Annotated in this window: 203 protein-coding genes, 1 tRNA gene, 1 other RNA gene and 2 pseudogenes (2 of these 207 cut by a window edge); 78 read left to right on the forward strand and 129 right to left on the reverse strand. The window is 57.5% G+C overall.

The window, feature by feature from the left end; translation table 11 throughout:
* The 3 genes in view from era to FME97_RS01250 are tightly spaced (at most 33 nt apart) and all read left to right on the forward strand, a layout consistent with a single transcriptional unit that may run on beyond the window.
* Nucleotides 1–587, forward strand: the 3' portion of a protein-coding gene (era, locus tag FME97_RS01240) for a GTPase Era (protein WP_141427491.1). The gene continues 295 nt to the left of window position 1, outside the view; 587 of the gene's 882 nt are visible here — the last part of the coding sequence; its start codon lies off the left edge, out of view; the stop codon is at nucleotides 585–587.
* A gap of 33 nt (nucleotides 588–620) precedes the next feature.
* The gene (locus FME97_RS01245; protein WP_232522908.1) at nucleotides 621–2,621 is read left to right on the forward strand and encodes a tetratricopeptide repeat protein; all 2,001 of its coding nucleotides are present in this window, start codon (nucleotides 621–623) and stop codon (nucleotides 2,619–2,621) included.
* A gap of 18 nt (nucleotides 2,622–2,639) precedes the next feature.
* Nucleotides 2,640–4,040, forward strand: coding sequence for an MFS transporter (locus FME97_RS01250; RefSeq protein WP_179954819.1), 1,401 nt, complete (start codon nucleotides 2,640–2,642; stop codon nucleotides 4,038–4,040).
* Between the two features lie 92 nt (nucleotides 4,041–4,132).
* On the opposite strand, the gene FME97_RS01255 is transcribed toward FME97_RS01250, so the two are convergent.
* From FME97_RS01255 to FME97_RS01265, 3 genes are all read right to left on the reverse strand, one after another.
* Nucleotides 4,133–5,284: a glycosyltransferase gene (locus FME97_RS01255; RefSeq protein WP_141427493.1), complete on the reverse strand. Its 1,152-nt coding sequence runs from the start codon at nucleotides 5,282–5,284 to the stop codon at nucleotides 4,133–4,135.
* Between the two features lie 166 nt (nucleotides 5,285–5,450).
* Nucleotides 5,451–5,987, reverse strand: coding sequence for a ferritin-like domain-containing protein (locus FME97_RS01260; RefSeq protein ID WP_141427494.1), 537 nt, complete (start codon nucleotides 5,985–5,987; stop codon nucleotides 5,451–5,453).
* Nucleotides 5,988–6,121: 134 nt separating this feature from the next.
* Nucleotides 6,122–6,850 carry an acyl-[acyl-carrier-protein] thioesterase gene (locus FME97_RS01265; protein WP_141427496.1) on the reverse strand — a complete coding sequence of 243 codons (729 nt, stop codon included), beginning with the start codon at nucleotides 6,848–6,850 and terminating at the stop codon, nucleotides 6,122–6,124.
* 84 nt (nucleotides 6,851–6,934) lie between these two features.
* Between FME97_RS01265 and FME97_RS01270 the strand changes: the two genes are divergently transcribed.
* The 5 genes from FME97_RS01270 (at nucleotide 6,935) to FME97_RS01290 (ending at nucleotide 13,705) form a co-directional block, all read left to right on the forward strand.
* A complete protein-coding gene (locus FME97_RS01270) occupies nucleotides 6,935–7,546 on the forward strand; it encodes a hypothetical protein (RefSeq protein WP_141427498.1) in 612 nt (203 codons plus the stop codon).
* Nucleotides 7,547–7,695: 149 nt separating this feature from the next.
* Complete coding sequence (locus FME97_RS01275; protein ID WP_141427500.1) at nucleotides 7,696–8,412, forward strand: DUF2975 domain-containing protein; 717 nt, start codon at nucleotides 7,696–7,698, stop codon at nucleotides 8,410–8,412.
* Nucleotides 8,413–8,467: 55 nt separating this feature from the next.
* Nucleotides 8,468–8,689 carry a helix-turn-helix domain-containing protein gene (locus tag FME97_RS01280; RefSeq protein WP_141427502.1) on the forward strand — a complete coding sequence of 74 codons (222 nt, stop codon included), beginning with the start codon at nucleotides 8,468–8,470 and terminating at the stop codon, nucleotides 8,687–8,689.
* Nucleotides 8,690–8,729: 40 nt separating this feature from the next.
* Entirely contained in the window at nucleotides 8,730–11,546 is a 2,817-nt protein-coding gene (locus FME97_RS01285) for a M16 family metallopeptidase (RefSeq protein WP_141429910.1), read from the forward strand.
* 98 nt (nucleotides 11,547–11,644) lie between these two features.
* Nucleotides 11,645–13,705, forward strand: coding sequence for an LTA synthase family protein (locus tag FME97_RS01290; protein ID WP_141427504.1), 2,061 nt, complete (start codon nucleotides 11,645–11,647; stop codon nucleotides 13,703–13,705).
* 126 nt (nucleotides 13,706–13,831) lie between these two features.
* On the opposite strand, the gene FME97_RS01295 is transcribed toward FME97_RS01290, so the two are convergent.
* The 10 genes from FME97_RS01295 to mltG all read right to left on the reverse strand — a co-directional run bounded on the left by FME97_RS01295 (nucleotide 13,832) and on the right by mltG (nucleotide 27,016).
* A complete protein-coding gene (locus FME97_RS01295) occupies nucleotides 13,832–15,073 on the reverse strand; it encodes a DUF5689 domain-containing protein (RefSeq protein ID WP_141427506.1) in 1,242 nt (413 codons plus the stop codon).
* Nucleotides 15,074–15,092: 19 nt separating this feature from the next.
* Nucleotides 15,093–17,933 carry a carboxypeptidase-like regulatory domain-containing protein gene (locus FME97_RS01300; protein ID WP_179954820.1) on the reverse strand — a complete coding sequence of 947 codons (2,841 nt, stop codon included), beginning with the start codon at nucleotides 17,931–17,933 and terminating at the stop codon, nucleotides 15,093–15,095.
* A gap of 17 nt (nucleotides 17,934–17,950) precedes the next feature.
* On the reverse strand, nucleotides 17,951–18,982 hold the full coding sequence (locus FME97_RS01305; RefSeq protein ID WP_141427508.1) for an endonuclease/exonuclease/phosphatase family protein: 1,032 nt from the start codon (nucleotides 18,980–18,982) through the stop codon (nucleotides 17,951–17,953).
* A gap of 39 nt (nucleotides 18,983–19,021) precedes the next feature.
* Nucleotides 19,022–20,269, reverse strand: coding sequence for a DNA/RNA non-specific endonuclease (locus tag FME97_RS01310; protein WP_141427510.1), 1,248 nt, complete (start codon nucleotides 20,267–20,269; stop codon nucleotides 19,022–19,024).
* 99 nt (nucleotides 20,270–20,368) lie between these two features.
* Nucleotides 20,369–22,930, reverse strand: a complete 2,562-nt coding sequence (locus FME97_RS01315) for a DUF5689 domain-containing protein (protein ID WP_162502041.1) — start codon at nucleotides 22,928–22,930, stop codon at nucleotides 20,369–20,371.
* Between the two features lie 210 nt (nucleotides 22,931–23,140).
* Nucleotides 23,141–23,605 (reverse strand): DUF4293 domain-containing protein, encoded by a 465-nt coding sequence (locus tag FME97_RS01320; RefSeq protein ID WP_141427514.1) that lies wholly within the window; start codon nucleotides 23,603–23,605, stop codon nucleotides 23,141–23,143.
* A complete protein-coding gene (locus FME97_RS01325; protein WP_141427516.1) occupies nucleotides 23,606–24,565 on the reverse strand; it encodes a glycosyltransferase family 2 protein in 960 nt (319 codons plus the stop codon).
* Complete coding sequence (locus FME97_RS01330; RefSeq protein ID WP_141427518.1) at nucleotides 24,558–25,112, reverse strand: DUF4199 domain-containing protein; 555 nt, start codon at nucleotides 25,110–25,112, stop codon at nucleotides 24,558–24,560. Before FME97_RS01330 ends, FME97_RS01325 begins: the two co-directional genes overlap by 8 nt.
* Nucleotides 25,113–25,137: 25 nt before the next feature.
* Nucleotides 25,138–25,737, reverse strand: coding sequence for an L-threonylcarbamoyladenylate synthase (locus FME97_RS01335; protein WP_141427520.1), 600 nt, complete (start codon nucleotides 25,735–25,737; stop codon nucleotides 25,138–25,140).
* A gap of 265 nt (nucleotides 25,738–26,002) precedes the next feature.
* Complete coding sequence (mltG, locus tag FME97_RS01340; RefSeq protein WP_141427522.1) at nucleotides 26,003–27,016, reverse strand: endolytic transglycosylase MltG; 1,014 nt, start codon at nucleotides 27,014–27,016, stop codon at nucleotides 26,003–26,005.
* Between the two features lie 49 nt (nucleotides 27,017–27,065).
* Between mltG and ffs the strand changes: the two genes are divergently transcribed.
* Both ffs and FME97_RS01350 read left to right on the forward strand, forming a co-directional pair.
* Nucleotides 27,066–27,163, forward strand: an RNA gene (gene ffs, locus FME97_RS01345) — signal recognition particle sRNA small type.
* A 26-nt stretch (nucleotides 27,164–27,189) separates the two neighbouring features.
* Entirely contained in the window at nucleotides 27,190–27,465 is a 276-nt protein-coding gene (locus FME97_RS01350) for a putative quinol monooxygenase (RefSeq protein WP_141427524.1), read from the forward strand.
* Nucleotides 27,466–27,566: 101 nt separating this feature from the next.
* On the opposite strand, the gene FME97_RS01355 is transcribed toward FME97_RS01350, so the two are convergent.
* From FME97_RS01355 to sufB, 10 genes are all read right to left on the reverse strand, one after another.
* Nucleotides 27,567–28,304 carry a Fe-Mn family superoxide dismutase gene (locus tag FME97_RS01355; protein WP_141427526.1) on the reverse strand — a complete coding sequence of 246 codons (738 nt, stop codon included), beginning with the start codon at nucleotides 28,302–28,304 and terminating at the stop codon, nucleotides 27,567–27,569.
* Nucleotides 28,305–28,430: 126 nt separating this feature from the next.
* Nucleotides 28,431–30,182, reverse strand: coding sequence for a TonB-dependent receptor (locus FME97_RS01360; protein WP_141427528.1), 1,752 nt, complete (start codon nucleotides 30,180–30,182; stop codon nucleotides 28,431–28,433).
* Nucleotides 30,183–30,184: 2 nt separating this feature from the next.
* Nucleotides 30,185–33,163 carry a tetratricopeptide repeat protein gene (locus tag FME97_RS01365; RefSeq protein WP_141427530.1) on the reverse strand — a complete coding sequence of 993 codons (2,979 nt, stop codon included), beginning with the start codon at nucleotides 33,161–33,163 and terminating at the stop codon, nucleotides 30,185–30,187.
* A gap of 362 nt (nucleotides 33,164–33,525) precedes the next feature.
* On the reverse strand, nucleotides 33,526–34,632 hold the full coding sequence (locus tag FME97_RS01370) for a BT_3928 family protein (RefSeq protein ID WP_141427532.1): 1,107 nt from the start codon (nucleotides 34,630–34,632) through the stop codon (nucleotides 33,526–33,528).
* Nucleotides 34,629–35,315: a dTMP kinase gene (locus FME97_RS01375; protein ID WP_141427534.1), complete on the reverse strand. Its 687-nt coding sequence runs from the start codon at nucleotides 35,313–35,315 to the stop codon at nucleotides 34,629–34,631. The genes FME97_RS01370 and FME97_RS01375 overlap by 4 nt, the downstream gene beginning before the upstream one ends.
* Before the next feature lie 35 nt (nucleotides 35,316–35,350).
* On the reverse strand, nucleotides 35,351–36,568 hold the full coding sequence (locus FME97_RS01380; RefSeq protein ID WP_141427537.1) for a SufS family cysteine desulfurase: 1,218 nt from the start codon (nucleotides 36,566–36,568) through the stop codon (nucleotides 35,351–35,353).
* Nucleotides 36,569–36,570: 2 nt separating this feature from the next.
* Nucleotides 36,571–37,392, reverse strand: coding sequence for a SufD family Fe-S cluster assembly protein (locus FME97_RS01385; protein ID WP_141427539.1), 822 nt, complete (start codon nucleotides 37,390–37,392; stop codon nucleotides 36,571–36,573).
* Nucleotides 37,392–38,144, reverse strand: coding sequence for a Fe-S cluster assembly ATPase SufC (gene sufC, locus FME97_RS01390; protein ID WP_141427541.1), 753 nt, complete (start codon nucleotides 38,142–38,144; stop codon nucleotides 37,392–37,394). Before sufC ends, FME97_RS01385 begins: the two co-directional genes overlap by 1 nt.
* Nucleotides 38,138–38,710, reverse strand: a complete 573-nt coding sequence (locus FME97_RS01395; RefSeq protein ID WP_141427543.1) for a flavodoxin family protein — start codon at nucleotides 38,708–38,710, stop codon at nucleotides 38,138–38,140. The genes sufC and FME97_RS01395 overlap by 7 nt, the downstream gene beginning before the upstream one ends.
* A gap of 17 nt (nucleotides 38,711–38,727) precedes the next feature.
* Nucleotides 38,728–40,173 (reverse strand): Fe-S cluster assembly protein SufB, encoded by a 1,446-nt coding sequence (gene sufB / locus FME97_RS01400; protein WP_141427545.1) that lies wholly within the window; start codon nucleotides 40,171–40,173, stop codon nucleotides 38,728–38,730.
* Nucleotides 40,174–40,419: 246 nt separating this feature from the next.
* On the opposite strand from sufB, the gene FME97_RS01405 reads away from it, so the two are divergent.
* The 3 genes from FME97_RS01405 (at nucleotide 40,420) to FME97_RS01415 (ending at nucleotide 43,030) form a co-directional block, all read left to right on the forward strand.
* Nucleotides 40,420–40,511 (forward strand) — tRNA-Ser (locus FME97_RS01405).
* Nucleotides 40,512–40,988: 477 nt separating this feature from the next.
* On the forward strand, nucleotides 40,989–41,195 hold the full coding sequence (locus FME97_RS01410) for a hypothetical protein (RefSeq protein ID WP_141427547.1): 207 nt from the start codon (nucleotides 40,989–40,991) through the stop codon (nucleotides 41,193–41,195).
* 62 nt (nucleotides 41,196–41,257) lie between these two features.
* On the forward strand, nucleotides 41,258–43,030 hold the full coding sequence (locus FME97_RS01415; RefSeq protein WP_162502042.1) for an erythromycin esterase family protein: 1,773 nt from the start codon (nucleotides 41,258–41,260) through the stop codon (nucleotides 43,028–43,030).
* A gap of 1,706 nt (nucleotides 43,031–44,736) precedes the next feature.
* On the opposite strand, the gene FME97_RS01420 is transcribed toward FME97_RS01415, so the two are convergent.
* On the reverse strand, nucleotides 44,737–46,110 hold the full coding sequence (locus tag FME97_RS01420; protein ID WP_141427551.1) for a C1 family peptidase: 1,374 nt from the start codon (nucleotides 46,108–46,110) through the stop codon (nucleotides 44,737–44,739).
* A gap of 173 nt (nucleotides 46,111–46,283) precedes the next feature.
* Nucleotides 46,284–46,790: a thiol peroxidase gene (gene tpx, locus FME97_RS01425; RefSeq protein WP_141427553.1), complete on the reverse strand. Its 507-nt coding sequence runs from the start codon at nucleotides 46,788–46,790 to the stop codon at nucleotides 46,284–46,286.
* A 293-nt stretch (nucleotides 46,791–47,083) separates the two neighbouring features.
* Here tpx and FME97_RS01430 point away from each other — a divergent pair, with 293 nt between their 5' ends.
* Nucleotides 47,084–48,379 (forward strand): porin, encoded by a 1,296-nt coding sequence (locus FME97_RS01430; RefSeq protein ID WP_141427555.1) that lies wholly within the window; start codon nucleotides 47,084–47,086, stop codon nucleotides 48,377–48,379.
* A gap of 55 nt (nucleotides 48,380–48,434) precedes the next feature.
* Here FME97_RS01430 and FME97_RS01435 read toward each other — a convergent pair whose 3' ends face one another.
* The 3 genes from FME97_RS01435 to guaB form a co-directional block, all read right to left on the reverse strand.
* Nucleotides 48,435–48,929 carry an exonuclease domain-containing protein gene (locus FME97_RS01435; RefSeq protein ID WP_141427557.1) on the reverse strand — a complete coding sequence of 165 codons (495 nt, stop codon included), beginning with the start codon at nucleotides 48,927–48,929 and terminating at the stop codon, nucleotides 48,435–48,437.
* Between the two features lie 271 nt (nucleotides 48,930–49,200).
* The gene (gene guaA, locus FME97_RS01440) at nucleotides 49,201–50,730 is read right to left on the reverse strand and encodes a glutamine-hydrolyzing GMP synthase (RefSeq protein WP_141427559.1); all 1,530 of its coding nucleotides are present in this window, start codon (nucleotides 50,728–50,730) and stop codon (nucleotides 49,201–49,203) included.
* Nucleotides 50,731–50,944: 214 nt separating this feature from the next.
* The gene (gene guaB, locus FME97_RS01445; RefSeq protein ID WP_141427561.1) at nucleotides 50,945–52,423 is read right to left on the reverse strand and encodes an IMP dehydrogenase; all 1,479 of its coding nucleotides are present in this window, start codon (nucleotides 52,421–52,423) and stop codon (nucleotides 50,945–50,947) included.
* A gap of 164 nt (nucleotides 52,424–52,587) precedes the next feature.
* Between guaB and FME97_RS01450 the strand changes: the two genes are divergently transcribed.
* Entirely contained in the window at nucleotides 52,588–53,745 is a 1,158-nt protein-coding gene (locus FME97_RS01450; protein WP_141427563.1) for a TlpA disulfide reductase family protein, read from the forward strand.
* A gap of 114 nt (nucleotides 53,746–53,859) precedes the next feature.
* On the opposite strand, the gene panB is transcribed toward FME97_RS01450, so the two are convergent.
* Both panB and FME97_RS01460 read right to left on the reverse strand, forming a co-directional pair.
* Nucleotides 53,860–54,675: a 3-methyl-2-oxobutanoate hydroxymethyltransferase gene (panB, locus tag FME97_RS01455; protein ID WP_141427565.1), complete on the reverse strand. Its 816-nt coding sequence runs from the start codon at nucleotides 54,673–54,675 to the stop codon at nucleotides 53,860–53,862.
* 64 nt (nucleotides 54,676–54,739) lie between these two features.
* Entirely contained in the window at nucleotides 54,740–55,315 is a 576-nt protein-coding gene (locus FME97_RS01460; RefSeq protein ID WP_141427567.1) for an RNA methyltransferase, read from the reverse strand.
* 87 nt (nucleotides 55,316–55,402) lie between these two features.
* On the opposite strand from FME97_RS01460, the gene FME97_RS01465 reads away from it, so the two are divergent.
* Both FME97_RS01465 and FME97_RS01470 read left to right on the forward strand, forming a co-directional pair.
* On the forward strand, nucleotides 55,403–56,476 hold the full coding sequence (locus FME97_RS01465; RefSeq protein WP_141427569.1) for a hypothetical protein: 1,074 nt from the start codon (nucleotides 55,403–55,405) through the stop codon (nucleotides 56,474–56,476).
* Nucleotides 56,477–56,543: 67 nt separating this feature from the next.
* Nucleotides 56,544–58,220 (forward strand): glutamine--tRNA ligase/YqeY domain fusion protein, encoded by a 1,677-nt coding sequence (locus FME97_RS01470; RefSeq protein WP_141427571.1) that lies wholly within the window; start codon nucleotides 56,544–56,546, stop codon nucleotides 58,218–58,220.
* Between the two features lie 133 nt (nucleotides 58,221–58,353).
* Here FME97_RS01470 and FME97_RS01475 read toward each other — a convergent pair whose 3' ends face one another.
* The 4 genes from FME97_RS01475 to FME97_RS01490 are packed head-to-tail and all read right to left on the reverse strand — an operon-like array spanning nucleotide 58,354 to nucleotide 62,389.
* Nucleotides 58,354–59,367, reverse strand: a complete 1,014-nt coding sequence (locus FME97_RS01475; protein ID WP_141427573.1) for a glycosyltransferase family 2 protein — start codon at nucleotides 59,365–59,367, stop codon at nucleotides 58,354–58,356.
* Nucleotides 59,354–60,277, reverse strand: coding sequence for a lysophospholipid acyltransferase family protein (locus tag FME97_RS01480; protein ID WP_141427574.1), 924 nt, complete (start codon nucleotides 60,275–60,277; stop codon nucleotides 59,354–59,356). Before FME97_RS01480 ends, FME97_RS01475 begins: the two co-directional genes overlap by 14 nt.
* A complete protein-coding gene (rsmI, locus tag FME97_RS01485; RefSeq protein ID WP_141427576.1) occupies nucleotides 60,274–60,969 on the reverse strand; it encodes a 16S rRNA (cytidine(1402)-2'-O)-methyltransferase in 696 nt (231 codons plus the stop codon). Before rsmI ends, FME97_RS01480 begins: the two co-directional genes overlap by 4 nt.
* 4 nt (nucleotides 60,970–60,973) lie before the next feature.
* Nucleotides 60,974–62,389, reverse strand: coding sequence for a hypothetical protein (locus FME97_RS01490; protein WP_141427578.1), 1,416 nt, complete (start codon nucleotides 62,387–62,389; stop codon nucleotides 60,974–60,976).
* Nucleotides 62,390–62,735: 346 nt separating this feature from the next.
* Here FME97_RS01490 and FME97_RS01495 point away from each other — a divergent pair, with 346 nt between their 5' ends.
* The 5 genes from FME97_RS01495 (at nucleotide 62,736) to FME97_RS01515 (ending at nucleotide 69,396) form a co-directional block, all read left to right on the forward strand.
* Nucleotides 62,736–64,736 (forward strand): glycoside hydrolase family 97 protein, encoded by a 2,001-nt coding sequence (locus FME97_RS01495; RefSeq protein ID WP_141427580.1) that lies wholly within the window; start codon nucleotides 62,736–62,738, stop codon nucleotides 64,734–64,736.
* 147 nt (nucleotides 64,737–64,883) lie between these two features.
* A complete protein-coding gene (gene ychF / locus FME97_RS01500; protein ID WP_141427582.1) occupies nucleotides 64,884–65,984 on the forward strand; it encodes a redox-regulated ATPase YchF in 1,101 nt (366 codons plus the stop codon).
* Between the two features lie 80 nt (nucleotides 65,985–66,064).
* The gene (locus FME97_RS01505) at nucleotides 66,065–66,793 is read left to right on the forward strand and encodes an SIMPL domain-containing protein (RefSeq protein ID WP_141427584.1); all 729 of its coding nucleotides are present in this window, start codon (nucleotides 66,065–66,067) and stop codon (nucleotides 66,791–66,793) included.
* 9 nt (nucleotides 66,794–66,802) lie between these two features.
* Complete coding sequence (gene gltX / locus FME97_RS01510; protein WP_141427586.1) at nucleotides 66,803–68,338, forward strand: glutamate--tRNA ligase; 1,536 nt, start codon at nucleotides 66,803–66,805, stop codon at nucleotides 68,336–68,338.
* A gap of 2 nt (nucleotides 68,339–68,340) precedes the next feature.
* Complete coding sequence (locus FME97_RS01515; protein ID WP_141429912.1) at nucleotides 68,341–69,396, forward strand: aldose epimerase family protein; 1,056 nt, start codon at nucleotides 68,341–68,343, stop codon at nucleotides 69,394–69,396.
* 90 nt (nucleotides 69,397–69,486) lie between these two features.
* Here FME97_RS01515 and FME97_RS01520 read toward each other — a convergent pair whose 3' ends face one another.
* Both FME97_RS01520 and FME97_RS12640 read right to left on the reverse strand, forming a co-directional pair.
* Nucleotides 69,487–70,527: a TolB-like 6-bladed beta-propeller domain-containing protein gene (locus FME97_RS01520; protein ID WP_141427588.1), complete on the reverse strand. Its 1,041-nt coding sequence runs from the start codon at nucleotides 70,525–70,527 to the stop codon at nucleotides 69,487–69,489.
* 151 nt (nucleotides 70,528–70,678) lie between these two features.
* Nucleotides 70,679–70,801: a hypothetical protein gene (locus FME97_RS12640; RefSeq protein WP_262710143.1), complete on the reverse strand. Its 123-nt coding sequence runs from the start codon at nucleotides 70,799–70,801 to the stop codon at nucleotides 70,679–70,681.
* A gap of 343 nt (nucleotides 70,802–71,144) precedes the next feature.
* Here FME97_RS12640 and FME97_RS01525 point away from each other — a divergent pair, with 343 nt between their 5' ends.
* From FME97_RS01525 to FME97_RS01540, 4 genes are all read left to right on the forward strand, one after another.
* Nucleotides 71,145–73,454, forward strand: a complete 2,310-nt coding sequence (locus FME97_RS01525) for a TonB-dependent receptor (protein WP_141427590.1) — start codon at nucleotides 71,145–71,147, stop codon at nucleotides 73,452–73,454.
* A 40-nt stretch (nucleotides 73,455–73,494) separates the two neighbouring features.
* Nucleotides 73,495–74,094: a nicotinamide riboside transporter PnuC gene (gene pnuC / locus FME97_RS01530; protein ID WP_141427592.1), complete on the forward strand. Its 600-nt coding sequence runs from the start codon at nucleotides 73,495–73,497 to the stop codon at nucleotides 74,092–74,094.
* Between the two features lie 189 nt (nucleotides 74,095–74,283).
* Nucleotides 74,284–75,870, forward strand: coding sequence for a glycoside hydrolase family 31 protein (locus tag FME97_RS01535; protein WP_141427593.1), 1,587 nt, complete (start codon nucleotides 74,284–74,286; stop codon nucleotides 75,868–75,870).
* A gap of 12 nt (nucleotides 75,871–75,882) precedes the next feature.
* Nucleotides 75,883–77,220 carry a sulfatase family protein gene (locus FME97_RS01540; protein WP_141427595.1) on the forward strand — a complete coding sequence of 446 codons (1,338 nt, stop codon included), beginning with the start codon at nucleotides 75,883–75,885 and terminating at the stop codon, nucleotides 77,218–77,220.
* 104 nt (nucleotides 77,221–77,324) lie between these two features.
* On the opposite strand, the gene FME97_RS01545 is transcribed toward FME97_RS01540, so the two are convergent.
* Nucleotides 77,325–77,945, reverse strand: coding sequence for a 3-keto-disaccharide hydrolase (locus FME97_RS01545; RefSeq protein ID WP_232522909.1), 621 nt, complete (start codon nucleotides 77,943–77,945; stop codon nucleotides 77,325–77,327).
* A 41-nt stretch (nucleotides 77,946–77,986) separates the two neighbouring features.
* The gene (locus FME97_RS01550; protein ID WP_141427599.1) at nucleotides 77,987–78,373 is read right to left on the reverse strand and encodes an MmcQ/YjbR family DNA-binding protein; all 387 of its coding nucleotides are present in this window, start codon (nucleotides 78,371–78,373) and stop codon (nucleotides 77,987–77,989) included.
* A gap of 92 nt (nucleotides 78,374–78,465) precedes the next feature.
* Here FME97_RS01550 and FME97_RS01555 point away from each other — a divergent pair, with 92 nt between their 5' ends.
* A complete protein-coding gene (locus FME97_RS01555; RefSeq protein WP_141427601.1) occupies nucleotides 78,466–79,047 on the forward strand; it encodes a hypothetical protein in 582 nt (193 codons plus the stop codon).
* A gap of 100 nt (nucleotides 79,048–79,147) precedes the next feature.
* Here the strand turns inward: FME97_RS01555 and FME97_RS01560 are convergent, their stop codons facing one another.
* Genes FME97_RS01560 through FME97_RS01580 form a run of 5 tightly spaced genes read right to left on the reverse strand, consistent with a single transcriptional unit; the run spans nucleotide 79,148 to nucleotide 84,361 of the window.
* Nucleotides 79,148–80,155, reverse strand: coding sequence for a diacylglycerol/lipid kinase family protein (locus FME97_RS01560; protein ID WP_141427603.1), 1,008 nt, complete (start codon nucleotides 80,153–80,155; stop codon nucleotides 79,148–79,150).
* Nucleotides 80,139–81,596 carry an aminoacyl-histidine dipeptidase gene (locus tag FME97_RS01565; protein WP_141427605.1) on the reverse strand — a complete coding sequence of 486 codons (1,458 nt, stop codon included), beginning with the start codon at nucleotides 81,594–81,596 and terminating at the stop codon, nucleotides 80,139–80,141. Before FME97_RS01565 ends, FME97_RS01560 begins: the two co-directional genes overlap by 17 nt.
* 3 nt (nucleotides 81,597–81,599) lie before the next feature.
* Nucleotides 81,600–82,607: a PhoH family protein gene (locus FME97_RS01570; RefSeq protein ID WP_141427606.1), complete on the reverse strand. Its 1,008-nt coding sequence runs from the start codon at nucleotides 82,605–82,607 to the stop codon at nucleotides 81,600–81,602.
* 3 nt (nucleotides 82,608–82,610) lie between these two features.
* Entirely contained in the window at nucleotides 82,611–83,204 is a 594-nt protein-coding gene (locus FME97_RS01575; RefSeq protein WP_141427608.1) for a porin family protein, read from the reverse strand.
* The gene (locus FME97_RS01580; protein ID WP_141427610.1) at nucleotides 83,201–84,361 is read right to left on the reverse strand and encodes an MFS transporter; all 1,161 of its coding nucleotides are present in this window, start codon (nucleotides 84,359–84,361) and stop codon (nucleotides 83,201–83,203) included. Before FME97_RS01580 ends, FME97_RS01575 begins: the two co-directional genes overlap by 4 nt.
* A gap of 261 nt (nucleotides 84,362–84,622) precedes the next feature.
* Between FME97_RS01580 and FME97_RS01585 the strand changes: the two genes are divergently transcribed.
* From FME97_RS01585 to der, 3 genes are all read left to right on the forward strand, one after another.
* Nucleotides 84,623–86,155, forward strand: a complete 1,533-nt coding sequence (locus tag FME97_RS01585; protein ID WP_141427612.1) for an alpha-L-arabinofuranosidase C-terminal domain-containing protein — start codon at nucleotides 84,623–84,625, stop codon at nucleotides 86,153–86,155.
* 173 nt (nucleotides 86,156–86,328) lie between these two features.
* Nucleotides 86,329–88,437 carry a cation:proton antiporter gene (locus FME97_RS01590; protein ID WP_232522910.1) on the forward strand — a complete coding sequence of 703 codons (2,109 nt, stop codon included), beginning with the start codon at nucleotides 86,329–86,331 and terminating at the stop codon, nucleotides 88,435–88,437.
* 186 nt (nucleotides 88,438–88,623) lie between these two features.
* Complete coding sequence (gene der / locus FME97_RS01595; protein WP_141427614.1) at nucleotides 88,624–89,928, forward strand: ribosome biogenesis GTPase Der; 1,305 nt, start codon at nucleotides 88,624–88,626, stop codon at nucleotides 89,926–89,928.
* A gap of 148 nt (nucleotides 89,929–90,076) precedes the next feature.
* Here der and FME97_RS01600 read toward each other — a convergent pair whose 3' ends face one another.
* The gene (locus tag FME97_RS01600; protein ID WP_141427615.1) at nucleotides 90,077–92,617 is read right to left on the reverse strand and encodes a beta-N-acetylglucosaminidase domain-containing protein; all 2,541 of its coding nucleotides are present in this window, start codon (nucleotides 92,615–92,617) and stop codon (nucleotides 90,077–90,079) included.
* Between the two features lie 42 nt (nucleotides 92,618–92,659).
* Nucleotides 92,660–94,198: a family 43 glycosylhydrolase gene (locus FME97_RS01605; protein WP_141427617.1), complete on the reverse strand. Its 1,539-nt coding sequence runs from the start codon at nucleotides 94,196–94,198 to the stop codon at nucleotides 92,660–92,662.
* A gap of 421 nt (nucleotides 94,199–94,619) precedes the next feature.
* On the opposite strand from FME97_RS01605, the gene FME97_RS01610 reads away from it, so the two are divergent.
* Genes FME97_RS01610 through FME97_RS01620 form a run of 3 tightly spaced genes read left to right on the forward strand, consistent with a single transcriptional unit; the run spans nucleotide 94,620 to nucleotide 97,599 of the window.
* A complete protein-coding gene (locus tag FME97_RS01610) occupies nucleotides 94,620–95,843 on the forward strand; it encodes a site-specific integrase (RefSeq protein WP_032135209.1) in 1,224 nt (407 codons plus the stop codon).
* 25 nt (nucleotides 95,844–95,868) lie between these two features.
* Nucleotides 95,869–97,179, forward strand: coding sequence for a site-specific integrase (locus FME97_RS01615; protein ID WP_032135208.1), 1,311 nt, complete (start codon nucleotides 95,869–95,871; stop codon nucleotides 97,177–97,179).
* Nucleotides 97,180–97,230: 51 nt separating this feature from the next.
* On the forward strand, nucleotides 97,231–97,599 hold the full coding sequence (locus FME97_RS01620; protein WP_032135207.1) for a hypothetical protein: 369 nt from the start codon (nucleotides 97,231–97,233) through the stop codon (nucleotides 97,597–97,599).
* 127 nt (nucleotides 97,600–97,726) lie between these two features.
* Here FME97_RS01620 and FME97_RS01625 read toward each other — a convergent pair whose 3' ends face one another.
* A complete protein-coding gene (locus FME97_RS01625; RefSeq protein ID WP_032135206.1) occupies nucleotides 97,727–98,035 on the reverse strand; it encodes a helix-turn-helix domain-containing protein in 309 nt (102 codons plus the stop codon).
* Between the two features lie 15 nt (nucleotides 98,036–98,050).
* Complete coding sequence (locus FME97_RS01630; protein WP_032135252.1) at nucleotides 98,051–98,323, reverse strand: helix-turn-helix domain-containing protein; 273 nt, start codon at nucleotides 98,321–98,323, stop codon at nucleotides 98,051–98,053.
* 212 nt (nucleotides 98,324–98,535) lie between these two features.
* Here FME97_RS01630 and FME97_RS12450 point away from each other — a divergent pair, with 212 nt between their 5' ends.
* Nucleotides 98,536–99,276, forward strand: coding sequence for a hypothetical protein (locus FME97_RS12450; RefSeq protein ID WP_179954821.1), 741 nt, complete (start codon nucleotides 98,536–98,538; stop codon nucleotides 99,274–99,276).
* Between the two features lie 106 nt (nucleotides 99,277–99,382).
* Nucleotides 99,383–99,721: a hypothetical protein gene (locus tag FME97_RS01640; protein ID WP_032135205.1), complete on the forward strand. Its 339-nt coding sequence runs from the start codon at nucleotides 99,383–99,385 to the stop codon at nucleotides 99,719–99,721.
* Between the two features lie 21 nt (nucleotides 99,722–99,742).
* Here the strand turns inward: FME97_RS01640 and FME97_RS01645 are convergent, their stop codons facing one another.
* Nucleotides 99,743–100,030: a hypothetical protein gene (locus tag FME97_RS01645; RefSeq protein WP_032135204.1), complete on the reverse strand. Its 288-nt coding sequence runs from the start codon at nucleotides 100,028–100,030 to the stop codon at nucleotides 99,743–99,745.
* A 144-nt stretch (nucleotides 100,031–100,174) separates the two neighbouring features.
* Here FME97_RS01645 and FME97_RS01650 point away from each other — a divergent pair, with 144 nt between their 5' ends.
* Nucleotides 100,175–100,471 (forward strand): hypothetical protein, encoded by a 297-nt coding sequence (locus FME97_RS01650; RefSeq protein ID WP_081918694.1) that lies wholly within the window; start codon nucleotides 100,175–100,177, stop codon nucleotides 100,469–100,471.
* Between the two features lie 159 nt (nucleotides 100,472–100,630).
* Here the strand turns inward: FME97_RS01650 and FME97_RS01655 are convergent, their stop codons facing one another.
* From FME97_RS01655 to FME97_RS01665, 3 genes are read right to left on the reverse strand one after another with little or no spacing between them, the layout of a single operon-like run.
* On the reverse strand, nucleotides 100,631–102,142 hold the full coding sequence (locus FME97_RS01655) for an argonaute/piwi family protein (protein WP_032135203.1): 1,512 nt from the start codon (nucleotides 102,140–102,142) through the stop codon (nucleotides 100,631–100,633).
* Nucleotides 102,135–103,514 (reverse strand): toll/interleukin-1 receptor domain-containing protein, encoded by a 1,380-nt coding sequence (locus FME97_RS01660; protein ID WP_141427619.1) that lies wholly within the window; start codon nucleotides 103,512–103,514, stop codon nucleotides 102,135–102,137. The genes FME97_RS01655 and FME97_RS01660 overlap by 8 nt, the downstream gene beginning before the upstream one ends.
* A 46-nt stretch (nucleotides 103,515–103,560) precedes the next feature.
* Nucleotides 103,561–104,925, reverse strand: coding sequence for an ATP-binding protein (locus FME97_RS01665; RefSeq protein ID WP_032135202.1), 1,365 nt, complete (start codon nucleotides 104,923–104,925; stop codon nucleotides 103,561–103,563).
* A 163-nt stretch (nucleotides 104,926–105,088) separates the two neighbouring features.
* Between FME97_RS01665 and FME97_RS01670 the strand changes: the two genes are divergently transcribed.
* From FME97_RS01670 to FME97_RS01735, 14 genes are all read left to right on the forward strand, one after another.
* Nucleotides 105,089–105,280: a hypothetical protein gene (locus FME97_RS01670; protein ID WP_141427621.1), complete on the forward strand. Its 192-nt coding sequence runs from the start codon at nucleotides 105,089–105,091 to the stop codon at nucleotides 105,278–105,280.
* 404 nt (nucleotides 105,281–105,684) lie between these two features.
* On the forward strand, nucleotides 105,685–105,936 hold the full coding sequence (locus FME97_RS01675) for a hypothetical protein (RefSeq protein ID WP_032135201.1): 252 nt from the start codon (nucleotides 105,685–105,687) through the stop codon (nucleotides 105,934–105,936).
* A gap of 13 nt (nucleotides 105,937–105,949) precedes the next feature.
* Nucleotides 105,950–106,948: a hypothetical protein gene (locus FME97_RS01680; RefSeq protein WP_032135200.1), complete on the forward strand. Its 999-nt coding sequence runs from the start codon at nucleotides 105,950–105,952 to the stop codon at nucleotides 106,946–106,948.
* Nucleotides 106,949–107,018: 70 nt separating this feature from the next.
* On the forward strand, nucleotides 107,019–107,648 hold the full coding sequence (locus FME97_RS01685; RefSeq protein WP_032135199.1) for a hypothetical protein: 630 nt from the start codon (nucleotides 107,019–107,021) through the stop codon (nucleotides 107,646–107,648).
* Nucleotides 107,649–107,714: 66 nt separating this feature from the next.
* Nucleotides 107,715–108,179, forward strand: a complete 465-nt coding sequence (locus FME97_RS01690) for a hypothetical protein (RefSeq protein ID WP_032135198.1) — start codon at nucleotides 107,715–107,717, stop codon at nucleotides 108,177–108,179.
* Nucleotides 108,180–108,227: 48 nt separating this feature from the next.
* Nucleotides 108,228–108,647, forward strand: a complete 420-nt coding sequence (locus FME97_RS01695) for a PcfK-like family protein (RefSeq protein WP_032135197.1) — start codon at nucleotides 108,228–108,230, stop codon at nucleotides 108,645–108,647.
* A gap of 11 nt (nucleotides 108,648–108,658) precedes the next feature.
* A complete protein-coding gene (locus FME97_RS01700; RefSeq protein ID WP_032135196.1) occupies nucleotides 108,659–109,933 on the forward strand; it encodes a PcfJ domain-containing protein in 1,275 nt (424 codons plus the stop codon).
* Nucleotides 109,934–109,958: 25 nt separating this feature from the next.
* Nucleotides 109,959–111,227, forward strand: a complete 1,269-nt coding sequence (locus tag FME97_RS01705) for a PcfJ domain-containing protein (protein WP_032135195.1) — start codon at nucleotides 109,959–109,961, stop codon at nucleotides 111,225–111,227.
* Nucleotides 111,228–111,287: 60 nt separating this feature from the next.
* Nucleotides 111,288–111,542, forward strand: a complete 255-nt coding sequence (locus tag FME97_RS01710) for a DUF7688 family protein (protein WP_046518039.1) — start codon at nucleotides 111,288–111,290, stop codon at nucleotides 111,540–111,542.
* A 58-nt stretch (nucleotides 111,543–111,600) separates the two neighbouring features.
* Nucleotides 111,601–111,987 (forward strand): hypothetical protein, encoded by a 387-nt coding sequence (locus tag FME97_RS01715; protein ID WP_032135194.1) that lies wholly within the window; start codon nucleotides 111,601–111,603, stop codon nucleotides 111,985–111,987.
* A complete protein-coding gene (locus tag FME97_RS01720) occupies nucleotides 111,984–112,211 on the forward strand; it encodes a hypothetical protein (RefSeq protein ID WP_032135193.1) in 228 nt (75 codons plus the stop codon). The genes FME97_RS01715 and FME97_RS01720 overlap by 4 nt, the downstream gene beginning before the upstream one ends.
* 40 nt (nucleotides 112,212–112,251) lie before the next feature.
* Nucleotides 112,252–112,560 carry a hypothetical protein gene (locus FME97_RS01725; RefSeq protein ID WP_032135192.1) on the forward strand — a complete coding sequence of 103 codons (309 nt, stop codon included), beginning with the start codon at nucleotides 112,252–112,254 and terminating at the stop codon, nucleotides 112,558–112,560.
* Between the two features lie 12 nt (nucleotides 112,561–112,572).
* On the forward strand, nucleotides 112,573–113,061 hold the full coding sequence (locus FME97_RS01730) for a DUF7258 domain-containing protein (protein WP_032135191.1): 489 nt from the start codon (nucleotides 112,573–112,575) through the stop codon (nucleotides 113,059–113,061).
* 2 nt (nucleotides 113,062–113,063) lie between these two features.
* Nucleotides 113,064–113,744 (forward strand): hypothetical protein, encoded by a 681-nt coding sequence (locus FME97_RS01735; protein ID WP_141427623.1) that lies wholly within the window; start codon nucleotides 113,064–113,066, stop codon nucleotides 113,742–113,744.
* Between the two features lie 95 nt (nucleotides 113,745–113,839).
* Here FME97_RS01735 and FME97_RS01740 read toward each other — a convergent pair whose 3' ends face one another.
* From FME97_RS01740 to FME97_RS01875, 28 genes are all read right to left on the reverse strand, one after another.
* On the reverse strand, nucleotides 113,840–114,970 hold the full coding sequence (locus tag FME97_RS01740) for an AAA family ATPase (RefSeq protein WP_141427625.1): 1,131 nt from the start codon (nucleotides 114,968–114,970) through the stop codon (nucleotides 113,840–113,842).
* Nucleotides 114,971–115,069: 99 nt separating this feature from the next.
* Nucleotides 115,070–116,269 (reverse strand): DUF6047 family protein, encoded by a 1,200-nt coding sequence (locus FME97_RS01745; protein WP_141427627.1) that lies wholly within the window; start codon nucleotides 116,267–116,269, stop codon nucleotides 115,070–115,072.
* A 23-nt stretch (nucleotides 116,270–116,292) separates the two neighbouring features.
* Nucleotides 116,293–118,299 carry a DUF4116 domain-containing protein gene (locus tag FME97_RS01750; protein ID WP_141427629.1) on the reverse strand — a complete coding sequence of 669 codons (2,007 nt, stop codon included), beginning with the start codon at nucleotides 118,297–118,299 and terminating at the stop codon, nucleotides 116,293–116,295.
* A gap of 56 nt (nucleotides 118,300–118,355) precedes the next feature.
* A complete protein-coding gene (locus tag FME97_RS01755) occupies nucleotides 118,356–118,781 on the reverse strand; it encodes a DUF3872 domain-containing protein (RefSeq protein ID WP_081918693.1) in 426 nt (141 codons plus the stop codon).
* A gap of 11 nt (nucleotides 118,782–118,792) precedes the next feature.
* Nucleotides 118,793–119,677: a radical SAM protein gene (locus FME97_RS01760; RefSeq protein WP_032135185.1), complete on the reverse strand. Its 885-nt coding sequence runs from the start codon at nucleotides 119,675–119,677 to the stop codon at nucleotides 118,793–118,795.
* A gap of 7 nt (nucleotides 119,678–119,684) precedes the next feature.
* Nucleotides 119,685–120,659: a DNA-methyltransferase gene (locus FME97_RS01765; RefSeq protein ID WP_032135184.1), complete on the reverse strand. Its 975-nt coding sequence runs from the start codon at nucleotides 120,657–120,659 to the stop codon at nucleotides 119,685–119,687.
* Nucleotides 120,660–120,671: 12 nt separating this feature from the next.
* A complete protein-coding gene (locus FME97_RS01770; RefSeq protein ID WP_032135183.1) occupies nucleotides 120,672–120,854 on the reverse strand; it encodes a hypothetical protein in 183 nt (60 codons plus the stop codon).
* A 2-nt stretch (nucleotides 120,855–120,856) separates the two neighbouring features.
* Nucleotides 120,857–122,509: a tetratricopeptide repeat protein gene (locus FME97_RS01775; RefSeq protein WP_317129398.1), complete on the reverse strand. Its 1,653-nt coding sequence runs from the start codon at nucleotides 122,507–122,509 to the stop codon at nucleotides 120,857–120,859.
* Nucleotides 122,510–122,555: 46 nt separating this feature from the next.
* Nucleotides 122,556–124,391, reverse strand: coding sequence for a DUF4906 domain-containing protein (locus FME97_RS01780; protein ID WP_141427631.1), 1,836 nt, complete (start codon nucleotides 124,389–124,391; stop codon nucleotides 122,556–122,558).
* Nucleotides 124,392–124,402: 11 nt separating this feature from the next.
* A complete protein-coding gene (locus tag FME97_RS12375; RefSeq protein WP_032135181.1) occupies nucleotides 124,403–124,939 on the reverse strand; it encodes a DUF3575 domain-containing protein in 537 nt (178 codons plus the stop codon).
* Between the two features lie 71 nt (nucleotides 124,940–125,010).
* Nucleotides 125,011–126,777, reverse strand: a complete 1,767-nt coding sequence (locus FME97_RS01790; RefSeq protein ID WP_032135180.1) for a DUF4906 domain-containing protein — start codon at nucleotides 126,775–126,777, stop codon at nucleotides 125,011–125,013.
* An 86-nt stretch (nucleotides 126,778–126,863) separates the two neighbouring features.
* Nucleotides 126,864–127,931 carry a fimbrial protein gene (locus FME97_RS01795; protein WP_032135179.1) on the reverse strand — a complete coding sequence of 356 codons (1,068 nt, stop codon included), beginning with the start codon at nucleotides 127,929–127,931 and terminating at the stop codon, nucleotides 126,864–126,866.
* A 59-nt stretch (nucleotides 127,932–127,990) separates the two neighbouring features.
* Complete coding sequence (locus FME97_RS01800) at nucleotides 127,991–128,575, reverse strand: conjugal transfer protein TraO (protein ID WP_032135178.1); 585 nt, start codon at nucleotides 128,573–128,575, stop codon at nucleotides 127,991–127,993.
* Nucleotide 128,576: 1 nt separating this feature from the next.
* Nucleotides 128,577–129,617 carry a conjugative transposon protein TraN gene (gene traN, locus FME97_RS01805; protein WP_081918690.1) on the reverse strand — a complete coding sequence of 347 codons (1,041 nt, stop codon included), beginning with the start codon at nucleotides 129,615–129,617 and terminating at the stop codon, nucleotides 128,577–128,579.
* 52 nt (nucleotides 129,618–129,669) lie between these two features.
* On the reverse strand, nucleotides 129,670–131,025 hold the full coding sequence (traM, locus tag FME97_RS01810; protein ID WP_032135177.1) for a conjugative transposon protein TraM: 1,356 nt from the start codon (nucleotides 131,023–131,025) through the stop codon (nucleotides 129,670–129,672).
* On the reverse strand, nucleotides 130,997–131,380 hold the full coding sequence (locus tag FME97_RS01815; RefSeq protein ID WP_081918689.1) for a TraL conjugative transposon family protein: 384 nt from the start codon (nucleotides 131,378–131,380) through the stop codon (nucleotides 130,997–130,999). Before FME97_RS01815 ends, traM begins: the two co-directional genes overlap by 29 nt.
* A gap of 3 nt (nucleotides 131,381–131,383) precedes the next feature.
* Nucleotides 131,384–132,007 carry a conjugative transposon protein TraK gene (gene traK / locus FME97_RS01820; RefSeq protein ID WP_032135176.1) on the reverse strand — a complete coding sequence of 208 codons (624 nt, stop codon included), beginning with the start codon at nucleotides 132,005–132,007 and terminating at the stop codon, nucleotides 131,384–131,386.
* Between the two features lie 102 nt (nucleotides 132,008–132,109).
* Complete coding sequence (gene traJ, locus FME97_RS01825; protein ID WP_032135175.1) at nucleotides 132,110–133,189, reverse strand: conjugative transposon protein TraJ; 1,080 nt, start codon at nucleotides 133,187–133,189, stop codon at nucleotides 132,110–132,112.
* A gap of 2 nt (nucleotides 133,190–133,191) precedes the next feature.
* Entirely contained in the window at nucleotides 133,192–133,812 is a 621-nt protein-coding gene (locus tag FME97_RS01830) for a DUF4141 domain-containing protein (RefSeq protein WP_032135174.1), read from the reverse strand.
* A gap of 39 nt (nucleotides 133,813–133,851) precedes the next feature.
* Nucleotides 133,852–134,163, reverse strand: a complete 312-nt coding sequence (locus FME97_RS01835) for a DUF3876 domain-containing protein (RefSeq protein WP_032135173.1) — start codon at nucleotides 134,161–134,163, stop codon at nucleotides 133,852–133,854.
* A 10-nt stretch (nucleotides 134,164–134,173) separates the two neighbouring features.
* On the reverse strand, nucleotides 134,174–134,713 hold the full coding sequence (locus tag FME97_RS01840; RefSeq protein WP_032135172.1) for a DUF3876 domain-containing protein: 540 nt from the start codon (nucleotides 134,711–134,713) through the stop codon (nucleotides 134,174–134,176).
* A gap of 41 nt (nucleotides 134,714–134,754) precedes the next feature.
* Nucleotides 134,755–137,310: a TraG family conjugative transposon ATPase gene (locus FME97_RS01845; protein WP_032135171.1), complete on the reverse strand. Its 2,556-nt coding sequence runs from the start codon at nucleotides 137,308–137,310 to the stop codon at nucleotides 134,755–134,757.
* On the reverse strand, nucleotides 137,303–137,632 hold the full coding sequence (locus tag FME97_RS01850) for a DUF4133 domain-containing protein (protein WP_032135170.1): 330 nt from the start codon (nucleotides 137,630–137,632) through the stop codon (nucleotides 137,303–137,305). Before FME97_RS01850 ends, FME97_RS01845 begins: the two co-directional genes overlap by 8 nt.
* Nucleotides 137,633–137,643: 11 nt before the next feature.
* Entirely contained in the window at nucleotides 137,644–137,946 is a 303-nt protein-coding gene (locus FME97_RS01855; protein WP_032135169.1) for a DUF4134 domain-containing protein, read from the reverse strand.
* A gap of 142 nt (nucleotides 137,947–138,088) precedes the next feature.
* Nucleotides 138,089–138,847 carry a hypothetical protein gene (locus tag FME97_RS01860; RefSeq protein WP_032135168.1) on the reverse strand — a complete coding sequence of 253 codons (759 nt, stop codon included), beginning with the start codon at nucleotides 138,845–138,847 and terminating at the stop codon, nucleotides 138,089–138,091.
* Nucleotides 138,835–139,233 (reverse strand): DUF3408 domain-containing protein, encoded by a 399-nt coding sequence (locus FME97_RS01865; protein WP_032135167.1) that lies wholly within the window; start codon nucleotides 139,231–139,233, stop codon nucleotides 138,835–138,837. Before FME97_RS01865 ends, FME97_RS01860 begins: the two co-directional genes overlap by 13 nt.
* A 13-nt stretch (nucleotides 139,234–139,246) precedes the next feature.
* Nucleotides 139,247–139,762 carry a DUF3408 domain-containing protein gene (locus FME97_RS01870; RefSeq protein ID WP_032135166.1) on the reverse strand — a complete coding sequence of 172 codons (516 nt, stop codon included), beginning with the start codon at nucleotides 139,760–139,762 and terminating at the stop codon, nucleotides 139,247–139,249.
* Nucleotides 139,755–140,522 carry a ParA family protein gene (locus FME97_RS01875; RefSeq protein WP_032135165.1) on the reverse strand — a complete coding sequence of 256 codons (768 nt, stop codon included), beginning with the start codon at nucleotides 140,520–140,522 and terminating at the stop codon, nucleotides 139,755–139,757. The genes FME97_RS01870 and FME97_RS01875 overlap by 8 nt, the downstream gene beginning before the upstream one ends.
* Before the next feature lie 782 nt (nucleotides 140,523–141,304).
* Here FME97_RS01875 and mobA point away from each other — a divergent pair.
* Together mobA and mobB are read left to right on the forward strand one after the other, a co-directional pair.
* A complete protein-coding gene (gene mobA / locus FME97_RS01880; protein ID WP_032135164.1) occupies nucleotides 141,305–141,727 on the forward strand; it encodes a conjugal transfer protein MobA in 423 nt (140 codons plus the stop codon).
* Nucleotides 141,721–142,845 (forward strand): conjugal transfer protein MobB, encoded by a 1,125-nt coding sequence (gene mobB / locus FME97_RS01885; RefSeq protein ID WP_032135163.1) that lies wholly within the window; start codon nucleotides 141,721–141,723, stop codon nucleotides 142,843–142,845. Before mobA ends, mobB begins: the two co-directional genes overlap by 7 nt.
* Nucleotides 142,846–142,943: 98 nt before the next feature.
* On the opposite strand, the gene FME97_RS01890 is transcribed toward mobB, so the two are convergent.
* From FME97_RS01890 to mobC, 21 genes and pseudogenes are all read right to left on the reverse strand, one after another.
* On the reverse strand, nucleotides 142,944–143,261 hold the full coding sequence (locus tag FME97_RS01890) for a helix-turn-helix domain-containing protein (protein WP_032135162.1): 318 nt from the start codon (nucleotides 143,259–143,261) through the stop codon (nucleotides 142,944–142,946).
* A 742-nt stretch (nucleotides 143,262–144,003) separates the two neighbouring features.
* The gene (locus FME97_RS12505) at nucleotides 144,004–144,246 is read right to left on the reverse strand and encodes a hypothetical protein (RefSeq protein WP_193541173.1); all 243 of its coding nucleotides are present in this window, start codon (nucleotides 144,244–144,246) and stop codon (nucleotides 144,004–144,006) included.
* Nucleotides 144,246–144,437 carry a hypothetical protein gene (locus tag FME97_RS12510; RefSeq protein WP_232522911.1) on the reverse strand — a complete coding sequence of 64 codons (192 nt, stop codon included), beginning with the start codon at nucleotides 144,435–144,437 and terminating at the stop codon, nucleotides 144,246–144,248. Before FME97_RS12510 ends, FME97_RS12505 begins: the two co-directional genes overlap by 1 nt.
* A gap of 91 nt (nucleotides 144,438–144,528) precedes the next feature.
* On the reverse strand, nucleotides 144,529–144,660 hold the full coding sequence (locus FME97_RS12645; RefSeq protein ID WP_262480937.1) for a hypothetical protein: 132 nt from the start codon (nucleotides 144,658–144,660) through the stop codon (nucleotides 144,529–144,531).
* Between the two features lie 246 nt (nucleotides 144,661–144,906).
* Entirely contained in the window at nucleotides 144,907–146,079 is a 1,173-nt protein-coding gene (locus tag FME97_RS01900) for an ATP-binding protein (protein ID WP_032135154.1), read from the reverse strand.
* A gap of 411 nt (nucleotides 146,080–146,490) precedes the next feature.
* The gene (locus tag FME97_RS01905; RefSeq protein WP_141427633.1) at nucleotides 146,491–146,715 is read right to left on the reverse strand and encodes a hypothetical protein; all 225 of its coding nucleotides are present in this window, start codon (nucleotides 146,713–146,715) and stop codon (nucleotides 146,491–146,493) included.
* Between the two features lie 108 nt (nucleotides 146,716–146,823).
* Nucleotides 146,824–148,092: an aspartyl protease family protein gene (locus tag FME97_RS01910; RefSeq protein WP_032135153.1), complete on the reverse strand. Its 1,269-nt coding sequence runs from the start codon at nucleotides 148,090–148,092 to the stop codon at nucleotides 146,824–146,826.
* Nucleotides 148,093–148,099: 7 nt separating this feature from the next.
* Nucleotides 148,100–149,977, reverse strand: coding sequence for a B12-binding domain-containing radical SAM protein (locus FME97_RS01915; RefSeq protein WP_141427635.1), 1,878 nt, complete (start codon nucleotides 149,975–149,977; stop codon nucleotides 148,100–148,102).
* Complete coding sequence (locus tag FME97_RS01920; protein WP_032135151.1) at nucleotides 149,967–151,331, reverse strand: TolC family protein; 1,365 nt, start codon at nucleotides 151,329–151,331, stop codon at nucleotides 149,967–149,969. Before FME97_RS01920 ends, FME97_RS01915 begins: the two co-directional genes overlap by 11 nt.
* A 5-nt stretch (nucleotides 151,332–151,336) precedes the next feature.
* Entirely contained in the window at nucleotides 151,337–152,647 is a 1,311-nt protein-coding gene (locus tag FME97_RS01925; protein ID WP_032135150.1) for an HlyD family secretion protein, read from the reverse strand.
* A 35-nt stretch (nucleotides 152,648–152,682) separates the two neighbouring features.
* On the reverse strand, nucleotides 152,683–154,194 hold the full coding sequence (locus FME97_RS01930) for a radical SAM/SPASM domain-containing protein (RefSeq protein WP_032135149.1): 1,512 nt from the start codon (nucleotides 154,192–154,194) through the stop codon (nucleotides 152,683–152,685).
* A gap of 281 nt (nucleotides 154,195–154,475) precedes the next feature.
* Nucleotides 154,476–155,708, reverse strand: a complete 1,233-nt coding sequence (locus tag FME97_RS01935; RefSeq protein ID WP_046518038.1) for a hypothetical protein — start codon at nucleotides 155,706–155,708, stop codon at nucleotides 154,476–154,478.
* Between the two features lie 25 nt (nucleotides 155,709–155,733).
* On the reverse strand, nucleotides 155,734–157,974 hold the full coding sequence (locus tag FME97_RS01940; RefSeq protein WP_032135147.1) for a peptidase domain-containing ABC transporter: 2,241 nt from the start codon (nucleotides 157,972–157,974) through the stop codon (nucleotides 155,734–155,736).
* Nucleotides 157,975–157,980: 6 nt separating this feature from the next.
* A complete protein-coding gene (locus FME97_RS01945; RefSeq protein ID WP_032135146.1) occupies nucleotides 157,981–159,306 on the reverse strand; it encodes a radical SAM/SPASM domain-containing protein in 1,326 nt (441 codons plus the stop codon).
* Nucleotides 159,307–159,312: 6 nt separating this feature from the next.
* Nucleotides 159,313–160,737 (reverse strand): S41 family peptidase, encoded by a 1,425-nt coding sequence (locus FME97_RS01950; RefSeq protein WP_032135145.1) that lies wholly within the window; start codon nucleotides 160,735–160,737, stop codon nucleotides 159,313–159,315.
* A 59-nt stretch (nucleotides 160,738–160,796) separates the two neighbouring features.
* The gene (locus tag FME97_RS01955) at nucleotides 160,797–160,982 is read right to left on the reverse strand and encodes a hypothetical protein (protein ID WP_141411843.1); all 186 of its coding nucleotides are present in this window, start codon (nucleotides 160,980–160,982) and stop codon (nucleotides 160,797–160,799) included.
* Nucleotides 160,983–161,121: 139 nt separating this feature from the next.
* Nucleotides 161,122–161,496 carry a DUF3244 domain-containing protein gene (locus FME97_RS01960; RefSeq protein ID WP_141427637.1) on the reverse strand — a complete coding sequence of 125 codons (375 nt, stop codon included), beginning with the start codon at nucleotides 161,494–161,496 and terminating at the stop codon, nucleotides 161,122–161,124.
* 256 nt (nucleotides 161,497–161,752) lie between these two features.
* Nucleotides 161,753–163,498 (reverse strand): tetratricopeptide repeat protein, encoded by a 1,746-nt coding sequence (locus tag FME97_RS01965; RefSeq protein WP_141427638.1) that lies wholly within the window; start codon nucleotides 163,496–163,498, stop codon nucleotides 161,753–161,755.
* A gap of 222 nt (nucleotides 163,499–163,720) precedes the next feature.
* Nucleotides 163,721–163,915 carry a hypothetical protein gene (locus FME97_RS01970; RefSeq protein ID WP_141427639.1) on the reverse strand — a complete coding sequence of 65 codons (195 nt, stop codon included), beginning with the start codon at nucleotides 163,913–163,915 and terminating at the stop codon, nucleotides 163,721–163,723.
* A 62-nt stretch (nucleotides 163,916–163,977) separates the two neighbouring features.
* Nucleotides 163,978–164,650 (reverse strand): annotated as a pseudogene (locus tag FME97_RS01975) (phage integrase SAM-like domain-containing protein); the annotation flags it as partial.
* Nucleotides 164,651–164,961: 311 nt separating this feature from the next.
* On the reverse strand, nucleotides 164,962–166,977 hold the full coding sequence (gene mobC / locus FME97_RS01980) for a conjugal transfer protein MobC (protein ID WP_032135140.1): 2,016 nt from the start codon (nucleotides 166,975–166,977) through the stop codon (nucleotides 164,962–164,964).
* A gap of 122 nt (nucleotides 166,978–167,099) precedes the next feature.
* Here mobC and FME97_RS12515 point away from each other — a divergent pair, with 122 nt between their 5' ends.
* From FME97_RS12515 to FME97_RS01995, 3 genes are all read left to right on the forward strand, one after another.
* Nucleotides 167,100–167,381 carry a hypothetical protein gene (locus FME97_RS12515; protein WP_141427641.1) on the forward strand — a complete coding sequence of 94 codons (282 nt, stop codon included), beginning with the start codon at nucleotides 167,100–167,102 and terminating at the stop codon, nucleotides 167,379–167,381.
* A gap of 14 nt (nucleotides 167,382–167,395) precedes the next feature.
* A complete protein-coding gene (locus FME97_RS12520) occupies nucleotides 167,396–167,683 on the forward strand; it encodes an HU family DNA-binding protein (protein WP_262710147.1) in 288 nt (95 codons plus the stop codon).
* A gap of 66 nt (nucleotides 167,684–167,749) precedes the next feature.
* Nucleotides 167,750–168,616 carry a BRO-N domain-containing protein gene (locus FME97_RS01995; protein WP_032135137.1) on the forward strand — a complete coding sequence of 289 codons (867 nt, stop codon included), beginning with the start codon at nucleotides 167,750–167,752 and terminating at the stop codon, nucleotides 168,614–168,616.
* Nucleotides 168,617–168,689: 73 nt separating this feature from the next.
* Here FME97_RS01995 and FME97_RS12525 read toward each other — a convergent pair whose 3' ends face one another.
* The 16 genes from FME97_RS12525 to FME97_RS02075 all read right to left on the reverse strand — a co-directional run bounded on the left by FME97_RS12525 (nucleotide 168,690) and on the right by FME97_RS02075 (nucleotide 191,947).
* Nucleotides 168,690–176,186, reverse strand: coding sequence for an N-6 DNA methylase (locus FME97_RS12525; protein ID WP_231724819.1), 7,497 nt, complete (start codon nucleotides 176,184–176,186; stop codon nucleotides 168,690–168,692).
* On the reverse strand, nucleotides 176,173–176,622 hold the full coding sequence (locus tag FME97_RS02010; protein ID WP_032135136.1) for a DUF1896 family protein: 450 nt from the start codon (nucleotides 176,620–176,622) through the stop codon (nucleotides 176,173–176,175). Before FME97_RS02010 ends, FME97_RS12525 begins: the two co-directional genes overlap by 14 nt.
* Before the next feature lie 143 nt (nucleotides 176,623–176,765).
* The gene (locus FME97_RS02015; protein ID WP_032135135.1) at nucleotides 176,766–178,874 is read right to left on the reverse strand and encodes a type IA DNA topoisomerase; all 2,109 of its coding nucleotides are present in this window, start codon (nucleotides 178,872–178,874) and stop codon (nucleotides 176,766–176,768) included.
* A gap of 28 nt (nucleotides 178,875–178,902) precedes the next feature.
* Complete coding sequence (locus FME97_RS02020; RefSeq protein ID WP_032135134.1) at nucleotides 178,903–179,121, reverse strand: hypothetical protein; 219 nt, start codon at nucleotides 179,119–179,121, stop codon at nucleotides 178,903–178,905.
* Nucleotide 179,122: 1 nt separating this feature from the next.
* Entirely contained in the window at nucleotides 179,123–180,574 is a 1,452-nt protein-coding gene (locus FME97_RS02025) for a DUF4099 domain-containing protein (RefSeq protein ID WP_141427642.1), read from the reverse strand.
* Nucleotides 180,575–180,953: 379 nt separating this feature from the next.
* On the reverse strand, nucleotides 180,954–181,682 hold the full coding sequence (locus FME97_RS12470; RefSeq protein WP_198418189.1) for a transposase: 729 nt from the start codon (nucleotides 181,680–181,682) through the stop codon (nucleotides 180,954–180,956).
* A gap of 5 nt (nucleotides 181,683–181,687) precedes the next feature.
* Nucleotides 181,688–182,038: a hypothetical protein gene (locus tag FME97_RS12475; protein WP_197408228.1), complete on the reverse strand. Its 351-nt coding sequence runs from the start codon at nucleotides 182,036–182,038 to the stop codon at nucleotides 181,688–181,690.
* A gap of 1,204 nt (nucleotides 182,039–183,242) precedes the next feature.
* Complete coding sequence (locus FME97_RS02035) at nucleotides 183,243–183,497, reverse strand: hypothetical protein (RefSeq protein WP_141427643.1); 255 nt, start codon at nucleotides 183,495–183,497, stop codon at nucleotides 183,243–183,245.
* A complete protein-coding gene (locus FME97_RS02040; RefSeq protein ID WP_141427644.1) occupies nucleotides 183,490–183,945 on the reverse strand; it encodes a hypothetical protein in 456 nt (151 codons plus the stop codon). The genes FME97_RS02035 and FME97_RS02040 overlap by 8 nt, the downstream gene beginning before the upstream one ends.
* A gap of 6 nt (nucleotides 183,946–183,951) precedes the next feature.
* Entirely contained in the window at nucleotides 183,952–184,815 is an 864-nt protein-coding gene (locus FME97_RS02045) for an AbiJ-NTD4 domain-containing protein (protein ID WP_032135133.1), read from the reverse strand.
* A 7-nt stretch (nucleotides 184,816–184,822) separates the two neighbouring features.
* Nucleotides 184,823–187,936 (reverse strand): type I restriction endonuclease subunit R, encoded by a 3,114-nt coding sequence (locus FME97_RS02050; protein WP_032135132.1) that lies wholly within the window; start codon nucleotides 187,934–187,936, stop codon nucleotides 184,823–184,825.
* Nucleotides 187,911–188,576 (reverse strand): restriction endonuclease subunit S, encoded by a 666-nt coding sequence (locus FME97_RS02055; protein ID WP_032135131.1) that lies wholly within the window; start codon nucleotides 188,574–188,576, stop codon nucleotides 187,911–187,913. The genes FME97_RS02050 and FME97_RS02055 overlap by 26 nt, the downstream gene beginning before the upstream one ends.
* On the reverse strand, nucleotides 188,546–189,133 hold the full coding sequence (locus FME97_RS02060) for a restriction endonuclease subunit S (RefSeq protein WP_032135130.1): 588 nt from the start codon (nucleotides 189,131–189,133) through the stop codon (nucleotides 188,546–188,548). Before FME97_RS02060 ends, FME97_RS02055 begins: the two co-directional genes overlap by 31 nt.
* Entirely contained in the window at nucleotides 189,130–190,188 is a 1,059-nt protein-coding gene (locus tag FME97_RS02065; protein WP_046518036.1) for a virulence RhuM family protein, read from the reverse strand. The genes FME97_RS02060 and FME97_RS02065 overlap by 4 nt, the downstream gene beginning before the upstream one ends.
* A gap of 13 nt (nucleotides 190,189–190,201) precedes the next feature.
* Nucleotides 190,202–191,749, reverse strand: a complete 1,548-nt coding sequence (locus FME97_RS02070) for a type I restriction-modification system subunit M (protein ID WP_032135128.1) — start codon at nucleotides 191,747–191,749, stop codon at nucleotides 190,202–190,204.
* A gap of 3 nt (nucleotides 191,750–191,752) precedes the next feature.
* Entirely contained in the window at nucleotides 191,753–191,947 is a 195-nt protein-coding gene (locus FME97_RS02075; RefSeq protein ID WP_032135158.1) for a helix-turn-helix transcriptional regulator, read from the reverse strand.
* Between the two features lie 415 nt (nucleotides 191,948–192,362).
* Between FME97_RS02075 and FME97_RS02080 the strand changes: the two genes are divergently transcribed.
* From FME97_RS02080 to FME97_RS02155, 15 genes are all read left to right on the forward strand, one after another.
* A complete protein-coding gene (locus FME97_RS02080) occupies nucleotides 192,363–193,538 on the forward strand; it encodes a site-specific integrase (RefSeq protein WP_141427645.1) in 1,176 nt (391 codons plus the stop codon).
* Nucleotides 193,539–193,566: 28 nt separating this feature from the next.
* On the forward strand, nucleotides 193,567–194,724 hold the full coding sequence (locus FME97_RS02085) for a site-specific integrase (protein ID WP_162502043.1): 1,158 nt from the start codon (nucleotides 193,567–193,569) through the stop codon (nucleotides 194,722–194,724).
* 21 nt (nucleotides 194,725–194,745) lie between these two features.
* Nucleotides 194,746–195,414, forward strand: coding sequence for a hypothetical protein (locus FME97_RS02090; protein WP_141427647.1), 669 nt, complete (start codon nucleotides 194,746–194,748; stop codon nucleotides 195,412–195,414).
* 240 nt (nucleotides 195,415–195,654) lie between these two features.
* On the forward strand, nucleotides 195,655–195,894 hold the full coding sequence (locus FME97_RS02095; protein ID WP_008630059.1) for a helix-turn-helix transcriptional regulator: 240 nt from the start codon (nucleotides 195,655–195,657) through the stop codon (nucleotides 195,892–195,894).
* 3 nt (nucleotides 195,895–195,897) lie between these two features.
* Complete coding sequence (locus FME97_RS02100) at nucleotides 195,898–196,626, forward strand: hypothetical protein (RefSeq protein ID WP_141427648.1); 729 nt, start codon at nucleotides 195,898–195,900, stop codon at nucleotides 196,624–196,626.
* Entirely contained in the window at nucleotides 196,583–197,206 is a 624-nt protein-coding gene (locus tag FME97_RS02105) for a P-loop NTPase family protein (RefSeq protein ID WP_068855402.1), read from the forward strand. The genes FME97_RS02100 and FME97_RS02105 overlap by 44 nt, the downstream gene beginning before the upstream one ends.
* Nucleotides 197,207–197,493: 287 nt before the next feature.
* On the forward strand, nucleotides 197,494–197,943 hold the full coding sequence (locus FME97_RS02110; RefSeq protein ID WP_141427649.1) for a plasmid mobilization protein: 450 nt from the start codon (nucleotides 197,494–197,496) through the stop codon (nucleotides 197,941–197,943).
* Nucleotides 197,940–199,211, forward strand: coding sequence for a relaxase (locus tag FME97_RS02115; RefSeq protein WP_141427650.1), 1,272 nt, complete (start codon nucleotides 197,940–197,942; stop codon nucleotides 199,209–199,211). Before FME97_RS02110 ends, FME97_RS02115 begins: the two co-directional genes overlap by 4 nt.
* 24 nt (nucleotides 199,212–199,235) lie before the next feature.
* Entirely contained in the window at nucleotides 199,236–199,769 is a 534-nt protein-coding gene (locus FME97_RS02120; protein WP_119965927.1) for a hypothetical protein, read from the forward strand.
* 110 nt (nucleotides 199,770–199,879) lie between these two features.
* Complete coding sequence (locus FME97_RS02125) at nucleotides 199,880–200,491, forward strand: TetR/AcrR family transcriptional regulator (RefSeq protein WP_141427651.1); 612 nt, start codon at nucleotides 199,880–199,882, stop codon at nucleotides 200,489–200,491.
* Nucleotides 200,492–200,620: 129 nt separating this feature from the next.
* Nucleotides 200,621–201,442 carry a class I SAM-dependent methyltransferase gene (locus FME97_RS02130; RefSeq protein WP_141427652.1) on the forward strand — a complete coding sequence of 274 codons (822 nt, stop codon included), beginning with the start codon at nucleotides 200,621–200,623 and terminating at the stop codon, nucleotides 201,440–201,442.
* Nucleotides 201,443–201,452: 10 nt separating this feature from the next.
* Nucleotides 201,453–203,255, forward strand: a complete 1,803-nt coding sequence (locus FME97_RS02135; RefSeq protein WP_141427653.1) for an ABC transporter ATP-binding protein — start codon at nucleotides 201,453–201,455, stop codon at nucleotides 203,253–203,255.
* A 7-nt stretch (nucleotides 203,256–203,262) separates the two neighbouring features.
* A complete protein-coding gene (locus FME97_RS02140) occupies nucleotides 203,263–203,883 on the forward strand; it encodes a class I SAM-dependent methyltransferase (RefSeq protein ID WP_141427654.1) in 621 nt (206 codons plus the stop codon).
* An 8-nt stretch (nucleotides 203,884–203,891) separates the two neighbouring features.
* On the forward strand, nucleotides 203,892–205,622 hold the full coding sequence (locus FME97_RS02145) for an ABC transporter ATP-binding protein (protein ID WP_141427655.1): 1,731 nt from the start codon (nucleotides 203,892–203,894) through the stop codon (nucleotides 205,620–205,622).
* Between the two features lie 1,301 nt (nucleotides 205,623–206,923).
* Nucleotides 206,924–208,471, forward strand: a complete 1,548-nt coding sequence (locus tag FME97_RS02155; protein ID WP_232522913.1) for an acyloxyacyl hydrolase — start codon at nucleotides 206,924–206,926, stop codon at nucleotides 208,469–208,471.
* Between the two features lie 98 nt (nucleotides 208,472–208,569).
* Here FME97_RS02155 and FME97_RS02160 read toward each other — a convergent pair whose 3' ends face one another.
* The 6 genes and pseudogenes from FME97_RS02160 to FME97_RS02180 all read right to left on the reverse strand — a co-directional run bounded on the left by FME97_RS02160 (nucleotide 208,570) and on the right by FME97_RS02180 (nucleotide 213,227).
* The gene (locus FME97_RS02160) at nucleotides 208,570–209,556 is read right to left on the reverse strand and encodes a BF3164 family lipoprotein (protein WP_162502044.1); all 987 of its coding nucleotides are present in this window, start codon (nucleotides 209,554–209,556) and stop codon (nucleotides 208,570–208,572) included.
* A gap of 113 nt (nucleotides 209,557–209,669) precedes the next feature.
* Nucleotides 209,670–209,840 (reverse strand): annotated as a pseudogene (locus tag FME97_RS12690) (hypothetical protein); the annotation flags it as partial.
* A 164-nt stretch (nucleotides 209,841–210,004) separates the two neighbouring features.
* A complete protein-coding gene (locus FME97_RS02165) occupies nucleotides 210,005–211,099 on the reverse strand; it encodes a BF3164 family lipoprotein (RefSeq protein ID WP_141427657.1) in 1,095 nt (364 codons plus the stop codon).
* Nucleotides 211,100–211,212: 113 nt separating this feature from the next.
* Nucleotides 211,213–211,809, reverse strand: a complete 597-nt coding sequence (locus FME97_RS02170; protein ID WP_141427658.1) for a glycosyltransferase — start codon at nucleotides 211,807–211,809, stop codon at nucleotides 211,213–211,215.
* Nucleotides 211,725–212,090: a glycosyltransferase gene (locus FME97_RS12650; RefSeq protein WP_141427659.1), complete on the reverse strand. Its 366-nt coding sequence runs from the start codon at nucleotides 212,088–212,090 to the stop codon at nucleotides 211,725–211,727. The genes FME97_RS02170 and FME97_RS12650 overlap by 85 nt, the downstream gene beginning before the upstream one ends.
* A 90-nt stretch (nucleotides 212,091–212,180) precedes the next feature.
* A complete protein-coding gene (locus tag FME97_RS02180; protein ID WP_141427660.1) occupies nucleotides 212,181–213,227 on the reverse strand; it encodes a linear amide C-N hydrolase in 1,047 nt (348 codons plus the stop codon).
* Nucleotides 213,228–213,444: 217 nt separating this feature from the next.
* Between FME97_RS02180 and yihA the strand changes: the two genes are divergently transcribed.
* Together yihA and FME97_RS02190 are read left to right on the forward strand one after the other, a co-directional pair.
* Nucleotides 213,445–214,038: a ribosome biogenesis GTP-binding protein YihA/YsxC gene (gene yihA, locus FME97_RS02185; RefSeq protein ID WP_141427661.1), complete on the forward strand. Its 594-nt coding sequence runs from the start codon at nucleotides 213,445–213,447 to the stop codon at nucleotides 214,036–214,038.
* 86 nt (nucleotides 214,039–214,124) lie between these two features.
* Entirely contained in the window at nucleotides 214,125–215,066 is a 942-nt protein-coding gene (locus FME97_RS02190) for a ribose-phosphate diphosphokinase (protein ID WP_141427662.1), read from the forward strand.
* Nucleotides 215,067–215,170: 104 nt separating this feature from the next.
* On the opposite strand, the gene FME97_RS02195 is transcribed toward FME97_RS02190, so the two are convergent.
* The 4 genes from FME97_RS02195 to FME97_RS02210 all read right to left on the reverse strand — a co-directional run bounded on the left by FME97_RS02195 (nucleotide 215,171) and on the right by FME97_RS02210 (nucleotide 218,655).
* Nucleotides 215,171–215,986 carry an SDR family oxidoreductase gene (locus FME97_RS02195; protein ID WP_141427663.1) on the reverse strand — a complete coding sequence of 272 codons (816 nt, stop codon included), beginning with the start codon at nucleotides 215,984–215,986 and terminating at the stop codon, nucleotides 215,171–215,173.
* 34 nt (nucleotides 215,987–216,020) lie between these two features.
* Nucleotides 216,021–216,809, reverse strand: a complete 789-nt coding sequence (locus FME97_RS02200) for an MBL fold metallo-hydrolase (RefSeq protein ID WP_141427664.1) — start codon at nucleotides 216,807–216,809, stop codon at nucleotides 216,021–216,023.
* Between the two features lie 152 nt (nucleotides 216,810–216,961).
* Nucleotides 216,962–217,927 (reverse strand): tyrosine-type recombinase/integrase, encoded by a 966-nt coding sequence (locus FME97_RS02205; protein WP_232522914.1) that lies wholly within the window; start codon nucleotides 217,925–217,927, stop codon nucleotides 216,962–216,964.
* A 119-nt stretch (nucleotides 217,928–218,046) separates the two neighbouring features.
* A complete protein-coding gene (locus tag FME97_RS02210) occupies nucleotides 218,047–218,655 on the reverse strand; it encodes a TetR/AcrR family transcriptional regulator (RefSeq protein WP_141427666.1) in 609 nt (202 codons plus the stop codon).
* A gap of 41 nt (nucleotides 218,656–218,696) precedes the next feature.
* Between FME97_RS02210 and FME97_RS12530 the strand changes: the two genes are divergently transcribed.
* The 3 genes from FME97_RS12530 (at nucleotide 218,697) to FME97_RS02225 (ending at nucleotide 221,708) form a co-directional block, all read left to right on the forward strand.
* Nucleotides 218,697–218,879, forward strand: a complete 183-nt coding sequence (locus FME97_RS12530) for a hypothetical protein (RefSeq protein WP_141427667.1) — start codon at nucleotides 218,697–218,699, stop codon at nucleotides 218,877–218,879.
* A 59-nt stretch (nucleotides 218,880–218,938) separates the two neighbouring features.
* Nucleotides 218,939–219,307, forward strand: coding sequence for a hypothetical protein (locus FME97_RS02220; protein ID WP_232522915.1), 369 nt, complete (start codon nucleotides 218,939–218,941; stop codon nucleotides 219,305–219,307).
* A 127-nt stretch (nucleotides 219,308–219,434) separates the two neighbouring features.
* Nucleotides 219,435–221,708, forward strand: coding sequence for a TonB-dependent receptor (locus tag FME97_RS02225; RefSeq protein WP_141427668.1), 2,274 nt, complete (start codon nucleotides 219,435–219,437; stop codon nucleotides 221,706–221,708).
* Nucleotides 221,709–221,867: 159 nt separating this feature from the next.
* Here FME97_RS02225 and FME97_RS02230 read toward each other — a convergent pair whose 3' ends face one another.
* Nucleotides 221,868–223,547, reverse strand: a complete 1,680-nt coding sequence (locus tag FME97_RS02230) for a peptide MFS transporter (RefSeq protein WP_141427669.1) — start codon at nucleotides 223,545–223,547, stop codon at nucleotides 221,868–221,870.
* A gap of 79 nt (nucleotides 223,548–223,626) precedes the next feature.
* Here FME97_RS02230 and FME97_RS02235 point away from each other — a divergent pair, with 79 nt between their 5' ends.
* The 3 genes from FME97_RS02235 (at nucleotide 223,627) to dinB (ending at nucleotide 227,412) form a co-directional block, all read left to right on the forward strand.
* A complete protein-coding gene (locus FME97_RS02235; protein ID WP_141427670.1) occupies nucleotides 223,627–225,663 on the forward strand; it encodes an alpha-amylase family glycosyl hydrolase in 2,037 nt (678 codons plus the stop codon).
* A gap of 233 nt (nucleotides 225,664–225,896) precedes the next feature.
* On the forward strand, nucleotides 225,897–226,334 hold the full coding sequence (locus tag FME97_RS02240) for a DUF4186 domain-containing protein (protein ID WP_141427671.1): 438 nt from the start codon (nucleotides 225,897–225,899) through the stop codon (nucleotides 226,332–226,334).
* A 16-nt stretch (nucleotides 226,335–226,350) separates the two neighbouring features.
* Nucleotides 226,351–227,412: a DNA polymerase IV gene (dinB, locus tag FME97_RS02245; RefSeq protein WP_141427672.1), complete on the forward strand. Its 1,062-nt coding sequence runs from the start codon at nucleotides 226,351–226,353 to the stop codon at nucleotides 227,410–227,412.
* Between the two features lie 174 nt (nucleotides 227,413–227,586).
* Here dinB and FME97_RS02250 read toward each other — a convergent pair whose 3' ends face one another.
* Together FME97_RS02250 and FME97_RS02255 are read right to left on the reverse strand one after the other, a co-directional pair.
* Complete coding sequence (locus FME97_RS02250; protein ID WP_141427673.1) at nucleotides 227,587–229,596, reverse strand: YfbK domain-containing protein; 2,010 nt, start codon at nucleotides 229,594–229,596, stop codon at nucleotides 227,587–227,589.
* Nucleotides 229,597–229,667: 71 nt separating this feature from the next.
* Nucleotides 229,668–230,686 carry the 3' portion of an amidohydrolase gene (locus tag FME97_RS02255; protein ID WP_141427674.1) on the reverse strand. Its footprint extends 292 nt past the window's final position, so 1,019 of the gene's 1,311 nt are visible here — the last part of the coding sequence; the start codon falls outside the window, past its right edge; the stop codon is at nucleotides 229,668–229,670.

Raw genomic sequence — 230,686 nt, forward strand, 5'->3', positions numbered from 1 at the left:
GCGCGGCCGGGATCATCGACCGCATCAACCGCAGCGGCATCCCGACGATCGTGGTCATCAACAAGATCGACCTCTCGACGCCTGCGGCGCTCGACGCGCTGGTCGGGAAATGGCAGGCGGAAATTCCCGCGGCGCGGATCGTGCCGGTATCGGCCAGGGAGGGCTTCAACGTCGAGGGCGTGTTCCGGACGATTCTCGACCTGCTGCCCGAAGGCCCGGCCTTCTACCCCAAAGACACGCTCACGGACAAGACGCTGCGGTTCTTCGCCTCGGAAATCATCCGCGAAAAGATCCTGCGCTTCTACGACAAGGAGATACCCTACTGCTGCCAGATCGAAATCGAAAGCTACCGCGAGGAGCCGGCGATCGACCGCATCGCGGCGACGATCTACGTCTCGCGCGAGTCGCAAAAAGGCATCCTGATCGGCCACAAGGGCGAAAAGCTCAAGCGTGTCGGGCAGGCCGCGCGCGAGGACATGGAGCAGTTCCTCCAGAAGAAAGTGTTCCTGCAACTCTTCGTCAAGGTCAGCGAGGACTGGCGCAACGACGACCGCCAGCTGCGGCGCTTCGGTTACGAGCTGGAATAATAAACGAACAGAAAAGCACGTTTGGGAAGCAGCATGAGCGAAAAATTGCGGAAACTCGTCGTCGGAATCCTCCTTGCGTGGGCGCTGCTGTGCGGTGTCCGGGCGCAGGCACAGTACAACCGGGAGTATTTCTTCTGGGTCGGGCGGTCGTGCATGATGAACAACGACTACCAGGAGGCCATACGCACGCTCAACACGCTGCTGCGCTTCGACGAAAAGGCCTACGAAGGCTATTTCCTGCGCGGCATCGCCAAATACAACCTCGACGACCTGCTGGGCGCCGAGGCCGACTTCTCCACGGCGATCCGCCTCAACCCGGTCTATACGCAGGCCTACACCTACCGCGCCATCACGCGCTCGCGGCTGGGGAACTACGACGACGCCCTGCAGGATTTCCGCGAGGCGATCGAGCTGCGGCCCGACCTGCCGGGCCCCTACTACAGCCGCGGCGTCACGCGGCTGCTCAATCAGCAGTTCCGCGAGGCGATCGACGACTTCGACATGTTCATCCGGCAGGAGACCAAGGTGGCCGACGCCTACATCTGCCGGGGCCTGAGCTACCTCCACCTCAAAGACACCACGCGCGCCTACGACAACTTCAACCTGGCGATCCGCACCAACCGCGAAGACCCCAACGGCTACAACCGCCGGGGCGGGCTCCATCTGGAGCAGGAGCAGTACGAAGAGGCCGAGGCGGACTTCAACAAGGCCATCCGGTGCGATTCGAACTACCTGCTCTCCTACTTCAACCGCGCGCTGGTCTATAACGCGACCAACCGTCCGATGCAGGCCCTCGCCGACTTCGACAAGGTGATCCGGCTCGATTCGACCAACTCGCTGACCTACTTCAACCGCGCCATGCTGCGCACGCAGATCGGCGACTACAACCGCGCGCTGGAGGATTACGACCGCGTGGCGCTCTACTCGCCCAACAACGTGCTGGTTTACTACAACCGGGCGGGGGTTTACGCCCAACTGGGCGAGCTGGAGAAGGCCGTCGCGGACTACACCTCGGCCATCGACCTCTACCCCGACTTCGCCAACGCCTACATCTACCGCGGACGGCTGCGCGAGGTGCTGCGCGACCCGAAAGGGGCCAAGCGGGACCTGGAAACGGCGCAGCGCAAGATCGCCGAATACCGCTCGCGGCTGAGCGACAGCACCTACTCGATCTACGCCGACACGACGCAGCGCTTCGACCGCCTGCTGTCGTTCGACAGCAAGTTCGCGGGAGGCAGCTTCGACCGCATCACGGGCCACAACGGCGGACGCGAGGAGATGCGCCTGCTGCCGCTGTTCAAGTTCACGCTCATGCGGCCCGACACGGCGGCCGCGCCGAACCCCTACCGCTTGCAGCGCGTGGAGGATTTCCTCGCCCGCGTCGGCGACGACCTGCTCACGCTCTCGTGCCGCGAAAGCAACATCGCCCCCGACTCGCTGCTGGCCATCGACCGCCGGCGCGCCGAGGAGCTCAAAGCGGGCGACGCATCGTGGATCACCCAGTTCGAACGGGGCGTGTCGCAGGCGCTCATCAAGCAGTACACCAACTCGGTGAACACCTACACGGCGGCCATCGACCGCAACCCGTCGAATCCGTTCCTCTACTTCAACCGTTCGACCACGCGGGCCGAAATGATCGACTTCATCTCCTCGATCGACAACTCCTACCAGCGGATCACGATCGACTCCGACCCGGCGAACCGGCTCAACAACAACTCCAAACGCACGTACAGCTACGACGAGGCGGTGGCCGACCTGAACAAGGCGCTCAAGCTCTTCCCCGACTTCGCCCACGCCTACTACAACCGGGCCAATCTGCAAGCGCTCTCGGGACGGCTTCCCGAAGCGTTCGAGGACTACACGAAGGCCATCGGGCTGAACCCCTCGTTCGCCGAGGCATACTACAACCGCGGCATCGTCCAGATCTTCATGAAGGACACGCGCAAGGGCTGCCTCGACCTCTCGAAGGCCGGCGAGCTGGGCATCACGGAGGCCTACGAGGTGCTGAAACGCTATGCGCAAACCCAGGACTAATCCAACAACGATAACTTTATGACAGAAACGATCCAACGAAAAATCAACGACTCGGCATTCGCGCGGTGGACGGCGCTGGTGCTGATCGCCTCGACGATGTTCTTCGGATACATGTTCGTCGATGTGCTCTCTCCGCTGAAAAACCTGCTCGAAACCTCGCGGGGCTGGAATTCGACGGTATTCGGACTCTACGGAGGCTCGGAATTCATTCTCAACGTGTGCGGATTCCTCATCGTGGCGGGCATCATCCTCGACAAGATGGGCGTGCGCTTCACGGGGCTGCTCTCGGCCTCGCTGATGGTGGCCGGAGCCGCCGTCAAGACCTACGGCATCAGCGAATACTTCTGTCAGGGAGGATTCGGATTCGAGTTCTTCAGCTCGTTTCTCACGGACATTCCGGCCAGCGCGAAACTCGCCTGCCTGGGCTTCATGATCTTCGGCTGCGGAACCGAAATGGCGGGTATCACCGTCTCGAAGGCCATCGTCAAGTGGTTCACCGGAAAGGAGATGGCGCTGGCGATGGGTCTCGAAATGGCCATCGCCCGGCTGGGCGTCTTCGCCGTGTTCAGCCTCTCGCCGTGGGTGGCCGAGCTGGGGTCGCCGAGCGTCGTGCGCCCGGTGGCCGTGGTCGGCGTCCTGCTCTGCATCGGCCTCCTCACGTTCCTCGTCTTCACGGTCATGGACCGCAAGCTCGACCGGCAGACGGGTGCAGCGGCCGCAGCGGGCGAACCGGAGGAGCAGTTCAAGGTCAGCGATCTGCGCAGGCTCTTCACCAGCGGGACGTTCCTGACCGTGGCGGCGCTCTGCGTGCTCTACTACTCGGCGATCTTCCCCTTCCAGCGCTTCGCCACGGACATGCTCCAGAGCAACCTCGGCATCACGGCCAAGCAGGCCTCGGACATCTTCCGCTGGTTCCCGATCGGCGCCATGGTGCTCACGCCGCTGCTCGGCTCGTACCTCGACCACAGGGGAAAAGGCGCGACGATGCTCCTGCTCGGCGCGATCCTAATGACGGCCTGCCATCTGATCTTCGCGCTCGTGCCGCTGACCCCGCTGATCGCATACAGCGCGATCATCCTGCTGGGCATCTCCTTCTCGCTGGTTCCGGCGGCCCTCTGGCCCTCGGTTCCGAAGCTGATCGAGAACCGCCTGCTCGGTTCGGCCTACGCCGTGATCTTCTGGATTCAGAACATCGGCCTGATGGCCTTCCCCATCATCATCGGCTGGTCGCTCAACGTCTCGAACCCCGGCGTCGCGGAGCAGATCAAGGAGGGCGTCGAAGGCGCAGCCTACAACTACACCGTCCCGATGCTCATCTTCTCGTGTCTTGGAATCGCCGCCTTCCTGCTCGGCCTCTGGCTCAAGGCGCAGGATCGCAGCAAGGGATACGGGCTGGAACTGCCCAACATCAAGAAGTAGCCCGAGCTACCCCGAATAAATGAAGAAGAAGAAGGGCCCGGCGCATGTCGCATGCGCCGGGCCCGCTGTTTTCTCGACGGCAGGCGTCCCGCTCAGCGCTCCGGAGTGCCGGAAACCGACCCGTAAAGCTCCGTCACGCGGTCGCACATCCGCTCCCACGAGAAGCGGCGGCGCTCCCCGACGCAGTTGCGGCGGAAAAGCGCCAGCGTTCCGTCATCGGAAATCCGTTCGACGGCCGCGGCGATCGCCTCCGCGGTCGGGGCGCAGACATACCCCACCTTCCCGTCGGGCACGATCTCGGCCAGGCCTCCCACGTCCGTCACGACCATCGGCGTACAGAACTGGTAGGCGATCTGCGTCACGCCGCTCTGCGTGGCCGTCTTGTAGGGCTGCACGACGAAATCGGCCGCCGAGAAGTAGTCCTTCACGCCGGCGTCGGGAATGAAGCGGTCGTGCAGCAGCACCTCCTCTCGCAGGCCGCTCGCGGCGATCTGTTTCAGATAAGGCTCCTTCGCTGTATAGAACTCCCCCGCCACAATGAGCCGCCGCCCTTCGGTCCGCCCCCTGCGCTTCAGAAGCGCCCATGCTCCGAGCAGCAGGTCCAGTCCCTTGTAGTCGCGGACGAGACCGAAGAAAAGCACGTAGCGCAGCGCCGGGTCCAGCCCCAACCGTCCGCACGCCTCGGCACGGGGAACCCGTTCGCCGAAGTTCTCGAACAGCGGATGCGGCGAGAAGAGCGCCGGCGCGGCGGTATAGGCCCGCAATTCGCGGTGCACCTGTTCCGACATGTATATGAAACCGTCCACGGACGAAAGGAAATAGCGGTTGAACGGCCGGTCGGAAAGGTGGCGTTCGTGCGGTTCGACATTGTCGATCTGGCACAGCACTTTCGTATGTCCGTTGCCGCGTGCGAGGCGGGCGATCGTCCCGAAGCAGGGCGCCATGAAGGGCGTCCAGTATTTCAGCAACACGAAATCGGGCCGTTCGCGGCGGATCGTGCGCCCCACGGACAGCCAGTTCAGCGGATTCACCGTATTGACGCACCGCCGGATGCGCAGGTCGGCGGGCGGAGGCGTCGCCACGGTCTGGCTCTCGCCGGGAAACAGCAGCGAGGGATATTGCAGCGTGAAGGTCTTGATGTCCACGTCGTCGCCCCTCCGCAGGAAAGTGCGGGCCATGATCTCCAGAATCGAGGCCAGACCGCCCCGGTAGGGGTGTGCGGGACCCAGTACGGTAATTTTCATAGGCTCCGGATACGGCCGCGGCGGCGGTTCCCGTCCGGAACCCGAAACCCGCCGCAGACGGTTTTCCGTTCACAAATATAACCGAAAAAACGGAATCCGCCGCACGGGATTCCGTTTTTCGCTTCGCGCCCGGCCGGCCGGGCAGGTCCGTCCGGGACCCGGAAGGTCACTCCTCTCCGCCGCTGCGGCCGAAACTCCGGGAAGCCTGCTCGCTGCCCGCCGCGGATTGCAGCGCCAGATACTCCCCGCCGTAGTCGATCAGGTTCTGCAGCTCGGTGCGGAACGTGTCGAGGTGCCGCTCCTCCTCGGCGATGACGTCCTGAAACATCCTGTGCGTCACCGCATCCTTGCACTCGGAGGCGATGCGCGAAGCCTCGTTGTAGGAGTCGATCGTGCTCTGTTCGAGCTGCATGGCCAGGCGCAGCATCTCCTTCGGCTCGGTGATCCGACGGGTGCGGAACGAGGGATTCATGTCCACGTCGCCCTGCAAAAAAAGGATACGGTCCGAGAACTCCTCGATGTGCCGCATCTCGGCGATCGAAATCTCGCGCAGTATCCGCGAAAGATAGCGGTAGCGGTCGTCCTCGAAATGGGTGTGGAAATACATGTATTGCAGGGAGGTGGCGATCTCCTTGCCCACGGCATCGTTCAGCAGGTCGATGCTCACCCGGTACTTGTTCTCCGTCTTGACTTGAGTTTCCATAATAAAACAGGTTTTACGGCACGAGCTGCAAAACCCGTTCCACGCGACCTCCGCACGGGAACTGCCGCGCCCTGTCCGACGGGAAAGCGCGCATTTCGGCCGGAAAGGGCCATCCGCCGCACGGGTGCGGCCGGTTATTTCCACTCGACCGAGGCGCGTACGGCGGCCGGTCCGCCGTCGCCCGCGATCTCGAACAGCGCCGAACGTTCGCGCAGTTCGCAGCCGACGGCGAGCGTCTGACCGTAGCGGCACTCCTTCAGGAAATGGATGTCCAGCCGGACGGGATCGCCCGAGGTCAGCAGCTCGAGCGGCAGCATGTCGAGCATCATCTCGATATAGCGCATCGTATTGACATGGCGGTTGAAGTCGATGTCGCTGTAAACGACCCGGTGCTCGGACCGCTGCGTGGGGTTCACCTCGCGGATCTTGCGGGGGCGCTCCGTCGGCGAAGGGGCATCGACGATGGCGTCGGCATGGGCGTCGCCCACCCACGAAAGATCGACCGCCGAACGCGTCCGCAGGTCGATCATCGCCCATTGCGACACGGCGCGGCCGAACTCGCGGCCCGAGACGTCGGTAAGCGTGAAATTACGGGTCGAGAGCACCCGGCCGTAATCGCTGATCCACGTGGCGACGGTATAGTCGGTGTACTGCACGGGCTGGAAATCGAACTCGATCGCCATGCGCGAAAGCACCCACGAGTGGTTGTCGGCATTGAGCGCATCCACGCCGAATCCCTTGCCGTGGGCGTCGATGCCCGCCGTGTTGAGAATCGCCGCACCGAGCGACGGAATCGTCGCCCGCAGGGTGAAATCCACCTCCTGCGGCTCGACGCGATAATTATAGAGCGATTTTTCTGCCATCGGTCCCGTTTTTTCGTTTTCGACAGGAACAAAGATAGGAATTTTTCCTATATTTGTTTTCGCAACCCTTAAAAACGAACGACTATGGAAACGAAAACGCTCGACTTCTCCGAAACGCTGCGGGACTCGCTCTGCATCGGCATCAAGAACGCCCCCTCGATCATGGCGGCCGTCGTGCTGTACCTCGTAACGATCTGGATTCCCTATATCAACATCGGTACGACGATCGCCATCACGCTCCTGCCCACACAACTGGCCAAGGGCGAGGTGATAAACCCGGCGAGCATCTTCGACAGCAAGTACCGCCGCTACATGGGCGAATACCTCATCACGACGGGTCTGATGATCCTGCCGATCCTGATCGCCTTCGCATTCCTCTACATCCCGGGCATCGTGCTCTCGCTGGCCTGGTCGCTCTCCTACTACTTCCTCATCGAGAAGGGCAAGAACCCGATGGAGGCCATCAAGGCTTCGAACGACGCCACCTACGGCAGCAAATGGACCATGTTTTTCGTGATGCTGGTCTTCTGCATCGTATTCGGCGTCACCTTCGGCATCCTCGGCGCGGTATGCAGCCTGATCGACGTGGGGTTCATCACCTTCCTGGTCATGTTCGCGCTCGTCGTGCTGGCCATCTCCATCGACATGGCCATCGAAGCCTCGATCTGGAAACAGTTGAAGGACAACGTGGAGTAGAGATTCCCTCCCATGCAACCGCAAGACGGCCTTGAGGGTCGTCTTTTTTACTCCACGAAATAAAAAATTATCGAAAAACGATAAATATTATTTGTTTTTCGGAATCAAATAGCTATATTTGCCCAAGAAACAGACGAACAACACCGAACATGCAGAACAAAAAAACACTCCTGCAACGCCTGCTGGTCATCTACATCACGTTTTTCATCGTGCTGGTGGCGAGCATCGCGCACAGCGTCCTGACCGACTTCACGCGGGGAGCCGCCGAGGGGGTCGAACTCGGCGAGGACATCGCCGAGAAATGGAGCTCGGGGACGCCGCGCATGATCTACATGCTGGACAACATCCGGATCACGGAGACGCCCGACGACGCCATACGGATCGCTCCGGCGACACCCGGAGCGGAGGTCCGCGCCGAAGTCAAACGCCTCGGACTGGTCGTCGAGGAGCCCGCGCCCGGCGCATCGCCGCTCTCGCTGGCGTTCCGCTCGATCGGCGGCAGCGGATGGCTTTACGCGCTGGTGCTGCTCGGACCGCTCTTCTACGCCGTAATCATCGTGCTCATGTTCATGATAATCCATTCGCTGCGCCGCTCCATACGCGAAGAGCGCACGCTCGACAGGCGCAACGTCTGGTATCTGCGCTCGATCGGCCTGCTGACGATCGCCGCAGAGCTGATCGGCTCGGCCGTGGACTGGGTGATGAGCCGCCGCGCCGCGGAACTGCTCGCCGGAAACGGCTATGCCGTGGACACGGGATTCCACGTCTCCTACTCCATGGTCATCATGGGGATTCTGATTCTCTTCGCCGCCGAAGTCTTCGCCATAGGCCAGAACCTGAGCGAGGAACAGAAGCTCACGATCTAATACCGCAACGACTTATGCAATCCGTACGAACGACAAACGAAGGGGGGGGGAAGAGATGGCTATAATAATCAACATAGACGTAATGATGGCCAAACGCAAAATGTCGCTGGGCGAACTGGCCGAACGCGTGGACATCACACCCGCCAACCTCTCGATCCTCAAGAACGGAAAGGCCAAGGCCATCCGTTTCTCGACGCTCGAGGCGATCTGCCGCGAGCTGGACTGCCAGCCGGGGGACATCATCGAATACCGTCCCGAACCGGCCCCGGAAGAGTAAGAAACCCATTTTAATACCAATGCCTATGAAAAGATTACTGATGCTGGCCGCAGCGGTGTTCGCCGCAGGCAGCGCAATGGCACAATTCGATCCGATGCAGCCGATACCGGCGGACAAGGAGGTCCGCACGGGCAGGCTCGACAACGGATTGACCTACTACATCCGGCACAACGAAAAGCCCAAGGGGCAGGCCGACTTCTACATCCTGCACAACGTGGGCGCCATCCAGGAGGAGGACGACCAGCAGGGTCTGGCCCACTTCCTCGAACACATGGCCTTCAACGGCACGAAGAACCTCCCCGGAAAACAGCTCATCGAGTACCTGGAGACCGTCGGCGTGAAATTCGGCTACAACCTCAACGCCGGCACGAGCTGGGACCAGACGGTTTACAACATTTCGGACGTCCCGACCTCGCGTCAGGGAATCATCGACTCGGCCATGCTGATCCTGCACGACTGGTCGCACTTCATCGCGCTCCGGCCCGAGGAGATCGACTCCGAGCGCGGCGTCATCATGGAGGAGCTGCGCACGCGCGACGGCGCTTCGTGGCGTTCGACGATGAAGCTGCTGCAAGCTTTGGGCAAGGGCACGCGCTACGAGCACCGCAACCTGATCGGTTACCTCGACGGACTGAAGAGCTTCGAGCACGACGCGCTGGAGCGCTTCTACAAGAAATGGTACCGCCCCGACTACCAGGCGATCGTCATCGTCGGCGATCTGGACGCCGAGGCCACGGAAGCCAGGCTCAAGTCGCTGATGGCCGACATTCCCGCCCCGGCGGCCGACGCCGCCCAGAAGGAGGTGATCGTCGTGCCCGACAACGAGGAGCCGATCGTCAGCATCTACACCGACCCCGAAATGCAGGGTTCGCGCGTGCAGCTCTTCATCAAGCGCCCGGCCATGCCGACGCAGATGAACGACAAGGTGGCCTGGGAAGTGGTCAATGTGATCGAATCCTTCCTGACGACCATGGAGAACGCCCGCCTGCAGGAGATCGCCATGCAGCCCGACGCACCGTTCCTCGGCGCCGGCATGGGCTCGGGCGACGTCATCGGCATCATCCCGACGCTCAACGCCACGGCCTTCACCGCCATGACGCAGGACGGCAAGCTGGCCGAAGGCTTCGAGGCCCTCTATACCGAGATGGAGAAGATCCGCCGCCACGGATTCACGCAGAGCGAGTTCGAGCGGGCGCAGGAGAACCTGATGCGCCAGGTGGAACGCACCTACGCCAACCGCAACGACCGCACCAACGAGCAGTTCGTGAACATCTATCTGGAGAACTACCGCAAGAACGAACCGATGCCGGACGCCGAGACCGAATGGAAGCTCGACAGCATGCTCATCAAGATGCTGAACGTCGAGACGGTGAACGCCTTCGCCAAGGAGACCATACAGCCGACGAACCAGGTGATCGTCATCACGGCTCCCGAGAAGGAGGGCATCGCGAACCCGACCGAGGAGGAGATTCTCGCCATCCGCGAGAAGGTGACCGCCTCGGAAATCGAAGCCTACGAGGACGACGTGGTGAAGGAGCCGCTGATCCCCGAAGGGACCCAGCTGAAGGGTTCGCCCGTGAAGAAGACCGTGGAGAACAAGGAGTACGGCGCGACGGTGTGGACGCTCGCCAACGGCACGCAGATCGTCGTGAAGCCCACGAAGTTCAAGGCCGACGAGGTGCGCATGAACGCGCAGTCGAAAGGCGGTCTGTCGATCCTGCCGGACGCCGAGTACTACATGGGCGAGATGATGCCCGCCGTAAGTTCGATGTCGGGCGTGGGCAAGTTCTCCGCTACGGAACTCCGCAAGCAGCTCTCGGGCAAATCGGCCACCGTACAACCTTCGGTGGGCGAATACGCCAGCGCGGTGAACGCCTCGTGCTCGCCCAAGGACATCGAGACGATGCTCCAGTTGGTTTACCTGAACTTCACGCAGCCGCGCTTCGACCGCAACGACTACGACAACCTGATGAAGATGCTCCGCACGCAGCTCGAGAACGCGAAGTCGAACCCCGACTTCCAGATGCAGGAGAAGGTCATCGACGTCCTCTACGGCCATAACCCGCGCCGCCAGGTGATCTCGACCGAACTGCTCGACGAATTCAGCTTCGAGGCGCTGCCCGCGATCTACAAGAAGCTCTATCCCGACGGCAACAGCTTCCGCTTCACGTTCGTCGGCAATATCGACCCCGAGACGCTCAAGCCGCTCGTGGAGAAATACATCGGCTCGATCCCCGCCTCGAAGAAGCCCATGACGTTCGCGGACGACAAGGCCTATCCGGTGAAGGGCGAAGTGACCGAGGATTTCAGCACCCCGATGCAGCAGCCGAAGGTTTCGGTCAATTACACCTTCACGGGCGACATGGACTACTCGCTCGAAAACAAGGCGGCCCTCTCGTTCCTCACGCAGGCGCTCAACTCGCGTTACCTGGTTTCGATCCGCGAGGAGAAGGGCGGCACGTACGGCGTGCAGGTTTACGGATCGACGGATTGGATTCCGCGCGAGACCTACACCATGACGATCGCCTTCGACACCAACGCCGAAATGGCCGACGAGCTGTGCGAAATCATCCTCAAGGAGCTGCGCACGATCGCCGAGGAGGGTCCGCTGACCGAGGACATCGAGAAACACCGCGAGTTCATGCTCAAGAACTGGAAGAACAGCCTCGACGAGAACGGCCCGTGGATGCAGTACCTGCAGGCCAAATACGGCTCGGGACTCGACTACCTCGCCGGACAGGAGCAGGCGATCCGCTCGCTCACCAATGCCGACGTGCAGACGCTGGCCAAAAAGATCCTCGACGACGGCAACATGGTGAAAGTCGTCATGCGCCCGGAAGCGAACGAAGATAAATAGAACAATTTTCCGAACCGAACGAAGAAGGCGGCCTCTGGGGAGGCCGCCTTCTTTGCGCGATCATCGCTACCTTTGTACGGCCAACAATTCGATACGATATGCAAAAAAGCATCCGGCTGGTTACCGGCCTCTATCTCAAATTCGCCCTGCTGACCGTCGTCGTCGGGCTGCTCCTGCGCATCGTCCTGCCGTTCAACGCACAGACGACCGACACGGGATTCGCATTCGGCGAATGGTGCGAAATCTTCCTCCTGGGCGCCGTGAACGACCTCTGCGCCGCGACCGTGGGATTCGCCTTCCTGTGGCTCTTCACGATGAGCATCTCGCGGACGAAATACACCCGTCCGTGGGGATATATCACGCTGGGCGTACTCACCGCAGCATTCTGCTACGTGGCGTTCTTCAATACGATCTTCGACGAATACGGCAGCGTCGCGCCCCAGATCGCAATGGGCGTACTGGGCTATTGGGCCGCCTCGTTCGCCCTGCGGCTCTTCCTGCCCGGAATCCGGAGCCACTGGACAACGGTATGGTTCGCGCTGATCGTCGTCCTCTGCGTGGGACTCACGATATTCAACGGCGTGAGCGAGTACTTCTTCTGGAACGAGTTCGGCGTACGCTACAACTTCATCGCCGTGGATTACCTGGTCTATACGAACGAAGTGGTGGGCAACATCATGGAGTCCTACCCCATCGTGCCGATGGCGCTGGGAATCGTGCTCGTGACGCTCGTGGTCACGTGGTATCTCTTCCGGCGCGACATCGTGCGCGCCGACAGCCTCACGGGCTGGAAATGGAAGGCCGCGGCAGGTCCCGCCTACCTCGCCGCGCTGGCGGCCGCCGTCGGGCTGCTCCACTTCAACACCCGTTTCCAGGACAGCCCGAACGTTTACGTGAACGAACTGCAAGCGAACGGGCTTTACAAGTTCTACGACGCCTTCGTCAAGAACAGCCTCGACTACGAACGGTTCTACCTCACGCGCCCCGAAGCCGAGGCCGAACGCTTCGTGCACGAGGTGTACGGCAGTACGGGCGAGAACCTGCGCCCCGTACGGGCCGAACGGGGGGGGGAAATCCGGCGCAATATCGTGCTCATCACGATCGAGAGCATGAGCGCCGCGTACATGGAGCGTTTCGGCAACGAACAGGGGCTGACCCCGACGCTCGATTCGCTCTATCGCACGGGCCTCGCCTTCAACCGTGTCTATGCCACGGGCAACCGCACCGTTCGCGGGCTGGAGGCCGTCACCCTCTCGCTCCCGCCCTGCCCCGGGCAGAGCATCATCAAGCGGCCGAACAACGGCGGCATGTACTCCACGGGAGCCGTGCTGCGCGACAAGGGCTACACGGTGAAGTATTTCTACGGAGGCAACAGCTATTTCGACAACATGGAGACCTTCTTCTCGGGCAACGGCTACGAGATCGTGGACCAGAAGGACTATGCCCCCGAGGAGATCACCTTCGCCAACATCTGGGGCGTATGTGACGAGGATGCCTACCGGAAGGTCATCCGCACGCTCAACGAGGACGCCGCCTCCGGGAAACCCTTCTTCGCCCACGTCATGACCGTCAGCAACCACCGTCCCTTCACCTACCCGGCCGGAAAGATACGCATACCGCACGATGCCAAATCGCGCGCCGGAGGCGTCATGTACACCGACTATGCGCTGGGGCGGTTCTTCGCCGAGGCATCGAAGCAGCCGTGGTTCGGCAACACGATCTTCCTCATCACGGCCGACCACTGCGCGTCGAGCGCAGGCCGCACGGAGATTCCGCTGGAGAAATACCACATTCCGGCCGTGATCCTCGCCCCGGGGCTCGTAGAGCCGTGCGAAGTGGACGGAATCGTCTCGCAAATCGACCTCATGCCCACGCTGTTCTCGCTGCTCAACATGAGCTACGACTCCCGGTTCTACGGTCGCAGCGTCTTCGACCCCGACTACACGAACCGCGCCTTCATCGCCACCTATCAGGACCTCGGATACCTCGAAGGCGACACCTTCACGATCCTGTCGCCCGTGCGCCGCGTCGAGCAGTACCGCGTGGTTCCCACGGAAAAAAATCCGCACAACCTCGAACCGGCCGCAACGACCGACGAGGAGCAGGTGAACCGCGCCATCGCCTATTACCAGACCTCGTGCAAGTGGCACAAGCGGTAGAACGGGCGGCGGCGCATAAGCCGCGCAGGCCAAGACGGGAACCGCGCGGAACCCGCACACTCCAAACAAGAATCGCGGAGCCTTTCGAAGGCTCCGCGATTCTTGTTTGGGCCTGCGACCGGCCCGCTATTCGTTCTCGTAGTCGTCGCCGCCGACCTTCACGGGCGGCTTCAGCGATTCGGCCGGGGTATTGGCCTGGATCCACTCCTCGGTGAGCAGCGAACTCTCGGGAAAGTCGAGGTCTTCGAGGCGGCTGACCGAAATCTGGTACTGCGCATAGTCGTTGGCCCCGCCCGTAAAATTGCTCCGCTGCGAGTAGATGCCGTAGATGCCCAGCACCGTGCCCGTCGTACCGTCCTTCGGGATCGGCTTCATGGCGAACTGCGAATAACCGCTCGTGCGCACCGTATAGATACCCGGATCGGAGGTGTACTCGGCCTCGTCGTTGTAGGAGATCATCACCGAACCGTAGAGACGGACGTTGTTCCGGTTGTAGGCCCAATAGTACCACGTACCGAACTGCGCGTCGCCCCAGTCGGTCACGATCCAGCTCGGATAGGGATTCTCGTAGGAGCCGTTCTTGATCGCGGAGGGCGATTGCTCCACCCCGTTGTCGTCCTTATACGTAACACCGGCATAGCGGACCTTTACATCCTTGAAACGCACCAGACGGCCGAGGTCGTCCTTGCCCAACTGCGTGTAGGTTTCGGGAGTGACTTCGAGGATATCCGACTCCTCGAGGGTCGTCTTTTCGCCGGCGAAGACGTTGAGCGACGCCACCTTCGGGTCGTCGAGGTTCGAATTGGCGTAGAACTTGTGCCGGCCGGCCGTGTTGTAACCGTCCGACGGCGCGCCGCCGATCGAAAGCATCATGCGGTAGTTGCCCAGATAGAGCCCGTCGAGGCGCACGTACACCCACTGGCTGATCATGTCCTCCAGATCGAGGTAGAAATCCATGAACAGGCCGCTGTAAAGCTTCAGCTCGATGGCGGCCGTGCCGTCGTAGATGTGGAGCGACTTGTAGATATTGCCCTGCCGGTCGCTGCTGATCACCTTGCCCTTGATGTAGAAGTTCGAGGCTTCGGGCCATTCGTACAACCCCTCGAAGTCCTTCTCGTCGGTCGTCTTCGTGCCGAACTTCAGCGTCCGGGTCGATGCGAAGTCGCTGTTCGTACCCGTACCCGACAAGCCCCCGCACTTGGATTCGAACATCTCCTTGACCTCTTTGATCGTCACATGCTCCAGTCCCAGCACCGTCATATCCTCGTCGGTAAAGAGTTTCTTGGGAGCCGGAGTGTCGAAGTCGTTGTAGCACCCCGCGGCAAGCACGCCGACCGCAAGAGCCAATAATATACGCAATCTTTTCATAAATCGTGATCTTTCTCGGTTAGAATCGGAAATAGACATTCAGATAGTAGTTCGTACCCAGCATGTAGAAATACTTCGAATCGAAACGGCTGTAACGCGTCTCGCCGTTGCTGGCGCGCACGCGGTTCATACGCATCTGCTCGTAACCGCCGGTATGGATATCCTGGTTGTTGAGAATGTTCTTCACCTCGAGGCTGAAGCCCAGCATGTAGTCGCGGCGGATATACCAGTTCTTGCCCACGCTGGCGCTCAGCGTATAAACACCGTCGAAACGCTCCTGCGCACGGATCGTCTTGATCGACCGCAGGGCCGACACCTGCTGTTCGGTGGTGGAGGTCGAGCTGGAAAGGATGTTCGTGTAGTATTCGATGGCCTTGGCCGTGCGGTACATGGGGTTCATCGAGAGGTAAAGGTCATCGTAGTAGTTGAAGTTCACCGAGGCGAACCAGTTCTGCGGACCGCGGTAGTCCAGTCCGACGTTCAGCGCCAGTTGCGGGGTGCTCTCCACGTGGTAGCCGTCCCACGACACCTTGTCGCGCAGCACGATCTTGTCCACGTTGTCCACCGTCTGCACGAAGTCGGGATTCGACGTATAGGTGTAGTCGCCCCAGCTCAGGGCGCCGACCACCGAAAGGCCGTTCCAGACGGGAACCGAGAGTCCCAGCTCGAGACCGTAGTGGCGCTTGTCGATGCCGCTCATGGCGAAGTTGGTGAACGAGCTGCGCGTGTCGTCGTAGAAGGAGATGACCTTGGACTGGTCCTCGAAGGTCGTATAGTATCCCGAAACGCGAGCCTTGACATACGGCAGATTGAGGTTGTAGGTCAGATCGACGCCGAAAATCTTTTCGGCCTTCAGGCCCGGCGTGGTGGTGTTGCGCGTGCGGGGCGAAACGAACGCCGTGGCGAACTTGGGAGCCTGCTGCATGACGGCGACGTTGGCCTCGAGCGAGTGGGCGCGCGAGAACTTGTAGCCGAAGTTGCCCTTGGCCGTATAGGTCAGGTAGTCGAGCGTCTTCGAATCGCCCTTCGAGTTGTTCGGGAAGAGCCCCTTGCGCCAAAGACCCTCGCGATACATCGAAGAGTAGCCCAGCTCGCCGGCCACGCTCATCGAGAAGCCGCCGGTGCGCCACGAATAGAGCGCCCAGGCATTGCCCTCGAACAGGTGCGCACGGTAGTTGTAGCTGAACTTGTCGCCTTCGCGGGCGATGCGGGCGTGGCCCGTGGCCTCGTAGTAGTCCAGATCGTTCTGGGCCGCCAGGGTGCTCGACATGTCGCGCTCGGCGAATTTGTCGATGTCGTACCAATAGTCGCCGCCCATCAGGTCCTTGATCTCGTCGTAATACCACGTCCGGTTGGCGCGCAGGTTCACGCCGCCCAGAATCCGCATGTCGTTACGCATCTCGTGCTGCACGCTGGCGGCGAAATTGTAGTCGATCTGGTCGGTATGACGCTCCTCGAGGATGTAGTTCGAGCGGTACTGCTTGCCGGCCAGCTCCTCCAGCCCGGGGATGTTCTTCAGCTCGGTGTCGATGTACTTGTTCTTCGAATAGAAGTCGTCGAAGTCGAGCATACCCGTCCACGCCATCGCGCGCTCGAGCGCCTTCTGCGTATCGAAATAGATCGTCTGGTCCGACGTCTCGCCCGGAATGACCTGTCCGAAGGCGTACGACGGCAGGTAGCGGTAGTAGTCGCCGCGCGGGTCGGGTCCTCCGTTCCATGTCAGTGCCGAATAACCGTTCTTGCCGAAGCGGAGCGACGTGGCGGCGTTCAGCCGCGTGCGCTCGGACATGTCCCACGTATAGGTCAGCATCACGATCGGCTCGTGCATGTCGCGCACGCGCGAGTTGCGGAGCTTGCCCGCCTGATAACCCACGTTGGGATTGTAGTAGTTGTTGCCGAACAGGGCGTAAGCCTCGTCGGTCGAGGCCTGCTGCGCACCGCGCTCCGTGGGCGAAGCCATGATCGTAAGGCCCAGCCGGTGATTGTCGCCGAAGAGCTTCTCGGCCGACGCGAAATAGGAATAGGCGTTATAGTAGATTCCGTCCACATAGCCGTTGCCGCCCTGACGCGTTCCGAACGAGAAGGCGTACGACCAGCCGTTGTCGAGCTGTCCGGATGCATAGGAGACCATCGCCCGGAAGCGGTAGAGCTGGTTGGCGTTCGACACGCTCACGCGGAATCCCTTGCGCATCTGCGAAGCGCGGGCGTTGATGTTGGTCATGCCGCCGATGCCGCCGATGCCGTAATCCATCATCTCCAGCCCCGTGACATTCTCCTGGTTGCGCGTCGCGTCATTCAGGCCGCTCCACAACGACCAGGGGCCGTAACCCGTCATGGCGTCGTTGAAACGGATGCCGTTGAGCATGATGTCCGAATACTGCGCATCGAGACCGCGGACGTTGAAACGCATCTCGCTGAAACGGTACGAGGCGATATTGCTGAACAGGTCCTTCGACGAGGAGAGCTTTCCGGGCAGCGCCTGCATGTCGGACACGGCGTCATCGTCCGACTCGGCGAAGACCGCTCCGTCCACGGTGGAGAACATGCCCGTCGGCACGATCACCACCGACTTGAGGTCGCGGACGAACTCGTCGCTCACGCGGACCATCACTTCGAGGTCCTCGAACTCGGGCGTCGAGAACTGCACCGTATAGTCGCCGGCAGGCAGGTTCTCGAAGAGAAATTCACCATCCCGGTTCGTCCGGGCGGTGAGGCCCAGCGATTCGATGGTCACCTCCACGTCGCTCAGCGCCGCGCGTCCGTTGCGCGAAACCACCTTGCCGCGGATGCCTCCCTCCTGCGCATAGGAGGAGGCGGTCACGGCCGCGAGCATCAGAAAAAGGAAAACTTTCAGTTTCATACACATATTTTAGGGTGTTATTTTGCAATGTAGATATAGGCCGGAAGGTGGTCGCTGAAACCGCCCTGGAAATTGTTGCCCACGAACGTCCGGAGCGGATAGCCCTTGTACTGCCCCTCCTTCTGGATCATGTAGGGACGGCGGAAGATGCCTCCGTAGAACTTCGTATCGCCGACGGGCCGGATCTTCAGCTCGCCGGTCGAACCCGTGGCCAGGTTGTCCGAAACGATGATGTTGTCGAACAGGTTCCAGTCGTCGCGGTAGGCCAGCGAACCGTATCCCGCCTTGAGCAGCGCAATGAAGGGGTTGAACATGTCGCCCGGACCGACCTCGCCGATCCGGCCCTTGGCACGGAGTCCCTCGACGATGCTCCGATCGGTGGCATCGTCGTTCAGGTCGCCCATCACGACCACCTTCGTGGCGGGATCGGCACGCTGCACCGAATCGACGATCGCGCGAACCTGCTCGGCGGCGGCCATGCGCTTGGATGCCGAAGCGGCCTGGCCGCCCAGACGCGAGGGCCAGTGGCTCACGAGGAAGAAGAACGGCTCATCCTCGATCGTGCCCCACATCGTCACGAAATCGCGCGTACGGAAATCGGGCATGTCGGGCATCCGGAACGGAATGGCTGCGCTGCCTTCGAGTTTGAAGACGTCGGGACGGTAGTAGAAACCCACGTCGATACCGCGGAGATCGGGCGAATCGTAGTGCACGATCCGGTAGTTGCCCTTCGAAAGCTTCGGGGTGGCGATCACGTCCTCCATCACCGAGCGGTTCTCGACCTCCGAAACGCCGATCACGATCGGGAAATCTCCGTCCGCGGAGGCGATGTCGAACAGCACGCGCTCCAGGTTGCCGATCTTCTTCGCGTACTTGTACGCGTTCCACTTCTTCGGCCCCTCGGGCGTGAACTCCGTGTCGTTCACACCCGGATCGTCGATCGTGTCGAACAGGTTCTCGAAGTTGTAGAAGACCACTTTGTAGGGCTTCTGCGCAAAGCCTGCCGCGATGAGCACGGCAAACAGACCTGTCAAAAGGATTTTCTTCATAAAGCTTGTCATTAAGATTTGTCGGAATTATAATCAGATCTAAAGGCCGGGCCAGTCGCCGGGATCGTAGCTGCCTTTCACCTCCCGGGCCACGTCGGGGTCGAGGTTGCGGAAGAACGTGAATCCCGTCAGCTTCTCGATCTCTTCGACCGTGCAGGCCGCTTCGCGGAGCGAGGTGGCGGCGCCGTCGCTGTCGTTCGTGAAGAGGAATCCGACGGCCTTCAGCTCGTCGGCCGAGAAGTCCGAAATCGGCCGGTTCTCGTTGCCACGCTGGCGCAGCATCACCTTCCAGCAATGCGACGGCACGGCGATCGGGCCGTTCCGGTTGTCGATCGTCTTGTCCGTGAGGAACTCCGTACCCGTCACCACGTAGAGCGTATCGTAATTGAGGTATTTACCGCCGGTCTTCTCCCGTTCCGGCCCCCAGTCGCGCTCCTTGCCTTCGAGCGTCGCCCAGATACCCTGGTTGAAACGGCTGCTCTGCGGCATCATATTGGTCGCGTAGAAGGTCATCGCATTGGTCGCCCGCGTATTGTAGCGCGTCGCCGAGGCCAGCATGTGCCCCCGGTCGTACCCGTAGGAACCGTAGCCCTTGAGAATATACTGCTGATCCTCACGGGGAATCTCGGGTAACTGGTCGTTGGGGTCGAAAGCCCAGTCGTTCGTCCGTTCGAAGGAGGGCGTCGTGTAACAGTAATGCACCGGATAGGCGACCCAGCGCGACACGTGTTTCGCACGGTCGTAGCAGATCGAATAGTTGCGTCTGTACCCGCCCGTGGCGTATTCGGTCGTGGCAAGCGTCGTGTAATAGGTTTTGTAGATGAAATCGGCATCCTCCCGGAGAACGGGCTGTTCGGCCCAGGAGCGCTCGTAGTCGTAAACGATCGTCGAACCGGCCGACCGCTGGGTCATTTCGAGCCGGACGGCGTATCCGTCGGAGAAGGTCATGTCGATCCGGGCCGTACGGTCCTCGTCCGTCCCGTTTTTCTGCAAGTAGATGAAGACGGGAGATCCCGCCTCGCCGCCCGTTTCCGTCAGCGGCTCGGTCAAAGCGAACGAACACCAGGCGGCATCCTCCTCCGCGGAAATCACGGCACGGAAAGTCACCCCGCGGGCGCCTTCGGTCGTAATGCTGTTCGTCGTAGTCGAATAGTTCACGGTCTCTGCCACGAGCATCGCACGGGACTCCCTGTCGGTCCCTTCGTCCTTGCCGTCGCATCCCGCGAACAGGATAAGCATACAGGCGGCAAACAGCCACATGCCTATCATTTTAATATTCAATGTCATCCGGAAAATTTCGCTATTTCAGCCTTCGCATCCAAAGAAACCAAACTCTTGGCGGGACCCTGCCCGCCAAGAGTGGTTTTCAAAAGTCGGTCTATCGAATTACTTGTTCTTCTTGAAGAAGCATACGCCCCATTTCAAGGTCGATTCGCTCTTGTAGGAACGAAGCAGATCATACGTTGCTCCGGCAGTACCGAGGTACACACCGTTGTTGGAGATCTTGATACCTTTCTCACCGTTATCCTCGAACAGCCATTCCGCACCATCGGGAGTATCTACCAGACCCATGCTACGGTTGGTTGCCTCCTTGAGGTTCTTCAGATACTTGCCGCCGGACTTGATATAGTAGGTATTGGTCTTACCCGAAACGGCTTCCACGGTAATGAAAGCAGCCGTACCTTTCTCCTTATCGCGATCGCTGAGATTGGGATTCAGCGTCAGTTGATTCGATTCATACTGATAGTTAACCGTCTCCAGATCCTTATTGCTCGATATAGTGCCTACCCAAATGTGATACGAATAGGGGGCATAGGTAATGGTATTATTGTTATTCTTGTACGACTCGAGCATACCTGCCATAAGTAACTCACCGGCGGTCAGATCGGCCAGCGACGAGATGAGCGTATAGCCGTCACCCGATACGGGAGCAGCCTGCTTCAGATCCACCGAAGCCAGCGTCTCGCTACCGACCTTGGCAACGAGCGTTGCCGTGTAGGCGGCATCTGTTTCGTTATTTCCGGCTGCATTTACGACAACATCCTTATCGGTATGGCTTACGACCGTAAACTTGTCGGCATTCGTGCCCACAATCTCAAAGGTAACCTCCGAAGCTGCAACATTAGCCACAACATAGGGAAGCGTCTGCTGCTGCGGATCCGTTGCGGCAAAAGGTTCCGGCTCCTTCGTGAACGTCACGGCCGGAGTCGTCGTATTCGCATCAATCTTACGAAGCAGGATGTTCAGTTTGGAGTTCGAAGTATCGTAACCGAGAGCAAAACCGGTGGCATCCACCACATCCCCGCTCTCGAGTCCCTCGAAATAGGAATCCAGACCGTAAGCGAACGCCACGGTCTTCACCGTCGTCAGTCCCAGAATTTCCAGCGTATAGGTATTGTAAGAAGCACCCTTCTCGATACCGAGGATACCCGAAACCTTCACGTACTTGTAAGCGGCCTTCGATTCGTCGGCCTTGATCTCCGAAGCGTATTTCTCGATGGCCTCGGCATCGAACGTCTCGGGCTCGGGCAGAGCGAGCGAAGAATCGCCGCCCGTCGTCACCTCGAAATTCGAGAACTGGTAGAGACCGTAGCGCAGGGCGCTCTCACCCTTCACGGTAGCGGTCTTACCGACAGCGCCGATATAGGGATTGGCGGTCTGATCCTGCCAGTTGTTCTCGAAAGCGAGCACATAATTGACCGTCCCGGAGTTCTCCTGCGCGAACATGACGGCCTTCTGGTGAACACCGACGATGGTCGCATCTTCGATCTCGTAGTTGCCCTCTCCGAGCTGGTCGATCGTCGTCTTGGTATATTCCGTGGAGACGGTGAACAAGTCCTCGGTCATACCCTCCAAATCCGAAGCATTGCGGGGCGAAATATTGCCTGCCCCCTGATTGATCGACACACAGCCCTTGATGTAACCGGCCTTCGCGGGAATCTCGATGGAATTGGCCCACGATGAGGAATAACTGTTGAACGACAACTGGAAAGTCGAACCGTTCTTCGTCTCGAAGGTCTGGTTCGCATAACCCGACGATACGTTGTAATACATCTCGCCGCGGATCGACTCGATCGGCTGCGAATAGACCTTCACATACTGCGACTGGTAGTCGATCAGTTTCGCAGGATCGGAAACCTCGATCGCCTCGGGCGTATTGTCGGAAGCGTCGAGAATCTCGATATCAGGATCGGCTTCGAACTGCACCTGATAGGTGTCATAATATGACTTCGAGAAACCGCCCTTCAGATCGAACGAAACGATCGAACCGCGGGTCAGGTGATAGTCCGTATCCTTATCGCCCACATATCCCTTGAAACGAATCATCAGACCGGCCCCCGGCTCGGCGGTGTCGTCCGTCAGCATGATCTGGTGATTGTTGATATTGTTGCCCACATAATCGGATACGACAATACCGGTAATCACCATCGACTCGGTGATCTCCTTTGCATTGGCCGTTCCACTCGCGTTGTCCACCGGGAAATCCAGTCGATCGCGGATCTCCTTGACGTTGGTTTCAACCGTCGTCGTACCGCCCTCGTTCTGCTTGACGGTGATCGAAGCCTTCTTCGTTACGGGAATGCCCTCGACATAACCCGTGGCGGTCAGCGTGATCGAAGCCTGGCGCTCGGTCTCGGCCGCGGCGAGCGTGAACGAAAGCTGCGTCGTACCCGTCTTGCCCGACAAGGCGCTCGGCGTGCACCATGTCTGGTCGTCCGCCTTGTCGAAGGACAGGGTCCAGTCACCCTTCGAAACGACCTCGACGGACTGCTCGATCTTACCTCCGGCGAGCGACCCTGCAATAGTGGCCGACCCCCCCCCATCGACGGTGATCTCGGGAATACCCTCGTAACCGCCGTCATTCGTGTCGTCGTCCGAGCATGCGGAGAAGGCGGCAACCGCCATCGCCGAGCAGAACAACGTTTTCCAGAAACTCATCTTTCTCATAGGGCTTAAAATTAAGTTAAAAAAGCATGTCGTATTACGCATATAGCTATCAAATCGTTACATAACAGCGATATTCAGTCGTAAAGTTAAAGTTAATTTCCGAATCCGCAATATCCGTAACACAAAATTCACACCGAACCGGCAAAATAGCGGAGACAAAAGCCCGGAGCACGCCCCAAAGGCATGATCCGGGCTCGGAAACGGTGCGGGTCAGCGAATCCGGTCGGCGGAACGCACGAGCAGTTCGTCGTGGAAAATCGCACGTGCGGCCAGAAAGGCGAAGAGCAGAGCCACCAGCGGCAGGGCGATCGCGGGCTTGAAGCCCTGCGTGTGGAACGCCATGCCGGCGAAAAGACGGCCGCTCAGAAAATAATAGACGCCCTCCATCACGACCGCCCCCGCGAGCAGCACCATCTCCGCCACGCAGAGGCGGATTTGCAGCAGGCGGCGGCGGTAGAGAAAGATCGTCACGAGCGGCAGCGCGGCGGCGAGCGCCAGCAGGATGCCCAGATAGAGGGTCGGCTGCGCGAGCGTACCGTCGGCGCTCCGCAACGAAAAGGCGTACAGCCCGTATTCGCCGGCCTGGCCGGCGAACCACGCCAGCGGCGCGAAAAGCATGACGGCGACCAGGGCCGTCACGATCAGCAGATAGAGTGTTTGAATGCGTTGTATCATTTAATCCAGCGTTTTGTCGATCAGGTATTTGTTGCGGTCCGAAGAACCGCGGTTGATCAGCTCCCCGAGGAATCCGGCCAGGAAAAGCTGCACGCCGAGAATCACGGCGAGGATGGCCAGATAGAAGAGCGGCTGCTCGGTCACGGGGCGCAGCGGCAGCGCGTGGGCCTGCTTCCAGAGCTTCCCGACGATGATCCACACCGTCGTTCCCCCGCCCAGCAGGAACATCAGCGTCCCCAGCCCGCCGAAGAAATACATGGGCGAGCGGCCGAAATGGGACATGAAAAGGACCGTGATCAGGTCGAGGTAGCCCTTCACCATGCGCTCCATGCCGAATTTCGAACGGCCGTACTTGCGCGCATGGTGATCGACGACCTTCTCGCCGATATGCCGGAACCCCGCCTGCCGGGCGAGCACCGGAATGAAGCGGTGCATCTCGCCGTAAACCTCGATCGACTTGACGACCTTCGACCGGTAGGCCTTCAGGCCGCAGTTGAAGTCGTGGAGGCGGATACCCGTGGCGGCGCGGGCCGTCCAGTTGAAGAACTTGCTGGGCCATCGCTTGCCCACGGGGTCGTGGCGTTTCCTTTTCCAGCCCGACACCAGGTCGTAACCCTCCTCGAGGATCATGCGGCGCAGTTCGGGAATCTCGTCGGGCGAATCCTGGAGGTCGGCGTCCATCGTCACGACCACCTCCCCCGCCGCCGCCGCGAATCCGCAGTAGAGCGCCGCGGACTTGCCGTAGTTGCGGGCGAAGCGAATGCCCCGAAGCGCCGGATAGCGCGTCTTGAGCCGCTCGACCTCCTCCCACGAAGCGTCCGACGAACCGTCGTCCACGAGAATCGCCTCGTAGGACAGTCCGTGCCCTTCCGCCACGCGATCGATCCACGCGACCAGTTCGGGCAGCGACTCCGCCTCGTTGTAAAGCGGCACGACGACCGATATGTCGGGCCTACTCATCCGACGAATCCTTACGTTCCGCGGAATCCTCCGCATGCTTCACCCAGACGACGTCCCGCTTGGTGAAGGCCGAGACGAACAGTCCGAAGAAGCAGCCCTGCACGACGGCGCCCAGCACCGAGAGCACGACCACCCAGATCGGCGAGAAGAACATCGTCCGCGCCATCGAGACGGCCATTTCGAGCTGCGCCTCGCTGTAAAGCGACGCCATCGCCTTCAGACTCTCGCCGAGCAGCGTCTCGTAGCGCGATGCGAAAAGAACGTTGCGCGCGACGATCTCCCACGCGCCGATCAGCACGCCCGAGAAGCACATCATCCAGAAGATGTATTTCATGCACTGCCCGTAACCGTAACCGTTCTCCCCGCGGCCGTAGAGCAGCACGCGGCGTTTGGTGAAGAAAAAGAGCAGCACGACGAACACCGCCACCGACACGAGCGACAGCAGCGACGAACGCCAGAAAAGCCCCGCCGTCGTGAAGACGATCTGCACCAGCGCCATGACCGCGCCCCACTTGGCGGCATCGTTCCAGAAATTTGTCTTTTCCATGTTATACCGTTTGATTTCGATTGCCCTACCGTAATTCGCCCCGCCCCTCGCGCAGCACCTCGGGTTCCCCGCCCGTGAGGTCCACCACCGTCGTAGGCACGCAGTCGCCCGTCCCGCCGTCGATCACCAGCGACACCTCGCGGCCGTAACGCTCGTGGATGAGTTCGGGATCGGTCGTGTACTCCGCCTCGCCGTCCTCGCGGACCGAGGCGGTGACGAGCGGACAGCCCAGCGCCGAGACGACCGCCCGCGCCACGGCATTGGCCGGAATGCGGACGCCGATGGTCTGCCGCCGCTCGAGGGCCTTGTCCGGCACGCGCGACGAAGCCGCGAGGACGAAGGTGAAAGGGCCCGGCAGGTTGCGTTTGAGCGTGCGGAAGGCAGCGTTGTCCACGCGGCAGTACTCCGCGATCTGCGCGATGCTCCCGAAGACCACGGCCAGCTCGCCGCTGCTCTTTCCGCGGATGCGGCGCAGACGGTCGATGGCCCGGGGCGAACGGAGCGAACAGCCGAAGGCATAGACGCTGTCGGTGGGATAGATGACGATTCCGTCCCGCTCGAGCACGTCCACGACCCGCTGCAACTCCTTCTCCGAAGGGTTCCGTTCGTATATCTTCGTAAGCATAGGGGAACAAAGATAGGCAAAATATCGGAAATACGCACGATTCGGCGGCGTTTTCTCTCCGCAGTGCCGGCCCGGATGCGGGATTCAGGCCCGCTCCGGATGCGGAGGCCGGGTAACGGGAGGAACGGGCCGGGCCGCAGGACGGACGGAACAGAACGGCCCCCAACGATATGGGACGGGCCCCCGGGAGAGACGGCGAATGCCGCCGCGGCCGGAGGGAGCGCCGGGAAAAATCCGGCAAAGGACCGGAGGGGTTTCCGCGGAGCTACCGGATCTTCCGGCGGTTCAGCTCGGCGCTGTAGGCCCGGGCATTGGCATTGTGCTCGCGGAGCGTCCGGGCGAAGTTGTGGTAGCCGTCGAACGCGGGCCGTGCGCAGAAAAACAGGTAGTCGTGCTCCTCGAAATTCAGCACGGCGTCGATCGCGTTCTTGCCGGGCATGCAGATCGGGGAAGGCGGCAGCCCCTTATTGACATACGTATTGTAGGGCGACGGATACTTCAGATGGCGGTAGAGAATCCGGCGCAGGCCGAAATCCCGCATGGCATACTTCACCGTCGGGTCGGCCTGCAAGGGAATGCCCCGGCGCAGGCGGTTGATATAGACCCCGGCGATGCGGGGCATCTCGTCCGTCTTGCGCGTCTCCTCATAGACGATCGAGGCGAGGGTCATCACCTCGAGCCGCGACAGGCCGCTGCGCGCCCGCAGGGCATCGCGCTCCGGAGTCCAGAAACGGTCGTATTCGCGTTTCATGCGGCGCACGAACTCCTCGGGCGAGACGGTCCACCAGACCTCGTACGTGTCGGGAATGAACATGGAAAAGAGCGTCAGGGTGTCGAAGCCGACCTCGGCGGCCAGCTCCTTCGACGCGAGCGCCCGCATGATCGCCGCGGAATCGGCGTCGATCTGCCGCGCGAGTTTCCGGGCCAACTGTTCCGGAGTGCGCACGTTATTGACCGCGATGCGCACGGGCGTCTGCAACCCCAATTTGAGCATCCGCGCCACCTCGACGACACTCATGCCGGGACGCAGCACATAGTGCCCGGGACGGAAGGCATTCTCGAGATCGAGCCGCCGGGCGTAACGGCGGAAGGCCGCCCGGTGTCTGAGACGGGGCATCAGCGAATCGGTCAGCTCCCCGTACGTGGCGCACGACCCGACGAAGAGTTCGCACTCCTCCGTCACGGCATTGCCCCGGAACTGCGACCATCCCACGCCGAAGGCCGCCGCTCCCAGAACGAACAGCGCCGCAGCGAGCCAAAACAAAGTTTTTTTGCGCATCTCGGAAAAAATTTTTGCAAAGATACAAAAAATTCCTACTTTTGCAGCCGGGTGAGTCTTATACGACCAGCTCCTACAGAATCCCCCAGGCGAGGAATCGAGCAAGGGTATGTGGTCGTAGCGGTGCGATATAAGGAGCTCACCCTTTTTGTTTTACCAAAAATCGAAAAGCCATGATAAGACTGAACGTATTTATCCGCACGACGGACAGCAACCGCGAAGAGCTGATCTCGACGGTCAAGGAGCTCGCAGCCGCTTCGCTCAAGGACGAGGGCTGCGTGGCCTACGACCTGTTCGAAAGCGCGACGCGCCGCGACGTGCTGATGATCTGCGAGACGTGGAGCGACGCCAAGGCGCTCGCCGCCCACGAGCAGGCTTCGCACTTCACGACCCTCGTGCCGCGCATTCACCAGCTCGGCGAAATGAAGGCCGAGAAGTTCGTCTTCTGACGACGCCGGACGACGAACACGAACAGAAAATCCCCGATGCGCATTGCACCGGGGATTTTTCGTATCCGGAGTCCCGCCCAACCCGGCGTCCGGCGTCGGGATCACTCTTCGATCGCGCGGAAGGCATCCTTGTAGAGGCCGCACAGCGGGCAGGTCCAGTCAGCGGGAATCTCCTCGAAGGGCGTGCCCGGTGCGATGCCCGTTTCGGGATCGCCCTTTTCGGGATCATAGACATAGTCGCACGCCGTGCACTTGTAACGCTTCGGGATGCAGCGGTCGGCCACCTTGCGCCAGTCGATCAGCTCCCAGAAGGCCGCCACGAAGTCGGCGCGGCGGTTGCGGTAGTCGATATAGTAGGCATGTTCCCAGACGTCGATCGTCATGACGGGCCGCAGACCGTCCGTCAGCGGATTGCCCGCATTGGACTTGGGCACGATCGAGAGTTTGCCCGACTTGTCGGCCGCGAGCCATACCCATCCCGAACCGAAAAGTCCCACGGCGGCCTGGGTGAACTGTTTCTTGAACTCCTCGACCGATCCGAAATCCCGCGCGAGGCGCTCGGCGAGCTTCCCGGGCACGGGATGCCGGTCGGGCGTCAGCATCCGGAAAAAGAAGGTGTGGTTCCACGTCTGCGCGGCGTTGTTGAAGATGCCGCCGTCCGCCTTGCGGATGATCTCCTCGAGGGACATCTCCTCGTAGGGCGTGCCGGCGATCAGCCGGTTCAGGTTGTCCACGTATGTTTGCAGGTGTTTCCCGTAGTGGTATTCGAACGTCTCCGCGCTCATCTTCGGAGCAAGTGCTTCCAACGCATAGGGAAGCTCGGGCATTGCATGTTTCATAATATCTGTGTGTATAATGGTTTTCCGCAAGACAAGATAGCAAAAAATCCGGCTCGTTGTACCGACGAGCCGGAAATACCGATCTTTCGGACGTATCGGGCCATGCCGCGCGACGAAGCGGCGGCGTCAGAAATTGGCCTTCACGCCCACCGTGAAACGGGCCCCCAACTCAGGGAACCACGGATATTCGTAAAGTTCGCGGTCGAGCAGGTTCCGGCCCTCGGCGAAAATCGCCACGCGGCCCGACACCTTCCAGTCGAAATCCACGCGCAGATCGACCCCGAACGGCGCCTCGAACGAGGAGACGGAGACCGGACCCGCATCCGTTCCGGAGGCCGGACCCGAGGTCAGAAGCATCCATCTGCGTTCGCTCTGCATCCGGGCCTCGACGCCGAAGCCCACCTTGCGGCCCTCGTACCGCACGCCGACGTTCCCCGCGAAGGAGGGCGCGCCGTTATTCCAGTCCTCCTCGTCGTTGTAAAGATAGCCGTGCACGCCCAGATCGAACGTCAGCACGCTCAGCGGGCGGTATTCCACCTCGCCGTTGAACGAAGTGACGGTCTGACGGCCCGTGAGCGGCAAGAACACCGCCGGAAACGCCTCCCCCGTGCCGCCCGCGCCGTCGTCCGACAGCTCGCGGTATGCCGCCCAGTAGAGACGGTTGTCGTGGATCGTGACCCCGGCATAAAGCCGATACCCGAAGCGGTTGCGCCACAGGCTGCCCCCGAGGCCGAACCGGCCGCAATAGTCCACCGAACTCTTGTCGAGCCACTGCGGAGCGGCATACGGATTCTTCCGCATGAGCGACCGGAGGCTGTTGTCCGAAACCCCGCCGTCCACCTCGAGAAAGGGTTTCAGCCCCGGCGTACCGAGATTGAAATTGAAGTGCGCGAAGGGAATGAGGTAATTCCCCGTCGTGACGACCGGCTCGGGATCGGCCGCCTCCTCCATCCTGTCGCGGTAGAAGTCCGCCCCGACCTCCAGCCGCACGACGCCGCCCGCGAAACCGTAGCGCAGCGCGGCATGCAGCAATCCCTGGTCGTAACCGGAGGCGGAGCGCTGTCCCCGGAGGTATTCGTAGCCGAGAGTCGCCGAGAGGCTGCTCCGCCCGAATGCACGGGCGATGCGGCCGTGTCCCTCCAGCGTCAACTGCCGGGCATTCTCCCCGTACGCCTCGGGCCATTCGGAATGGTCGAAGAACATACCTCCGCGGAAGGCCACCTCGAAATTCGTGCGGCTCAGATCCTGAAAGTCGTCGCCGATGCGCAGGTCGAGGTTCGCGTCGCCGAAATCGACCGCCGCGCCGGGCACGAAGAGCGATTCGGCATCCGGCGAGACGAACGCCCCGTAGCGGTGGTACATGCGGTTGTCGTAGGAAAGCTCCCCTTCGATAACATGCCTGCCGAGGTATTTGCCCGCGGCGACACCGGCGCGGTTCGTCATGCGCACGGAGTTGTTTTCGACACCGAACACGTTGCGGATGTCGGCATAGCGCCCCTCGTGATTGACATACCCCATAAGATAGCCCGTCGAAGGGTTCTGCGTCGTGGCGTAGAAGTCCAGCACCGAGTTGAGCGGATAGCCCGCGCCGGCTTTCAGGTAGAACGGCAGCGGACGGTTGAACTCCCAGTAGGTCACCGTGGCGGGCCGGATCGGCCGCGTGGTGAGCGACGTGCGCAGCGACAGCGGGGTGATCGAGTAGTCGATCTCGGGACGCAGACGCGTCGTATCGGTCATGTCGGGTTCGACGGGCAGCTTCGACGCGCCCTCGACGCGCGGCACGTAGGCCTTGGTCACTTCGACCTGTTTCTCCACCTGAGCCGCGGCCAGACGCGGCAGCGCCGCCAGCACGAAGGCGGCAAATATCACTCTTTTCATCGTCAGTTCAGTTTTGCGATTCGCGCCTTCGCCTCGTCCACGATGCCGTCGTCCGCAGGCGTATAGCCGTCGGCGACACTCTGGTAGGTGGCACGCGCCTGGAAATTGTCTCCCTTGCGAACATAGACGTCGCCCAGCAGGATGAAGGCCTTAGCCAGCCAGTAGGAGTCCGGCTCCCGCTCGGAGAAGGCGAAGACGGCCTTTTCGGTCGCATCCAGATCGCCGCCCTCGAAGAGCGATTCGATGACATAATAGGCCGCTTCGGCCCCCTGCCGGGTCTTCACCTCGGAGGCGAGCTCCTTGTAGAGCTTCACGGCCTCCGCCTTGCGGCCCCCGGCCCGCAACTGCCCGGCCCAGGCGTATTTGGATTCGCGCAGCGCCGTGGCTCCCGCATCCGGATGCTCCGCCACGTCGGCCGCCATCGCGGCGATCCGCTCGCCGTCGCCCCCGGCCACCGTGGCGCGCACATACCCCGTCATGGCGGCCTCCCGGCCCGAACGGGTCGTCGCGGCGTCGTAGAGCCGGCGGTAGGCCGAAGCTGCCTCGTCGTAGCGTTTGTCGGCGAAGGTCAGCTCGGAGAGCTTTTCGAGCACCTGCTCCGTATAGCGGTTCTGCCCCCGGTCGGCGAGCGTCGTCAGCGTCCCGATGGCCTCGTCACGGGCTCCCGTGCGGAGGTAGCAGTCGCTCAGGTAGTAGAGCGCATCGGTCAGGTAGTATCCTTTCGGGTAGTTCTCGACATAATCGCGGAGCGACCGGGCCGCCGCCTCGGGCTTGTCGGCCAGATAGAGGTTCTGCGCCGCGACGAACGACAGCGAGTCGCGCGACTGCGCCGAAAGGTCGCTCTCCACGCCTGCCCGGGAGGCGTAGTCGAAGTAATCGTCCACACGCCCCTCGGAGACGTAGATCTCGCGGATGCCCTGCATCGCCTCCTTCGCTTCGGAGGATTGCGGCGAGGATCCGACGACCATGTCGTAATAGCGGAGCGACTTCTCGCGGTCGCCCAGATTGAGGTAGGCCAGCCCCAGATCGGACAATGCCTGCGCACGGCGGGGCGACGAGGGATAGTCGGCCACGAAGCGTTCGAGCTGCGCGGCGCCGTCGGCATAGCGTTCCTGCGCGATGAAGCTGCGCCCCAGTTCGTAGGAGGCTTCGCTCACGTAGTCGCCCTCGCCGTCGGCGATGATCTGCCGCAGGGCCTGCTGCTTCTCGGAGGCACGGCCCAGAATGCCGAGCGTGACGGCCCGTTTGTACCGGGCGTAGTGCATCTCGGGCGTGCCGAGCGCGATGGCCCGGTCGTACGACGCGACTGCCTCGTCGAACTTCCGCTCGGCATAGGCCGCATCGCCCACGCGGTTGAAGGCATCGGCCCGGTAACGGTCGCGCGGGGCGTAGGCGTCGAGGAAACGGCCGAACGCGCTCCGCGCCTGCGCCATGTCGTCGCGGTCGAAAGCGCAGTAGCCGAGATTGTACCACGCCAGGGCGTATTCACGCGCCGACCGCGGCGCCCGCCGCAGATAGGCGTTGTATTTGGCTGCGGCGACCGGATAATCCCCCTGCGCAAAGGCGATCTCGCCCTGCCAGAAATCGTTGAGCGCGGCGTATTTGGGACTGACGTTCGCCGCTGCGGACTCCGCCAGGTAGCGCTGTGCGGCCTGCAAGTCGCCTTCGCCGTAAGCCTCCAGCGCCCGGAAATAGGTGATCTTCTGCAACGCGGCACGAATGTCGGCGTCGGTCGAAGGCATCGACCGGATGGCTCGGTAGGCCGCATCGTAATCGCGCGAATTGTAATAGGCGGCGATGAGCAGCGTCCGGGCCTCCCCGGCGCGGGGCGACGAAGGATAGCGGTCGATGTAGCGTGTCAGCATATTGATCGCGCCGTTGAAAGCGCCGCCGCCCAGTTCGTACTGCAACTTGGCGTAGTTGAACAGGGCGTCTTCGGCGATCGCGGCGTCGAGCGCCTCGTCCGACGCCATCGCGAAGGCCTGCATAGCAGCCTCCTTGTCCCCGGCACGCAGGTAACAGTCGGCCAGGTGGTACGAAGCGTTCTGCGTCAGCGCGTCCTCCGCGCCGCAAGCCCGGCGGAGCCACTCGGCGGCCTCGTCGTAACGGGCCGTGCGGTAGAGCGCGAAACCGCGCAGGTAGCTGGCGTCGCGGTCCATCTCGCCGCCCGCCTCGGCATAGGCCTCGAGGTGTTCGAGGGTCTTGTTGTAGTCCTCCAGCCGGAACCACGATTCGGCCGTCACGCGCTCGAGTTCGGCGCGGCGCTCGGGAACGGCTTTCCGGGCCAGTTCCGGCCCCTGCTCCACGACATAGCGGTAGTTGCCCTCGCGGAATTCGATCTGCATCAGATAGAACGGAACGACGTCCCGGTAGGCGTCGCTGCGCGCGAGCTGCGTGAAGCCCTGCTTCGCCCGGCCGGACCGTCCTTCGGCATAGTCGATATAGGATTTGTAGTAGAGCGCGTGGTCGGCGTACTCGCTGCGGCTGCCGATCCGGTCGAAATGCCCGTAGGCCGCCTCGTAATCGCCGTCGGTGAACTCCACATACCCCATCCGGATGTCGTACTGTTCGCGGCGCGGCGCGCTCAGGGCCCTGTACTCGGTCCGTTCGAACGCCTCCCGGGCCTCGCGCATGTTACCCGCGGAGCAGTAGAACGACCCCAGCGCGAAACGCACGTCGTTGGCGTAAACGGAGCCGGGATAACGCTCCTCGAAGTCCCGGAGCGCCCCTTCGGCATCGGCGCTGCCCAGCTCCACGGCGCAGGCGGCCAGGTAGAAGTCGATCTCCTCGACCGTCGTGCGGTCCGCCGGGTCCGATGCCTCCCGGGCACGCAGGAATTCGTGCCGGGCATCGCTCCAGCGTCCGAAATCGAACAGGTCGCGGCCGCGTTCGAGGGCCGCCGCCGCATCCTCCTCCGCGGCCTGCGCCGTCAGCGCACACGCCGCGAAGAGCGGGAGCAGGATATTCCGAAATTTTCGCATACGTTCCATAATTAAAAGAGGGGACCGGAAACAGCGCGGCCGGCACACGTCCCATCGCAAGCGGCCGCACCGGATCCTCCCTCCGAACTTTGCAAAGATAATACATCCGGCGCGCAAAGCCAAATTTATCCGCATACTTCGCACCCTCCCCCGCACGGCCGCAGAAACGGCCGGCGAACGCTCCCGCGCATCATGCGGCGGCGTGATACGAACGGGCCGCCGTACCGTGCCCGCCATGCACGGAACCGCCGCGGCCGGCGTCGGACGGACGCAGGCAAATACCGAACCGGCAGGGACGCCGGGCGATCCGCCCCCGGCAGAGGTCCGGCCGGAGAGGCGTCACGGCGCCGGCGCCATGCGGACTACGGACGGATGTCGCGGCAGTTGCGTTTGTCGGAGATAGTGCCGTCGTCGAGCACGACCAGCCCGTTCCGGGCGCGGAGCATCGTCTTCATGGTCGAAGCGTCGATGTTGTAGCAGCGCACCCTGCCCGTGCCGAAGTCGTGCCACGGCTCGTCGTAGAGCGGCTGGGGCGTGAGGCAGACGACGTGCGCACCTTCGGCGGCAGCGCGCTCCACGAGCCGTGCCATGCGGCGTGCGCAACCGCGCGGCAACGCGTCGAACGACGTGACGCAGAGCATGTAGAGACGTCCCGGCGTGGACAGCACCTCCTCCGTGGCGTCGCCCCCGGCGTCGCGCAGGGCGAATTCGCCGATGAGCGGAGCGACCGCAGGAGCCTCGCCCGTCGTGCGGGTATCGACCCACTCCCATGTCTCGGCGTCCTGCCATTCGGTCTCGTCGAGCGAAAATTCGCGTTCCTCGCCCGTAAGGCGGTTCCGGTAAACGAGCACCGTTTCCGTCTCGCCCGCATCGGGCACGGGGGCGCGCATCGCCCCGGCGATGTTCACCCCCACCTTGTAGGGCAGGAAGTCGATCAGCGGCAGGTGGACATAGCAATAGTACCCCAGGTACATGGAGAGGCAGAAAAAGGTGCACGTGAGCACGATCTCCACCGGTTTGAAGGCGAATATCCGGTCGGGACGGTAACGCCACCACACCACGAAGGCCATCGGCAGCAACACGACGTTTTTCACGAAAGTCTCCCACGGCGAGAGTTTCAGCGCTTCGCCGAAACAGCCGCAGTCCTCGACGGGAATCACCGTGGCGCTCAGCAGCGTGAGAAGCGTGAAGAAGAGCATCGACGCCAAGGCGAAAATCGAAATCAGGCGGATGCGGACCTTGAAGAGCAGCATGCAGCCCATCATCAGCTCGGCGCCGCACAGCCAGATCGAAAAGGTCATCGAGGCCGGTTCGAGCGCCTCCATGCCGTAGATCGACAGGTACTCGTTCACCTTGAGCGCCGTGCCCCACGGGTCGATCACCTTCGTAAAACCCGAAAGGATGAACGTACAGGCCAGGATCAACCGGCAGACGTTGGCCAGCAGCTTGAATGTTCGGCTCGTTCTCATCGCGTCGTAAGAATCGGGGCGAGCGCGTCGCGGATTTTCGAAAAGATGCCTTCGGGAGTCTCCATGTCCCCTGCGGCGTCGCTGCAATCGACCACCCGCAGCCGCGGGTCGGACGCAGCGGCCTCGAGATAGACCTCGCGCACGCGCCGCTGGAGGTCGAGGGCGTCCTCGTGGATGTCGCGCCCGCCCTGCAGGTAGTCGCGGTCGTCGCCTTCGCGGATTCCGGAGAGCTTCCGCTCGGTGAACGAGAAGGGCACGTCGAGGAACAGCGACAGGTCGGGGCGCGGCAGGCCGTTATGGACGAACTCCAGGTCGAGAATCCAGCGCATCAGCCGGTCGCGCTCCTCTCCGGCAGGCAGTTTGGCGCACTGGAACCCCACGTTCGAATAGACGAAGCGGTCCAGCACGACGGCCTTGCCCGCGGCGATCCACCGCCGGATCTGCGGTCCGGCATCGGCCCGGTCGCCGGCGAAGAGCAGCGCCACCAGATAGGGATCGACCTCGTTCACGCCGCCGAACCCGCCGCGCAGGAAGCGGGCGATCAGCTCGCCGTAAACCGGAGCGTCGAAACGCGGAAAATGGATGTATTCGCTCTCCACGCCCCGCTCCGAGAGCAGCCGGCGCAGCAGGCGGATCTGGGTCGATTTACCCGCACCGTCCAGACCTTCGAGCACGATAAACATAACGTCACTTTATGTCGGTTTCAAACAATCGTTTCTCAGCGCAGCATACGCACGGCGCGCGCCACGCCGTCGGCGAGCGCATCGGCCTCGCCGAGCGTGTTGTAGAGGGCGAACGAAGCGCGGCACATGCCCGTCGTCGCGTAATGGTCCATCACCGGCTCGGCGCAGTGCTGCCCCGTGCGGACGGCGATCCCCAGCTTGTCGAGGATCATGCCCATATCGTAGGGATGCACCCCCTCGACGTTGAACGAGACGATCGCGCACTTGTCTTCCGTCGTCCCGTAAATCCGGAGCCCGTCGATGGCCGAGAGGCGTTCCGTGGCGCGGCGCAGCAGCGCCGTCTCGTGCGCCTCGATCTCCGCCGGATCGAATTCCTGCAGGAACTCCACGGCGCGCCCCAGCGCGATGGCCCCCACGAAGTTGGCCGTACCGGCCTCGAACTTGAGCGGCACGGGGGCGAAGGTCGTCCCCGCGAAGGTCACGCGATCGACCATGTCGCCGCCGCCCAGAAAGGGCGGCATCGCCTCGAGCAGCTCCCGGCGGCCGTACAGCACGCCGATTCCCGTCGGACCGTAAAGCTTGTGGCCCGAGAAGGCGTAGAAGTCGCACCCCATCTCCCGGACATTCGCCCCGCCGTGCACGATACCCTGACAGCCATCGACCGCGACCACCGCACCGACGGCGTGCGCCGCCTCGACCACGGGCCGCAGGTCGGGCCGCGTACCGAGCGTATTGGACGCCTGCGTGACGGCGACCGCCCGCGTGCGGGCGTCCACGAGCGACGGCAGACACTCCGTCCGCAGACGGCCGTCGTCGTCGAAGGGCAGCATGCGTATCTCGGCTCCCTTGCGCTGGGCCAGCAACTGCCACGGCACGATGTTCGAGTGGTGCTCCATCTCGCTGACCACGATGTTGTCGCCCGCCTGCACGAAGCGTTCGCCCCAGGCATAGGCGACCGTGTTGAGCGACGCCGTGGCCCCGGCCGTGAAGACGACCTCCTCGCGTTCGGCAGCACCGATGAAAGCGGCGATCCGGCTCCGGGCGGCCTCGTAGCGTTCGGTGGCCTCCTCCGAGAGAAGGTGCACGCCGCGATGGATATTGGCGTTCATACCCCGGTAGAGGGCATCGACCTGCTCGATCACGCAGCGGGGCTTCTGCGCCGTCGCCCCGCTGTCGAGGTAAACGAGCGGCTTTCCATAGACCCTGCGGGAGAGAATCGGAAACTCCCCGCGTATTTTTTCGACGTCGAACATATCTACAACCGTTCCATTTTGGCGGAAACCATCTCCATCACGGCCTCGCAGAGCGGCTCGACGCCGCACCGGCGCACGACGTCGCCCACGAAGCCCTCGATCTGCAACCGGCGGGCGTCCGCCTCGCTCAGCCCGCGCTGGCGCATGTAGAGAATCGCCTCGGCGTCCATCTGCCCCACCGTCGCGCCGTGCGAACACTTCACGTCGTCGGCATAGATCTCCAGCTGGGGCTGCGTCGTGATGCGGGCCTCGCGGCTCAGCAGAATGTTGCGGCTCTGCTGCCGCGCATCGGTGCGCTGGGCGCCGGGAGCCACATAGACCAGCCCGCGGAACTCGCCCACGGCCCGGCCGCCGGCGACGCCCTTCACCGCCGAATCGCTGCGGCAGTCGGAAACGTTGTGCGCCGTGTGCAGCGTCACGACGCAATGCTCCCCGTCCGCAGCCAGGAAGGCCCCGCCGAGCGAGTTTTCGGCCTCCGCACCGTCGAGGTCGATGCGGTAGGAGGCGTTGGCGCCGGTGAGCTGCACCGTCGTCACGCGGCAGCGGCTGCGCGCGGACTGTCTGACGGACACTTCGGCGAAAGCCTCGGCCGCGAAGAGGTGCGTCAGCTCCAACTGCGCCCCCTCGCCGAGTGCGACGGTCAGCGAGGCGGCGTCGGCCTTCGTATGAAGCACGACGAGGTGTGCCGACGAGCCGGCCTCCGCCTCGACGCGCAGCGCGCGGGGATCGACCGCCGCGAAAGGTTCCGCCCCGGTCCCGGCGACGCGGAGCGTTTCGCCGCCGACCGGACGGAACGTGCGGAGTATGTCGCGAAGAGCCTCCATCACCGGTCGTATTCGTTGATGAGCCAATCGTACCCCTCCTTTTCGAGCCGGAGCGCCAGCGACTTGTCGCCCGAATGGATGATGCGGCCCCGGTAGAGGACATGCACCACGTCGGGGACGATGTAATCGAGCAGCCGCTGGTAGTGCGTGATGACCACCGTGGCGTTCTCCGCCGTATGGAGTTTCGTGACGCCCGTGGCGACGATGCGCAGGGCGTCGATGTCGAGGCCCGAATCGGTTTCGTCCAGAATCGCCAGCTTCGGCGCGAGCATCGCCATCTGGAATATCTCGTTCTTCTTCTTCTCGCCGCCCGAGAAGCCCTCGTTCACGGCGCGCGACGTCAGTTTCGAGGGCAGCTCCACGACGGCGCTCTTCTCGCGCATCAGGCGCAGGAACTCGGCGGCCGAAAGCGGTTCCTCGCCGCGGAAACGGCGCTGCTCATTGACGGCCAGCTTCATGAAGCCGGCCATCGTGACGCCCGGAATCTCCACCGGATACTGGAAACCCAGGAAAAGCCCCAGACGCGCCCGGTCCTCTATGGACATATCCAGCAGGTCGCGCCCCATGAAGGTCGCCGAACCTTCGGTGACGGTGAACTTCTCGTTACCCGCGAGCACCGACGCGAGCGTCGATTTGCCCGAGCCGTTCGGCCCCATGATGGCGTGCACCTCGCCGGCCTTCACCTCCAGGTCGATGCCCCGGAGAATCTCCTTGCCATCGACCGAGGCGTGCAGATTTTTTACGCTTAACATATTCTCTTTGCCAGTTTTTCACATTTTCCAATCTCCCGGGGAGTCAGCTCCCCGTGTTTGCGGCATCCGCCCTTGCCGAAGGTCCCCACGACGCGGAACCCGCTCCAGCGCAGAATCTCGCGCAGCGAACGGAACACGCCGCCCGTCTGGCGGAACCAGACGCTGAACGGCCAGACCGTGTTGCACGCGGATACCAGCACGGCCCGCTTGCCCTTGTGCAGCGCTACCGGCAGACCGTTCTCCCGTTCGCCCATCAGCGCATAGACCATCCGGTCGAACAGCACCTTCAGCTCGCCGCTCATGTTGCCCCAATAGCAGGGCGAACCCACGACGAGCGCATCGCACGCGCGGATCATCCCGGCGACACGGTGGGCGTCGTCCTCCGGAAGCACGCAGCGGCCCAGCGACCGGCACCGCATGCAGCCCGTGCAGGGCCGGACCCGCAGATCGCAGACCGTCAGACTCTCGACCGTACAATCCTGCGGCAGAGCGGCGACCACATGGCCGAGCATCTGCGAAACCACTCCCCCGCGCCGGGGACTGCCGTTTATCACCACGACCTTCATACTCCGTTCCCCCGCCATTATCCGACCGACCCTTCGAGACTGATCGCCAGGAGCTTCTGCGCCTCCACGGCGAACTCCATAGGCAGTTTGGCCAGCACCTCGCGGGCGTAGCCGTTCACGATCAGTCCCACGGCATCTTCGGTCGAAATCCCCCGCTGCCGGCAGTAGAAGAGCTGGTCGTCGGAAATCTTCGAGGTCGTGGCCTCGTGCTCCACGACGGCCGACGCATTGCGGCTGTCGATCACGGGAAAGGTGTGCGCCCCGCAGCGGTCGCCGATCAGCAGCGAATCGCACTGCGAGTAGTTGCGGGCGTTCTCCGCGTCCTTGGCCATGCGGACCAGCCCCCGGTAGGAGTTTTCGCTGCGGCCCGCCGAGATGCCTTTCGAGACGATGCGGCTGCGCGTGTTGCGGCCGACGTGGATCATCTTCGTACCCGTGTCGGCCTGCTGGAAGTTATTGGTCATGGCGACCGAGTAGAACTCGCCCACGGAGTTGTCGCCCGCGAGGATGCAGCTCGGGTACTTCCACGTGATGGCCGAGCCGGTCTCGACCTGCGTCCACGACAGGCGCGCGTTCTCGCGGCAGATGCCGCGCTTGGTGACGAAGTTGTAGATGCCGCCGCGCCCCTCGCGGTCGCCCGGATACCAGTTCTGCACGGTCGAATACTTCACCTCGGCGTCGCGTTCGACGACGATCTCGACCACGGCCGCGTGCAACTGGTTCTCGTCGCGCTGCGGCGCGGTGCATCCCTCCAGATAGCTTACGTAGGAACCTTCGTCGGCCACGATGAGCGTCCGCTCGAACTGTCCCGTACCGGCGGCGTTGATGCGGAAATAGGTCGAAAGCTCCATCGGGCAGCGCACGCCCTTCGGGATGTAGCAGAACGACCCGTCGGAGAAGACCGCCGCATTGAGCGCCGCATAGAAATTGTCGGTCGCGGGAACCACGCTCCCCAGGTACTTCCGCACCAGCTCGGGGCAGTCGCGCAGCGCCTCGGAAATCGAGCAGAAGACGATGCCCTTCTCGGCCAATGTCTCCTTGAAGGTGGTCTTCACCGAAACGGAGTCCATCACGGCATCGACCGCCACGCCCGAAAGGGCCATCTGCTCCTCGAGCGGAATGCCCAGCTTGTCGAACGTGCGCCGCAGTTCGGGATCGACCTCGTCCATCGACCCGAGCTTCTTCCGGGGCTTGGGGGCCGCATAATAGATGATGTCCTGGAAGTCGATCTCCGGAATCGTCAGGTGCGCCCACGTCGGAGGCTCCAGCGTCAGCCAGTGGCGGTAGGCCGCCACACGGCGCTCGGTCATCCACTCCGGTTCGCCCTTCTTGGCCGAAATCAGGCGCACGACCTCTTCGGACAATCCCTTGCCGATGGTCTCGGTCTCGATGTCCGACGTAAATCCGTATTTATATTCCTGCTCCCGAATGCCTTCGAGAAGCTCCTTTTCGTTCGTTGCCATTACATGCCAAATATCGGACAAAGGTACGAAATCAAATTGCAAAATCATAATGCCGCGAAGCAAATCTGCGGCCGGAGCCCCTATTCCGCCGGAAAAAATCCGGGTCCGGCCGGCTCGTTCCACCCCTTCCGGAGCCGGAGAAAGTCGGGAAACCGGAAATTTTGTCCGCAATTCTTTGTAGTTCCCCAAAAAGATTCTATATTTGCACACCCTTTCGGGAGAAACCCTCTTCCCGGAAGCGTGCCCGGAGAGATGGGTGAGTGGCTGAAACCACCGGTTTGCTAAACCGACGTACGGGGCAACCCGTACCACGAGTTCGAATCTCGTTCTCTCCGCCAAGTCACACCGAATAACAATGTAAAACCCTGCAAATATACAATTTGCAGGGTTTTATACATAAGAGCCACGAGCATAAATTCGAACCTCTATCCCGATGCCATTTCTGCCAACGTCTTACGGATTCGGCGCGATAGGGAATCGGACGGAATGGAGAGAAACGCAAGGCCTCATCCGGAGCAAATTCCGCTCCCGGAACCGTCGTCCGTTACGAGACCTGTCTGCGACCGTCCAGAGAATTCATGCGGAATACCTATAATAGATATCCGCTCAATCCATAGCAGTCCATATAAGGCATATTTCGCGAAGAAACAATCAGTACATCCTGTTTTTATTTCATATATTTACAAATAATTTCAAACGACCCGTCACACAGGCATTACCCCGAAATACGATTTATAATTAACACGATTATTCCATATAACATTTCTCTATTTTGAAATCGGATTATCGTCTATGGAATGAAAACTGCCAATCCTATGAAAAAACTTCAGGTAAAAAAAGAGAGCATTCTCAATCTCAGGAATGACGCATCTGCTATGGTTAAAGGTGGAAAAGGCGGAAAAGTCGAGGAAAGTACGGATACTCTGAATCCCATTTCCGGCCGGGGATCATGCGAAGCAGCCTGTCAAACCACCGCACAGCAACCCGAACCGTCCGATCTCGTTCCCCAAGAGTCGTATTGAGGAACATAATTAGAGCCGAAAAGGCTTGTTATAATTTCAAGTATAAAGTACATTTTCTTGTCATGAACAAATCATATTTGAAGATAAGTTTCGTGTCGGTATTGCTTTTCTGTGCCGGTTGCACCCGGCCGCCGATTTATTCGACGGAGTACAACCTCGATTTCGAGTATGCCAAGAACGACTCCGTGCCGATGCAGTGGATATTCCAAAATTCTTCGGCTACAGGGTACGTTCTCTCGCTTGACAAGCAAGTGAAACAGCATGGAGAGGCAAGCCTCCGAGCCCGATGGCAAGAAGGGCCGACCATGACCGTCTGGGGCGGGTTCCAGAATATTCTGCCGGGCGAATTAATCGCCGGGAAAGAACTCGAAATCAGCGGATGGGTCAAGACGAGGGACAGCGTGAACGTGTGTGCCGGATATGGCATATTCCCCTATAATCCCGAGAAGTACGACCCCGATCTTTTCGGACGGATAGATACGGTCGGAGGGGTTCGCGGCATGTCCGAGTGGACACGCCATACCGTTCGGCAGACGATCGACAAGGATGTCCCTTATGTCCTGATTGCCGGCTTCGTTACCGGCAAGGGTACTGCGTGGTTCGACAATATCGAACTCAGAATCGACGGCGTAAGATACGAAGACAAAGCGATTCCGGCACCGAAAACGGAATTGTCCGACAGGGAGAAAAAAGAGCTGCGCCGATACGTCTATCCGCTGCGAACCTGCGAGTCGGACGGCGGGGACACGCAAGACCTCGACATTCTCCGGCAGTTGGTCGGAGACTGCAAAGTGGTCGGGCTCGGAGAGAATACGCACGGAACGAGCGAAGTGTTCAAAATGAAGGACCGGATCATCCGCTATCTGGCAGAAAACTGCGGATTCGATATTTTCGCGCTGGAAGCCAACATGCCCGAATGCTATCAGTTGAACAACTATACCGTCGGAGGTATTGACAACCCGATACGATTGTTAATCGGAATATACATGTGGCCGTGGAGAACCCATGAAATGCTGAACATGATCGAATGGATGAAAGCATTCAATGCATCCGAGCCCCGAATTACGTTTACGGGAGTGGACATGCAAAACTACAATGGCCCGATACTCCAGTTGCAGACCATTCTCGAGAAAAATCCGTCCGATAAAAACCTTGTGGAAAAAATCAAGGATAAGCTGCATCGCATTTATCCCCGTCCGTTCCAGATCGATGGAGAACTGGCTGAAGACATAGACTCCGACCTCGAAGAACTGAAGACACGGATAGAGGCGAAAAACCGGCCACCGATGCAGAGAGCCTGGGCCTTACAGAATATCGAGTTATTGCATCAGTTCCTGAGCCAGAAGAAAGATCCCGACTGGCGTGACCGCGGCATGGCCGACAACCTGTTGTGGATATTGCGGAACAATCCGGGGTCCAAAGCCGTAGTCTGGGCGCACAATGCGCATATCAATTGTTTGAAGCAAGTAGATATATTGCATCGTTCGATGGGGGGCTTTCTCAAAAAAAGTATCAGCGACGATTACCGAACCTTCGGATTCGTCGGATACGAAGGTTCGTACACGGCCTGGAAAAACGGACTGCAATCCTTTGAACTTCCCAAAGCGCATCCCGGCACACTCGAATACGTGCTCGGACAACTGGACGAACCGCTGTTTATTCTGGACTTGAAAAAAATGCGCGAAGAGGACTCCTCCTGCCTGCAATGGCTCGGCAATCTGGAATTCAGAGAAGTCGGAGCAACTCCTGAGATATTCTATAATACGCAGATTTCCGACATGTTCGATTATCTGATTTTCATCCGCAATACCTCGGCATCGCACATGATACAATAATTCAAAAAGAGAAACCCGAAAATCTTCAAAAGAGTAGGGATAACGCTAACTCAAAAACAACCGCCATGAAAAAACTTCAGTTGAAAAAGAAGCGATCGCCCATCTTGCCAATCAAACGTCAAAGATGGTGAAGGGTGATACGGATTTTACCACGATAACGCACATGACGACCGTCGGTTCTCGTTATCGCAATACGCCCCCGGCCTAAATTGTGCAGGTTGCGCGCCGATACAATCGGTTCGGTTTGTCACGGTCCGTCCCCGACCACATTTGAAGCAGGTTGTCCGGCCGAAGCCCGTGCCGGAGAAGCATGTCAAGCGACGGGCAAGGAGCGTGCGGAAACAGACAAGCGTGCAAATACACGAAGATCGCTTTACGTAATGTGCAGTCGGGTATCCGCGACGCGGCCGAAAGCATCGGACTGCGGACGGCCTCTGCGAAGCTCGCGAGGCTGCGACTGCGCAAGGTCGTGCCGCTGCCGCGCATCGCGCATTGGTACCAGCGGCATTTCATCGTCCGTATGGCGGGTCCATGTTTCCGGCCCGGCACAGGACCTGCTGAAACACTCCGAACGGGACTTCCTGAAAGGCCGGCTCTCCGTCATGGGAGCATCGACCAGACCAAAAATGTCGCCGTCTTGAAAAGCTCTTTCGAAATTTTCTCCTACCCGAAAAGGATCTCCCCCGGACAAACGGCGGTGTACACATCATGAGGCGTATCACCATCAGCGGAAATTCCGTTCGGGTCCCAGTCAGCATGGTCGGATTCCCTCCGCAGTCGTGGGACCAACGAACCCAACGCCTTATCGGACAAAGGGCAATCCGACCTTATTTCAGACAGTCACTCTTCATATAAATATTTTCTTGCAAATTATTTGTACCGATGCCTAAAAATTTCTATTTTTGAGAGACGAAAGATACGCAGTCCAAGCTGTTTATCTTAGCAGAGACCGCTGAATATCGTAATAGCCATTGATAAACAGTCGAGGTGCGTGCACATAGTGCGCGGCCCTTGACCAAAGTGGTTATTGCATTTAGTTGATCGGTCTCTGCTAATTGTGAAAGTGCCGCGCACCTATTTTGAAAACGTACGACTCAAAATAAATGCCGGAGTTATGAATAGATATCGGATTTCTCTCTCTACGCACGCCGTCGGCTGCGGTAGTGTTTCTCTGCGATCATTTCTCTTTTCCGACGTACCTGCGGTCCCGAAATATTCATACCTGCCGTGTACCGTCGGACTCGACGCTTTTCCGCGAATTGAATTTCCCGTGCTTTCCGCCGGATGCAGACGTTTTCCGTCCGACAGCTCTCCGCACCCTGCAAACGATAAAGAGCCCTCCTTGACAAAGGAGGGGCAGTGACGCGACTCATTGCAGGAGGAAGGGACCGAAAACGGTCCCTTCCGTTTTGAGAATGAATCTCGAATATCCGGACAATCCGCCGCCACGGTCAGACCGAGCGTTTTCGCCTCGTTTCCGGTCGCTCCGGTTCGTAACGGCGGAGCGGCGACGCACGCGGCATCCTCCCCGCGAAGCGTTCCCGGACCGGCCGTCGCGTCCGAGAAGCGCAGGGGCCGGAACGCTCCGGGGAGCCGGAACGCTCCGGGGGGCCGGAACGCTCCGGGGGGCCGGAACGCTCCGGGAACGGAGGACCCGCCTTCCGGAATACGGGAAGGCGGGTCCGTAACGGCTCTCCGGCCGCGGATCAGAACATATAGTCCCACGCGGGAAGCTGCTCAGGCTTCGTACCGGCCGCTTCGAGCGATTTCGCATCGAGGTATTTCCGGTTGATGACGATGCGGAACATGTATTCGTCGAACCACTCGTCCGTGAAGGTCATATACCCTTCGTGCCCGGCCGAGGGGCCCCAACTGTTCTCGAACTGCCACTTCAGGGGCACGTCGTTGTCGTCGGTATCCACGGCGATCAGCGCCATGGCGTGCGCCGAACCGCTCTGCCGCGTGAGGATGCGCGCCTTCTTGTCCATCGCAAGGTCGATGCCGAACATCGACTCGTAGTCGTACATCGCGGGATCGCAGACGCCCGAAACCGGATCGTAGTCCGCCACGTCGCAGGAGGCGTACATCGCCTCGCCGGCCTTGATCGAGGCGATCGCGGCACGCTTGATCGCCTCGTTGGGCAGGTTCAGATAGACCCAGTTCACGCCTTCGTAGGTGTTGCGGTAGTTCCGGATCTCGTACACCTTGTAATATTCGCGCGTCGGGTCGTTCATAATCATAATGTAGGAATCGGGGGCATAGTCCGCGGGGACGATGCTGCGGTAGAACTCCAGCGGCGTGGTGCGCAGCGTCTTCACTTCACCGTCACGCGTCTCGTAACGCCATTCGAACCCGGCGGGCGGCTCGCCCAGGCAGAGCGCCAGCACACGGTAAACCTCTTTCAGCACGGCGATCTTCGCCGCGGCGATCTTCGCCCGGTCCGCTCCGGAGGCTGCCAGACCGCGCAGTTCGTACCCGCCGGCCCGCAGCCGCTCGTTGAGCACCGACCTTAGGTAGGCCGTATTGTTCGAATGGGCCGTTTCGGGCATCACCTCGCGCGGCACGACGCCGTACTTTTCGGCCACGTTGTAGAAGAGGTTCCACACGCCGCCGTCGCCCACCGGCGTCTTGAAGAAAAACTCCACGTCGCGGTCGGTCATCGGCCGGTCGGCCGTCGCAACGGCGTTCTCGAGGAAGAGATTGCTCTTCTCGAACATGTCCCAGAAGTAGTTGTAGTTGTGCGAGAAATCGAACTCCGAAAGGCCGAACCGCTCCATGACCGACGGACGCAGCACGTTCATCGAGGTGAACATCCAGCACCGCCCGGACTGTTTCTGGTCGGTGATGCCCTTCACCTCGACCCGGTATTTGAAATAATGGTCGATCTTCCCCTGCAGGTCGCGGTTCAGGGCCAGCTTCCGCAGGTTCGCCTCCGCCGTCAGCGCATTCTGCAACGCCGTGGTGGAGCCGTCCTTCACGAAGGAGGAGGCGATCTCTTTCAGGTCCGCTCCGGTCAGTTCCTGGGCCGAAGCGTCGAGGAACAACGTTCCCAATGCCAACGCAAGTAAGGTCTTCTTCATAGTAGGTTCGATAATGAGAATCCAAAGATACGAATTTGCCGCCGTTTCCAAAAATATTTCCCGTTTTCGGCGCCGAAGACCGCCGGACACAAAATAGGAGAAGCGACGGTTCGGACCGTCGCTTCTCCTCGCGGAACATCCGCAGTCCCGGAGACCTCGGCTCCGACCGCGAATCAGTGCGTCCGGACGGCCTCCGCCGCTCCGTCGTAGTCGGGCTCCTCGGTAATCTCCGGAACCAGTTGCGCATAGACCACCTTTCCCTCGCGGTCGATCACCACCACGGCGCGCGCCAGCAGCCCCTTCAGCGGACCGTCGGCCATCGCGACACCGTAGGCCGCGTCGAATCCCGAGGCGCGGAAGTCCGACGCCGGAACGACGTTCTCGATTCCCTCGGTCGTGCAGAAACGGGCATGGGCGAACGGCAGGTCCTTCGACACGGCCACGACGACCGTATCGGGCAGCGAGGCGGCCAGTTTGTTGAACCGCCGCACCGAAGCGGCGCAGACGCCCGTATCGAGGCTCGGGAAAATATTGAGCACCACGCGGCGTCCCTTCAGATCGGAGAAGCGGAGCGGTGTGAGGTCGGTCTTGACCAGTTCGAAATCGGGGGCGGCGACACCCTCGCGGATGAATTCGCCGGCAAGGTTCACCGGCGAACCCTTGAATTTTACTGTACTCATAACGATATGTGTTTTATTCGGCCTATCCGGTTCCACACCGCCGCGGAACACGTCCGACTGCCGGCGCAAACCGTATAAACTGTCTTTATTATAATAGAACGGTCCGAAACGGAATTTATTGCCCGGACCAGCCCGCGCAAAGCGCGCGAATCCGATGCCCGGAAGGCACATTTCAGAATCCTTTCAGATTCGGTTCGGAACTTGCGGCGCCGATCCGGGCTTTTTCGTATCTTTGTTCCCGGCCCGGATCCGGACACGGCCCGAACGACACACGAACCGACAGACAGAACAAGATGAAAAGACTCGCCACGCTCCTTCTCCTCGCGGCCTCCCCATTCGCCGCGGCGCAGGAAAACACCCTGCCGAAAAGCCCGGCTCAGGAAGCCTCCCTGCTGCGGCGTACCGCATTCGGCACGGCCGATTCGCTCCGCACGGACGCCGCGACGGACGCCGGGCTGCTCGAACGGCTCCGCAACATGCCCAACCTCGAGGTGGGCAGGGGCATCACGTTCCGGCCGAAAAACGACTGGTTCGAGCTGACGATGCGTTTCAGAATGCAGAATCTTCTGGCGCTCTCGTTCGACGAAGACTTCACGCTGACGAAAACCGACGCCCGCGTCAAGCGGCTGCGCCTGCGGTTCGACGGCTACATCTACTCCCCGAAACTGGTTTACTCCGTGCAGTTGGGATTCACCGGCTACGACGCCGAGACGCTCCCGAACGGTTCGACGAACATCGTGCGCGACGCCATCGTCTACTACGTGCCCAACGCCGCATGGAACATCGGATTCGGACAGACGAAGATCAAGGCCAACCGCGCGCGCATCAATTCGTCGAGCGCCCTTCAGTTCGTCGATCGCAGCATCGTGAACAGCGAATTCAACCTCGACCGCGACTTCGGTCTCTTCGGCGAATACAACCCGCTCCGGGGCGAAGGATTCAACCTCTCGGCCAAAGCCTCCGTCACGCTGGGCGAAGGACGCAACTGGGGTTCCTCGTCGGGCGGCGGCCTGGCCTACACGGGGCGCGTGGAGCTGTACCCGCTGGGACGCTTCGGAGCGAAGGGCGACCTGCTGGAGGGCGATTTCGACCACGAGGAGCGGGTGCGCATCCTGCTGGCCGGAGCCTACTCCTACAACCACAAGGCCGCACGCCTCTCTGGCCAGCGCGGCGCCCTGATGCCCGACGGCGCCACACGGAACATCGGCTCCTACTTCGTGGATTTCATCCTCAAATACCGCGGATTCGCCTTCTACACCGATTTCATGGGCCGCACGAGCGGCGACCCGCTCTTCGATACGGACCGCAACGCCTTCATCTACGACGGCTGCGGCCTCAACGTGCAAACCAGCTACCTGTTCGGCAGCAAATGGGAGGTCGCGCTGCGCAACTCGACGCTCTTTCCCGACGCGGAGGTCCGCCCCTACGCCGGATACGAACGCTGGAACCAGACCTCGGTGGCCGTGACCCGCTATATCATCGGACACAGTCTCAAGGTGCAGGCAGACGCCTCCTACAACCACCGCAGCCGTTCCGCAGCGGACTACAACCGCTGGGAAATCCGCTTCCAGCTCGAACTCGGGCTGTAACGCAGGACAAGTCCGGCGGGGCCGTTTTCCCGTCGTTCCGCAATGATCGCTCCGGTCAGAGGATCTTCAGCGCGATCCGGGCGCAGGCCTCGGCGTCGGCCAGCGCGTGATGATGGTGCGCAAGGTCGAAGCCGCAGGCGGCCGAGACGGTGTGCAACCGGTGGTCGGGCAGGCTGCGGCCGAAGACGCGGCGCGCCGCCCGGCACGTGCAGACGAAACGGTAACCGGGATAGGGCATGCCGTACAGCTCGAAGACGGCGCGCAGACAGCCCTCGTCGAAAGGCGAGTTGTGCGCCACGAGCGGAAGCCCCTCGATGCGGGGCGCGACCTGCCGCCACACCTCCGCGAAATCGGGCGCATCGGCCGTATCCTCGTACCTCAGGCCGTGGATGGCCGTCGTGAAACGGCTGTAAAAATTGGGCCGCGGACGAATCAGGCTGTAAAACGTATCCACGACCTCGCCGCCCCGCACGACCACCACGCCCACCGAGCAGACGCTCGTGCGGCGGCCGTTGGCCGTCTCGAAATCTATGGCTGCGAAATCGGTCATTTTCTGAAAAAACTCTTTGCGCGGCAAAGATAACGCCCTCCAGGCAGAAAAGCAAATCGGCCGCGGCCGCGGAAATCCGCCGAAACCTCGGAGAGCGAAGGACATATCGCCGAGGAAAGGAGACGCCGGAAGACGAACGCACCGGGAGACGGAGCCAACGAGGAACGAGTACGGCAAGGGCCGGATGCCGGACGGAAACCGCCCCAGCCGCAGAATGTTGCGGCTGGGGCGGCCGGACTCGGGGAAACTCCCCGGCATGAGGGAAAATCCGCTACTCCCACTCGATCGTGGCGGGCGGCTTGGAGGAGATGTCGTAAACCACGCGGTTCACGCCGCGGACCTTGTTGATGATTTCGTTCGACACGTCGGCGAGGAATTCGTAGGGCAGATGCACCCAGTCGGCCGTCATGCCGTCCGTGGAGGTCACGGCCCGCAGGGCGACGCAGCTCTCGTAGGTCCGCTCGTCGCCCATCACGCCGACGCTCTTGACCGGCAGGAGGATGGCTCCCGCCTGCCACACCTTGTCGTAAAGTCCGGCGGCACGCAGGGCGTCGATATAGATTCGGTCCACGTTCTGCAGAATCTCGACCTTCCCGGCCGTGACGTCGCCCAGAATGCGGATCGCCAGTCCCGGTCCGGGGAAGGGATGCCGCCCGATGAGCCGCTCGGAAATGCCGAGCGAACGCCCCACGCGGCGCACTTCGTCCTTGAAGAGCAATCGCAGCGGCTCGACGATCTTCAGATTCATCTTTTCCGGAAGACCGCCCACGTTGTGATGCGACTTGATCGTGGCCGAAGGACCGTTCACCGAACACGACTCGATCACGTCGGGATAGATCGTCCCCTGCGCCAGCCACCGCACGTCCTCGATCCGCTGCGCCTCCTCGTTGAACACCTCCACGAAGTCGCGGCCGATGATCTTGCGCTTCCGCTCGGGCTCCGAAACGCCCGCCAGATCGGCGAGGAACTTCTCCCCGGCCTTCACGCCCTTGACGTTCAGGCCCATGTCCCTGTAGGATTCGAGCACCTCGTCGAACTCGTTCTTGCGCAGCAGGCCCGAATCGACGAAGATGCAGTAGAGGTTGCGGCCGATGGCCCGGTGCAGCAGCACGGCGGCCACCGTCGAATCGACGCCGCCCGAAAGGCCCAGCACCACGCGGTCGTCGCCCAGTTTCTCGCGCAGCTCGCGTACGGTGGACTCCACGAAGCTCTCCGAAGTCCACGACTGCGCGCATCCGCAGATGCCGACGACGAAATTCTTCAGCAACTGTTTGCCGTCGGTCGAGTGATAGACCTCGGGGTGGAACTGAATGCCCCATGTCCGCTCGCCGCCGATCCGGTAGGCCGCCACGCGGACGTCCTCCGTCGAAGCGACGATCCCGTACCCTTCGGGAACGCGCGTGATCGTGTCGCCGTGCGACATCCACACCTGCGTCGTCGCCGGAAGATCGCGCATCAGCGGGTCCTGCGCGTCGCCCACGGTGAGCATCGCACGGCCGTACTCGCGGCTGGGAGCGGGCTGCACCTCGCCGCCGAAGGCGTGCGCAAGGTACTGCGCGCCGTAGCAGACGCCCAGCAGCGGCAGCCTGCCCCTGATCGCCGAAAGATCGGGCGTCGGGGCCTGGGCATCGCGCACCGAGAAGGGGCTGCCCGAGAGAATCACGCCCCGCACCGACGAGTCGATCGCCGGAATCCGGTTGAAGGGGTGGATCTCGCAATAGACGTTCAGCTCGCGCACACGCCGCGCGATGAGCTGCGTGTACTGCGACCCGAAGTCGAGAATGATGATTTTTTCCTGCATTCTATGTTCGAAGTTTATCGTTTGCGTTTCGTTGCTCTTCCGCGCCGGAGGCCGGAAAGCGGAACTCCGCCGCAGCGGCGGCTCCCGTTCCCCGGGCGACGATTCCCGCCCTGCGGACGTCGGTCACGCACCATACGGCCGGCGACGCCGCGGGACTGCAAGGGCCGCGTCCCATCCCCACCCGGGAAATACCGGTCTGCGGCCCGCCACGCCCCTACCGCTCGCTCGAATAGTTCGGGGCCTCGCTCGTGATCGTCACGTCGTGCGGGTGGTTCTCGACGACGCCGTTCGACGTGATGCGGATGAATTTCGCGGTTTGCAGCGCCGCGATGGTCGGCGAGCCGCAGTATCCCATGCCCGAACGGATGCCGCCGATGAGCTGGAAGACCGTCTCGCTCAGCGTACCCTTGAACGGCACGCGCGCCACGATACCCTCCGGCACGAGCTTGTTGATGTTGCCCTCGCACCCTTTCTGGAAATAGCGGTCGGCCGAACCGGCCTTCATGGCGTCGATCGACCCCATGCCGCGGTAGGTCTTGAACTTGCGGCCGTTATAGATGATCGTCTCGCCCGGAGCCTCCTCCGTGCCGGCGAACATGGAACCGATCATCACGCAGTCGCCGCCCGCGGCCAGCGCCTTGACGATGTCGCCCGAATAGCGCAGACCGCCGTCGGCGATCACCGGGACGCCCGAGCCCTTCGCCTCGGAGGCCGCGGCGTAGATGGCCGACAGTTGCGGAACGCCCACGCCGGCGATGATGCGCGTCGTGCAGATCGACCCCGGCCCGATGCCGACCTTGATGCCGTCGGCGCCGTTGTCGATCAGGAACCGCGCCGCCTCGGCCGTGGCGATGTTGCCCACCACGACGTCGAGCGACGGATAGGCGGCCTTGATCTCCTGGAGCTTCCGCACGATATTGAACGAGTGGCCGTGCGCCGAGTCGAGCACCACGGCGTCCACGTCCTCGGCCACGAGCGCCGCGACGCGTTCCATCGCATCGGGCGTGATGCCGACGCCTGCGGCCACGCGCAGACGGCCCTTCGCATCCTTGCAGGCGTTGGGATGATCCTGTACCTTGGTGATGTCCTTATAGGTGATGAGCCCCACCAGACGGCCTTCGTCGTCCACGACGGGGAGTTTTTCGATCTTGTTGTTCAGCAGCACCTCCGAAGCATGCTCCAGCGCGGAGTTGTGCGTGGTGATAAGGCGGTCGCCGGGGGTCATCACCTCGGCGATCTTGCGCGACATGTCGCGCTGGAAACGCAGGTCGCGGTTGGTGACGATGCCGATCAGCTTCCGCGCGCCGTCCACGACGGGAATGCCGCCGATGCGGTTCTCCTTCATCAGATTCAGGGCGTCGCCCACGGTGTTCTCCTTCGAGATGGTCACCGGGTCGTAGATCATGCCGTTCTCGGCGCGTTTCACGCGGCGGACCTGCGCGGCCTGCTCGGCGATGGACATGTTCTTGTGGATCACTCCGATACCGCCTTCGCGAGCCAATGCGATGGCCAGCGGTGCTTCGGTCACGGTATCCATCGCGGCAGACACGATGGGAATGTTGAGCCTGATATTTCGCGAGAAACGGGTGCGGATATCGACCTCTCGCGGCAACACTTCCGAATAGGCGGGTACGAGCAGCACATCGTCGAACGTAAGTCCTTCGGGCTGAACCCTTTCATTGATAAAAGACATAATGAACGTGGATTTTTGTTGCTCGCAAAATTAAGCATTTTTTTCGAAACGGCCCAAAAACCCGCCGCCGATCGCCGTTTTTTTATCAACAATTTATCAATACGGAAACGGCGAACCGGACTTTTTTCACTATCTTTACGATCGACGAAAACACCCGCCGCACGATGAAAAAACTGCTGCCCCTGCTCCTCCTCGCCGCCGCAACGGCCTCCTGCACCCGCCGCCCCGTCATATCGGGCCGAATCGAAGGGCTGACGAACGACACGCTGATCGTACAATGGGGAGCGATCGAAGCGATTCCGGCAAAGGAACTGCACCGGGACACGGTCGTCGTCCGAAAAGGGAGGTTCACGTTCGATGCGCAGATCAAAAAGCCGTGTTTCTTTTCGATACGGCCCCTGCAGGCAGTCATTCCGATCCGGGGAGGGTACAAATGGTACAGTTCCGTGTCGGACATTCATTTCACGCTCGACCGTGGAGAGCGCGTCGCGATCCGTGCGAAGGTCGATTCGATCTACACGGATTACACGCTCTCGGGCGAAAGCCCGAATACGGAGTGGAGCCGGTTCCGCGCGGAGCAGTTGCCGCTCCATATCGCCTACACCCGCCTCTCCCTGCGGGCCGACACGGTCCTGTCGGCAGAAGAGACAAACGCACTCTCGGAACGGCTCCGCGCGCTCTCCGGAAAAATTATCGGTGCCGTCACGGAGTATATCCGGGAAAATCCCTGCGAAACGCTCTCGGGCTATCTTCTCGCAGACATCCCGACCGACAGCGTGCTAAGCTGCTTCACCTTATTGGACGAACGGGTTCGCACGTCCCGGTTCGCTCCGCTCATCGCACATGCGGTCGGGAAGGCCGAGGCACGGCAACGGTCTCTCGAAGCCCGGAAGAAAACCGCCCCCGGCATGCCGGCCCCGGAATTCGTGCTCCGGGATGCCGACGGAAAGGAGTTCGCCCTCTCGTCGCTGCGCGGACGATACGTCGTGCTCGACTTCTGGGGAAGCTGGTGCGGATGGTGCATCAAGGGATTCCCCCGGATGAAGGCGTGCTACGAACGCTACAAGGACAAACTGGAGATCGTGGGCATCGCCTGCAACGACACCCCGGAGAAGTGGCGCGAGGCGATCGGACGGCACGGACTGCCGTGGGTACACGTCATAAACCCGCGGAACGCTGCCCCCGGGGACGACGTGACGGTCCGGTATGCCGTCGAGGGCTACCCCACCAAAATCGTCATCGACCCCGAAGGGCGCATCGCCGCCCGGTTCGTCGGCGAGAGCGAGGAGTTCTACGACAAGCTGGCGGAGATGCTGGAATAACGCCTCCGCAGCCCCCCTCTTCACGGACCGCCCCGGCTGCAACGGATTGCAGCCGGGGCGGTCCGTATTGCGGAACACGGCGGACGGCAGTCCCCGGACACGGAGAAGCCGGTGCTAATACTGCTCCTTCTCGTTGGGAAAGTCCCCCGACTTCACGTCGCCGACATACTGCGACACGGCATCGGTCATCACCGTATGCAGGTCGGCGTAACGGCGCAGGAACCGCGGCGAGAAGCCCTTGTTGATTCCCAGCATGTCGTGAATCACCAGCACCTGCCCGTCGCACGCGCCGCCGGCCCCGATGCCGATCGTCGGCGCGGAAATTTCGCGCGTGACACGCCCGGCCAGCGCCGCGGGAATCTTCTCGAGCACGACGGCGAAACACCCCGCGTCGCTCAGCAGATGCGCGTCGCGCACGAGTTTCGCGGCCTCGGCCTCCTCCTTCGCGCGGACCGTATAGGTTCCGAACTTGTGGATCGACTGCGGCGTGAGCCCGAGATGCCCCATGACGGGAATGCCGGCCGAGAGGATGCGCTGCACCGATTCGAGAATCTCCTCGCCGCCCTCCATCTTCACGGCGTCGGCCTCGGTCTCCTTCATGATGCGCACGGCCGAGTCGAGCGCCACTTTCGAATTGCCCTGATAGGCGCCGAAGGGAAGATCGACCACCACCAGCGCGCGGCTGACGGCCCGCACCACCGAACGGGCATGGTAGATCATCATGTCGAGCGTGATGGGAAGCGTCGTCTCGTAACCGGCCATGACATTGGCCGCCGAATCGCCCACGAGGATCACGTCCACGCCGGCGGCATCGACGATCCGGGCCATCGAATAATCGTACGAGGTGAGCATGGCGATCTTCTCGCCGCGCTGTTTCATCTCCGTCAGACGGTAGGTCGTCACCGCCCGGAGGCTGCTTTCTACGGACATTTCTTCTTCAGAATTTAAATTTCAGGTGCGGCAAAGATAACGCAAGGCGGGCACAACGCAAAATTTATTTCGCCCCGCCCGGGATGCGCTCCGCCCGATGCCCTCCTCTCCGCGGGCCGATCCGGCGGAAAAAACTCCACAGCACGACTCCGCCCGACACCGAGACGTTGAGCGAATGCTTCGTGCCGGCCTGCGGAATCTCGATGGCCCCGTCGCAGCGATCGACCGCCTCCTGCCCCACGCCCTCGACCTCGTTGCCGAAGACGAGCGCATACCGCACGCCCGGCTCGGGACGGAAGTCGTCGAGCATCGCGGCCCCCTCGACCTGCTCGACGGCAAGGATCGTGCAGCCCGCGGCCCGCAGACGGTCGAGACACTCCGCCGTGGAGGGGTGATAGCTCCACGCGACGGTCAGTTCGGCGCCCAGCGCCGTCTTGTGGATATCGCGGTTGGGCGGCGTGGCCGTGATGCCGCACAGGCAGATGCGCTCCGCGGCGAAAGCGTCGCACGTGCGGAAAAAGGCCCCCACGTTTTGCAGCGAACGGACGTTGTCGAGCACCACCGCGACGGGCATCTTCTCCATCGCGGCGAATTCGGCGGCCGACGGGCGGCCCAGCTCCTCGTTGGTTATTTTACGCATTCCCGGTTTTCATGAATGATTTCGGGGTCAAAAGTAGTCAAATAAAAAATATTTTGTCTAATTTTGGGGCCTCAACGCAAAGAAATTATGCACATCCGAAAACTCTTGCCGCTCGTCGTGGCCCTGTGCCTTTCCGGGGGGGGGCTCCGCGCGCAGAAAATCCTCGTCGGCGCCGACTTCGCCACGCGCTTCGACAACCGCGAATACGCCAACAACGACTTCAACCAGTCGCAGACGCTCTTCAGCGCCCGCCTCACGCCCCGTGTGGGCGTCGAATGGCAGGAGAAGAACCGCCTCGTATTCGGCGTGGACATGCTACAGAACTTCGGCCAGCACAACGGCGCGCGCGAACCGTTTCTGAGCGACGTCAAACCGCTGATGTATTACCGCTTCTCGACCGAGAACGTGCGGGCCGCGGCGGGTATCTTCGACCGCAAGGAGCTGATGGGCGACTACTCCCCTGCCCTCGTCAGCGACTCGGTGGCGTTCTACCACAACCGCCTGTCGGGCTTTCTGGGCCGCTACGTCTCGACGCAGCGCGAAAAGACCTACGTGGAGATGGCTATCGACTGGGAGGGCATGTACTCCGAGGAGTCGCGCGAAATGTTCCGCATCCTCTCGGCCGGACGCTACACGCTCGACGGCGGATTCTATTTCGGATACGCCTTCTCGATGTTCCATTTCGCCGGCTCGAAACTCGACGAGAACGTGACGGACAACCTGATCGTGAATCCCTATGCCGGCTGGGAGTTCGACGCCTTCTTCGACTTCGACGTCCGGGCCGGACTGCTCTTCGCCCCGCAGCGCGCCCGCAGCGTGGACCACGACTGGAAAAAACCGTGCGGCGGACAGATCGACCTGCGGATCACCCGCTGGGGCGTGAAGATCGAGAACAACCTCTATCTGGGCGAAAACCTGCAGCCCCTGTGGCAGTATTACGGCCCCGAAGGGCTGTACGCCGGGGAGCGGTTCTATTCCACGACCGAACATATCTACAACCGCACGTGGATCGGCTACGACCGCAAGTTCTTCGACGACACGATGCATGTCGAAGCGGGCATGGTCTTCCACTACGACGGCACGGGCACGGGCACGCAGCAGATGGTCAAGCTCTCGGTGGACATCCAAAAGCTGTTCGACATCGGCAGAAAGAGAAACTGACCCGCACGCCGGACCGGCCGAGGGACCCGGGTCCCGGAACGACAACACAAAACCGCAATATCGATATATGGCAAGCGAAACCAACGAAACCCGCGAGAAGTCGCTGAACTTCCTCGAAGAGATCATCGAAGAGTCGATCGCCCGGGGCGAGAAACGCGTACAGACCCGTTTCCCGCCCGAGCCGAACGGCTACCTGCATATCGGGCACGCCAAGAGCATCTGCATCAACTTCGGCCTGGCGAAGAAATACGGCGGCCGATGCAACCTGCGCTTCGACGACACGAACCCCGTCAAGGAGGACGTGGAGTACGTCGATTCGATCAAGCGCGACATCCAGTGGCTCGGATTCCAGTGGGCCGAGGAGCACTACGCCTCGGATTACTTCGACCAGCTCTACGCATGGGCCGTCGAACTGATCCGCAAGGGACTGGCCTACGTGGACGACCAGACGCAGGAGGAGATCCGCGAAAACCGCGGCACGGTCTCCGTGCCGGGTACGCCCTCGCCGTGGCGCGACCGGTCGGTCGAGGAGAACCTCAACCTGTTCGAGCGTATGAAGAACGGCGAATTCCCCGACGGCGCGAAGGTGCTGCGCGCGAAGATCGACATGGCCCATCCGAACATGCTCTTCCGCGACCCGATCATGTACCGCATCATCCACGCCGAACACCACCGCACGGGCGACAAGTGGTGCATCTACCCGATGTATGACTACGCCCACGGACAGAGCGACTCGATCGAGCGGATCACCCACTCGATCTGCACGCTCGAATTCGACGTCCACCGCCCGCTCTACGACTGGTTCATCCGGGCGCTGGACATCTACCCGTCGCACCAGTACGAATTCGCGCGGCTGAACCTCACCTATACGATGATGTCGAAGCGCAAACTGCTCAAACTGGTGCAGGAAGGCGCCGTGATGGGCTGGGACGACCCCCGCATGCCGACGATCTGCGCCCTGCGCCGCAAGGGCTACACGCCGGCCTCGGTGCGCAACTTCGCCGAAATGGTGGGCGTGGCCAAGCGCGACAACGTGATCGACCTGGGAAAACTGGAGTACTGCGTGCGCGAGGACCTCAACAAGGTCGCACAGCGCCGCATGGCCGTGCTCAATCCGCTGAAGGTGACGATCACCAACTACCCCGACGGCCAGACCGAACTGTTCACCGCCGTAAACAACCCCGAGGACGAGACGGCCGGCACGCGGCAGGTCCCCTTCTCGAAGGTGATCTGGATCGAACGCGACGACTTCATGGAGAATCCGCCCAAGAAGTTCTTCCGCCTCTCGCCGGGCGGCGAGGTGCGCCTGCGCTATTCGTACCTCATCAAGTGCGAGGAGGTCGTCAAGGACGACGCGGGCAACATCACCGAACTGCGCTGCACCTACGACCCGATGTCGGGCGGAGGTTCGTCGAGCGACGGCCGCCGCGTGAAAGGCGTCATCCACTGGGTGTCGGCCAAAGATGCCGTGGAGGCCGAAATCCGGCTCTTCAATCCGCTCTTCACGAAGGAGAACCCCGACGACGTGGACGAAGGGCAGACCTGGGAGGACAACCTCAACCCCGAGTCGATGGTCCGGATCACGGGCTATCTGGAACCTTCGCTGCGCGAGGTTCCCGTGGGAGAGGCCGTGCAGTTCGAACGCGTGGGCTACTTCTGCCCCGACACCGATTCGACGCCCGAGCATCTCGTCTTCAACCGCACGGTGACGCTCAAGGATTCGTGGGCCAAGATCAACAGGTAGCCCCACCGCGACCCGAAAAACCGGAATGGCGGCGACCCGAAAGGATCGCCGCCATTCCGTATTCCTTGTGCAGGCCCGTCTCCGGAAACGATCCCGGTCCGCCGCAGGGCGGCAGCATCCCGCACCCGGGCAATCACATCAGCCGGCCGAAGGTCCGGCGTCCCAGCAGATAGCGCAGAAGAACCGACCCGCGGTAGATATTCGCGGCGGCCGATCCCCTGCGGGACGCCCGGATCGCGCGCCGCTTGCGGGTCAGCTCCCCGTGCCAGCCGAGGAAGTCGCGCCAGGCGCGGAACACCGCCCGGAAACTGTCCGCACGCCCCTGCACCAGATACGACAGGGCCGCCAGCAGATCGAGCCCCGGGCGCACGACGGCCACGACGGCGCGCTGCCACGGCGAGGCGCACTTGTAGAGCATCGCCAGGTCATTGCGGTGGTTGTAGAAGACCTTGGCCGGAGAGTCGGTAGCGAGCGTGCCGCCGCCGAGGTGATAGACCCGGCTCTCCGGAACCACCCGCACGCGCCAGCCCGCCAGCTGCATCCGCCAGCAAAGGTCGATCTCCTCCATGTGGGCGAAGAAGTCGGCATCGAAGCCGCCCAGCGCGCGGAACACGTCGGCACGGCAGCAGAAAGCCGCCCCGCTCACCCAGAAGACGTCGCGCGCATCGTCGTACTGCCCCGCGTCGCACTCCACGCTCCGCAGGATGCGCCCCCGGCAGAAAGGATACCCCAGAAAGTCGATGAACCCGCCCGAAGCGCCCGCATACTCGAAGCGGCCGCGGTCGCGGAACGAGAGCAGCTTGGGCGACACGACCGCCACGTCGGGATGACGGCGCAGGCAGTCGAGCAGCGGCTCCAGCCACCCCGGAGGCGTCTCGACGTCGGAGTTGAGCAGCACGAAATATTCCGCTTCGATCCGCTCCAGCGCCCGGTTGTACCCGCCGGCAAAGCCGTAGTTCCGCTCCAGGCGCACCACCCCGACCGACGGGAATTCCCGCTCGAGCAGGGCGACGGAACCGTCCGTCGAACCGTTGTCGGCGACCACGACGCCCACCCCTTCGGGCGCCGCGGCCACGACGCTCGGCAGGAAGCGGCGCAGGTGCTCCTCCCCGTTCCAGTTCAGAATGACGATCTCAACGTTCGGCATCCGGCATGCGTTTGTGTTTCCAGCGGCGGTGCGACCACATCCAAAGTTCGGGCCGTTCGCGGATCACCCGCTCCAGCTCGCGGACATAGCGTTCGGTGATCTCGTTGGGCGCGACCTGCTCCTCGCCGTCGTAAAGCGGCACGAACGACATGCGGTAACGTCCCCGCTGCAAGCGGTCCATCCGCACGAAATAGACGGGCAGGCGGCAGCGCAGCGCGAGCTTCTCGCCGCCGTCGAAAAAGATCGTATCCTGATTGAGAAAGCGGAACCAATGGCTGTCGGGACGGCGCGGAGGATTTTGGTCGGCGATAAGCCCCATCACGAGGTTCTTGCCGCGGAACCCCTTGTCGCGGTGGCGCAGATAGAAACGCAGACTCTCCTTCATCGAGACGGTCGTGGCGTAGTCGCCGTTGCGCAGGCGCTGGTACAACGCCTCGGCGACCTTGCTCCGCAGCGGATGATAGACGGCCACGACGATCTGCGTCGGGGCGTAGAAGCCCCAGAACGAGCAGTATTCCCAACAGCCGAAATGGGCCGTCATGGCGATCCAGTCGCGGCCCCCGACCTTCCGCAGGTGCTCCTCCAGTCCCTCGACCTGCAGGATGGAGCGCCCCTTGTCCGGAGTCAGACGGGCCAGGTCGATCGTATCGACGATCAGTTCGGCCAGCGTGCGGTAGAACCGGCGACGGATCGCCGCCAGCTCCTCGTCGCTCTTCTCGGGGAAGGAGTTGCGCAGGTTCCGCCGCACCACCTGCATCCGGTAGCGCAGGCAGTAGCAGAGCACGAAGAAGAGCAGGTTTTCGACGACATGGAATTTGAACCAGTAGGGCATCGCGGCGAACAGGCGCGCCATCCGCCAGAGTATCTCCAGCCAGATCCGCTGAGCGATGTTCAGGTCCGTCCGCTTCATAACTTATCGGTATTGCGGGATTTGGGTTTGCCGGCCACGACGATGACGAACTCGCCCCGCGGCTCCGTCGCGCGGAAATGGCCGAGCACCTCGGCCACCGACCCGCGCACGGTCTGTTCGAATTTCTTGGTCAGCTCGCGCGACACGGAAACGGCGCGGTCGGGGCCGAACACCTCGGCGAACTGCTCGAGACACCGCACCACGCGGTAGGGCGACTCGTAGAAGACCATCGTCCGCTCCTCCTCCGCCAGTGCGAGCAGGTGTTTCGTCCGCCCCTTCTTCTGGGGCAGGAACCCCTCGAAGCAGAACCGGTCGCACGGAAATCCGCTCTGCACCAGCGCCGGAACGAAGGCCGTGGCGCCGGGCAGCGTCTCCACCTCGATCCCCGCCCCGACACAGGTGCGCACCAGAAGGAACCCCGGGTCGGAGATGCCCGGCGTCCCGGCGTCCGACACGAGCGCCGCATCGCGCCCCGCGGCGATCTCCCCGGCGACCAACTCGACCGTGGCGTGTTCGTTGAACTTGTGGTGCGACCGGAGCTTCTTCTCGATGCCGAGGTGTTTGAGGAGAAACGACGTCGTGCGCGTATCTTCGGCCAGAATGAAATCGACCGTGCGCAGCACGTTCACCGCGCGCAGCGTGATGTCGTCCAGATTGCCGATCGGCGTCGGCACGATATAGAGTTTTGCCATGCCGTCAAGCGAATTTGCGTTCCAGCAGCTCCATCAGCAGTTTCGCACCGTCGGAATTGGCGTTCCAGGCGTAGTTCTCGGCAATGTAGATCATGCAGTCGTCCAGATCGCCGAAGCCGTTGAGCGCATCGAGCGCCGCATCGAACGCCTCTCCGTCGCCGCCGAACAGATCGCGGATCATGAGGAACTTGTCGTTGATTCCGATGGCGCGGTGCAGGTCGGTGACCGGCTCGCTGCGCCGCAGCTCCGAGGCGATGTCGCGGGGCGGGGCGATGGTGTCGGCCAGCGTCTGCACGTCGTGGTTTATCACGTCGCCCAGCACCGCTCCGGGAGCCGCCGACGCAAAATCCGCGACGGACTCCCCGCCGGACGGACCGGCCGGCTCTTCTACCACCGGATGCTCCGCAGCCTCTCTCGCGGCCTCCGACGCGGAGACACGTGCGAAAAACGCCGCACCCGCCGAGTTCTCCCGTACCGAATCCGGACGGGGAGCCGCTGCGGCCGCAGACCCTGCGACGGAATGCGGGGCGGGTTTCGGCGCAGGCTCCGCCGTATCGTAGAGCGACATGATGACACGCTGCTTATGCCGGTGACGCAGGGTGGCCTCCTCCAATCCGAACAGCGTCGGGGCCACGGGATGCGACGTGCCTTCCGCGGCATCCCCCGAGGCGTCCGCCTCCCCGGAATCCGCCGGAACACGAACGGCCGCCGGGGCATCGCCGGAACTCGCCGGCACGGGGTCCGCGGAAACGGGACCTTCGGAAACGGAATCGGCGGACGGCTGCGCGATCTCGGGTTCCGCCACCGGATCCGGAACAGCCTGCGGCTCCGGCACGACAACCGCCTTCGGCGCAGCTTCCGGCTCCGCAGAAACGGCGGGGGCCGAATCGCCGTCCGGATCAAGCGCTGCGACGGATTCCGGAACGGAAACGAACGCCGCATCCGGAACGATTCCGGGTGCAAACGGTGCAGACTGCGCCGTCTCCGGCACAAAGTCGGACGCGAACGGTTCGGATTCCGGAGCGGGAGCGGCGGCTCCCGGGACTAATACGGCGGATTCCGGAACGGGAGCGACAGGCTCCGGTGCGGATTCCGGCCGAATCTCCGGAAGCCCGGCAACGGAAGTCTCTTCCGCCGCCACGCCGCCGAAGTCAGGTCCGTCGTCCGGCACGGCGGCCGCACCGGCAGCCGGGTCGAGCGAGAGCACCTCGCCCAGGTCGATGGGAAAGGCGGCTTCCGGCGCCGGCTCCTCCGCAAGCTGCGCATCCGCAACCCCGCCGAAACGCACCGCGTCGTACAGGCCGCGCAATTTTTCGAGCACCAGATCGCGCTCCAGCGCGCTTATCTCTTCCGGAGCGTTCCAGCCGCCGACGATCTCCGAAAGGCGCTGCAACTCGCTCCGCAAACGAATCAAATCCATAATATACGGGTAATTTGCCTTCAAAGATAGGAAAAAATTACGAACGCACCGCTTTCCGGCCCGGATGAATTTGCCGGCAACGGTTCGGAACGCCCCTTTTCCCGGCCGTAAAGGACCGCCGTCCGCCGGGGGCCGGTCCCGCCGATCCGCTATGACGCCCCCGCCGCCCGGCTTCCCCATACGAAAAATTTTCAGACAAAACGCCGTACAATCCCCGAAATAAAACATTTTTCGACTACCTTTGTAAAGTTACATACACAAAACCCATATCAAAAGCGAACAATTCCGACAAAACCCCGAACAAACAAAAATCATTTCACACAACCTTCAATCCACCCGCACACCTATGACTTTCAAACCGCTGCTCCTTCTGCTCGGTCTCGCGTGCGCCCCGGCGGCGTCCGCGGCCCCGAAAAGCTACACGCTCTCCTCGCCCGACGGCGAACTGCAAGGCTCCGTCACGGTCGGATCCGACCTCCGCATCTCGCTGGAGGCCGACGGACGAACCGTGCTAGCCCCGTCGCCCGTGTCCATGACGCTTGCCGGAGGCGAAACGCTGGGACACGATCCCCGGGTCGTCCGCATCCGGAAGCACTCGGCGGACGAGACGATCGAATCCCCGTTCTACACCAAGGCGCGCGTCAGTGACCGCTACAACGAACTGACGATCTCGTTCCGCAGCGATTACAGCCTCGTGCTCCGCCTCTACGACGACGGCATGGCCTACCGGTTCGTCACCCAAAAGAAGGGAACGATCGTCGTCGAACGCGAGCAGGCGGACTTCACCTTCCCCGAAGATTACACGACCCGCGCACCCTACGTCCACCGCCTCGAGCTCAAGGATTTCGAATGGCAGTTCTCCAACTCGTTCGAGAACACCTACGTCCGGGAGCCGATGACGCGGCTCGATCCGCGGCGGCTGATGTTCCTGCCCGTGCTGGTCGAGCTGCCCGAAGGGCGCCGAATGCTCCTCACGGAATCCGACCTCGACGACTACCCCGGCCTCTTCCTGAACGCCTCGCCCCGCGAGCCGCAACTGCGGAGCGTGCTGGCGACCTATCCCAGGACGGTCGAGAATCCGAGCGGCTACAACAACCAGCAGCAAATCGTCATCGACCGCGAGAAGTTCATCGCCCGGACCGACGGCACGCGCTCCTTCCCGTGGCGCATAGCCATCGTCACGAAGGACGACGCCGGACTGCTCCTCAGCGACATGGTCTACCGCCTGGGGGCCCCGTCGAAGATCGCCGACACGTCGTGGATCCGTCCGGGGCAGGTGGCCTGGGACTGGTGGCACGCGCTGAACCTCTACGGCGTGGACTTCGAGGCGGGCATCAACACCCGCACCTACAAATACTATATCGACTTCGCCGCCCGCAGCGGACTGGAGTACATCCTCATCGACGACGGCTGGTCGGTGAACGGCCCGGCCGACCTGATGCAGGTCGTGCCCGAGCTCGACCTCGAGGAGCTGGTGGCCTACGGACGCGAACGCAACGTGGGCATCCTCCTCTGGGCCGGACACGCACCTTTCGAGAACGACATGGAGCGCGTCGTGCGCCACTATGCCGAGATGGGCATCAAAGGCTTCAAGGTGGACTACATGAACCGCGACGACCAGCAGGTGGTCCGCTTCCTGCACCGCGCCGCCGAGGTCTGCGCCCGCCACCGCATGGTGCTCGACTTCCACGGGGTGTTCAAACCCGCGGGGCTGAACCGCACGTGGCCCAACGTGCTGAATTTCGAGGGCGTCTTCGGTCTCGAGAACCTGAAATGGTCGCCCGCGACCACTGACATGGTGACCTACGACGTCACGATGCCCTTCATCCGCATGGCGGCCGGACCGGTGGACTACACGCAGGGGGCCATGCGCAACGCCTCGAAGAAGAACTACCGCCCGGTGCACGGCGAACCGATGAGCCAGGGCACGCGCTGCCGCCAGTTGGCCGAATACGTCGTCTTCTTCTCGCCGCTCAACATGCTGAGCGACTCGCCCTCGAACTACCTGCGCGAACGGGAGTCGCTGGAGTTCATCGCCGGCGTGCCGACCGTCTGGGACGAAACCGTGCCGCTGGCCGGCGCCGTCGGCGAGCAGGTCGCCGTGGCGCGGCGCGCGGGCGACGTGTGGTATGTGGGCGCCCTGACGAACTGGGAGAGCCGCGACATGGAACTCGACCTCTCGTTCCTCGGAGAGGGCCCGTGGACGGTCGAGAGTTTCAGCGACGGTCCGAACGCAGCCCGCGCAGCCCGCGACTACCGCCGCGAAAAGGCGGCGCTCGACCCGTCGGGCCGGCTGAAGGTGCACCTGGCTCCCGGCGGCGGATTCGCCGCACGCATCTCCCGGTGACGGCGCGGCGATGCCCGCCCGCGGAAAGGCAGCGGCTTCGGCCGCTGCTTTTTTATGCGCAAATTGAAAAGAAATTCCTATCTTTGCGGAACTGCCCGGCCCCGCGCGCCGGGCGCGGTTCCGAAACGAATACAACAAGAGAGATACATGGCTTTACAATGCGGCATCGTGGGTCTTCCGAACGTCGGAAAATCGACCCTTTTCAACTGCCTGTCGAACGCGAAGGCGCAGGCGGCGAACTTTCCCTTCTGCACGATAGAACCCAACGTGGGGGTAATCACCGTCCCCGACGAACGGCTGGTCCGGCTGGCCGAAATCGACAACCCCAAACGCGTAGTGCCCACGACCATCGAAATCGTGGACATCGCCGGACTGGTCAAGGGCGCCTCGAAGGGCGAGGGACTGGGCAACAAATTCCTCGGCAACATCCGGAACACGAACGCCATCATCCACGTCCTGCGCTGCTTCGACAACGGCAACATCACCCACGTGGACGGGTCGATCGACCCCGTGCGCGACAAGGGGATCATCGACACCGAACTGCAACTCAAGGACCTCGAGACCGTCGAGAACCGGCTCGCCAAGACGCAGAAGGCCGCCACGTCGGGCGGCGACAAGCAGGCCAAGCGGGCCGTGGAGCTGCTCCTGCAATACAAGGCCGCCCTCGAACAGGGCCGGAGCGCCCGCACGGTCGAACTGGACAGGGAGGACCGCCGCCTGGTGGCCGACCTGAACCTGCTGACCGACAAACCGGTGCTCTACGTCTGCAACGTGGACGAGAAGAGCGCCGTGACGGGCAACGCCCACACCGAGGCCGTGCGCGCCGCCATCGCCGACGAAAAGGCCGAAATGCTCGTGATCGCAGCGGCGACCGAGGCCGACATCGCCGAACTGGAAAGCTACGAGGAGCGGCAAATGTTTCTCGAAGACATGGGCCTCGGGGAGTCGGGCGTGGTGCGGCTCATCAAAGCGGCCTACAAATTGCTCAATCTCGAAACGTTCTTCACCACCGGAGCAGACGAGACCCGTGCCTGGACCTATTCGCGCGGCATGAAGGCCCCGCAGACGGCCGGCATCATCCACACCGACTTCGAGCGGGGATTCATCCGCGCCGAAGTCATCAAGTACGACGACTACGTGGCGCTCGGATCGGAGAAGGCGTGCCGCGACGCGGGCAAGATCGGCATCGAAGGCAAGGAATACGTCGTGCAGGACGGCGACATCATGCACTTCCTGTTCAACGTCTGACCCGCCCCGCCGGACCCGCTCCGGAAGGACGCGGACCGGAGCGGCCGACACGTTATGTTCAACCTCAAAACGACAGAGCCATGAAAAACACGAAGTATTTGCTGCTCGGCATCGCAGCCGTCGTATGCGCCGCCATCGTGGGCCGCGCCTACACCTATAAATACCGCGCGCAGGACACGATCCTCGTGACCGGACTGGGCGAGGCGGAATTCACCTCGGACCTGATCGTCTGGTCGGGCGAGGTGACGGCCGAGGCGCAGCAGGTCGCCGCGGGATACGCCCAGATAGAAAAGAGCAAGCAGAAGGTGCAGGAGTACCTCGCCGCGAAGGGCGTCTCCGCCGGGGAGACGGTCTTCGCCTTCGTGAACGTCGAGAAGCAGTACGACCCGATCTACAACGCCAACGGCAACTGGGCCGGGCAACGCTTCGCGGGCTACCGCCTGCGGCAGCGCTTCACGGTGGAGTCGGCCGACGTGGAGAAGGTCGAGACCGTCTCGCGCGAAATCTCGTCGCTCATCGCCCAGGGCGTCTCGATCGAGGCCTACGCCCCGGACTATTACTACACGAAACTCGACGACGTGAAGATGGGCCTGATCGAGAAGGCCTCGGCCGACGCGCGGACGCGGGCCGAGAAGATCGCCCTGAACGCCGGCACGAAGATCGGCCGTGTGGCTTCGGCACGCATGGGCGTCTTCCAGATCACCGGAGCCAACACCAACGAGGAGTTTTCGGCCGGCGGGTCGTTCAACACCTCCTCGCGCCAGAAGAAGGCGCGCATCACCATGCGAATCGAATACAGAATAAAATAACGAGACAAGATGGAAAGACCCGTTCGGGTGCGTTTCGCACCCAGCCCCACCGGACCGCTGCACATCGGCGGCGTCCGCACGGCATTGTATAACTACCTGTTCGCACGGCGGCACGGCGGCACGATGATCCTGCGCATCGAGGACACCGACTCGCAGCGCTTCGTGCCCGGCGCCGAGGAGTACATCCTCGAATCGCTCCGCTGGTGCGGCATCGGGATCGACGAAGGCGTCGGCGTCGGAGGCCCCCACGCCCCCTATCGCCAGAGCGAACGGCGCGAGATCTACCTCAGATACGCCCTGCAACTCGTCGAGGCCGGATGGGCCTACTATGCCTTCGACACGGCCGAAGAGCTGGACGCCCTGCGCCGCGAGGCCGAGGCGCGCGGCGAAGCGTTCGCCTACAACCACGCCGTGCGCGGGCGGCTCGCCACTTCACTGGCCCTTCCGGCCGAAGAGGTGAAGGCGCGCATCGACCGCGGCGACCAGTGGGTGATCCGGTTCAAAATGCCGGTGGACGAGGTGGTGAAGATGGACGACCTGATCCGCGGCCACGTCGAGGTGAACACTTCGACGCTGGACGACAAGGTACTCTACAAGTCGGCCGACGCGCTGCCCACCTACCACCTCGCCAACATCGTGGACGATCACCTGATGGAGATATCGCACGTCATCCGCGGCGAAGAGTGGCTGCCCTCGCTGCCGCTGCACTACCTGCTTTACAGGGCTTTCGGCTGGGAATCCTCGCAGCCGGCTTTCGCCCACCTGCCGCTGCTGCTCAAACCCACGGGCGGCGGCAAGCTCTCGAAACGCGACGGCGACAAGATGGGCTTCCCCGTATTCCCGCTCTTCTGGACATCCCCCGCGACGGGCGAGACCGCCCGCGGCTACCGCGAGGACGGCTACTTCCCCGAAGCGTTCATCAACATGCTGGCGCTGCTGGGCTGGAACCCCGGCACGGAACAGGAGCTGTTCTCGATGCAGGAGCTGATCGACAACTTCTCGCTGGAGCGCGTCTCGAAATCGGGCGCCCGGTTCCAGCCCGACAAGGCCAAGTGGTTCAACGCCCAATACATGCACCGCAAGACGGATGCCGAACTGGCAGCCGTCTGCCAGCCGATCCTGCGCGAGCACGGCATCGAAGTCCCGGACGAAGCGGCGGGCCGCGCCGCAGGCATCATGAAGGAGCGCGCGCAGCTCATCACCGACCTGTGGGACCTCATCTCCTACTTTTTCGTGGCTCCCGCCGAGTACGAGGAGAAGCAGACGCGCAAATACTGGAAGGGACAGAACCCGGCGATCCTCGCCGAACTGCGCGGCGTGCTGGCGGGCATCGACGACTTCTCGAAGGAGAACACCGAGCGGATCGTCCACGGCTGGATCGACGAGAAGGGATACGGCATGGGGCAGGTGATGAACACGCTGCGGCTGGCGCTCGTCGGCGCCGGCAAAGGCCCCGGCATGTACGACGTCACGGAATTCATCGGCCGGGAGGAGTGCCTGCGCCGCATCGACCGCCTGCTGAAAAACCTCAAACCCGCCGAATGACCATGGTACGGATCGAACAACACGTATGGGGCATGACTCCCGAGGGCGAAGCGATCATCCTCTACACGCTCCGCAACGACCGCGGCGCCGAAGTGCGCCTGTCGAACTACGGCGCGGCGATCGTAGCCGCCGTCATGCCCGACCGCGAAGGCCGCATGGCCGACGTGGTGCTGGGCTACAAACACCCCGAAGGATACTTCCACGACGGCGCGGCCGCCGGCAAGAGCGTGGGCCGCTGCGCCAACCGCATCGCCTTCGGGCGGATGACGGTCGAGGGCGAGGAGTATGCGCTGGAGGTGAACAACGGACAGAACCACCTGCACGGCGGCACGAACAACTTCGCCAACCGCGTCTGGGAGAGCCGCGTGGAGACCAACCGCGTGGTCATGTCGCTCCTCTCCGAGGACGGCGACCAGGGGTATCCGGGCGAGCTGTGCGTCGAGGCCGTTTTCGATTTCGACGACGACTGCTCGCTGGAGATCACCTACCGGGCCCGGACCGACCGGACGACGGTCGTGAATCTCACGAACCACGTCTATTTCAACCTCGCGGGCGACGGCTCGGGATCGGTGCTCGACCATGAACTGCGGCTCAACGCCTCGCAGGCGCTCGAAATGAACGAACGGCAGATTCCGACGGGCCGGCTGCTCGACGTGGCCGGCACGCCGCAGGACTTCCGCGACTACCGGCCGTTCCGGCCCGGCATAGACGCGGAGTTCAACCACATCCGCGACTTCAAGGGATACGACCACCCGTTCGTGATCGACGGCTGGAGGCCCAATATCCTGGGCGAGGTGGGCTGCCTGCGCGACCCGCGGTCGGGCCGCTGCGTCGAGGTGCTCTCCTCGCAGCCCAGCGTGATGATCTACACGGGCAACTGGCTCGCGGGCGGCTGCCCCGAGACCAAGACCGGCGGCCGCTATGCGGACTACGACGGCGTAGCCGTCGAGTGCCAGAACTATCCCGACGCGGTGAACCATCCCGAATTCCCCTCGCCGCTGCTCCGGCCCGGCGAAACCTACTGCCAGAAGATCGTCTTCCGGTTCGGGAACTGCTGATTCACGGAAGCACGATATGTTCCGCCCCTGCCGCAATTTTTTGCAGGGGCGGAATCGTTATCGGTCCCCTTGCCGAAAGGAATCGGACTGTCATCTGTAAAGCGCTTCCGGCAAATCAAGTCTGCAACATCGGATTTCCCCGTCCTCGGAAAAAAGGCCAATGATATAACGATCGTCGGAACTGACACAAAGATTCAAAAGCGGAATATCGGCCAGCAGATCGCACCGATGAACTCCATTCCAGTCATAAACCCGGATCAACCGGGTCTCCCGGGCCCGGCGGTCTGGATCCACCGTTCCCATATCCAGTTTCCGTCCGGAGTACAGCGCATAAATACGACGATCCGATGAAGCGGCATCTGCATAGTGAATCGCCGGATCCCGGAAACGCACACCCGCCGCAACATGCGGCTGCGGTTCGTAAACGGGTAACTCCTTGCGAATCGAAGCGATACGGACCGGACACCTATTCGCCCCAATTCCGTATATATCAAAGACATTACCCATACTCGAAAAAAAAGCGAACCTGGAACAGGTACGGTTCGCAAGCAATTTTCCCTGATAGGCCATCACTTTATCCCGGAACGCATCCGACATGCCGTCATCGGGGAATTTTCCGAAACGACCAACGGCCTGTCCGAGCGTATCGAAAAGAGAAAACATGTGATTGTCGGTCGCCGCATAATCGCCGTACGACACGAAGAAATCACCCGCCCTCACGGCATCAAACAAAGCCGTTCCGAATGTTACGGTATCCAACGGGACCATTTCACGCGAAAAGGAGACGACGCTTCTACCGACAGAAGAGACGGCTTGAAAATCACCGGTCACAGGATTCACTCCGACCACACGCAAATCAAGGTATTCACCCGGTCCCCGCCCCCTGCGAATCCGATTTTTCAAAACGCCTTTACGACAATCGAACCGAACGACGACATTTTCACCCTGTCCTTCCGATTTGACGAGACAACTGTCAGCCTCGTCGAAGAAAAAAGGTCCGTAAAAATCAAAGATGTCGTCCAACCCCTCCATTTTCCGGGCGGAAACCTCATAGACAACTGCATCCGAAGCCTCCCGACCGCAGGAACAACATCCAATCAGCAACGCGAAAAATACCGATAATCTGCTCATAAATCATAAAAAATCTCCGAAAACATTCCGGAGATTATAGTATTAATACAAACAGCCCTTAACCTCCGTATATCCCAAATCATCGTCCAATATATAAATATATGAGACGGATAATAAACGCAAGGCCGCTGTATGATAACCTCGTCGCTTGTTAGAGCTTCACCATTCGCATCGAATAAATCCGGTACGTTTTTCTCGTTCTCATAACCGTAATAACAACTGAAGCCACAGCAGCAATCAATGCCGCGCCTCCTAAAAATAAATCTTTTCTCATAACCGTTCGATTTAAAAACAAATCAAACGAAATTTCTTGATTTTACCAACATTTCAAATGTAACCAATAAGAAGCAATAGCACAAACAAAACCGTCATAAAAAATAGCAAACAAAATTTTTTCACACAATAATCAGATCATCTTTTTAAACACTTAAATAAAAGACAAAAATTCATTTTTCTCACGTTTTTTTCATACCTTTGCCGCCGATATTTCGAAGGGGTGCCTTACTTTCAGGCTGAGATTATACCCATTGTACCGGATACGGGTAATGCCGAGACCGGGAGACGCATAATCGACACAACATACCCCTTTTCAGTGTATTAACTTAAAAAATTTGACGATGAAAAGGATTATTCTTCCGATGCTCGCGGCCGCCGCGCTCTGCCCGGCCGCGCAACTCCGGGCCGCGGAAACGGCCGACGGACGCACGGCGCATGCCGCAGCCGCCGCGGCGGAGAGACCGGACGACGACTCGCTGCGGATCTACCGGATGCAGGAGATCGAGGTGACGGCCACGCGCGCCACCGAGAAGACCCCCGTGGCCTTCTCGAACCTCTCGCACGACGAAATCGCCCGTAACAGCTACGGATTCGACATTCCGTCGCTGCTGGCGCTCACACCCTCGATGATCGCCACGAACGAGACGGGCATCGGAATCGGAGGCACTTCGATCCGCCTCCGCGGCACGGACGCCACGCGCCTGAACGTCACGGTGAACGGCGTTTCGATGAACAACCCCGACTCGCATTCGGTCTATTGGTACGACACGCCCGACCTGATCTCCTCGGTGGGAAGCGTCCAGGTGCAGCGCGGCGCGGGCATCTCGACCAACGGCACGGGCGCTTTCGGCGGTGCGGTGAACATGACCACGGCGCCCATCGGGACCGACTTCAGCGGCGAAGCCTCGCTCTCCTACGGTTCGTACAACACCAACAAGCAGGCCGTGCGCATCTCCTCGGGACTGCTGGGCGATCATTGGGTGGTGGACGCCCGCCTGACGCACATCGGATCGGACGGCTACATCGACCGCGGCGCGACGGACCTCAAGTCCTATATGTTCCAGACCGGATACTACAACGGACGGACGATCGTCAAACTGCTCTCGTTCGGCGGCAAGGCCAAAACCTACCTCACCTACAACGGCGTGACGAAAGACGAAATGAAATACAACGGCCGCCGTTACAACTCGGGCGGCATGTACCGCACCGAGGACGGACGCTACCACACGATCTACAACAGCAACGACGGATACCCCGAATGGCAGAAGGTCGATTACTACGACGACGAGACGGACAACTACCTGCAAATCAACAACCAGATCGTCGTGAGCCACCGGTTCAACGACCGCTGGGCGCTCAACGCCACGGGATTCTACACCTACGGCTACGGCTTCTACAAACAGTACAAGGACGACGCCGACCTCTGCGAATACCTCAACCTTCCCGCCGGGCCGACGGCCGACGTCAGCGCCGACCTGATCCGCGAGAAGATCATGCGCAACCACCTCGGAGGCGTGAACGCCGCGGCCAGCTACACAACGCGGAAGCTCGACCTCGCCTTCGGCGGTTCGTGGAGCTACTACACCTGCCCCCATTGGGGTACGCTGGACTGGGTGAGCGGCATGGAGAAGGAGCAGATCGGAGGCCGCTGGTACGACAACGACGTGAGGAAGCAGGATGCCAACCTCTTCGCCCGGGCGTCGTGGCTGGCGGCCGAGGGGCTGCGGCTCTTCGCCGACCTGCAATACCGCTACGTCAGCTACGAGGCGTGGGGCGTGAACGACAACTACATCTCCGCGGAGGACGGCATGCAGCCCATCGACGTGGACAAGCAGTACCACTTCTTCAATCCCCGTGCGGGCCTGAGCTACACGCTCGCCGACCGCAACGAGTTCTATTTCTCGTTCGCCGTGGCGCAGAAGGAGCCCACGCGCAGCGACTTCACGGACCGCCACATGTTCGCCGAGGACGACAGCTACCCCTCTTCCGAGAAGCTCTGCGACTACGAGCTGGGCTACACCTACACGGCTCCGCGGCTCCGGCTGGGCGTGAACCTCTACTACATGAAATACAAGGACCAGCTCGTACCGACGGGCATGGTGAACGACGGCTACGACGCCCTGAACGTCAATGTGCCCGACAGCTACCGCCGCGGCGTGGAGCTGACGGCCTCGTGGCGGACGACCCGCTGGTTCACGCTGGGCGCGAACGCCACCTTCTCGCAGAACCGCATCGAGAACTACATCGACGCCCTGTCGGGAAGCCCCACCTACGGCGAGAATCTGGGCGACAGGACCATCGCCTACTCGCCCTCGGCCATGGGGGCGCTCTTCCTCGATTTCCACCACAAGGGTTTCCAGGCCCTCTTCCACACGCAATGCGTCGGCAAACAATACTTCACCAACAACGAGGTCGAGGCCCTCTCGCTCGACGCCTACTGCGTGACGAACCTCAACCTGAACTACACGTTCCGCACGCGCGCGGCGCGCAGCGTCTCGCTGGGCCTCCAGATCAACAACCTCTTCAATTCGGAATACGAAAGCAACGGATACGGATACTCCTCGATCTGGGAAGGACAGCGGACGGACATGGCCTTCTATTTCCCGCAGGCTCCGCTCAACGTGCTGGGTAACGTGACCGTACGCTTCTGACCGCTCACAGCGGCCCCGGGCCGCACAAGACACGAAAACGATGGACTGGAAACTCGCCCTGCAACTCACGGGGGTCGCGCTCGGCCTCCTCTACCTCTGGCTCGAATACCGCGCCGACATCCGGCTGTGGATCGTGGGTCTCGTCATGCCCGTCGTGCACGGAGCGCTCTACTACAAGGCGGGGCTTTACGCCGACTGCTCGATGCAGGTCTATTACGTGCTCGCAGGACTCTACGGATGGATCGTATGGCACAACGCCCGGCAGCGGAACGCGCAGACCGCCGGCACGCCGGAGAAGGCCGCGGCGATCGGCCACACGCCGCTGCGGAGGATTCCGGCGCTCGCCGGGGTGTTCCTCGCCGCGCACGGGGCGCTCTACCTGCTGCTCGCGCGCTTCACGGACAGCACCGTGCCCTTCTGGGACAGCCTCACCACGGCGCTCTCGATCGTGGCGATGTGGATGCTCTCGCGCAAATACGTCGAGCAGTGGCTCGTGTGGCTGGCCGCGGACCTGGTGACCGTCGGACTGTACCTCTACAAGGAGATTCCGTGGACGGCGGCCCTGTACGCCCTCTATTCGGCCCTGGCCGTGGCGGGCTACCTCCGCTGGCGGCGGCAGGCGGCCGGGACGCGGCCGTAACACGACGGGAATGCGGCCGACACGACCGATGCGGCCAGCGGTGCGCCCGGAATGAGGCCGCAGCGGCCGCCTCCGAAACGGTGCGAAACGAAAAATGCGGTCGCAATGCGAAACAGGCGATGCCGACAGCTGGCATCGCTTGTTTCATCTGCGGACTTTTCGTACTTTTGATTCCAAATCACGACCCGAATGAAAAAACGCCTGCTTTCTTTCCTCCTGCTCGCCGCCTGCCTGTCGCCGGCCGCAGCGCAACCCCCGTTCGAAAAGACCGTAGAGCCGCTTCCCGGCGAGCGGTGGTGGGGCGGCTTCGTCGCCCTGGGAAACCGGATGCCCTATCCGGCGGAGCTCGCCGAACAGGATCTCGCGCGAATCAACTACAACAACCAGTCCGTGCCGCTGCTGCTCTCGTCCGAAGGCCGCTACGTCTGGTCCGAACACCCCTTCCGGTTCCGGATCGAGCAGGGACGGCTCCACCTCTCCTCCGACCACGAGGCACTCGAGGCCGTGCACGCCGGAAAGAGTCTCCGCGACGCCTATGCGGCCGCCTCGGCGGCCCACTTCCCTCCCTCGGGAACGATTCCCGCCGAGCTGTTCTTCTCCATGCCGCAATACAACACCTGGATCGAGCTCATGTACGACCAGAACCAGCGCGACATCATGCGCTATGCCCGCAAGGCTGTCGAAAACGGCTTCCCGCAGGGAATCTTCATGATCGACGACAACTGGCAGAACGACTACGGGAACTTCGACTTCAAGGCCTCGCGCTTCCCCGATCCGCGGGGCATGATCGACTCGCTGCACGCCATGGGATTCCGCGTGATGCTCTGGATCTCCCCCTACGTCTCGCCCGACTCGCCCGAATTCCGCGAACTGGAGCGGAAGGGCTACCTGCTCAAAACCCGCCGGGGCGACCCGGCGATCGTCCGATGGTGGAACGGATACAGCGCCTGCTACGACCTGACGAACCCCGAAGCGGTGGCGTACCTGCGCGGGAAACTCGAGGAGAACCGGAGCAAATACGGAACCGACGGTTTCAAGTTCGACGGCGGGGACGTGGCCTACATGCAGGCCGAACCGTATCTCTACCACGACCCCGAAGGCGACCCGAACCGCTACATGCAGCGGTGGGCCGAACTGGGCGGCACGTTCGCCTGCAACGAGCTGCGTGCCTGCTGGAAACTGGGCGGACAGCCCGTCGTGCAGCGTCTGGGCGACAAGGACTACTCGTGGCGGGCCCTGCAACTGCTCATCCCCGACATGACGGCCGCAGGACTGCTGGGACACCCCTACACGTGCCCCGACATGATCGGCGGCGGACAGTTCACCTCGTTTCTCGGGGTCGAACGGTTCGACGAGGAGCTGATCGTCCGCTCGGCGCAGGTGCACGCGCTGATGCCGATGATGCAGTTCTCCGTAGCGCCGTGGCGCATCCTCTCGCCCGAGAATGCGGCCGTCTGCGCCCGCTATGCGCAGTTGCACCGCCAATTCGGGCCCTACATCCTCTCGCTGGCGCGTCACGCGTCGAAGACGGGCGAGCCGATCGTCCGGGCGATGGAGTACGCCTTCCCGCACGAAGGGTTCCTCGAATGCCGCGACCAGTTCATGCTGGGCGACCGCTACCTCGTGGCCCCGATGGTCACGCCGGGGACGCAGCGCGAAGTGCGGCTGCCGCGGGGCGTCTGGCGCGACGACCGGGGCGAGACATTCCGGGGACCGAAACGCATCGAAACCGACGTGCCGCTCGACCGCCTGCCCTACTACGAACGGATCCGATAAACGACTGCATACATGGACAACAGACACCTCTTCCTGAGCGCCGGCGGCCTGCTGCTGGCAGGCACGGCCCCGGCGGCCCGCCCCGCGAAACCCAACGTCATCATCATCTACACGGACGACCACGGCACGCTGGACATGGGCTGCTTCGGCGCGGCGGACCTCCGCACGCCCCACATGGACTCGCTGGCGGCCAGCGGCGTGCGGTTCACCCAGTTCTACGCCGCACCCGTCAGCTCGGCCTCCCGCGCGAGTCTGCTGACCGGGCAGTTCACCCGACGCGCCGGACTTACGGGCAACGCCGGCTACACGGGGCTGCCGCTCGGCAAGGAGACGCTCGCCGAGCGGATGCGCGACAACGGCTACCGCACGGCCTGCATTGGCAAATGGCATCTGGGATCGTGGAAGGAGTACGCCCCCAACAGCCGGGGATTCGACTATTTCTGGGGCTTCCTGGGAGGCTGCATCGACAGCTACTCGCACTTCTATTACTGGGGCGGCCCGAACCGGCACGACCTCTGGCGCAACGGAGAGGAGATTCACGAAGAAGGGAAGTTCTTCGCCGCCGAGACGCTGCGCGAAGCCGAAGAGTTCATCCTGCGGGACGGAGACGACCGGCCCTTCTTCCTCTACTGGGCCGTCAATATACCCCACTATCCGTTGCAGCCGGCGAAGAAATGGCTGGACCACTACGCCGACCTGCCCGCCCCGCGGCGCATGTACGCGGCCTTCGTCTCCACGTTCGACGACTACCTGGGCCGGCTGCGCGCATTCCTGCGCGAACGGGGACTGGAAGAGAACACCCTCGTCATCCTCCAGTCGGACAACGGCCACAGCACCGAAGTCCGCACCTTCGGCGGAGGCGGTTACTGCGGCGACTACCGGGGCGGCAAGTTCTCGCTCTTCGAGGGCGGCATCCGCGTACCGGCCATCGTCTCCTGGCCCGGACATCTGCCGCAAGGCGAGACGCGCGACCAGACGGCCATGAACATCGACTGGTTCCCGACGATTCTGGAGCTGTGCGGGCTGGATGCCTCGGGAATCGACGTGGACGGCCGGAGCCTCGTACCGCTGCTTCGGGACGCCTCGGAAAAGTCTCCGCACGACGTGCTGCACTTCGATTTCGAACGGCAGTGGGCCGTGCGGCAGGGCGACTGGAAACTGCTCTGCAATGCGATCGACGTACGGCCGGACGACCGGAACGAAACGCTCGAAGGGCTGTATCTCACCAACCTCGGAATCGACCCCACGGAGTCGGAGAACCTGCTCGGCGAATACCCCGAAAAGGCGCAGGAGCTGCTGAAGCTCCGCGAAGCCTACGTCGCCTCGCTGGAGGAAAACGACCGGCGGTAGCAGGCCGTTCCGGCTGAAAAGCATCGCCCCTGCCGCGTTGCGGCAGGGGCGATGACATAAGGAAAAGGACGGAACGGCCTCCCCGCAGGAGCGCCGCCCCGGAATCACTCGACCTCCGTCAGATAGATGTTGCGGAACTCCAGCGGACCGCCCTCGCTTTGCAGGGCGATGTAGCCCCGGGTGTTCACCCCGCTGCACTCGTTCTGCAACACGCCGTTGACATAGACCGTGATGCGGTCGCCCTTGCAGATCACTTCGGCCTCGTTCCATTCGCCGGCGGGTTTCTCCGAAGCGCCGCCCACGCGTTTTTTGACCGGAACGCCGCCCTCCGGCGATTCGACCCCGGCCATCGTGGCGCCGCCCAATCCCAGCAGATCTCCGGCATTCCCGGACTCCAGCTGGCACTCGATCAGCGAAGGCCAAAGTTCGTCGCCCTCCTGGATGCGCTGGAACAGCCCGCTGTTCGAGGGCTTCCCGATCCAGCGCCACTCGGCGTGCAGGCGGTAGTCGCCGTACTGCTCGGCCGTGCGCAGGAACCCGAAAGGCTGTCCCGCCACGCGGATGCAGCCGTCCTGCACGGTGAAGACCTCCGCCGCAGCGGGGCCGCCGGCCGTGACGCAGACCCATCCCGTGAGGTCGCGGCCGTTGAAAAGTTCGGTTTTCGCGTCTCCGCCGCAGGACACCGCCCCGACGGCCAACGCCAGCAAAAGGATTTTGCACTTCATACGCATCTGTTATTTTTTGGTTCGGAAAACAATCGCGGGAATCATTCGGGCAGTCCGAGCTCGCCGATACGGGCGAGAATCTCCTCGCGGCGGGCCCGCGGCGTCACATTCCGCCGCACGACCAGCAGGTAGGAGTTGCGTATCTGCGCGCGGATGAAGGCATCGGGCAGGTCGCCCGTCGTGCGCACGTCGTTCCACAGACGCTTGTTCGTATGCCAGGCGGGCGTCACCTCGTCCGGATAGCGCTCGCGCAGCAGCAGCGCCTCTTCGGGATCGCACTTGAGGGCGATCCGCTCGAATCCGACCATGTCGGCGAAGGCGTACATCCGGCCGCCGACCTTATAGACGAGCGTCGTCTCGTCGAAGGGCGTGCACTCCTCGGTGAAGGGCAGCGAAAGACAGTAGTCGCGAAAAGCCAGAACATCCATAACCGGTCGTGTTGTGCGGTAACAAATATACGCAATATTTTTGGCACACGGATTGCGATCCGGGGAATAATGAACCAACATCAATTCGGAATATGAAAAAGATTCTCCTTTGTGTATCCCTGCTGGCGGTATTCGCCGCAGGTTTCGCCGGCTGCTCGCAGCGCCGGGAATGGAACCGCGAAGAGCGCAAGGCCATGCGCGACGCCCTGCGCAGCTACCGGCAGATGATCTACCTCGACGACCTGACCGATTCGGAGTTCGTCCTCTTCTCGGACGGGGTGGTCGGAGAGCTGGAAAACGCCTATCCGGTGTACACCACCTTCATCCAGATGCCGGGCGTGAACGACACCGTGGACATGTTCGTCGTCACGACGATCGTCGAAGAGCTCGATGCCGACGCGCACAACATGCGCCATATTTTCCCCTACGACTACCTCGTGGGGCAGGGCGTGCTCCCGGCCGGACTGGACCGCAGCCAGCAGAAAGCCTTCTACACCTGCCTGGCAGGCAAGGTGAACGCGACCTACTCCACGATGGAGCAGTTCTTCAACGCCGTGCTGGCCGACACGACCGACCTTTCGCAACTGCGCCGGCTGGAGGGACAGTGCGCCGACGAGCTGTTCGACTGGACGGTGACGGAGATCGACGTCATCGAAAGCGTCCCGGCCCGATAGCCGCCGGAAGGAATACGGAAAACCGGGGCGTGCCGAACATTCGGCGCGCCCCGGTCGTTCGCGGTCTCTCCCCGCGCATCGTCCCGGAATGCCCGGACCCTCACCCGGCCTTGCGGGCGGAGTCCTCCGCCGGGACGTGCTGTTCGTAGAACTCCTTCGCCACGACGATCCGGATCGCCTTGTGGAGAATCGAAAATTCGAGCGGCGTATGGCCCAGCGGCTCGCCGTCCACCTCGACGCCCACTTCGGGCGACGACTCGATGCGGATGCGGCTGCCGCGCTCCTGCAAGATATGCCGGATGCGGTAGATGCCGCCGTTGAACAGGTAGTGGAACCGGAAAAGCAGATGCCAGAAATGCACGGGGCGGATCAGCGACAGGTCGAGCATCCCGTCGTCGGCCACCGCCTCGGGAAGCTGCTGCAGGCCGCCGCCGTTGAACTTGCAGATGCCGACGGCCGCCGAAAGCAGCAGGTTGTTGTAAACCAGCCGCCCGTCCACCCACACCTTGACGCCCGTGGACTTGTAGCGGAAGAAGTTGCGCACCAGACACCACGTATAGCGCCAGCGGCTCTTGCGGCCCTTCTTCTTCAGGTGCGAGAGCTTCCGCACCACATGGGCGTCGAAGCCCGCGCCGGCCACGTTGGCCATGTAGCGGTTCTGCCGGTAGTGCGCCTCCTCGTAGGAGACCACCCCGACATCCTGCAGGAAGGAGCAGCCTTCGCTGATGGCCTGCACGGCGTGCCGGTAGCGGTTCGAAATGCCGAACGTGCGTACCCAGTCGTTGCCCGTGCCCACGGCCACCACGGCCAGCAGCACCTCGTCGGGACGCACCTCCTGCTGGATGAACAGCCCGTTCACCACCTCGTGCAGCGTGCCGTCGCCTCCGACGACGATGATGTGGCGGTATCCCTCGCGGACGGCCGTCACGGTCAGCTCCGTGGCGTGGAACTTGTGCTCCGTGAAGACCGGTTCGCAACGGATGTGCGCATCGCGCAGGTGCTTCGAAATCTGCGGAAAGTGGTCCAGCCCGCGGCCGCCTCCGGCCACGGGATTGACGATGACGAACCACTTGGCGCCGGAGTGCGGCCCGCTACTTTTCGGGAACATTGCGCAGCGTGTGAACCAGGAAGTCGTAGAATTTCCCGACCGAGGCGATCTCCACCTTCTCGTCGGGCGAGTGGGGATAGCGGATCGTCGGGCCGAACGAAATCATGTCCAGACCGGGGTACTTGCCGCCGATGATGCCGCATTCGAGTCCGGCGTGGATCGCCGTCACGGCGGGCTTGCGGCCGTAGAGCGCCTCGTAGGAGGCGGTCATGGCCTTCAGGATCGGCGATTTCATGTCGGGATTCCAGCCGTCGTAGGCCCCCGTCAGCTCCGTCTCGCCTCCGGCCAGCGCGAAGACCGCGGCGATGGCCTCGCCCAGCGCCTCCTTCTCCGAACGCACCGAACTGCGCAGCAGGCACTGCATCTTCACCGTCGAGCCGTCCGAGACCACGCGCGCCAGGTTGCCCGACGTCTGCACCAGCCCGGGCATCGAGAGCGACATGCGCTGCACGCCGTCGGGACACCCCGCGACCGCGCGGATCACCTTCACGGCCACGTCGCGCGGCAGCATTCCGGCGGGCCTGGCACACTTCCCGACCGTGACCGAAATGTTCTCCTCGATCCCTTCGAACTCCTCCCGCACGGTCTTTTCGTACGCGGCGACCGCCCCGGCGAAAGCGTCGTAATCCGCCTCGGGGAGCAGCACAACGGCTTCGGCCTCGCGCGGAATGGCGTTGCGCAGTCCGCCGCCGTCCACCGAGCAGAGCAGCAGGGGGCAGGGCGCGGCATTGAGCAGCCGGAACAGCAGTTTGTTGGCATTGGCGCGCTGGCAGACGATCTGAATGCCCGAATGGCCGCCCTTGAGGCCCCTGACGGAGATCTTCGCGGCGACGTAGCCCGCGGCGGGCGTCGGCTCCTCCGCATAGCGGAACGTCGTGTTCGCGTCGAGCCCGCCGGCACAGCCCACGTACAGCTCGCCCTCCTCCTCGGAATCGAGGTTGAGCAGGATTTCGCCCTGCAACACCCCGGGCCGCAGCCCGAAGGCGCCGTCCATGCCGGTCTCCTCGGTGGCCGTGAAGAGCGCCTCCAACGGCCCGTGCGCGAGCGTGTCGTCCTCCAGCACGGCCAGGATCGAAGCCACGCCGATGCCGTTGTCGGCCCCGAGCGTCGTGCCGTCGGCCGTGACCCATCCGCCGTCCGCATAGGCGTCGATCGGGTCTTTCTCGAAATCGAACGTCTTGTCGTTGTTTTTCTGCGGAACCATGTCGAGGTGCGCCTGCAGGATGACGCCCTTGCGGTTCTCCATTCCCTTCGAGGCGGGTTTGCGGACATAGACGTTGTGCGCCTCGTCCTCACGGGCCTCGAGGCCGAGCCCCCGGGCGAACTCCAGCACGTAGCGGCGGATGGCCTCCTCGTGATGCGACGGGCGCGGGATGCGGACGATCTCCGCGAAATGTTTCCAGACGAGCGCCGGTTCGAGCGCTGCAAGATTTCTGTCCATGACTTATTCGTTTTTGGTTTCCGTATTTTCCGTATCCGATTCTCCGGATTCCGCCGGCCCCGCGCCGGCGTGCCGGTCGAAGGCTTCGACGATGTGCTTGACGAGCGGATGGCGCACGATGTCGCGCTTGTCGAACTCGACGATGCCGATGCCCTCCACGCGGCGCAGGATCTCCATCGCGCGCACCAGTCCGCTGTCGCTCCTGCGCGGCAGGTCAATCTGCGTCACGTCGCCCGTGACGATGAAACGCGCGTTGCGCCCCATGCGCGTCAGGAACATCTTGATCTGCGCGAGCGTGGTGTTCTGCGCCTCGTCCAGAATGACGAAGGCGTTGTCGAGCGTCCGCCCGCGCATGTAGGCCAGCGGTGCGATCTGCACGGTTCCCTCTTCGAGGAACTTCTGGAGCTTCGCGGGCGGGATCATGTCGTTGAGCGCGTCGTAGAGCGGCTGCAGGTAGGGGTCCAGCTTCTCCTTCATGTCGCCGGGCAGGAAGCCCAGCTTCTCGCCCGCCTCGACGGCCGGGCGCGTCAGGATGATGCGCCGCACCTGTTTCTCCTTCAGGGCCCGGACGGCCAGCGCGATGGCCGTATAGGTCTTGCCCGACCCGGCCGGGCCGACGGCGAAGAGCAGGTCGCACTTGTCGTAGAGCCCCACCAGCCACTGCTGGTTCACCGTGCGGGCGCGGACGATATTGCCGTTGTTGCCGTACACGATCACGTCCTTGTCCGCGGGGGCGTCCGCCGCCCCGAAGCCCCCCGCGAAACACTGGTCGATGACCTGCGGGGAGATGTGCCCGTACTTGAGGTAATAGGCCGCCAGCCCCTCCATGCGGGCGGCGAACCGGCGCGTCTCCGCCTCGGGGCCGAGCACCTTGAGCGACTGTCCGCGCGCCACGATCTTCAATGCGGGGTGCAGCGCCTTGATCTGTTCCAGATAGACGTTCTGCGCCCCGTACAGTTCGCGGGGATCGACCCCTTCGACGGCGATTTCCCGTCCGAGCGTCTCCGTCATAGGCTAAAACAGATAACCGAAACTCAGTGCGACGTTGTACGAGCGGAGCTTGTCGAGCTGCTGGCCGTCGGGCAGCACGACGTCGTGCTTGGCCCGGAACTGGCCGTTGTAGCGCAGATCGACGAGCAGGTGGCGCATCAGCACCACGCCGGCCCCGACCGTGAACGAGACCGTGGGACGCACACGCCCGAAATCGAGCAGGTCGCGCCCCGACTTCTGCTTGCTGTCGTTCATCACCGTAAAGACCGGTCCGGTGTAGATGCGCACGGGATGGAGCAGCCGCAGCGACAGCAGCACCGGCACGTCGATCGAATTGGACTTGAGGTTCACCTCCTCGCCCCCCTCGGGCCGGATGCGCATGCCCTGGCGGACATAGAGAATCTGCGGCTCGACGGCGAAGGCGCCCAGATTCACGGCCGTCACGATGCCGGCCTGCCAGCCGCATTTGTTCCTGATGTCCGTCCGGTCCATGTCGGTCGTATAATCGGGAATGCTGATGCCTCCGATCACGCCCCATTCCACCCGCGTGCGGGGCCGCTGCGCCGCCGCGCTCCATGCGGCGGCTGCAAGCAGCAGGGTCAGTACGATTTTTTTCATATCCGTTGTTCGTTGTTTGTCAGTTTCACGCTCGCCCAGAGCATGTAGCACACCAGCACGGCGACGAAGAGCATCCCCCAATGCGGACTGCCCGCCGCACGCGCGACGGCGCCGCACGCCGGACCCGACACGGCTCCCGCCGAAATGGCCAGAATCATCAGCCCGGCCACCTCGTTGGCCCGCTCCGGCACGGCACGGGTCGCCACGGAGTAGAAGGTGGCGAAGACGCACGCCATGCCGAAGCCCATGAGGCCCACGGCGGCATAGATCACCGCCCCGTTGTCCGTGAAGAGCAGCACGAGGCAGAGCGCCAGCACCCCGGCCATGTTCCAGCCCAGATACTTCGTGTCCCGGACCCGCACGAGGGCCCACGCCCCGACGATCGTCCCGACGATGCGGCAGGCGTAGAAACCCGTGGTCGTGAGGATCGACGAGGGGTTGTCGATCAGCCGCACCGAGAGGTAGCCGATCCCCACGTCGGCGGCGATGAAGCATGCCACGCCCAGCGCCGAGAGCAGCACCGCACGGTTCTTCAGCAGACCGAAGCAGGCTGCCAGTCCGACGGAGGTTCCGCTGCGCGGCGGCTCGGGCACGGAGGTCAGTTGCAGCCACACCCCGCCCGCGACCGTGAGGGCCGCGTAGATCGGCAGCAGCAGGCGCCACGACCCGGTCGCGGCGACCAGTCCCGTCACGATCGGCGCCAGCAGGAGCAGCGACGTGTTGCGGAAAATCTGCCCCACGGTCAGGTAGCTCGTCATGCGCTCCGCGGGAACGATGGTGGCCAGCAGCGGATTGACGGCCACCTGGATCGCCGTGTTGCCTATACCCAGCAGACCGAACCCGGCGAAGTACCACCCCAGCGCGCATCCCTCGCCGGCGGCATAGGGCACGAGCAGGCCGACGACCGTGAGGAGATAGCCCGCGAGCGCCGTCGTCTTGCGGCCCCGGCGGTTCATCCATGCGGCAAACGGCGCCGAAAGCACCAGAAACCAGAGGAACACCATCGTCGGAAGGAAGCTCACGGCCGCCTGCCGCTCCGCGGGGAACTCCGCGGCGATACGCCCCGTGATCGGAGCCACCATGTCGCAGAAACCCATGATGAAAAATCCCGCGAGCACGGGACCGAGCAACCGTCTGTCCACTCTCTCGACACCCATAACCAAAGCCGTTCCGGTTTTCAATGATTTTTCAAAGTTACGCTTTTTTGCCGAAAAGCGAAGCATCCGCCCCCGTTTTTTTGCGCCGCGCCGCCATGCGAGTGTCCGAACCGGACACCCCTTCCGCCTCTGCATCACGGACATGCCGGCCGGATTCCCCGGCGATGCGGACAGCTTCCGGGAGTTGCATGCCTCGCATCTTTTGCCTATCTTTGTCCGACGGCCGGAGGTCCGCCCGTCACCCGAAAACACCTGCCACACATGAAAAAACTGCTTCTGCCGCCCGTTTTCGCACTGCTCTGCCTGTCATCGCACGCCCAGGAAAACAGAATAACGATCGACGCAGGCGCCAGCCTCGGCGAGATCTCCCCGTACGTGTACGGACAATTCGTGGAATACATGGGACGCTGCATCGACGGAGGCATTTTCGACGAGGACTCGCCGCTGTCCGACAGCCGGGGATTCCGCCGCGACGTGCTGGAAAAGGTGAAGGAGCTCTCCCCGACGATGCTGCGGTTCCCGGGCGGAACGGCGGTCAAGACCTTCCACTGGGAAGACGGGGTGGGTCCCAAAGAAGAGCGCAAGGCGAGGAAGAACCTGATCTGGGGCGGCATCAACGATTTTCATTTCGGCACGTGCGAGTTCATCGAGTATTGCAGGGAAATAGGCGCAGAGCCCTGCCTCGTGGTGAACCTCTCCACCGGATCGCCCGACGAGGCGGCCAACTGGGTCGAATACTGCAACGGAACGGAAAACACATACTATGCCAACCTCAGGCGTTCGCACGGATACCCGGAGCCTTTCGGCGTGAAGTACTGGGCGCTGGGGAACGAGGAGGGGGCCGAACCCGACGCGGGACGCCATCAGGACCCCCGGAAATACGTGGAGGACGTGTGGCATTTCATCAAACTGATGAAACTGACGGACCCGTCCATCAAACTCATCGCCAACGGCGAAGGGGGCGACATGCGCTGGAACGAAACGGTTCTGGACGGCCTGGGCGGAGCCGTGGACTACATCTCCTACCACAACTACGTGAACACGGAGGAGGGAAAGCCCTACTCCCTGTTCCGGAAGATCAAGGCGGCGGACAGGGGGCTCGCCGCCCTGGGCGCCTTCATCCGGGAGAACTGCCCGGACTCCGTTGACAACTGGCAGGTATGGTACCGCTTTCCCCCTCGCCAGGACCGTATCAGAATCGCTTTCGACGAATGGGGAATCTGGGAGGCCGGAGGACCTCCCTACGGGACGACCAACACCTACGAATGGCGTCACGGGCTGGCGACGGCGTATTTTCTCAACGCCATCCACCGCAACGCCCGCCACGTAGGAATAGCCAACTGGGCGCAGATGGTGAACATCCTCGCCCCGATCATGACCGACGAAACCGCCTCGGTAAGGCAGACGACGTTCTTCCCGCTCCGGGAATACCGCGCGAAAGGACTGAAAGAGAGCGTAAAGGCCGAGGCCGTATCCCCCGCAATGGACACGGACGTCGGTTCGCTGGACGTCTCCGCGACCATCGACCGGGAGCGCGGAAGGCTCAACCTGTTCGTCGTCAATCTCAACCCGAAGGCCCTGAAGACGCGCATCGTCTTCGAAAACTGCAAGGCGGACAAGCTCATACGGACCACCGTGCTGTCGGCCGCATCGCTCGATGCCAGGAACACGCTGGACGACCCAGCCGGGAACGTCGTCGCAACGGCCACGGACACCGATCCGGGAAAGGCGGACGAAATCACGTTCAAGGGGGAATCCGTCACGATTTGCGAGTTCGCGCTCTCCTGCCGATGACCTACGGGATTCGCGACGCAGGCCCGGCATATTTCCGCATGCCGGGCTTCTTTCGCATGCCGGGCTTTTTCCGGATGCGGGACGCGGACGCCCCGGCCGGATTTTTTATCGCCGGGAGCTTGCGCATAACCCGATTTTTCCTATCTTTGTGGAAAGACTAAACACCGCACCGGATGATCCCGTTACTCGCACATATAGACCTGACGCTGCCGCTCGAAGACCCGATCCTGAAATTCCTGCTCATTCTGGTCATCATCCTCGCAGCGCCGCTGATTCTGAACAAGCTCAAAATCCCCTACCTGCTGGGGCTCATCATCGCCGGAGCGGTGATCGGCCCCCACGGACTGAACCTCGTGCTGCGCGACAGCAGCATCATCCTCTCGGGCACGGCCGGACTGCTCTACATCATGTTCCTCTCGGGACTCGACATGGACATGTCCGACTTCCGGCGCAACAGTTGGCGCAGCCTCGTGTTCGGCCTCTACACCTTCTGCGTCCCGCTCGGGCTGGGCATCCTGGCCGGGTACTACGTGATGGGGTTCCCGCTCTACTCCTCGATCCTGCTGGCCGGGCTGTTCGCCTCGCAGACGCTCGTGGCCTACCCCATCGTCAGCAAGCTCGGCATCGCCCGCGACAAGGCGGTGACGATCGCCGTGGGGGGCACGGTCATCACCGACACGCTGGCCCTGCTGCTGCTCACCGTGATCGTCGGCATGGCCACGGGCAACGTGGACGACATGTTCTGGTGGCGGCTCGGCGCCTCGGTGCTCCTCTGCATCGTCATCATCGTCTTCCTCTTCCCGCTGCTGGCCCACTGGTTCTTCAAGCAGGTCAGCGACAGCGTCTCGCAGTACATCTTCGTTCTGGCGATGGTCTTCCTCGGGGCCTTCTTCGCCCAGTTGGCCGGTCTCGAACCGATCATCGGCGCGTTCCTCTCGGGCATGGCCCTCAACCGGCTCATCCCGCGCACGTCGCCGCTGATGAACCGCGTGGAGTTCGTCGGCAACGCCATCTTCATCCCCTTCTTCCTGATCGGCGTGGGGATGCTCATCGACTACCGGGCCTTCTTCCGCGACTGGGAGAGCATCGAGGTGGCGGCGATCATGATCGCGCTCATCACGGCGGCGAAATTCATCGCCGCATGGCTCACGCAGAAGAGCTTCCGCCTCTCGAAAGACCAGCGGACCGTCATCTTCGGACTGAGCAGCGCCCACGTGGCGGCCACGCTCGCCGCCGTCATGGTGGGCTACAACGTCATCCTGGGCCACACGCCCGACGGGGAGCCGATCCGGCTGCTGAGCGAAAGCGTGCTCAACGGCACGATCCTCATGATTCTGGCCACGTGCATCGTCTCGACCTTCGCCACGCAGCGGGGCGCCCACAACATCGCCATGAACCATGCGCAGGACGATGCGGAGAAAGCGCCGCGCCGCGAGGACCACATCCTGATTCCGGTGGCCAACGAACGGTCGGTGGACGAGCTGGTGGGGCTGAGCGCCATGCTCAAACGCCCCAAGGAGCCCAACGGCCTCTACGCCCTGCACGCCATCGACAACAAGGCCGAGGACCCCAACATCGAGAAACAGGCCCGGAAGGTGCTCGACATCGCGGCGACGACCGCCGCCGCGGGCGACCTCTACCTCCAACAACTGCTGCGTTACGACGTGAACATCTCGAACGCCATCGTGAGCGTCGTCCGCGAGCGCAACATCACCGACATCGTGCTGGGCATGCACCAGCGCACGCCCGGCATGCCGGCCATTCCGGCGATCCCGGGCATCCCGGGGGCTTCGGGTCCGGGCATCGGCCGCATGGTGACCGACGTACTGATGCAGAGCAACGTCACCACCTTCATCTACAGCCCCGCGCAGCCGCTGGCCACCGTCAAGCGCCACCTGATCGTCGTGCCCGAAAAGGCCGAAAAGGAGGCCGGATTCCAGGCCTGGGTGCACCGCATCCGGCAGTTGGCCGAGAACTCCGGCGCGAAGATCGTCTTCTTCGCCTCGGAAGGCACGCTCGAACACCTCCGCCCCCGCCGGGGCCGCAAACTCCCGGCCAACATCGGGTTCGTCGCGTTCGACCGCTGGGACGACCTCCCCTCGCTCGAACACGACCTGCGGAACGACGACTGCCTCTGGTTCGTGATGAGCCGCCGCGAGCGGGTCTCCTACCACCCCGCAATGAACCGCATCCCGGGCTATCTCGAACAGTACTTCGCGGGATACAGCTACGTGCTGCTCTACCCCGTGCAGGCGGGCGCCACGGAGAGCCGCTATCTGTAGGGAAGCATCGGACGCTGCCGCCGGGACCACGGTCCGGGGACGGCCGCGGGCGGCGCCTTTCATAATTCGCCCGATTGTTGTATCTTTGCACGCACAAACTCCGGTCCGGACGGCCGGCGGCCCGCAGGGCAGACGAAGCCTGCGGTCCGGCAGGAGAGGTCCGGTCCCGCAAAACGCAGAAAGAACATGAGCCTCGTAGCAATCGTCGGACGGCCCAACGTCGGCAAATCGACCCTCTTCAACCGCCTCGTCGGCGAACGCAAAGCGATCGTCGATGCGACGGCCGGAACCACGCGCGACCGCCACTACGGCAAAACGGACTGGAACGGCCGCGAATTCTCCGTGATCGACACGGGCGGCTACACCGTCAATTCCGACGACATCTTCGAAGACGAAATCCGCCGTCAGGTGATGCTGGCCATCGACGAAGCGGACGTCATACTCCTCCTGGTGGAGGTCTCCACCGGAATCACGGACCTCGACGAGCTGATGGCCGACATCCTGCGCCGCTCGCCGAAAAAGGTGATCCTCGTCTGCAACAAGGTTGACAACAACGACCAGATCTACTCCTCGCACGAATTTTACGCCCTCGGTCTGGGCGACCCCTACTGCATCTCGTCCATGTCGGGAAGCGGCACGGGCGACCTGATGGACGCCATCCTCGCGGCGCTTCCCGCCGACGACGCGGACGAAGCGGAGGACGACCTGCCGCGCATCACGATCGTCGGACGGCCCAACGTCGGCAAATCGTCGCTCACGAACGCCTTGCTGGGCACCGAGCGCAACATCGTCACGTCGATCGCCGGAACCACGCGCGACTCGATCCACACGCGCTACAACAAGTTCGGCATGGACTTCTACCTCGTCGATACGGCCGGCATGCGCAAGAAGGGCAAGACGATGGAGGACCTCGAATTCTACTCGGTGATGCGGTCGATCCGGGCCATCGAGCAGTCCGACGTCTGCGTCCTGATGCTCGACGCGCAGCAGGGACTCGAATCGCAGGACCTGAACATCCACAACCTCATCGTCCGCAACCGCAAGGGGTGCGTGATCGTGGTGAACAAGTGGGACCTCGTGGAGAAGGACAGCAACACGATGAAGGAGTGGACCGAGTTCCTGAAAAAACGGCTCGCCCCGTTCAACGACATTCCGATCGTCTTCACCTCGGTGCTGAACAGACAGCGCATCCTCGACGTGCTCCAGACCGCGATCCGGGTGCACCAGTCGCGCAAACGCCGCATCTCCACGTCGGAGCTGAACGAGGAGCTGCTGCCGCTGATCGAGAACTACCCTCCCCCTGCAACCAAGGGCAAGTACATCAAGATCAAGTACGTCACGCAGTTGCCGACGCCGACGCCGCAGTTCGCCTTTTTCGTGAACCTGCCGCAGTACATCAAGGAGCCCTACCGCCGCTTCCTGGAAAACAACATCCGCGAACGGTGGGATTTCGCCGGAGTGCCCATCCAGATCTATTTCCGGCAGAAATAGGCCACGGAACCATCGCCCGAGGCGGCGCATTCCGGCAGTCGGGCTCCGACGCAAGCGAAGTCCCGGCGCCCCGCAGGCCCCGGCGCGAAAAAGACCCGCCCCGAAGCGACGACGCTTCGGGGCGGTTTCCGTTCCGGGAGGCAGAGGCTCACCGGGCGATGATCTCGAAAACCTCGGCCGGACCTTCGAGGGCCACCGAGGCCGCACCGTCCGCCAGGGCGAGGCGGAAGAAGGGTTCGCCGACCGCCATCTCGGAGAGCACGCTGCCGTCGGCGGCAAACTGCCGCACGCGGAGTCCGCCCTCTCCGGGCAGGTCCAGCAACAGCACATACTCCCGCACGCCGTCGGGAACCTCGAACGCAAGGCGTCCGTCGCTGCGGAACGACGTGCCGGGATCGCGGTCGAAGGCATAGAGCGCCCGCTCCGCATCCGCGGCCTCGACACGGAACCCGAGCCGTTCGGCGCGCACGGGATTGACCTCGAACGAGCGCACGGCCGCCCAGTTGGTCCTGGGCGAGTCGAGGCGCAGCAGCCGCACGTAGCGCGCTCCGACGGGTTCGCCGCACCATTCGATGACGTACTGCCGCCGCAGGTCGTCGAGCAGCGGATGCCACGTCCGTCCGTCGGCCGAGTATTCGAGCCGCGCATGGTCGAAGTAATCCACGTCGTCGGTCGAGTTCCGGCCCTGAAGGATCGTCACCTCGGAAACCTCGCGCAGGGTTCCCAGATCGACGCCGATCCAGTCGCCGGCCTGCTGCGCACGGCCCGAAGTGTAGAAAGTCCCGGGGTCGTGGTCGAGCATCAGGCGGCTCTGCGTCGTGGCGAGGGTCGGGAAGGACCCGATGCCGCGGGCCGAAGCGGGCCGGTCGCCCGTCAGGCGCGTGAAGAAGCCCGCGGCCATGTCGTCCATCGCCTGCTCGTAGAAGGGCTGGAGCTTCATCGTGCCGGACTTGTGGGCCTCGTAGGCACTGCGGTCGGCGGCGCTCATCCGGTTGCGGACGTAGCCGCACCAGAACGCCGCGTCGTCGCCCGTCTCGTAACATGCGATGAGATCGAGCGTCCGGAGCCCCCGTTCGCCCAGCTTGCGGAACTCCGCGAGCCACGGCCGCAGCTCGGCCAGCAGCTCCCGGTTGGCGCAGCGCTCCTCCAGCACGCCGGGCGCCGCAACCACCCGCTCGAACTCCTCCCGCAGGGCCGCGGCCTGCCCGGGGGTGTAGTCGGCGATGCGGAACGTCTCGGTCTCCCACGACTCGTCGCGGCGGTAGCCCGTCTCCGTGTCGCACGAATGGATGGCGAAGGTGCGGTACGCCTCGCGCGCCTCGGGAACCAGCTCCGCGAGCCCCCGCTCCCAGTTGTCGATCGGATTGTAGGCCGCCGTGTTCCACGTGTAGTCGGCCACGCCGTAGAGCGCCAGCTTCGACGCCTCGCCGTGTTCCATCGGGTTGCTGACGAAGCCGCACAGGTCGTCGGTCGTAAGCGTCGTGTCCAACCCATAGACCGGACCCTGCATCAGGATATGGCGCGCATAGTCCGTCACCGGATAGTTCCACCAGTAGAATGCCGGACGGCCGATACGCGAATCGACCCACGCGAGCGTCTCGGGCGTGAGGTCGCTGCACACGACGTCGCCCGTCCAGAAGACCCGCACCGAGGGGTCGAGCGTCCGCCCGTAGATGGCCAGACTGCCCTGCGGCGTGGGATTCGCCCAAAGCCGCGAATAGTCCGTCGGGCAGACCACGAGCGGTGCGACATCGCCCTTGGCGCGGACGAAATCGGCATCGAGGCGGTTCAGCAGCTCGGTCTGCCGCCCGGGGTCCGTGCCGTCGCCCGAAATGTCGTCGAAGAAGATGGCGAAGGCGCGCACGCCGAGGTCGTACATCCATTCGAACTTCCGCACCAGGTTGCGGTAGTCCTCCTCGTTCCAGCGAATGTCCTGCCCGGGGTGGATCGCCCAGACGAAATCGACGTAGTTGCGCCGGCACGCCTCGACCAGCTCGCGGATCTGCCGCGCCTCCGATTCGGGATACGGCAACCGCCAGTCGGGACTGCTATGGTAGGGGTCGTCTTTCGGGCCGTAGAGGTAGCTGTTCATCTTGAAACGTCCGTAGAAGTCGATGAGCGACAGCCGCACGGCATGCGGCCACGGCGTGCCGTAGAAGCCCTCGACGACACCCCGCGTGGGCAGGTCGGGATAGTCCGCGATCTCCACGAAGGGCAGCCCGCCGGCCGCGGCCGGACTTTCGGCGATCTGCCGGAGGGTCTGTACGGCATAGAAGGCGCCCCGCTCGTCGTAGCCCGTCAGGGCGATGCCCGAGCCGTCGATCCGGAGCGCATAGGCTCCCGACAGGGGTTTCACGCCGCACCGGGCAGCCGCTTTCGCACCGAACTCGACGGAAAGCGCCACCCCTTTCCGCGCGAGGGGCAGGAAGCCCAGGTCGGCGGCGAAACGCGTCCCCTCGCCCCGCAGGCGGACGCCGCCCGACACGTCGAGACGCCCCTCGCCGCGGACGAGGCTATGGGGCACAGGATTGAGGGGCAGGCCGCCGTGATCGACGGCGTGTCCCGGCACGGGTCGCACGTCCTGCGACTCGGAACGCTGCGCGGCGAGGTCGAAATCGGTCTCCTGCCCCGACAGCGGGCCGCAGAGGAGCAACCCGGCGGCCAACAAAGCAAATCTGGTTCTGGTCATCGTTGAAAAGTAATTTGAGTTCTCGTCTCGTTACCCGGTCGTTTACCGGACCCGGTTCATCCGGACGTATTCGAATTCGGCGAACGACGTCTCGGGACCTTCGTAATAAAGCCCCGGACGGGCGACGCGGTCCCATTGCAGCAGTTCGCCCGGCTCCACGGGCCGCGTTCCGGCCTGCTGCCACGAGTTGCCGTCGAGGCTGTACGCGAAGGCCGCGGGGCCGCCGCCCCGCACCTCCATACGCAGGTAGACGGGGGCATCGTCCGGAACGGCGAGAGGCCCGCCGAGCAGTTCCTCCCGTCCGTCGCGGACGAGGCGTACGGCCAGCCGTCCGTCTTGCAGTCCCCAGACCAGCAGGTTCCTGTCGTCGCCATAGAGCGTCAGGCCGCTCCATCCCGCAGGACGCGCGAGGCACGCCGTCTCCAGCGTGTAGTCCGTCGTCAGGGCGCGCAGGCAGAAGGCCACGCCCGTATGCACGCCCTCCTTCGCACGGCCGCTCAGGCAGAGCCGCCCGTCGGCCTGCTCGACGTCCGGCACGGCATAGGGATAGTTCCACGACCACTCGGGACGGATGCACGGCGAGGAGAAGTCGTCCGCGAAGTCCTTCACCGGCTCCTGTGCCGTGCCGGGCAGCGGCAGCGGACGCCACAGGAGGGCCGTTTCGCCGCCCTCGAAATGCAACCATCCGTCCTCGCCCAGCTCGATGCGGGAGAGGATCGGCTGACGCCCGAGGAAGAAGTTCTCGCCCGAAAGATAGGCATGGCAGAGGAAGAACATGCGGCCGTCGGGCGTGGTGACCACCGTGCCGTGGCCACAGGACTGCACCCCTTCGCCGCCGTGCAGGACCGGATTCCCGGCGTATTTCTCGTACGGTCCGCGGAGGTTTTTCGACCGCGCCACCGAAACGGCATAGTCGCTTCCGGGGCCGCAGCAGCCGTTCACGGCATAGATCAGGTAGTAGTAATCGCCGAGTTTCATCCAGTGCTGGCCCTCCAGCCCCCGCCGCGCATCGTCGCGCAGCAGGCTGAACGGCTCGCCCTCGAGCCGCAGGCCGTCGTCCGAAAGGCGGCAGGCCAGCAGTTCGATCGGCCTCCGGTCGAGGCCGTAGGCCTTCCACGAGATGTAGAGTTTCCCTTCGTCCTCCAGCACGAAGGCGTCGATGGCCTCGGTGCCCAGCGCGACGACCGGACCGTGGTCCGTGTAGGGGCCTTCGGGACGGTCGGCCGTGGCCACGCCGATATACGACGTGCCGTCGCTCTTGCGGCGGGCCGTATAATAGGCGTAGGTCCGCCCGTCGCGGTGGAACAGCTCCGGGGCCCAGAACGACGAGCGGGTCCACTCGGGCTGCTCTTCGAACAGGTGGCCCGCCTGCGTCCAGTTCACCAGGTCGCGCGAAGTGAAGAGCGGATAGAAAGGCGCCCACTCCGAAGAGGTTCCGCAGGCATAGTAGGTCTCGCCGACGCGGATGACGCTGGGATCGGGCAGGTCGCCCGGAATCACCGGATTGGAAAAGGTTCCCGGCTGGGCGGCGGCGCTCAGACAGCCGCACGCGGCAGCGAATGCGAACAGTAGTTTTTGCATAAAAGTCGGTCTTAGCGTTTTTTCTCCGGACAAATATACGAAGAACTCGCGTAAAAACGAAAGAATCGGATAGATTAAGATAAGTGACTGACACTAAAGAAAGTCAAGCGGTCTATCTCTCTGTCTGTCCGACTCATCAAAAAGTAGGATTGTGAGAGGTTAAGAAGGGCGATTGCTACTTATCCGTTGCCTTTTTCGGCCCGGAAAAATTCGCTGAAAAACACCCTGTCGAACCGTTTGCTACCGCAAAAAACGCTTGTATCTTCGGTATTCGCACTGTAAAGATAACCGTTTTTTTCGATTATCGGGAAAATACAGCCGCGTTTATTCGATCCGGGGTTCTGTTTCGCTGTTCTGCTATATTTTTCATAGCTTCAAATAGCTCTATATCAACTAATTTTGCAATTAGATAGATAGAGTTATGGAACAAATGGATGTAAGGGTCGCGTTCTACCTTAAAAAGAGCGAAACGAATGCCGATGGTTGTTGTCCTGTCATGGCACGGTTGACCGTCGGCAACCATTCCGAGGCGGCTTTCAGTGCCAAGATGTCGGTTCCCGTATCGTCGTGGGAATCGGGCCGCGCCACGGGAAAGAGCGCTGCTACGCGGGAGATCAACCGGAAGTTGGACGAACTGCGTGCCTCGGCACTGGCCATCTACAAGGAACAGTCTGCGATACGGGAGGTCGTGACCGCCGAAGAGGTACGGGATCTGTTGCTGGGCAAGGCTTCCGGACAAACAACCCTGCTTGGTTATTTTCAAACGTTTATCGAACATTTCGAGAAGCGCGTGGGTGTAAACCGCGAGAAAGACACGCTCAGATCCTATCGCTATGCCCGTAATTGCGTCTCCGCTTTCCTGCAAACACAGTATAAACTCTCGGATATTCCCTTTGCTGCCCTCGACCGGTCGTTCATCGACAGGTACGACCTCTACCTTCGGACGGAACGCCGCATCGCGCCGGGAACTATCGTCCTGCTGACCACAAAGCTGAACACGATCGTCGGCGAGGCGGTGGCGGAGGGTATCATCACGGCCGACCCGTTCGCCGGGTACGAACCGAAGCGCCCCGAAAGGGTGCAGAAATACCTCACTGCCGACGAATTGCACCGGCTGATGACCACGCCGCTCCATCACCCGACGCTCTACCAAACCCGCGACCTGTTCCTATTCTCGTGTTATACGGGCATTCCTTACGGGGATATGTGCCGCCTGAGCGAAGACGATCTGGAAATTGCCGAGGACGGCGAGGTGTGGATCAAAACCACGCGCAAGAAGACGAAGATCGACTACGAACTGCCGCTGCTCGATATTCCCCTCCGTATTCTCGACAAATACAGGGGTATCGCGCCGGAAGGGAAATTACTTCCTATGTACGGCAACACTACACTCAACCGGGCTCTGAAACGTATCGCCTCGATCTGCGGTATCGAAAAGCGGCTCGTTTTCCACTGCGGACGGCATACCTACGCCACCGAAATCACGCTTTCGCAGGGCGTTCCGCTGGAAACGGTCAGTAAGATGCTGGGCCACACACGTATCGACACGACACAGATTTATGCCAAAGTAACCGATGACAAAATCGGCGCGGATACGCAAAACCTCGACAAGAAGCTCGCCGAGCGGTTTTCGATAGCTCTGTAATCACCTTTTTCAAATCCGAATCATCATGGAAACGAACAATAAGGAGATAAAACGCCGCAGTACGTTTGCCGTACTGTTCTATATCAATCGAACTAAAGTCCGCAAGGACGGCACCTGCCAGCTCTTGTGCAAAGTCAGCATCGACGCCGAATCGGCTCATATAGGTATCAAAACCGCCATCGAACCGTCGCTGTGGAATCCGGAAACAGGACGCGCGGACGGCCGGAGTGCCAATGCCCGCAAGGTAAACCGGGCCATCGACCTGCTGACCGAACAGATCGGGGCCCACTATCGGAGGATTCGCAACGACCTCGGCTTCGTCACGGCGGAACTGGTGAAGAACGCCGTAAAAGGCGTCGGACAGAAGCCGCTCACGCTGCTGGCCCTGTTCCGGGAACACAATGCAGAGTTTTACAAACGGGTCGGCGTAGATCGGACGAAAGAGACCTATGCCAGCTACGAAAACTCCTACAACCACTTGGCTGCGTTCGTACAACAGAAATGCGGGCAGGAAGACGTCACGCTCCGAAGTCTCGACAAAACGTTCTACGACGACTTCGACCTCTTTCTGCGAACGGAGTGCGATATGATGCAAAAGACGGTGCACGAACACCTGTACCGCCTGAAGAAAATGACCAAACGGGCTGTCAGCCAAGGTACGCTCCGCCGCGACCCTTACGGCAGGCTGCACCCGGAGCTGCCCGAACGCAAGAGCCGCCACCTCAAACTCGAAGACCTCAAAAAGCTGATGGAAACGCCCATCGACAAACCCAATCTTCAGCGGGTGCGGGACTGGTTCCTCTTCTCCACCTTCACGGGCTTGTCCTACTCCGACCTGAACCGGCTCTCGGATAAGGACATCACGCAGGCCGCTGACGGAACGTGGTGGCTTCATATACGGCGCAAAAAAACAGATACGCCCTCGGCAGTCCGGTTGCTGGAGGTTCCGTTGCGGATCATCGAGAAATACCGGTCTGAACGTCGAAGCGACAAGATTTTCAACCTTTACAGCCGGAAGCATCTTATCATACTTACGCGAAAACTGGGACAAGCATATGGTTTCGATATGACCTTCCATAAGGCCCGGCATAATTTCGGGACACATATTACCCTCTCGATGGGCGTGCCTATCGAAACCGTGAGCCGTATGATGGGACACAAGAGCATCACCACGACTCAGATTTACGCCAAAGTGACCGACAAAAAGGTGGGTGAAGATATGAAAGGGCTTAAAATGAGGACGAAAGACCGGAAAATAGTCTTATGCGAAGAGGATGTGAGCGTTATGAAAAAGAAACGGGCCCGGTCCGACAGAGAAAAAGCGGCGTTCGCTTGACGGAAAAGAAAAATATTCGTATAATTATCCAACTAATAATATCCAAACAATATGGCAACGACAGGAGAAAAAGCGACAGGAACGATAACGATCGAGTACAATACCGTAACCGTAACCCCCGGTGCCGACGGCGATGTGTGGCTGACCCCATCCGAGATTGCCCGTATGTTCGAGGTGTTCGTCCCGGCGATTACGAGCAATATACGGGCGATCTACAAGCACGGCGCACTGCGTATGTCGGAAACCTCGAATCTTCCGACGGCACATGCAGAACTGTATAATCTGGAAATGATCTCGGCGTTGGCCTTTCGGGTGGACACGCCCCAGAGCGCGGCGTTCCGGCGGTGGCTGATCCGCCGCCCCCATTCCCGGATGGTCGTGCTGAAGGTCTCGCAGGAGGAACGGACGGTAGTGAACTGACCTCGGAAAGAAAAAATCTGTCTAACCACCTTGATTCTAACGTTTTCGCCCCTGTCGGAATTCATCCTGACAGGGGCGATCTTCAATCTCGGGAATTTGTCAGACAGCCCTTCTTCTCGTTCCGGTGTTACAGCAACGCCTTATCATCCGTTCCGTTATACGAATCCCGGAGTAACTTTTCGATCTCCGACTCCCGGTACAGCACTTTCCCGCATATCATGTAATAAGGGAGTTTCCCCGAGCTGCGGTATTCCTGCAACGTCCGGCGGTGGACTTTCAGCCGCTCCGAAATTTCCTTGTCCGTCAGATACGACTCGCCGCCCAGAATCAGGCGATGGTTCGTACCGAATTTTTCCAGCCCCTTTTCGATACGCTTTATCAGGTCGAACACTTCGGTCTCGCTACTGTCCGAGCCCTGCACAATATTATTTCTCATAGTTTATTTCTTCGTTTACTTTTTCGATTGTTTCAACAATGCCTCTACGTCTTGCGGCTTATAGTAGATTTTATGTCCGACTTGCGTGTAGGGAATGAGCCGTTTTTCACGATATGCCTGAAGCGTCCTTTTGGCGATGCACAGCATCTCGCAGACCTCCTCATTGTCGAGCCAACGTCCTAAGCGTTTTTGCTGTTTTGCATTCAGAGCCTCGATCCTTCCGGCCAGCGTTTCGAGTTTGGCCACCATAGAGTCATAGACCCGTTTTTCGATCATTATCATCTCCATAATTACAATGTTTAGCTTTCCCGGAACCCAAAAATACTTTATGGAATACACGTCCGAGCCTTTTGCCGACGCAGATGTAAGGGTTGACGTCGCTATATGCCACGGTTGGCGTCGCCGCTTTGAATTTGTAAAAGCGAGGAAAATATGCGAAATTTGAGTGGCTGAAACAGTTATATTTGATTATGCTTCTGACTTCGATGACATATAGGGAGATGTACGACCATCTCGCCGCTGACAAATACAAAGTAGACATCAAGCAAGAATACCTACGGCCCAAAGCGATTAAAGCATTTCGTAAAACAAGCCGTTTTCCTGCGTGGGAACTTTATGAATATAAGATTCCGGCAACCAACAATCAGTATATCATTTATTTTTATGCAGAAACCAGGACCCGTGCAGAATATCCCGAAGTCGGCTCTTTCTGTATTGTTTATGCAGACAAACATCGGTTTGTCGTTCAATGGGGTGCAAGCGGGTATAAGCACACCCCGGATAGCAAAATGGTAGGCGTCAGGCAAATCAGTGCCTATACATCCCATTTTTTTCAACGATACAGGGAGCGTTTCTTAAAAGACGAATCGCTGAGTGCTAATGAAGTAGCTGTAAGATATTTTTCCCGGAATACTACCGTCATGCCCCTCCAGCAAAATGAGGGCATCAACCGCAACCATGAAAAATACGGAGAATATGGAAAGTATGCCTTTCGTATCAGGGACGGGATCTGTTTTACCTACATGAAAGCAGAGGGTATGATAAGTGAGGACGGTGACAGGCATAAGGATAAAGTAGATACCGTATATGTGTGCTACACTACGTTTATGAACGAATCCGGTATGACTGAAAGCCAGCGTAATGCTATCTTTCAAGAACATTGTATGCAATGGCGGCAATTATACGATACATTCCTGAGTGAAGCTAAAAACGGGACTATCACCCTGCGAATTGAACCTTAACTGCTTTTATTTAGGAATACTAACAATTCAGTGCCAAATCTTAGCTTGTTAATTTGATGATGCAAACCGTTGAAAACTTTAACAATGACAACATAAACATCGCTCTATGATTACCAATTTCAGCTTCGGAGTACCCGGCGAGATAGCAGATGCCGATTACCCGATGCCGCTCGGGAACTATTTCGACATCGAAAAGGATATGATGCAGGTCGGCGGCGAGTTCCTTTTAGTCCGGGACGAGGAGAGTAACTTTTACTTTCTCTGCACCGACGACTGCGACATCGAACTATTATGCCGTGCTTATGATTGGTATATCGTATCGTCCGGCCGTTTCAACGACCGTTTGCGGATCGGCATGGGGCTGGCCGGAGAGGATGCTTACGGCAGCGAGATGTTCCGGATCGAGCTATTTCTATTAGCCTATTTTCTGCAATTTCAAGTGTAAGTTTTTTGTTTCCATAACGTCTTATTTATCAATTATTCTATAATCGGGATTGACTTTCATTTTACTCCGTATCGTTATATCATTGAAAAGTTTACGGATACAAAGAATGCCTAAGCTATCACCTAATTGAGGAAACTTGCGATGAAACCTTTTTGAAAGTAAGTGTAAGCGCAAAGAATGCTTTTCTTCGTCCTTATACTCGAATTGCTCTTCAAACATAATCTGATTGTTCCGTTCTCCTCTGACAATGATAGTGGCTTCTTTACTACCGTGATCTTGTACTTCAATTGAAATAATTGTCTTGTTCATATTTACAAATTTTCCTTATTTTATATCTGAAAACTTTGGGCTTATAACTAAATGATTTATAGTAGCATTATTAAAGCATTTATTCTATTGCTCAGATGAAAAACTTATTCTAATTTTGCGGTATAACACTAAATAATCAGAATTATGGATAGCATACGTTTTAATGAAGAAGATTTTAACGGGTACTTAGAACAACTCATTGAATCAGGCAGATTGGATTTAATGCAATCAGGCATTACAAAATTAGTGATAGACAAAGGATATGATGCTCTGTCTCCTAAACAAAGAAAAGTATTTGACTATATGATAGACACAAATACCGTTGAGAGTTGTGAACGTTGTGCATGTGATATTCCTTGGTGCGAAATGCTTGAAGCTCTTGATAATGGTGGCTATTGTAATTACTGCCAACATATGATGGAGAAGTTGGAAGATGAGTAAGAAATAACGGGAATAGCTATCAAGGTTATTCCCGTTACTGTTTAATCAGTTATAATAAATCAGACAAGCTCATTTAGGGTATTGTCGTAAATACTCACTTCAGATAAATATTGTGCATTTTTTGTTGTTCTTCATCCGGTTCGCGCAAAAAAGCTAATACTAAATATAATGTTTGAACGGCAATACTCCTGTTTTGATATCTTTTCCAGCGGTGAGGATTTCGCCGATAGAATCAGCGAACTTCAATGTGACAGGAACGCCATCCCCATATATACAAGCATTATAGTTTAGTTTTGTCAAACTTAATATGTCTTTACAAACGACTTCAATATCAGCTTCTCCTCTGGTTACGGCTACATCAATGGGATTAGGGATTTCCAATCCAATTTGAGTTTTGAATCGGGGAATAAACCCCTTTGTCCAAAGGAAGGCTTTTCGATCATCGTATTGCAACATCATTCCTCGGGGAACGCAATACGAATATTGCCGATATAGCTTAAAAGCACTATTCTCCCGTATTCTCACTCCGATGATTCTGGATTTTCCCTCGACAGCTTCTTCAAACCCAGCCCATTCAGGATCATCAAAAAATGTTTTTGCATGAATGAAAATTTCATTGGGATAACATGCAAAGCGACTATAGTATGCTTCTAAAGATTGAGAGACTACCTCAAAAGCATCTTGCTGTGAAAGATGAAATTCTCCGGTAGTAGGATTCCACCATGGCCCCACATTCCCTCTAAAAACCATTCCATCGCCTGAATCAAGAAACATCTGAGCTGCACAACAAGCATTTTTGTTCTTTGTATCGCTTTCTGTTTTCTTATATACTAATCCCAAATAACAAACTCCATCTCTAATCTCTCCAAGTTTCCACGGAAGACCTCCTAATTTATAATAGAGGGTATTAGATATGTTCCATGCTTTAGCTGTATCAAATTTTTTTTCTTCCTCAATTTGCTTATCGGTTAACAGATTCTCATAGGCTATTTTACTTTCCCGAATTATCTGAGTGACGATTTTTGCAGATAATATTTTGGCTTTTAGCTGATTGTGAAAATTGACTTCAAACTCATACGCTTCTCGAAGGGTATCTTTTTCCTCTTGGAAAAACATATCCAATTGGGTCGAATTCCGTTCATTTTTCTTAAGCCCAATGTTAATATTATCTTCCGATTTCGGAATTTTCGAATTTGGTCTGCCGAATTTATAAATATCCTCTGGTATTACGACAAACCAAACATCCACAGGCATCTCTTCATGCTCGGTATACCGTATTAACGGCTGGACATATAGATTCACTAAATTATGAACTCGTTGATGAGAATCCGTGTATTTTAGGTATTCATCAATATCCTTTTGCTTAATATCAAGTTGAATAATGTTATCAAAATTGATCGATATGCCGAAGGTAGATTCTAATCCCGGGAAATTTGGTCGGGCAATGGATAAATCCCCATTAACAATAGGACCATGTATCCTTTTCAGATAATCAATCATTTTTCTCCTTAAGTTAGCCGAACCGATGATACCGATATTTCTAACACCTTTAATCCTTTTATGATCAAAGGGACCAAAAAGCATTAAACCATCCCGGGGGTCAATTGCTGTTTGGCCACTACCGAATGTCAATGATGGCTCACTGATGTATTTGAGAGTAGGTTCAATCATTTGTTTCCTCTGCCGTTAAATCTTCGTAATAATCTTCTATTTTATCAATGCTCATTTCGGTGTCTGGATCTATGTATCCTATTTCACTTATAAGCATTTCCGGCCATTCTTTCAGCTTGACTTGCTTTCCCGGCGTCGTTACCTGAATGCTTATTTCTCCCTCTTTATTTTTTAGACGCTGAATAAATGCGAGCAATAAATCTCTCCATTCTTTATTAAAAAGGTACTTTCCTTTTTTCCTTCTGAAAGAGTGCTGCTTTTTTTCATCATCTATCAATTGAGCGCCGTCCGATGTAAACAGAATATGTGATTTAAGAGAAAACCCAATAAACGGGCATAGTGTCGGTTGAATAGAGACTCCATAATGCCAAAATCCCACTCCTCGCATTTCTCCTAATAGAGCTTTTGCCTTTTTCCTTGTACTTTCAGGATAGATAAATTTTACTTTCGTAATTTTATCATATTTCGGGAGAAAATAAGCAAATCTCTTATTCGACATTTCATGCTTCCATAAGCCAGCACGTCTGAATAGATTGGCAATTACACAATACATCAGCCTCTTGAAATGATTCTCGACATCTCTATGTTGAGGAAACTTCTCAGACATGAACCCATCTAAAATATCTGTTAGAGAAAATGCAAACGTGTGTTCTGGCCTAACTTCAATCATTTCATTATCTCTTTGAACGGAAAAATTCAAATTTCCATCAAACGAAGAAATACAATTGGATAATAAACTAATCGGAATTTCTTTATTCAGGTCTCTGATGGCTTTAGCTTGAGCGGTATTGGCAAATTGATACATATAGAACCTATTCGGCATTTCAGCTATCGACCACCATGAAGTATAATATCGCTCTTCGTGGGGTATAATTGAGCAGTTAGAAATATACTCATTTTCATACCATTCTGAAAATGAAGACTTCTGATTGCCGAAATTAGAAGGAACATTGTCTTTCTCCAGTTTTTTTAGCAGTTGCTTTAATCCATCAGCCCAATTATTATTAAATGGAATATGGTTAATATTAGGTTGTCCTATTACTAAATGATAGCTGGAATTGTCGATATGTAATGGTATGATAAAATCCTGCAATCCATCTTGTGCAGCAATACTCTTTGCGTATTCCAACTCATTTTCAATTCCTTGCCGAAGTATACCTTCTGTCGTTACAATATTTTTTGAATAAACGAACAAAACTTTTATCGAACGATCCAGGGCTTTTTGAATGGTTGCCCAAAAACGCTCTCCACCCAGTAACCCTTCTTTATCTATCCAAACCTTATATCCTAACATCTCCAATCGGGAAGCAATCCAGATGGAAAAATCGTTATCTGCCGGGGTTGCATGACTTATAAATATCGTATCTCTCATAACCTATCTTTCTCCTGTTTCTTTACTGCCTTGCTTTGATAATTCTTTATAATAATTCCGTCATATATACGGGCAAGCAAAAAATATCCTTGTCTTTCTTTAGATCTTTGGTATAGAGAAGATACCTGTGAAGGATTCTCGCCGAAAACTTTTGCTGGAATTTATCGAGGGATTTGTGTGAGTTATATCCGGAAGATTTAACTTCGATAGGGCATATCTTGTCTTTACGCGAAAGCAGGAAATCTATTTCATAACTGCGGACAGTTTTATTCTCTTCTTCGTCTTTCACTGTCTCCTCCTTAAATGTATAGTAGAAAAGTTCATTGCCTGCACTCTTCAACATTTGGGCGATTGCATTCTCGTATACATACCCCAAATCTGTACTGAGTTTATCGGAAAGGAGCTTCCGGTATATCACATTTTCCGTATAGTCGCGATCCATAAAAGCGAGCGTAACGAACAATCCCGTATCAGCAAGAAACATCTTGAAATAGTCGTAATCAGCATGAAGAGAGAATCCTACACTGGGATCATTCGCATGATAGGCAAAGTTTACCGTCATGGAATCTGCCATATCCATCAACAACTCACTGAGCCGGGCGGCTGTCGCATTCTCAATCACGCTTCCTACCTTATAACGTGTCGTATTGCGGGAGAGTTCTGCCGGAATTGAGGTAAACAAACGCGAAGCACGTCCTGTCGGATCGATTTTACGGAAATCATCGATATACAGTTCGAGGATATTTCGTTTTACCGCATCTATGGCTGAAAAATCATTCGATTCAAGATATGCATTTACAGCCTGCGGCATACCGCCGATGAGCATGTACAGACGGAAATTGCGCATAAGATCACGATTGACGGCATCACCCAAAGACTTAAAATTTTGATACGAGTATCTGAGCAACTCATAAGTCTGGAGTTTATCGATAGCCCATAGGAACTCTTCGTAGTCCAGCGGATACATTGCGATACGTGTTTCTTCGCTCGGTATCACGATTCCTTTCACATTTTTTTTGATGGAAAGGAGTGACCCCGTTTCAATATAGTCATATCGGTGATCCTTTACAAGATGCTTGATTGCCTGTCGTGCAGGAGAGAATAATTGTACTTCATCGAAGATGACGACCGATTTTCGTTCACGCAACGATACATTGAATAGGGACTGAAGCCGCAGAAAGAAATAGTTTAAGTCCGAGATATGGGTAAAAAGTTCTTTTACAGCCTCGTCGGCTATCGAAAAATCGATGATGATGTAGGTTTCATACTCTTTGCGGGCAAATTCTTCGGCAATGGTTGATTTGCCGATTCGACGTGCTCCTTTTATCAGAAGTGCTGTTCGACCATCACTTTCCTTTTTCCACCGGAGCATTTGCTCATAGATTTTGCGTTTGAATATTTTCTCAGACATAATTGAAGCCTTTTATTTTCCACAAAGATACGTATTTTGTCGAAAATGAAAAAATGTTTTTAGCTCTTTCTGTTGGAAAATGGAAAATGTTTTTGTGCTGATTTGCCGAAAATAGGAAAATATTAAGAAATTCATTTTGCGTTTGAGATTATAAAAACGAAAAATGAAACATATTGTTGCCAACCGATTTCTTTTCTCTGCGGCTATTTTTTTAATGTATATCTCGATACAGAAATACGAATTGCTGGGTTCCGAGCAGCGGACGGAACTCGGAGTCCGGACAGACGGCGACGGGCAAAACCTCATTGCGCGGTGTTCGTTCTGCGGCAAAGAGGAGAAATTCGGCGTCTACTAATCACCTTGAGTTTATATGTATCACCATATTTAAGGTTAAAACTCAATATCTTTTTTCAAATCGAGGCTTTTTGTGCTCGATGTGCGGGCAAAGGGCTGATCCGTTACGCCCTTCGCCACAGTTATTTTCCGCACTTTTCATAACCTTTCTCCTCATTTATAAGCCGCCTTCACGAACCCGGTGCGGATGGTATCCGGTTTCAGAAGCGAAGGTATTTACGGGCTGCACGCCCCTGCAAGATCAAGCCGCGGGGCGGTTTTGCGAAAAATCTTCCTCTTTCCCTTCGGGCGAGCGTATTTCCCGCAAAAATCTTGACATGGGCTAAGCCCTTCTTTTTCATGCTCCTGAAACCAGATACCATCCACACCGGCTCCGCTACGGCATAAAAAAAAAGTCGAAAGGTTATGAAAAGCACAGAAAATAAGAACAGGAAACCGAAAACCTCCAACCTTCCACTCAGCATGGGTGCGGGTTTGCGGGCAGGGCTGAAAATCGGGGCTGTCGCGCTGGGTTTTTATCTCTTCGGGAGCGGCTTTGTTTGGGTCGTTTTGGCCTTTCTGTTCTGCTATGACCTCCTGCGGGGCATCCTTTCCTGTCTTTTATCTCTCGTCGTTCTGATCGGCTTTTTCTCCTTTCTCTTTTCCCAAATCTTCTAAAACCTTGAAAATCATGGCAAAGTATTATTCCCTACTCGGCGGTACGACCACCGACACCGAAATCCAAGTCGCAAAGGAAAACCAAATCGTCATTTCTGAAGGCCCCGGCGCAATGCGCGACCGACTTGTAATTTACAAGGTCGAACACGGTGCAAACGGATATATATACCATTTGATAAACCTCGAAACGAAGGCGATCCGGTGCACCGACATCCTCCGGCCATACTCGCAGAAATTCGGTATCGGCATGTACTACACCGACGCGCCCGCGGAATTTATGGACGCTTTCGAGGTTGCCGCCCTTGTTGCCGAAGCCGAGCAGAAAGCAAAGGACGAAGCCGACGCGAAAGCCCGTGCAAAGGCCGAACACGACCGGATCGCGGCAATCGGTGCGGAACGACTGCGCCGGATTATGCCCGATAACGTGCAGGGGGTCATCGTGGCCGAACTCAACGAAACGGAATACACAGACCCCTCCTACGAGTGCCGGGAAACCCGGAGCGTCCGCACCGTAATACTCGGCTTCTCGACCACCTCCCGCAACGGCTTCGGGGAACTACGGAAAGCCGCCGCCAACCTGCCCGAAACGGCGTATTTGGCCGAATATAACAAAGATTATGAACTCCGTTACCCCGGTTTCACACTCGGCAAGAGCCCCTCTTATGGTTGGAGCATCCACAAAATGACCCACTACACCCGCGAGGGATTTATCGACGCTCTGGCCTATATCGCCGGAGATGAGAATAATATCCGGCTCAGTAGCCCCAAGCCGGAGCGCACACCGGAACAAGAACAAGGGCAAACCTCTGTTCAAGGTGATTTTATCCTCGTGAACTACTCCGAGAAAGCGATAGCCCTATTCGGAGATACGAAGCCCATAAAGGACGCATTATCCGACCTCGGCGGACGGTTCAACGGGCGACTGACCTACCGCGGAGAGAAATGCGCCGGGTGGATCTTTCCCAAAGCGAAAGAAATGCAGGTGCGCGAGTTAATCGGCATGGCCGAATAATCCCGAAGTCCAATCCGGGGGCGGTAGCCCCGTCCCCACATAAACCAACGAATCATAAAAATCCGAAAATATGAAAACCATTTATCTGCAAAGACAAGGCTCGACCGACACGTTTAACACCCTCAATGCAATCAACACGGATTTAGGGTATTACATCGAGGTCAAAGCGTGGAGCGACAACCGCTACAACATTATCATCGTATCGACCCGTAAGCAGGACGACGATACCAAAAACAAACGGATAGAAATAACCGCCGTTTATCTCTCATTGTCCGACGCCTTCAGACGGGTGGAAAAAGAACTGCGGGAGGAACTCTCCGAGGATGCGACCATTTCCGACACGATAGAAAAATACTGCCATAACAGCCCCTCCTACAAAGGATTGGCAGACAAATATTTGGCGGTTTGTTTCTATGAAAAAGCCACTGAAACGATACGCCTGTACCCCGAAAATTACTGCCTCGTCTCTTTCCGGCACAAGGGGACGAAAGACTACCTCCGAATGGACGGCGCAACGGCGGAATATCTGCCCATATTGGAAGAACAGGCCAAGCAATACGAAAAGGAGCAGAGTTGGACGTGCCACAAGGATAAATCCGAGGAGTTCAGACGCGAACGGTTCGCGTGGCTCATCGGGGAAGCACTCAAGAAAAAGGATTGCCACCGTAAATTCTATCTAACCGACACGCTTATCAAGTAATCCGCAAAGACAGTAATCCAATCCGGGGGGGGCGGTGGCCCCGATCCCCTGCAAAAAACAACAGATATGACACTCAACGAATATATCACCCAAAGCGAACCGCAGGCTAATGTAAAAGTCATACTCCAAGAGGGCGAATATATCCAGCGTGATGCAATCAAAGTAGCCCCCTTTTCGGTTCATACGGCCGTCGATATTCCGGCTATTGCCGAGCACTACGGCATTAAAGACAATTATATCCGAATCGGAACCGCCCGGCAGTTGTTTACACGACATCCCCAAACAGGAGAACTGCGCGGAAGCATGTTTTTCCTGCCCGACGATGCCCCGGAGCCGCCCGAACTCACCCGATTTCTCCGGTTCTTAAAGGCAAACGAAGTTTTTCTCAAACAATGGTGCGAAGCGCATCCCGTCCGGGGCGATTTACAGGAATGTAATGCCCGGTTTAGAACAGCATACGCCGAATATCTCAACAGCATAAGGAACACTTATGCCCTCACGGACGAAGACATTGATTTTTGGCTCTTTTGAACATTCATCCGGGGACGGTAACCCCGTCCCCCATAAAAACAAACCATCATGGCACAAGAGAATAAAGCGACCGATTATTTCAAACAGACGATCCAAAGCTATTTACAGCGCCGGGCGCAGGAGGACGAATTGTTCGCCCCCCGGTACGCCAATCCCAAGAAGAACATCGACGACTGCATCACGTTCATCCTCAATTATGTGAAGCAAAGCGGGTGCAACGGCTTCGCGGACGATGAAATCTACTCGCTCGCCATGCACTACTACGACGAGGACGACATCGACATCGGCAAGCCCCTTACCAACTGCAAAGTTGTGGTAAATCATACGATTGTACTGACCGAGGAAGAAAAAGCCGAAGCACGACGCCAAGCCATGCAAAAGGCAACGGACGAAGCCTACCGGAAAATTACGCAGGGTAAGAACAAGACCAAGAAAGCTGAAACGGCCACCCAATCATCACTATTTTAATTCGATACACCATGAAACCGAGAAATAAATTCCAACAGAAAGCAGTCGAAGCAAGCAAGAAACTGCCACCGCTGACCCCGGCACAGGAACGCTGGGCCTATACCAAAGTTATCGAATCGGTAGGTCGGCGCACGAAAAAAGGTGTCGTTACCTGCCTCGACTGCGGTGAGGTATTCCATAATGACACCGAATGGAAACATTGCACCTGCCCCGCCTGCCGCACACGACTGCGGATAGAGGACACCCGCAAACAGAAATTCCAGCAAAGGGAATACGCCACCTATATAACCGCCTGCGACGGGATGCAGGTCGTGCGGGTGTTTATGGTGAATTATTATACCAAAGTCGGACGACCGCTGAACCGCTTTTGCCACGAAGTCATGCAACGGTGGATAGCCCCCGACGGCAAATACTGCACCTTCGCCCGGAGCCGGGTATGGGGAACGATGTATTACGACCAATGGATTTATTCGTCCGACTTGGAACTGCACGGCGAATCGTGGGTATATGACAATATTTACACGGACGATATATACCCCCGTATGAAACTTATCCCCGAACTGAAACGAACGGGATATAAGGGCGGATTGTACGGTCAGAACCCGACGACCTTACTTTGTGTCCTGCTCTCCGATAACCGGGCGGAATCCCTGCTCAAAATGGGACAGGACAGCCTATTACAACTGTATTTGGATGATAGCGGTCGCAGATTCGACAAGTATTGGCCGAGTATCCGTATCGCCGTCCGCAACGGCTATAAAATCACGGATGCAACGACATGGTGCGACTATATAGACGCTTTGCGAACATTGGGCAAAGACCTGCACAGCCCCAAATACGTATGTCCCGCCGACCTTAAACGGGAACACGACCGCTGTATAGCCAAAATCGCCCGCAGGGAAGCCGAACGGGAAATAGCCGAGAACCTCTCCGCATATCTTCAGAAAGAGTGCGCCTACCATAAAGCCAAATCCAAATTCTTCGGCCTTATGTTCACTGACGGGCAAATCGCTGTCCGGGTGTTGGAGAGTGTGAAAGAAATCATCATGGAGGGTAAGGCCATGCACCATTGCGTCGGCACGAACGGATACTATAAAAAAGCCGATTCGCTCATCCTTTCGGCCACCATAGACGGCAAACGCATCGAAACCGTAGAGGTGTCCCTCTCCCAACTCAAAGTTATTCAAAGCCGGGGCGTATGTAACAAACAAACGGAGTACCACGACAAAATCGTGCGGCTCGTAAACGACAATATGCCCCTTATCCAAAAGCGCATTGCCGCCTAATTCATCCACCCGAACTATCAAGATTATGCAACCGAGAAATAGTTTTGAACAGCAAATAGAAGAGGCAGGGCGCACACTCCGTCCCATCTCCGCCCGGCAGATACGGTGGGCGTTCGACCGATGCTTCGTCCGCTACGGACGCAGGACGACAAAAGGCGTGATAACTTGCACCGAGTGCGGACACGCATGGACGGACAAGGCGGCGCGGACGCATTGTATCTGCCCCGCGTGCCATACCCGGCTGACCATAGACGACAACCACCTGCGCCGGATTTACGACACGGCGGACTACGCCCTGTTTATGACCGTCCGGGGCGGGATGCAGGTATTACGCTTCGTACATCTGACCTACTATGTCCGTATCGGAGAAAGGGCGAAATACGTTCATTCCGAAGTCGTGCAGCGGTGGATCGCCCCGGACGGGCGATGCGCCACCCGTGCAAGACTCATAACGAACCGGCCTTTCTACAAAACGTGGAATTATACCACCTCGTTGGAACTGCGTCCCCATAAGCCGCTGTATAATATCCATCCCCGTTGTGTCCATCCCCGGCCGCAACTCCTGCCCGAACTGCGAAGAAGCGGTTACAACGGACAGTTTTACCACATATCCCCGCCGGAAATGTTCTGCGCCCTGCTGCGCGACAGCCGTGCCGAAACCCTGCTTAAAACCGGACAGGTTACGCTCTTGAAACACTTTGCCGAAAATCCCCGCACATTGGACGACTACTGGCCGAGTATCCGTATCGTTACCCGCAGCGGGTACGCAATTACCGATGCGGGAATGTGGTGCGACTATATAGACCTGTTGCGCTTTTTCAATAAGGATTTACGCAATGCCAAATATGTGTGCCCCGCCGACCTCGAAGCGGAACACGACCGCTATGTGGAACTGAAACGGAAGTATTACCGCAAGCAGAGAGAGCAGGAACGCATACGGGAAGCGATGCGCCATGAACAGCAATACCGGGATGCCAAAGGGCGCTTTTTCGGTATCGACCTTACGGACGGCAAAATCCATGTCCGGGTCTTGGAGAGCATCGAGCAGTTCCGGCAGGAGGGCGAAGCCATGCACCATTGCGTCTTTACCAACGAATATTACCGCCGGGACGATTCGCTGATCCTCTCGGCCTCGATAGACGGCCAACGGCTCGAAACGGTCGAGGTTTCGCTATCCCGATTGGAGGTGGCGCAAAGCCGGGGCGTATGCAACAAGGACAGTCCGTACCACAAGCAGATTATAAAACTCGTTCAGCACAATATGCACCTTATAGAAAATCGACTGACAGCGTAATCCTAAATCTATCAAATAATTAGAATCGGGGCGGCGAAAGCCGCCCATAACACCGAAACCATGAAAACAGACACGAATAAACTGAACCCGACCTACGAAATCCGGCAGAACGGAAAAACCGTACTCCGGTCGGATTGCGAGTTTTCGCTTCCGATGATTTTCAACAACCTCACGGGGCGAAATTTTGCAAAGAAATCGGAATATCACGATTATATCCGATTTATCGCTATCAAAGAAATGGGCTTTACCTACGGGGAAATAGAACTGGTCAAAAACGGAGAGGTCGTAGCCAAAGGACATATCACGAAGAAATAAAATCGGGGCGGCAACAGCCGCCGTTCAAACCTTTTATCAACCAAAAACAGACAAAACTATGGGAACATGGGGAGCAGGAATCTACGAAAACGATTCTACGCGGGATTATATAGACGGGATCATCGACAACATATCGAACGCCGTCCGGGACATTGTAAAGCGGGATTATACGCTGTTGCACGCAGGGATGCCCCAAAGCGACCTGTTCATGTGCTACATCGACCTGTTGAACGCCATTTGCAGCCGACACGACCTGCACACATCATTACCGGATGCAGAGGTGGTTCGGAAATGGAAAGCCAAATACATGGAGGTTTGGGAGTTTACCGTCGGCGAGTGCGATCCGGCAGAGGATTACCGGAGAGAAAGGGCTGTCGTATTGAACGAGAGTTTCGATAACCTGATCGCCCTTGCAAGTAAGAAAAATAAATCGACAAAACTATGAAAAATCAAAAACACGACGACAAAACGACAAGGGCGTATGCCGTCCTTGCCCAACTCGAAACCCGATACCGGGTAAGAATCTGCGAGCACGACCGCACGGCGATAGTCGTATCGGGCATTACCGAAAAACAACTCTCCGCCCTATGCCGGAGGTTGCATTGCTCCGGTATGTATAACGACACGGGACGGTTCGGGATCATCACCAATTTCGGAGAATATAAGTAACAATCGGGGCGGCGGCTGCCGCCCCATAACACCGACCGCTATGAAAATCATCTACAAAGAGGGAACCCGCAAGACCCTCGCAGAATCGACCGGAGAAGTCCGTAGCGCAGTCGCCACAGCATTGGAACTCGTCGAGGGCAAGCACGGATTCAGAACGCCTTTCGAGATATGGCGCAACTGTGAATTAGTCATAACCATCGGATATAATATCTACACAACATCCGTCGAGATACGTCCCCCGGCTATGGCTTATATCAAACGCCGGAGTAATTGGCACAACCGATACGCTTACTATGCGGCCGGAGCATTTCGGGGAAATAACGACAACGCGGAAGTAGAACTTATTTAATGGAGAACAACAATGAAAACGACAGAGGTAAACAAGGAATTGATAGGCAGAAGGTGCGAGTGCATCAGCTTCGGCACAATGGTTACGGGAGTAATCGAGGACATAACCGTTACGAAATATACGGCGGAGGTAAAAGTGCGTTACGACGAGCCCCAGCGCTGGGGTAACGAAATTTTGCACAGCGGTTGGGCGCATGGGGACAAGGACGACGAATCCGGCTCTTTGAAGTACCTGCGCCTGCTCCCCGAATCTGTCCGACCGGACTATGAAACACTTGTCGTAACTTTTGGCGAGCCTATCCGCACGCTGGAGCGCCGTATCTTCGACGATCCGCAGGCGTGGGGCGTATCGACCCTGAAGGAGTGGATCGACGGCTACGAAAGCACCCGCTTTACGCAAATCGGCGACCGCACGGCGGTCGTAACCTTCGAATACAACATGGCGAGCGTGCGTGAATGGCTCGCCCGGCATACCGAAATCGAAACCTGCAAAACGGCGTAACGATGGCACGGGAGAGAATCGACGACTGGATGCAGATGGCCAAAGACCTCGCCCGTGCCGAACGGGAACTGCAAATAGAACATTGGGTATATATCACGTTCGAGTACCGCGAGGACGACCGTTCGCGGGTCGTCCTGCATAAAATAGACATGCCCCGCAGGATGCTCGACCGCTGGCGGTGGCTCGTCGAGTGGCGTAGGGCCAAATACGTCTGCCAATACCCCCGTAAGGGCGTGCAGGTCTATCATTGTTACTACGACAAGCGGACGGGACTGCAAACCGGATTCGGCTCCCTGCTCTCGTGCGTGGCAGCGGCTAAAGCGCAGATTACGAAAGTCGAGCGTAAAATAGAGGAATACGTTAGTTACATGAGCGGTAACGATCTGTTTTTCGACCCGACGACAGACGAAAAATTGCGCTGCGCCAAAAAGAAATTGGCGCAGAAAAGGGCCAAGTTTGCCGAACTGTGCGCCCTGCTCCAAAGCGAGGTCGCCAAACACCGGGCCAATCCCGGTATCTACAAACTGTTCATCGGTTTTCGCAAGCTGGGTGAATTTACGGACATCCCGCAAGCCCGTAAATTCGCCGAAGAAAGCGGCGAAACAGGGACTTTCAACCTTATCGGCGACCGTTTTCGGGATAGTTGGTACCAATCGAAACGTATCGGAGAAGCCGGAAATTAAATCTTGAAATTCGGCGCAAACGAAAAATCGACGGTTTCAAACCGTCGATTTTTCGTTTGCGGAACGCCGCCCCGGAAGGAGTATCGGCATATCAGTCAGTAATTCTTATTGAGCCATATCCCGAAAAACTTGTCGTAAATGCGGTAAACGCCCTGCTCGTGCGTAACGAAATCCTTTTCGAGCAATCCTTTGAGCGCCGCCTGCACCGAACTCGGAGAAGGCAGACTGTATTTCTGAACGAACTCCCCGGAGGTAACGGCACGGGCAGCGCCTTCCTTGCTGATGGCGATAAGCAGCTCTTTCTGTCTTTCGGGCAGGCGGAACAATATCTCCTGATAGGTGTATTTGTAAGAGTCGAGAATATTGCCCAACGCTTCGGGGATCATCTCTGCCCTACATTCTCCCCTTTCCGGAGTGATGCCGTACAGCATGTTGAGCATCTTCTGCACATACCATGTCACCCCGTCGAAACGGTCGTAAATGTCGGCGACGACACCTTGCTCGATTTTTCGGCCGCTATTTTCAAAATGCCTGCGGGCGAAGTTTTCGTATTCCGACAACCCGATACACTCCAGATACATCATCGACACGCTTTGATAAAAGGGGCGCGAGGCGTTGGCGAACATATTGCCCATGACGTGCCGCTGGCTGCCTGCGAAGATAAAACGGGCGTTGCGACAATGTTGTATGTGGGTGCGCAGCAACGCTTCCACATTCTTTTCCGTGTAATAGGCCACCTGCTGAAATTCGTCGATGGCGACGATTACCGGACGGGAGGCTTTCTCCAGATAGCGGAATATCTCGTCGAGCGTCGCTTCCGTCGAGCGGATGTCGCCCAGTTGCAGGTTGAAGCTGGGATTACCCGCCGGGTCGAACGTAATGCCGCCTTGCAGGGATTTGACGCTGTTCCAGAAACTTTCGATGGCTTTTTTGCCGAAAGGCTTCAGACCATCGACAATGACCCGGCTCAAGGAAAATACAAGGTCGCGCAACGATTTGGTCGCATAAATATCGACGAAAAACGTATAATAGTTACCTTTGATCTCCGGATTGTTGAAACAGTGCTGTATAAGTCCTGTCTTCCCCATACGGCGCGTGGAGATCAGCGCCAAATTATTGCCGTTGGTAACTTCCCGAATAAGATTCTCGCTCTCTTGTTCGCGGTCGCAGAAATACTCGGCGGATTCGTAGCCGCTGGTTATAAAGGGATTTCTCAGTGGTTTCATAGAGTTGCATATTATTACGCAAAGATAATTATTATTAAATAATAATCAAATCTAAATCTACCTTCACCATGTTGCATATCTGCCGAACCGCATGATAATCTACGGTTTCAGCCCGGTTTTCTTTTTAGAATGTGCGGCCAGCTTTTTCGCCACGTCGGGCAGCTGCCTTGCCGGTTTTCCAACGGATGTTACGGCGGTTTCGGTCTGTTCTTTCGGGGCCGGAACCGGCGGTCGGCGAAGGTTGGGATAGTCATGCCGCAGAATATGGTCGGCCCGTTGCCGGATCAGAGCCATAGCCTGTTGTTTTTCCGTCTCTGTCGTGGCTTTGGTAAAGCGTTCGGCCAAGTTGTCGAACCAGTCCCGATAGGAGAAGAAATTGGGGAACTTATCCCGTATCATAGGGTCTGTGCACTCTGGCGAAGCAAGGTGCAACAGGCAGGCAATGTTATAGGTATGTTCGGACAAAAAAATATCCGATCCTTTATCCATCCTGGCGAAGCGAACGAAATTTTCTCTTGTCGCCGACATATCGTAACGTTCGCGTTCGGTATGGATACCGATTTCCGTCATATCCGTATAACAGTCGGCCGAAAGCACTCCGAACGGCTCCGGCTCGCTGCTGTATAGCCTGTCGAGATCAATAACGGGGTTGATCCTTGCCCGTTGCACTTCATCGGGTATTACGTCTATCGTTCTGAAAAACGTGATGTCAAGCCGGGGATCGAAAAATTTGTCTGCAAGGAAATCCTTATACCTCTTTTGCAATTTCCGTCCTTCCGGCGTATTATCGAACAGCAGTACGCCCCGGTCGGTCTCGATGCCCGTATAGGTATTGATTCCGAGAAGCTGCTCTCGATCGGAATACCGGGATACGGCCCGCCGATAGTTCGAATTTTTTTTCAATTCCTGCTCGGAATTTTCCGGCAACAACGGATCGAGGCCGTTCTGATAGCAGTATATGGCCGGATAGAGCCGGCAGGTGTCCAGCGGTTTCAAGCCCTGCTCCTTGATGGCATCCGACAGTTTGCGCGGAAACATCGGGATATTCTCGTAAGGTTTCCATACCCGGTCGGGGTCGGCAAAGCGGTAATGTACGAAAAAACTGTTCGGGTAAGGCGTCAGCCAATCTTTGAGTATTATTTCCGTGCAATGATTGATAAAATGACCGAAGTTTTTATAATATCTCCCGTTTGCCGATACAGCCTGTGTTTTTCCCTCCGGTGAAAGCATCATATAAACGTCTCCCGGCTCCCGACGGTCGCCGGAGTTCATCGTTCTGTTTTCTTCTGTCGTTTTCATCGCTATTGGTTTCAATCGTAGTTTTAGAATTTCGGTTTCATGGAGGATTTGCGCTGCGGTTTTATGGGCTGCACCCGCTCCTGTTGGGGCGTAACGTTCCGCAGGGTCAGCGATTCTTTCTTACGGTCGTAGCGAACTTCGCAGTTCTCGAAGATTTTGGTATCCGTTTCCACGTTCCGCAAGCGGATCGTTTCGCCCCCGTAGAGCCGTTTGCTGTCGTCATAGGTGATCGGTTGGCGGAGTAGCTCGTCCATCTTTCGGGCGAATATATAAACATTGTCTTCGCACCTGATCCGCCCCGGAGTGTAAATATCCAGTTCGGAATCGCTCTTAAAGGCATACAGGCACATATCCGCCGTGCGTATGTCGTGGGGAACCCATTGAATCGCCTGCGGATGATTTTTGACGGCGGCTTCGCCAACCTGCTGCGTGATGATCTCTTTCGGTACGAAGCGCAAGATATGCCCGTTTTTACGTGCGGCTTCCAACGCTACTTCTTCCGAAATGGCTTTGGGACGCATTACGGTCATCAAAAAGTCGATTGTTTTAGGATTATCCTGCTCCCGAACCATTTGCAGAGCTATCGACGGTTCTGTCAACGCACCGGCGATGCTGTAATCGGTCTTATCCTTTCCGTAAGTATTGTCGAAAGCCTCTTTGCACATCTCGTAAGTCCGGTCGTCTTCGGGTATTCCCCGCAGGTTCAACGGATTCTTCCTGACCAAATCCGTATAGAACTCCGGGCTTTTCATCGTTTCCGGGATAAACTCTATGGCATACGGACTGCGACGTATGGCTTCCATGCACAACTCCGGTGTTTTAAGGGCTTCCGGAACCATTTTGAGATAGCTTCCGTCGTACCGTACCGCCGTTTCGCACAGCTCCTTATCCTTGAATTTTTCGGGAATATTGTAGAACAGTTCGGGTTCTTTGGTGAAAATCATCTCCGCCAGCTTCGGGGTCATATAGTCCGGATTCATACTGTCCAGAAAATATTTGGTTCGAGAGTATCCCTCGCAACGCTCCAACAACTGCTCGTGGATCTCTTTGTAGGGAATGTACCGAAGTACCCGCAGGTCATAGCTCGAATACAATGCCTCATGGCACATCTCCCGCGTCAGCAGTTCCGGCTTGAAATACTGAATGGCGGCAGGGTCGTTCACCATCGCTTTCCGGTACAGGTCGGGGGTATGCAATGCCTCCGGCACATAAGGAAGTGCATGGATGCTGGACGATACGGCCGCCTCGCACATACGCTTCGTGCGCAAATGTTCCGGTACGTCGTGCAGCATGATCCCGTCGCTCTGTACCGCCGCCGTGCATACCGTCCTTGTTTTCCACCTCCCCGGCAGGGCCGTCAGACACGACGGGTCGGTACGAACCCCGTACAGGGCAATGTGTTCATCCATCACCTCCGGTTCGATGTCTGCCAGCAAACCTACCATATCGGCGCCTTCCTGCCGGTATTTTTTTATGCCTTCCAAACACACGTCGGCATAGGGAATGAATTGAAGGACGCTCCGGTTTTCGCGGAGTTTGGCCAGCGGGGCGTTAAGGGCCAGCCGGCACATCTGCGGGGTTTTTATCGCTTGGGGCACGAACTCCAACACCCAACCATCTTTCGCTACTGCATCCATGCACATCTTCCGGGTCTTGATCCGGTCGGGCACATAAGGCAGGGCCCATACATTGTTTTGCACCGCCGCTTCGCACAGGGCCTCTGTTCGGCGCTCCTGCGGCACGAACAGCAGCGCCGGCCCGTAACGTTCTACGGCGGCCTTGCACATCGAGGGCGTTTTCAGTTCCTCCGGCACATAGTCGAGCGCAAAATCCCAGCTTTGCACGGCCGTATAACACAGCTTTTCGGTGCGCATATCGCGGGGAACGTATCGGATATTTTCTCCGTCGATCTCGACGGCGCGGCGGCATACCGCCTCGGTACGCCGCTCCAAAGGAAGGGTCATCAACATATTATGCTTTCTGCCGCCCCGTTCGAGCAAGGCTATATCCCGTTTTTCCTGTTCTGTCATAAGGTTTTCAAATTAAAAATGCCCGACTTTGGCCGGGCAATGATGTTCGTTTGAGACTATTGCTCTTCGCCGCCCGTATCGCTGTCGTTCTGGAACGTGAAGCTCTTTTGCACCACCTGTCCCATATTGTCCTCGATATAGACGTCGATGGTCTGCTGGTCGTCGCTGCGGGAGGTGTAATAAAGGCGGAACGAGAAGCGTTCCAGCGGATAGCGGTCGTTGGGCAGGAACACCGTCCCGTCGTCCATCCGCAGTTCTCCCTTGCCGTCGGGTTGGAAATAGCGGATCGTGTAGCGGGCGTCGGCATACTCCCCCTCACGAACCAGCGTACAGCGTATCTCGGCGGTTTCGCCTACGCCGATACGCTTGGGTACGGGCATCGTTTCCAACGAGAAACTGTACGCCTGCTGAATGTCCAGATCTTTGTCGCAGGATGCGAGCAGTCCGAGTGCGGCCATCGCCGCAAAAAATAACTTTTTCATCACTTTTCGGTTTATTTGCATTTGTAATCCGCGAAGTCCATCGCGTTGAACAATCGTTTGTTGTTGCACCAGTAGGCCAGCCGCCACGCCTCCCGCGAGGGTTTGGCGTCGCCCGAAAAATCCCGGTACGGCTGTGCGAAGGGCACGCAGCCCAACGCCTTCAGCTCCCGAATACGTTCCAGCGCATCGCCGATGTCGTCGCGCACCAGCACGTAGAAGAACAGTTTGCGGGGCGACAAGCCACATTTGACGAGCAGTTCTACGGCGTTATGTACATCCTCCTGCACGGCACAGCTGTCGTAGGCCATCCGCAGGAAGCGCAGCCACCTGACCCGTGCGAGCAGCTCTGCGAGTTCCGGGTTGCGGGCGATACGCCGCACGTCAAGCCCCTGATTGAAGTCCACCCGCACGCCCAAGCGGACGATCTTTTCGATCTGCGCGAGGCCCCATGCGGAGGCCAGCACGTTGTTGTCGAGCAGCACGGCCCGTTTGCGTCCTGCAAGGAACTCTTCGATGTCGGCATGGGGCCGGATAGCGCCCTCTTTGCGCGGCACCACGCACCACGAACATCGGTTCGGGCATCCGCGCGTGAGAAAGCCGTAGGCTTCGCCCACGCCGTAGAGCGAGTAATCCGGACATGTATGTTCGACCGCCTCCGGCAGCGTCGTCGTATAATCGCGGTAGCCCGTTCCGCCGCGTATCACCTCGCAGCGGTATTCATCCCGGCAGTCGGGCGTATGGGTAAAGACCTTCGACAGATACACTTTGTCGTAACGCCCCGCCACGGGATCGGCAAATTCCACCGTATCGCCCCGGAACTTATGCCACGCCGAAAGTTTCATCAGCACGAGGTTCGGGAAGTTGCGCCCGTCCACATCCACCAATCCGATTCGCATGGCCTCCTCACTGTTTTGAGGTTTCGGGTCCCCGTTCCAGCCGAGAACGGGCTATGGCGACGTATTCCGGATTCGGCTCGATGCCGATGTAGTGGCGTCCCAGCCTGCGGGCGACGAGGGCCGTCGTTCCGCTTCCCAGAAACGGATCGAGGACTACGCCGCCCGGCGGACACCCCGCCTCGATAGGCGTTTCGATCAACTTCTGCGGATAGGGGGCGTAGTGCTTCTCGTGGCTGATTTCGGTCGTAATCCGCCAGACCGCCCGTTTGTTCCTGCCTTGAAGGTCATTTCTGGATTTCGAACCTGTCGGATGTTCCGGCTGTCTGGATATTCTGTTCGTCTCATTCCCGGCATAAGGTTCGAACTGTTGCCGGAAGTCGTATTTCGGGGATTTGGCGAAGAAAAACACCTTCTCGAAATCCACCGTAAAACGGTCTTTGACAGGGGTAGGCACAGCCGAGGGCTTGTGCCATATAATCTCGTTGCGCAGTATCCACCCCCGCAGGATCATCATCTCGGCGAACAGCCCCGGGATATTGCACAGCGATTTGTGCGGAACTCGGTGTATCGACAGATCGACGCGCAGTGTTTTCAGACAATGGGCGTTTTTACCCGGCGGCCAATCGTCTGTGCGGTTGTATTTATTGAGTTTGCTGTACGAATCGCCGAGGTTCACCCATAGCGTCCCCGTACTTTTCAATACGCGGCAACACTCGTCGAAGATGCCCACGAGATGCTCCAAGAACATCTCGCGGGAGGGTTCCTGTCCCAACTGCCCCAGCCATCCGCCGCAACTGCGGCAGATGGCGTAATCGTCGAAATCGTGTTCACACTCCTGCCGCCCGCCGAACAGTATCGGAGAGAGTCCGTAATCTCTGAGCTGCCAGTACGGGGGCGAGGTTACGATACAGTCGATGGAGTTGTCGGGCAGCCGGCCGAGGCCGGAGGCCGCATCCGTATTAAAAATTACATCCGTTCGCATTGCATTCGCTCTTTAATGTCCAGTCCCCGTATCGCTGTCCGGCACTTCGTCCCAAGGGTTGTCCTCCGGAATCTCGATGTCCGTCTGTGGGCGTTTCAGGGTTTCCGTTGTTTCTTCCTCATACAGTTTGGCGCACGAGGTAAAGGCCATAGCCGCTGTCAGCAGCATCGTGGCCGCGATCGCTCTTTTTCTCATCGTCAGTCATCGGTTAAAAGGTTGGATATTTCCGGGTCGAGCCTGCCCCGGTATTCGAATGTCTCTTTCAGCTCGCACGCCCGCTCGAACCATTTGCGCCCTTCCTCCCTGTGACCCAGCCGCGAGCAGGCGATGGCTTTCAGGTAGCACGCCTCGGCCGATTCGGGCAGCGCGGAGAGCACTTCGTAAGCGCGGTCGTCATGGCCGAGCGAGAGCAGTGCGATAGCCGTATTTCGGTCATGGTAAGGAGCCAATATCGTGAGGGCTTCGCCGTAGCGCCTTTCGTCGAGCAGCTTCACGCCCCGCGCGTAGAGCGTATCGGGTACGGTCGTATGGATCGTATCCTTCACCATGCCCACGCGCCGCAGGTCGTATTTGAAATCGACCGAGCGCAGCAGCGGATAGAGCCGCTCCCGGATATGTTTATACTCCTGCGGATACCTGCCGCGCAGGGCCGCTTCGCGCCGGTCGGGATTCTTCTCCGCACCGAGCAGCGCAAGGATCGCCTCGCGGTGCGGCAGACTGTCCGAGGCGGCGATCAAGCGCCCCAGCTCCGTCCAGTTCTCGCCTGCGGAGCGCACGGCGATCAGCGTATCGACCTGCCGCCCGAAACGCTCGCCCAGACGCCGTTTGAGCGACAGGGCACGCTCGCGGGCCAGACGCTCGTTGAGCGCGAGCGCTCCTTCCGGTGATGCCGAAGCGGTCAGCACGATACTGTCCACATAAAACTCCCGCTGGTTTATCAGTCCGTCCATCAGGGATTCGATACGGGCGAGCTGAACGGCGTTGGTTTCCAGCGTGTCGATAATGTCCGATTTGCCGACTTCGAAGGCAAGGTAGTTGCGGTCTTTGACCACGGCATACTTCTCGATCACTTTGATCAGGTAGCGCCTCGTGGTGTCTGTAAAGGTCAGCATCGAGGATATATTGTATTCCAGCGTATCGAGCGGCGGCATATCGTAACGGCTGCCGTCCAGCCCTACGACCGCTCCCGCAAGTGTGACGTGCATCGTCTTGCCTTCGCCTTTGGTCGGTACTTCCTGCGTGTAGTAATAGCTGATCTTCTCACGGCCTTCGACGATGGAATCCAGCCGCACGCCCTCCGGATAGGGGTGCTTGACGAAACGCTCGAAAGCCCGCTGCTCGGCAGCCGCATCGGGCTTGAAGACCCGCACGTATTGGTCGAACTGCCAATAGTTGCGATCCTGCACGCGGCAGAACAGCCCGCCCCGGATACTGATCTGCTGAAGCGGCACGAGGCTGTCCGTCTTGTGGAGCATGGGTGTTACGGCCACGCTCCGGCAGTTGCCCTGCAACTGGCGCGGCAGCTCGATCACGAAGTCGATGCAGACCTTGCCCATACGCTCGGCGACGGTGCGCGATTTGGCCACCACGACCACCTCGTCGAGTTCGAACGACATGACGCGCTCGCCGTTTTCGAGCGTAGTCGTAGGCAGGAAATAGATGGGTTTCAGGCTGTCGCGGTGCTTGTATTCGACATATTGCGGTGCGGACTCCTTTTTCGGCTCCTGCTTTTGTTCTTTGGGCGCATAGTTCGCCCGTGCGCCCAAGCCCCGGCGCTGAAGCCTGCCCGTAACGGTACAACCGCCCAGCAGCAGGCACACGACGAGGCTGTGCAATAACATCTTCTTCATTGTTTTATAACTTTTTTCTTATCATAAGCCGAGAAGACGGGCCCGACTACCTCCATGTAATCGACGCTTGTGCTTGTTGACTTTGCCCGTAGATGTCCGTAATCGTAAAGACGAATTCCGTTCGCTCGGCATAGGAAGAGTTGGCGGTAAAAATATGTTGTCCGGCTTCGAGGGTTACAGGGCTGTCGGGGCGTAACATGGAACCGCCATACGAAACCCTGCAATTCGTCGAGGTCGTCGTATAACTTACGGTATAGTCGCCCGCGTATTCGGTCGAACGGATGATCAGCGTCATCGGACTGTCCGAATAGAGAGCCGCCGAGGACATGGTTCGTATCATTGCGGAGAATTTCGGATAACGGGACGTTACCGTGCATTGCCGCTGTACGCTATGGCCGCTGCCGTCGCTTACCCGCACCGTAACCGTCAGGTCGCCGGTGACACGGGTGTCGAGCAAGAAACCGTGGGTTCCATTGCCTAACATGACTTCGTTGCCGCCGAGCCCTGTCCCTGCGGGAAATACGAAAACGGCCTGCGGATCGGAACAAGTGAAGGTAGAGATTGCGGCGTCATCGCTTCCACTGATTTCCAACGTAAAAGTGGCGGGATTGCCGACGACGATTGCCGAAGGCGGTGTCAGCGTAACATCGAGAGAGGGTTTTTCGACCGCCTCGGTCGTCAGCGTACGGCGAATTTCATAGTCATAGGCATCCCGCAGGACGAATGTCAGCACGGCTTCGCCTGCAACTGTCGGGCAGTATCCGATCCGTGCTGTTTTAATTCCGGCTCCGCCGGGTAATGCGACGGGAATTCCGGTCGTCATGGCTGCACCGTCGAATGTTATCGTACCTTCGCCCTTCTCCTGTTCGACGGTCAGCGTGTAGCGACCGTCGGGATCGGTGCTCTCGACCCTCATCTCGGTAAAAATATCGTCGCCCACGCAGCACGTCCGAGGTAGTTCCGTGAAGGTCGCTCCGAGCGTCGAAAGACGCATATCCGTCGCATTGGCCCCCGAAATCATCACATCGAGGTTATAATGACAGTTACGCAGGATGTCGAAAGAGGTCGTGACGTTGCTGCCGGGATAGATGTAATAATCGACCTTACGGCCTGATGCCTCGCCTTCAAGATGGATACAGGTGGCGTATTGCGGGGCATTTTCGCGGCTGCGCTGCCGCGGGTCGGTGATGCCCGGCACTTCGCCCTGAGCGTTTTCGGGAAGGTAAAGAACAACGGAGTAGCTGCGTCCGGAAAGGGCGCTCTTCGGAAAGGATGTCACTTCGCTGTCCGTTGTGGGTTTGCTTCCAGCGAAGAACGGCACGCAGGACGGTACGCCCGTTACCTGACAGGATCGGAGTTCGAAATCCGTAAAGGCGCCGGCCGTCGTGACGTTCAGAGTCAGTTTTGCCACACACCGCCGCAGGAGTATCGCGACATCGGTAGCCCCCGATACAGTGAAAGACTGCCGGCCGCTCATCGCAAACCTCTCATCGGTATCTCCCGATACATCGAGAACGTACATCGCTTCCTGCAATCGCAGGAGTGTCATCGGCCCCATATCTTCCCTCGTATTGGCGATGGCATACGCTTCGTAACGGCCGTGAGCTATCGTCATCGTCCGCGAAGCGTTCCCTGCGGTCAGATAGTGATGTTCCAGCGAACCCGTCTGCACGTTATGCAGGTAAAGGTTCACGTCTGCAATGGTATTTTCATCCTCCGAATTTCGTGTCGGAAATCCGTTGTCCGCAGCCGTAAAAGATATTTCCACCTGCGAAGCGACAGCTTCGGGGGACTGCGGTCCATCGGGCGGGTAGCTGCCGCTATCCTTCGTGCAGGATGCGGACAGAAGCGGCAATAATCCTAAAAACAAGAGCTTTTTCATATCTCGGGATTCTAAAACATATAAGAGAAAGAGGCTTCCAGCTTCGCCGGAGCCAGTGCGATACGGCGGTAATGCCGCAGAAAGACATCTTCGCCGGGCGGCGGCGCGGGGTTCCAGCGCGTATCGTTCATGTAATACAGGCCGATGCCGCCTTCGAGCGAGAAATTCCACCGCCTATGCAGCATCCACGAGTAGCCCGCGCTGGCACCTACGCCGACAGCCCAGCCGTTGTAGCGTTTGTTCCGGTTCCCGACGCGATACTGTGCGAGGGCGGAGTGCACGCCCCAAAAGAAGCCGACGTGCGGCTCGAAGCGCCAGCGGCGCACACCCACGACGGCTCCCAGCACTTTGGTTCGCAGACTTTCGGTCGAGATCGGGTTCCAGTATGCCGACGCTTCGACAGACCATTTTTCCGATACGGCCACATCCACACCGGCATTGACGGTTCCCGTTGCCAGTCCCAGCGCATTGACGCGCACGGCCGTATATTGAGCCGAAGCTGCGTTCGCCGCGAGGACGAACAGCAGCAGTACAAATAATCTTTTCATCGTGTTTCTATTTTGTTGGAATGAGTAGCCGCCGCATCCGGCAAAAGGTATCGGCGGAGCGTTGAGAGAGGTTAATCGGTCTGAAATTCGGGAACGACATTGCGGTTTTCCCATGCGGTAAAGGAATACTCCGGCTTCCGCGACAGCTCCTTGCGGGGATAGTGGCCGATGAAGTTGCTCCACCAGACGGCGACCGTTTTCCCTCCGATCCCCTTGAACGTGCAACGGCTTCCTATCGGAACAACGAACGCCTGTTTTTCCTGATCGATCCGGTACGCGCCGTCGCAACTTATCTCGACCAGATCGACATGGGTATAGATATAGACGGCTTCCTGCACGAAGTCCACGTAGAGCGTATCCCGAAACCTTTTCATGGGATGGCGGTACGGGTTTTCCGCTGAGACGAACTGCGTGAGGCCGCGATCCGCATACCAACCTCCGACTTTCGATCCGTCCACCGGTTTGAGAGGCACGAGCGGCCCGTCGTCCAACGACAATATCATCATGCGATTGTCTTCGGACGTATAGGAGGAACTCCATTTTACGACCGTCATATTCTCTTTGTCGACGCTTCCCCGACCGCGGTGGGTAGTCCCACGCTTCCAGTAGGTATATATCGTCAGGAGATTATAAAAGTCGTGCGTAAACGTTTTCGTATAGCTGTACCCGTCCGTGTTGCTTACAGCCACCTCATAGACGAGGCAATGATTGTCGGCGGTATAGCAATCGCCGGGGAAGTAGTCCACGGGGAGAGTGTAAACGCCCGAAGGGGCGTCGAGCGGGAAGGTGACGGACGAGGTGAGCGGCTGCCCGTTGAAGAAGAAGGCCCCGTTCTTTCCTGCGACGAAGCGAACCGTCGCCGAAAGGTCGCCGGCCTTTTGCGGATCGTCCACGGTGATCGTAAGCTGCCGGCCGGGGTCGTACAGGCAATATCCCTCGAACCGATAGCCCTCGTAAGGGAAGTTGTCCGAAATCTCGACTTCGAACGCATCTACACGGGTATCGACCGCGTTTTCGCCCTTGATGACGATATTGAGCGTATATACCGTATTGCGGCGCACGTCGAAGTTGGTCGTATTGTTCTCTCCCAGATATACGTCGTACGTCAGCAGTTTGCCTTCACGCTGCGCTTTGATCCGCAGGAAAGTCGCTCCTTCGGGTGCGTTGCCGGCACATTTCTGCTCCTGAGAGGTTATTCCCGGCACTTCGCCCCGACAGTTCTCCGCCAAGAAGAACGTGCGCGATGCCTTGCGGTTCTCATACGATGCGATCGCCGAAAGCTCGGAAGAGGTGAGCTCACGGGCCTGCTGATCCTCCGCAAACAGCGTGGTGACACTTGCCATATCCACCACCTGCACGGATTGGAGCTTCAGGTCGTAGTCCACCCCGTAGAAGGAGATGTTGCAGACGATTTTGGCCACGTTGCGCCGGACGGTGACCGTAGCCTCCGGCGTCCCTTTCCCGACCGTACATTCCGCATATCCGGACATGGGCAGCGACGTGTAACTTCGGGGTACGCGGAACTCATAGTCCGACAACGCCTCCCGGCTCATCGGGCCCATGTCTTCGTGCAGATTGGCTACGGCATACACATCGTACCGGCCGGCGGGAATGGAACGCTCCAATACGCCGCCCTGCACGTAAAAGTGCTGCGACGGGCGTATGCCCTGCGGATCGAAGAGGAAAACGTTCATGTCCTTGACGGCCCGTTCGTCCGCGGCCCGGGTAACCGCCTGCGTTTCTTCCGGACACACCCGCAGCGTAAAGCGGGTCGCAGACTCCGCAGCCGGAACAATGTCTTCTTTGGAACAACCGATCGCCAAAGCGAGCAGCGGCATAATTAAAATCAGTAGGTTTCTCATAATGAAAAATGGAAAAAGGGGAAAGACAGGGACGATTGCACCCTGTCCCTTCCCTTCTGATGCTACATACCGATATTAACATCCTGATTGAACGGCCCTTCCCAGTCTGCGGGGGTGATCGTCACGGCCACGTCGGCACCCGTCAGGCCGCTGATGTTCACCGTTACGCGGCGGTAGGTATTGCGGTTGATAGCCTTACCCGAATCCCCGGCAAGTTCGCTCTCGTAACTTACGGGCATCTGGTCGTCCGTCGTTCCGAAATCCCCGTCATGATCGTAAATGCCTTCGAGGGTCAGCAGTACGCTCTCGGCAGCCATGTTGTCCTCATTGCCGTAGATATAGAACAAATTGGCATATTTCCCGCTCTGCTCTTTCGCTGCCTGCGTATGGCTGAAAGTCTGTGCTGCGAACAGAGGCATGGTTCCCCCGGAATGTTCGCGGTTCTGGGTTCCTCCGGAATGCGACGTGCCGACGTCGAAATAGGAGACCGAGGATGCCGCACGGGAAACGGTCGCCGAAGCGATCCGCACGCGACCCGGATAAGTCGCGGCGAACTTGCTGTCGGTCGTGGCCTGTACGGCTACTTTCGACACGAGCCTTTCGAGCGCGATCTGCACGGTGGTCGTCTGCCCGGCCGCAGCGATGGCCTGCGTCGCCGAACCGGTCATAGTGAACCCTGCGGAGCGTTTGGCCTTCGTCGTCACCTCGTCGAACGTACCGTTATAGTCCGCGATCTCGCTCTCGGCCTGGCTTCGCAGGTCGTCCAGTGTGCCGATCCCGGAAAGGGCACTGCCGTTGGCGATGGCATAGAAACGGTACGTTTGCCCCGGTGCGGCGTCCGGTACGGGAATGGTCGCCGTCTGTCCCGAAATCTCCGCAGCGGTGAACTTGCGTTGCAGTACGGCGTCCCCGTTGCCGTCGAATACGAACAGCGTGAGCGTGCCTATCTTCTTCTCCCAGCTCTCGGCCGCGGCCGTCTGGTCGAAGAAGGCGCGGGTTTCGGGCGTCTTGTCCGTCAGGGTGATTTTCACTACGCTGCCCGTCGCCGAGTCTGCGATCTCGTCGGTGTGCTTGTTGCAGGAGGCCAGCATGGCCAGGGCAGCCGTGGCTGCCAAAATCATCTTTTTCATAGATTTAATTGATTTTATGCCGTTTCGTGCGGCGGTTAATAAAAAGTGGTGGATGAATGTCAGTCGATGATGAATTTCAGTCCTATTCCGAACTGCGTGTGGAAATGCCCTGTCGTCGTGCCCCAAAGCACACGCTCGCGGCCCGATATGCAGAGCACGATGCGGTCGGTGATATAGGCTTCGGCCTCCAGCGTCACCGCGCCTCCGTAGAGGAATCCCTCGCGGCTTCGGATCGTGGAGCCGTCGTACAGCATTTTATCTCCCCAGTTCACCGTCTCGTACCCCAACAGGGCCGAGCCGCCGATGTAGAGGAAGAAGGTCTTGGAGCCGTCCGCGAGAAACTTATAGTAGTAGCCCCCTTCGCCCGTGAACTGCGCCACGGGGATACTCCCTGCTTTGTAGGGGTAATTGCGGCAGAGGTACTCCGCCCCGAAGACCCACTTGTTCGCACGGCCCGCATAACGGTTCATGGCCGCTCCGAAGTAGTACCCCGTGGTGCTGCGCCCGGAGGCGGAGTACCAGCCGTCCGCCATGCCCGCGCGTACCTCCAGCCCCCGCATTCCGGGCAGGGTACGCTGGGCATGGGCCTCCGGAGCCAAAGCCAGACCGAGGGCCAGCGATAGCAGCAATGCCAACCGTTTCATGCTATTTGACCTTTAATTCGTTGATGACCTCGGCACGCACCAGATCGGCGTTTTCGACCGTAAAGGTCTGGTGGCGTCCGCCTTCTTTCTCGTAGAGTTCCACCACGAGGTGCTTGTCGTCGGGAATGGTGAACTTCGGAAGCGTGAAGACCATGCGCTCGCTGCTCTTGCCCCGAATCACCTGCACGTTGTTGTGGGCACGCAGGGGCCGGATGACCTGCTCCTGAATGGCCGTGCGCTTGGCGACCTTCTTATCCGCGATCTTGAAGGTGAGGTGATCGACCTCGAAAGGCACGTTCGAGGAGTTCTTCAGTTGCAGGTGGAAATAGAGCAGCCCGTTGTGCGAATAGATGCCTTTGAGTAGATACTGGATGCCGAAACGCTTGCAGCCGATATGCTTTACCTCGCGGCGGTCGTTCTTGTAGATCGACTTCATAATGAGCTTCACCAGCAGCGGCGATTCGCTCCCCAGCTCCTCCATGTAGATCTCCAGCGCGTTGTTGGGGCGATTCACCGCCTCGCCGTCGTGCAGGAAGTCGGTCATCTCGACCGACAGTTTCACAGGCTCGTCGGCATACTTGACATTGAAGGTGTAATAGGCGCCGTCTTCCGTTATCACCGAGAGGTTGCTCTCGCGCGAGAAGTCGCGCAGGGCTGCCTTGACGCGCAAAACATTCTCCGTGCCGTCGGCTTTGGCGGCCAAAAGGTCTGCCGAGCCCAGATCGACGTAGCGGATGGCCGAGGGGAAAATAACGTGCGTGGTCTTGTTGAAGGTCACCTCCAGCGCGTAAGGCGGGATCATGCGGTCGAAGGTCAGCGGACGGGTCAGCCCGCCGAAGTAGTCGCCCGTCGAAGGTGTCGCGGCAGCCGGTATGTCCGGCGCTGCGGTTTCGGCTATCTCCTGCGCCGAAGCGCCCGTTACGCATCCTAAAAGTGCGAACGATAAAAGGATTTTTTTAACTGCGCCCGGCTTGTTTTCTTTCGCTGCCGGCGAGCAAAGGTTTTGCGAGCGGACTGTGCTCTCGATTTTCTTTCGGTTCATAACTCGTCTTTCTTTAATGTGTTCGGTTTATGGATATTCAGTGGCTTGCGTGTTATTCCAGCGGGGGCAGCAGCAGGACACGGTACCCTGCTTTGAGCGTCACCTTGACCTGCCGCATCTTCTGCCCGACGTACTGCGCCGTGCCTTGTATGACGCTGCGCCCCAGATCGGAGAGCAGTTGCGTCCCCGCATCGTCCGTAATGGTGATACTGCTTCCCAATCCTGAACCCGCATTGGCGGCGATCTCCTTCACGGCGCTGATCTCGTCGGATGCGGGGACGCTGATGCCCTCGCCTCCGTCCATGTCATAAACCAGCAACTCGACCGGTATCACGCTGCCCCGATATTGCACGGCGCTGACCGTGATCATCATGCGCTCTCCGTCGATGCGGGCCGTGCCCGTAAGTACGGTGTTCGCGGGGATCAGCACGCCGCCGGCCCTCATCGACTCAGTAAGGCGCAGGGGTACCTCCTTGCCGTCCGTCACGGTCGTCGTGCGATAAATACAGGCTCCGATGCTGTTTTTCTGTACGGGGTTCTCGTTACCCGCCGCAGTATTGAATCCCCAGTTGCGAGGCTTCGTGAACTCCGCGACGAATACCGAATCGGGCATCGGGGCCGCGAGGCGCGATACGACCTCTCGGCGCACTTGGGCGACGGGTTGCACGGTGCTCCTGCCGCTGCGGGATGCACCGCCCGTCGGGGTGGTCTGGACGGCTTCCGCCGCACCGCCCGCATTTTGCCCTCCGTTCATGTATTTCGAGGCCAGTTGGTAGGATTTCTCGATCAGTGCCAGTTGTTGCTCCTCGGCGCTCTGCCGGGCCTGTTCGTCCTCCAACTGCGCTTCGAGCCGGTCGATGCGTTCCTGCAACTCCTTCTCTCTGTCGCTTTCGGCCTCGTTCTGCGTCTCTTCATAGAAGCTGCCTATCTGACGGTTCAGGTCGTGGTACGCACCCACCGATGAGTGCAGGGTTCCGCTCTCGAAGCGCGAGGGGTTCTCGTAGTATTCTACGGGTTTGGGGGCCATGCGCATCTCCCTTTCCTCGCGTGCGGTCCGTTCCTCCTCGCTCTCGGGTTCCTCGCCCAGCGAGAAGGCGAAATCTTCCAGCGAGCGCATCTTGGCCTCCTGTTTGGCCTTCATCTCCTGCTGCACATAGGCGTCGCGTTTGTCGGCGACAATGCCGCTCTGCTCCGGCGTGGGCAGGCTGGTATTGAGCCCCGCCTGTTCGGTGGCCTCCTCACCGCCCGAAGGGGCGAAAATGAGCCACATGATCGCGGCGAAGACCAGCAGCATCAGCGGGAAGACGATCATCTTGCGCCGCTGCTGTATTTGCTGCTCGGTAAGCTCCTTCGCGGGCTTCTCCGGCGCAGGCTGTTCGTTACTGCCGTGTTTCTCGTTCTCTTTCATAATCGGTCGTGTTTAATCGTTCGGAGCTGTCCGCCCCGGACTGTGTTCGTTCTGTTTCAGCGGGAAAGGCTGCTTCCTGCTGCGGCTTTGGATCTGAATTTCCGAAGGATTCCGGCTTGAGCCTCTGCTCCGGCTGCGGTGCAAGCCGTCGCAGGTGTTCGATCCGTATCCGCTCCCCGTCGTTGCGCCCCAGAGAGTATATCGCCGAAACGGTGCTATACAGCGACAGTGCGGCGAAGAGCACGAAGAGCGTAATGATCGCAATAACCCTCTTGTCGGGACTGATCGCCCCGCACACGCGCCGCAGCCGATCCTCGATCCGCTCTCCGGCGCGTTTTATCCATTTCCGTATCATAATTTATCGTGCTATGACCCGCAGATCGCGGTTTTCGACAATCTCGAAGCGCTCCATTGTAAAACCCTGCGGGTTGTTGTCCGAGCGCACCGAGTTGATGAGGTTGCAGCGCGTGATGAGCGAGCGTTCGGTAACGTTGCTCTCGCGTATAATCATCTGCCGTGCATAGGTCGTTACGCGGTACGGATAGGTATTGAAGTCGCAGACCACCGAATCGACCTGCACCTGCTGATTGATGTTGCCCGCCACCACGCGGTTGTAGTAGCCCTTCTCCTGAAGATCCTGCGAGTAGTGGTAGGCGCTCTTGTCGCATAGGAACAGGGCGCGGTTGATGTTGCTCTCGATGGCCGCCCGGTCGGGCGCCAGCGTGAAGAAGAGCTCGTGGAAGCGGCGGACGTGCTCCCGCGCCTCGACGGGCCGGTTCTGGCTGAGGTCTTGCGAGAGGGCCAGCATCAGCGACTTGCCCTGATCGAGCACATAGATCTTCTCGCGCTGGCGCTGGGCGAACTGGTAGCTCTTCACGACGCTGAACACGGCCACCACGGCGCACAGTCCGAGGAAGACGAGCGTGAAGAGCCGTATCTGCCGGAAGCTCGTTTCGATGTTTTTCAACGATTTGAATTCCATTTTTTGTCGTTTTATCGGGTTTATCTCTTCTATTGAGCCGCACAGAAAAAGGTGCGGCTGACATGCGGTTCAATCGCTACAAAAGCGATCGGCTGCATTCCATCAATGGCCGCCGGACGACCCTCCGCCATCCTTCGTGGCGAGGTTATCGCCTTGGGGGCCGCTGTCGTCGCTCTCGCCGTATTTCGATTTGCCGCCGCGCCCAAAGGCTTTGCCGATCAAAGCTCCGGTCACGCCGCCCGCGACACCGGCAGCGAACGACGAAGCGCGGTTGACGCCGCCCAGTCCCGAACCGCCGCCCGCCTGCACGATCCACTCGGCTACGGTCGGCACGGTGAAATAGCCGATGATCCCGATAATCAGGAAGATGATATAGACGCCGTTCGAGCCGTCCGGGATGTAGCTGGGGTCTTGCAGCGCCGCAATGTCGGCCTGAAGCATCAACACCTGTATCTTGGCCAGCACGGCCGAGAAGAGGTCGGCTACGGGCAGCCACAGATAGACGCAGATGTATTTTGAGAGCCAGTGCGTGAGCGTTCCCTGAAAACCGTCGTAAACGGAGAGCGCGAACGACAGCGGGCCGAGAATGGAGAGCACGACCAGAAAGAACGTCCGCAGCGTGTCCACCGTGAGTCCTGCGGCGTTGAACAGCAGCTCGAAGAAGTCGCGCACCAGCTCTCGGAACCACATCTTGATTCCGTGCCACGTCCGCTCCCACCACATACTGATTATTTCGCCCAGATCCGTAATGCCCAGTTCGGCGAGCTGTTGGTCGTACACCTCGTCGTCCACCAGCCACGCCTTGCCTTCGCGCACGCGGGCCTCGTATTCGAGATCGTCCCGCTGCTTCTGGTAGGCGGCGATGTCCGTCGTCTGCCCTTCGAGGATGGCGTGCGTGCCCTGCACCACGGGCGAAAGCACGGCGTTCACCGTCCCCAGCACGACGGTCGGAAACATAATGATACACAGCCCGATGGCGAAGGGGCGCAGCAGCGGGAACACGTCGATAGGCTCGGCCGAGGCCAGCGCCTTCCATACCCGATAGGCCACGTAAAAAAGCGCTCCCAGACCGGCCACGCCTTTGGCGATGCCGACCATATCCCCGCACAGGGGCAGCATCTCCTGATAGAGATTGCGCAGCACTTGGTGCAGGTTGTCGAAATTTGTTGCGAGCGGTGTCATGGCTACCAATATCTTTCGGAGGGTTTGCCGTAGAGCGCCTGCACGCGGGCGGCATCGCCTTTGGACTGGCTGCGCAGGAACGAAACGGAGATCGCCTTGTCGGTATAATAGCGCGTGAGGTTACGGTAGCGCAGCATCCGGGTATAGATCTGATCCACTACGTCCATGCGCTCCTTGTCCGAGAGCGAGAGGCCATTGCCGGAGGTCACGATGTTCTTCAGCTCCGTGACCAGCGCCCCGCCTTCCTCCAGCAGCCGGGCGTAACCGGCCGAGATGGCCGCCAGCTCGCCGGGGGTGAAGTTGCGGTCTGTGACCATACGGTTGAATCCCGACATGTAAATATCCGTGATCTCGCTGACCATCTCGATCGTGAGCTTCACCTTGCGGGCGTCCTTGATGATGTTGTGCACCGATTTCAGGGCGTCGTAATACGCCTTGCTTTGGTTATAAATCTTTACGCTCTCTTGCAGGGACTTAATCATGTTGGATGCCGTCGTGGAACTCTGCACGGCACTCTTGATGTTCTGTACGAGGTTGGACGGGTCGATGACCGTCCACTGCGCCGCGGCCCGCTGGGTGAAGCAGGCCGGAACGAGGCACATGAGCCATATCCATCGTTTCATTTTCTTTCGTTGTTTTATGGGTTTTACATTCGCGGGATTTTATTCCTCCGCGCGGTAGTAGTCGCCGTATCCCGCGAGGGTCAGTACGTCGCGTTCGTGGTCGTAGGAAAGACCGATGCGGCCCCACAGGTCGAAGTAACAGAGGCCCCACATCTGCCGCAGCGGACGCCGCAGCACGGTCTTCGCATCGTAGGCGAAGGCCACGTGGTAGCCGCCGGCCCGGCGTGCTTCGTTGTGGTATATCCGTACCTCCGGCGACCCTTCGCGGCTGCACCAGCGGCCCGCGATCTCCGACATCCTGAAGTAGAGGTGCGAGGCCGGTATGGGGTATTCGTTATTTCTCCTGCACATGGCCGCCTCCCTATCTTTCGTTTTCCCGCTGGCGGGTGTAATCCTCTCCCGGCGATACCATCAGCGTATCGGTCTGCGTGTCGAGCGCCAGAATCGTAATCCGGTCGCCGGAGCCGTAATAGAGAATATCCCCGTCGAGCCAGACCAGCACATAACGCTCGCCGGTCGGACGGCCGTTGCGTTTAAGGTATCTGAGGACGAAGTGCTCCCCCGCGCGGACGATCTCGATGTCGCAGCGGTTCGGCGCGGACATCCACCTGCCGCACAGGCGGCCCATCTCCCGCTCCCTGCGTCGGAGTTCCTCTTCGCGCCAGCCGGACGTTACGGCGGGTTCCTCGAAAGGAGCCGGTGCGGGGTCGGATGCCTCGTGTCCGCAGGCGGAAAGTCCGCAGGCCGGAGGGTCGCAGAGTTCGCGTATCTCGCCGAAGATCGTCTCTGGCATCGGTTCCCGATGATCGGGGGACAGGAGCGTTTCGGTCAGTATCTCGCCGATACCCGCGTGGTGACGGGCCAGACGGCGGAGTTGTTCGCAACTTATGATTTTCGACATGATGTTTTCGGTGTTTGCGGGGCGTCGGCCCCGGTTGATGACTATTTTTCGGCGAGCTGTTTGATCGCCAGCTCTATGTCGCCGCCCAGAGATTCGGCCCGGCGCTGCACCTCGATCTTCTCGCTCTCCTCGGTCGTGTAGGCGAGGTACTCCTGTTTACTGACCTCGGTGGCATAGACGGCGCTCTGCACGCCGCCCAGCCCGATCCAGACCTCCTTGTACTTGCGGCCCGGATGATTCGACATATTGATCGAAAGTATCTGCGCCTTCTCCTTGTCCGTAAGACCCAACAGGGTTTGGATGGCGTCGAAGCGGTTCATGAATTTGCGCTGATCCAATAAAATCTTGCAATCGCTGTTGTTGATGATCGCCTCCTTCACGATGGGCGACGAGATGATGTCCTGCACCTCCTGCGTGACCGTCACCACCTCGCCGAAGTGCTTGCGGACGGTCTTGTACAAATATTGGACGTATGAAGCCATATTGTTGGATGCCAGCGCCTTCCATGCCTCCTCGATAATCAGCATCTTGCGGATGCCTTTGAGTCGCCGCATCTTGTTGATGAAGACCTCCATCAGCACGATCGTCACGATCGGGAACAGCTCCTTGTTGTCCTTGATGGCGTCGATCTCGAAGACGATGAAACGTTTGGAGAGCAGGTCGATCTCGCTGGGCGAGTTCAGCAGGAAGTCGTAGCGCCCGCCCCGGTAGTAGGGCCGCAGCGTGGTCAGCAGGTTGCGGATGTCGAACTCCTCGCGCCGCACCTCGATCTCGCGGCTTTCGAGCTCTTCGCGGAACTCCCCCTTGAGGTACTGGTAGAAGGTGTCGAACGAGGGGCGTATCGAACGGTCGGCCCTGATGCGGCCGATGTAGCCTGATACGGCGTTGCCGATCTCCGTCAGCTCGGTTTTCGACACTTTCTCGTCGGCGCTCTTCCACAGGGTCAAAAGCAGCGTGGCTATGCTGTCCAGCTTTTCCGTCTCGAACACGTAGTCGTCCGTGTAGAAAGGGTTGAAGCTGATCGGATGCTCTTCGGTGTAGGTGAAGTAAATCCCGTCGCCGCCCTTGGTCTTGTTGTGTATCAGCTCGCACAAACCTTGATACGAATTGCCCGTATCCACGAGTACGATATGCGTTCCCTGTTCGTAGTATTGGCGCACGAGGTGGTTCATAAAGAACGATTTGCCCGACCCCGAAGGCCCCAGTACGAATTTGTTGCGGTTGGTGATCCAGCCCCGGCGCATCGGCTCGTCCGAGATGTCCAGATGCAGCGGCTTGCCGCTTATGCGGTCGCACATCTTGATCCCGAAGGGGCTGCTCGACGAGCGGTAGTTCGTCTCGCCCGTAAAGAAGCACAGGGCCGGCTCGATAAAGGTGTAGAACGACTCCTCGGCGGGGAAATCCCCTGCGTTGCCCGGCATGGCCGCCCAGTAGAGCGTCGCGGCGTCCACGGTGTTGTGGCGGGGGCGGCACTCCATCTTGGCGAGCTGGCTGCCCGCGTCGTTGCGGATGCGGCGCAGCTCCTCCGCGTCGTCGCTCCACGCCATGACGTCGAAGTGCGCCCGGATCGAGGTCAGCCCGAACGAGTGCGCCTCGTTCAGATATCGGTCGATCCACTCCTTGTTGATCTGGTTCGAGCGCGAGTAGCGTGCGAGCGAGTGCATGTTGCGGGCGCTCTTCTCGAAGCGGCGCAGGTTCTCGGCGCTGTCGTCCAGAAAGAGCCACTGGTTGTAGATATGGTCGCACGCGAGCAGCAGGCCCACCGGTGCCGCGAACGAGAGCAGGCAGTCCGAACGGTCTGTCGAGAGACGTTCGTAGCGGCTCTCCGTACTCACGCGCCCCGGCAGGTCGTCCGTGTCGGAGAGCGTGTGCAGGCAGACGTGCTTGTTGCCCACGCGGAACCCTTCGGCTTTCAGTTCCATATCCTGCAACACGGTCGTATCGTCGAGCGAGAGGGAGAAGTATTTCTCGATCAGCCCCGGACTGTCGGGTGTGCCGGTGATCTCCTCGTCCGTCAGGCGTGTGAGGGTCACCAGTCCCGAATCGTTGATAATGCGCTCGAACTGATCCACCGATTCGAGGAACGCGCGGGCCGTGTCCGGATTTACCTCTTTGGGAATGATGTTGCCCCGGCAGAGGGTCGAGAAGTCGGACTGCATGCGGGCCCGCTCCTTGGTCGTCTTGGTCAGGTAGAGGAAACATGCGTGGTTCAGAAAAGGGCGCTCGTTGAAGTGGCGCTCGTAGCTGCGCGAAAGGAAGCTCGCCTGCTCGCCGCCGATTTGGCTGCTCCTTCTTCCTTCTTGCCGGACGGAGCCGGATGCGCCTGCTTCTGCTTCGTTCGTCACCTCCGGACGGTATCGCTCGCGGATGAACCAATCCTGCTTCAGCACAACGCTGTACTCGGGCAGCACCTTCACGGCCTTGCACCAGGCCGCGTGCATCGCCTCGTACTCGGCACCCGTCACGGTGAAGAGTTCGGGCAGCTCGACGCGGAAGGCAGCCGTGATGTCGGCGTCCTTGCTGATAATACAGCCGCCCTCGACCGCCAGCAGCGGGAACTTACTCTCTATGGTGGAGGCTTTCATCACGTTACGCATGACGCACCTCCTTCCTGCGGTTTAGGAAGCGGCATGCGCCTTTGCGGTTTATCAGGTAGCGGGGACGGCGGCGTGCGGCGGCGAGTTTCATCAGTCCGTGCTCGCCGTACTTGGCGTTCATACGGAAGGTGTAGAACACCAGCGCCGAGGCGGCCCCTGCGCCGAAGCCGATGCACGCCCACTGATCGACGCCTGCCGTGTAGAAGATGACCAGCAGCACGAATACGGCGAGCAGTCCTCCTGCGAAGAGGAAGAGGTACTGCGCCTTGAGCCCTTTGAACTCCACGCTGCGCCCGATGCCCTTATTGATCGTGTACTTCATGGCGGACACGCTTACAGGAAGAATGAACGCAGCACCGTGGCGCTTACGATCAGGAAGATGCACGCCCCGAACCAGCTCGCGGCGGTCTTGCTGGTGTCCGGGTCGCCCGACGAAAATTTGTTATAGACCTTGATTCCGCCGATCAGCCCGACCACGGCTCCGATGGCGTAGATGAGCTTCGTGCCCGGATCGAAATAGGAGGTGACCATGTTGGTCGCGTCGTTGATGCCGGCAAGGCCGTTGCCTTGGGCCAGAGCCGAGGAAACGGCAGACACGACGAGGGCTGCCGACAGCAGAACTTTCTTGTTTCTCATAGACTTCGGATAGCTTTTTTGTTTTGTGGCGCAGGGGGCGGATAAGCCCCTGCGCCGGGGTTCGACATGGATGTTTCAGTGGCTCGGAGGACAGGGCGTACCTATCCGTAATCTCTCTCTTTCATATTGTCTTGGTGTCGGTTCATGCGAAATCGCGGACATCGAACCCTTCGGGAACCGGCGCCTGCGGGGATGGGCCTCCCGCATCCTCCGTGGCGATCCTCCGTTGGAATGCCGTGAGGTAGGCGTCGATCAGACGACTCACTTTGTCGTTCCCGTCGGGAGCGGCCGAAACGATGGCCTCGAACATATCGGTCTGTTTCAGCCCCAGCAGGGTGCGTCCTGTCTCCTGCTGCTGCTCGTCTGTAAGGGGATTGTCGTGTGCTACGGTGCGGTAGGCTTCGCTGATCTGCTCGAAACGTACACCCTTGGCTAACGAACGGCCCGCAGGGGGCTGCGTATCGTCGTGTTCCTCCTCGTCCATCTCCCTCTCTATCTCCGCTTCGAAGTCCGGGAAAGGTTCTTCTTCGTAGAGCGGGGCCTCGTAGGGTTCCGGATCGTTGTTCTCGCCTGCGGGCGGGACGCCGAACACTTCGTCCAATTTCTCCGGCGGAATCTGCCGGGGGTGTTCATGCACACTTGCTCCGGCAAATATACCGGCTTTTTCGGCCTCTTTTACGTTTTCCGAACCTGTGGCAGCGGTTGGCGTCGCTTGGCTTCGATGTGGCATCGTAAAGCGGCTTTTGCCGATGATCGCGGGCCGCGCCTCCGCTTTCGAGGGCGACGCCTGCTTCGTGCCCGCTGTCCGCTGCCCGCGCAGGAACCAGCGGGCGACCCATAGCGCGTAGCCTGCGGCGAAGAGCGCGAGGGCGACCGGTACGGCGGTTCTCAGCGCGTCCATTGCTTTCGGCCTCGTGAGGGTTTGCGACTGCGGCAGTAGCGGTCGATGCTCTCTGTGTAGTCTTCGAAGTGGGCATGCAGCACGTTGTCCACATAGGCTATCATCGACACCGCTCCGCTCCGGGCCGTGATCTGCCGCAGTCGTTCGTAATGCTCCGGACGGATGCGTACCGTCTTGCCGGAACGGAAAGCGCCGTCCCGCCGGTTCAGGACATAACGTCTCCGGTAGCCGTCGTCCTGCGCCGTATCGGGGCGGGGCTGCGGCTGCGGAGCGGTTCCCGCCCGGTGCGAACGCCGGCGGTGAATCGCCGCACGGCGGATAAAGAGGGCCGCGGCTGCGGCCGCTGCGGCCAGCAGGATGCAGGCCGTCGTCGTGTAGTGTGTCATAACTGAAAAGGTTTTAATGATCGGTTTGCAGTATATCGTCTATTCCGCTGCGGTACAGCTCGGCGATCTCGTCCTTGTGCTGGCGCAGATGCTCGGCCAGTACGTTGTCGATATATCCCCCTACGCTGATCTCCTTGCCCGCGAGCGCCAGCAGGTGTACCAGCTTGATGACGGAGCGGTGTATCTCCTGACTGATGTAAACGGGCTGCCGCGTCTTGAGTTCCCGGCGTTTGAGATATACCTCGTCGTAGCTTCCCTTGCGGCGGCGGGACTTGCCCTTCGCGGTGCCGTCGGCCGGTACGGCGGCCTCGTCCGCCACAGGCTCCTCTCCGTCCCTGCGGAATGCCGCCGGTTCTGCTCTGTCCTTGCGCGATGCCGTCTGCTCCTCTCCGTCCCTGCGGGATGCCGCCGGACGCTCTCCGGCCTCCTGCAACACGGCATTTGCGGGATCGGCCAGCAGGTCGGCATCCTTGAAGGACTGGATGATGAGCGATTCGTCCAGCGGCCCGGCTTTCATGCGCTTAGCCATTGTCGCGGAGGTTGAGCAGGGTCAGTACCTCGTCCGTCAGCGCCTCGATGTTGCTTCCTCTGAGCAGCGAACGGTCGGCCGGGAACAGCGTCGAGCGGAACAGCGGGCGGTGGCCTGCGGACAACTCGCGCCGGAAACGCTTGCTGTCGGGAATGAAGGTCTTCAGCACATGCAGGCCCAGCTCGGCGATCACCTGCTCGTACACTTCGTACAGCTCCGACTTCTCGCGCCCGTCCACCATGTTCCACACCAGATAGGTTCCCTTGATGTTCGAAACCCCCGTTTTGCGGATCACGTCGTTCACGACCGTCATGTAGCGCAGCGTGCTCTCCAGCACCACGCGGTCGGCACTGATCGGGGCGATGATGTAATCCATGTTGGAGAGGGCGCGGATCACCGACGGATTGTTGACCGTGCCGGGCAGGTCGAAGAATACGAGGTCGAACGCGGCCTGCCCCGTGATGCGCTCGGCATCGTCTATGGCCCGTTCCGTGCTGCTCTCCACGACCGGATAGGCTTTCTTGCCGAGGCGCGTGAACTGTTCGTAGGCCAGCGCCTTGTAATGGTTGTCTTCCATGGCCAGCTTCAGGTCGCGCTGCCGCATCCCTGCGATGGAGTGCTGCGGGTAGTCGCAGTCCACGACCGCCACGTCGTAGCCCTTCACGTAGTGCAGGTACGAGGCGACCAGCACCGTGAGCGTGGTTTTGCCCGCTCCGCCCTTCTGGGTGGAAAAGGCCAGATAAACAGGTTCTTTTTCCATAAGCATTGAAATATTAAAGTGTTTGACCGTGTATGTAAACCCTTGCGGGTTCGTTCCTTTATGGCTGCGACGCCCCGTTTCTGTACGGGAACGGCGCTTTGCGGAAATGCGGCCGTATGCCTCCATGTCTTCATACCTGCATACCTCCATGTCTGTATTCCTGCATGTCCGTACGGCAATGCCTGCATCGGTATCGTCCGTCCATACGTCCGTGCATGAACCGCTATGGATTGTCCGTATATCTTTCGATATGGATATATGGATCGGCTATAGGTGTCGTGTGTCTGCACATACGCGCCGATACGCTTTCCGTACGTCGGTAATGAATCGTCGCAGCGTATCATTGCCGATTGTCCGCAACGGCAAAGAAACACCCTCCGGCACCCGGAGCGTGCGGCCGCGAACATTCGTGGCACCGTTTGGCGCAGGTTTGGCATAGGTCTGCGCTGCCTGCTGGCATACAACGGATTGCATAGGCCGGTATCTTTGTCCCGTGAACCGATTCCGGTCTTTACGGTTACGCCTCTTCGTGCTGGCCGGCGACCGTGGCGGGACTGCCTCCGCAAAGGGCAGTCCCTTGTGTCCGGAGAACATTTCATGTTCGGGACACAGCAAGCTGTGTTTTCCGTTACCCGAAACGATTTCGGTAACGGAAAACAGCTTGCCCGCAAGGGGGAGAAAGCTCCTCCGAAGTCGTCGCTTTTTACGGGGCGCCGCCGTGCGCCGGAACGGAATTTTTACCGCACCGGGGGCCTTGCGGCCTTCGGTAAAAATCGAAAGGCATGGAAAAAACCGAAGCCCCCGTCCGGGGCAGGGGCGGCAGGCCGCCCAAAACGGACACGGCGAAAAATTGCGTGATGGTGCGCTTCACGGACGGGGAATATGCCCGGTTCCTCGCGTTGTTCGAGCAGTCGGGCACGCTCTCGAAGGCCGCTTTCGTCAAAGCACGGGTCTTCGGCGACGAGTTTCGGGTCATACGATCCGACCGGGGGACGATGGAATTCGCCGCGCGGCTGACCGCTTTCAACGCCCAATTCAGAAAAATAGGCGTGAATTACAACCAGATCGTAAAGGAATTGCACGCGCATTTTTCGCCCAAAAAGGCGCTCGCTCTGCTCTATAAATTGGAGAGCGAAACGCGCGAGCTGGTCGCTGTGGGAGCGAAAATAGCGGCTCTGGCCGACGAATTTCGACAGCGATGGTAGCCAATATCACCACCGGAAAGGACATCTACGGCGCGCTCGCCTACAATCAGCATAAGGTCGATCGGGGCAAAGGGGCGGTGCTTGCGACGAGTAATATCCGTGAGCCGGACGACGGACGCTTCGGCGTCGCGGCCCTCGCCGACGAGCTGCTCCGCTGGATGCCCTCGCACGTTCGCACCGAGAAACCGGTCGTCCATATCTCGCTCAACCCCGACCCCGAAGACCGGCTTTCGGACGATGAACTGACCGACATCGCCGCCGAATATATGGAGGGTATGGGCTGGGGCTGCCAGCCCTACGTCGTCTATAAACATACCGACATCGACCGCCCACACATCCATATCGTCACGGTGCAGGTGGATAGTTCCGGACGCAAGATCGGCGACAACCGGCGCAACGAGCGGAGTGTGGCCGAAACGGAGAGGATCGAACGTAAATACGGCCTGCACCGCGCCAAAGGGCGGAAGCGGGGCGAACTGTGGCGGCTCGCGCCCGTGGAACCTGAAAAAGGCGACCTGAAGCGGCAGATCGCCTCGGTGGTGAAGCCCGCCCTCTCGATGTACCGCTTTCAGACCCTCGGCGAACTGCGGGCTCTGCTCGCGCTGTATCGTATCGGCGTGGAGGAGGTCGGGGGTACGCGGGGCGGACGGTCGTACCGGGGAGTGCTCTATACGGTGCTGGACGAGAATGGTGAGAGGACGCAGGCTGCGCCGCTGAAAGCCTCCCGACTGGGTGACGACGCCTCGCTGGCGAAGATCGAACGTGTCATGGCCTCTTCCGGGGAACAGATCGCAGGAAAGGAACTGCTCGCTCTGACACGGCACCGCGTCGGGGAAGCCCTGCTGGATGCGACGGACGAAACGGAGCTGCGCGAACGGCTTCGGGAGCGGCATATCGACCTCTACCTGCGGCGCAACGACACGGGACGGATCACGGGCGTCACCTTCATCGACCACGAAACCCGCTGCGTACTCAACGGCTCGCGGCTGGGCAAGGAGTTCTCGGCCAATGCGCTGCATGAACGGTTCGCCGCCGGCCGGAACGCGGAACCCGAACGGCTGCGGCAGTCGCGGCGCAGACCGCAAATTCGGAAGACACATCCCTCGCGCCGGAAATAGCCTCGCATCGAAAAGGGGCCGCCGGAAGTCCGGCGACCCCTCAGGGGGTTTTTGTTTCCGGATGAGCACAGCTCATCCGGCGTGGGGGTTTTCAGTCGCTACGGACGCTGGTCTTCACGGCGCCGGGCGAACATAGCGAAATTGTCGCGGATGAACTCCTGCACGTCCGATTCCTTGTAGAAAGCCTTCTGGTTCAGCATCCGGTACTTTAGGCCGCACTTCGAGCGGTAGCGTTGCAGCGTGCGCTTGCTTACGTGCAACATCCGGCACAGGTCGTAGTTGTCGAAGAGTTTCTCGCCGTTCTCCAGCGTCGGATACTCCTGCGCTTTGGGCGGCTTCTGGCGTTGTTCTATTGCTTCGAGCCGCTCCATGATGCGGCGCATCCATATATCGAAATATTCTTTTTCCAGTAACATGATCTCTGATTTTTTGATTCGTAATGATTCGTAGTGCTTCCGTTACTGGTGCATGGCACAGATCGCCGCGCGGCAGGTATCGCGGGTGTTCTTCGTTCCGGCGGGTAAAAACGCAGGAGGGCTTCGATGCGTAAACGCATCGAAGCCCTCCTGCTGGGGAAATTGAAGCATGCCACTCCCGGCCTGCCGTGTGGCGGTGGCATATCAACGGCCTCGCCCGCATATCCGCCCGCCTCGTCGGACGAACGGAGGTCGCATGCGGCGATGAATTGCAACGGCAATTATTCGGACGGCCGGTACGGAAAACTCCGCAATGGCTGTCCGCACTCCGAAATCCGCTCCTTCCGGCAACCCTCCGCGCTCCGGAAGCGCCGCCACCCTGCGAACCGAAAAAGCCTCCGGAACATACGCTCGAAGGCTTTCTATGGTATGGACATACAGGAACGATCCCCGCTGCCATTGGCTGCGGAGCCGTCGTCCGCAAGGGATCGGTACGGAATCTGTGTACGCTGCCTGCCTTTTATATCTGTTTTTGGCAACTATATCCCGCCTTACACCGCCGTACCTCCGAAACCCGACTGCCGAAGCGGGTCTTGTCCGAAGCCTCCGTCAAGGCGGTTTTTTTTGGGGGGGGCTCCGATCTGTAAACGCGGCTCTGCCGCGAACGCTCCGGCAGCCGGTCGTGTGCAGCGACTCGGAAAACCGACGGAGTGTAAAGCAAGGTATGGCTGCCTTGTTTTTCTCAGGCCCGAAAGCCGGCTTCAGATTCGTACCCGCCTGCGCCGCTTCTGTGCTTCCTCGTGCCGTCCAGCCCAAAGCGGCGGGCGATCTGCGAGACGTTGTATTCGATGTAATCCATGCTGCTGCACGCCTCGACCGCCTCCTTGTATTCGGCACGGGTGGCAGGCTGCTGCCCTCGAAGCTGGCCGAGCCGGATAGTTCCGGCCTCCTCCTTGTCGCATGAAATATCGTATCGTGCCAGCATCAGGTGCGGTGGTATTTGCAGATATGTCCCTTCAGCCCGGAAAGACTCACGCTGCACGTCCGGCTGATTTCACAGCAGGAGAGGCGGGTCGAGCGATAGAGTTCGACGACCTCGCGGTATCGCTCCGTCGTCTTCGGTTGGGGATTCGGGATGCTGGAGCCTCCGGTTGATATGATCGGTTCATTTTTCATCCTGTAAATAGTCTGGAGTTCTTGGGTAGAGCCGCGTATTATCCTCGTTGTTTCCATCGGATAAGTACTTTTTCTGCAGCGATTTTCAGAACTACTTGATCGGTAGCCTGTATGCCTTGAAATAGTTCAGATGTTCGTAGTAGGAGACGATTGCGGGGAGCATCTTCGTCTGCCGCCGGGCAGGGGTGCGGCCTGCTCTGTCGGCAGCATCTCCGGTAAGCATACCCGCACGTCGGATGCCCGTTCCGGAACGGCACGAGTGCGGAATCGGCCGCTATCGCATTGCGGCAGGGCAGACCGTTTCTGTCGATACAGCGGTAGGGGACGCTGGCATCGAAACCCGCATCCGTGCATATATCTCTCGCGCTGCGCTTCGTCGTATAGTATATGCCGACCCGACTTCGTCCCGGAAAATTTTGCCCTGACTGTTATCCGGATCGGTCGTAACCGCAATTCCCTGCGTATAGGGTCAGTAGGTCAGTCCGAATGCCCAGAGGGGTATCGTGTTGCGGTGCCCGTACTCGATGTCATCCTTCACGAGGTAGGCGTTCCCGATGTCGCGGATCTGCTTCTGCGTCTTGTTGCGGCCGCCCACCTCGAACGTGAGCCCGCCGATCCGGAAGTCGGCCACCGAAGAAGAAGTTATGGTCTGCGCCGGAGCCAACAACGAAAGGAATACCGTTTCGCGGACGTTGCCCACGTCGGGCGTCGTGTCCGAGAGGGCGTAGGCGAGGTTGGTGTTGTTCAGGTATATCTTGTCCACCTTGCCCAGCGCGCTGATCCCATGCGTGTCGTCGCGCAAAATATTGATAAGTTGCGCCTTTTCCAGATAAACCATCAGATCGGCCACCATGTTGCGGTTGATGTTCAGGTCGCGGGCCAGCTTCGAGTAATTGGGCTTGAAAGGAACGCTCTGCGCGACGATATAAAGCAGCTTTTTGAGCTTCTGAGCCGTGGAGGTCGTCATCTCGGCAAACGCGGGAATGTCGTTATCTACTACCTGATTGATGACGCTTAGCAACCGGAGGTAGTAACCGCTCTCCTGAAAATAGGGATAGTAGCCCTCCTTCAGGTACTCCTTGAACAGCGCCACGGGACGGTGTTCCGCATAGGGGAAGTCGATCTTGTTCTGTACGACCTGTTCGAGCGTATGGGCGGGAATACGGATGCCCTTGCCGATAGCCAGGTATTCCCGGAACGAGAGCCCCGGCAGGCGGTATTCCAGCTTGCGGCGGCTCAGGTCGGCCCCGCCCTTCTCCAGATCGAGGATGGACGAACCCGTATAGCCCACGCGCAGCGTCGCATAGGTGTCGTAGATGTTCTTGATCTCGGTGGACCAGTTCTTATATTTGTGTATCTCGTCGATATAGAGCGCCTTGCCACCCTCCCGATAGAACTGTCCGGCCAGCTCCACGAGCGTATGCGTCGAGAAATAGAGGTCGTCGGCCGACACGTAAAGCGTGGCCGCCGCATCTTCGTGCAGCTTGATGTGCTGCAATACGAGGGTCGATTTGCCGACGCCCCGCGCTCCGAGGATAGCCACAAGGCGGCTCTCCCACAAAATCTTGTCGTGAATGTCGCGCACATATTCGGTCGGCGTGTTCTGAAGCCGCGTCCGGAAGGTTCTTATCAAAGTATCCATACTTACTTGCTTTGTCCGTTTTGCACAAAGATAACAAAATTGCACGATGTATAATGCAATTCCTATGCAAAAAAGATGGGTTTATACGGCAGCCTCGCTTCCGCATCCGACGGGACTGACTTTCCATGAAAAAGGGTTGCACTTTCGGAGCGATTCCAGTGGCAGCAGCTTGCACGGCACGGGGCGTCGCGCAGACGTCGGAGTTCCTTCGCTGCGATCTTCACGGCTTCGGCCTTGATACGGTCGTAGTTCACCCTGAACGTATTCTCCATGCGGACAAGACATTGCGGGACGCTACCTGATACGACCCGTCTTCATCTGCTGAGACAGCCCATGTTTCGAACCCGATTGTTTTATGAAATCATCCCCGTCAAAAGTATTTTTGGCGGGGATGAATTGCATTTTGGGAAATTAGAATCTGTGAGTATGACCCACCGTCCCCGGGCTTATCCTATTATTAAAATTGTTGGGAGGAGGATCATAATTGAATGAATAATTTCCTTCCGGCGGTTTGTTGACGATGGTGCTTTGCTGTTGATCGATATTACCGCCTGAAATCTCCCCGCTTTCCCTTCTTGAAATTCGATCAAAAAGGTTCTGCTGATCTTGTAGCGATAAATTGAATTTCTTTTTCATAGCAGTTTAAGTTTTAGTTTATTTGAATACTGTCTGAACTATTAAGGCTCCTTAAATTTTTAGTTATAAAAAATTATAGCTTTAATATACGGGAGCCCACCCCGTATATCAATTTACGACAAAATACATTTCCTGAAAGTTGATCGTCAATTGTTTGAATTCAGCGGGAGGCAGTACACCCAATGTTCCGTCGAAGGGTATTCCCATCAACTGGGAATGGGGCATATCTTCGATCACATACAGGTTAGTCATCACACCCGTTTTATCCCCGATTGTCAGTTCCATTTGCGGCAGTATGGCGTATTCGAGTACCGGGCTGTATCCGGTCGCGGTTTTCCCGCGTTTGCGTCCGTGTGCCTGCAACGGCGGAAGCCGGTCGCGATGCGCCTCATGGAATTCCGGTTCGACGGACGATTTCGAGGCTCCCGTATCCCAAACCATCGTTGCGGGGATTCCGTCCAGTTCGACCCGAATGTAAGGCACTTTGTTGAGCATCAGGTTCCGGGGAGCATCGGGCGAAGAGACTGTCCGGGATCTCAAATGCAATTTCCGAAGTTCGTAGTCCAGTTCGATTTCGGGGAAGAGTTGCAATATGTCGTTTCCGAGAATAAGACCGCAATCCGTAACGCCCGTATCTCCGAGCGGCAGAACCACGCACGGAACATGGACGAACACGGCTGTTCCCAATCGCAGAGTGTCGAGCAATGCGAGAGGACACCGCGTTTCGTTGAATCGGATCGAATCCGCCGACATGGGCAATTCCAACTGAGATGCCAACTGTTTATCGATGATCGTCATCTGACCTCCGGAGTCGAGCATCGCTCCGATTCGTTGCATGCCGCGGACGGCCGTGAATTTGATTTGTTCGTCTTCGACGCCGAACGGTATGTCGTAATTCGCGTCGGCATCCGATATACCCATACGGGGCCACTGGGATTTCAGCCCGAAAAGGACGGCATTGGTCTCGAAAGCAGTCCGCGTCCCCTCGTCCATATAGTCCCGGCCTTGCGCAAGCAAGCTCGTACAAATATCGTGGGCAGCTTTGAAGTGTCCGAGTTTCGCCAGATTGTCGGACATCATCCAGAACAATGAGAAAAAGTTGCCGCCCATTTGGGCGTTGTACTCATCGTACATGTGCTGGATTTTCTCGACGGCGCCCGCCGGATTGTTGAAATTATGGTCGAGCAGCGCCCCCGAGAACAGCCGCATGTAATCGCTCAGGCTGTCGGCACTCTGTTCATAACGGGCTCTCGTTTCGAACCAGTCGCTTCGGGAGATAGCCTCTCCGATTGCATTGTCATACGGGTTTTCTTGGGCGGCCCCGATTTGCACCGGAAGGACTGCGAACAGCAGACCGATGATTTTACGAATAACCATGGCTTTATCATTTTGAAGTGGATATATCGACGACAGAAACAATTTCCGAATAATCGCTGCTATGGAAAATCAGCCTTTCCGCAAACAACCCATCTATAATGGGAATGAGACTCTTTTCCTCGATATGGCATTCTTTGGCCAATTCAGCGAGTGAAATGACTTCCTCATTGGCTTTTTGCAATACGTTCCACTCCGTCGAATGCGTATCGAATTCCAACTCATTTATCAGTGTTCCATTGCAGTATTCTTTATATATAGCCTTATCATCGTAGGAAACGAAAAGATAGGAATAATGCTGGCTTTTATAATAATGTTCGATTTCTATAAATTTATCCCACAATAAATTCTGAGATAATTTCAGATGTTCAAGAAGGATGATCTTGGTCTCGGCCTGCAAGTAATTTCGTGGCAGAAGCATAGACATCGGATTTTCAGCCCATCGGTATGGCAATTCGTCCTTTATCTTGTTATAATATGGACTGGACTTGATTACAGCTAATTGAGATATGTTATGCTTGAAAAAGTTTTCGGCATAAAAGAACCTTAAAAAATGCAGATTGTCAATGCTCTCGATTATATCGTCTTCCGTTTCTTCTATCAAGCCCCGTAAAACGTTCGCTCCGTTTACATGAATTCTGTACTTATAAGCGAACTTGATGAATAAGAGATTACTGGAAAATGTATTTTTCTTGTCGATCTTTCGTAAAAGATTGTCTGAAGGAGATTCATATCCGATTTGCACATGATTGAATCCAGCCAAAGCCATCTTCTTTACAATCCGTGCATTGACTCCGTGCGATATGATTTCACCTAAATCGATGGATAATCGAGGATACTGCTCTCTGATTTCCATCAGTCCGTCAAGGAAAGCGTCGAAGCGAGCAAAGTCATTGTCGATAAGATCATTATCCAAAAACTGAATTCTGTAGATTCCGTACTTCTTAACCGAATCGGCGATTTCATCCAATGTGACGGCTATATCTTTTTTCCGGAATTTATAACCCATGTTTAAGTAGCAGAAATGACATTTCTTCCAATGGCAGCTTCTACTGTTTTCAAAAGATAACAATGCATATTGCTTGGGAACACCATAGCAGTCCATCTTATCGAAAAAATCGGAATAATCCGGCCGGAGGGCTTTAGACGATAAATCGGCGAACTCCATATTAGGTATTCGGGATGTCAGAATTTCGCCGTTTACCCTGTACGCTATGTTGCCTATCGAGGATAATTCATCCGTTTTATCCTCGGAAATTTTCTCAGTCAAATGAAGCAGCGGAATCTCGCCTTCGCCCCACATAGCGATATCGAATTGTGCGAAATTTTGCAAATAGGCAATCGCCGCTTCTTTGGTGCCGATGCCTCCGACAACGATTACTGCAGATGGATTTTTCTCTTTGATTTTTTCTGCGATAATACTCGAACAAACCCATTGATACAAATTTACCTCCAGCCCGAAATACAGAATTTTGTCGAAATCGTATTTATCTATGATTTCATTCAACAGATCTTCGAACTTTTGAGCATATTGATGCATATGTTCATCCCAAAAATTAGGAGACATATTGATATACTGAGGTTTGATAGCCTTCAGCAAAACTTTCAGTCGATTATATGCACAAGTGTCTTTATGTTTGATCGCCAAATAATTGTAGTACAGCAACAGATGTTCGGCTCCTTCATCTGCCAAAGTACCGTCACTCCACATAAATTCGTTCTGGAGCTTCCGCAAATAAAGGTTCCAATATTCGATGCGGACATTGTATCCGAAATTTTGGAGATAGGCTTTTAACACCGACATAGCCGGCGAAGGCATATAAACATTTGCGGGTGGCGCCCATCCTAAAATGACTTGCTTTTTAGTTTTCTGTCCTTCATTCCCCATAGTCGTAGTTCGTATAATAGGTTAAAGTCTTTATCTTGAACAGGTATTCGTACTTTGCCTGCAGGCGCTGCGATCGAGCTTTGACGGCGGCGCTTACGGCGGCGTTGTAGTCCGTTACCGTGGCGGCGCCGAGGTCGTACTTGCGTTCGATCTGCCGGGCGGCCTCCTCGGCCGAGGCGACGTACCGCTGCGCTCCGCGGTATCGCTCCCACGCCGTTCGGGCGTCGATGAGCGCCTGCGCAACCTCCTTCTCCACCTGTTTCTCGGCCGTTCGCAGGGCGTATTCGGCCTGCCGTATGGCGAGCTTCTGCCGCTGCACGTTCTTGCGGACCGTGAACTTCCCGAAAATCGGGATGTTGAGCGACAGCGACACATAGCTGCTCGCATTGTCCTTGTACTGCTCGAAAAACGGATAGGCCTCATACCGATAGGTGCCGTCGGTATTCCGGAACATCTTCTGCCGCACGTCGGAATAGCTCGACCCGTACCCGACCGAGAGCGAGAGCGTCGGCCAGTAGGCCGTGCGTGCGATCTGCAGGTCGCGGCGGGCCATGTCTATGCCCACGCGTGCCGCCTCCAGTTCGGGCAATTCCCGCGCGGCGTCGAACACTTCCGCCGGACTGTCCGCGATGCCGGAACGAGCCGGCACCCCGACATCGGGCGCAACGGTTCGGAAGGTCGTATAGTCGTCGATTTCGAGCAGTTGGCAGAGGTTCAGCCGTGCGATGTCGTAGGTGTTTCGCGCGGTCAGCACGTCGTTCTCCGCATCGGCTAATTGCGATCGGATCTGCAGCAGGTCGGCCGTCGTAACCTTGCGGGCCTCGACCTTCTTCGCCGTCTTCTCTTCCTGCATCCTCAGTTCCGCCACGACCTGTTCGGCGTCGCGGATCGTCTCCTCGGCACACAGGACCTCCAGATAATAGGCCGTAACGTTCATCCTCACGTCGTTGCGCATCTTCTCCACGGCGAGCAGCGACGACCGCAGATCGAGCTGCGCGCGTTTGAGGTTGTAGTAGTTCTTCAGCCCTCCGAAGAGCAGGATATTCGCCCCGAGCGAAGAGCTGTTGCCCGCCACGGTCTCGTTCTCCACGAATTCGTAGGTCGTCTCATCGAGCACGCGCCCCGTCGCGAGGGATGAACTGTTCGATACGGAGAGGTCGGGGGCATAGCTCCACTTCGATTCGGCGAGGGCGATGCGTTTCTCCGCGGCCGTGAGCTCCCGTGCTTTGATTTCGATATTGTGCTCGTAGGCATGCGCGATGCACTCTTCCAGCGTCCAGCGCCGCTCCTGTGCAAAGCCGGGCATGCAGGAGAGCAGCAGCAGGCCGAGCGGTACGATGTACGTTCGTCTCATACGGCTTATCGGTTTTTGAAAAGCGAGACGACGGGCTGGATGAAGCGTTCGATCAACCGCATGTCTTCGGTTACGATCTCCGCCGTGCCGTCCATCCGCTGAATCATCGGCAGCTCGCGCCGGTACGACGTGGTCATGCCGTCGGGGAAGACGACCTCGGCGGTATAGGCGATGGCCGTGCCGCTCTGGGTCTGTATCTGTTCCGGTACGGCCGACAGCGAACGTATCCGCCCCCGCAGCACGCCGAACTCCATGTAGGGATAGCCGTTGAGCTTCACGTTCACCCCTTGGCCGACCTTTACTTTGCCGAAACCCGCCGAGGGAACCTGCAGGCGGCCGATAACTTCCGTCGCACCGTCCGGAACGATGCTCGCCAGTTTGTCGCCGACGGCGACGTGCTGGTTCTCGCTCCAATAGTTCACGAGCGTTACGCGTCCGGTGACCGGGGCCTCCAGCACATACTGCTGCCGCCATTGGGCGATCCGGGCCGCGAGCTGCTGGCGGCTCTGCTCCAGCGTCCGCTCGTATTCCGCCGTTTCGTTTTCCTGTTGGAGCGTCAGTTCCACGAGCTGCTGCTCCGACTGGATGATTTGCAGCTCGGTCGAGGTGAGCGTGGCGTCGAACCCCGCTTGGGCGTTCTGCTTCGAGAGGTAGTTCTGGGCCGTGGTTTCGTAGTCGGCGGCGGAGATCACGGCTTCGGCCAGAAGCAGCGAATCCCGCTCCAGCGTGCGGCGGCCGTAGTCGAGATCCTGCAGCAGCAGCGAACGTTGCCGTTCGAGTTTGGCGTAATACTCGCGGTTCTTGGCGATCTGTTCGCGCAGAAGCTCTTTTTTGCGGGCGATATTGTCCGTCGCAAGGTAGTGGCGGTAGTCGCGGCAGCGGCTTTGGAGGTCAGCGAAGGCGGATTGCAGCTCCCCGAGCGCATATTCTCCGTCGAGCCACGGACTGGCTGCGAGGGCGGCAGGCGCGAGCGTATCGGCGGCGAGAAGATGCTCCGAGAGACGCTCCACGTCCCGTCGCTCCGCGGCATTGTGCAGCACGGCGATGAGCTCTCCCCGTTCGACGAGCTCTTTGTCCTTTACGCAGAGCGTGTCGATAAGCCCGTCGTAGCGTGCCACCAGATCGGAGGGCGGATTGACGGTCGTGATGACCGCCGGAGCCTCGATCGTATCGGGGTACTTAATAAAATAGCAGCCGACGATGATTCCTACAAAAATCAAAAACACGACCGTGATTCCCCAGCGTACCACCCATGACGGCGCACGACCCAGAATCGACTGGGCCTCGTCGCTGTAAAAATTCGTTCTTTGCGGCATGTTATTTGAGTTTTGGCATCGTATATTGAAATAGATTATTCCAAATATATTTTTCGTAAACACGCAGGGGCTTGCGGGCACCTCGGATCGGGATAACTCCAATTATTTGGTCCATATGCACCGACAATTATTTTCCAGCATACCCCTTGATAACCTCTGCATTTGTCAAATACACCGCACATTTTACACTGACTCTCTGGCTGCATTTTGTTTTGTGTTATATTAAACAAACTAATAGCTTTGTCAGAGTTCCAAACTTCCAGAATAGATTGTTTTGTTAAATCTCCAATAATGAAATTCGGGTGCCAATATAATTCTTCACATATCGTTACCTTACCATCAGGCAAAATGACAAATGAGCGTTGGTTTCCCGTACACACGGAGCGATGATCAAAATGTTGCTCCTTGTGTCGCTTTGAGTTATAATCATTCTCCGTGTCTGGAGAAGATATTACAAAATCTATTTTAAGTCGCTCTTCTTTTTCGAGTTCTTGAATGTATTGCTCGATTCTTTCAATGGATGCTAATGATGGCTTAATAGAATTATAGAAGTCAGGCGATTTATAGAGTGAAAAACCTGCAGGGCCGATTCTAATGCTTTTTATATTTTTATACTGAGTAAGTAAACTCATCAGGGGGATTATCTCATCTTCAAGTGAATTATTGAATTTGGTAATAATACTATTGGTTTGCCAGTCAAATCCCATTTCATCAAGCATATCCATAGTGCTCTTAATCCGGGAGAAATACTGTTGATTTGTGTTTAAGATGGTTGCCAGAGTCTTGGGGTTGATTGAATCGATGGATATTTGAACTTTTGTTAATCCATTTTGTTTTAGAAAAACCATCATTTCTTCGGATATAGGAGCCTTGGTTGATATCAATGGAAAATAACCATTGGCAACTAATTCAAGGGCAATCTCCTTAAAATGCGGATGCATTAACACCTCACCTCCATTGATATCTAATTCTGGGAGTTGAATTGATTTTGCATCGCGTATGATTTTTTTTATTTGTTCTACGGACAACGCCTTTTTTGCACATGGGTTCTTTCTGTCTGCATAGCAATAAATACAATCCGTGTAGCATGTCATCGTAAGTTCAAAAATAGCAGACAGTGGTTTATATTGCCGTCCGTATGATAAATCAATGTCATCTCCGCAAATAAAATCATCAACATTATAATATTCTCTTCTTAAATATTTACCTCCATCGACAAGCACATTTTTAGGGAGTATTATAAGCTGATTCTTATATGGCCAGAATATTCTTTGAGGATTCTCTATGTAGTTGGAGAGTATATCTTTGATTTGTTCTTGCTCCAAATCAAAATAACCTGCAATATCTGTAATGCACTCTGCCAGTGTTCTTTTACCATCAAAAAACGATAGCATTTGAGCATTTGCAGGATGAATATGGCAAGTTATATTACTGTCAAATTCCAAATCGGGGAATCGAGCTTCATCATAAGCCCCGATTAGACATCTTTTAACGTCATTCCGAAGATAATATGCCGGGTTCAATATGTAGGTTCCATTTATATCCATTGTTAGCTTTCCTGATATTTTTCAACCCGGGCTGAATACATATTTGGTATCAGCCCGGGGTCTTGATTCATTTACTTTGCAGTACTCTTACAGCCGTCTTTACAAGCTTTTCTGCATCCATCCCCACATTTCGCTTCTGTAAAATTCAAGGGAGATTCACTCAAGCTCGGACGACCTCCGAGAATGTGCAACAACTCCGTTTTCTCCAACGGCCCGTTGGAAATTGTTTTGGGATTCACAACTTGTTGCTCCTTCATAAAATCAAGATTTTTGGGTTTTTCCTACTCTGTTTCCCCTTTTCGGACTCCGGGTTTATAGTACCGGCTGATCTGCCTGTCGATTTTTTCTATAAATGAGGTTTGCCCCGACAAATCCGGAATTCGGAAACTTCGGGTTCTGGCGTAATAATCATAAATCTCGGACCGTTCTTCGGGGCTGCTCATCGTCTCCCCACTCCAGATTTCGCTGTCGCGGCGGACCAGTTCATCCACAAAGCCTGCATCGGCCATGTTCGGAATCCCAATCCCGAAAACCCACTCTCCGACCGGTTTATAAAAAATAAATCCGGTATAAACCTCTTTGTATTCGAGTCGTTTTTTGAAGAAGCCGGGACGTAAGTCGAACCGATCCTCCCCGAAAGGCGTGCCCGCCAGATCGAACCCAATGCTTTTGTTTCCGCACGCAGCAAATGCAGCATCCCATTTCCCGTTTTGCGTCAGGCCCCGATACTCATTCCGCCTTTTTGCCCAGTTAATCGCCACGTTGGCGACCCGGCCCGGAAATCGCTCCGCGATGATCTGCCCGGCGTAGGGGGCCGGTCGGCTGTTCGGACCGGTTAAAAAGGAGTGCGGCGAGTTGAAAATGATCAATGCTTTTTTACGTGGATCGGGGCCGTCGAACAATTTATACAACTCCGTCAAGGCGTTGTTGCCCATAACGATGTCTTTGTAATCCCATATGTGCAGGAAATCCTGAAATTGTTCGTGCGTCAACCCTTCCGTCTGATGCCATGAAAACGGAACGTCGGTACATGAGATATGCAGCTTTTTTTCCGCCGGGAGACGCTTGTTGATCCGATAAACGGAACAGAGGTACTGATGGAAATTGGTATTCTCCCACAAAGGCGTGTAATCCAGATTTTGATAGGCATCCCATAGCGCGGTCTCGAACTCCCGATCCGACGCATAACTGGCGTTGACGATGCAATCGACCGTTCCGGTCATGTTGTAAACCCCGATCTCTGTCATTATAAGCCCGACCTGATCGATAAACCGGGGATCGGACATAATCTGCTCGATCAGGTCGTATTGCGTCGTGTCCCGGTGATCCCGTTCACCCAGAATAACGACGTCGTATCTGTCGAACAGCCCCATTACATAATCTACGGGTGAGGTGTTGCAGTCGTTGATAAAATCGACATACTCCTCTATTTTGGGAGAGACATAGCTGTCCTGTCCGTGTGTCGGGCAGACAACAAGCAGGGAAATGAAGATAAACAATACTTTGATTCTCATGGTTTGAAGCATTTTTCGATCCAATTCAATTACCTAATTCCAACTGATTTCTCACCAGTTCGTAATAATATCCCCGTTTGGCCGTCAGCTCGTCGTGCGTGCCCTGCTCGACGATGCGTCCGCGGTCCAGCACGACGATCTTGTCGGCATTGCGGACCGTCGAGAGGCGGTGCGCCACCACCACGACCGTCTTGTTCTCGAAGAGCCGGTCGAGACGCTCCATGATCGTGCGTTCGTTGTTCGCGTCCAAAGAGTTGGTCGCCTCGTCGAAGAAGAGGTACTTCGCATCTTTGTAGGCGGCCCTTGCGATCAGAAGCCTCTGTTTCTGCCCGACGCTCAGTCCGTGGCCGTCGGTACCGATCTTCGTGTTGTAGCCCAAGGGCAGTTCGTCGATGAAGGTGTCGATGTTGGCGATGCGCGTCGCACGGCGCACCCGCTCCATGTCGGGCCGTTCGTCCGAGACGCCGATATTACCGGCTATGGTATCCGAAAAGATATATCCCTCCTGCATGACCGTACCGCACGCCCGGCGCCAGCACGACGGGCTGTACTGCGCGATGCGGCGGTCGTGGAGCAGCACTTCGCCCGAGGTCGGCGTGTAGAAGCCCAGCATCAGCTTGAGCATCGTGGTCTTCCCCGAGCCGCTCGCCCCGACGATGGCCGTAACCTTGTCCGCCGGGATCGTTACCGACACGTCGTCGAGCGCCTTGGCCGAGTGCGGGCCGTCGTACTGGAACGTTACGCCCCGGAATTCGATGTCGGCATTGTCGGGAATCATGCGGATGCGCTCTTCCTCGGCTGGCTCCTCGTCGTCTTTCTCCTGAATCTCCGAGAGGCGTTCGAGCGAGATCTTCGCATCCTGCGTCGCCTGCACGAACTGGATGAACTGCGACAGCGGTGCGTTGAGCTGGCCGATGATATATTGCAGGGCGACCATCATGCCGAGGGTCATGTGGCCCTCGATGACGGCCGAGGCGGCGAGGAACGAGATGACGACGTTCTTGGTCTGATCGATGAACGTGCCGCCCACCTCCTGCGTCTGCCCCAGCACGAGCCCTTTGATGGAGACCTGGAACAGCCGCGCCTGGATGCGCTCCCATTCCCAGCGTTTCTGCTTTTCGCAGTCGTTGAGCTTGATGTCCTGCATGCCGTCGATGAGCTGCACGATATTGCTCTGGTTGGCTGCCGCCTCTTGGAAGCGCATGTAGTCGAGCTTGCGGCGGCGCTTCATGAAGAGCAGAATCCAGCCGATGTAGAGCGCACTGCCCGACAGGAAGATGCCGAGTATCGTCGGGTCGTAGCCGCCCATGACGGCTCCGTAGATGACGAACGACACGACGGCCATCGCCATGCTCAGCAGCGAACCCGTGAGGAACGACTGGATGCGGTCGTAGTCATCGATTCTTTGCATGATGTCGCCCACCATCTTCGAATCGAAGAACGCGATGGGAAGACGCATGAGCTTGGCCAGAAAGTCCGAGATAAGTGAGATGCTGATGCGCACGGTCATGTGGAGCATGAGCCACGAGCGGATGAGGTTGTTGGCCAGCTGGCTCAGTGTCAGCACCACCTGAGCGACGAGCATCATCACCACGAACGAGAGGTTGCCCGTGCCGATGCCCTTGTCCACGACCGACTGCGTGAGGAACGGCAGGATCAGGCTCAGTATGCTGGCTGTGAGCATCGCCAGCGCAAGCTGTGCAAGGTAGCTTTTGTAGGGACGCAGGTATTGCAGCAGATAACCCAGTTTCAGCCGCTTGTCTTCGTCGCCTTTCTCGCGGTAGAAGGCCGGTGTGGGCTCCAGAAGCAGGGCGATGCCATATCGGGATGCAGCAGAAGGCGCAGCTGCTGAACTGTCCGATATGTTGAATGATTTACAATCGCTTTGTATCCACGATTTCAGAAATTGGGCTTCTCTGTATTTCAACAGTCCTGCGGCTGGATCGGAAATATGAATCTCCCAACCATTATGGATTTTGACGATTTTATAAACGACTACGAAATGTTGTTGGTTCCAATGTACGATACAGGGAAGTGTCGCCTTCTCCCGCAATTGTTCCCAAGTCATCTTTACCCCCGTGGTGCGGAAACCGATCGACTCCGCGGCGTCGCTGATACCCAAGAGTGATACTCCTTCGCGCGTAATGTGACACCGCTCGCGCAAATTTTGCAGAGAGTAGTGCTTGCCATAGTATTGCGCGACGATTTTCAGCGACGTCGGGCCACAATCCATCGCATCGAGCTGGGTAAAAGAGGGGAAGACCATATCCGATTAGTCGTTAAGAATTTTCGAGTATAGTTCAATATAGTCTTTTATGCGGCCTTTGAACGGCGTGCAACAATCGTTATGTTTCCCTTTATATACATTCTCGAAACGACGAATGGGACAACCGCCTCGGCATATAGGCAAATAACTGCACTTACGGCATTCCGGATCGTTATAATGGTCAATTCCTACGGCATATTTCGCAATTAATTCGTAATTGTGCCATACCTCCGGGTCATTGATGTTCCCTACGGTCAGCTCTTTATTTCCGAGGTCTTCATAACATTTATAAATTTCGCCTTGACTGCCGATAAGCATGCTATACGGACTGCGGGTCATGCATTCCATATTCACATCATCGGGATATAATTCCTCCGTGACTACTCCGTATTTGGTAAATAAATCGAGGAAAATATCCGTTACGGCATTTCGACTCAAGCACGTCGAAGCGTTGCAATCGGTTTCATCCAGAACCACGATTCCGGGGTATACGATTAGCTTTTTAGATTTATATCTGTCATTCAGCCATCTGTATATTTCCATAAAGCTTTTGTAATTCCGATTGTCGATATTTACCCGAATCGCAATGGCGAATGCACCCCTGAAGCGGCTGTTATAATAATCATCCAAATTTTTGATAATCGTATCGAATGTTCCTTTTCCATTAATCAAAGGTCGCCGAATATCATGAGTTTCCCTAAACCCATCGAGAGTTATCTGGATTTCCGAGATTTTAGCTTCGACCAGTTTTTCGACAACTTCCGGCGTGAAGAAATATCCATTGGTTATCAGTAGGTTTTCATTGATTTTTAGCCCCAGTTCATCAATTCTTCGGGCTAATGAGATAACCCTTTTATATTGTAATAACGGCTCCCCGCCATACCATGTAAGATTGACTGATTCAAGGCCATCCTCCTGCTTTAGATGCTTGATATAGTTTATAATCGCATCTTCGGTCCGATTCGAAAGCGCACCCGACTGACGCCATTTCTCGAAACAATACGTACAAGCAAAATTGCAACTTTGAGTAGGTGCAATGGTCAAAACCATGGTCTTTTTCGAATACAACCGAGACATGCTTTGATGATGAAGAATGTCTACCAAAGCATCATCATCTTCGACCAGTGCATATATCTTTTTCAGATATTCTATTTCCTCTTCGGAAAATGCCGACAAAATTGACGTTCCATTATCCCGAGATAAAAACAAGAGGCTCGCATACAACGAGTCATCCAATGCGATTAAGCTATTGGAGTAACTGTTGTACAAATATTTCCGATGTTTTTCCGTCTCGACCAGAAAATTGAAACGAGACCATTTCAGATCGGTCATGTACTTTTAATTTATTGGGTTGGATTCAATGATTTCCAGCAATTTGTCGAGCATGGCATCCCGTCCCGAAAGGTAATCCCGTGCGACATATGGAATGGCGATGTCGGGCATCAGCACTCCGTCGACGGCGCGGGTGTATTCGTCAAATTCGACCGTCGATACGTAGAGATATAATCCGGAAATTCCGAATCGGGCATCAACAGTCTCTCCATACTTCAACGCATTATGACGTAATGGCTCTCCGACTAACTGGACGGCGCCATTGTATTGCAGAATATTGCAGAACGATGCGGCTATTGAACTCGTATCTTTGTCCATCAATACATAGTATTGCATCCCCGGGATGTATAATTGTTGATCGAGATATATGGTTTTATTCATGTGTTGACTTGGAACCTCTACGACCGAACCGAGCATATCGGAAGTTAGAAAATCGTAATCATTTAAGGTCCATGGAGAGACTTTTAATCGTTCGTTCTTCAAATACGGAATGGTCGGCCGATTGATGAATATGGATAGCAGCCTGTCGAATGAATGTCCGTTACCGCCCGGATTGCCTCTTAAATCCAATATGAACGAGGTACATCCCTCTCGCCGAGCCTGAAGTATGGCCGTTCGCAGCTTGCGAATCAGGAGATTATTGTTGGGATAAAACTCTCCGATCGAAAAATACCCTGTTTTGGCATCTTTGAAGATTCGACTTTGAAATTCACGTTGTCGGTTCAATTTGAGATACACGTCTTTCCACGGGAATCCGGATGTGTTGATTTCCAAAATATTGCCTTTGCGAGCCAAACGAATCTTGTAATCCAATGCTGTAATAATCGCATAATGATAATTGGTTAAAAGGGTGAACGGGTAGATATGTCTGTCGTCATAGCAGTATTGAAGATATTGTGAGGCTGGGACATCATTGATGCGCAGGATTCGATCGCCTTGTTGAAAGAGAGGATCGATTGAACGATCTACAATAAGCGTATCATTGACATTGAGCGATAAAAAACCGAATACGGAAATATCATCGGCTTTTTTGGCATCCGAGAAATGAACGGGTTGCGGTTCGACCCGAAAATGAGGATCGATGTTTTGTAGCCATTGCAGATAGGGGCGAAGTACCCACATTAAGTCTGCACTACATAATGAGTCCTTAGATAAACTTTTATTTCGGAGTGTTACCTGAGCCGATATATATTCCGGTATGGAATCATTGGAAGGATGAGGTAGGCCTGACAATGAGAGAAACTTGGGTATCTCCATCGCCGGCGTTGCAATATCCGTTATGTCGATTTTGCCGCTAATTTTTATTTCTCGATTTTTCCAGATTTGTGCGAGACTATCTGCATCCTGATATGCTGAGTTTCCATATACACCGATGTGATTAAACGTGATAATTAATAAAATCGATGCGAAAACAAATATATTCATTTTCATAATGGAGAAGTTGTTTCGATAGAGGAGAGGAAATTCTCCCTCTCCTCTATTTCGTCTAATTAACGCATCGGGAAAGAAGTCGGAATATTTTCTTGGCGTAATTCTTCCTGTGTTTTCCAGCCGATTCGAATAGCCCGCCCCCGTTTCATGCAGGAAATACAAAATTGCCCACCTTTGGTTTGGGCCATTTCAGTGTACGATAAACGTTCGAACTTCGAACCGTTGATTACTTCAAAACGTTTCATAACATTGTAAAAATTAGTATTAGCGTCTACTCTTTTTAAGGATTTTCGACAACCTCCCTCAGGACTGCGCAATCCGAATTTCTGGAATTAAATGCCCTTTATGTCAGGCCACATTCAATCGATTACTATAATGGGCGTTCTACAAGTAATACTCCCCGTAAGCTTCTATCTGGTCTCCAATGATATTAATGGTATAATTATCCTTATCAACCGGGACATTCATGATTACTACCGGCTCGAATGTCGTATCGCAAGGATGCGAACAGACGATTTGTCCATATGAATTTTTCACCGTAATTGTAACCTTGCCGACGGTTTCATAGAAATTAATAAATAATAGGTTGCCATTCAATTCGGCAGCTACGATATCCCAGCTTTGTTCTGATCGGGGACGAGGCCTGTCTCCTCCTAAAATAACAACTTTGATTTTTACTTCCCGGCTAATTTCATTGGCCGCAACGAGTTCTCCACACGCAAGAAAACTCAGAAACATAAGAAGAATAATCCTTTTCATTTTTCTATGTTTATATTAGTAATTGTGTATGTCAAATTTAAAAATTTGAAATGGGAAAAATATTAAAAAACCATACATTTCGATATTATACTATGATTTGCAATTATTTGATTATCAATTATATGTATAATAAAAATCATATACCCATATTATATACCGAAGTATTATGTGTAAGTATTTGATTTTCAGTATAATAAAATAAAAATCCCCCACAGGTAGCTCTGCGGGGGGGGGTATTTTGTTGAAATACAAATAGTTATATGAAGTCAACTGTTTTGCCCAGATATTTTTTCAGTTCTACGATGTATTTTTCAAGGTTCGACGAATCGTTCGTTATTCCCAATTTACTGCGAATCTTGCTTCGCAGTGTATAGATGCTATAAGTATTCGTATGATTATATAAAATCCGAATACTTTCCGGAGAAAATCCCAAACAAATAAACCCGCAATAGCAAAGTTCGCGTTGTGAAAGTGCCGGATATGACTTTTGTAAATAGTCAATTATTCCATGACAGGATAAGTTCGCGATAGCAATCACATCATTCGCCAATTCTTGATTTTTCCCGGAAGCGACCTTGAGATGTTCCTTGAATTGTCTGTAAAAATTATCTGGATTCGTTTCACAAATAGATGCCAATTCCAGTAATTTTTGCAGGCTTTTAATCCTATTCTCCAAGATGACAAATAAGGTTTGAGAATGCTCATTGGGAATCTTCAGATTCCTTTTGATTTCATTATACTCATGGGTCAGTTCCGCATAATGCGTTTTACTTTCCTTTATATAATGTTCATATTCGCTGAGTTCCTGATTTTTCCGAAATATGGCCCGTTTGTAAGACGCAATTACAACAGCTGCAAGAATTATGATTATTGCAATAACCAAAATCAAAGATACCATTGCATACCAGCTCGTCTTTTTCAATGCGGCATACGACTTTTGAAAATATTCGGTTCTATATTTCCGTTCGAGATTTTGCACCAGATTATTACGCCATTCCATATTGAGAGAATCGGAATAATTGGAGTACAAACGTTCATAAAATAACGCTTTTTTATAATTGCCATCCGATTCTTCAACCTGAGACAGAATACTCAAAACGCCCACATTCAATGATGTTATATGAGGTTGGAGCGAATAGTATCGATTGCACAATATACGGGCGGAGTCGATCCGTCCCTCCTGCCAATAAATATATCCGATAAGAGGATAATGCTCCACCGGAATTTCTCCATCAGCATATCTGTTATATATATTGAATATATCTTGTTTATAAGTTTGTAAGGATACTATATCGTCGTTCCTACCTATTTTTATTCCTCCGATGGAAGCTGTAATATCCAAGATTGCGGGGAGGTCTTCCAAATCTACCGCGATCGTTTGCGCTTCGGATAGACACTCGATAGCTTGTTGTGGATTATCGGCCAAATTCAGCGATACACCTTTTCTCCATAATACGTATAAAAGGTAAGTTTTATTATTGAGAGTTTCGAAGAAGGGAATTGCAGAAGAATAAGCTGCAATGGCTCCATCAAAGCTATATTGACTATAGTACTGGTCCCCGAGATACGAAAATATTAAACCGTTCAAGAGAGTGTCTCTCGTTTTCTTGGCATATTCCTCGGCTATAACGAGAGCTTTGATGGCTGCCTCTGTATTTGAAGCGTTACCTTGAACTATCGCGTGATAGTAATATGCTTTAGCCCGGTCTTCATAACTGCCATGTTTCGCGTAATAGTCAATAGCAATACGGATTAAAGAATCATTGTTTACATCTATATAATTTTTGTCAAGTGCCTGTGACGACAAAAGAGCGTGACGGGCTCTTATGCGTCGGGAATCGAGTGCTTTCCGGTCGATGGATTCGAGTATATGCCAAGCACTGTCAGGATGTTCCGACATCAGTTCTTCCGCATGATTCAACCGTAATTCAACAGTACTGTTTCTCTGGCAGCTGCCGAACACCAGCAAGGTGAAAACAGATAGAATTATCGTTCGTTTCATAATGAGGAGGATTGTTTTAGCAGGGGCAAAGATATAATTTACAGCTTATTTCTCCAATACCGTATTGCTATGTCATATGATGCTTCGCCTTCTAATTTGCTTTATCTTCGAGTCTAAAACGTTCTTTCTTCGACAGCCCGTTTACGGCACTCTTTGCGAACGCTTCCTGCATAAGTGTACGATAGAAAGTGCTGAAATCGCCGCCAACGTTCTGTATCATCTTCAGCTGCGGTCTGTCGAGAACCCCATCGGCAGCAATGATACGGCCTCGTCGCCCGGCCACCGCAAAGATTCCGCACATTGCGGAAAAGTAAAGCGGTAGAGTACTAAGGGATTGCGAGGTATCCAGCCGTTGTTGAAGACCGTATTGACCATGTATTTCAGGCAGTTGAATCCGGATAAGTCGTTGGAGAACATGCCGAGGTCATGATGCAGATAGGCGTGGAATTTTACGATGAACGACTGCTCCAGTTACAGGGAAGATAACGACGTTCGGCGTATGTCGGTTTGACATGGAATCCCGCGAAAGGGTCGACGGAAACCCAGCCGTTCTTATACACCGTATAGGTCATCAGACGAAGTTTTTTGACCCCGGCATGGATCGTTCCGGAAGCAATACCTTTTACCGTGGAGAGGTAAACGACGAACTTGTCGATAAAGTCACCTTTCGGCTCTTTGAAAGGAATGTCCTTGACATGGTATTCATATTCGAGGAAAGCGGCAAGACGCCTGCGACGCAGACAGTAATCCTCGTAGGTGAAATAAGCACGATCTTTATCGACACGTTTGAGGAAGTCCGCAAGGTATTCGTTGAAGGTCTGCAGCAAGCGGCAGTCATCGCCCATACCGAGGCTGGCGTTGCGGATCTTTTCGGCCGTGACATACGAATTCCGATCGCAGAGGCGTTGATCCCATTTACCGGTATATTGGTCTTGATATTTTCCAGCTTTTCGTTGATGTGCTGGGCTTCGAGGCTTTTGCCTGCCGCTTTGGTTAGCCTTGGTATCCCAGAGTGAGGCGCGAACGGAGAGTTTGCAGCTAAACCGCGACATCGTGCCGTTGATCGTGATACCGAACCATAATGGGGACCTGACCGTATTTTTCCGACAGCCTTCTTACGTAGAAAAAGACTTGGAAAGCGCTGCGTTGCATGATAACTCGAACATTGAAGGTCTGTCAAACGTTAAGTCAAGTTATTTGTTATGCGGAAGTTCGATGTAAAATGTTGAAAAATAATATTTTGCAAAAAACAAAGCATTTCGGACAAGTGACGGATAAGTAGCCGAACTTACCGTTAAACCTGCCCGGTTTTGCTGTTTCTATTACTCCAAGCATATGCAAAACAGAGAACTAATATACTGTAAATAAAATACTTGCTCTTTTCTGCACGCTCGTTATCTTACTAAACCCTGACCGAGATAGGGATGTATCAAAAATCTGCGTTTTGACACAATTCCGTCTCTTTATGCTCCTTGCTCCGGCGGGAGCAGCTTGCACAGCACGGGGTCTTTGCGGAGGCGGTCGAGTTCCTTATCGACGATCTCCGCGGCTTCGGCCTTGATGCGGTCGTAGTTCTCTTTGATCGTTTCCTGCATGCGATCCGCGCCGTTCTCGTCCGTGAAATCGGTGATTATGGGTATCTTCTCGTAGCGGGCCGTCTCGGCCTTGACCTTCGCGCTGTCCACGACGATTTCGGCGTGGAATATCTTCTGCTCGATAGGCTGCTCGAAGCTGTCGGCCACGGCCCCGACGAACATCCCCTGCGTGAGCGTCGAGATCTTCGAGGCCGGGATCAGGCTGTCCATCTGCGTCGATATGGAGGTCGATTTGTCGTTGCGGCTCAGGGTCATGCTCTGTCGCTTTTGCAGCACCTTGCCGAACCGCTCCGAGAGCATCTTGGCCGTTTCGCCCACCACCTGCCCGGAGAAGATGTTGCCCACGGTGTTCATCACCACGGCGGCCTCCTTGTCGCCGTAGTCGCGTTTGAGCTGGCTGAAATCTTGGAATCCGAGCAGCACGGCCACCTTGTTGCTCCGGGCCGTGGCGATCAGGTTGTCGAGGCCCTTGAAGTAGATCGTCGGCAGCTCGTCGATGATGACCGACGATTTGAGCTGCCCCTTCTTGTTGATGAGCTTTACGATACGGCTGTTGTACAGCCCGAGGGCCGCGCCGTAGATGTTCTGCCGGTCGGGGTTGTTGCCCACCGCCAGTACCTTCGGATCGTCGGGGTTGTTGATGTCGAGCGTGAAGTCGTCGCCCGACATGACCCAGTAGAGCTGCGGGGAGATCATGCGCGAGAGCGGGATTTTGGCCGAGGCGATCTGGCCCTGCAACTGATCCTGCGCCCCGCCGAGCCACGCATCCATGAAGGGACTCAAATAATTTTCCAGCTCCGGATAGCTCGTCAGAATCGGGAAGATGTCCTCGTAGCGTTTGTTCAGAAACTCGACGGCATGCGGAAAGGTGCAGTACCGTCCCCCGTCGTAGATGCGCAGGAACCAGATCACGGCGGCGAAGAGGATGATCGGGCTTTCGACGAAGAAATCGCCCTGCTTCTGCACCCATGTCTTGTTCAGGTTCAGCATGATGGTATAGGCGCTCTCGTAGGCGTCCGAGATGTCGTTCATAAAGGAGGGGTTGATCGGGTTGCAGCGGTGCGAGCGACGCGGGTCGTCGAAATTGATGACGTAGAAGGTCGGTACCTTCTTGTAGCCTTCTTGGTGCATCAGCAGGTGGTTGTAGGCGATCTCCGCGAGGTCGGGAAACTTGAAGTCGTAGACGTACATCGTGTACCCCTTTTCGATCTGCTGCTTGATGAATTGATTGACGACGGCGTAGCTCTTGCCCGACCCCGGAACGCCGACGCAGATACAGGCTCTCTGCGGCACTACGACGTTGGCGAAGCCGTTGTGCCACCGCTTGTTATAGTAGAACCGCGTCGGTAGGTTCACCGAGTATTCGTTCTCGACAAGGCGCGTCTCCTGCATGAACGATTCGTTCTCGTTGTTGAAAGGATCGTCCATCATGTCGTTCTTCAACAGCCGGCTCATCCACACGCCGCCCATCAGCAGGCAGATATATCCGGCCGATAGCGTCAGGATGTAGAACCCCGTGACGGCGGACAGCGGCAGTGGCAGGTCGAGCAGCCACCAGTTGAAAAAGAAGAGTACGAAGCCGGCCGCGAGCGCCGCGATGATCCGGCGCCATGTGATCTCCTCCTCCTTGACCCCTTTGGTACCGAGACACGAGAGGCCGAGAAAGAGCACGGCGAAAAGTTTGGTGTAGAGTATGCTGCCGAACAGTCCCGCCGTGCGGTCGAAGCCGAGCAGAATCCCGTCTATCACGCCTATATCGACGTTCCACGCCAGAATCTGCCCGTAGCAGTACCAGTAGATGTGGATTACCACGAATAAAATACTCAGGGCCCGCATGAAATCCATGACCTTGGCCAAACCCCTCAGATCGTCTTCCTGCGACATAATCGACTCGTTATTAAATGGTTCTACGCTAATTTAAGACGATGCGGATTGCGGACGGCGGTGCGGTGCCGCCGTGGCAGCCGTTGGCGTCGGCATGGCAGCCGTTGGCACAGAGAACGGACATGACGCTGCGAACTGGCGGAAAAAAGAGTATCTTTGCACTGCTGATTGGAATTATGGCGAAGTTGACGATCGAAACAAGACAATGCGACCGGATATTGCGGCGGGCGGTCGAGGCAGACCCTTCGGCTTTCTATGTCGGGGCGGATGGCCGTGCCGTAACGGGAGGCCGTCTGACAGCCGAGGCGGCAGAGGGCGTGGTAACGATCCGCAGCAACCGGTTATCGGAAAAGGAACTGCGCAGAATCTTCGCGGCGTTCCTGCCCGAAGCGCAACCGGAATAAATCATAATGAACCTATAAACGATAAGGATATGACAAAGGCTGACATCGTAAGCCGGATCGCGGAGCAGACCGGCATTGAGAAAGGAATCGTAACGAGTGTAGTGGAAGGATTCATGGAGCAGCTCCGGGACTCCCTGATCGGCGGTGAGAATGTTTACCTACGCGGTTTCGGCACGTTCCTGCTGAAACATCGGGCGGCCAAAACGGCGCGTAACATCTCCAAGAATACGACGATGATCGTTCCTGCCCATACGATCCCGGCCTTTAAGCCCTCGAAAGCCTTTGCTGCCAAAGTGAAATAGTTCGCATTCCGTCCGCTCCGACAGTCGGTCGTGTGCAGCGGTTCGGAAAAATAAAATAAATTCGTTATGGCAGACAGTAAGATCGTCGTTTTTCAGGACAAGCAGATCCGCCGCGCATGGATGAATGAGCAATGGTATTTTTCCATTGCCGATGTCGTTGAATTTTTGACGGACAGCGTAGATGTCAAACAGTATATCAAGCGTATGCGGCAACGCGATCCCTTGCTTAATCGCAACTGGGGTACAATTTGTACCCCAGTTGCGATGATCGCCGCCGATGGTCGCCGGAGGTCTGTTCAGGCTGCCGATGTTAAAGGGTTGTTTCGTATCATCCAGTCGATCCCCTCTCCGAAGGCCGAGCCATTCAAGCAATGGCTGGCACAGGTCGGATATGAGCGTGTGCAGGAGATCGAGAACCCTGAGCTGGCGCAGGAACGCATGAAGGCCGTTTACGAGGCCAAAGGTTATCCGAAGGATTGGATCGACAAACGGCTGCGGGGCATCGCCATACGGCAGAACCTGACGGATGAATGGAAAGAGCGCGGCATTCGGGAAGAGAGGGATTTCGCTATCCTGACGGCGGAGATCGCGCGTGCGACATTTGGCGTGACGCCTTCGGAACACAGGGCGATCAAGGGGCTGACGAAAAAGGGCCAAAACCTGCGTGACCACATGACCGATTTGGAGCTGATCTTCACGATGCTGGGCGAACGGGTGACGACCGAAATCTCACAGCAGGAGAAACCCGATACGTTCGCCGAAAGCAAACGGGTCGCCCGGCGCGGCGGCAACGTCGCCGGAGTGGCCCGCAAGGAGACGGAACGGGAGTTGGGGCACAGTGTCGTATCGGGCCAGAATTTTCTGGACAAGAATCCCGATGGACTGATCGAGGACACGATCGGACTGCCGCCGCTTGGTTCGGATAAGGAATAAACAGCCTGATCGGGCCCCCGATAACCGATGAAACGGGAAAGCCTTGCAAGGATAAAATGCAAGGCTTTCCTGTTTATAGTTTGATTTTTTTGGATGAAAAATCATCGTCCGTGCGGGGCGGCACGCCCCCGATGACGATACGTCCGCCGGAGGCATCGGCGATCTGCCGCAGGCGTGCGGGAATATGCCGTTGTAGGTCATCGGCGGCAGGTGCTTCCCGTCGCGCGTCCTTCTCCTGACGCTGTTCCTGCTGCTCTCCAGCCTCTTCGCCGTCACGGTCGCTGCCTACGGGTTTGAGCGCGAGTTGTATCTGCCGGTCGAGTCGTTCCATCTCTTTTTTCAAAGCCGCGAGGTCGGCTTCTTTGCGCCATGTACCCTCGATGATCTGCCGGAGCTGGGGCACGTCCTTTTCCAGCAAGGTGCGCTCCTTGCGGAATTTCTCCAGCGTCGGTTCGATCGTGCCCAGCGCGTGCAGGGGGTTGAGCGCCGCCGTGCGCGGGTCTCCGGCCAGATTGCCGTAGTTGTACTGGTAGAGGTATTCTCCCTCTCCCCGCACGTAAAAGCGGTTGCGAATGGACTCGAACCCCTCCTTCATGCTCTTTTCGCTCTTGACGATGATCTCGAACCCGTAGATGGAGCCTATACGCTTCTCCCCGCTTCCCGTATCGACGGTTTTTGCGATATGGTTCAGTTGTTTGCCGATGAACTGCGGGTCGTTGCTCTCCACCCCGTCCAGCGTGATACGGTTGCGGTACGAACCGTCCTCGTTGAGTTCCGCACGGCTTCTGAAGGCTTCGAGGTCTTTTTCGATGCGCCCGATCTTGTCGTCGAGTTTTTCGATCTCCCCGAGCGTATGTTCCAACTGGCTGCGGCTCGACGACTTACCGCGGATGAACGCCTGACGCTCGCTCTCCAGCCCCGCGATCTTCTTTTCGAGGCGCGCCTTTTCCAGCAGGTCGGTGTTGCCCGACAGCACGGCCACATATTCCGAGAAGTTCATGCCGCTGCCTTCGTCCATACCGCCCTCGTCGATGGTACGCACTCCCAGATTATTGTGTTTGAGCTGGCGGATGAAGAGCTGCTTGTTGTGCAGCAGCCCGAACTTGTAGGCGTCGAGCGACTTTTCGACGGCGTAGATGATAACATCCACCGTGTTGTCGGCGTAGAGCTTGGCCACTTCGTTGCCTTTGCGGATGCCGCGCCCTTCGCGCTGCTCCAAGTCGCTGGGCCGCCACGGACTGTCGAGGTGGTGGATTGCCACGCACCGCCTCTGGGCGTTCACGCCCGTACCCAGCATATCGGTCGAGCCGAACAATACGCGGATGCGTCCGGTGTTCATCTCTTCGATCATCTTCTTGCGTTTGCCCTCGCTGCCGGCTGCCTCTTGTATGAAACGAACCTCGGAAGCCGGAATGCCGTGGTCTTCGACCAGCTTGCGCCGAATCTCGGCGTACACGTTCCACTCGTCTCCCGGCTTCCATGTCCCCAGATCGGAGAAGACGAACTGCGTGCCCTTGTGCTGGTCGTACTTGCGGTAATAGTGCGCGATCTGCGCGGCACAGTGGCTCGCCTTATTGTCCACATGATCGCCGTACAGCTCCGGGTCGATCATACGCATATCGAGCGACATTTTACGGGCGTAGTCCGTAGCGATCAGCATTTTGGCTTTCTCCTCGCTTTCCGTGAGGGGTGCCCGTCCCAGCACGGTGGCATCGCCTGTCTTGGCGAAATGCACCAACTGGTCGATAAACGCCTGCTGGTCGGGCGTGGGCGGGATGTTGTGCAGTATCTCGTTCTTGCGCGGGCGGTCGATACCGATGTCCTCGGCCGTGCGGAAATCCGTAATTTCCGAATAAAAAGCCGCCAGCTCCGGAACCTTGATGAAATAGCGGAACCGTTCCTTCTGCACGATCTGGTTGGTGACCGAGAACTCGTAATCGACGCTCTTTTTGGCGAATACGGCGGCCCATGCGTCGAAGGTGCGGATGTTCTGCCGGTCGAGCGCTTTCGGACGCAGGTATTTGAACAGCAGATACAACTCCGTGAGGGAGTTGGAAATGGTCGTCCCCGACAGAAATGTCGCCCCCAGATCGCGCCCCGTGCGCTCCTGTATGGTTCTGAGGGCAAAGAGCATGTTGAGTGCCCGCTGGCTCCCGTCGGGGTTGCCGAGGCCCGCCACGCGGTCGTGCCGCGTGTTGAACATCAGATTTTTGAATTTGTGGCTCTCGTCCACGCAGAGGTGGTCGATACCCATACGGCGGAAGTCCACCGCATCGTCCTTGCGGTGGTCGAGGGCGTACTGAATCTTTTGCAGTTTGGCCTCCAGATTGTGCCGGCGCTTGAGGTAGCCGGTCAGCATACGTTTCGATACGCTCTTGCCTTGCGCCTTGAGCAGCATAAGGTTCTGTTCTACGCTGTCGAGTTCCGCCCGCAAGATCTCCTGCTGGATTTCTGGCGACTGCGGGATCATGCCGAACTGCTCGTGCGAGAGGATCACCGCATCCCAGTCGTTGTTCTTGATCTGCCGGAATATCTGCTCGCGCTTCTTCGGCGTGAAATCCTCGCGGCCCGGATAGAGCACGCGGGCCATCGGATACGCTGTGCAGAACGTCTTGGCGATCTCATGGATATTGGCTTTCAGTCCCGTAATCATCGGTTTGTTCACCAGTCCGATGCGTTTTTTCTCGTAGGTTCCGCAGCACATGATAAGCGTCTTGCCGCCGCCGACCTCGTGGTCCACGATACCGCCGCCCAGCAGAATATCCATCCAAATAGCGTCCTTCTGGCTCGGATAGAGGTCTTCGATGCCCAGCGCCTTGCGGTCGAGGCCGGGAAAGGTCAGGTGCGAACCGTCGTACTTCGGGCGCACGAAACAGTTGAACTTGCGGTTATACATGTCGGCCAGACGCTCCTTGAAGTCGGCGGACTGGTCGCACAGCCAGTCCGTGAAACCGCTGCGGATCTCGTCGATCTTGATGTTGGCCTGCTGTATCTTCTCCCCGTCGCGTACCTTTACCTCTTTCCACTCGCCGTCGATCAGTTTGCGGGCTTTTTTGGTGATGTCCGGAATCGTGTTGTGCAGGGCGTGTTTCATCAGATGCAGTCCGGTATAACGGCGGAACTCTCCCTGAACGGCATACTGGTTCTGTATCTTGATATTGTACTCGTCTTTGGCCGTAATGCCGAACTCGTCCAGATCGGCAATGTAACCGATCTTGACCTCCGTTTCGAAGAGCCACGAGGCATAACTGTCGTAGATACCCGTAGGTATCCACCGCTCGCCGAAGTTGAAGTCCAAATCTTCAAAAGCGATGGGCTTGGGCGTAGCCTCTCGCAGCGCCGCGAGGGTCTCCCGTGCGCCCTCGTGATCCGGATTCTCGTCGAGGAAGCGCTCGACGCGGTCGGCCTTCTCGATGACGTTGCCCGCGATGACACGTTCGGCGATCTCGTATTTCCCGCTGTCGGGGTTGAAGTAGATACGCCCTTTGAGCTGTTCCAGCACCTCCGCTTCGCTCGCCCCGGTAAGTTCCGATATATACTCGATATCGATGTCCGCATAACGGTTCATGCTGGCCGCCAGTGCCGTATGCACATCGTCCGTCTTTTCGATCTCCGCCGGATTGAATGCGACGGGATGGTCGAAGATGTCGGCCTTGTTCACGATACCGTCGGCGTAGCGTTCCAGCGAGAGTATCTCGTCAGCTCCCGGATCCATCCGTATCCGGTCGATATTCTGCGGTTCGTTCAGCCGGCCGAACCGCTCCACGAAGTTGTCGTAAAGACTGTTCAGCATTACGCGCAGCGCGGGGTGCGGGGCCAGTGTGTCGGCCTCCACGTTGTAGAGGTGATAATAGGTGTCCCGCACCTCGATATAGAGCGACATTTTCACCCGCTGTTCTTCGGGCAGGTCGAGCGGATGGAACATCGGGCGTAGGGTTTTCAGGTCGCTCAGGTATCCTACACGGTTCTCTTTATCCACGATGAGCGTCCCGTCGCGGTAATGTTCCGGCCGTTCTCCCTTGAAAGGCCGGGGTGCGAGCGGGTCTTCGGCCGCCTCGTCGCCGTGTGCCGTATTGTGCGGCATAGCGGCTTCGGCTCGCTTTCCGGAAACGCTCGCGGACGGGACGCCCTGCCGTACCGCACTGCCTGCGGGTGCCGGATTGTCCGCAGCGGGCCCTGTGACGGCGACGGCATCCGGCGCCGGATGCGGAGAGCCGGTCGCAATGAACGGATCGGCCTGCGGCGACAATGCGTCCGATAGCTGCGCCCTGTCTCCGGATTTGCCGTCCGCAGCACTGTCGGGAACCTTACGAGACGGTTCCGGCCGCTCCCTTCCGTATTCCGTTCGGATCGCGGCCTGCGGCTGCCCGGCTACGCCGGATCGCCCTGTCGCAGGCTTCGCCGCAGCCTGCCTGTTTACGGTTATCGTTCTCGATTGATTTTCTGCGGACGTAACGGCGGAGCGCTCCGCAGGTACGGCGGTCAATACCTCTGCCGGCTGTCGTTCCTCTTGATACGGCCGATTCTGCATCAGCCTCTCCCGCCAGTCCAGAGGACGCTCCTCCTCCCGAGAAACATTAGCCGCCTTCGGGGCCTGTGCGCTCTGCGGGGGTTGTATCGGTGTCGCGGCGGCCAAGTGTGCAGCGGCTTTCCGAAGCGCCTCGGCCGGGGACAATGCCGTGTTTGCCGCTGCGGCCCGCTGCTTCGCTTCCAACCGCTCCTGACGCGCTATCATCAGCTCCTCGCGCCATTCAATAAAGCGTTCCTCTTCGGGTTCTTTCCGGGGTCGGGCCGTCGTCTGCTTTTGCGCTTTCGGTTTCGGGCCGCGCTTCTTGGGACGGTTCACCTGACTGCGTTCTTCGGCTGAAAACCCGAACAGGTCGTAGAGCGTAAGCACCGGTTCCTGCTGTACGTTCAGCACCGGCTCCGGTTCGGTCTGCGTATCGAAAGCATCGAACAGCGATCCTGCGAACCCATCCTGCGAGGGTTGTCCGGCCGCTCGTGCCTGCGCTGCCGTTGCAGCGGGTTCCGCAACCGCCTCTTCCCGCCCGTCGCCGGCCGGGCGTACCGTGCTGCCGGCAGGCCGTTCCGCTTCCTGCATGGACTGCGGCTCTTGCGCCGAGGCAGGGGCGTGTGCTGCTGTCCGCCGTGCAACGGGTTCCATAACCGCCTCTTCCCGCCCGTCGTCGGCCGGACGTACCGTGCTGCCGGCAGGCCGTTCCGCTTCCTGCATGGACTGCGGCTCTTGCGCCGAGGCAGGGGCGTGTGCTGCTGTCCGCCGTGCAGCGGGTTCCATAACCGCAGGTTCGGATATGTTTGCCCGTACATTCTGTACGGAGGGTTCCCCACGCAATTCTGCCGTATCGGGCTGTTCATCCGGCGTCGCGGCAGCCCCGGTATCCTCATTCGGAACGACTGTCGCTTCCGTCTGTACGGCGGGTTCGGCGTATCCGTACATTTCTGGCGAGGGCGGGTACTCTTCCATAAACCGCCTCTCCCGCTCCTCCTGCCACGCGCCGAACTCCGCCCAATCCTGCCCGGCAGGCTGCCATGCTTCTTGCGTAGGCAGAGGGGGCAGGGATTCGTTCGGCATGGCGGCACCCTCGACCTGCACGGTCGCTTCGTCCCGTATTTCCTCCGCTTCGGCATCCTCTATGGGGATCATCTCTCCTGTTTCGGGGTCGAGTCGGTAGCCGTCGGAGGCGGCCTGCGTAACGGCATACCGTTCTTCCATCCAGCGGTTAAGGTCGCGCCACTCCTCCTCGGTAGGGTGCCAGAACGGCCCCGGCTGCTCATCGAAAGGTGCGGGTTCCTGCATCCGGCCGGCCTGATACCGTTCCGCTTTCTGCCGCAGGTCGGAAAGTACCTCCTGCAATACCTCTCCGGCTCGGCGCGGGCCGCCGCCGCGAGTTGTTTCGGGAAGAGGGACGGAGGTTGCCGGCCGCCGGAATCCGGCGGTTTGCCGGGAAGGATGCGGCGAAGCCGGAGCGTCCGGGAAGAGCGTCGTTTGCGCGGATGAAGGTTCCGTCTGCCGCCTTTCGGCGCGGAGGGCCTCTTCCGTCCGGATTCTCGCCTCGGCCTCGTCCGGAAACCAATGGTCTTCTATGGCCTGCCAGAACGGATCGAGATCGGGAGGGTACGGCGGCTCGTCGTCGAATATACCGGCCGTAGTTTCCGGAGCCTGCGCCGCGGACGGTGCTGCCTGCCGCGTCTGCTGCCGGACTGTCTGGCCGGATAATTCTGCTTTTTGCTCCTGCCCGATGCCGTCACGCTCCGTCGCAGGAATTTCCCGTGCGATCTCTCGGTTCCCGTGTTGCCGTAATGCCGTTTGCCCGGACAGCTCCGTATTCCGTGCCTGCCCGATGTCGTCGTGCGCCTGTCGCGGACTTACCGTCTCCGTCTGCCGTTCCCTGTACTGACGCGGAGCGGTCTTCGGGGCATGGCTTTCGTACAGCTCCCGGTTGAAATGCCGCTCCATATCCTCCGCGAGCATATCCGCCAGCGCACGGGCGATGCCTTCCACGCCTCCGGCGTGGGTGAACTCCATCGCCGGTTTCCCGTAGGGGTTCGTGCCCACTTTGGCCGAGGTCTGCACCACGCGGTCGAGCGATCGGAAGCTGTTGTTTACCGTAATGCCGTTCGAGAGCGTGCGCGTTTCGATAAAGTCCCGCTGCCGCTCGGAGAGGGGTCGGGCGGCCGAGTTCTTTTGCAGGACGATAAGGTCGCTGCCCACCTCCGTTCCGGCATGGTCTGTAAAGAGGTTGTTCGGCAGCCGCACGGCCGCGACCAGATCGCACCGCTCCATCAGCCACTCCCGCACGGGTCGATTGCGCTCCGCATCGGCCATACCCTGCGAAGTGATGAAGGCGATGAGGCCCCCGGCGCGCACCAGATCGACCGACTTCATAAAGAAGTAGTTGTGTATCGCCCATGCGCCTTGCCGGCGCACCGGATCGCGCGAAGAGGAGAACGCCGGGTCGAACAACGAAACGTCCCCGAAGGGGATATTGCTCGTAATCAGGTCGAAGTGCCCCTCGTAGGCGGGTTCTATGGTTTCAAGACCCTGCACCCGCACCGTATCGTCGGGATGCAGGTGGCGCAGGATTAAACCCGTAAGCGGGTCTTTCTCGAAGCAGGTGATCTCGGCCTCTTCGTTATAACGGCGCAGGTACTCCGCGAAAGCCCCCGTTCCGGCGCTCGGTTCGAGTGCACGCACCGGAACGACGCCCGCATTATAGAGCATCCGCATAATGGCGTCCGTCACGGGTTCCGGTGTGTAGAAGGCCGTCAGCACCGAAGCTTTGAGGCTGTCCAGATAACGTTTGTACTCGCGCTCGCCACCGGTGTTCTCTTTCAGCACGGCGTGCAGCTCTTCGATCAGGGGCGTGAGCGCCGTTTCCTTTTTGTGCGGCAGCGGCTCCAATACCTCCTTGATCGCTCCGAAGCCGCTGTACGCACGCAGCACATCCCGCTCTTCGGGCGTGGCCGCCCGCTGTTCCCTCTCCAGCGCGAAGGCCGTGCGGATCGCTTCGATATTGCGGCGCAGGTGTTCGGTCTTATTGTACGCCATTGTCGAGCAGGATTTGAACGGTTCCCGTAAGTTCGGTGTAGAGCCGCTCGTACTGCGGCGTAGCGGCGAAGTCGTCCGTAAGCTCGTAGCTTCGGGCGACCTCTTTGGCCTGCGGCAGGAGGATGAGGGCGGCCTCGCGGGCATCCTCTTCGGGAATGTCCTCCGCGAACTCGCTGCGGATAACGTTTGCGAGCGTACTGTATAGCGAAAAATGAAGCCCCCGGTAGAGTACGGCGTCGGCCTCCTCGGCCGCTTCGATGCGGGAGCCTCCGCTGCGGATGATGCGGCTGTATGTTTCGGCCGCAGACTGCGCCCGCGTGCGGATGAAGTCGGCATCGTCCGCCAGGTCGGGATGGCTCTCCCGCAGATAAGAGAGCAGCGAAAGGCCGTAATAAGATAACCCCGTCTGCGGGGCGTTATGATGATCGTTCGGCATGATGTGGATTGTTCTGTGGTGTGAAACGCAAAGGTCGAAGGAAGAAAAGGCGCTCCGGGTTCCTACCCGAAGCGCCGCCACTGAACATCCCTGCCGAACGCCGAAAGCGTCTGTGACAAGTCGTCCAGCGGCAAAGATAAGGATTATTTCCGGACTTTCGCCGCACCCGGCTTGCGGGTCTTGCCGCCTTGCTCGAAGGCGAACGCGGTGCGGTAATCGCCGTCGAAGACTACGGCGGCCTCGAACGTGCCCCCGTCCTTCTTGGCGAAGCCCTCGATCGTCGGCGTCCGTCCCTTGACGAGCAAGGCTTCCAGCTGGCCGTCCGTAAGCTCCTTTTTCGCTATCGTCCGGAATACGGTCAGGCCGCACTCCGCATTTTCGCACTTGGCGGCCTTCGGGTAGAACGTCACCCGGCCCCCGCAGCGGGGACACGGAGCGCCTGTACGCCCGGCGACCGACCCGACCTGCGCCTTGAGCAGTTCGGAGGTGATCTGCGAGGCGTAAACTTCGATACCCTTACGAAAGGTGAAGGCGTTCATCTCCCCGGTGGCGATCTTCGCAAGGGCCAGCTCCCAGCCGCCCGTCATGGCTGCGTCGGCGATCCGCATATCCTTGACGATGCCGTACACGGCGAGGCCCTTCTCGGTGGGCACGAGCGACTTTTTTTCACGTTTGATATACTCGCGCGAAAAGAGTGTTTCGATCACCGCCGCACGGGTGGCCGGAGTGCCGAGGCCGGAATCCTTCATGGCCTCGCGCTCAGCCTCGTCTTCCTGCTCCTTACCGGCAGTCTCCATTGCCGCGAGCAGGCTGCTTTCGGTATGCAGCGGGCGTGGGCGCGTCTGCTTTTCCACGAGGTCGCAGCCGCGCACCGTGAGCATATCCCCCTCGGCGAGCTCGGGCAGAGCCGCCGCATCTTCCTCCGTACGCTCTTCCGGCTCGCCCCATACTTTGCGCCATCCGGCACTCGTTACGACCGTGCCGCGCACCTCGAACGGGATGCCCGCGCACTCCATACGGACGGAGGTGATCTCTTTCAGACACGCGGGCGAGAACGCCTCGACCATGCGCCCGGCGATCATATCGTAGATTTTGGCATGGTCCGCCGCAAGTCCCGCAGGCGTATGGCCGGTGATCAGCAGGGCGTGGTGGTCGGTCACTTTTTTGCCGTCCACCGAGCGGCGGTTCAGCTCCCCGCCCGACAGGTCGGCGGCCTGATGGCCGAAACCCGTATGACCGGAGAGCGAGGCCAGCAGCGAGGCTATTTCGTCGAACACGTCCTGCGGAATGTAGCGGCTCCCCGTGCGGGGATAGGTGACGAGCTTCTTTTCGTAAAGCTCCTGCGCGATGCCGAGCGTCTTTTCGGCCGAGAATCCGTACCGCGTGTTGGCCTCTTTCTGGAGAGCGGTCAGGTCGTACAGCAGCGGCGGTTGCTCGGTGACATTGCGGCGTTCGACCTTCGTAACCTGCACGCCGTCGCTGCCCCGGACTGCGGTACAGGCTTCGTCCGCCGCCGCTTTCGTATCGTATTTCGGCGTCGAGAGAACGGCGAAGGCCGTAGCGTCTTTGGCCGTGTGGAGCTTGAGCCGGAAATAGGTCTGCGGCGTGAACGAGGTGTTTTCCAGATAGCGCCCGCACACCAGCGCCAGCGTGGGGGTCTGCACCCTGCCCAGCGACCATGCACCGCGTCCGGCAGCGATGGCGAGTGCTTGGGATGCGTTGATGCCCACGATCCAGTCCGCCTCACAGCGGGCACGGGCCGAGAGGTAGAGGTCGTCGTACTCGCTGCCGGGCCGTATGTTAGCCAACCCTTCGCGGATGGCCCGCTCGGTGAGGCTGCTGATCCACAGCCGGTCGAAGGGCGTCTTGCAGTCGAGATAGTGATAGATAAAGCGGAAAATCAGCTCGCCTTCGCGCCCGGCGTCGGTAGCCACGACGATTCGCTCGGTGCGGGAGAACAGCTCCTTGAGGACGGCGAGCTGTTTGACGGCTCCCGGATCGGGCTTGTACTCCTTGCCGCTTTTGACGCGGCGCGGTTCGAGGACGAAGGTTTCGGGAAGGATCGGAAGGTTCTCCCTCTTGAACCCTTCGATGCCGTAGGCTTCCGGCATGGCCGGGCCTACGAGGTGGCCGAAGGCCCATGTGACGGCGTAGCCGCCCCCTTCGATATAGCCGTCCTTACGGGCGGTAGCGCCCACGACGGCGGCGATCTGCTGCGCTACCGAGGGCTTTTCTGCTATGATGACTTTCATGGTTCGGTTTTTCGGATGTTTTCAGTGGCTATTTATTTTGCTGCGCCGCCCGCTCTTGCTCCTTTTCGAGGCGGGCGATCAGCTTGCGGTCGTAGTAGAGGTGGTTGCCGTTCTCGTCGTAATACCGGCTGTCGTCGTCCTGCGTCCGTTCCGCATCGGGGCGTTTGCCGACATAATAGAGAATCAGCAGGGTCACGACGGAGAGCGATACCGAGGCCGCTATGATAATCAGGATGACTGCGAGCATGTTACAGGCCTCCTACGCTCTTGGACTTCTTCGGCTGAGGCTTCGGCGGGGCGACCTGACGCACTTCGCGTTCGGATTGCCGCTTCTGCGGCTGTCCTTCGGTCTGCTTGGACGGCTCGTTCGACGGGGTTCGGGCCGGAGCCTGTGACTGCGAGGAGGACTGTTTGCGCGAGTAATCCGGGTTCCAACGGTAAGATTTGATCTTTCCGGCCTCGTAATCGGGTTTTACCCAGCGATCCGCACGTTCCGGGCTTCCGGGGAATTGTAATCCCTGCAAATAGGTCGCTTTGACATCTTTGCGCTTTTCGGGGAAATTGAGGGCGTCCAGCCATTGATTGTAGGCTTCTTGGGGCAGTTCCACCCCGAACACCCGCTTGGGAATGAACATGGCCCGCGGGCCTTCCGGCAAAGGGTTGCCCTGCTCGAAACGTTTGGCGGCATATACCTCTCGGTTATGCTCCTGATAGCGCCTTTTGTCGAGGCCGCTGTGGTCGAACTCGATATTGCTCTCCGAGGCGTCGATCTGGATGTAAGCATCGCGTTTGTAGCCGGAACGGGTGGTATAGCCTTTCAGCAGAATTTTACGTCCGGAGTAGAAGTCGAGCTGTTCGCCCTCGGAGAGGTCGGCATTCTTGATCGATGCGCGTTTATCGAACTCCGAGACAGGCATCGCAACGAGTTCGTTCGTCCACTTGTCGCGCGAAACGTAACAGGGCGTCATCCTGCCCGGCTCCAGCTCCAGGTCGATCACCTTGCCCGCATGACGGGTTTCGACGATGTTGCGCTTGGCCTCGTCGTCGAGCAGCACGTTGTGGAAGGGCGCGTCGAGGTCGCACTTCTCCCGATAGTAGTGCGGCACGACTTTCAGCGAGCCGTCGGCCTGCTCTTCGAGCGATACGCGCCCTTTGGTGGTGACGCGCATGCCGCCGGGTTCCATTTCCGGCCGCATTTCGATCAGTCCGTGCGATTTGTGCCCGTAGGACATCGCCTTCAAATGGGGTTCGAGGTCTCCCATACGGATACCCATGCGCTCCATATCCGCCGTGTCGATTCTCGAAATATCCATAGGCTCGAAACGGGGAACCGCGATCTGCGGTTCCATCTTTGCGAGCTCTTCGGCCGGATCGACGCGGTAGTTTTCGAGCAGCTGCGGATCGAGGTCGATTCTGATGAGTTTGTTCAGCACGCTTTCGGCCATGATGAAGATCTCCGAGATACCCGTTTTTACAGGGTCTTGCGACTGCTCCATGAATTTGGTGAAAAACGCCTCCAAAGCAGGCTGGTTCGTGTTCACGTCGAACAGTTTGGCGACATTCGCCGCAGTGGGATCGAGCGTCTCGATGTTTCCGTCTTCGTCGATACTGCCGACGGCCTTCAGCCTGCCGTCCTGACCTTCTCCGGTCTGCCTGACGAGCATTACCTTCTTCTCGTCGTTCTTTACTTTTTCGTCCATCTTTGCGAAATATTAGATTAGCACCAATAGCGGTGCAGGGGACGAATTTAACCCGCCTGCGGACGGCCCGGGCAGACCGGCCGCCCCCGTTGTCTCGGTTGGAACAGGTGTTGGAAGAGGTTGGCGTCGGTGCGGGCAAAATGCGGAAACGACGAACGGTCGGAACGACTATCGTTTCGACCGCCCCGGGACACTACCTTCCGCCGCGGATATTGTCCGGATATTCGTCCTTGCCAAGCTCCCGAACAGTCGGTATGAGTAGTGGATGTGCAGGAAGAATGACGCTCCCGCATAAGGAAGCGGAACAAGATTGCCCGCCTGAAAAAATAAAGGCGGATTCTCATCCACTCGTGGTCGGAAGATTTTTCTTCCGGCCTTTTTATGTTTTGAAGAATAAGGCCGGATTGCCTCCACATTGTACGCTTATCATTGCGATAGCCAGATCGCGAATTTCCATAGCAAACCGTCGTTTAGCGGTTTTATATCCGACATTGTTTGCTCGTTTGTAGATCAATACTAACATAGCGGTTATCAAAGTCATATAAAAGATTACCTCTATTCCGTTTTTGTTCAACGATATGAGATGACTTGCGTTTAATTCCTGCTTGATAAAACGAAAGAAGACTTCAATATCCCACCTTCTTCGGTAAGCATTGGCAATTTCTTTGGGCCTAAGCTCAAAGTCATTGGTTATGAACCAATACTCGGTAGCCGATTCGTCTTTACTGCGAGCTACGATCAGCTTCAAGGGTTCTTCAACTAACTCCTGTCGGTAATATTTATTACCTCGCTTGTCCATTACAGGTTGCCCTGTGTACAGATAGACTTTGCTGTCACGGATAAGTTCTAAGCCTCCTAAATCGCTGTCAGTAAACGGAATTTGCTCCAGTTCGACATATTTTCGGTTTTCTTTTGATCTGGCAATGAAGCATATCGACTCTTTGCTGAAGGCTGCCATATTCCTTGTTGATTGCAATCCTCTGTCCAACACGTATATGTTACGATGTCCCTGTTGCCGCTTAACGTGTTCTGACACCACTTTGGGCATGGCAATATCTTCGCTTCCGTAAATCGGATCGACAAACAAATTTACACCGCATGGCAACATATTATCTAATGCAATACTATATTTACTGCCAATTTACCGCGCTTGTTGTCGATGCCTTCAACCATCCTACCCGATGTATCTGAAACGATCGAACTATCGACCCGGATAAGGTTGTATTGTTCCATCTCCGAACTGGAATAACACTCCGAGAATCGATCATAGACACAATCGTAAATCTGACGGAAATAATCCGCAGGGATCTTCGATAACCGCTCCGAAAGGGAACTGCGACAAACTTTTTCATCGGTTTCTAACCCAAACAGAATTTTGAATACCGAATCGTTAAAAATGTCTTCGAGTGTGCGTTGACTTAAACGGTCGTTCTCCAGAATACCGTACAGCAGTAGGTAGAACATCTTTCTGCCGTGAAGAACTTTTAGTATAGTAATCGACAGTTGTCGTAGCGGAAAGGTGAGAAAGTAGGCTTTCTGGAATGAATCCCAATAGATCATTAACCCGTACTCTGTGATCCTTAAAACTTGCCATAACTTTTGATTATCAATGTAAAGATAATCAAAAAAACGCATAATAAAAAAATACAAACACCTAATAATCAATAAAATAATACAAAAAAACGACCTCATAGTGGCACCCATAAATACGCATGAAACTAAAAAAAGGCCGGAAGAAAAATCTTCCGACCACGAGTGGATGCGAATCCGCCTTTACCAAAAAAGTATAATCTTTTTATAATGGTAAGAATTTTTTATGTACCTGCCTGAACGACAGAGTTAAGTGGAGGTTAAGAAAGTTGTCTGTGATGATTTAGCGACTGTGTAACTGCGCTGAATGCTGTATTTTACAACTCGTAGAACAACTTTATGCAAATCGTAGTAAGTCTTTAATAGCGGTTTGTCAATTTGCTAATATTCCAATATTAAATCTCAATCCCGTGTGAATAAACAACAAAGCAGGCACAAAACCAAAGGTTTGAGCAGTTCTTCTATTTTTTCACCTTGCAGTTGTTTCCCTTCCTTTCACTTGTTAGGTTTCTCGGACTTTTTGGGGCAATCCGAGGTTGCTATCGATTGCTTATCCAATGGAGTTACGGCTGAATATCCCGGGGTGTTGCAGCCAAGAGAAAAAAGTCGGATTTCTATATTAGGCTATTTTCATCGGTCTTCAGGCAAAGATATTTTCATAAAAACCACAGACATATAGAAAAGCAGATATGCCTACCTGTATTTTATTCGGTTTAGCTTATATAATAGAGCTAACCGACTAAAGTAAACTGAATCTTCATGTCGTTTTGCCATCCATTTCATTCTACAGCATACAGCCAAAAGAGAGAATAAATAAGTACTCATTTATTGATACTATCTCTTTTCACTGTAATTTGACCATCGCATCAGAGTTCAGTATGAACAACCATCAGCCGTCAGCTATGAATTCGACATCACTACCAACAAATGAGATATGTACTGAAGAATTGAATAATTAGAGAAATCATAACTTTATTTGAGGTCGTATTAAACCGATTATTCGCTTTTACGGTTAGTCCTCTATTGGGCAGGAAACAAGGCCTATCCTTTGGCATCAAAGAATAGGCTCTTACTATGTCTAAATAATTGGTTGAATCTTGATTAAGTATTGTAAACACATACTCAATCGCTGATAGGGTTGTATATTGGGATTAGAGGCTGCCAATATAACGGATAAATAATTAGAATATATTGATGGATTTTTTGTAGTCATGTTCAATATTGATTTTGAATATTCAACCCAAACTTGATACATAGCGTCTGTCACTTGGCCGTTTTGCATTATTTTTAGCCCTTGGTCAATTACTTGTTGTATTGGAATGTTGTTATTCATGTTCTTTATCCTCCTTTCTTGCCATCATTCTTTCTAACTGTTCTGCATTATTTGTTCCATTGGTCATAATAGCCTCGTCTGCGGCCTTTTTGGATACTTCGTTTTGCCATCTCAATTTGAAATTTGCATTAAATATCTCGAATTTTTCGAATAATGGCAGCAACCATAACAATACACAAATAAGAAATATTAGATTATCTCCTTGAAAGTCAGAAAAGAATTGAAAATTAAAACATTCAGGATAATTGCAACAAACATATGTAGTAGAAAATATTAAAATGAATGGATACCACAATCGTGATAGCCATGATAAAGTAAAGTCTATTGTTTTAGATAGACTGATTTTTTTGAGGTGTTCATTTTCAAAAAACAGCAACATAATAAAGGCAGTTAGGTATCCTCCAAGGAGGAAACACGCTATTAGTAATTTCCAATTCAACAGTTCCATGCCCATTTATCTAATTTTCCTGCAAAGATAGTTCAAGAAAGCACTACACGAAACAAGCATAAATAAAGCCTCCTCAGATGCAGGAGTATATGCTCCATCACTGTCCATCAAGGCATGTCTAATACCAGTATCAGGTTGATTCGTATAGGCATATAATTTATCAAAAGCAACCTTTAAGAGTTTGGGTATAATAATACCGTTGGCTTCCAAGTGGTTCAATGCTTTTCCCAAAGAGTTTTCGTCTGTCTTTTCTCTACAAAAAGCTTCTACAGCCGAGATTGACTCTTTGATGGAATTACGATAATCTGCCGTAGGGCGTTGTGCATATAATTCCAATGCCCTATTAAGATGTATCTTAATGTTGCGAGAAGTATTTGCCATTGCATCTTCAATTGTAGCAATCTCGCTTTTTGACGTAATCTCAACAATCTCTTGTCCGATAATGCGATAGGCAAAATTCAAACGCTCAAATTCAAAATTGAGTTGTTTGATGAACATTTGGTTTACAGGAGTCCTCCAATTATTATATCGTTTGTCAATATCTTGAAGATATTTAATAGTACATTCGACTATATCTAATTTTCGATACCAAGAATTATTTTTATCCTCCAAAAATGCAGTTGCAACGATATAATAACGTCTTCCATCTTGAAAATCGCCCTCTCGATTATTCAAAAAATAAGTCCATAAATACTGTTCCAATGCAATATATGGATCTGTATCAAAATATAAGCCTGAATCTAAAAAGAGCCTATTTTTTAATTTATCATAGCAAGAGCAAATAGCATTTTGTATCTCAGGCGTAATTTTTTCTCTAATAATTACATCCGAAGGTTTGGTGTAACCGTATCTCTCTGAAAAAAGTTTCATACAATTGTTATTCTTTTGTTTCTGATATTATATCCCAAAACCGATTGAAGAATGCGGTCAGTCGTTCGATGACGGCTTCGCGTTTCTTCGTGCGATCGCCGGTGGGCGTAAAACGGGAGACGGGCGGCAAGACTTTGGTTATAGCCGTTCCCGTCGTTTGCACGAATCCATCACGGAAAGCGTTGTCCATGAATTTGTATGCCTCGTCATGATTCAGGTTTTCGTCGGCAATAATCCGATCCAGCTCGGCACGACGCTGCTCCTCGACATAAGCGAGCCAATCTTCGTCCACGTCGGATTCGGGCGTGAGGAATTCGATGAATCGTTCGATCAACTCCTTTTTGTTGCGCAAATCAACACTCGAATCGATCGCCTTGCGGATCGACACGATAATTTCCTTGTCCTGTAGATGCTCTTCGTGGTATTTACGAATCAACGACAGAATATAGTCGATATTGACCTCTACCTGCTTGATAAGCTCCATCTCGAAGACCACATCTTCGTTGATTTGCTCCGCCTCGTGTTTCTGTAGGCGGAACTCGTTGTACAAGTCGATATACGCACCGTGGTAATCCTGTATGTCGCGTTCAGTCAGAATCTCGCGTCCGACAAAGTCATCGAATGTCGATAGGATATTCCGTAGTTTCAGAATCGCACCGTACAACCGCACGAAGTTCTTTTTGTTCTGCTCGCCGACGATCTGTTCTCCGACGGGGTATTTCGCCTGTAATTCTTCGACTAACTCTGCATAACCGCGAATCTCCCTGTCGTTCTGTGTATAACCGTTGTAATACTCATCGAAGGTTTTGAGCAGCACGATGCCTGCCGCCTCCTTGTCTCCGAACAGGGCGAGGCTTTCGTTCGTAGCCGTTTCGAGGTTGCGGAAACATACGATGTTGCCGAACGTCTTGATGGAGTTCAGGATGCGGTTCGTGCGCGAATAGGCCTGCAAGAGCCCGTGCATCCGCAGATTTTTATCGACCCACAGCGTATTGAGCGTCGTGGCATCGAAGCCTGTCAGGAACATATTGACGACGATCAACAAATCCAACTCCCGATTCTTCATCCGGAGCGATACGTCCTTGTAGTAATTCTGGAACTTGTCGCTCGATGTGTCGTAGGAAGTTCCGAACATCGCATTGTAATCCACGATAGCGCTTTCGAGAAAATCCCGCGAACTCCGATCCAGCCCGCTCGTATCTTCGGGATTCTCGTCGATGATGAAGCCGTCCGCATCTTCATTCACGCCGAAACTGTATATGGTCGCCACTTTCAGTCGCTGCGCATCCGGCAACACCGCCATTTGCCGCTTGAATTCAGCGTAATACATCTTCGCCGTTTCGATAGAGGAGACTGCGAAGATCGAATTGAAACCCGTCAGGCGAGTCCGCCGCTTTACCTCTTCCACCTTATTGCGACGACCTGCCGATGCTACCTCGCTGATATTGGTCACGACGTGAAACTCATACGATTTCGCGGCGCGCTTCGTCTTCTGGTTGAAATGCCGGAGGATGTAGGCGACGATATTAGCGATACGTCGTTTGTCCGCCAAAGCCTCCTCGCGGGCGATGTCCCATACCATCGAGTTCTCGATCTCCTCTTTCTCCTTGATGGTGCGAACGTACTCGATGCGGAATGGCAGCACATTCTTGTCGTTGATGGCATCGACGATCGTATAGGTGTGCAGCTGCTCGCCGAACGCCTGCTCGGTCGTCCGCAGATTCGGCTTGCCGCCGCTTACGGCGTTCTTGGCAAAAATCGGGGTTCCGGTGAAGCCGAAAAGGAAATAACGTTTGAATTTCCGGGTAAAGGCCGTGTGCATGTCGCCGAACTGCGAACGGTGGCACTCGTCGAAAATGATGACGATTTTTTGCCGGAACACAGAGTGCTCTGCATGGCGGCCGATGAAAACCGAAAGTTTCTGAATGGTCGTGATGATGATTTTCGCCTCCGGATCCTCCAACTGTCGTTTCAGAATCGCCGTACTCGTATTGCTGTTGGCCGTTCCGCGCTCGAACTTGTCGTACTCGCGCATGGTCTGATAGTCGAGGTCTTTGCGATCGACCACGAACAACACCTTGTCGATGTAAGGCAGTTTGCTCGCCAACTGCGCCGTCTTGAACGACGTGAGCGTCTTGCCGCTGCCCGTCGTATGCCAGACGTATCCGCCGCCTTCTACTGTGCCGTACAGCCGATAGTTGTCTGCTATACCGATTTTACTCAAAATGCGCTCCGTCGCCACGACCTGATAAGGACGCATGACGAGCAGCAACCGATCGGAGGTGAAGACGCAGTAGCGGGTCAGCAGATTGAGCAACGTATGTTTGGCGAAGAATGTACGGCCGAAGCCCATAAGGTCAGCAATAGGCCGGTTGTTGGCATCGGCCCACCACGAGGTAAACTCGAAACTGTTGCTCGTCTGCTTGCTCTTGGATTTGCTACCGCCCGAAGCCTCCTTGATATGGCTCTGGCGTGTGGTATTGCTGTAATACTTGGTATAGGTTCCGTTCGATATGACGAAGAGCTGCACAAACTCGAACAGCCCGCTGCCGGCCCAGAAACTCTCCCGCTGGTAGCGGTCGATCTGATTGAAAGCCTCCTTGATGTCTACGCCGCGCCGTTTCAACTCGATATGAACCAACGGCAGACCGTTCACCAATATGGTAACATCGTAACGGTTGGAGCGTGCACCGTTATCTGCTTCGTATTGATTGATGACCTGAAGCGAGTTGTTGTGGATATTGGCCTTGTCGAGCAGGTAGATATTTTTGACTGTCCCGTCGTCGCGCGTCAGCAATTGCACATGGTCTTCCTGAATGATGGCGGTCTTCTCTACAATTCCACTGTTCTTGTTGGCAAGACAACCCGTAAAGAAACGCGACCACTCGGCATCCGTAAACGTATAGTGGTTGAGTTTCTCCAACTGACGGCGCAGGTTGGCAATCAACTCCGTTTCGGTATGAATCGGCAGGTAATCGTATGCCTGTTCGGTCAGCAGTTTGATAAATGCCCGTTCGAGATCGGCCTCCGACTGGTACTCTTTTTCCGTGCGGTATTCTGCCCGGTAGTCACTGACGACCGTACTTTCGGGATTTTCAGCAACCAGGTTGTATTTTTGCATCTTCTTTGCGCTTAAATGTCAGTAGTTTATCTCTATAATATTCATATTGCTGCCGACGGGCGGCAATCTCGACGGGCAGTCCTTCCGAAATATCGTTTACCAATGTCTCGAATTTATCGAGAATGGCAACGATACGTTGCTGCTCTTTCATTGGAGGAATGGGGATGACAACCTCCCCAAACCGTTTTTTTGATACATTGAAACGAGTAACACCGCTGGCCGTCTTTATTATCTGTTTTCGTATCTCTTCACTGCGAAATAAGAATTTCATAAAATCGGGCAATAGCAATGCTCTATCGTTCATACGAAATCCGAAACAAAAACTATTGAGATATAAATCCCCATCCGGACGTGTAGTCATTACGGAAGACATCCCGCAATCATCAGGTGTTTCCGATGAACCAGTAAATACAACATCTCCATACTCGACTTTATTTTGTTTCTCTCCTTCTGCAATCTGAACCATATCATTCATGTTGACATCTATCGCAATATTGGAGTATACGTTCATATAAGTGATAAACTTGGCATTTCCTGCTATAAAATCGCGTTTGCTCTTTCCGGTGAGACCTCCATAGAATGTGCCTATATCGCTTAATTTACACCATTTTACACCTTCAGAATACCCCCCCCCACGAATTTACTGAAATTCAACAACTTATTGCGATAGTATTCATACTGCTTCCGCCGTGCCTCCAGTTCCGCCTCCAGCTCCGCCTCCAGCTCCGTAAACTTATCGAGGATATTTACGATTTCGTTCTGAATCGCAAGAGGCGGAACGGGAATCTCAATGTTTTCAATAATCGCTCGCCCCAATCGTGGAATACTGGCTTTTCTAACTTGAGATCGAATAATGTTTTGTTGACTAAGCAACACAAAATAAAGAAACCTGCTTTGTAGATTATCTGGACACACAAAGAAAAAGCAATCATCAGCAGCCCAAAAGTCAACAGAACTATATCCTATTTCTCCAGCAGAACCAGCTCCTATGATAAAAGTTGTATTAGCTGAACAATTGTATTTATCATAGTAACCCATAGGAGTTAAACTATTTTGATAAACAGGATAACTTCCTATCGATTGTAATTGACTTTTAACAACGCGCACACCTCTCGTTATGGTAGTTGTATTTTTCAGCTTTTTGTATTCTACCCCATTCGGGCATAACTCCCGAATCATCTCCTCGATATGGCTCATTGCTCACCTCCTTTCTCCTTGTCGGCTGCGCGCTCCTCCAGTTGCACGAAGCGGTCGAAATCGCTCGTATAGAGACGATCCTGAACAATGCGATATTTCTCCCATTCGCTTTCGGCATGGGCTTTGGCCAGCTCTGCCGAGATGCGGCCGGCATTGGCAAGCACCTCCCGATCCATCAGCGACAAAAAGCCGTTCAGCCGTTTCTCCCAGTCCTCCATCGTCATGGGAATATGGCGCATGGCCTGTATCTCCGCCAGATCGAGATAGGCCGAAACAATGCGGCCAAGCGTCTGCAACTCCTCTTCCGTGAGGTAGTTTTTGGCAACCTTCACGTCGTATTTGTGGATCTTGCCCGTCGGCGCACCCTCCCATGTCGTCAGCCCCATGTGCTCCTTGTCGGCATCGGCGCGCTGATAGATCAACTCCGCCGCCGTGTGCCCATGCACGCTGTAATGTATCTTGTTCTGTACCGCAGCGAAAAAGCGCTGAGTGGCCTTTGCCGTCGGATCGTAATCGATGGCCGTAGCGTAAATGTCCGTAATCTTCTGGTAAAAACGACGTTCCGACAGACGAATCTCTCGGATGCGCTCCAACTGCTTCTCGAAATAGTCTTTCGTAAGCACCGTACCGCCCCGTTTCAGCCGCTCATCGTCCATCACCCATCCCTGTATGGTATAGTCCTTGACAACCGCATTCGCCCACTTGCGAAACTGTACGGCACGCTCGTTATTGACCTTGAAGCCTATGGAGATAATCATCTGGAGACTATAATGTTTCACTTCGCGGCTGACCTCACGGCTGCCTTCGGTTTGAACTATCCGGAAATTCCGGACAGTTGCCGCCTCGGACAATTCGTTGTCGGCGTAAATCTTCCGGATATGTTCGTTGATGGTGCGTACATCCACGCCATACAGCTCCGCCATCATACGCTGGGTCAGCCAAATGTTTTCATCCTCATACCGAAGTTCCACACGGGAAGGATTTTCGCCCGTAGCCGCTACGAAGATCAGGTATTCGGCGGCCGAACTGCGAATCGTTATCTCTTTATTGTTCATACTCAATCCTTTCTTACAAAGTGGCTACAATTGCATCGATTGCCGTGCGCAGCACGTTTTGGCGGGCGACGATTTCGGCAATCCGCTTGTTCAACTCGTCAATATCCACCTCCTCGCGCGTGTCGGGCTGTTCGACGTATGACGAAACCGATATGTTGTAATCGTTCTCGGCAATCTTGCCGTTTTCGACCAGACGGGCGAAATGCGCATCGTCCTTGCGGGCGACGAACGCATCGAGAATCCGCGCGATATTCGCGGCGGAGAGTTTGTTCTTGTTGCCCTCGTGGATAAACTCGCCCGAGGCATCGATAAAGAGCGTCGCGTTATCCTTTTTGCTCTTTTTCAGTACGATGATGCAGGTAGCGATGCCGACCCCGAAAAAGAGATTAGCGGGCAGTTGGATAACGGTGTCGATATAGTTGTTGTCGATCAGGTATTTGCGGATTTTCTGCTCCGCACCGCCACGATAAAGCACGCCCGGGAACTCGACGATTGCCGCCGTGCCGTTGGTCGCCAGCCACGAAAGCATGTGCATCGTAAAGGCGAGGTCGGCCTTGCTTTTAGGTGCAAGGATACCGGCAGGCGAAAACCGGGGATCGTTTATCAAGAGCGGATTTTCATCGCCCGCCCACTTGATCGAGTACGGCGGATTGGAGACGATGCACTCGAACGGCTCGTCGTCCCAGTGTTTCGGTGCCAGCAGCGTATCGCCCAGCGCGATGTCGAACTTTTCGTAGTTGATGTCGTGCAGGAACATGTTGATGCGGCAGAGGTTGTAGGTGGTGATGTTGATCTCTTGCCCGTAAAATCCCTGACGTACGTTCTCCTTGCCCAGCACTTTGGCGAATTTCAGCAACAGCGAACCGCTGCCGCAGGCCGGATCATACACTTTGTTCACCTGTTTTTTGCCGACGAGCGTAATACGGGCAAGAAGCTCGGAAACCTCCTGCGGCGTGAAGAATTCGCCACCCGATTTTCCCGCATTGCTGGCATACATCGTCATCAGGAACTCGTAGGCATCGCCGAAGGTGTCGATTTGGTTGTCGGCAAGGTTGCCGAACTTCATGTCGCCGATTTTATCGAGAATCTTCACCAACGTCTCGTTGCGCTTCTGCACCGTCGCTCCGAGTTTGTTGCTGTTCACGTCGATGTCGGCGAACAGGCCTTTCATATCCTCCTCGCTCGCCGCGCCCTTGGCCGAGTTCTCGATCGCGTGGAAAATATTGCTCAACGTTTCGTTCAGGTTGGGATCTGCCGCTGCCCGCCTGCGCACATTGCCGAAAAGCTGCGACGGGAGGATATAGAATCCCCGCTCCTGCACGGTTACCTCGCGCCCGAATTCGGCCTGCTCGTCCGAGCACGCGGCATAATCGAAGTCGGCGTTTCCCGCACGCCGTTCCTCCGCATTGATGAAGGCAGTGATGTTCTCGGAAATGAAGCGGTAGAACAACATTCCCAAGACGTAGTTTTTGAAGTCCCAGCCATCGACACTGCCCCGCAGGTCGTTGGCTATCTGCCAGATCGTGCGGTGGAGTTCCGCGCGCTCCTGTTCTTTTGCCATATGTTATTTGTTTATCAATTCCTTAATATCCACATCCAGCAGTTCGGCAATACGAATCACCGTATCCAGCTGCGGCTGCGACGAGTTGGAACACCACTTCGATACAGTCGAAGGGTCTTTGCCCAACTGCTCCGCCAGCCATTTGCCCGTTTTATTCTTCTCAGCAAGAATAATTTTCAATCGGTTTACCTCTTTCATCTCTATCTTCAAAACAGATTGCTAACAAAGATATTGAAAATAATTCAATCATTAAAATCTTTGATAGAAGTTTTATCAGTCGTTGAGATATCTTATATTTTTATCGGATAGCTTTCGGCGGTTGGGACTGTTTTCTTGTATTGGACGGTTGCCAATGCCCTTTTGATTAGATTTCGCTTGTATGCCACGAAATTCATTTCGGGGGAGCCTAATTTCCGATGTCTATAAACCATGAGAATTAAAGAGAAGATATTTTCACTTATTATCCTTATTTGCAGTTGTTTGCATTTTCTATCACGATTCTCTTCAATTCCGAAAAAATCCCATTTCAGACGGATTTTTGTTACCCATTTTTGTTTCTTTTTCGACTAAAGAGACTATATTTGCAGTGTGATTTCAAGATGCGAACGCACTTATGACGGACAGGAGTAACAAAGATAGCAAAAAATCGCCAGTCAAGATAAGGTTCAAGGCGATGAAAGACGGCCGCAGATCCATTTATCTGGACTGCTACCGTAACGGCCATCGCAGCTATGAATACCTCAAACTGTATCTTGTGCCGGAGACCGACGACAAATCATTGCGCCTGAATGAAGCCGCGATGCGGAAAGCCGAGACCGCATGCAGGAAGAAATTGCGGGAATTGAAAAAGTTACCGGCCGAGAACAGACGGCTTATGGATACGCAAGGCTATATCTCTAATAAGGGCATATCCATACTGGAGTGGCTTTCCCGTTTTAAGGAGATACAGCGTAGCCGTGGTGTACATGATATTCATGCTATAGATCGGGTATGTGCTATCCTGTCCAAAATGAACTGCGGTGACACAAAGGTAAATGAAATCGGCAAGGACTTTTGCATTGCCTTTGTGGAATATCTGAAGACCGGATATAAAACAGCCAAAGGAGAAAACCTTAAGCCAAAGACTGCATTTAACCGCCAGTGCACATTCGTGACAGCTCTTAATGTTGCCGTGCGGGAAGGAATCATCCCCACCAATCCCATGAACCTACTCTCACATCACGAAAGGGCAAAAGCGAGCAAAGGGAAAAGAGACTATCTGACCATAGACGAAGTGAAGCGACTGATTGCGACACCTTGTAAAAACAATATGGTCAAGAACGCATATCTCTTTGCCTGCAACTGTGGTTTGCGGCTCGGCGATGTCCGTAAATTAAAATGGGGTGACATAACGCAGGACAACGGCAGATGGATACTGTCCGTCATCATGAACAAGAGCGAAAAGCCAATACATATACCGCTCGGCGTGCAGGCAAGAAGATGGATGCCCGGATGTGAAGACAGCGGGAAACACGATGCCGGCAGCCTTGTCTTCGAGCATCTGCCCGGAGACTCCCACATCAATGACATCCTGAAAATATGGGCTGCCGATGCTGGAATAACCAAATCGGTGACCTATCACACAAGCCGACACACCTTCGCCACGATGCTGCTCACGCTCGGTGCAGACCTTTATACCGTTTCCAAACTTTTGGGCCATTCCCAGATAAAGAATACGCAGATTTATGCTGAAATCATCAACCGAAGGAAAGACGAGGCAGTCAATCTCATAGACAAAGTGTTTGATTAAGAATAAATCTTTTATAAATGACACCACTATGGCAAAAGCAATAAAGACACCCAAACAGCCCAAGGAACCTGTCAGAGTCCGTTATAAGACACTCAGTGACGGGAGCCAGTCCGTCTATCTCGACATCTACCGTGACGGAAAAAGGCAGTATGAGTTCCTGAAACTGTATCTCATCCCGGAGACGAATGCGGCAGCCAAGGCGCAGAATAAGGCCACGCTTGCTGCGGTTAACACCATAAAGTCGCAGCGCATCATCGAGTTGACCAATGGGGTGGCCGGGCTGAAGAACACCTCCCTGCGGTCGAAGATGCTGCTTCTCGACTGGATGCAGGCATACAAAGAGAGTCAGGAGAAAAAAGGAGTGCGAGGAAGTGGCAAACTGATATCCAACACGATGAATGTGCTGCGTGCCTTCAACGCAAAGGCGGCCATGCGGGACCTAAACCGCGACTTCTGCCTTGCCTTTATAGACTTCCTGCGCAACATTTATGTAAGCCCGAACGGAAAGAAACTGTCGCAGTTCACCTGTGTTTCCTATTTCGGGTGCTTCCGGGGAGCGTTGAATACGGCAGTCCGAGAGGAAATCATTGCCGAGAATCCGGTAAACAGGCTTAACACGGACGAGAAAATCAAGATGCCGGAGAGCAAGCGGGAGTTCCTGACCATAGACGAGGTCAAGATTCTTATAGACACTCCGTGCAGACGGGAGGATGTCAAAGGAGCGTTCCTGTTCTCCTGCTACTGCGGCTTGCGAATCAGCGATGTACTGGCCCTGAAATGGAAAAATGTGGATAGTTCCGCTGAGCAGTGGCGCATCAATATCATCATGCAGAAAACCCGTCAGCCTCTTTATCTTCCCCTCTCCATGAACGCAAGGAAATGGATGCCGGAACGGAACGGAGCAGGAGATGAAGACCTTGTATTTCCCACATTGCCATGTGAGGACACTTGTAATATGCAGCTCAAACCGTGGGTCAAGGCTGCGGGCATAACCAAGCATGTAACCTATCATGTCAGCCGCCACACCTTTGCCACAATGTTGCTGACACTCGGTGCTGACCTTTATACTGTATGCAAGCTACTCGGCCATTCGGATGTGAAGACCACCCAGATATACGCCAAAATCATCAACAAGAAAAAGGAAGATGCCATCAGCCTTATCGACATGGAGTTTGCCAATACCTGAACGGATATAATAATGTAGAGTATGAGAAGATTGCCAGATGATTTCAATGTGAACATCCTGCTGCCGGGAGCAGTGTGGCTACTCATATCTGTCCTTGCCGGACAGGTAGCGGTCGCACGGCTTGAGACGGATGCTATTACCGTCGTCATGTTCGTGGTAATCTCGCTCGTTATCTTCATTGTTCCGATGGCTGTCTATATGGAGTATCGCAAGAAAATCGAGCAATTGTCGGAGCGCAAATCTAAAAAGGCTTCTTCACCGTCCGGCAGCGGTTCCTCTGGCAAGTCTCAATCGACCACAGAACCAGAGACAGCATGTCGGTTTTCCTTTCCACCGGATTTCCCGGATGCCCTGAAAGGAGACAGAACTATGATATTTATGGAAGCCTTGCGTCACGAAGGCTTTCTTGATGCAGAATACCGTCCGCATGATGGATGCAATGCCACACTGATGGCTTTCATCGCGGACAGCATAGCAGCAATCTGCAACATCAGCCGCCAGTGGAAAATTTTTGGCGACTATTGGCATCTGAACAATATGCGCCAGTTGTTGGATGTGAAGAACCGCAGGGGTTCCAAAGCCGACAAAGAGGATGTTATAATCTCCATTTTTAAGAAAGTGGCGGAAGCCGACGATAATATCCGCAATACCGATGCATATCGTAGTTGGGAGAGAAATATCAAAATTTAACCGCTTTATCGTTTCAGGCGACTCATCTCGCTTAACATCTGTTTTTTCTATTCCCTGTTTTCGTCTGTTTGCTGTTGTTTTACAGCCGTGCTTTTAAAGTTTTCCACTTAGCTTTCCATCTGTTTTACAGTAGATTAACAGCCTTTGTCGTGTGATTTCCGATGGCTTACTTTGCACCGTCTTCCTTATCGGAACGACGGCTTTCACAGCCTAAGAAATCACATCAAAAACGACAGAAATATGGAACAGACGAACCAATTAATCTCGACGGCCGAGGCCGCGAAATTTCTCGGAATCAAAGTGAGTTATCTTCACAAGCTGATGATGCGACGCGTCATACCTTACTACAAGCCCAACGGCAAACTGTGCTTCTTTGACAAAGCCGAACTGGAGGCATGGATGAAGAATGTACGCGTGGCATCGCAGGCGGAACTCGACCAACAGGCACAGAAGTACATCATCAACCGTTCGAAGCGGTAAGTCATGGCGGGCATATACGACTACATTAACCAGTTTTGGGCAGAAGCGGAGCGCAGCCCTTTCAACCCTACGGAGGTAGCACTTTATCATTACCTCCTGTATGAGGCAAACCGCCTACGCTGGAACATGCCGTTTGCCTGCCATACAGCCATCCTCTGCGTGCGGCTCTCGACCACCAAACAGAATATCAGCAAGGCACGGCAGCATCTCAAAGAACGTGGGCTGATAGATTGTCAGGTTGGTACAGGAATCCACACCCCTGCGCTATATTCCTTGACCATACAGCCGTCCCGGCAGTTGCCGCATCAGATTACCCGACAGTTGACCCATGAGTTGACCGTACAGTTGCCCCATTCTAATATAAAAGATAAAGACGAAGATATTATCAACTCTCAACACGCGCGGGAAGATGGACATAAATCACTGGATGAGCTTGAGTCACTCCTGCTTGCCGATACGGTTTGGCAGGACAAGATTATCGAAGTGCTGGCGAAAAGAGAAAACTGGATTATTGACAGATACAGGCTACACGGGAATATCCGTGACTTCTTTGACGAGCAAAGAATCGGCGGAAACGCGCAGCGGGACGAGAGCGATTGCCGAAGCCATTTTTACCATTGGATTATCAAACATCTGAATACAACCCGATATGGAACAAAACGGAAATCCCCAACTTATAGAGACTCTGATGTCACGGCTGTGTCAGCCGAGGACTACGAAGGAGCGTTTTAGACTGCCTTTCGATGAAGAGACGGCTGCGAAACTGCTTAAATGTGCCATCGCAGGCGAAGTGAGCCGTTTCGGAGGCACATTTCTTTATCCTGACGCGGTAGACTCACAAGTCAGGAACCTTGCTGCGAGCCTTACCTCCGGCAGAAGGTGCGGGGTGATGCTGTGCGGCTTGTGCGGCAACGGCAAGACCACCGTGATGAGGGCGTTCCAGAACCTGCTCAATGTAATCAGGATACCGGACAACTACCACAGGACTGTGTATGGTATGCCGATCGTGAATGCCGTTCATATTGCCCATCTGTGTCGGAACAGCTATACCGAGTTCCTGCGGCTGTGTGATATGGAGATGCTCGGCATCGATGACATGGGCATAGAGCCTGTGGAGGTGCAGGAGTTCGGCAACATGCACAGGCCGCTGACTGACCTGCTTGCAAGAAGATACGAGAACCGTGGCTTTTCGTTCATAACCACCAACCTCGTACCGCAGCAGATACGCAAGTTATACGGCGACAGGATTGCTGACAGGCTGAACGAGATGGTGGACAAGATTGTATTCGACAACCCTTCATTCAGAAAATAGAGGGAAGAATAAAAGCTGACAGAAACAGGATGCAAAAAACATTTTCCTTTGTTCAATTATCCGGCACTCCACTGGCACCAGTCTGTTATGGCTGTGGCAAGCGGACGGATGGATTGACATGGAGCGGTAGCGTTCAGTTGCGAGGTATGCCGAGGTATTACCGTCTTCGGACAGTAATACCACGACGCCCTCGCAACAGTCCGGCAGACTGTTGTCCGTGCCGCTCGCAGGCTCGCACCATCCCTTTTGTAGTAAACGTTTTACGACCATTTTAACAACTTTCGTTTATGACACACGAAAAAGATATTTCTGCACAGGAGCAGGAGCAAGAGAAGCACGTTATAAGGCGTGACAGGGTGGTTGTCACCAAGGTCACGGAACAGGAGCTTTCGCAAATCAAGAGCACCGCCGAGCAATGCGGCATGACACGCAGTGATTTCATCCGGGCAAGGGTACTCGGCTACAAGCCACGGCAAAGGCTTTCCGACAGGGAACTGGACGGTTTGCGTCAGCTTGCGGCCTGCCGCACGGACATGGTGAACTTCGCCAACGCCCTGCACGGACTGAGCGACAACGAGAAAATACGCCTGTTCCGGCACGAAGAGACCATGCTCGAATGGTACGAGAAAGTGGCCCATGTTACAAACCGTGTCGCCGACTTCTTGCAGTCCGCGCAGACGGCGAACAGCTATCCGGCAGGAACAACAAACCAAGAAGCTAAGGAGGACGGCGCATGATAGCCAACGCAAAAGCGGTAGCCCACGGCATAAGGGCGATGCTCTATGTATCGGGCGAATCGAGGAACAAGAAACATCCCGAAAAGATAACGCGCATCTGCGACAACTTCATGCCGCAGGGCATGGACGCTACGGGTATCTGGACGGAAATGAAGTTCGCAACCATGAACCACCCCAACATCAAGAACAATGTCATCCGCATGGAGATAAGTCCGGCGATGGAACATACCGAGAACTTTACGTTGGACGACTGGCGGCAACTGTGGTACGACTTTGCGGCGGCTTTCGACGAGCAGGTAATCCGTGACAAGGACGGCAAAGTTGTTTCTCCACGCACCAACGTATCGGGCAGCAAGTCCTCCGTCTGGCTGCACGAGGAATCCAAGAGCGGCATACCGCACCTCCATGCCATCGTCTGCCGTGTGGACGAGGACGGGAACATCAACAACGACCATGCCATCCACCTCCGGGCGCAACGGGCGGCTGAAAAGGTTGCAAGGCAAAGGGGCTGGACTACCGCCATGCACATACACGAAACCAACATTCCACAGGTCAGTGCCGACTGCATGAAAGCCTTGCGCGAACTTGACAGATGGTCATGGGACGGTTATAAGGAACGGCTTGCTGACAAAGGCTACGAACTGCATCTGCGCAAGGACAAGAAGGACATGATACGCGGCTATGTGCTTTGCAAGGGCAACACAAGGTTCAAGGCATCGGAACTCGGAAAGGGGCGCAACCTGACCGCATCACGCATCAGGCAGACATGGGAGAAACTGCATCCCGAACAGGATAAACAGAAAACCAAACAAGCAAGCCCGACACCGAAACCGACCGCCACAGCAACACCGAAGCCATCCGTTCCTAATGAAGCCCGACAAAAGCCACAGCCATTGGTACTGCGAAACAACTCGGTTTACGAGGACTACACGGACTATAAGCCGAACCGCCAGCCCACGGAGTTTGAACATGACGGAAAAACCTACAAACGCTATCTGCCCGACAAGGTGCTTGACTTCTTCAACAACGAGTTCGACTACCAAGAACTTACCAACTGGCAGGACTTGCAGAACTTGGCGATGGCTTACTTCACCCTTATAGCGTCACCCTACGAGATGACATCCGGCGGCGGTGGAGGCGGCTCGCAGTCCGACCTCAAATGGGGACGCGACCCGGAGGAGGACGAGATAGAGTTTGCCCGCCGTTGTGCGCGTGAGGCTTCGCATAGGCTCGGCACACAGAAGAAATCAGGAATGAAACGCAAATGACAAACCCAATAAACAACAGAGGATATGAAACAACCCGATACCGCCGCCCTGCGTGAGCGGCTTGCCAATTATACACCCGAAGAGGAGTTGAAACAGGATATGCAGGAGCTTGACGGACTGCTTCAAGAAGTCAACTGTCAAATAGTTGGACTTCGCAATCTGCTGAATGAAATCCAAGCCTTGAAAGAAGAACTGCACGGCATACACGGCAGCCTAAAGCACACCGTCCAACGGGAGCGGGCGGCTTTCAAGGCTCTGGAAGCAGCCAAGGAAAGTGCCGACAACATAGTGGACGGCATCAGCAACGCCATTGTCAAAGTGGAAAAGAATACCGTCATCCATGCTAAGGTTGATGACCGTGAACTGGCAAAGGTAAACCAATGTTCTGCCGACCACATCAAGGCAGAGAAAAAACTTTTGGAGGAACATAGTAAAAAGTTAGCCAAACACCTTCAAAAGAATGAAGGTATTTGGCTATCAAGTTTTTGGACGAAAATTATGATGTCCTTTTTTATATTTTACACTATTCTACTTCTTATTTACGCTTACATAAAATAAAGTCCAAAGTATATATTGGATATTGTAAAATCCCTAAAAATAGGTATTGCCGGATAAATTTAAGCCCCGCACATTTGCAGAAACAAAATCAGAAACATTGTTCATTATAAATGCAAGTGCTGAAAGAGGACATACGGGGTCGGATATTGACGATTGCCAGGCAGCAATTCGAGAAGAAAGGCTATTCCAAGACTTCCATGCGCGAAATAGCGGAATTGTCGAGTGTTGGTGTTGGGAATATCTATAACTACTTCACAAGCAAAGATGAATTATTCCGTGAAGTGGTCCGTCCTGTTTTGTGCGCTTTGGAAGCCATGCTGCAAGAACACCACGGCATACGGGGCGAAGATATTATGATGATGCGGTCGGAAAAATACCTGAAATCCTGCATTGACGAATATGTTTCGCTTATAGACAAACACCGTTCGCTAATGGAAATACTGTTGTTCCGTGCGCAAGGTTCTTCATTGGAACGCTTCCGTGAGAATTATACCGACCGTTCCACGGAATTGGTTAAGGCGTGGTTCGCGTCCATGCAGCGGAAACATCCCGAAATCAATACGGCTGTGTCCGATTTTATCATTCATTTGCATACGGTATGGATGTTCACGATGTTCGAGGAGCTATTGATGCATTCCGTACCCCGGCAAGAGATGGAGGCTATTTTGCACGATTATATCCTGTTTGAAATCCAAGGTTGGAGGGCTATTATCAAGATATGAGATACAGACAACGTACATACGAACATTCAACCGCATCAGAACGGTTGGCAAGGAGGAAATCTTCACGGAGGTTTCCTCCTTTTTTTATGAACAATTCTGAATATCGTTCACTATTAAATATCCCAAAATATGAAACAGAAATACGAGTTTAAGAGCATTGTAGCGGAAACATTGCTTATTCCGCTATACATGAGAGCCAAAGAAAGCCGCCGTGCCGATCCCATTCTGTGCGACAAGGCGGCGGAACAACTGGTTGACAGTTTGGAATACGATTATTCCCAGTTCGACGGGGCAAAGTTGAGCGAAGTGGGATGCGTGGTGCGTGGATGGTATTTTGACTGCGCTGTGCGCCGATTTATTAAAGCACATTCGCATCCGGTCGTGGTCAATGTAGGATGTGGACTGGATACCCGTTTCCAGCGTATCGGAAGTCAGAAAGCAGTCTTTTATGATTTGGATTTGCCTGAGGTCATTGCTCTACGCCGGGAATTGATACCCGAACAGCCGGACAATGTCTATATTGAAGCGTCTTTGTTGGAGACCGACTGGATGGATGACCTGCGCCGGAAGCACCCCGAAGCAGAATTTATCTTCATCGTGGAGGGGGTACTGATGTACTTCTACGAGAAGCAAGTAAAATCCTTCCTGCATCACGTGGCAAACCGTTTCGGGGGAGGTGAATTGTGGTTTGACGTGTGCGGCACGATAATGAGCCGACATGGTGTGAAGCCCGATTCGCTCCGCAAACACGAGGCTCAAATCCGTTCCGGCATAAGCAACGGGTATGTGGTGGAACAATGGGAACCGTCTTTAAAGCTCATTGAACAGGCTAACTACATGAAGTTCTTCCGTTCGCGCTGGGGATTCTTCTTCGGGCAGATATTGGGGCGCATGCCTTGGCTCTGCTACAAATTCAGTTCATTGCTCGGATATAAAATCACATCAAAATAGCGTAATAACAATGGAAAAATCAAAAAAGAAAAAAGGTTTGTCCCGTCTGTTCGAGATAGCGGGACAAAGGAAAGGTCTGCTTATATTAGCAGGTCTGCTGTCGGCTGGCAGCGCGGTGTGTATGCTTGTGCCTTATTGGGCAGTTTATGAAATTTTGAAAGAGTTGCTGTCGAATGGCTCCAATCTTTCCGCTTTGGACGGAACGGACATGATGCGTTGGGGATGGATTGCATTTGGAGGGCTTGTTGGCGGATTGGTATTGCTGTATGCAGCCCTGATGTCCTCACATGTGGCTGCGTTTCGTATCTTGTATGGGTTGCGTGTCCGTTTGTCCGAACACATCGGCAAACTCCCGTTAGGGTATCTGAACAATACATCCACCGGAGCCATCAAGAAAACAATGGACCAGAATATCGAGAAAATAGAGGGCTTCATCGCCCATACCATTCCGGATTTGGTCAATGTAATGGCAACGGTAGTGGTAATGCTGGTCATCCTTTTCTCGCTGGATGTGTGGCTGACAGTCGTGTGCCTGGCCGTTGTGGTGCTTAGCTTATTCCTGCAATTTTCCAATTTCATGGGGAAACGGGCAAGGGAGTTTATGGCAATCTATTACGATGCACAGGAAAAAATGAGCGCATCCGCCGTGCAATATGTGCGGGGAATGCCTGTAGTTAAGATTTTCGGGCAGAGCGTCCGTTCGTTCCGTCAGTTCAATGCCGAGATTCAGGCGTACAAGACATTCGCCTTGAAATGTTGTGACACCTACCAGAACGGGATGATAGCATTTACCGTCCTGCTCAATTCTATGGTGACGTTCATCTTGCCGATGGGTATCTTGTTGTTGCAAGCCAGTCCGCAATCACTCTCATTGGCTGTGGTGTGGCTGTTTTTTATCATCATGGGGCCGGGTATGGCTTCTCCCGTTTATAAACTGACATTCTTGGGAGGTAATACGCGCGACATCGATGAAGGTGTAAACCGTATCGACCGCATACTTGAAAAGAAACCTGTGCCGGAGCCGGAACATCCGCAAGTGCCTGCCGCCTACGATGTGGAATTTCGCCATGTGTCATTCTCCTACGAGAACACAGAACAGGGAACACGGACGGAAGCCCTGCGTGATGTCAGCTTCATTGCACCACAAGGAAAGATAACTGCCCTTGTCGGTCCGTCAGGAAGCGGCAAATCAACGGTTGCCAACCTGATACCTCGGTTCTGGGATGTGGAGCAAGGGAAAATATGTATAGGCGGTGCAGATATACGCCAAATACCTACCGCAAAACTGATGGATATGGTTTCATTCGTCTTTCAAGACACTTTCCTTTTTTACGACACCCTTTATGAGAACATCGCCGTAGGCTCTCCTGATGCCACGAAAGAAAAGGTGATAGCCGCTGCGAAAGCTGCCCAATGCCACGATTTCATAGAGCGTTTGCCGCAAGGCTACGAAACAAGGATAGGCGATAAAGGTGTATTCCTGTCCGGCGGTGAAGCCCAACGGATATGTGTAGCTCGTGCCATATTGAAGAATGCTCCGATACTGGTGTTGGACGAAGCCACTGCCTTCGCTGACCCTGAAAACGAGCATAAAATGCAGATGGCTTTGCAGTCACTGATAAAGGATAAAACGGTCATTGTGATTGCCCATCGCCTTTCTTCCATCATCTCCGCACATCAGATTGTCGTCATGAAAGAAGGACGCATTGTGCAATGCGGAAAGCATGAACAGCTGTCCGTGACGGAGGGTGTATATAAAAATATGTGGGATGCCTATACGAGCGCATACCATTGGACATTGAACAAAAACTAAAAGCAATATGAGAAAGAAGAATTTCTTAAACAAGGTCTTGCAAAACACAAGTTGTCCGCAAGGATTTTGGGGACGGATGATTTTGCGAGGAATGAATTGTTTTCATGCATCTTTAGCTAATCGTGGCATGAAGCAAGTGGAATGGCAGCCGAATTGGAATGTTCTTGATATAGGCTGTGGCGGTGGTGCGAATTTGAAACGTTTATTGAATTTATGTCCGAAAGGAAATATCTACGGCATAGACCTGTCAGAAGAAAGTGTTTCATTCGCCCAAAAGTACAACGAAAAAGACTTGAATAAAAGATGTTTCATACAACAAGGGAATGTTTGTTCATTACCTTATGAGGATGGATTCTTTAATGCTATCACGGCTTTTGAAACGGTCTATTTCTGGTCGCCTGTAAACATAGCGTTGTCTGAAGTGGTGCGTGTTCTCCGAGAAGGAGGTTGTTTCCTTATTAGTCTGGAAGCGAGCGACCCCGAGCAGGGAAAGATGTGGACGGAACGGATAGACGGTATGGTTGTCTATACTCCGGCAGAATTGGAAGAGCGGTTGCATGAAGCCGGATTTTCATCCATCAGAACAATCCGTAAAAAGGAAGAAATACATATTATAGCATATAAATAAAATAAGATATGAATGCAATAAAGAATATTACAATAGGTCACACGGAAAGACTTTACAAGCCGGTGGGTTACACCATGCTTGCCAACTTAGTGAATATAGTACCGTTTTGTCTTTCTATAGAAGCGATACGTATCATTTTCAGTGCATTTGACGGGAGCGGACAGCCGCTTGACACGACCCGCCTGTGGTGGATATTCGGCATTATGGCTGTTTATATGCTGGTCATGGCTTTGGCAGAACGGGCATCCTACCGAGCCAATTTTAGAGGAGCATACGAAATGAGTGCTTCCGGGCGTTTGTCGCTGGCGGAGCACTTGCGGAAACTATCGTTGGGCTTTTTGTCGAAACGTGATCCGGGTGATTTGTCGTCTATGCTTGTTACGGACTTCATGATGGCAGAAACCGGAATTTCGCACCACCTGCCCCAACTTATGGGTGCCATAGTCATGCCTGTACTGGCTTTTGCTTCGCTTGTATGGATAGATTGGAGGATGGCGGTCAGTATGTTTGCCGCCTTGCCGCTTGCCTTGCTCGTTCTGTGGGCAAGCACAAAGGCACAGCGGAAGTTAAGCGGCAGGCAAATTCAAGCAAAAATAAATGCTGGAAATCGGTTGGAAGAATACTTACAGGGTATTCGTGTAATGAAAGCGTACAATCTGATAGGTGACCGCTTTGTTAGGTTGCGCGATGCTTTTGCGGAACTTCGCCGTGCTTGCATCCGTCAGGAAGCCTTGTTAGGCCCATTCGTCTTGTTGAGCATCACTTTAGTACGTGCCGGGCTGACAATGATGGTGCTATGTGGAACTTACCTTCTGTTGGGAGGGCAACTTTCAATCCTTGTATTCGTGCTGTTCCTTGTAGTCGGTTCTCGTGTGTTCGACCCGCTGACTTCCGCACTGACAAACTTTACCGAGTTCCGCTATTTTTCCATTGCCGGTGGACGCATCCTTTCCTTGATGAACGAGCCGGAGATGAAAGGAGAACGGCAATCCCCGGCAGCAGGCGATATCCGGTTTGAACACGTATCGTTTGCCTATCAAGACAAGGAAGTGTTGCATGATATAAACATTACGCTCCCGAAAAACTCCTTGACGGCTCTTGTCGGACCTTCGGGAAGCGGGAAAAGCACGGTGATGAAACTTTGCGCCCGTTTCTACGACCCGCAACAGGGACGCATTTTCTTTGGTGGTGTACCGATGGACGAGATAGCTCCCGAAAGTCTGATGAGCCACATTTCTATGGTGTTCCAGGATGTCTATCTGTTTCAAGACACCATACGCAACAACATCCGTTTCGGCAAGACGAATGCGACGGACGAGGAAATCATTGCCGCCGCCAAGAAAGCCTGTTGCCACGACTTCATCATGCACTTGCCGCAAGGCTACGACACGATGGTTGGCGAAGGAGGCTGTACATTGTCCGGAGGCGAGAAACAACGCATATCCATTGCCCGTGCCATGCTGAAAGACGCACAAGTCATCCTGCTGGATGAAGCTACCGCCTCGCTCGACCCTGAAAACGAAGTGGAGGTACAACGAGCCATCGACTCGTTGATTAAAGGACGTACCGTCATTGCCATTGCCCACAGGCTCAAAACAATCAAGGATGCCGACCGGATAATCGTTTTGGATAACGGACGGATAGAGGAAGAAGGCACACACGATGGGCTTGTCAAAAAGGACGGACTTTATGCTCATTTGTGGAATATACAGGAAAGTATTTCCGGGTGGAAACTGTAATTGTAAAATGGACTGAAAATGGAATTAATGTTTTAATACTTCCTTTTCAGTCCATCTTATATGTGAATGATTTACTCCTTTAATTGACATAATAGGAATTTTTCCAAACTTGTTTTATCTGGCAACTGAAGCATGTAAGTAGAAACAAACAGTTGGTTACTCATTCCGGCTATGGCAAACACTACCTGTTTATATGAAATAATAGATACATTGTTGACATATTGCGATAGATTTTCTAATTAACAAGATTCTGGTAAAAAATCGTATAGGTAATTAGTTGGAACCATATATTGCCAAGTTGTTACTATTCTGTTATTCAATTAGGTATTTGCCGTATTATATATCTGATAATAAAATATATTAAGTCACATACCTATCTTGAAGGGAAAAGAAAAGGTGGAAACTGGTCTACGACCATACCTTGCCTTTCCATTTTCCCTCATCTTGCTCCGACAACATCTTGTGGAATGCCATTTTGTACCTATCCATTCCTTTGTTGCACCTTGAGTGGACAGCATTCGTCCGGTAATTTAACAGCGAATAGATTTGGTGCTATTTTGTTACCTACAACTCTCAAAAATGCATTTATATTATTGATGACTAATGATATATAATTACTAACTGATATAATAGCCTATTATCCGGGCTTCCCGTTATTCTATCCGGTTCAGCCTGCGGACTTTTCCTGAATCGTCCACAGACGGGCATAAAGCCCCTACTGCTGCATAAGTATACGTAGAAATACATATTGCGCACATACAAAACGTATTTCTATGTATACTTACGGAATTTCGGCTATATTTGCAGTCGGAACAAGACGAATAGAGCTTGTATTTCAGCGTTTTGAAATCCGTCCGAAACTGCCTTTACTACTCGGAACAGAGTAACGGGATAGTAACAGTTGTCTTTTCGATGGCTTCGATTTGGCTACGACAGCGCAGTCCGTTACTCTCTAAACCCCTTGTTTTCAACCTTCTTGCCTCAATTCGCTCGAATTCTCGGTTTTTATTCCTATCTTTGTCGCAGAAGAGTTATTTGATAGCATAAGAATATTAAGAATATAGTGTTTCTGAACACTTTCCTTTTTCTTATCCGTTAGCTTATCTCATGCGCGTCCTTCGTAATATGCTCGTAGTCAATTAAACATATACAGACTACATCAAAGATACGAAAAAAGACGATCGGGACACACCCCGGACGCCGGACACGCCGAAAGAAGCACGGGAAGTTTCGGTGCGGAAAGGGAGGAGTTTGCGGAAAAATTCGTAACTTCGACATTCGAAAACCGAAAATCCGCCGAAATGAAGAGAAGAGGGAACCTGTACGCCGCAATCCTCGCAGGGGCGTTGTCGCTGTTCCCCGTCGCTACCGTTCCGGCGGAAAGAACGGGCCGCACGGTCGGAACGACGGCCGGCGCAAGCAGCGCGACGGACAATGCGGCCGGGACGACAGCCGCCGGTCCCGCGGCGGAGCAGGACGGAAAGCTCCGGAACGGAAACGCGACGGGCCGCACCGGAATGACGGAGGACCGCACCGGAATGACGGAAGACCGCACCGGGGCGGCCGGGGCGGCGGAACAGTCCGGAACGATCCGGAGCGGAACGGAATCCGCCGCCCAAAAGCGTCCGAAGACGAAACCTGCCGTCCGGGATTCCCTGCGGCGGAACGACCGGAGCGGAGGCATCGCCCCGCCGTCCTTCGCACCGGAGTGCGACGGGAAGCGGCCCCGGCGGCTGACGCACCGTATCGGCGCGGAGTTCCGGCCCGAGCATATCTTCACGATCAACCCCTTTCTTCGGGGCGAGAACCTCGCGCAGTTGCCCGTCGATCTCTCGCTCGCGGCACACCTGAAATACTCCTTCCGCTTCCGGCCGGGATCGCCCGCGGACCGGACTTACGGCGGTGTCTATCAGGGGTTCGGCATCGCCTACTACGACTTCGCCAATCCGCAGGAGCTGGGCAATCCCGTCGCGGCCTACCTGTTCCAGGGAGCGCGCATCGCCCGCCTGTCGCGCCGCCTGTCGCTCGACTACGAATGGAATTTCGGCCTTTCGTTCGGATGGAAACCCTACGACCGGGACGACAACCGCCTCAACACCATGATGGGGTCGAAGATCAACGCCTTCCTCAACGTGAACTTCTTCCTCCGGTGGATGCTCACGCGCGAACTGGACCTCACCTTCGGCCCCACGCTCACCCACTTCTCCAACGGCAACACCAAGATTCCGAACGCGGGCCTGAACTCGGCGGGCATCGGGGCCGGACTGACCTACAACTTCGGCCGGGAGCGGGCCGAAATCCCGCAACGCACCCCGGCGCCGGAATTCCGCAGACACTTCAGCTACGATCTGGTGCTGTTCGGATCGTGGTGCAGCAAGGGCGTGGAGGTCGGCGACGTGCTCTACGCCTCGCCCGACACCTATCCGGTCGTGGGATTCAACTTCTCGGCCCTGTACAATTTCGGCTACAAGTTCCGCGCGGGACTGTCGCTCGACGGCGTATACGACGGCAGCGCGAATGTCTATGTCCCGGACCGCATCGCGGAGCTCGGCGGCGGAGCTCCGCTGGAATTCGCACGTCCGACGATCGACAGGCAGCTCGCGCTGGGTCTCTCGGGCCGTGCCGAGTTCGTCATGCCCTACTTCACGATCGGGCTGGGACTGGGCATGAACGTCCTGCACAAGGGCGGCGACCTGAAGGCCTTCTACCAGACGCTCACGCTCAAGGTGGGCATCACGCGCAACGCATTCGCGCATATCGGCTATTCGCTCCGGGATTTCCACATGCCCAACTTCCTCATGCTGGGCATCGGCTACCGCTTCAACAACAAATATCCGCGGCACTACTGATCCGGGAGCCGCGGCGGGAAGCGGCGGCGCTCCCGCCCCGAAACGACGACGGCCCTCCGTCAGAAGGGCCGTCGTCTCGAAAACCGGCTTGCAGGCGATTACAGCGTGTAGCTCACCAACATCTCCTCGGCGGTCTCGGGATCGACCGACCAAGCGATCAGCCGGCCGTCGTGCACGACCATCGGGCCGACGGGCCGGTCCAAAACGAGCCGCCGGACGAAGTTCCCGTCCCAGTCGTAAACGTTCATCCGGACAGGTCGGACGGGCTGCGCGGAGCCGGTTCTCACCGCATGGCGCAGTTCGCCATGGGTGGATTGCGTGTAAACGACGTAAATGCCCGCTTCGTCCACGGCTACCGCCTCGAAACCCTCTTCGCATGCCTCGTCGAACGTATAATGCCACTCTCGAGGATCATCTACCCATTTCAAATCCGGAAGGCGATCGTACACACCCCGGACCAACTGAATCCTCCCCTCCGACGTCAGGTCGAAAACGAAAAGATATTTGAAATCCTGCGCGCAGTAGACAAAACGATGCCGCTGCGGATGCCGATACAATTTCCCCGTCCACAAGACGTGCTGCTCCAGCGGAGAGAGGTCCAGCGACGTCCGGGGAAATTCGAATCCGAGCGGCGTAACCTGTCCGCTATCGACATCGAAACGGGAAAACATGGCGAGCGAATCGGCCTGACAGCCCAACATGAGATACGAGGAACGATCGAGCAGACAGGAAGTGATCCACGTACGGTTGCCGATCCCCGCCAGCGACTTATACTCCCAGTGCGACAGATCGTAGAGATATTCCGGAGCATCCGAACGCACGCGGCAAAACCGATTCTCCTGATTATGAATCGCCAGCAGATTGAGGCTCCCCGACGCCGGGTCGAACCCGATCTCCGAATAAAGCATCTCATACGGGCCGCGCCCCCGGGAGAGGAACTCCCCCTCCTTCACCAGCGAATCGCCCGAAAAACAGTAGATCGAATAGCATTTGTCCGAGCGGAACGGATTCCGCATCACGATACGCTCCCCGAAGGTCAGCACCGGGTATTCGCCCAGGAAGTCCCCGCCGACGGGAATGCGCACGGCGTGCAGCGAATCGCCGGGAGCATTTTCAAGGAAATCGGCATGAGTGACTCGAGACGCAGAACCATTGCAACTTATTATAAATAAACATATTACAAATATAAAAACCGACTTCATTCTCGAACTTTTTTGGCATCATATATTTGTCCCATTTCCGTCGTACCATCACCCGTTTCATCAGCGGACAATGCCTCGATATCCGCTCTCATCAGATCCGTCATTTCCGAATCCCGATTCGCCATATACGTAGAAACTCCTGCGAACAAAGCGACTACTACCAAACCAAAATAGCACTTCTTTTTTTAATGCAAACAATAGACTTACACTTTTAAACACACACAACAATTATTAAAAATCAAAATTACATTTTATATCACACACAAACCAATCAATTAGCGACATAAAAAACGATTCAATCTACTACACTCCAAATAACCGAGGCATACACCTAAAGATCATACCGTACCAACATCTCCTCGGCCGTCTCGGGATCGACCGACCAAGCGATCAGCCGGCCGTCGTGCACGACCATCGGGCCGACGGGCCGGTCCAGAACGAGTCGCCGGACGAAGTTCCCGTCCCAGTCGTAAACGTTGATGCGCGAGGGAAACAACTGGCGAAGATCCCCGGCACGCACCCGTTCCCGCTGCTCGCCGTAGGTATCCTGCATATAACCCACATAGATGAAGCGATCGTCCACGGCCAGCGGGAAAAAACCGTGCGGACAGGAATCGTCCATGTCGAACTGATGCCCCGGATCGCCGGAGGGATGCGCCTCCGGCATCTTGTCGTAAAGCCTCCGCACGACCTCTACCCGGCCGTCCTCCGTCACGTCGAAGACGAGCAGATAGCGGAAATTCTGGTTGCTGTACAGAAAGCGGCTACGCTGCGGATGCCTGTGCAACCAGCCGGTCCAAAATATCGCCTGCTGCAAAGCCGGCAGATCGAGCGGCGGCTCCGGGAACCGGAAATCGAGCGGCGTGACCCGCTCGCCTCCGGGGTCGAGGATCGAAAACGGGCTGAACGATTCGACGGTGTGTCCGATCGTCAGAAAGGTCGTATCGGTCAGCCGGCAAGGCGACTCCAACTGGTAGCCTTCCAGAAAGTCCAGCGTCCCGTATTCCCACCGCGACGGATCGTACAAATCGCCGGAACCGATCCGGAGCATCCGGTTTTCCCCGTTATAGAGTCCGAACACGGTCAAACGCTCCGCTTCCGGATCGAAGACACCCTGCGGAATCATCATTTCCAGCGGTCCCCGGCCGCGCATGAGGAACTCCCCTTCCTTCACCAGCGAATCGCCCGAAAAACGACAGACTGAATAGCACTTGTCCAACCGGAACGGATTCTGCATCACGATACGCTCCCCGAGGGTCAGCACCGGGTATTCGCCCAGGAAGTCCCCGCCGACGGGAATGCGCATGGCGTGCAGCGAATCGCCGGGGGCCGTCGCGGAGAATTCGGGGTCGGTTACGGCGGTGTGCCGACGGCCGCAGGCGACCGACAGCAGCAGGCAGAGCAGGAGAAACGGAAAGCGGATCATGGCGGAATCGGTTTCGGGTCGGACCGGCGCAATATGCCGCCGGCCGCAGGCGTCAGCGGAGCCTGCGGTCCGAATTTACCGAAAATCCGCCGGAACGGCAAATAAAATCCCGGTTATTTTCTCCGCAGCCGCGCCCGCTTGCCCCGCAGCCGCTTCGCGCCCGTCACGAGGAAACGCACCGGAAGCAGGAACAGCGTCTGAAACCACTGCCTCCGGGCCGTGACGCGCAGCTCCGGAAGGCCGAAATCGGAAAACGTCCGGCCCCGCAGCACGGGAATATTGCGGACCTTGGCATTGATGCGCAGATCGTTGCTCACGTTGTCTTCGTGAACGATTTCGAGCCACTTGCCGTGCGGAGAGGAGATATAGACGGTGGGTTGCTGACGGATGGCGCGCGTGTGCCGGTAGGCGATGATCGTTTCGGCACGGTCGTCGAAGGGTTCGACGAGCGTCAGGAAATGGTTGTTCGTGTAGCGCATCTTGAGCAGGAAGCGCTCGGAGGTGAAGTACTGGTAGCCGTAGAGCAGGCTGTATATCCGCTTGCCGGGACAGGGGCGGATTTCGCGCCGGAGCAGTTCGAGGGCGTCGCTCGCCAGAGCGTCGTCATTGTCCAGATTGGTCGTAATCAGCAGACCGTGAGGGGGGGGGTGGAACCGTGTTCCGCCGCGAGAACCGAGCGGATCGTACCGCGCAGGCTTTCGGTCAGACACGCCGTCTGGGCGGCCGTATAGTACACCGCCTCGAAGCGGGGACACACGGCGCGGTAGGACGCAATGCGGCGGCGGTAGGGTTCGGGCGTGGCGGCGTCGAACAGGCACAGCCACCTGAAATCCGTCGCCGTCTGGGCCGCCACCGAAGGCAGGCAGTAGCGTTCGAAGACCTCGAAACGGTGTTCGAGCCACCGCGCCGTGCGGGTCGGGGCCGCGTGTTTGTCCCGCTCGTAGAGGTTCAGGTTGAAGCGGGTGATGAGGAAATGGCTGAAATTCTCCATGATGAAATCCGGTTTTGTCCGGAGACAAAGGTAGGGAATTTCAGCCATTCGGCAAGCGCGGCGCGCACGAATCCGGCGGACAGGGCCGCCTTACACGCCGAAAAGGAATCCGAAGGGCTTCTCCGAGGAGCGGAACTCCGTCGTGACGTCGCCCGAATAGCTCTGCCCCTCGGTCAGGCGCAGGACCCGTTCGCCGCTCCCGGGAGCGAAATCCACCTTCCGCAGATCGACCCGGAAAACCTCCATGCCGAGCGTCGGCTCGAAATAGCAGACGCGGTTTTTCTGATCGCAGACCGTGCGCCAGCGCGTCGAGGCGATGTGCGGCATGTCGGGTGTCGAGATGCCGTAAGGAACCGACACGTTGCGCATGACCGACATGACGGCAGGCACGGCGATCGCCGGATCGGCGCTCTGCACGACGGCTTCGATATAGAACGAGGCGCGCACGAAACGGTCCGAGGAGCGATTGGTCCCAGGCAGCATCGTCAGGCCGCCGATCTGGCGCCAATAGCCGAGAATCGCCAACTGGCGGTCGTAGGAGGGCGAATTGGTCAGCACACGGCATTGCGGGCCGTGATGGATGACGAGCCGGCCGCCGAGGTACTCGAAGACCGCGCTGTCGCCCGTGGCGTCCGAAACGGCGAGGTGCAGGCGTGCAGGCACGCCGTTCGGCAGGTCCGGCGCGTCGATGCGGAACGCCTCCTTCCCCAGTTCGGCGACGGCCTCGGCGACCGTGGCGAAATTGTCCAGCACGTACTGCGTCCAGATGCTCAGCCCCATGACGGGCCGGGTATCGCCGGACCGTTCATAGACCGATTCGGGCAGGAAGAGCAGGCTGGCAGTCAGCCCCGCCTCGTTCATGCCGTCGGCGATGCCGATGTCGTAGCCGGCCGCGGAGAGCGAGCCGTACTTCGAGGTCCAGCGAACGGTGTCGTCGGTCAGCGCACCGCGGCGGACCGCGCCGCGCGGGAAAAGATAGAGGTTGGTGAGCGGGTCTTCGCGCCAGTCCATCGTGCGCCCCGTGGCGACCATGCCGCCGGGACCGACATAGACGGCGCGCGTGCAGGCATCGGCGCCGGACCGGAGCGAAAGGGCGAATGCGGCGGCGCAGAGCGCCGCAAGGAGATGTGTTTTCATGGCTAAGAGTGTTTTTCGGTCCGAACGCTGCAAATCCGATGCAAAAGTGAACGGAACGGCCCTGCGGCAACGAACGGAAGTCCCCGGCGGACCGGAAATGCGGGGAAAGGACGGCCGTAAATTTGGCGGTGCGCGCGGATTGCACTACCTTTGCGCAGACACCGCCGCGCCGCCCGGGGGCGAAGCGTCCGGCGCGCGCCGAAAAAACACCCGCACGATGAAAATCTCGAAAGCCGAATTCCGATGCAGTTCCGAACGCATCTCGCAGGTCCCGAAGGACGGGCTGCGCGACATCGCCTTCATCGGGCGCAGCAACGTCGGCAAATCGTCGCTCATCAACATGCTCACCGGCCGCCCGGGGCTGGCCAAAGTCTCGGGAACACCCGGCAAGACGCGGCTCATCAACCACTTCCGCATCGACAACGCATGGTATCTGGTGGACCTGCCCGGCTACGGCTACGCCCGCACGTCGAAGACCGTGCGCAACGGGTTCTCGACGCTCATCACCGACTACGTGCTCCGCTGCGGGAAGATGCACTTCCTGTTCGTGCTGGCGGACATCCGCCTCGAGCCCCAGCGCATCGACCTCCGGTTCATCGACATGCTGGGCGAACACGGCGTACCGTTCGGCATCGTTTTCACCAAAGCCGACAAGCTCTCGAAAACCCAGTGCGAAAAGAGCGTGGAGCGCTACCGTAAACGGCTTTCGGAGACATGGGAGGAACTGCCGCCGATGTTCGTCTCGTCGTCCGAACGCGGCACGGGACGCGAGGAAATCCTCGATTTCATCGGCGAATGCCTGAAAGTTTAACCGAATGTTGAAAAAACGCGGCCCCGAGGGGCCGTTTTCTCGGCGCATTGCCTTATATTTGCAACGTCAAACAACCCATCGCACAAATGGCTATCCACAAAATCAAGATCTTTTCGGGCCGCGGTTCGGAATACCTGGCCCAGAAAATCGCCGCGAGCTTCGGCACGACCCTCGGACAATCGGAGGTGCTGCGTTTCAGCGACGGCGAGTTCCAGCCCTCCTACAACGAGTCGATCCGCGGCTGCACGGTCTTCATCATCCAATCGACCTTCCCGCCCTCGGACAACCTCATGGAGCTGCTGATGATGATCGACGCCGCACGCCGCGCCTCGGCCTACAAGGTCGTGGCCGTGATGCCCTACTTCGGCTGGGCGCGCCAGGACCGCAAGGACCGGCCCCGCGTGCCGATCGGCGCCAAACTGGTGGCCAACCTGCTCATGGCCGCGGGCGTGGACCGCATCATGACGATGGACCTGCACGCCGACCAGATACAGGGTTTCTTCGACATTCCGGTGGACGCCCTCTACGCCAGCGGCATCTTCGTCCCCTATATCGAGAGCCTGCGAATCGAGGACCTCTCGATCGCCGCGCCCGACATGGGCGGCGCCAAGCGTGCGAACACCTATGCCAAACACCTCGGCGCACCGATCATCATTTCGCACAAGGAGCGCGCCAAGGCCAATGTCGTGGGCAAGATGACCGCCATCGGCGACGTCGAAGGCCGCAACGTGCTGATCGTGGACGACATGATCGACACGGCCGGCACGATCTGCATGGCCGCCGACATGCTCATGGCCCGCGGGGCGAAGAGCGTCCGCGCCGCCATCACCCACCCCGTGCTGTCGGGCCCAGCCTACGAGCGCATCAACGACAGCGCGCTGGAGGAGGTGATCGTGACGGACACCATCCCGCTCAACCCCGACAAGGACCTGCACAAGTTCACGGTGCTGTCGGTGGCCGACATTTTCGCCGACGTCATCGAACGGGTTCACAACTACAAGGAGATCTCGTCGATTTTCTTCAAATAGGCTCTTCGACGGAGAGAGGCAGAGAAAGGGCGCTTCGGTTGTCGAAGCGCCCTTTCTGTCATTTCACGGACGGCAATGCCGGAAGACCCGGCGCCGGGATGCGGTCACCTGAGCGGCGAATCCGGCTCGCGGGCCATCACCATGTAGAACATGCGGTCGAGGAACGCCGGAGCGAACTTCTTGACGAAATGCGTGGCGCGCCCCTCGGCCTCCATCAGGCAGAGCCGCTTGCGGCGCAGAATGCCCCGCTCCACGATACGGGCCACCTCGACGGGGCTCATCATCTTCGACTCGTCGCGCGGCGTCTCGCCCTGCTGCGACCCGTCGGCCGTGAGGGCCGAGAAGCGGACGTTCGAAGCCGTGAAGCCCGGACAGGCGATCATCACGTGCAGCCCCTTGCGGAGATTCTCGATGCGGAGCGTCTCCAGGAAGCCCGTCATGGCGTACTTCGAGGCTGAATAGCCCGTGCGGCCGGGCAGGCCGTGCAGGCCGGCCACCGAGGAGACCCCGACGATCGACCCCTTCGCACGCTGCAGGTACGGCAGCGCGTACTTGCAGCAGTTCACCGTGCCCCAGAAATTGACGTCCATCAGACGGTGCAGCACCTCCAGCTCCACGTCGTCGAAGAGAGCGCGCATCGAAATGCCCGCATTGCAGACGAGTACGTCCACCCCGCCGAACTCCCGCACGGCGGTGTCGATCAGCCCGCGGCACTCCTCCGGCCGCGTGACGTCCACGCCGCAGTAGGCGGCCTGCCCGCCGTGGCGGCGGATTTCGCCCGCGAGGAGCTGCAACTTCTGCACGCTGCGCGCGCCGAGCACGACCTTCGCGCCCCGGGCGGCGTATTCGCGGGCCATCGCCTCGCCGATCCCCGACGAAGCGCCCGTAATGACGATAACCTTATCCTTGAGTGTTTTCATAGTGTTTTATGTTTTTCCCTCCGCGGCCGGAACGTCACTCGGTTCCGATCTCCACCCGGAGCGTGTCGTAGGCCATGTGCACATGCGGCGGAAGCGTCGCTTCGGTGGCGGCCTGCCGTCCGATGTCGTGCGACATGTGCGTCAGGTACGCCTCGCGCGGAGCGACACGGCGGATCAGCTCCAGCGCCTCCTCCACGTTGAAATGCGAGTAGTGCGGCTCGAAGCGCAGCGCATTGACCACCAGCACCTCCACGCCGAGCAGCTTCTCCTCCTCGGCCCGCCCGATCGTCTTGAAATCGGTCAGGTAGGCCAGCGGACCGATACGGTAGCCCGTCACGGCGAAGCGGTCGGAGTGATGCCCCGAGACGGGCGTGACACCGACGCCCCGGACCTCGAACGGCCGCGAAACGTCGATCTCGTGCAGCTCGATCTCCGGCACGCCGCGGTACTTGTCCTGCGCAAAGGCGTAATCGAAATCCTTGCGCACGCAGGCCGCGGTGCGCGGTGCGGCGTAAAGATCGACCTTGCGGACCGTCGGGGGATAATCGACGAAATTGAAGGCGCGCACGTCGTCCAGTCCGCCGATATGGTCCTTGTGCTCGTGCGTGAGCAGGATGGCATCGAGACGCCGCACCCCCGTGCGGAGCATCTGGTAGCGGAAATCCGGCCCGGCGTCGATCACCAGCCGGACCCCGCGCGTCTCGACCATCGCCGAGGTGCGCAGCCGCCGGTCGCGGCGGTCGGGCGACGTGCAGACGCCGCAGCGGCAGCCGATGACGGGCACGCCCTGCGACGTGCCGGTTCCCAGAAAGGTGAGTTTCATCCGATCGCGGTTTTCATCGTCGCAAATATACGAAATAAAACGCAAGCGCGGCGCACCGTCCGGAGGCTTTCCGGGAAAATCCGCCGCACCGCATCCCGCGCCGCCGCACGACACACCCGTCGCCGCACGGCCCCGCATTCCGCCCGCGCGTCTCACTCCCCGCCCGCGAGGCAGGCGACGATCGCCCGGTTGGCCCGGTCGATCACCGAACTCTCCAGACAGTCGAGGTAGATGCGCGTCGTGTGTTCGGAGGTGTGGCCCAGTCCCGCGCTGATGACGGGCAGCGGGACCTCGTGATTCCGCGCGGCGGTGGCCCAGCTGTGGCGCGAGGTGTAGGAGGAGAGTCCCGTCTCCAGTCCCACCAGCGCGGCGAGCCGCTTGAGCTGGCGGTTGTAGTAGTTCAGGGCCACCTGATACTGGCGGTAGGCGCTGCCGAACTCCCCGGACTTCAGCACCGGAAAGACGTAAGGCGAGCCGGGCGCACGGCCGGCATAGCGCGCCACGATGGCCTGCATACACGGCTCGAGACGCACGCTCAGCGGCTGGCCGGTCTTGTGACGGACGTAGTGCACCACCCCGTCGCGGATGTCCTGCCGCCGCAGAAACGCCATGTCCACGAACGCCATGCCCCGGGCGCAGTAGCTGAAGACGAAAAGATCGCGGGCCAGCGCGAGCGGCGCCGACCCGCGCAGATCGAGCCGGCTCAAACGTCCGATGATCCGCTCGTCCACGGCCCGCTTGCGCGTGCGGTCTATCCCCGTATAGACGTTTCCGAAAGGATGGGTCTGCGCGACGAGCCGTTCGCCGACCGCCCGGTTATAGACCGAACGCAGCACGCGCATATAAAACGAGACGGTGTTGCGCACCACGCCCCGCCGCCGGAGCCACTCTCCGTACTCCTCCACGAAACGGCTGTCGAACCGGTGCATCGGAAAGGGTTTCCCGGCCAGAAAGGCGTTCAGGCTGTTCCACGTCCGCAGGTAGTTGCGCGCCGTGCCGAGCCGGCCGCTCTCGGTGAGCCGCTCGATCTGCCGCCGCAGGTAGTCCGGAAAGGAGATGCGCCTTCCGGACGGGCCGCCGACCTCCGGCCGGCGGCTTTCGATTCGCTTTGTTTTCATACGCTTTCGATTATTGCATCGAAAGGTCGCAATTATATCCCGTTCGGACCGCATCCGTCCCGGCGGGACGGAAAGGAGGACGGAACGGCCGGAGAAAAGCGAAAGAAGGAAGGTAAGGACTATTCGTAGCGTGCGCGGTAGGCGTCCACGAGCCGCAGTCCCTCGGCCGTCGAGATACCGCGGAAAAAGGTGCTGACGATCTGCACGAAGGCCTTCCGTTCGGAGATGCCCTCGGGCAGCAGCAGATCGCGGCGCGAGACGAGCGCGGAAGCCGTGTAGTAGAGCACCGAGATCGCCAAGTCGATGTCTATGCTGCCGATGAAAAGCCCGTCGGCGATCCCCTGACGGAGCATCGCACGCAGCTCCTCACGGTTCCGGACGGAGCCTTCGCGCATGAGCTTGTCGTGTACGGCGGGATAAAGCCTCTTCAGACTGTCCATCAGCCGGCCGGTCTCCTCCGACCGGTCCATGACGTCGCCCAGCACCATGAACAACTGTTCGAGCACATTGCCCGCCCCGGCGCTCAGCTCGGCCCAGCGCCGGCGCGAATCGTCGAAATAACGGACCATCGCCTGATAGAGCAGCCCCTCCTTGTCGCCGAAGAGTTCGTACAGCGAACGTTTCGAAACACCCAACTGCTGCGCAACGTCGTCCATGCGCACCGCCCGGATACCATGCGAGACGAACATGCGCATGGTCCGTTCCACGATGCAATCTTTGGGAGTCATGACCGATGAGTCGCTTTGGTTCAAACAAATATACGCAAAATATGCGCAAAAACCGTGAAACGGAGCAAGTTTTTGCGTCCGGACCGCCACCTTATCCGCAAAAACGGGAAAAGAGAGCCGAAAAAGGGCCGAAAGCCCCCGCAGGAGATTCCGGGAAAGAAAATCCGGGAAGACGGCATCCGAAAGAAGAACGCGGAAAAGCGATTTCGGGAAAGAGCCTGTAGGAGGTATTTCCACAAAATGCCCGGTTCGGCGTTGGGAGGTTCGCCGGAATTCCGTATCTTTGCGCCGAACGACGAACCTGTTCATGCGCGGATACGGACGAAATATAGGTGCGGCGCTGCTTCTGACCCTCTTCGCGGGGTACTGGAGCTGCATCACGCTGTTCCCCCACGCGCACGACGTGAACGGTCACGTCATCGTCCACTCGCACCCCTTCTCGGGCGCATCGAACGGCGCGGCGCAGACGCATACGCCGCAACAGTTCCAGCTCATCGCGCACCTGTCGCTGCTGGTGATGACGGCGGCATGGAGCCTGACGTTCGCCCTGCGCCTGTCGGGCGTCCGCTTCGTCTATCCGGAACGGGAACCGGTCAGCCGGCCGCGGCTCCCGCTCCGCATGTTCGGGCTGCGCGCACCTCCCGCGCACTGACATACGTTCCTCCGGCCGATGCCGCCGGAGAAGGTTCCCCGGGCCATGCCCGCCGGGCGCCGTATCCTGTCAGTATCATCCGAAAAACAGAATCCAATGCGAAAATACATATTGGGGGGCATTCGGTATGCTCCTCGCCGCCGTGGCGCATCCTGCCACGGAACAGACCGCCGTCGCCGGGAAGCGAAACGGCGCACACGTCTCGGGCACCGTCACGGACGCCCGGACCGGCACGGGCCTCGCCTACGCGACGCTGGCCGTCAAAGGAACCACCGTCGGCATCGCCGCCGACGCCTCGGGACGCTTCACCCTGAACAACCTGCCCACGGGACGACTCACGCTCATCGCGGCCGCGGTAGGCTACAAATCCGCGGAACAGGAGCTTCGCCTCGAAGCCGGAGAAACGGTCCGGGCCGACTTCGCCCTGGAGGAGGAGGCGCTTGCCGTCGAGGAGATCGTCGTCTCGGCCAGCCGCACGGAGACCAACAAAAAATACTCGCCGACGATCGTTTCGGTGGCCTCCGGAAAACTTTTCGAAGCCACCGCCTCGTGCAACCTGGCCGAAACGATGAACTTCCAGTCGGGACTGCGCGTCGAAAACAACTGCGGCAACTGCGGCACGACACAGCTGCGCATCAACGGCCTCGAAGGCCAATACTCGCAGGTGCTGCTCGACAGCCGCCCGATCTTCAGCTCCCTGGCCGCCATGTACGGTTTGGAACAGCTTCCCGTCTCGATGATCGAACGCGTGGAAGTGATCCGCGGAGGAGGTTCCGCGCTCTTCGGGGCCAACGCCATCGGCGGCGTGGTGAACATCATCACCAAGGAGCCGCAGCGCAACTCCCTCGCACTGTCGAACACGACGAACCTGCTCGAGGACGGCGCGGCCGACTTCAACACGGCGCTCAACGGGTCGTTCGTCTCGGACGACTACCGCGCGGGGGTTTACCTCTTCGGCATGGTCCGCGACAGGGACTCTTACGACCGCAACGGCGACGGATTCTCGGACATCCCGGCACTCAACACCGAAACGGCGGGATTCCGCGCCTACTACAAACTATCGCCCTACATGCGTCTGACGGCCGAATACCACCATATCCACGAGTTCCGCCGCGGAGGAAACGCACTGAACCGTCCGCCCCACATGGCCGACATAGCCGAGCAACTCGACCACAAAATCGACGGCGGAGGCGTGAAGTTCGACTATTTCAGTCCGAACGGCCGTCACCGGGCGGGTGTCTATGCCTCGGCCCAGGGCATAGACCGCGACAGCTACTTCGGCACCGGACGGAATCCCGACACCTACGGGGCCACGAGCGACGGAACACTCGTGGCGGGAGCGCAATACACCTACACGTTCGAAAAACTGCTGTTCCTTCCCTCGGAACTCACCGCAGGCGTCGAATACAACCGGAACTCCCTGCACGACGAATACCTCGGGCTGAACCGCGACCTGCGGCAGACGAGCCGCAGCACCGGGGTCTTTTTCCAGAACGAGTGGCGGAGCGAAAAACTCAATCTGCTCATCGGAGGCCGTGTGGACAAGCACAACATGATGCAGAAGGCCGTCTTCTCGCCACGCATCAACCTGCGTTACAGCCCCACGGAGCGGCTCGGGCTCCGGCTCAGCTACGCGAGCGGCTACCGCGCGCCGCAGGCTTACAACGAGGACCTGCACATCGACGCGCTGGACAGCAAGGTGTCGGTCATCCGTCTCGCCCCCGACCTCAGACCCGAATATTCGCACAGCGTGAGCGCTTCGGCCGACCTGTACCGTACGTTCGGGCGCATCCGGACCAACCTGCTCGTCGAAGGATTCTACACCATGCTCGACGACGTATTCACGCTCGAGAAAATCGGCGAAGACGACCAGGGCAACATCATAAAGGAGCGCCGCAACGCCTCGGGAGCCACCGTGGCAGGCATCGGCGCGGAGTTCAAGGCCGGCATCCCGGGCCTATTCGAAATACAGATGGGATACACCTTCCAGCGCAGCCGCTACGACGAACCCGAGAGGTGGTCGGACGACGTGACGCCCCAGCGGCGCATGTTCCGCTCGCCCGACCACTACGGTTTCCTGACGGCCGACTGCGCCATCACGCGTTCGCTTTCGGCTTCGCTCTTCGGGAACTTCACCGGACGGATGCTCGTACAGCACAACGCAGGCGTCGTCGAACACGACGAGGAGCGGCTCACCCCTGCCTTCTGGGACATGGGAATGAGGCTCTCGTACACCTTCCGTCTGACGAAGCAACTGCGGCTGGAGCTGAACGCAGGCGTGAAGAACCTCTTCGACAGCTACCAGAGAGACCTCGACTTCGGACCGAGCAAGGACTCCGCATATATCTACGGACCCTCGCTGCCGCGGACCTATTTCGTGGGTGCGAAGTTCGCCCTGTGACACGCGCGGAGAGGAGGCCCAGGCACGACAGCTCCCCGCAACGGCGCGCACCGCAGCCCCCTCCCCTAAGACGATTCACCCCTGCCGCGACCGCTGCGGCAGGGGTGAATTCCGTTCGGGGCGTTCGGAGACGCTCCCGTATCCGTCGGGGACGGACCGTCAGGCGGCCGTCGCGTTTTCGAGTTTCTTCATGATCGAGAAGATGAACAGCGCCGAGAGCAGGCAGAGCACGATCAGCACGCTCCACACCATCCAGAGCGCCATGCCGCTGCCCCAGAGGTAGCCGATGAGCGACGTGGCGTAGTTGCCGACGGCCGTGGCGGCGAACCAGCAGCCCATCATCATGCCCTTGTACTTGGGAGGCGCCACCTTCGAGACGAACGAAATGCCCATCGGCGAGAGGAGCAGCTCGGCGAACGTCAGCACGAGGTAGGTCGAGATCAGCCAGTTCTGCGACACGAAGGTATCGCTGGCACCGACGGCCTTGACCTCGGCGGGCGACATGAGGCCCATCGACCCGACGGTGAGGATCAGGAAGCCCGCGGCGGCGATGATCATGCCCATTCCGATCTTGCGCGGAGCCGACGGCTCCTTGCCCTTGCGGGCCAGCGAGGAGAAGAGCGCCACCGACAGCGGCGTGAGGGCCACGACATAGAAGGGATTGAACTGCTGGAACACCTGCGGAAGGATGTGCACCGGATCGGGCGTGACGGTCCAGCGGTAGTAGAGCGCCCCGAGAGCCGCGACGACGGCCGCAGCGCCGATGAGCTTGCCGCGGCCCTTCTCGGCCTGGAAGAAGCCCACCAGTCCGTAGATGCCCACGAGCACCAGCACGAGGTTCAGAATGTCGAACGACATGCGCGTGAGGCCCGTCGCCTCGGAGGTCGTATAGTCGCGGGCGAAGAAGGTCATCGTCGAGCCGTTCTGGTGGAAGGCCATCCAGAAGAAGATCACCACGGCGAAGACGAGCATGAGGGCCGTGATGCGCGACTTGGTCTGCGCGGGCGTCAGCTCGACCTGCGCGGCGGCGCCCGAAGCGGCCTGCTGCTTGGCCGTCACGTCGGCGTGCCGGAAGGTCTTGCGGAAGGCGACGTAGATCACATAGGAGACGATCAGCGAGACGCACGCCACGGCGAAGCCCATGTTATAGGCCGACGAGAGTTTCTCGATGTAGTGCGACGCGAAGCTCCCCAGATCGGAGACGTCGCCGCCGACCGATACGGCCAGCCGCTGCAACTCGGCCAGCGGCTCGGCGGGCATCGAAGCCCCTTCGGCAAGGTACTGGTGCGCGAGGGCCGGAATCTGGCCGTTGTACGTCAGTCCGTCCTGCGCGAGGAAGTGGTTCGTGATCCACGTGGCCATCGACGGGGCGAACATGGCACCGATGTTGATGGCCATATAGAATATGGAGAAGGCGCTGTCGCGCTTGGCCGAATAGGCCGGATCGTCGTACAGATTGCCCACCATCACCTGCAGGTTGCCCTTGAAAAGGCCCGTGCCGCAGGCGATCAGCGTCAGTGCCAGGAACATGAGCGCCTGCGCCGCGAAGCCCGTACCGGTGGGTATCGAAAGCAGCGCGTAGCCGCCGAACATGACGATGATGCCGAGCGTCACCATCCGGCCGAAGCCGAACCGGTCGGCCAGGATGCCGCCGAAGAAGGGCATGAAATAGACGGCGGCCAGGAAGATGCCGTAAATCTGGGTGGTCACGGCCTCCGTGTAGCCGAATTTCGCCTGCAGGAACAGGGTGAAGATCGCAAGCATGGTATAGTAGCCGAAACGCTCGCCCGTGTTGGCCAGCGAAAGGGCGTACAAACCTTTGGGTTGTCCTTTGAACATAATCGCTTCAGGGGTTTAATAAAGTTCGGAGACAAAGATAGAAAAATTTTTCATATATTTGTATGAAACCGCAAGTTCTATGGGAAAAAACTCCGACCTGCTGCCGATCGTCCTCCGCGACGAATGGCTCCGTCCCGCGGCCGCGGCGATCGCCCGCCGCCACGGACGTTACCTCGACAAACTCGCGGCCGTCGAACGCGCCGCGGGGTCGATCGTCGATTACGCCAACGGCTACCGCTATTTCGGCTGGCAATGGGATGCCGGACTGGAGGGGTGGTGGCTCCGCGAATGGCTGCCCGGTGCGGCGGACGTCTATGTGTTCGGGGACTTCAACGGCTGGCAGCGCACCGAAATCAGGATGCACCGCGACCCGGCGGGGGTCTGGAGCGTCTTCTTCCCCGCGGCGATGTACCGCGACCGGCTGCTCCACGGCTCGCTCTACAAGCTCCACGTCCACGGCGACAACGGCTGGCGGGACCGCATCCCGGCCTACGCCCGGCGCGTGGTGCAGGACGAGCAGACGAAGGATTTCGCGGCGCAGTTCTGGGAACCGGACGCCCCCTTCGACTGGTGCGGCGATGCGTTCGAGGCCCCGGCGGCAGGCAGCCTGCTGATCTACGAGGCCCACGTGGGCATGGCGCAGGAGCGCGAGGGAGTGGGGACCTACCGCGAATTCACCGAAAGAATCCTCCCGGTCATCAAACGCGGCGGCTACAACGCCGTGCAGCTCATGGCCATCGCCGAGCACCCCTACTACGGGTCGTTCGGCTACCACGTTTCGAGTTTCTTCGCCCCCTCGTCGCGCTTCGGCACGCCCGAGGAGCTGAAAGAGCTGGTGCGCCGGGCGCACGAGCTGGGACTGGCCGTCATCATGGACCTCGTGCACGCCCACTACGTGAAGAACCTCAACGAGGGGATCAACGAGCTGGACGGCACGGACCACCTCTACTCGCCCCCGGGCGAGGCGGGCGACCAGCCCTACTGGGATTCGAAACTCTTCGACTACGGCAAGGGCGAAGTGCAGCACTTCCTGCTCTCGAACGTCAAATACTGGCTCGACGAGTTCCACTTCGACGGCTTCCGCTTCGACGGGGTGACGTCGATGCTCTACCGCCACCACGGCTATATCGACTTCGACTGCCGCGACCGCTACTTCGACGAGGGGGTGAACGAAGACGCCGTGGACTACCTGACGCTGGCCAACCGCCTCGTCCACGACTTCCGCCCCGCGGCCGTGACGATCGCCGAGGACGTGAGCGGCATGCCGGGCATGTGCATCCCCATCGACGACGGCGGCATCGGGTTCGACTACCGGCTGGGCATGGCCATTCCCGACTACTGGATCAAACAGCTCAAGGAGGTTCCCGACGAGGAGTGGAACATATGGGAGATGTGGTCGGTGATGACCAACCGCCTGCCGGGAGTGAAGACCGTGGCCTACGCCGAGTCGCACGACCAGGCGCTGGTGGGCGACAAGACGCTGGCGTTCCGCCTGATGGACAAGGAGATGTACGACCGCATGGACCGCGCGTCGGAGAGTCTCGTGATCGACCGCGGCATGGCCCTGCACAAGATGATCCGCCTGATGACGATCGCCGCGGGAGGCGACGCCTACCTCAACTTCATGGGCAACGAGTTCGGCCACCCCGAATGGATCGACTTCCCGCGCGAAGGCAACGGCTGGAGCTACGCCCACGCCCGACGGCAGTGGTCGCTCTCCCGCAACGGATTCCTGCGCTACTCGTGGCTCGGGGATTTCGACCGGGCGATGATCCGGCTCGTCAAAAAATACCGGGTGCTGGCCGACGGCTACCCCTACAACCTGCTCATGGACGAGCGGAACAAGACGATGGTCTTCTCGCACGGCCGGCTGCTGTTCGTCTTCAACTGGCACCCCACGGCGTCGATACCCGACTACGAACTGCCCGTCGGGGCCCCGGGCAAATACGTTCCGGTGCTCTCGACCGACGAACGGCGGTTCGGCGGTCAGGAGCGGCAGTCGATGCAGGTCGAGCACTTCTCCTTCCCGGTGCGGGGCGACGACGGACAGGACCACCCCCGCATCCGCATCTACAACACCTCGCGCACGGCGACGGTCTACCTGCGGCGGCGGTAGCCCGGGGCGGATTCACGGTTCGGAGCGGTTCGCGGGCCGGCGTGCACTCCGGATTCCGACAGTCCCGACCGCGCACGACCGCAAGGCGCAGGAACGGATCGGAAAAAAATCCGGGCAGAACGCATTCCGGTCCGGCGATCCGGCGTTATCTTTGCCGGACAACCGGAAAGACGATGGACAGAGAGAAAAATACGGACGGAACAAGCGCCGCTCCGGAGACAACGGACGGAAAAATGCCCGGAAGGATATTTTCCGGAGATGCCGCCAGGACCGGAGGGAATGCGGCCGGGGAGGAGTTCGAAGAGCTTTTCGCCCGGCTGGCCCGCTCGGAGTTCCGCAGCCGGTTCCGTCTCGGACCTGCGGAGGTGGCCTATGCCGAACGCAAAGGCGCGGAGACGCTGCGCCGCCATGCGGAGGACTTCGTGCGCACACGCCTCGCCCCGGCCGTCATCCCCAACGACGGCCGGCAGACGCCCATGCGGGGACACCCCGTGTTCATCGCCCAGCACGCCACGGCCTGCTGCTGCCGCAAATGTCTCGAGAAATGGCATCGCATCCCGGCGGGCCGGGAACTGAGCGCCACGGAGCAGCGGTACGTCGTCGCGGTGCTGATGGCCTGGATCGGACGGCAGCCGCTCCGGCAGGCCGGAACGAACCGCCCCGTCCGATAGCGAAATGCCGCACGATATGCCTCAACGGAAGATCATACACGTGGACATGGACGCCTTCTACGCCTCCGTCGAGCAGCGCGACAACCCCGCCCTGCGGGGACGTCCGATCGCCGTGGGACACGACGGTCCGCGGGGCGTGGTCTCCACGGCCAGCTACGAGGCGCGCCCCTTCGGCGTGCATTCGGCCCTCCCCTCCGTCACGGCGCGGCGGCTCTGTCCGCAACTGATCTTCGTGCCGCCCCGCTTCGAAATCTACAAGGCCGTCTCGCAGCAGATCCGGGCCGTATTCCGCGAATACACCGAGCTGGTGGAGCCGCTGTCGCTCGACGAAGCGTTTCTGGACGTCTCGCACCTGCGCTCGGCGACGCTCGCCGCGCGCGAGATCAAGGCCCGCATCCGCCGCGAAACGGGTCTCACGGCCTCGGCGGGCGTCTCCGTGAACAAGATGCTGGCGAAAATCGCCTCGGACTACCGCAAACCCGACGGGCTGTTCACCATCGCCCCGGAGCAGGTCTCCGGATTCGTCGCCGGACTGCCCGTAGAACGCTTCTTCGGCATCGGCGAAGTCACGGCCCGGAAGATGCACGCCCTCGGCATCCGCACGGGAGCCGATCTCGGGCTGTGGGACGAAGCGGCCCTCGTGCACCACTTCGGCAAGGCCGGGCACGCCTACTACGGCTACGCCCGGGGCATCGACGACCGCGCGGTGACACCCAACCGCATCCGCAAGTCGCTCGGTGCGGAGACGACCCTCCCGGAAGACACCGACGACCGGAAGCGGTTGATGCTGGAGCTGGAGGGCATCCGCGAAGAGGTCTGGAACCGGCTCCAGCGGCACGAGTTCCGGGGCAAGACCGTCGTGCTGAAACTCAAATACGCCGACTTCCGGCAGATCACCCGCTCGAAGACGCTCCCGGCGGCCGTCGAGTCCGCCGACACGCTGCGCCGCGTCGCGGAGGAGCTGCTCGCAGCCGTGGATCTCCGCGGACGCAGAGTCCGCCTCATCGGCCTCACGGTGGGCAATTCGCCGGAGGCATGCGCCGACTGCGTACAGTTGCGGTTCGGCTTCGGAGAGTGACAGAAAGAGAAAGGTCTTCCGGCCGGGAAGCAACCGGGAACCCCCGGGAAACGGCCGGAATCCGAAACCGTCCCTGCCGGACATCCCGTCAGAAAACGGCATCGGGCCCTGCCGCGATAGTGCGGCAGGGCCCGATGCGCGAAATCCCTTCGCCCTGAGCAGCGGTCCGCCAGATCAGCGGTCCGCAGGCACGGCAGCGGAACCGGACGCACCGGAAGGAACGGGTACGGATGCGGACGCCGGGACGGAACCGGACGAGCCGCCGGGCGCCGAAGCCGGCGCGGATACGGCGGACGATACGGAACGGGGCGCTGCGTCCGGTGCGGAATGCGGCACAGGCTCCGGCGCGGGATACTCCGAACGGCAGTCGCCGCAGACGCTCTGCGCCACGCGCACCAGGTCGATGAACTCGCGGCGGTAGCCCTCCGGATCGTTCCCCAGTCCGAGCTGCGCCAGACGGATCACCTCGTCCCACGTCGCCCCGCCCCGGAAATCGGAGAGGCGGAGCAGTTGTCCGTACATGGCCACGGCCGCCGCGAAGGCGAAGTCGCCCGTCAGACGCTCCCGCCCGTCATCGACCAGTTCGGCCTGCATCAGATGGCTGCGGCGCTCGCCGGGGAGCTTGTAGCGGACCTTCACGGCCAGCGTCTCGGACGAGGGAATCGTCACCACGGGCACGCCCCGCCGTCCCTGATAGCGCAGGGCGTCCACCGTGCCGGCCGGATGCTCCTCGACGCCGACGGGAATCAGCTCGTAGAGCGCCGTGACGCAATGCCCGGCACCGATCTCGCCCGCATCCCTGCGGTCGTCGTTGAAATCCTCGCTCTCCAGCAGGCGGCTCTCGTACCCCACCAGCCGGTAGGAGGCGACCAGCGCCGGATTGAACTCCACCTGCATCTTGACGTCGTGCGCCACGGCCCACGCCGTCGCGCCGAACTCGCGGAAAAGCACCTTCGCCGCCTCGCGCATGTCATCGACATAGGCGTAGTTGCCGTCGCCCCGCTCGGCCATGAGCTGCATCTTCCGGTCCTTGTAGTTGCCCATGCCGTAGCCGAGCACCGAAAGCCGCACGCCCGACTGTTTGCGCTGCCGTTCGATGAGCGCCCCCATCTCGTCGTCGGACGAAGGCCCCACGTTGAAGTCGCCGTCCGAACAGAGGACGATGCGGTTGTTGCCGCCGGGGATGAAGCACCGCCCGGCCACCTCGTAGGCGCACTCCAGCCCGGCGCCGCCCGCCGTCGAGCCGGAGGCCGTCAGACCGTCGATCACATCCTTGATGCGCCGCCGCTCGCTGCCCGGCACGTTCTCCGACACCACCCGCACCCCGTCGGCATAGGTCACCACCGAAACGCGGTCCCCGGGCCGCAGGTTGTCCGTGAGCATCTTCATCGAAGCCTGCACCAGCGGCAGCCGGCCGGTCATCGAGCCGGAAACGTCTATGAGGTAGATGAAATTCGAAGGCGGAATCTCCGCGGCCGGAATCTCGCGGGCACGCAGCCCGATGCGGACCAGCCGGTGCGACGGCTCCCACGGACACGGACCCGCATCGACGACGAGCGACAGCGGATCCTCCCCCTCGGGAGCGGGATAGTCGTAGGAAAAGTAGTTCAGCAGCTCCTCGATGCGCACGGCGTCCGGCTCGGGATGGCGTCCCGAGGCGAGTTTGCGGCGGCAGACGGCATAGGAGGCGCCGTCGGCTTCGAGCGAGAAGGTCGAAAGCGGTTCCTGCAGGGCGGAGCGGAAACGGTTCTCCTCGTAGTGCGCGTACTCCTCCCTGCCGGGCTGCACGAACGGCAGGGCCGCCGACCCCGCGCGACGACGGGAGGGTCCCGCGACCGGTCCGGCGGCATCCTGCATGCCGGACACCTCCACGACGCACTCTTCAAACACCGCCTCGGCGGCCGCTTCCAGCACGACGTCGATCCGCGTGCGGCGGCCTACCGGCTCCTCGGCCGTTCGGAACCCGACGAAGGTGAAGCGGAGCGTGTCGCCCGGCGCGGCCCCGATCTCATAGCGGCCGTCCGGACCGGTCACCGTGCCCCGGGAAGTATGCTTGACGACGACCGAACAGCCCGCGAGCGGGGCGTTGTCGCCGGCGGACACGACCCGGCCGGCCACGGTGTGCGACTGCGCCGCCGCTCCCAGCGGCAGCAGGCAGGCGAGCAGGAAAGGCAGACTTTTCATAGGACAAGCAATTTAGGCCCTTCCAAGTTAGCGAAAAACGGGCGGAAAAACAAATTTTTTCCGCCCGCCGGTCACTTCGCCGTCCGAATCCGCGCGACGGCCTCCGCCGCCCGTGCATAGAGATCCGGCAGGTCCACCCCCGGGATGCGGCGGTTCTCGACCACGATCCGGCCGCCGACCATCACCGTCTCGACGTCCGACGCCTTGCCGCAATAGACCAGATTGGCCACCGCGTCGTTCACGGGCTGCAAGTGCGGCTTTTCCAGATCGACCACGATCAGATCGGCCAGCGCCCCTTCGCGCAGCACGCCCAGCTCCCCCTCGGAGCAGCCCATCGCCCGGGCCCCGTTCGCCGTAGCCAGCCGCAGCGCCTCACGGGCCGGAAGCGCGCAGGGATCGCCTGTCGCGGATTTCTGGAGGAAGGCCGCCGTGCGCAGCTCCTCCCACATGTCCAGGTCGTTGTTCGAACAGGGACCGTCCGTGGCCACCGTCACCGTTACCCCTTCGCGCAGCATCCGCGCCACGGGGGCCACGCCGCTCGAAATCTTCATGTTGCTCTGCGGGTTGTGCGACACCGTGACGCCGCGCGCGGCAAGGACCGCGATGTCCTCGTCCGTCACGTGGACGCAGTGCGCTCCGATCGTACGGGGAGTCAGCACCCCCAGCCGATCGAGGTGGCCGACCGGCGTGGCGCCGTAACGTTCGCGCACGATGCGCACCTCGTCCCGTGTCTCGGCGACGTGCGTCATCAGCAGCAGCCCGTGGCGTTCGGCCAGCTCGCGGCCCCGCACGAGGTTTTCGGGCGAAACCGTATAGGGGGAGTGCGGCGCGACGGCGATGCGCACGCGGTCGCTGCCGGCGGCCAGCCGCACGGCCTCCCCGATCTGGGGCAGCACCTCGTCGATGTTGCTGTCGAAGTAGTTGCACCCCAGCACAGCACGGATGCCCAGCCGCTCGACCACGCCGACGCAGCGGTGCTGGAAATAGTACATATCGACGAACGACGTGACGCCGCCCAGCAGCATCTCGACGATGCCCAGCTCCATGCCGAGCGCCACGTCGTCGGGCGTCTGGCACGCCTCGAAGGGCC

The sequence above is a fragment of the Alistipes dispar genome (assembly GCF_006542685.1).
Taxonomy (GTDB): Bacteria; Bacteroidota; Bacteroidia; order Bacteroidales; family Rikenellaceae; genus Alistipes; species Alistipes dispar.

Bases quoted from the DNA above. Each gene is read 5' to 3' on its own strand.
- FME97_RS01245 (WP_232522908.1), top strand. From the start codon at position 621: ATGAGCGAAAAATTGCGGAAACTCGTCGTCGGAATCCTCCTTGCGTGG.
- FME97_RS01250 (WP_179954819.1), top strand. From the start codon at position 2,640: ATGACAGAAACGATCCAACGAAAAATCAACGACTCGGCATTCGCGCGG.
- FME97_RS01255 (WP_141427493.1), bottom strand. From the start codon at position 5,284: ATGAAAATTACCGTACTGGGTCCCGCACACCCCTACCGGGGCGGTCTG.
- FME97_RS01260 (WP_141427494.1), bottom strand. From the start codon at position 5,987: ATGGAAACTCAAGTCAAGACGGAGAACAAGTACCGGGTGAGCATCGAC.
- FME97_RS01265 (WP_141427496.1), bottom strand. From the start codon at position 6,850: ATGGCAGAAAAATCGCTCTATAATTATCGCGTCGAGCCGCAGGAGGTG.
- FME97_RS01270 (WP_141427498.1), top strand. From the start codon at position 6,935: ATGGAAACGAAAACGCTCGACTTCTCCGAAACGCTGCGGGACTCGCTC.
- FME97_RS01275 (WP_141427500.1), top strand. From the start codon at position 7,696: ATGCAGAACAAAAAAACACTCCTGCAACGCCTGCTGGTCATCTACATC.
- FME97_RS01280 (WP_141427502.1), top strand. From the start codon at position 8,468: ATGGCTATAATAATCAACATAGACGTAATGATGGCCAAACGCAAAATG.
- FME97_RS01285 (WP_141429910.1), top strand. From the start codon at position 8,730: ATGCTGGCCGCAGCGGTGTTCGCCGCAGGCAGCGCAATGGCACAATTC.
- FME97_RS01290 (WP_141427504.1), top strand. From the start codon at position 11,645: ATGCAAAAAAGCATCCGGCTGGTTACCGGCCTCTATCTCAAATTCGCC.
- FME97_RS01295 (WP_141427506.1), bottom strand. From the start codon at position 15,073: ATGAAAAGATTGCGTATATTATTGGCTCTTGCGGTCGGCGTGCTTGCC.
- FME97_RS01300 (WP_179954820.1), bottom strand. From the start codon at position 17,933: ATGAAACTGAAAGTTTTCCTTTTTCTGATGCTCGCGGCCGTGACCGCC.
- FME97_RS01305 (WP_141427508.1), bottom strand. From the start codon at position 18,982: ATGAAGAAAATCCTTTTGACAGGTCTGTTTGCCGTGCTCATCGCGGCA.
- FME97_RS01310 (WP_141427510.1), bottom strand. From the start codon at position 20,269: ATGACATTGAATATTAAAATGATAGGCATGTGGCTGTTTGCCGCCTGT.
- FME97_RS01315 (WP_162502041.1), bottom strand. From the start codon at position 22,930: ATGAGAAAGATGAGTTTCTGGAAAACGTTGTTCTGCTCGGCGATGGCG.
- FME97_RS01320 (WP_141427514.1), bottom strand. From the start codon at position 23,605: ATGATACAACGCATTCAAACACTCTATCTGCTGATCGTGACGGCCCTG.
- FME97_RS01325 (WP_141427516.1), bottom strand. From the start codon at position 24,565: ATGAGTAGGCCCGACATATCGGTCGTCGTGCCGCTTTACAACGAGGCG.
- FME97_RS01330 (WP_141427518.1), bottom strand. From the start codon at position 25,112: ATGGAAAAGACAAATTTCTGGAACGATGCCGCCAAGTGGGGCGCGGTC.
- FME97_RS01335 (WP_141427520.1), bottom strand. From the start codon at position 25,737: ATGCTTACGAAGATATACGAACGGAACCCTTCGGAGAAGGAGTTGCAG.
- mltG (WP_141427522.1), bottom strand. From the start codon at position 27,016: ATGCGCAAAAAAACTTTGTTTTGGCTCGCTGCGGCGCTGTTCGTTCTG.
- FME97_RS01350 (WP_141427524.1), top strand. From the start codon at position 27,190: ATGATAAGACTGAACGTATTTATCCGCACGACGGACAGCAACCGCGAA.
- FME97_RS01355 (WP_141427526.1), bottom strand. From the start codon at position 28,304: ATGAAACATGCAATGCCCGAGCTTCCCTATGCGTTGGAAGCACTTGCT.
- FME97_RS01360 (WP_141427528.1), bottom strand. From the start codon at position 30,182: ATGAAAAGAGTGATATTTGCCGCCTTCGTGCTGGCGGCGCTGCCGCGT.
- FME97_RS01365 (WP_141427530.1), bottom strand. From the start codon at position 33,163: ATGCGAAAATTTCGGAATATCCTGCTCCCGCTCTTCGCGGCGTGTGCG.
- FME97_RS01370 (WP_141427532.1), bottom strand. From the start codon at position 34,632: ATGAGAACGAGCCGAACATTCAAGCTGCTGGCCAACGTCTGCCGGTTG.
- FME97_RS01375 (WP_141427534.1), bottom strand. From the start codon at position 35,315: ATGTTTATCGTGCTCGAAGGTCTGGACGGTGCGGGTAAATCGACCCAG.
- FME97_RS01380 (WP_141427537.1), bottom strand. From the start codon at position 36,568: ATGTTCGACGTCGAAAAAATACGCGGGGAGTTTCCGATTCTCTCCCGC.
- FME97_RS01385 (WP_141427539.1), bottom strand. From the start codon at position 37,392: ATGGAGGCTCTTCGCGACATACTCCGCACGTTCCGTCCGGTCGGCGGC.
- sufC (WP_141427541.1), bottom strand. From the start codon at position 38,144: ATGTTAAGCGTAAAAAATCTGCACGCCTCGGTCGATGGCAAGGAGATT.
- FME97_RS01395 (WP_141427543.1), bottom strand. From the start codon at position 38,710: ATGAAGGTCGTGGTGATAAACGGCAGTCCCCGGCGCGGGGGAGTGGTT.
- sufB (WP_141427545.1), bottom strand. From the start codon at position 40,173: ATGGCAACGAACGAAAAGGAGCTTCTCGAAGGCATTCGGGAGCAGGAA.
- FME97_RS01410 (WP_141427547.1), top strand. From the start codon at position 40,989: ATGAAAAAACTTCAGGTAAAAAAAGAGAGCATTCTCAATCTCAGGAAT.
- FME97_RS01415 (WP_162502042.1), top strand. From the start codon at position 41,258: ATGAACAAATCATATTTGAAGATAAGTTTCGTGTCGGTATTGCTTTTC.
- FME97_RS01420 (WP_141427551.1), bottom strand. From the start codon at position 46,110: ATGAAGAAGACCTTACTTGCGTTGGCATTGGGAACGTTGTTCCTCGAC.
- tpx (WP_141427553.1), bottom strand. From the start codon at position 46,790: ATGAGTACAGTAAAATTCAAGGGTTCGCCGGTGAACCTTGCCGGCGAA.
- FME97_RS01430 (WP_141427555.1), top strand. From the start codon at position 47,084: ATGAAAAGACTCGCCACGCTCCTTCTCCTCGCGGCCTCCCCATTCGCC.
- FME97_RS01435 (WP_141427557.1), bottom strand. From the start codon at position 48,929: ATGACCGATTTCGCAGCCATAGATTTCGAGACGGCCAACGGCCGCCGC.
- guaA (WP_141427559.1), bottom strand. From the start codon at position 50,730: ATGCAGGAAAAAATCATCATTCTCGACTTCGGGTCGCAGTACACGCAG.
- guaB (WP_141427561.1), bottom strand. From the start codon at position 52,423: ATGTCTTTTATCAATGAAAGGGTTCAGCCCGAAGGACTTACGTTCGAC.
- FME97_RS01450 (WP_141427563.1), top strand. From the start codon at position 52,588: ATGAAAAAACTGCTGCCCCTGCTCCTCCTCGCCGCCGCAACGGCCTCC.
- panB (WP_141427565.1), bottom strand. From the start codon at position 54,675: ATGTCCGTAGAAAGCAGCCTCCGGGCGGTGACGACCTACCGTCTGACG.
- FME97_RS01460 (WP_141427567.1), bottom strand. From the start codon at position 55,315: ATGCGTAAAATAACCAACGAGGAGCTGGGCCGCCCGTCGGCCGCCGAA.
- FME97_RS01465 (WP_141427569.1), top strand. From the start codon at position 55,403: ATGCACATCCGAAAACTCTTGCCGCTCGTCGTGGCCCTGTGCCTTTCC.
- FME97_RS01470 (WP_141427571.1), top strand. From the start codon at position 56,544: ATGGCAAGCGAAACCAACGAAACCCGCGAGAAGTCGCTGAACTTCCTC.
- FME97_RS01475 (WP_141427573.1), bottom strand. From the start codon at position 59,367: ATGCCGAACGTTGAGATCGTCATTCTGAACTGGAACGGGGAGGAGCAC.
- FME97_RS01480 (WP_141427574.1), bottom strand. From the start codon at position 60,277: ATGAAGCGGACGGACCTGAACATCGCTCAGCGGATCTGGCTGGAGATA.
- rsmI (WP_141427576.1), bottom strand. From the start codon at position 60,969: ATGGCAAAACTCTATATCGTGCCGACGCCGATCGGCAATCTGGACGAC.
- FME97_RS01490 (WP_141427578.1), bottom strand. From the start codon at position 62,389: ATGGATTTGATTCGTTTGCGGAGCGAGTTGCAGCGCCTTTCGGAGATC.
- FME97_RS01495 (WP_141427580.1), top strand. From the start codon at position 62,736: ATGACTTTCAAACCGCTGCTCCTTCTGCTCGGTCTCGCGTGCGCCCCG.
- ychF (WP_141427582.1), top strand. From the start codon at position 64,884: ATGGCTTTACAATGCGGCATCGTGGGTCTTCCGAACGTCGGAAAATCG.
- FME97_RS01505 (WP_141427584.1), top strand. From the start codon at position 66,065: ATGAAAAACACGAAGTATTTGCTGCTCGGCATCGCAGCCGTCGTATGC.
- gltX (WP_141427586.1), top strand. From the start codon at position 66,803: ATGGAAAGACCCGTTCGGGTGCGTTTCGCACCCAGCCCCACCGGACCG.
- FME97_RS01515 (WP_141429912.1), top strand. From the start codon at position 68,341: ATGGTACGGATCGAACAACACGTATGGGGCATGACTCCCGAGGGCGAA.
- FME97_RS01520 (WP_141427588.1), bottom strand. From the start codon at position 70,527: ATGAGCAGATTATCGGTATTTTTCGCGTTGCTGATTGGATGTTGTTCC.
- FME97_RS12640 (WP_262710143.1), bottom strand. From the start codon at position 70,801: ATGAGAAAAGATTTATTTTTAGGAGGCGCGGCATTGATTGCTGCTGTG.
- FME97_RS01525 (WP_141427590.1), top strand. From the start codon at position 71,145: ATGAAAAGGATTATTCTTCCGATGCTCGCGGCCGCCGCGCTCTGCCCG.
- pnuC (WP_141427592.1), top strand. From the start codon at position 73,495: ATGGACTGGAAACTCGCCCTGCAACTCACGGGGGTCGCGCTCGGCCTC.
- FME97_RS01535 (WP_141427593.1), top strand. From the start codon at position 74,284: ATGAAAAAACGCCTGCTTTCTTTCCTCCTGCTCGCCGCCTGCCTGTCG.
- FME97_RS01540 (WP_141427595.1), top strand. From the start codon at position 75,883: ATGGACAACAGACACCTCTTCCTGAGCGCCGGCGGCCTGCTGCTGGCA.
- FME97_RS01545 (WP_232522909.1), bottom strand. From the start codon at position 77,945: ATGAAGTGCAAAATCCTTTTGCTGGCGTTGGCCGTCGGGGCGGTGTCC.
- FME97_RS01550 (WP_141427599.1), bottom strand. From the start codon at position 78,373: ATGGATGTTCTGGCTTTTCGCGACTACTGTCTTTCGCTGCCCTTCACC.
- FME97_RS01555 (WP_141427601.1), top strand. From the start codon at position 78,466: ATGAAAAAGATTCTCCTTTGTGTATCCCTGCTGGCGGTATTCGCCGCA.
- FME97_RS01560 (WP_141427603.1), bottom strand. From the start codon at position 80,155: ATGTTCCCGAAAAGTAGCGGGCCGCACTCCGGCGCCAAGTGGTTCGTC.
- FME97_RS01565 (WP_141427605.1), bottom strand. From the start codon at position 81,596: ATGGACAGAAATCTTGCAGCGCTCGAACCGGCGCTCGTCTGGAAACAT.
- FME97_RS01570 (WP_141427606.1), bottom strand. From the start codon at position 82,607: ATGACGGAGACGCTCGGACGGGAAATCGCCGTCGAAGGGGTCGATCCC.
- FME97_RS01575 (WP_141427608.1), bottom strand. From the start codon at position 83,204: ATGAAAAAAATCGTACTGACCCTGCTGCTTGCAGCCGCCGCATGGAGC.
- FME97_RS01580 (WP_141427610.1), bottom strand. From the start codon at position 84,361: ATGGGTGTCGAGAGAGTGGACAGACGGTTGCTCGGTCCCGTGCTCGCG.
- FME97_RS01585 (WP_141427612.1), top strand. From the start codon at position 84,623: ATGAAAAAACTGCTTCTGCCGCCCGTTTTCGCACTGCTCTGCCTGTCA.
- FME97_RS01590 (WP_232522910.1), top strand. From the start codon at position 86,329: ATGATCCCGTTACTCGCACATATAGACCTGACGCTGCCGCTCGAAGAC.
- der (WP_141427614.1), top strand. From the start codon at position 88,624: ATGAGCCTCGTAGCAATCGTCGGACGGCCCAACGTCGGCAAATCGACC.
- FME97_RS01600 (WP_141427615.1), bottom strand. From the start codon at position 92,617: ATGACCAGAACCAGATTTGCTTTGTTGGCCGCCGGGTTGCTCCTCTGC.
- FME97_RS01605 (WP_141427617.1), bottom strand. From the start codon at position 94,198: ATGCAAAAACTACTGTTCGCATTCGCTGCCGCGTGCGGCTGTCTGAGC.
- FME97_RS01610 (WP_032135209.1), top strand. From the start codon at position 94,620: ATGGAACAAATGGATGTAAGGGTCGCGTTCTACCTTAAAAAGAGCGAA.
- FME97_RS01615 (WP_032135208.1), top strand. From the start codon at position 95,869: ATGGAAACGAACAATAAGGAGATAAAACGCCGCAGTACGTTTGCCGTA.
- FME97_RS01620 (WP_032135207.1), top strand. From the start codon at position 97,231: ATGGCAACGACAGGAGAAAAAGCGACAGGAACGATAACGATCGAGTAC.
- FME97_RS01625 (WP_032135206.1), bottom strand. From the start codon at position 98,035: ATGAGAAATAATATTGTGCAGGGCTCGGACAGTAGCGAGACCGAAGTG.
- FME97_RS01630 (WP_032135252.1), bottom strand. From the start codon at position 98,323: ATGGAGATGATAATGATCGAAAAACGGGTCTATGACTCTATGGTGGCC.
- FME97_RS12450 (WP_179954821.1), top strand. From the start codon at position 98,536: ATGTACGACCATCTCGCCGCTGACAAATACAAAGTAGACATCAAGCAA.
- FME97_RS01640 (WP_032135205.1), top strand. From the start codon at position 99,383: ATGATTACCAATTTCAGCTTCGGAGTACCCGGCGAGATAGCAGATGCC.
- FME97_RS01645 (WP_032135204.1), bottom strand. From the start codon at position 100,030: ATGAACAAGACAATTATTTCAATTGAAGTACAAGATCACGGTAGTAAA.
- FME97_RS01650 (WP_081918694.1), top strand. From the start codon at position 100,175: ATGGATAGCATACGTTTTAATGAAGAAGATTTTAACGGGTACTTAGAA.
- FME97_RS01655 (WP_032135203.1), bottom strand. From the start codon at position 102,142: ATGATTGAACCTACTCTCAAATACATCAGTGAGCCATCATTGACATTC.
- FME97_RS01660 (WP_141427619.1), bottom strand. From the start codon at position 103,514: ATGAGAGATACGATATTTATAAGTCATGCAACCCCGGCAGATAACGAT.
- FME97_RS01665 (WP_032135202.1), bottom strand. From the start codon at position 104,925: ATGTCTGAGAAAATATTCAAACGCAAAATCTATGAGCAAATGCTCCGG.
- FME97_RS01670 (WP_141427621.1), top strand. From the start codon at position 105,089: ATGAAACATATTGTTGCCAACCGATTTCTTTTCTCTGCGGCTATTTTT.
- FME97_RS01675 (WP_032135201.1), top strand. From the start codon at position 105,685: ATGAAAAGCACAGAAAATAAGAACAGGAAACCGAAAACCTCCAACCTT.
- FME97_RS01680 (WP_032135200.1), top strand. From the start codon at position 105,950: ATGGCAAAGTATTATTCCCTACTCGGCGGTACGACCACCGACACCGAA.
- FME97_RS01685 (WP_032135199.1), top strand. From the start codon at position 107,019: ATGAAAACCATTTATCTGCAAAGACAAGGCTCGACCGACACGTTTAAC.
- FME97_RS01690 (WP_032135198.1), top strand. From the start codon at position 107,715: ATGACACTCAACGAATATATCACCCAAAGCGAACCGCAGGCTAATGTA.
- FME97_RS01695 (WP_032135197.1), top strand. From the start codon at position 108,228: ATGGCACAAGAGAATAAAGCGACCGATTATTTCAAACAGACGATCCAA.
- FME97_RS01700 (WP_032135196.1), top strand. From the start codon at position 108,659: ATGAAACCGAGAAATAAATTCCAACAGAAAGCAGTCGAAGCAAGCAAG.
- FME97_RS01705 (WP_032135195.1), top strand. From the start codon at position 109,959: ATGCAACCGAGAAATAGTTTTGAACAGCAAATAGAAGAGGCAGGGCGC.
- FME97_RS01710 (WP_046518039.1), top strand. From the start codon at position 111,288: ATGAAAACAGACACGAATAAACTGAACCCGACCTACGAAATCCGGCAG.
- FME97_RS01715 (WP_032135194.1), top strand. From the start codon at position 111,601: ATGGGAACATGGGGAGCAGGAATCTACGAAAACGATTCTACGCGGGAT.
- FME97_RS01720 (WP_032135193.1), top strand. From the start codon at position 111,984: ATGAAAAATCAAAAACACGACGACAAAACGACAAGGGCGTATGCCGTC.
- FME97_RS01725 (WP_032135192.1), top strand. From the start codon at position 112,252: ATGAAAATCATCTACAAAGAGGGAACCCGCAAGACCCTCGCAGAATCG.
- FME97_RS01730 (WP_032135191.1), top strand. From the start codon at position 112,573: ATGAAAACGACAGAGGTAAACAAGGAATTGATAGGCAGAAGGTGCGAG.
- FME97_RS01735 (WP_141427623.1), top strand. From the start codon at position 113,064: ATGGCACGGGAGAGAATCGACGACTGGATGCAGATGGCCAAAGACCTC.
- FME97_RS01740 (WP_141427625.1), bottom strand. From the start codon at position 114,970: ATGAAACCACTGAGAAATCCCTTTATAACCAGCGGCTACGAATCCGCC.
- FME97_RS01745 (WP_141427627.1), bottom strand. From the start codon at position 116,269: ATGAAAACGACAGAAGAAAACAGAACGATGAACTCCGGCGACCGTCGG.
- FME97_RS01750 (WP_141427629.1), bottom strand. From the start codon at position 118,299: ATGACAGAACAGGAAAAACGGGATATAGCCTTGCTCGAACGGGGCGGC.
- FME97_RS01755 (WP_081918693.1), bottom strand. From the start codon at position 118,781: ATGAAAAAGTTATTTTTTGCGGCGATGGCCGCACTCGGACTGCTCGCA.
- FME97_RS01760 (WP_032135185.1), bottom strand. From the start codon at position 119,677: ATGCGAATCGGATTGGTGGATGTGGACGGGCGCAACTTCCCGAACCTC.
- FME97_RS01765 (WP_032135184.1), bottom strand. From the start codon at position 120,659: ATGCGAACGGATGTAATTTTTAATACGGATGCGGCCTCCGGCCTCGGC.
- FME97_RS01770 (WP_032135183.1), bottom strand. From the start codon at position 120,854: ATGAGAAAAAGAGCGATCGCGGCCACGATGCTGCTGACAGCGGCTATG.
- FME97_RS01775 (WP_317129398.1), bottom strand. From the start codon at position 122,509: ATGAAGAAGATGTTATTGCACAGCCTCGTCGTGTGCCTGCTGCTGGGC.
- FME97_RS01780 (WP_141427631.1), bottom strand. From the start codon at position 124,391: ATGAAAAAGCTCTTGTTTTTAGGATTATTGCCGCTTCTGTCCGCATCC.
- FME97_RS12375 (WP_032135181.1), bottom strand. From the start codon at position 124,939: ATGAAAAGATTATTTGTACTGCTGCTGTTCGTCCTCGCGGCGAACGCA.
- FME97_RS01790 (WP_032135180.1), bottom strand. From the start codon at position 126,777: ATGCCGCTGCTCGCTTTGGCGATCGGTTGTTCCAAAGAAGACATTGTT.
- FME97_RS01795 (WP_032135179.1), bottom strand. From the start codon at position 127,931: ATGAAAAAGATGATTTTGGCAGCCACGGCTGCCCTGGCCATGCTGGCC.
- FME97_RS01800 (WP_032135178.1), bottom strand. From the start codon at position 128,575: ATGAAACGGTTGGCATTGCTGCTATCGCTGGCCCTCGGTCTGGCTTTG.
- traN (WP_081918690.1), bottom strand. From the start codon at position 129,617: ATGAACCGAAAGAAAATCGAGAGCACAGTCCGCTCGCAAAACCTTTGC.
- traM (WP_032135177.1), bottom strand. From the start codon at position 131,025: ATGAAAGAGAACGAGAAACACGGCAGTAACGAACAGCCTGCGCCGGAG.
- FME97_RS01815 (WP_081918689.1), bottom strand. From the start codon at position 131,380: ATGATACGGAAATGGATAAAACGCGCCGGAGAGCGGATCGAGGATCGG.
- traK (WP_032135176.1), bottom strand. From the start codon at position 132,007: ATGGAATTCAAATCGTTGAAAAACATCGAAACGAGCTTCCGGCAGATA.
- traJ (WP_032135175.1), bottom strand. From the start codon at position 133,189: ATGACACCGCTCGCAACAAATTTCGACAACCTGCACCAAGTGCTGCGC.
- FME97_RS01830 (WP_032135174.1), bottom strand. From the start codon at position 133,812: ATGAAACGATGGATATGGCTCATGTGCCTCGTTCCGGCCTGCTTCACC.
- FME97_RS01835 (WP_032135173.1), bottom strand. From the start codon at position 134,163: ATGTGCAGGAGAAATAACGAATACCCCATACCGGCCTCGCACCTCTAC.
- FME97_RS01840 (WP_032135172.1), bottom strand. From the start codon at position 134,713: ATGTCGAAAATCATAAGTTGCGAACAACTCCGCCGTCTGGCCCGTCAC.
- FME97_RS01845 (WP_032135171.1), bottom strand. From the start codon at position 137,310: ATGCGTAACGTGATGAAAGCCTCCACCATAGAGAGTAAGTTCCCGCTG.
- FME97_RS01850 (WP_032135170.1), bottom strand. From the start codon at position 137,632: ATGAAGTACACGATCAATAAGGGCATCGGGCGCAGCGTGGAGTTCAAA.
- FME97_RS01855 (WP_032135169.1), bottom strand. From the start codon at position 137,946: ATGAGAAACAAGAAAGTTCTGCTGTCGGCAGCCCTCGTCGTGTCTGCC.
- FME97_RS01860 (WP_032135168.1), bottom strand. From the start codon at position 138,847: ATGGACGCGCTGAGAACCGCCGTACCGGTCGCCCTCGCGCTCTTCGCC.
- FME97_RS01865 (WP_032135167.1), bottom strand. From the start codon at position 139,233: ATGACACACTACACGACGACGGCCTGCATCCTGCTGGCCGCAGCGGCC.
- FME97_RS01870 (WP_032135166.1), bottom strand. From the start codon at position 139,762: ATGGCTAAGCGCATGAAAGCCGGGCCGCTGGACGAATCGCTCATCATC.
- FME97_RS01875 (WP_032135165.1), bottom strand. From the start codon at position 140,522: ATGGAAAAAGAACCTGTTTATCTGGCCTTTTCCACCCAGAAGGGCGGA.
- mobA (WP_032135164.1), top strand. From the start codon at position 141,305: ATGGAAAAAACCGAAGCCCCCGTCCGGGGCAGGGGCGGCAGGCCGCCC.
- mobB (WP_032135163.1), top strand. From the start codon at position 141,721: ATGGTAGCCAATATCACCACCGGAAAGGACATCTACGGCGCGCTCGCC.
- FME97_RS01890 (WP_032135162.1), bottom strand. From the start codon at position 143,261: ATGTTACTGGAAAAAGAATATTTCGATATATGGATGCGCCGCATCATG.
- FME97_RS12505 (WP_193541173.1), bottom strand. From the start codon at position 144,246: ATGCTGGCACGATACGATATTTCATGCGACAAGGAGGAGGCCGGAACT.
- FME97_RS12510 (WP_232522911.1), bottom strand. From the start codon at position 144,437: ATGAAAAATGAACCGATCATATCAACCGGAGGCTCCAGCATCCCGAAT.
- FME97_RS12645 (WP_262480937.1), bottom strand. From the start codon at position 144,660: ATGCTTACCGGAGATGCTGCCGACAGAGCAGGCCGCACCCCTGCCCGG.
- FME97_RS01900 (WP_032135154.1), bottom strand. From the start codon at position 146,079: ATGGATACTTTGATAAGAACCTTCCGGACGCGGCTTCAGAACACGCCG.
- FME97_RS01905 (WP_141427633.1), bottom strand. From the start codon at position 146,715: ATGAAAAAGAAATTCAATTTATCGCTACAAGATCAGCAGAACCTTTTT.
- FME97_RS01910 (WP_032135153.1), bottom strand. From the start codon at position 148,092: ATGGTTATTCGTAAAATCATCGGTCTGCTGTTCGCAGTCCTTCCGGTG.
- FME97_RS01915 (WP_141427635.1), bottom strand. From the start codon at position 149,977: ATGGGGAATGAAGGACAGAAAACTAAAAAGCAAGTCATTTTAGGATGG.
- FME97_RS01920 (WP_032135151.1), bottom strand. From the start codon at position 151,331: ATGAGACGAACGTACATCGTACCGCTCGGCCTGCTGCTGCTCTCCTGC.
- FME97_RS01925 (WP_032135150.1), bottom strand. From the start codon at position 152,647: ATGCCGCAAAGAACGAATTTTTACAGCGACGAGGCCCAGTCGATTCTG.
- FME97_RS01930 (WP_032135149.1), bottom strand. From the start codon at position 154,194: ATGGATATAAATGGAACCTACATATTGAACCCGGCATATTATCTTCGG.
- FME97_RS01935 (WP_046518038.1), bottom strand. From the start codon at position 155,708: ATGAGAATCAAAGTATTGTTTATCTTCATTTCCCTGCTTGTTGTCTGC.
- FME97_RS01940 (WP_032135147.1), bottom strand. From the start codon at position 157,974: ATGGTCTTCCCCTCTTTTACCCAGCTCGATGCGATGGATTGTGGCCCG.
- FME97_RS01945 (WP_032135146.1), bottom strand. From the start codon at position 159,306: ATGACCGATCTGAAATGGTCTCGTTTCAATTTTCTGGTCGAGACGGAA.
- FME97_RS01950 (WP_032135145.1), bottom strand. From the start codon at position 160,737: ATGAAAATGAATATATTTGTTTTCGCATCGATTTTATTAATTATCACG.
- FME97_RS01955 (WP_141411843.1), bottom strand. From the start codon at position 160,982: ATGAAACGTTTTGAAGTAATCAACGGTTCGAAGTTCGAACGTTTATCG.
- FME97_RS01960 (WP_141427637.1), bottom strand. From the start codon at position 161,496: ATGAAAAGGATTATTCTTCTTATGTTTCTGAGTTTTCTTGCGTGTGGA.
- FME97_RS01965 (WP_141427638.1), bottom strand. From the start codon at position 163,498: ATGAAACGAACGATAATTCTATCTGTTTTCACCTTGCTGGTGTTCGGC.
- FME97_RS01970 (WP_141427639.1), bottom strand. From the start codon at position 163,915: ATGTTCTCCAACGACTTATCCGGATTCAACTGCCTGAAATACATGGTC.
- mobC (WP_032135140.1), bottom strand. From the start codon at position 166,977: ATGTCGCAGGAAGACGATCTGAGGGGTTTGGCCAAGGTCATGGATTTC.
- FME97_RS12515 (WP_141427641.1), top strand. From the start codon at position 167,100: ATGACGCTGCGAACTGGCGGAAAAAAGAGTATCTTTGCACTGCTGATT.
- FME97_RS01995 (WP_032135137.1), top strand. From the start codon at position 167,750: ATGGCAGACAGTAAGATCGTCGTTTTTCAGGACAAGCAGATCCGCCGC.
- FME97_RS12525 (WP_231724819.1), bottom strand. From the start codon at position 176,186: ATGGCGTACAATAAGACCGAACACCTGCGCCGCAATATCGAAGCGATC.
- FME97_RS02010 (WP_032135136.1), bottom strand. From the start codon at position 176,622: ATGCCGAACGATCATCATAACGCCCCGCAGACGGGGTTATCTTATTAC.
- FME97_RS02015 (WP_032135135.1), bottom strand. From the start codon at position 178,874: ATGAAAGTCATCATAGCAGAAAAGCCCTCGGTAGCGCAGCAGATCGCC.
- FME97_RS02020 (WP_032135134.1), bottom strand. From the start codon at position 179,121: ATGCTCGCAGTCATCCTGATTATCATAGCGGCCTCGGTATCGCTCTCC.
- FME97_RS02025 (WP_141427642.1), bottom strand. From the start codon at position 180,574: ATGGACGAAAAAGTAAAGAACGACGAGAAGAAGGTAATGCTCGTCAGG.
- FME97_RS12470 (WP_198418189.1), bottom strand. From the start codon at position 181,682: ATGTTGCCATGCGGTGTAAATTTGTTTGTCGATCCGATTTACGGAAGC.
- FME97_RS12475 (WP_197408228.1), bottom strand. From the start codon at position 182,038: ATGTTCTACCTACTGCTGTACGGTATTCTGGAGAACGACCGTTTAAGT.
- FME97_RS02035 (WP_141427643.1), bottom strand. From the start codon at position 183,497: ATGAATAACAACATTCCAATACAACAAGTAATTGACCAAGGGCTAAAA.
- FME97_RS02040 (WP_141427644.1), bottom strand. From the start codon at position 183,945: ATGGAACTGTTGAATTGGAAATTACTAATAGCGTGTTTCCTCCTTGGA.
- FME97_RS02045 (WP_032135133.1), bottom strand. From the start codon at position 184,815: ATGAAACTTTTTTCAGAGAGATACGGTTACACCAAACCTTCGGATGTA.
- FME97_RS02050 (WP_032135132.1), bottom strand. From the start codon at position 187,936: ATGCAAAAATACAACCTGGTTGCTGAAAATCCCGAAAGTACGGTCGTC.
- FME97_RS02060 (WP_032135130.1), bottom strand. From the start codon at position 189,133: ATGAGCCATATCGAGGAGATGATTCGGGAGTTATGCCCGAATGGGGTA.
- FME97_RS02065 (WP_046518036.1), bottom strand. From the start codon at position 190,188: ATGAACAATAAAGAGATAACGATTCGCAGTTCGGCCGCCGAATACCTG.
- FME97_RS02070 (WP_032135128.1), bottom strand. From the start codon at position 191,749: ATGGCAAAAGAACAGGAGCGCGCGGAACTCCACCGCACGATCTGGCAG.
- FME97_RS02075 (WP_032135158.1), bottom strand. From the start codon at position 191,947: ATGAAAGAGGTAAACCGATTGAAAATTATTCTTGCTGAGAAGAATAAA.
- FME97_RS02080 (WP_141427645.1), top strand. From the start codon at position 192,363: ATGACGGACAGGAGTAACAAAGATAGCAAAAAATCGCCAGTCAAGATA.
- FME97_RS02085 (WP_162502043.1), top strand. From the start codon at position 193,567: ATGGCAAAAGCAATAAAGACACCCAAACAGCCCAAGGAACCTGTCAGA.
- FME97_RS02090 (WP_141427647.1), top strand. From the start codon at position 194,746: ATGAGAAGATTGCCAGATGATTTCAATGTGAACATCCTGCTGCCGGGA.
- FME97_RS02095 (WP_008630059.1), top strand. From the start codon at position 195,655: ATGGAACAGACGAACCAATTAATCTCGACGGCCGAGGCCGCGAAATTT.
- FME97_RS02100 (WP_141427648.1), top strand. From the start codon at position 195,898: ATGGCGGGCATATACGACTACATTAACCAGTTTTGGGCAGAAGCGGAG.
- FME97_RS02105 (WP_068855402.1), top strand. From the start codon at position 196,583: ATGTCACGGCTGTGTCAGCCGAGGACTACGAAGGAGCGTTTTAGACTG.
- FME97_RS02110 (WP_141427649.1), top strand. From the start codon at position 197,494: ATGACACACGAAAAAGATATTTCTGCACAGGAGCAGGAGCAAGAGAAG.
- FME97_RS02115 (WP_141427650.1), top strand. From the start codon at position 197,940: ATGATAGCCAACGCAAAAGCGGTAGCCCACGGCATAAGGGCGATGCTC.
- FME97_RS02120 (WP_119965927.1), top strand. From the start codon at position 199,236: ATGAAACAACCCGATACCGCCGCCCTGCGTGAGCGGCTTGCCAATTAT.
- FME97_RS02125 (WP_141427651.1), top strand. From the start codon at position 199,880: ATGCAAGTGCTGAAAGAGGACATACGGGGTCGGATATTGACGATTGCC.
- FME97_RS02130 (WP_141427652.1), top strand. From the start codon at position 200,621: ATGAAACAGAAATACGAGTTTAAGAGCATTGTAGCGGAAACATTGCTT.
- FME97_RS02135 (WP_141427653.1), top strand. From the start codon at position 201,453: ATGGAAAAATCAAAAAAGAAAAAAGGTTTGTCCCGTCTGTTCGAGATA.
- FME97_RS02140 (WP_141427654.1), top strand. From the start codon at position 203,263: ATGAGAAAGAAGAATTTCTTAAACAAGGTCTTGCAAAACACAAGTTGT.
- FME97_RS02145 (WP_141427655.1), top strand. From the start codon at position 203,892: ATGAATGCAATAAAGAATATTACAATAGGTCACACGGAAAGACTTTAC.
- FME97_RS02155 (WP_232522913.1), top strand. From the start codon at position 206,924: ATGAAGAGAAGAGGGAACCTGTACGCCGCAATCCTCGCAGGGGCGTTG.
- FME97_RS02165 (WP_141427657.1), bottom strand. From the start codon at position 211,099: ATGATCCGCTTTCCGTTTCTCCTGCTCTGCCTGCTGCTGTCGGTCGCC.
- FME97_RS12650 (WP_141427659.1), bottom strand. From the start codon at position 212,090: ATGGAGAATTTCAGCCATTTCCTCATCACCCGCTTCAACCTGAACCTC.
- FME97_RS02180 (WP_141427660.1), bottom strand. From the start codon at position 213,227: ATGAAAACACATCTCCTTGCGGCGCTCTGCGCCGCCGCATTCGCCCTT.
- yihA (WP_141427661.1), top strand. From the start codon at position 213,445: ATGAAAATCTCGAAAGCCGAATTCCGATGCAGTTCCGAACGCATCTCG.
- FME97_RS02190 (WP_141427662.1), top strand. From the start codon at position 214,125: ATGGCTATCCACAAAATCAAGATCTTTTCGGGCCGCGGTTCGGAATAC.
- FME97_RS02195 (WP_141427663.1), bottom strand. From the start codon at position 215,986: ATGAAAACACTCAAGGATAAGGTTATCGTCATTACGGGCGCTTCGTCG.
- FME97_RS02200 (WP_141427664.1), bottom strand. From the start codon at position 216,809: ATGAAACTCACCTTTCTGGGAACCGGCACGTCGCAGGGCGTGCCCGTC.
- FME97_RS02205 (WP_232522914.1), bottom strand. From the start codon at position 217,927: ATGAAAACAAAGCGAATCGAAAGCCGCCGGCCGGAGGTCGGCGGCCCG.
- FME97_RS02210 (WP_141427666.1), bottom strand. From the start codon at position 218,655: ATGACTCCCAAAGATTGCATCGTGGAACGGACCATGCGCATGTTCGTC.
- FME97_RS12530 (WP_141427667.1), top strand. From the start codon at position 218,697: ATGCGCAAAAACCGTGAAACGGAGCAAGTTTTTGCGTCCGGACCGCCA.
- FME97_RS02225 (WP_141427668.1), top strand. From the start codon at position 219,435: ATGCTCCTCGCCGCCGTGGCGCATCCTGCCACGGAACAGACCGCCGTC.
- FME97_RS02230 (WP_141427669.1), bottom strand. From the start codon at position 223,547: ATGTTCAAAGGACAACCCAAAGGTTTGTACGCCCTTTCGCTGGCCAAC.
- FME97_RS02235 (WP_141427670.1), top strand. From the start codon at position 223,627: ATGGGAAAAAACTCCGACCTGCTGCCGATCGTCCTCCGCGACGAATGG.
- FME97_RS02240 (WP_141427671.1), top strand. From the start codon at position 225,897: ATGCCCGGAAGGATATTTTCCGGAGATGCCGCCAGGACCGGAGGGAAT.
- dinB (WP_141427672.1), top strand. From the start codon at position 226,351: ATGCCTCAACGGAAGATCATACACGTGGACATGGACGCCTTCTACGCC.
- FME97_RS02250 (WP_141427673.1), bottom strand. From the start codon at position 229,596: ATGAAAAGTCTGCCTTTCCTGCTCGCCTGCCTGCTGCCGCTGGGAGCG.